The organism is Actinomadura nitritigenes (genome assembly GCF_017573545.1).
Taxonomy (GTDB): Bacteria; Actinomycetota; Actinomycetes; order Streptosporangiales; family Streptosporangiaceae; genus Spirillospora; species Spirillospora nitritigenes.
Genome location: NZ_JAGEOK010000012.1, coordinates 57672 through 288357, shown reverse-complemented (window position 1 = coordinate 288357; position 230686 = coordinate 57672). Strand labels below are relative to the sequence as shown.

The window sequence follows — 230686 nt, the reverse complement described above, 5'->3', positions numbered from 1 at the left end:
TCGTCGGCGGTGCGGGTCACGTCGATCTCCACCCAGGACAGCCCCGCCGCAGCGGCGGCGAGCAGGGACTCGAGGGTGTTCTCCGCGACCGGCGACGCCGCGCCGGGCGGGGTGAGCCGGCCCGCGCCGTAGCCGCGGTGACCGATGACGGTCGGGGACTTCTCGAAGATCAAGGCAGGTCCTCCTGGGCGAGGTGCTCGGCGACCACCGCGTCGAGCGGCTGGGTGACCTTGAGGTTGCGCTCGCTGCCCGCGACCACCCGGATCGGCACGTCCGGCAGGTAGCGGTGCACGATCCCGCAGTCGTCGGTGGCGCGCAGCGCCGGATCGGCGAGGGCCAGCTCGTAGGCCTTGCGGATGGTGCCGAGCCGGAACCCCTGCGGGGTCTGGAACCGGCTCATCGTCTCGCGCGGCGGCATGGACGCGACCACCCCGTCCTCGACGACGACGATCGTGTCCGGCGACGGCACGCCCACCGCGACGGCGTCGTGGCCGTCCAGCGCGTCCAGCACCCGGTCGATGACCGGGGCGTCCACGAACGGGCGGGCCGCGTCGTGGAACAGCACGCGCGTGTCGTCGGGGTGGTCCTCCAGCACGCGCAGCGCCGCGACGGTCGAGGCGGTACGGGTCGCGCCGCCCTCCACCACGCCCGTGACCCGGCGGAACGGCGCGGCGATCACGCCCGCCTCGCGCAGGTGCCCGGCGGCCATCACCACCACCACCTCGCCGATGCCGGGATGGGCGTCGAACGCGGCGATTGCGTGCGCCAGGATCGGCCGCCCGCCCACCTCGATGAGCTGCTTGGGGCGTCCCGCGCCCATGCGCTCGCCGACCCCGCCGGCGAGCACCACCGCCACCGTCCGCGCCGCCATCTCTCCCTCTCGCCGCCCTCGCGCCGCTCGGCTGCGCCCGCGGGGCGTGCGCGCCCGTTCCTGCGACACCCGGTCATCGAGTCGCTACGCTGAGCAGTCACCCGCATGCTTCGATCTCGCCTGGAGGCGCCGATGGCCAGGGTGCGCCCCTGCCGCCGGCCCGCCACGCTCAACGTACCGGAGGCGGCCGACGCCGTGGAGGAGAACCGCGCCCGCCCGGAGCGGGCCGCCGGACGCGGGACGCCCGGGCGCGCGGAGCGCCGCCGCGGCCCGTCGCACCGCGGCGACGGCCTCGTCGCGGCGTACGCGGTCGGCGGGTACGCCCCGTACCTCGTGCGCTGGGCGGCGTCGCGCGGCCTCGCGCCCGGGACCGTGGCGGGCATCTCGTTCTGCTTCGGGGCGCTGGCGGCGGTCTGGTTCTCCGCCGGCTCCCGCGCCGGGATGATCGCGGGTGCGGGCCTGCTCTACGCCTCGTTCGTCCTGGACTGCGTGGAGGCGGGGCTGGCGCGCGCGGCGGGCGCGCCCGGGACCGCGTGGCCGGCGGGCGTCCTCGGCCGGGCCAAGGAGGCCGCCGCGTACGCGGGCCTCGCGGTCGGGGCCGGCGCCGAGCCGCCGGGCGGGCCCGGCCTCGCCGGGAACGCGTGGGCGGCGGCGGTGGCCGCGCTGGTGCTCCTGTCGGTCCGCCACACGATGGACGCGTCCTACGCGACGTCCCGGTACGGCCGGCGCCCGCGGCCGGACCGCATCCGCAACGAGGCCGCGCGCCGCGCGGTGCGGGCCCTCGCGCTCCCGGCCGGCGAGCGGTTCGCGCTGATCGCCGTCACCGCCGCGCTCGCGGGCGCCCGGGTCACCTTCGCGGTCCTGCTGGTGTGGGGCTCGGCCGCCGCCGCGTTCGTCCTCGCCGGGCACGCGCGCGGCTCGCTCGCGCACGCGGCGCCCCTGCCGGGACCGGCGGACCGGTGAACGCCGCCGTCCAGGTCGGGGACCACCGCGACGACGGGCCCGTGTGCCTGGTGCTGGGCCGGACGGCGCGCGGCCGGCTCCCGCCGCTGCCCGCCGCGGCCGCCGCCGCGGGCGTCACCGCGCTGCTGCTCGCCGCCGGTGCGCCCGGCCCGCCGGCCCCCGCGCTGCTCGCCCCGATCGTGGTGATCCTTCTGGCGGGTCCTTCCGCAGGCCATCCGCACACCGGACGGCTGGACTGGCTCGTACCGCCCATAATCCGCGCGATCGAGTATGGTTACCTCGCCGTACTGGGGTTTGCGCAGGGAGTGTCGGCACCGCTCGTCTACGTGCTGGCGGCCGTCCTCGCGCTCCACCACTGCGACGTCGCGTACCGCTCCCGCCAGGGAGTCCGGACGTGGGGGCTCGCCCTCCGCGCCGGTCTCGGCTGGGAGGGCCGGATGCTCTGTGTGGCCTTCGCGGGCCTCTGCGGACTCCTTCCGCTCGCGTACGCCGCGCTGGCCGCCTACCTTGGTGTGCTGTTCGGCAGCGAGGGCGTCGTCATGTGGGCGCGGTCCGGTCGCGGCGGCGGTGTGATGGTCTACTGGGAGGAAGAGAAGGCATGATCGGCATGGTGCTGGCGGCGGGCGCGGGCCGGAGGCTGCGGCCGTACACCGATACCCTCCCCAAGGCCCTGGTCCCCGTGGACGGCGAGACCACCATCCTGGACATCGCCCTCGGCAACCTCGCCGAGGTCGGCCTGACCGACGTGGTCATCGTCGTCGGCTACTGCGCCGGCGCGGTCGAGGAGCGCAAGGCCGCCCTCGAGGAGAAGTACGGCGTGTCCATCACGCTGGTTCACAACGACAAGGCCGAGGAGTGGAACAACGCCTACTCCATGTGGCTGGCTCGGGAGCACTTCTCCAAGGGCGTCCTCATGGTCAACGGCGACACGGTCCATCCGGTGAGCGTCGAGAAGACGCTACTGGCCAACCGCGGGCCGGACATCCTCCTCGCCGTGGACAACGTGAAAACTCTCGCCGACGAGGAGATGAAGGTCATCCTCGACGAGGGCGAGCACCTGAAGACGATCACCAAGCTGATGGACCCGTCCACCGCCTATGGCGAGTACATCGGCGCCACCCTGATCGAGCCCGCCGCCGCGGAGCCCCTCGCGGACGCCCTCAAGGCGACCTGGGAGGCGAACCCCGACCAGTACTACGAGGACGGCTACCAGGAGCTGGTGAACCGGGGCGGCCGCATAGCGGTCGCGCCGATCGGCGCGGTCGAGTGGGTCGAAGTGGACAACCACGACGACCTGGAGAAGGCCCGCCGGATCGCCAAGACCTACTGACGCCGCCGGCGCCACGCGGGACGACCCCGAGCGAGGAGGCCCATGCCCCTGCTGACGCGGATGCTGAACGCGCCGCTCTCCATCGACGTGCGGCGCGGTGCCGTCGCCGCCCTCGGCGAGCTGCTCGCCGACAAGCGCATCGCCACCGAGGGACGGGTGGCGATCGCCGTCGGCCAAGGCCAAGGCGACCACATCGCCGAGCACGTCCGCCCGTCCCTGTCGGCCTGCGAGGTGTTCCGGGTCGAGGGCGGCACCGTCGACGCCGCCGTCGGACTCGCCGGCAAGCTGCGCGGCGGGACGTTCGAGGCCGTCGTCGGCATCGGCGGCGGCCGGACGATCGACGCGACCAAGTACGCGGCGACGCTGTCGGGCATCCCGATGGTGTCCGTCGCCACGAACCTGTCCCACGACGGGATCTGCTCCCCGGTCGCGTCCCTGGAGCACGACAAGGGCAAGGGCTCGTTCGGCGTCGTGATGCCGCTGGCGATGGTCGTCGACCTCGACTACGTGCACGCCGCGCCCGACCGGCTCGTCCGCGCCGGGATCGGCGACGTGGTCAGCAACTTCTCCGCGGTGGACGACTGGCTCCTCGCGGCCGACCAGTGCGGCGAGCGCGTCGACCGGATGGCGCTGACCGTCGCCCGCACCGCCGCGGAGGCACTGCTGCACCAGCCGGGCTCCATCGAGTCCGACCGGTTCCTCACCGTCCTCGCCGAGGGCCTCGTGCTGTCGGGGATGGCGATGTCGTTCGCGGGCGACTCGCGCCCGGCGAGCGGCGGCGACCACGAGATCCTGCACGCCATCGACCAGCTCTACCCGGGGACGGCCAACCACGGGGAGCTGGCGGGGATCGGCGCGGCGTTCTGCTACCACCTGCGCGCCACCCGGCTCGGCGGCGCGGACGCCGGCGACTCCGCGGGGGAGCGCCTCGCGGAGATCCTCACCTGCCTCGGCCGGCACGGGCTGCCCCGGTTCCCGGCGGACGTCGGCCTGACCGAGGAGCAGTTCGCGGAGGCCGTGCTGTACGCCCCGCGCACCCGTCCCGGCCGCTATACGATCTTGGAACACCTCGGCCTCGACAAGGGCGAGACGCTCAAGGCGGTGGAAGAGTATGTCCAGGCCCATGGAGGCTGAGCTCCCCGGACAGCCCGCGCCCGACCCTGGATCGCCGGACGCGGGCGACCAGCGCCCGCCGCGCAACGCGGCGAAGGTCGCCGACATCCGCCGGTACGGGCAGCCGCCCGGCCTGAAGGACCGGCGCAACGAGGAGCACTGGGCGGGGCGCCTCTACATGCGCGACCTGTCCCCGTACTTCGGGTGGATCGCGCTGCGCCTCGGGTTCAGCCCGAACCAGCTCACCTACCTGATGATGCTGAGCGGCATCGTCGCCGGGGTCGTGGTGTCGCTGCCCGCGTCCGGCACGGGCGCGCTGTGGACGGCCCTCGGCGGCGCCCTGCTCATCCAGGTCTACCTGCTGCTCGACTGCGTGGACGGCGAGGTCGCCCGGTACCTGCGGCGGACGTCGGTGGCGGGGGTCTTCCTCGACCGCATCGGCCACTACCTGTCGGAGATCTCGCTGCTCATCGGGCTCGGCTTCGCCGCGCAGGGCGGCTGGAAGAACGGCGGCTGGGCCGAGCTCGGCCTCGTCGCCGCGCTCGGCGCCGCGCTGATCAAGGCGGAGACCGACAACGTCGTGGTGGCCCGCGCCAAGTCCGGGCTGCCCGCCGACCCGTCCGGCGGCGACCGGGCGCTGCGGCCCCGCTCCACCGGGATCGCGCTGGCCCGGCAGGCCGCGTCCATGCTGCGCTTCCACCGCATCATCGGCGCCGTCGAGCTGTCGCTGCTGATCCTGGCCGCCGCCCTGATCGACACCCTGACCGGTGCGGACACCCCCGTCGCGATCCGCGTGCTGATGGTCGCCGTCGCGCTCGTCGCGGTCGTCCAGACCCTGCTGCACCTGGTCAGCATCCTGGCCTCCCGGAGACTGAAGTGAAACTCAGCGTCGTCGTCCTGACCATGGGCAACCGCCCGGACGAGCTGGCCCGCGCCGTGCGCAGCGCGCTGGAGCAGGAGCACGCGGACGTCGAGGTCGTCCTCGTCGGCAACGGCGTCGACCCCGTGGGCGACCGCGCCGGCGCCCCGCCGTTCGACGACGAGCGCGTCAAGACGATCAGCCTGCCGAAGAACGTCGGCATCCCGGCCGGCCGCAACCGCGGCGTCGAGGCGTCCTGCGGCGACGTGGTGCTGTTCCTCGACGACGACGGCTGGTACCGCTCCACCCGCCTCGGCACCTACCTGCGGGACCGGTTCGCCGCCGACCCGGCGCTCGGCGTCGTGTCGTTCCGGGTCCGCGACCCGGAGGGCGGCCGGGGCGAGCGCCGGCACGTCCCGCGGCTGCGCGCCGGCGACCCGGAGCGCTCGTCGGAGGCCACGACGTTCCTCGGCGGCGCGTGCGCGATCCGCCGCGCCGCGTTCGACGCGGGCGGCGGCCTGCCGGAGGACTTCTTCTACGCCCACGAGGAGACCGACCTCGCGTGGCAGATCCTGAACGCGGGCTACCACATCGTGTACGACGCGTCCGCGGTGATGTTCCACCCGGCCGTCCTGCCGACCCGGCACGAGATGTTCTACCGGTACAACGCGCGCAACCGGGTCTGGCTGGCCCGCCGCAACCTGCCGTGGCCGCTGGCGTTCACCTACCTCGCGGTGTGGATCGGCATGACCCTGCTGCGCGAGCGCAAGCTGAGCGCCCTGAAGCCGTGGTTCAAGGGCTTCCTGGAGGGCTGGCGGAAGCCGGCGGGGCCCCGCCGGCCCATCTCCTACCGCACCGCGTGGCGCATGACGCGGACGGGCCGCCCGCCGATCATCTGATCGCCGACAGGATCAGGTGGGTCAGCTCCGCCGTGATGTCGTCCAGCGGGATGGTCTGGTCGCGGGCGGACCAGTGGTGGACGAGGTTGTTCACGGCCCCGATGATCGCGATGACGGTGAGGCGGTAGTCGCGGTCGGCGGCCTCGCCGCGCCCGACGGCCTCCCGGATCATCGCGAGCATCGCCTCCTCCCAGTGGGCGCGCCACTGGAGCCGGTGCCGTTCGAGGCCGGCGCTGACCCCGATGACCTCGACGAACGCGATCCGCGCCCAGCGCGGGTCGCTCGCGGTGACGGTGACGAACGCGCGGACCGCGCGCTCGACGCGGGCGGGCAGCGGGTCGGCGGCGGCCTCGGTGTAGGCGGTGTCGAGGGCCGCGCGGGCCCGCTCGTTGATGCTCCGGTGCAGGGCGGTGAGCAGTTCCTCGCGTCCGGAGAACTCCTCGTAGAAGTTGCGGGTGGACACGCTGGCGGTGGCGCAGAGCCGCTCGATGGAGGTCGCCGCGTAGCCGCGGGTCCCGAACAGTTCGAGGCCGGCGCCGAGCAGCCGCTCCCGCCGGTCGGCGCGGCGCTCCTCGGCGGAGCGGCCGCCGTAACTGCGGCGGGGGGCGGGGTTCCGGCCGCTCATCGATCTCCGTTCTGGCGGTGTCGTCAGGAGGCAGCGCCAGCCTAACCGCGCCCGGCCCGCCGCGCGCCCCGTCCGCGGCTCACCGGAGGACGGGGGTCTCGCGGGCCATGCGCGACAGCTTCTCGGGGTTGCGGACGACGTAGATGCCGGTGATGAGGCCGTCGTCGACGCGCACCGCGATGACGGTGTCGATCTCGCCGTCGAGCCGGAGCACCAGCGCCGGGTAGCCGTTGACGTGGGCGGGGTGCAGCGACGCGGCCGCGCCGAACCGGTCCAGCCCGGCGGCGAGCGGCGGCGCCACCCGGTCGGCTCCGGTGATGGGTTCCAGCGCGGCCTGCGCGAGCCCGCCGCCGTCGCCCAGGAACACGACGTCCGGCGCGAGGACGTCGAGCAGCCGCTGCAGGTCGCCGGTCTCGATCGCCCGCCGGAACGCCTCCAGCGCGCCGGCGGTCTCGTCCGCGGAGACGGCGCCGCGCGGCCTGCGCGCCGCGACGTGCGCCCGGGCCCGCCGGGTGATCTGGCGGACGGCGGCGGGGGACTTGCCGACCGCCTCGGCGATCTCGTCGTAGGGCAGGTCGAACACCTCGCGCAGCACGAACACGGCCCGTTCGGTCGGCGCGAGCGTCTCCATCACCAGCAGCATCGCCATCGAGAGGCTGTCGGCCAGCTCGACGTCGTCGGCGACGTCGGGCGCGGTCAGCAGCGGCTCGGGCAGCCAGGGGCCGACGTAGGACTCCTTGCGGCGGCGGAGCGTGCGGAGCCGGCCGAGCGCCTGGCGGGTGGTGATCCGCACGAGGTAGGCGCGCCGGTCCCGGACGACGTCGAGGTCGACGCCGGTCCAGCGCAGCCAGGTCTCCTGCAGGACGTCCTCGGCGTCGGCGGCGGAGCCGAGCATCTCGTAGGCGACGGTGAACAGCAGGTTGCGGTGGGCGACGAACGCCTCGGTGGCGGCGTCGGCGCGGCCGGGCGGCCCGGCCGGGGTGCTCGCCTGCTCCGGCGGGGTGCTCGCCTGCTCCTCGGGGTCGTTCATCGCCGGCTCCTGTCCGCTCGTCGTCAAGGCTGCCACGCGCATGAGATGCCGCCCGCCGCCGTCCTGTGACGGGTGCGGGCGGTGGCGTACGTCACAGCGCGCCGCCGTCACGGGGATCGGGACGCCGGCATCTCCATGGCATCAGGACGCCGCGCGGACGGGCCGCGCGGCCCCCGGCCCCGCGACGGAGCCCGCCACGGAGGAGAGACCATGGAACCCCGATTCGACCTGATGGCCAACGAGGTCGGCGCCAAGCTCGGCAAGCGGTTCTTCAACGTCGGCCTGGCGATCCAGCAGTCGTCGCTGCCCCGGACCGTCCAGGATCTGGTCATGCTGCGCGCCAGCCAGATCAACGGCTGCGGCTGGTGCGTGGACGTGCACAGCAAGGAGGCCGCGGCCGCCGGGGAGACCGCGGTCCGGCTCGCGCTGGTCGCGGCCTGGCGCGAGTCGACCGTGTTCACCGACGCGGAGCGCGCCGCGCTGGCGCTCGCCGAGGAGGGCACCCGGCTCGCCGACGCCCACCAGGGCGTGTCCGACGAGACGTGGGCCCAGGTGCGCCGGCACTACGACGACGACCAGATCGCCGCGCTCGTCTACCTCGTCGCGACGATCAACGCGGCCAACCGGCTCGGCGTGATGGTCCACAGCAAGGGCGGTTCGTACGAGCCCGGCGTGTTCGCCGGACTGGAGAACTGACCGGCGGGGCCCAACCCGGGTCCGCGGATCCGGGCCGGGCCCGCTCCGGGCCGCGCCGTGCGCCTCAGCCGGACAGCAGGATGCCCTCCCACTCCGGCGCGGCCGTCAGGACGACCAGGTGCTGGGTGGCGCGGGAGACGGCGACGTAGAGGACGCGGAGCCCGTTGGGGGACTGCGCGGCGACCGTCTCGGGCGCGGCGATCACGGCGGCGTCGAACTCCAGGCCCTTGGCCTCCAGCACGTCGAGGACCTGGACGCGGTCGGGCAGCCCGGCGGCGAGGCGCTCGCGGGAGGCGGCGTCCCACCGCGCGGACGCGATCTCGTGCGGCAGCGGGATCGTGCCCTCGTCGTGCGCCTCGGCCGGGTGGAACGGGACGATCACGCCGATCGTCCCCTCCACCTGCGTGAGGAGCTCCTCGGCGGCCTCCCGCGCCGCGGCGGCGAGCCCGTCCTCCGCGAGGACGCGGACGACCGGCGCGATCCCGGACGAGCGGACGGCGCGGGCCGGGCGCGCCTCGGGCAGCGCGCGGGCCAGCACCCGCGCGGACACGGCGGCGATCTCGGTGGAGTTGCGGTAGTTCGTCGTCAGCTCGTACTCGTGCCGGGTGCGGCGCGGCGCGGGCTTGCGGCGGCGGTTCCGGGACGACGGGCGCTCCCCGCTGAGCGCCGCCTCCATGGCCGTGCGGGCGGCGGCGAGGTCCTCCCAGGCGCTCTGCGCCGGGTCCTCCACGACCGTCCAGCTGGCCTGGCGGCCCCGGCGGCCGAGCATCCGCCACTGCATCGGCGACAGGTCCTGCGCCTCGTCCACGACGATGTGCGCGTACTCCGGGCGCTCCTCCACCACGCCGTCGTCGACGCGGCGCGACCGCTCTAGCCGCTCCATCGACGTGGTGAGCTCCTGCATCTCCGGCTCCCAGTCGTCCTCCGCGACCTCCTCGCCGGTGAGGATGTTGACGCCGTCGACCACGAACGGGTCGTCGGCGGCCGCGGACGAGCGGCGGCGGGACGGGCGCGGCGGCGAGCCGAGCAGCGCGTCGAGCTCGTCGATCAGGGCGACGTCCTGGTAGCTGAACGGCGCGTCGCCGCCGGCGGGTGCGGCCCAGGACGCCGCGAGCCGGGCGACGTCGTCGCGGTCCAGCTCGCGCCCGGCGGCGCGGCGCAGCCGGGCCGGGTCGCCGAGCGAGCGGAGCACGTCGGCGGGGCGGCGGATCGGCCAGAACGCCACGAGGAAGTCGGTGAACTCGCGCTGCTCGCGGACGCGCGCGTCGAACTGCTCGCGGGGCGTGCCGTTGCCCGCCGGGCGGCCGGGCTCGCCGTCCAGGGCGGCGAGGCCGTCGGCGGCGAGGATCGCGTTCCACAGGCCGGCCTCGGCGCCCTCCGCCTCCCGCGCCGCCTCCGGGCCGCCGAGATCGGTGAACCGCCGCCACAGGGCGTCCAGCAGCATCTCGGCGACCTGCCGGCGGGCCGCGTTCACGCTGCCGCGGCTGCGCCGGTGCACGTCGCCCCGGACGCGGTCGAGGGTCGGCCGGTCGAGGGAGACGACGACGCCCTTGAACACCACGCGCAGATCGTCGGGCGCGCCGGGGGCGTGGTCGGCGACGGCGCGCCGCAGCACGGCCGCCATCGCCTCCGACCCCTTCAGCGCGGCGAGCGGGGGCGTGTCGTGGACGGTCGCGGTGACGCCGTCGACGAGGTCGCCGAGGGAGCGGAGCGTCGCCGAGCCCTCGCCGAGGGACGGCAGCACCCGCTCGATGTAGGCGGTGAAGCGGCGGTTCGGGCCGACCACCAGCACGCCGCGCGAGCCGAACCGGCGGCGGTGCCGGAACAGCAGGTAGGCGACGCGGTGCAGGGCGACCGCCGTCTTGCCGGTGCCGGGGGCGCCGCGGACCAGGACGGTCCCGTCGGCGGGCGCGCGGATCACCTCGTCCTGCTCGCGCTGGATCGTCGCGACGATGTCGCGCATCGCGCCCTCGCGGGTGCGGGCGAGGGAGGCGAGGAACGCGCCGTCGCCGACGATCGTCATGCCGTCGGCGGCGTCGGGGTCGAGGAGGTCGTCCTCCAGGTCGACGACGGTGTGGCCGCGCGAGTGCAGGACGCGGCGGCGGACGACGCCGCGCGGGTCCTCCGGGGTGGCGCGGTAGAAGTCCTCGGCGGCGGGCGCGCGCCAGTCGATGACCAGGGAGTCGTGCTCGCTGGTGCGCACGCCGATCCGGCCGACGTAGCGGACCTCGCCGGACGGCTTCTCGCCCGGGGCGAGGTCGAGCCGGCCGAACACCAGCCCGTCGTCGGCGACGTCGAGGGCCTGGGCGCGCAGCGCCGCCTGGTGGACCATCGCGTCCCGGTCCACCAGGGAGCCCTTCGTGCCGGCGAGCGACTGCCGGTAGCCCTCGCGGATCATCGCCTGGGCGTCCGCGCGCATCTCCTCCAGCCGCGCGTAGGCGATGTCGACGTACCGCTGCTCGGCGGCGATCTCACGGTCCTTGACCGTGCCGCCGGGCTCGGTCGGCCGCCCGTTGACCTGGGACGACATGCAGGCTGCTCCTCGCGCTCGGCTCACCGGGGACGGCCCCCGGCGCCCTAAGGGGCGAAAGAGACAAGCCTATGCGGTCCCCCCGACGTTCAGCGCGGCGGCGCGGACGCCCGCGCCCCGCGCGGGCGGCGCAGCGCGAGGCGCAGCGGCCCGGGCGTCCCGCCGGGCGCCACGCGCACCTCGCCGGGACGCGCCAGGGACCGGTCGATCGCGTCGAGGACGAGCCGGTCGGGCATCCCGGCGGGCGGGCTCGCGAAGCGGAACGCGACGCCGCGTCCGCGCTGCTCTGCCGCGAGGGCCTCGACGTAGGCGCGGGCGGCGGCGGACGCGGCGGCCGCCGCGGGGGACGCGCCGGACGGCACGATGACGATCACCTCGCCCGCGCCGCGCTCCAGCATCCCGGGCAGCGCCGTCCGGACGAGGCCGGCGGGGCCGAGGAACGCGCCCCGCATCACCTCGTCCAGAACCGGTTCCGGTGCGGCGGCGGACGGCGGCGGGGCGATGACGAGCCGGTGCACCGCCCCGGTGACGCCCAGGATGTCCGCGACGTTCGCGGGATCGGTGATGTCGCAGGTGCGGACGTGGGTGTTCGGCGAGCGCAGCGCGGTGGCCGCGAGGCCGTCCTCGTCGGTGTCCACGGCGACGACGTCCCACGCCGCCGCGGCGAGCCGCCGCGCCGCGAGCGCCCCGACGCCGCGGGCCGCGCCGGCGACCAGGGCCGTCCGCCTCACGGGCGCACCTCCTCGGCCGGGTCGAAGGTCATCGACAGGTGTCCGACGGTGGTGCTGCTCAGCGCGCGCGCCCGGTCCAGGCCCAGGGCCCGCAGTTCCTCGGCCACCGGGTGGTCGCCCAGCACGACCTTGGCGCCGCCCGGGCGCATCCGGACGTCGGCCGGTGTGAGGGTCCACGGCGTCCGGCGGGTGACGCCGTCCAGGCACGAGTACGCGTCCACCTTGGGCGCTCCGGCGCCGCCCGGCATAGGCGCGCCGGGCCGCACGGCGATCTCGACGGCGGTGCGGCCGCCGAAGCGCACGGCGCACCGCTTGACGCGCCCGGCCAGGTCCATCGGGATGTCGGCGAGCTCCTTGGGGAAGCCCCAGATGCTGCGCCCGCACTCCAGGGTGAACTCCTGGTTCACGGGGAGCCAGTGGATGAACGCCCCCACGTCCCGCATGCCGCGCAGCCGCCCCAGCCTGCCGGACGGCGGCGGCGTCCCGGGTGGGCGCACCAGGAACGCGACGGCGAACTCGTGGTACGGCCCGAGGTCGCCGTCGGCGTAGCGGACGAACGCCAGCGAGCAGATCGCCCTTCCCCGGCCGACCGACCCGGACCCGCCTCCTCGGCCCGGCCAGGCCTCGGCGATCTCGAGGCCGGAGTAGGCGATGACGGCCTGCGCGGCGGCGGCCGGGACGGCGAACATGGCCGAGGCGACGGCGGCGTCCCGGATCTGCACCGGAAGCGCGACCTCGTGCCCCTGGATCGGATGGACTTGCGCGGCACTTGTCACACCGGTAAGTAGAACAGGTTCTCGTTTTGCTGCCAAGGGCGGCCCGGCTCAGCCGCGCTCGACGCCCGCCTTGATCCGGTCGAGGGTGGCCCGCATGCCCGCGCGGTTGAGGGCGGCGCGCTCCTCGGCCGGGACGCCCGTGAACACCTTCCCGAGCAGCGCGACCAGCCCGGCGCCGCGGGTGCCGCGCCGCAGGTCCTCCCAGTACTCGGTGAGCCGCGTCCGGGCGCCGTCCGCGTCGCCGACGTCCTCGATGCGGTAGCCCCACAGCGCCACCGGGAGGCCGAAGGTCGACACCCGGAAGGCGAACGCCTCGCCGGGAACGGCGACCGTCACCTCGCAGGTGGTGAACCACACGCGCCAGCCCAGCCGGTTGAACCCGACGAACGTCGTGCCGGCCCGGACGGCCCGCCCGCGGATCCACGTCGCGAAGACCTCGGGGCTCCACTCGCGCATCCGCCGCGGGTCGGCGACCGCGGCGTAGACCGCCCGCGTCCCGGCCTCGATCGCGACGCTCTCCTCGACCACCCACTCGCGTTCCATGCGCCGCATCATCCCACTTTGTGACCGACCGGTCATCGGCCGGGCTAGCGCAGGTGCGAGAACGCCTCGCGCCATTCGCCGTACCAGGCCGCGAACCACGGGTGCGGCTCGGCCAGCGGGACGATGTAGGTGACCGTCTCGGCGTAGTAGCGGCGCTGGAAGTCCGGCGGCATCCGGTCCAGCCGCTGGACGTTGCTCACCCGGTCGGCGAGCTTCACCAGGATCGCCTCCGGCGGGGCGTCCCGCAGCCGGCGCAGGTACGCGGACTTCGCGGCGCGCTTCGCCTGCCGCCCGGCGCCGCCCGCCGGCGGCTTGGTGACCCAGTCGACCAGCTCGGCGACCTCGGGCCCGAACGCGTCCTCCACGTCGGCGAGCGTGGCCGGGGTGTCCTCGACCACGTCGTGCAGCAGCACGGCGGACAGCATCGCCGGATCGGTGACGCCCGCGCCGCGGACCAGCACCTCCAGGGCCTCCAGCAGGTGCTCGACGTACGGGTCGCCGGTCGGGCGCCGCTGGTCGCCGTGCCAGCGCCGCGCCGCGTCCGCCGCCGCGGCCAGCGCGCCGAGGTCGACGCGGGCGCCGTCGCCGGACGACTCCAGGTCCGCGCGGGCGGCGTCCCAGGTGCGCCACCGGGTGAAGACCTCCACGTACCCTCCCTGCTGGTTCCGGTGGGGCCCGGCCCGGGTGGGCGGGGCGCCCCCGGGGGCGAATCTGTCCGGGCCGTGTCGCGCGGGCGGGCGCGACACGGCAAGGTGGGGGTCCACACTATGCGGCCGGTGGACGGACATGCGGCCGGCGGAACAGGGAGGCGGCACGGGCGTGGGCGGGAGCCGGCGGCGGCCCGACGGCCGGCCGGGGCCGGGAGGCGGTGTCCGCATGGCGCTCGGCCTCGTCGCGGGCGCCCTCGCCGTCGCGCTGTGCGCGGTCCTCGTCGAGCGGTTCGTCCTGCACGCCGAGTGGTGGCAGGTGCGCCACACCGTCACCTCGCGGCCCGTCGCGCCGCAGAGCGACGTCGGCCCGCCGCCCGGCCCGCTCGCGGTGAGCTGGGAGGACACCACGCGCATCCACGGCGGGTCGGCCGCCGGGTACGACGGCGTCGCCTACGAGGTGGCGCGGGGGCAGGTCGTGGCGGCGTCCGGCGGCGGCCTGGTGGTCCGGGACGCGCGGAACGGCGCCCCGCGCTGGAGCTATCGCCGCACCGGGTGGACGCTGCTCGGCTGGACGTCCACGCGGTCCCGCCTCGTCGCCTACTTCGAGCGGGACGGCCGGCGCGGCGACCGGCTGCTCGTCGGGTTCGACGAGCTGTCGGGCGCGCAGCTGTGGCGGCGCGACGGCGAGCGCCCCGCGGCGGTGTCGCGCGCGACGCTGCGCTGGCCCGCCGGGTCCGGCGTGGTGCTGACGACCGACGACGGCCGCCGCACTCTGTACGGCGTGTCCGCGCTGAGCGGGAAGCGGCTGTGGCGGACGCCGCTGCCGAAGGGATGCCGGCTGTTCGAGGGCGCGGCGCAGCCCTCGGACGCCCTGGGCCCGGCGGACGATCCGGCGGGCGGCGAGGACGGCTCCGGGCGGCCCGGCGACGCCCTCGCGGCGCTCGCGGTGGGCTGCCCGCGGCAGTCCGGGCGGCTGCTGGCCGTCGACCCGGGGCACGGGCGGGTCCTGTGGAGCCGGGCGCTCGCGGCGGGGGAGTCCCCCGAGGTCCGGGTGCTGGACGGTGCGGTCCTCGTCGCGGACGGGGCGGCGCTGCGCGCGTTCACCGCCGCCGGCGACCGGATCGCCGGCTGGGACGGCGACGGGGTGTGCGGCGACCGGATGTGCCCGGCCGTCCTCGCGGGCGGGCGGCTCGTGGTCGTCCGCCACCAGGAGGGGAAGGGCGCCGGCACCGACCGGATGGAGGCGGTCGACGTCCCGTCGGGCACGGTGGCGTGGTCGCGCGACGTCCCCGGATACGCGGCGCTGGCGGAGGCGGGCGGCACGGTCTACGCGCTGCGGCCGCGCCTGGCGGACCAGCTCCTCCCGGCGGGCGTCGACGTCGTGGACCCGGCGGACGGCCGCGCGTCCACGACCCCGGCGCCGTTCGCGACGGACCCGGACCTGCCCGGCGCGCGGCCGTGGCTGGCGGCGGCGGGCGGTCTGCTGTACGCGGCGGTCGCGGAGGCGGCGCCGCGCCCGGCGGGCGCGGCCCGGCTGGTCGCGCTGCACGGCGGGCCGGACGGCACGGGCCCCGCCGAGCTGGGCGGCGTGCCGGTGGACGACTGGCCGGACGCCTGCGCACTGCTCAAGAAGGCCGACCTGGCCGCCGTGCACGCCGACGACCGCGGCGCCCGGCCCGCCCGGACGAGCGTCGGCGGCGTGACGCTGCCGCGCCCGGTGTCCTGCACGTACGAGACGACCTGGAACGAGTCGGCCGGGAAGAGGCCGGGGGAGGGGCGGGCGTCCGGCGGTCCCGCGCCGTCGAGGACGCCGTCCGGCAAGGCGAGCGCCACCGGCAAGGCGACCGGAAGCGCCACAGGGAAGGCCACCGGGAAGGCGACCGGCAAGGCCGGGACCTCGCCGGCCCCGCACGTCTCCGGCGGTGCGAAGCCCGGGGACGACGCGGTGCCCGAGACGGCGGTCCGCGGGCTGACGGTCAGCGTGCGGTGGGTGGCGGAGACGCCCGAGGCGGCCGAGCAGATGCTCGAGGCGCTGGAGGCGGTCCAGTCGCAGGCGAGGGAGCGCCCCGACATCCCGGCCGGCCGCGCCTACGAGCTCGGGCCGACCGCCGGGATGATCGCGCTGCGCGTCGGCCGGGTCGTCGTGGTCGTGGACGTGGACCGCCCGCCCGGCGCCGCGGCCCGCCTCGCCCGGTCCGTCGCCGGCCGCCTGCAGACCTGGTCCGCGGGCGCCTGACCGGGCCTCGCCGCGGGCCCCGGCGGCCCTGTCAGTAGTCCGGGACGGCTTCTGGAAGCGGCTCCGACAGCGGTTCCGGCAGGGGATGCGGCGCGATGACGGGGTCGGGCACGACGGACGGGCTGCGCCCCGCCCACGCCTCCAGCTGCGCCACGAAGCGCTCGGCGTGGACCGGCCAGTGGAAGCGGGCGCGGGCGGCCGCGTAGCCGCGCTGGCCCATGCCGACGCGCAGCTTCTGATCGTCGCGCAGCCGCCGGACCGCCTCGGCGGCGGCGACCGGATCGCCGAACGGGACGATCAGCCCGCAGCCCGCCGGGTCGACGATGTCCACCGCGGGCGGGTTCGGCGTGGTGATCACCGGGACGCCGCGGGCCATGTACTCCACGACCTTCGTGGGCATCGAGTGCCGGTAGTTGGGCTCGTCGTGCAGCAGCGCGAGCCCGGCCATCGCGCCCTCGGCGATCCGCAGCGCCCGGTCGTTCGGGACGAACCCGTACCAGCGCAGGATCCCGGTGCGCTGCGCCTCGCGCAGCGCGGGCCGCACGTCGGGGTCGGCGGAGCCGATCAGCTCGACGGTGATGCCCTCGGGGGCCAGCAGCCGCGCCATCTCGATCATGTCGAGCGCGCCGCGCGCCACCGACAGGTTGCCGACGTAGACGGCGCGGCGGTCGTCCGGCGGGCCGGGCGGCAGGTCGGAGACGTAGGTGGTGTTGGGCACGACCGGGTGGTCGCCGCGGAACCGGGCCCGGTAGCCCTCCTCGGCGAGCAGCAGCTTCAGCCGCCGCTCGCCGCGCCGCTCCAGCCGCTTGACGGCCGGCTTCAGCAGCGGGCGGGCCGGCCCGGGCACCCAGCCCTTCGCGGTGAGCGCCGCCGCCGTGTCCTCGTGGACGTCCCACACCACGGTCCGGCCGCGCGCCTCGCGGGGCAGGGCGACCAGCAGCTCGGGATCGTGCAGGAGGATCACGTCGGCGTAGCCGGCGTGCTCCGCGATGGCCCGGCGGGCGGCCCGCAGGGCGCTGAGGCGGCGCCTGCCGGTGGCCCGCGGGACGTCCACGGGGCTGACCTCGCGCCAGGGCGTCACGTTGCACGCCCGGAAGGGCGCGATGTAGGTGACCTCATGGCCGGCGTCGAGGAGCGCGCGTATCTGCCGGTGCAGAATGCGCGCATCCTCCGGATGGTGCACCACCGTGCAAACACAGATCCGCATTCCACTCACTCCGCAAGGTGCCGGTAAAATCGCCTGCTGCTCGAGTCTTCGTCCCCCATGGAAATCACCGATGAATTCCCCTTGTCCGCGGTGTGGACGGCTGCGGGCGACTCGTGCCGGTCCGCCAGGCCGCCTTCCGGCTAAAGCAGTTCGACGGTTTCGAGTTGCACGTCCCTGGTGCGGCCGCGGGTGTCGAACAGCAGCCGGGCGTGCCGGGTCAGGGTCTCGGCGTCGTAGGCCGCGTGGTCGGCCAGCACGATCACCAGGTCCGCGTCCGCCAGCACGGTGGGCAGGTCGCCGTCGGCGGGCGGCACCGGAGCGCCGTCCACCTGCCACTCCGTGACGAACGGGTCGTGGAAGGACAGGTCCGCGCCCAGCCGCGCCAGGCGCCGGGCCACGGGCCGGGCGGGCGACTCGCGCTGGTCGGCGATGTCGGCCTTGTAGGTGACGCCCAGGAGCAGCACCTTGGCGCCCTTCAGCGCGCGGCCCTCGCGGTTGAGGAGCTGCTGGGCGCGTTCGGCGACGTAGCGGGGCATCCGGTCGTTGATCTCCTGGGCCAGCTCGACGAACCGGAACGGGTAGCCCAGGGAGCGGACCTTGTAGGACAGGTAGTTCGGGTCGATGGGGATGCAGTGCCCGCCGACGCCGGGCCCGGGCCGGAACGCCTGGAACCCGAACGGCTTGGTCGCGGCGCAGTCGATGGCGTCCCACAGGTCGATGCCGAGCTCGTTGCAGAACACCGCCATCTCGTTGACCAGCGCGATGTTGACGTGCCGGTAGGTGTTCTCCAGCAGCTTGGCCATCTCGGCCTCGCGGGTCCCCTTGGCCTGCACGACGCGCTCGACGAACTTGCCGTAGAACGCGGCGGCGGCCGTCGCGCAGGCCGCGGTGAGCCCGCCGACGATCTTCGGGGTGTTGCGGACCCCGTAGACGGCGTTGCCCGGGTCGATCCGCTCTGGCGAGAACGCCAGGTGGAACTCCTCGCCCGCGACCAGCCCGGAGGTCTCCAGGATCGGGCGCACGACCTCCTCGGTGGTGCCGGGGTAGGTGGTGGACTCCAGCACCACCAGGGTGCCGGGCTGGAGATGCCGCGCGACGGTCTCGGCGGCGCCGCGCACCGCGGTCAGGTCCGGCCCGCCGTCCGGCGACAGCGGCGTCGGCACGCAGATCACCACGGTCCGGGCGCCCTCCAGGACGTCCTCGTCCAGGCTCGGCGCGAACCCGGCGGCCAGCATGTCGGCCACCTCCGCCGGCGCCACGTCGTCGATGTGCGACAGCCCGGCCTTCAGCCCGGCCACCACCCGCGCGTCACGGTCCAGACCACCGACCTGCAGCCCGGCCCGGCAGGCCTCCCGCACGAGCGGAAGTCCCACATAGCCGAGTCCGATGACCACCAGATCCATGCCCGGCTCCCTTCGAGATCGGTGCGCGCGCCCGGCGCGCTCCCGGATGTCAGGTATGGCGATTCGATCGAGGCGATGTCGGTCCCTGCTGCCCCACCGGGGGCCGCAGGCCGTAGGCGGCCCGGTATCCCATCGCGACGGCCCGCCAGGTGCGTTCCGCCCGAACCCATTCCCGGGCCCGCTGTCCTGTTTTTCGCCTTCTTTCGGGACTGTAAGCCAGCTCTTCCAGACAATTCGCCCATGCTTCCGCGTTTTCCGGAACTGTTAACGCGCCGGTCACGCCGGGTTCCACGATTTCGCGAAGTGCCCTGACATCACTGGCTATGACGGGGATTCCCCCGGCCATCGCCTCCAGCGGCTTGAGGGGCGTCACCAATTGGCACACCCGGTCCGCCCGGCGCGGAACCGCGAAGACATCGAGGAGCGCGTGGTAGCGGCGAACGGAACCCATCGGCACCCGCCCGGTGAACACGGCGTGAACGCCGTGCCCGGCCGCCCGCCGCTCCAGGGCGCCGCGCTCGGGGCCGTCCCCGACCAGCAGCAGCGTGACCGGCGCGCCGCGGTCGCGCAGCAGCGCCGCCGCGTCGATCAGCGTGTCGATGCCCTCGTAGCCGTAGAACGACGACGTCAGGCCCACGACGGTGGCGTCCGCCGCGATGCCGAGTTCCGCGCGCAGGCCGGAGGCGTCCGGCAGCGGTTCGAGGAACGCCTCGTCCACCCCGTTCGGCACCACGAAGATCTTCTCCTCGGGGACGCCGCGGGACGCGATCTCCGCCCGCATCGCCTCGCCGAGCGTGACGACCGCGTCGGCCTCGGCCATCCGGCGCGTCTCCAGCTCGCGGGTCAGCCGGTAGAACTCGTCGGACGCGCTGTGCGCCGGATCGCGCGACAGCCACGAGTCCTCCAGGAACCCGCGGACCTCGTACACGACGGGCAGCCCGTGCCGGCGCCCCAGCTCCAGCGCGACCGCCGCGTTCAGGTGGTTGCTGACCGCGTGCAGGACGTCCGGGCGGAGCTGCTCGACGAGCCGCCCGGCCAGGTCGGCGCCCTTCTCCACGGCCCGCACCGGACCGGCGGGCGGCAGCCACGGCAGCAGCCGGTGGTACGGGACGCCGTCGACGTCCACGCGGGCCCGCACGTCGCCGACGCCCTGGCTGAGCGGGTACCCGAGCCGCGTCGCGACATGGGTGTCGAACCCCGCCTCCCGCTGCGCCAGCGCGATCCGGTGCGTCCGGACGGTGTAGCCGGCGTTCGTGGCCGGCAGCGCGTTCGTCACGAACTGCAGCACGCACGTCCCGGAACCGTTCCGGGGACGGGCGGCGCGGCCGGAGGCCGGCGGGGTGCGCGCCAGCAGGGCGCGCAGCTCGGCGTTCTCCCGGCGGGCGCCGCGCGGCCGCGGCACCGCCAGCCGGGACCGGCGCAGCCGGCGCCCGCCGAGCGGCCCGGGCGCCGCCCGGGCCAGCAGCCGCACCGCCAGCCGGGGCGCCCGCCCGGGATCGTCGCGGATCTGACGCCAGGTGAGTCCCAGCAGGTAAACCGGCTTTTTCAGGGCAAGGTTCCGCACGGCGACGGAGCGTAGGCAACCCTGATGAACAGAAGGGAAATTGTGGTGTCACCCATCGTGCACGTCCTCGGGGCGCGCCCCAACTTCGTCAAGGCGGCGCCGGTCATCGGCGCCCTGCGGGCCGCCGGAGCCGACCAGGCGGTGATCCACACCGGGCAGCACTACGACGCCCGGATGTCGGAGATCTTCTTTGACGAGCTGGGGCTGCCCGAGCCCGACGTGAACCTCGGCGTCGGCTCCGGCGGGCACGCCGAGCAGACCGCGGCCCTCATGGTCGGCCTTGAACGGGAGTTCACGAGCCGTTCACCGGTGCTCGTCATCGTGTACGGCGACGTGAACTCGACGATCGCCGCCGCGCTGGTCGCGGCCAAGCTGCACATCCCGGTCGCCCATGTGGAGGCCGGGCTGCGCAGCTTCGACATGACCATGCCGGAGGAGGTGAACCGGCGGCTCACCGACCAGCTCTCCGACATCTGCCTGGTGACGAGCCCCGAGGGGATCGGGCACCTGGCGAACGAGGGCGTCCCGGTGGAGCGGGCGCACCTGGTCGGCAACCCGATGATCGACACGCTGCTGGCCAACCTGGACTCCTTCGACACCGGACGCGTCCGGGACGCGCACGGGCTGCCGGACCGGTACGTCCTCGCGACCATGCACCGGCCCGCGAACGTCGACGCGCCGGGGACCGCCGCCGCGCTCGTCCGGCACCTGCACGGCGTCGCCGACCTCGCCGACCTCGTCATCCCGGTGCACCCGCGGGGCCGCGCGAACCTGCTGGCCGCCGGGCTCGACGACCACGACCGCGTGCACGTCCTCGAACCGCTCGGCTACATCGACTTCATCGCGGCCGTGCGCGGCGCGGCGGCGGTCGTCACCGACTCCGGCGGCCTGCAGGAGGAGACGACGATCCTCGGCGTGCCGTGCCTGACCGTCCGGCCGAACACCGAGCGGCCCATCACGATCACCCACGGGACCAACCGGCTCGTCACCTTCGAGGAGCTGGTGCCGGGCGTCCGCAAGGTCCTGGAGTCGGGCGCGCAGGCCGGCGACCGCAGGCCGCCGCTGTGGGACGGCCACGCCGGCCCCCGGATCGCGGAAGTGGTCATGAACTTCCTCGGCGAGAACGGAGCCCTCGGATGAGCGGAGCCGACGGCGCGAAGGCGAACCGGCAGGCGGCGCGGCTGCGCGCCGCGCTCCGGGAGCGCGAGGCGCGCGTCCAGGAGCTGGAGCGGCGCCTCGGCGCCCTGGAGACCTCGGTCGCGCTCCAGTTCGGCCGGCTCGTCGCCGGCGCGGCCCGCAGCCCGCGCCGCCGCGGCACCCGGCTGCCGAAGGAGCTGTACCGGCTCTGGCGCAAGCGGAACGGCCCCGAGCAGGGACCGCCGCCGTCCGGGAGCGACCGGCTCCAGCTCGACCGGATCGACCGGCCCGAGGACCGGCTGCTCGCCGCCGCGCCGTACGACGGGATCGTCATCGCGGGGATCTTCGCGCCGGCGACGGCCGCGGCGCTCCGCGAGCACGCCAAGGTGATCCCGCTCTACCCGCACGACGCCACGATCGTCCTCGACACCGCGGACGTGGACCTGGTCGTCGTCGACGCGGCGGCCGGCGAGCCCGGCGGGCCGTGGGCCTACCTGGGCGTCCCCGGCATGTACGACCGGGACCGCGCGCTCCACGACGTCCGCCAGATCGCCGCGGCCCGCTCGCTGCCGCTCGTCCTGTGGGGGGAGGCGCCGCCCGCCACGCTCGCGCTCCTGGACTGGGACGCCGCCGCGTCCACGCCGGACCGGCTGCACGACCTGCTCGAACCCTCGCAACGGGCGCGGCCCGGGGGGTCCGGGGGCCCGCCCCCGGAAATGACGCTGCCTCGTTGAAAGGAACTGCTGTGCCACCTCGCGCCCTCGTCTACGGCGACGTCGACCTGAACCTGATCGACGGATCGGCGATCTGGGCCCAGGGCATGGTCCAGGCGCTGGCCCGTGCCGGCTGCGCGGTGACCCTGGTGCTCAAGGCCCCGGTCCGGACCGGACGGCTGGTCGACCCGCTCCGCGCCCTGCCCGGCGTCACCGTCCGCAGCCCGCACGCCGAAGGGCTGGTCGCGGGGGAGGCGGGCATGCCGGCCAAGCAGGCCGCCGCGATCCTCGCCCGCGTCGACGAGCCGGAACCGTTCGACCTCGTCGTCGTGCGGGGCCGCCGCCTCGCGGGCAAGCTGTCCGGCGGCCCGCTCGCCGGGCGGCTGTGGACGTACCTCACCGACGTCCCGCAGTCCGCCGCCGAGTTCAGCGGCTCCGCCAAGGGCGAGCTGCGCCGCATCGCGGACGCGTCCCGCGTGCTGCTCTGCCAGACCGAGGAGCTGCGCGGCTTCCTGGAGAGCGCCGTCCCCGCGACGGCGGGCAAGAGCGTGCTCTTCCCACCCGTCGTCGTGCTGCCCGACGGCCTCGAACCGCGTCCCGACGGGACCCCGGACGGCCGCGCGCTCAAGCTCGTCTACACCGGCAAGTTCGCGCCGCGCTGGAACACCTACGAGATGACGTCGCTGCCGCGCCTGCTCGCGATGCGCGGCGTGGACGCCGAGCTGCACATGGTCGGCGACAAGATCCACGACGACCCGAAGGACCCCGGGTTCGCGACCCGCATGCGGACCGCGCTGGAGTCGGGGGAGGGCGTGGTCTGGCACGGCGGCCACCCGCGCGCGGAGGCGATGCGGCTGACGGCCGCGTCCGACGTCGGGCTGTCCTGGCGGCACCCGGAGATGGACGCGAGCCTGGAGCTGTCCACGAAGGTGCTGGAGTGCGGGACGCTCGGCGTCCCCGTCGTGCTGAACCGCACGCCGATGCACGAGCGGCTGTTCGGCGTCGACTACCCGCTGTTCTCCGCCACCGAGGACGACGTCCTCGACGCGCTGACGATCATCGGCAAGAACCCCGACGTCTACACGCTCGCCGCCGAGCGGTGCCGGACGGCCGCCGCCGGGTTCACGCTGGACGCCGCGGCCGGGCGCCTGCGCGACTGCCTCGCGCAGACGTTCCCGGAGCCGTCCGCCGCCGTCCTCGCCGCGGCCGAGGAGCACGAGCGCCGCTCCGCCTCGGCGGGCGCCCCGGCCCCGCAGCCGCCCGCCGGCGGGCGCCGCCTGCGCGTCGGCGTCGCCGGCCATGACCTGAAGTTCTTCACCCGCCTGCTCGACTACCTCAGGTCGCGGCCCGACATGGAGGTCCGCGTCGACCCGTGGGCGGCGCTCCGCGTCCACGACGAGGAGCGCAGCCAGGAGCTCGTCGACTGGGCCGACGTGATCGTCTGCGAGTGGTGCGGGCCGAACGCGATCTGGTTCGCCCAGCACAAGCGGCCCGGCCAGCGGCTCGTCGTCCGGCTGCACCGCTTCGAGCTGTACGCGCGCTGGCCCCGGCACCTCGACATCGACGCCGTCGACCAGGTCATCTGCGTCAGCCCGCACTACGCGCGGCTGACCCACGAGATCCTCGGCTGGCCCATGTCCAAGATCACCACGGTGCCGAACTGGGTGGACGACCGGCAGCTCGACCGGCCGAAGCTCGCCGGCGCCGAGCACCACCTCGGCATGATCGGCATCGCGCCGTCCCGCAAGCGCCTCGACCTCGCCCTGGACGCGCTGGAGGAGCTGCGCCGCGACGACCCGCGCTTCACCCTCTTCGTCAAGTCCAAGCTCCCGTGGGAGTACTGGTGGATCTGGCAGAAGGACGAGGAGCGCGCCCACTACGAGCAGGTGTTCCGCCGCATCCGCCGGTCCCCGGTGCTGTCCGGCGGCGTCGTGTTCGACTCCTACGGCCGCGACGTGGCGTCCTGGCTGCGCCGGATCGGGTTCGTGCTGTCCACCAGCGACGACGAGAGCTTCCACCTCGCGCCCGCCGAGGGCATGGCGTCCGGGGCCGTCCCGGCGCTGCTCGGCTGGCCCGGCGCGGAGACGATCTACGACACCCGCTGGATCCACGCCGGCCCGTCCGCGATGGCCGCCTCGATCTCCGGGACGGTCGCGCTGGACCGGTGGGAGGCGGACGCGGCGCTGGCGCGCGACCAGGTACGCGCCGCCTACGGGCTGGACGAGGTCTGCCGCCAGTGGACCGAGCTCCTCGCCGCCGCCCCGTGACCGGGACCGCGCCGTGACGGGGGCCGCCGCGTGACGGGGGCCACCGCGGCTCAGAGGCGGTAGTAGGGCTCGGGGTAGACCTCGATGCGCTTCACGTCGACGGTCGGCGGGACTCCCGTAGCGGCGATCCGCTGGATCGACCAGCCCGGCGGGAAGCGGGTCCACGTCACGGTGTCCGCCGGGCCGGTGCCGCCGACGATCCGGCCGCGGGAGTCGCGGAGGACGGCGGAGGCGTGGCCGTCGGGCAGGACCTCGGGCGCGCCGGAGTCGACCCGGAACGTGACGGCCAGGTCGTGCCGGCGTTCCCGGTGCACCTCGGCGCGCGGCGGATCCCCGAGCAGGAACGGCTGCATCGTGTCGACCCGGTAGAGGTCGCCCTTGACGAGGCTCGCGGTGAGCCGCGGAGCCCGCGGGTCGCCGGGCGGGAGCCACTCGGCGGCGCCGAGCGCGAACGTGAGGCGGGCCGCGCCGGCCCGCTTCACGTAGGTGGCGTCGCCGATGCCGTAACGGGCGCCCGGCATGATGTAGGGCGTGCTGCGGTGCCGGGCGTAGTCGCCGGTCTTCCCGATCAGCTGCGCGCCGCGCCGGTCGAGGATCCCGACCGTCACCGGGACCGAGACCGCCGACGTCCGGCTGGTGTTCTCCAGGACGAGGCCCCAGCTCACGCGGTGCTCGCCGGACGCGTCCCGCAGCGCGGTGAAGCCGTGCTCGACGATCCGCACCGTCCCGCCGTCCGCCGGTCGCGGGGCGGCCGACGCGAGCGAGACGGCCCGCGGGACCGGCTCCGCCGGCGGAGCCGTGCCAAGCGCGGCGGGTTCGCCGCCGCCCCGGGGAAGGACGGACACGAGCAGGAGCGCCACCGCGGCCCCGGCCGCCCCCAGGGAGGCCCGCCCGTACAGCCGCGCGGTCGCGTACCGCCGCTCCTCGTCGCCCACCGTCGATCACCTCCGCCGCCGACTCTGGCGGAGGACGGGAACCCGCGGTTCCGGACTGACCGGATCCGGCCGGAAAGGGACCCGGAGAGGGCGCGATGCCATCTCATGGACGCGCGACGATCAGGGAGGTGGCCGTGCGGGAGTTCCGGTACCGACGGCGGTGGGTCCTCGGCGGCGGCGTCGCCCTGGCCGGAGTCCTCCTGGCCTCCCTCGTGCACGGCTCCGGCCGGGAGCCCGGCACGGTGACGCTGGTCCGCCACTATTTCGAGGCGATCAGGAGGCACGACGTCGGCGGGGCGCTGCGGACGGCGAGGACGGAGCGGCCGGCCGGGGAGGCGGCGCGGTTCCTCGCGCCCGGCGCCCTCGGCGACTGGAAGATCGGCGCCGTGAGGCAGACGAGCGACTCCGGCTTCGACGCCGAGGTCACCGTCGTCCTCGTCGGAGAGCACCACAGGCGGTACGAGACGACCGTCCGGCTGCTGACGGGCCGCGGCGGGCTGCGGATCGCCGAGCCGCTGGCGAGCGTGCGGTTCGCGGCGACCGCGCTGCGGTACGTCGAGGTCGGCGGCGTCCGGGCGCCCTTCCTGGCGGATCCCGCGAACAAGGACCGCAGCGTGGAGTACCGGCTGCTCCCCGGCCTGTACCGCCTCTACCAGGGCCGCCAGGACGTGGTGCGGGTCGCGGCGGGGCAGACGCCCGTGTTCCCGGATGACGGCGGCGGCCCGGCCGGCGGCATGCCGGTCACGCCGCGGTTCACCGTCGCGCCCGCCGGGGAACGCGCGGTGGAGCAGGCCTACGACGCGTTCATCGACCGGTGCGCGAAGGCCCGCGGCCTGCCGCCCCAGGACTGCCCGTTCGGGCTCGGAGCCTCCTACGGCGCCCTAAAGGCCCGCGGCCGGACGGTCTCCGACTTCCGCAGGCTCGCCTGGCGGGTGCGGAAGTACCCGACCGTCGCCGTCATCGCCGAGGGCGGCGGGCTGCAGATCGTCGACCGGGAGCGGGGCACCGTCGAGCTGAGCGGCACCGGGCTCATCGACGAGACCGGGCCGCGGCGCGCGTTCACCCTGGACTGCGAGACGGTCACGCGCGCGGCCGGCGCCACCGTGGCCTCGGACGGCACGGTCTCGATCGCCCCGCCCGACGGGCACGGCCTCTCCATCGAGACCTGCCGCGACGGCCCGCTCTCGGTCTCCTGACCGCTCCGCCCGGAACCGGCCCGAGCCGTCAGCCGGAGCTGCCGACGACCGCGGCGTCGGCGGAGTGCTCCGGCTCCTCGGCGGGCAGCTGCGCCCGGTAGCCCTCGATCGTGCCGTTCAGCTTGGCGAGGCTGCGGCTGTAGTCCCGGCTGGAGAGCCAGAACTTGTAGATGATGAACAGCTCGAAGGCCAGCATCCCCGCCGCGCTGACGCACACCACCGGGATGATCGCGCCCGGCACGGCAGCGGCGACCACCGGGGCGACGATGAACACGCCCATCTGGAACTCGATGCCGCTGATCAGGTGCGGGCGGATCCGGCCCCGCAGGAGCACGTTGCGGATCCGGATGTACCAGGGGAACCGCTTGTAGAAGCCCGCCTGGAGGTCGGCGTTGGCGCGCTCGGTGTCGCCGACGACCTGCTCCTCCATCTCGGGGTCGGCGCCGAGCGCCCCCTCGGCCGAGCGCAGGTCCGCGCCGACCTCGCCCGCACCGGGCAGTGCGTCCCGGCCGTCGGCCCGCCGGACCGCCTCCTCCAGCGCCTCCGCCTCCCGGCGCGCCTCCAGCAGCGTGGTGCGCATCTGCGAGCGCACCTTGTAGATCTCCAGGGCGTCCATGTAGCGGAGCATGTCCAGGAAGACGACGCCGAGCGCCGTCCACACGTAGGCGACGTTCCCCGTCGCCGCGTACTGCCCGGCCATCAGCGCGACCGCGCAGGCCAGCACCCGGACCCGGTCGAAGATGTAGTCCAGCCACGCGCCGAACACCGACCCGGTGCCCTTCAGCCGCGCGATCTTGCCGTCCATGCAGTCGAGCGTGAACGACAGGTGGTACAGCACCGCGCCGGCGAGCAGCCACGGCCAGGACGCCGCGGCGAAGCAGGCGCCCGCGCCGAGGCCGAGGATCAGCGCGCCCACGGTGAGCTGGTTGGGCGTGATCCTGGTCCGGTTCGCGGTGAACTTCACCAGGCGGGCGGCGAGCGGGTCGACCAGCAGGACCGTCCACCACGCGTCACGCGCCTTGTACGTCCGTTGCCGAACGTCGTCGAGCGTGAAGTTCGCCATGGAGGGTTTCCTTTCGTCCCGGGACGCTCGATGGTATCGGCTGTCCGGATGCGGTCTCCGGCATTGTCACCGAGTCGTGACTCCGTTACTGGGACGCATGGGACGCGCAGGGCGCCGGCGCCGGCCGTCCAGATCGTTTTGATGGTCCGGGCTGGGTAGGCTTTGGCGGTGCGCGTCAGACCTATGGCAGTTCTTGCCCAATTGCCCTTTGCCTGCGTGCTCGTGGCGGCCACCTGGATCCGGATCATCGCGGTCCGCGGCTACCCCGCGCCGCACTGGACGGGCGACTCGCCCAGCTACCTGGAGGCCGCCCTCAAGCTCCAGCCCGGTGAGACGCGTCCGAGCGGCTACCCGATCCTGCTGTGGATGCTGAAGCCGTTCCACTCCTTCACCGTGATGGTGGCGGTGCAGCACGCCATCGGGCTGCTCGGCGGGGTCCTGGTGTACCTGCTGGTGTGGCGGGCGGGCCGGGCGGCGTGGCCCACCGGGCCCGGCGGGAGCGCGGGGCGGCTCGGCTGGCGCTACCTCGTGCCCGGGCTGCTCGGCGCGGCGCTGACGGTGCCGGTGCTCCTGGACAGCTACCAGATCGCCCTCGAGCACATGCTCATGTCGGACTCGCTCTTCACGTTCCTGCTGCTCGCGGCGGTGACGGCGGCGCTGTGGCGGCGCCGGGCGACCTGGTGGCTCGGCGCGCTCGCCGGGATGTTCGCCGCGTTCGCCGCCGTGACCCGGTCGGCGGGCCTGCCGCTGATCGCCGTGATCCTGCTCGGCATGCTGCTGCGCCGCGCGGGCTGGCGCCCCCTCGTCGCCGCGCTGATCGCCTTCCTGCTGCCGCTCGGCGGCTACATGTACTGGTTCAAGGAGACCTACGGCCAGTTCACCGTGTCCAAGGCCGGTTCGATCTGGCTGTACGGCCGCACCGCCGCGTTCGCCGACTGCGCCAAGATCAAGCCGAGCCCCGAGCTGCAGATCATGTGCCCGCCGGCGGACGAGGACCCGCAGATCGCGCCCGCGTTCGTGGTGCTGTGGACCGCCGACTCCCCCTTCCACCGGATCCCCGGCTGGATCACCGGCGACCAGGCCAACCGGATGGCGAGCGACTTCACCAAGCAGGCCATCGAGAAGCAGCCGGGCGACTACGCGCGCGTCGTGGTCCGCGACACCTGGCGGTCCTTCGACTGGAAGCGCGAGCCGTACCCGACGCCGTGGACGTGGCTGGAGTACGTCTTCCCCGAGGGCGAGTCGTGGGACGACGAGCAGGCCCTCGTCGCCGAGAAGTACGACCCGTCCGGCGGGGAGACGAAGGTCGTCCAGCCGTGGGCCGGGAAGATGCAGGACTACCAGGACCGCATGTCGATGCCCGGCACCGTCCTCGGGCTCGTCCTGCTCGGCGGGCTGGTGTTCGCGCTGCCGCACGTCGGGCGGCGCGGCACCCGGTGGCGGCTGCTCGGGCCCGTCCGGCACTGGGGGACCGGCGCGCTGATGCCGTGGGGGACGAGCCTCGCGCTGCTGGTCATCCCGGCGGCGACCGCCGACTTCGACTACCGCTACGTGCTGCCCGCCGTGCCGTTCGCGTGCGTGGCGCTGGGGCTCGCGCTGCTCCCGTCGCCGCGCCGCGTCCGCGAGGACCCGGTGGGCGAGCCCGGGCCCGGGCAGGACGACGGCGAGCCCGCCGCCGAGGAGTCGCTCCGCGCCTAGCGCCGCCCCGTCCGGCGGCGCGGGCGGGCGCGCAGGTCCGCCAGCATCCGCTCCCAGGCGGCGGCCACGACCGCGATGTCGAACCGGGTCGCCGCCGCGACGGCGTTCGCGGCCATCGCCAGGCGGAGCTCCTCGTCCTCGATCACGCGGAGCAGCGCCCCGGCGAACGCGTCCGGATCCTCGGGCGGGACGAGCAGCCCGTCCCGGCCGTCGGTGATGATCTCGCGGGGCCCGCACGGGCAGTCGAAGGCGACCACCGGCAGCCCGCACGCGAACGCCTCGATGATCGTCATCCCGAACGACTCGGCGCGCGAGGACACCGCGAGCACCGACGCCTTGGCGAGCTCGCCCTCCATGTCGTCGGTGGGGTCCATCATCAGGACGTTGTTGTACAGCCCGAGCCGGGTCGCCCTGCGGCGCAGCTCCTCGCGCCGGGGCCCGTCCCCGTAGATCCGCAGGCTCCACTCCGGGTGCTTCTCCACGACCTTCGCGAACGCGTCGATCAGCAGGTCGTAGCCTTTGATCCACACGACCCGGCCGGCCGCGACGACGATCCGGTTCTCCTGCCGGGACCGCGGATGCACCCGGGTCGGCAGGCCGTTGGGGATCGCGCGGACCGGGCACGACCCCAGCGGCAGCAGCTCCTCGTAGGCGGCCCGGTCGGCGGCGGTCAGGCAGGTGAGCGCGTCGAGCCGCGGGTACCACTCCTTGATCTCCGCGAGGATCCCCGGCTCGTTGATGCCGAGCTGGAGGTGCTCCTGCCCGACCACGACGACGCGGCGGGGCGCCAGCCGCGCCGCCGCCAGGTTGAGCCCGGCGCGTGTCGTGACCAGCACGTCCGTGTGCAGGTGCCGCAGGAAGCGGGTGAGCCGGTCGTCGGTCCAGGCGCTGTACTTGTTGAAGCTGCGCTCCTCCGGGTGGACCATCGCGGACGGCTCCGGCATCAGCCGCTCGGCGCGCGCGGTGTGGGGCCACGGGACGGTCGCGCCGGGCCGCACGTCGACCAGGGACCGCAGCCGGACCCGGCCCGACAGCGGCAGGACGGGCCGGTCGCGGTCCCGCAGCACGCTCACGACCTCGACCTCGTGCCGCCGCGACAGCTCGTCGGCGAGCGTGAAGGTGCAGCGGACGGTGCCGTCGATGGAGAAGGCCTCCAGCAGCAGGAACGTGATCCTCACGCGCCGTCATCCCCGACCGGGCGGCAGGAGACCGCCAGCTGGTCCCGCTCGGTGTAGTACGGCCGGACGGCCATCTCCCGCCCGGCCGGCGCGGCGACCTGCCGGGGGTAGGACAGCTTGCCGCGCTTGCCGGGCGCGTCGTCGAGCCAGGTGCCGAGGCGGGCGTGCACGTCGCCGACGTCGAGCCACAGGTCCCACAGGGCGGGCTCCGCCGCGGCCAGCGCGTCGACCGCCAGCCGGCCGCGGAAGCCGGTCCCGTCGAGGACGACCTCCCCGGTCACCGCGGCGCCGCCGTCGCGCGGCGCCGCGACGAGCCGCGCGGGCTCGCCGGCCTGCGGGCCCGTGTACGCGAGCCACCCGTCGATCCGGATCTCGCCGTCGTGCGGGTGCACCGCCGCTACCTCCGCGTGCGGGGAGACCGTCCGGACGCGGAGCCGGGCGTGCCCCTTCCGCGTCCGCACCGCCCGCACGGCCCGGTCGCGCGGACGGCCCGCGTAGGCGCGCAGCCCGTCCAGCGAGAAGCCCGGGTCGTCGGTCAGGATCGGGCGGGCGGCGCCTCCGGCGGAGCCGCCCGCCGTGCCGTCGTCCGAACCGTCCGCCGCGGCGTCCGCCTCGATGACGGGCTCCCACGTGCCGGCCGCCAGCTCGCCGACGTCCACCTCCAGCGACCGCCGGTCCGCCGCGACGGGCGCCGGGCGCGTCTCGCCCGACTCCCGGTGCCGCAGCACGACCCGCCGCCCCTCCGGCAGGGGGTCGTGCCACCGGATGCGCAGGCGGTCGTCGGAGCCCACGCGGCAATGGTTGGCCACCGCGTCCAATGTCCGCAGCCTTCCCCGATGTCGCTTGTGCCAGGCAGGTAGCTTATCAACGCATCGGTGCCGGACGATCACGTATGGCTACAGTCGATCACCCTTGCGGCGGGAACACCCGGTCCACGGTGCGCGCCGCCGCCTTCCCGTCGTCCAGCGGGCAGAACCGCGCGACGAAGTCCTTGTACCGGTCCTGGTGCCCCGCCGTCGCCGCGTCGACGTCGCGGATCGCGTCGATCAGGTCGTCGGAGGTCTCCACCAGCGGCCCCGGCGCCTCCGCCTCGAAGTCGAAGTAGAAGCCGCGCAGCCGGTCCCGGTAGTCGGCCAGGTCGTAGGTGAAGAACAGCATCGGCCGGCCGGTGTTGGCGTAGTCGAACATCACCGACGAGTAGTCGCTGATCATCATGTCGGAGATCAGGTACAGCTCGGTGATGTCCGGGTACAGCGACACGTCGCGGACGAAGCCGTGCTCGTCCTCGGTGATGCCGTCCACCACGTTGGAGTGCAGCCGGACCAGCAGGACGTGGTCGTCGCCCAGCGCGGCGCGCGCGCGTTCCAGGTCGAGGCGCATGTCGTGCTTGTACCGGCCGCGGCTGTAGTACTGGTCGTCGCGCCACGTCGGCGCGTACAGCACGACCCGCTTGCCCTCCGGGATGCCGAGCCGCGCCCGGACCGACTTCGCGACCGCGTCCGCCTCCGGGCTGTACAGCAGGTCGTTCCGCGGGTACCCGACCTCCAGCATCTCGCCCTTGAACGCGAACGCGCGGCGGAAGATCTCCGTGCTGAACGGGTTCGGCGACAGCAGGTGGCTCCACTCCGGGACGGACGGGCCCTCCGGCTTCTTCTCCTTGCTCTGCAGCGCCGACTTCATCCCCGGCGCGTAGGCGAAGTGGACCTCCTTGACGTCCCGGCCGATCTTCTTCAGCGGGGTGCCGTGCCAGGTCTGCAGCACCACCTGGTCGGGATGCCGCTGGAACCAGTCGCCGAGCCGGTGGTTGGTGACGATGTAGCGGGACGTCGTCACCGCCTCCTGCCACTCCTTGCCGTTCAGCCGGACGGCCTTCAGCGTGTCCGGAAGCTCGGCCTGCGCGTCGTTCACGACCCACAGCTGCTCCAGGTCCGCGCCGCGCCGCAGCAGCTCCTGGTGGATCGCCTTCGGGCTGTCGGAGAACTGCCGCCCGTTGAAGCAGGAGAACAGCACCGCGTCGCGCAGCCCCTCGCGGGCCACCTTGCGGCGCGCCTCCTCCCGGTACTTCGCCCCGGCGCTCTTCTCCTCGCCGGACACGTCGCCGGTGACCGCGATGACCAGCCGGCCGTCCTTGGTCTCCAGCGCGTAGCCGCGGCGCGCCACCTCCAGCGGCTCCGGCAGGGCGCGCTGCGCGGCGTCCGTCAGCCGGACCGTCAGCGCCCGCCCGCCCGGCGGCCGGAACAGCACGTCCCAGCGGCCCGGCCGCAGCGGCAGGATCCCCGCGACGCTCGGCACCGCCGCCGCCGGCACCTCGGCCCGCAGCGTGCCCGAGCTGTCCGGGACCAGGTCGAACGCGTGCTCCTTGCGGCGCCCGCGGCTGCGGACCACGATCTGGCCGCCCGTGTGCGCCGTGTGCGTCGCCGCCAGCGACAGGGTCCCGTCGGGGCGCCACGCGCAGTCGCTCACCGACAGCCGCGTCGTCGCCCGCCGCACCCGCACGTACCCGCCGGGGCCGTGGCCCGCGCTGACCTCCAGCGCGCCGGACGTGCGCCGCGCCTCCTCCACGCCCTCGGCGAGGACGAGCGGCCGGCCGTCCGCCGACAGCGTCCAGTCGCGGGTGTCGTCGATCGCGTCGGCGTCGATGTCGACGTCCAGCGAGTCCGGGTCGACGCGCGCCGTCCACCCGCCGGACCGCGGCGTCACCGGCACCGGGACGCGCGCGTCGCCGAGCGTCAGCACCAACTCCGCGGGCGGGCCGGCGGCCGCGTCGACCTCGATGAGCAGCGCGGAGCCGTCCCAGCGCAGCGCCGTCGCGCGCTCCCGGACCCGCTCCACCTGCACGACCAGGAACCCGTCCACGACCTTCGGGACGATGCGAACGTCGTCGGCGACGTACCGGTAGGGCGGGTGCGCACCCGTCCCCGAGCCGCCGCCGCGCACCGGCCCCTGCCGGAACACGCCGGCGTTCAGCACCGAGGCGTGCACCTCCCAGGTGCCCTCCGCCCAGCCGCCGCGCTCCTTCAGCTTCCCCGCGTCCAGCGCGAACTCGAAGCCGGTCCAGCCGCCGGACGACTTGCCGGGCTTCGGGGTCTGCCGCGCCTTCATGAGGATCTTGCGGCGGCCGTTGCGCAGCGTCACCGCCTTGATCGACGTCCAGCGGCGGCGGGAGCTGACCGAGTTGATGTACGCCTCGCCGGTGACGACCAGCCGGTCGCCCTCCCAGCGCACCGTGTGCACTCGGCCCCGCATCTTGACCTCGTCGCGCGCCCGGTACACGTCGCGGGGGACGTCGAGCTTCGCGTCCTTCCAGTACGGGTACACGACGTAGCGGCGCAGCGGGTCGCGGACGATCGACGGCGAGGACTTCCCCCGCTCGTACCGGACGACCTTCACCAGCTCCATCGTGTGGCCCTCCGAGGCGAGGTGCCACTTCAGCCGGGTCAGCGCGGGCGCCTCGGCGAACACCTTCGCCGACACACCCCCGGCGTACGCCGCCGCCTGCGCGACGACCTGCTCCCGCTCCTCGCCGGACAGGTCCGGCAGGGCGTCCAGGAACATCTTCAGCTCGGTCGAGACGAGGGCGAGCTGGAGCCGCCGCAGCTCCTTGACGTCGCCGCGCTCGGCGACCCAGGACGTCGCGAGGTTCGCCGCGCCGAAGCCGTCGGCGATCTCCTGCGGCTCGGTGGTCGGCTCGTGGCGCGGTCCACGGCGGTGCAGGACGGGGGCCTCGACGACGTCGACCGACTTCGCCAGGTGCGCCGCCCGCACCGCGACCGGCAGGTCGTCGTAGCGCCCGAGGTCGGGAAACTCCAGGCCGGCCGCGTCCCAGAACGAGCGGCGGAACAGCGACCCGACGATCCGGCGGCGGTTCAGCAGGTCCGGGCTGCGGTGCAGGTCGGTGGCCTTCGCGGGCGCCGGGGCGTCGGCGCTCGCCTTCCACTGCGACACCTGGCCCGTCCACCGGCGGGCCGCGTCGGGCCCGGTCGCGAACTCGGCCCCGGACGCCTCCAGCGCCGTCAGCAGCGAGGCGACCGCCTCCGGCGGCATCGGGTCGCCGCCGTCGGCGAAGAGCAGGAACTCGCCGTGGCTCTCGGCCACCCCCAGGTTGCGGGCCGCGCCCCGGCTCGGCGCGCCGCTGCGGACGATCCGGAACCGGTCGTCGGGCAGCGCCGCCCGCGCGGCCGTGCCGGTGCCGTCGTCCACGACCAGGACCTCGAGGTCCCGGAACGTCTGGGCCGCGAGAGAGTCCAGGGCGTCGCCGAGGTCCTCTCCGGCGCCGTGCGAGAGCACGATGACACTAATCCTGGGGGCGGTCATGCCCACTCCTTCGAGGGCTGTGCGAGCCGGAGCCGGCGGGTCCGGTCGCGGACGGTCAGGAAAAGAAAGGGCGGCGTTCCGGCGCGCGGCCGCTACGCCGGGCCGGACGCCGCGGAGGAGGCCTCCGACGAGGCTTCGGCGGAGGGCGCCACGGCCGGCATCGGGGGGAGCTGCTCGCCGAGGAACACCCGGCGCACCGCCCGCTCGGCCGCGTGCCCGTCGTCCCAGGGGCAGAACCGCGCCCGGAACGCCTCCAGGTGCTTCGCCGCCGCGTCGCCCCACGCCGCCCGGGACGCGAACGCCTCGACGAGCTCGGACTCCGCGTAGGCGACGACGCCGGGCGGGAACTCGGTGAGGTCGAAGTTCACGCCCCGGGTGAGCTTGTAGGTCTCCCAGTCGTTGGCGTAGATCACGATCGGCTTGCCGAGGTTGGCGTAGTCGAACATGACCGACGAGTAGTCGGTGAGGAGCGCGTCCGAGGCGATCATCAGGTCCTCGACGGACGGGTGCTTGGAGACGTCGATGACCTGGTCCTCGTTCCAGCCGAGGTCCGCCGCCATGTTCTTGAGCTTGTAGTAGTAGTGCGCGCGCAGCAGCAGGACGTGGTCGTCGCCGAGCTGCTCCATGACCCGGCCGATGTCGAACATCGGGGCGTAGCGGCGCTGGTAGTCGCGGTGCGTCGGCGCGTACAGGATCGCCGTCTTGCCCTCGGGGACGCCGAGCTCGTCGCGCAGCCGCGCCTGCTCCTCCGGCGTCGCGCGCACCAGCCGGTCGTTGCGCGGGTACCCGATCTCCAGCAGCTCGTACTTGCAGGGGAAGCCCCGCTCCCACGCCTCGCTCATCAGCGGGTTGGCGGACAGCAGGAAGTCCCAGCGGTCGGACCGCTCGATGAGCGCCTTGAAGTCCATGTCGGCGGCGCCGACCGGGTACTCCATCTGGTCGAGGCCCATCTTCTTCAGCGGCGTGCCGTGCTGGGTCTCCAGGTGCACCTGCCCCGGCCGCTTGACGAGGTTGTCGGGGAAGTTGACGTTGTTGACGAAGTACTTCGCGGCGGCGATCGTCCGGTAGTACTCCGCCGACCCGGCCACCACGTAGTCCACGCCCTCCGGCATGGTCTTGCGCGCGCCCGGCTTCACGATCCACACGCAGCGGATGTGCGGCGCCAGCTCCCGGACCTTCTCGTAGATCGCGGCGGGGTTGCAGGAGTACCCGCGGTACCAGTAGGCGGCGAACACCGCGAGGTTCTCCTCGATCGGCAGGTGCCGCCGCATCGCGTAGTACCGCTCCTTGGCGAGCTCCTTGGAGCGGACGACGCCGCGCTTCTGCAGCTTGCGGACCTTGCGGCCGCGCTTCTTCGCCTTCGTCGTGAGCGTCGGGCCGTTGAGGCGCTCCCAGGCGCGGAAGTCGCCCCGCTCGATCGCCCGGTGCTTCTCGGCCAGGTTCGGCTCGTCGTCCGGCGGGACGTGCCCCGGCGGCTTGTAGCGGTTGTAGGTCTTGGTCATCTCGGCGAAGAACCGCGGCTTCTCCGACGTGTACACGCGGTCGGCGCGCTCGAGGATGACCAGCAGGTGCCAGATCGTCCGGTCGAACATCAGCGGACGGAACCGGTCCATCCTCGGGCCCAGGTGGTCCATGAACGCGAAGATGCGGTCGTACTGGTCGAAGGCGTCGAAGTGCTTGTCGCTGGCCGTCTTGGTGATCGCGCCGCTGCGCCGCTGCCGGTAGATGTAGCAGACCCGGTCGAGGAAGCTGACCCGCTCGGCGGCCATGAGGACGGGGTAGGTGATGCTGACGTCCTCGTAGTAGCCGCTGTTGAAGCGCAGCCCGTGCTCGATCATGAACTCGCGGCGGATCGCCCGGTTCCAGATCGAGGTGAACATCTCCAGCAGGCTCGGCCGGTCGGCGAGCGTGAACACCTCCGGCGCGGGCGGCTCCCGGAACAGGTGGTTGATGATGCTCCGCTTGACCCGCCCGTTCCAGTAGGACCGCGCGTAGTCGAACATCAGCACGTCGGGCCGGGTCTCGGCGAGGCGTTCGCAGATCGCCTTGACGGCGCCCTCGGTCGCGTAGTCGTCGCTGTCGAAGAACCAGACGTAGTCGCCGGTCGCCATGTCCAGCCCGACGTTGCGGGCCTCGCCGAGCCCGACGTTCTCGGTCAGGTGGCGCACCTTCAGCCGCGAGTCGCGCTCGGCGTACTCGTCCAGGATCTCCCCGCAGGCGTCCGGCGAGGCGTCGTCGATCCCGATGATCTCCAGATTCGGCACGTCCGGGACCAGCAGCGAATCCAGGCACTGCCGCAGGTACCCCTGCACTTTGTGCACGGGCACGATGATGCTCAGGGAGATGTCGTATTCACTGCTCACGCGAACGCCAATCAACTACTCGATGAATCTGGATCATACCCGCATCCGGCAGGTAAATCTTATGTCCTGCCATGAGAGGGCTTGAGTAGCCATCGGCCCTTCGGCTCGATCGCCCAATGGGTGAGCCGCTGCACGGGCGCGGTGCCGAGCAGCACGCCGACGGCGAGCGCCCCCAGCGTCGCCGCCACCGCGCCGGCCGGGGTGCCGAAGAAGTGCGCGTCGAAGACGCCGCCGTAGTCCAGCGTCTTCACGATGAGGCCGTGCAGCAGGTAGACGTACATCGTCCGGGTCCCGAGCGCGGTGTACCAGGCCCGCCCGCGCGGGACGGCCGCGAGGAACGCGGCGCCGAGCGCGACGGCGAGCACCATGGCCAGCAGCCGGTACGCCATGCCCTCGACCGCGCCGAAGTGCATGTGCTCGTAGCCCCGGTTCCACAGCAGCACACCGTGCGCGATCTTGGGGAGCGCGGTCCCGCGTTCCCACACGTAGGCGACCGGCAGGGCGGCCAGCAGCACGGCGAGCCCGGCCCAGCGCGTCCACCCGCGGCTGCGCGGGGCCAGCGCCAGCTCGGGCCGGATGGTCAGGCCGAGGACGAAGAACGGCAGCAGCGCCGCCGCCCGGCACAGCGTCGGGTCGCTGTTGAAGCTCCAGCTCCCGGCCACCAGCGCCAGGGCCACCGACACCGCCACCGGGTGCCGCAGGTGCCCCCACAGCGGGGCGCTCAGCCGCCACAGCACCAGCGCGACGAGGAACCACATCAGGAACTGCGGACGGAAAAGCTCGTGCAGCCGGAATTCATTTCCCCGGATGGCCACGAGCTGCAGCCGGTAAAGCACGGCGAAGATCACGTACGGAACGACCAAGGTGGGGAAAATGACCCGGAATTTGTCGGTCGACCGCATGAATCCGCGGGCGAAGTAACCGGAGACGAACACGAACACCGGCATGTGGAAGCCGTACACCACGGTGTAGGCGGCGTCCACCGCGTGGCTGCCGTTCCGGAGGACCTCCCAGACGTGCCCGACGACGACGAGCAGGATGAGGAAGAACTTGACGTTGTCGAAGTAGGGGTCGCGCTCGCGGCGCGGGGCGGGGGGCTCCGGCGCCGGCCGCGGGGCGGGCGCCGGCCCGCCGTCGAAGGACCGGCCGGGCTCCGGGGGGCGGCCCGGCTCCGGGGGGCGGCCCGGCTCCGGGGGGCGCGGCTGGGGGAGGGTTTCCGTCATGTCTCCGAAGGATTCATTTCGTCCGTGACAACCGTTCACGTGCGGGCAGGGCGACTCTAGTCCGCGATCGGCGGCCCTGGGGCCGGATGGGAGATTGTTCCGTTTCCGTGCTGCGGGCTAGCCCCGGCTCGGCCGGCGCAGCGGCGTGAACACCCAGGTCATCTTGGGCTCCAGCGCCCAGCTCATGGTCCGGCGGACCGGGGGAGAGCACAGGAACGTCCCGACGACGACGGCGCCGCAGATCACCGCGACGACCCCGCCCGGCGTGTGCATCCAGTCCGCACCCCACCAGCCGGTGAAGTTCAGCAGCCGGGTGACGAAGCCGTGCAGCAGGTAGCAGTACAGCGTCGTCGAGCCCAGCGCGGTGAACCAGTACCGCCTGCGCGGGATGAGCGTCAGGAACGCGGCGACCAGCACGGTGGCGGACGCGAACATCGCCAGCCGCATCAGGGTGCCCTTGAAGTCGCCGACGCCGAGCTTGAAGTGCGGGTCCTTCCAGAAGATCCAGCTCACCGACATGTGCTTCATCACCACGTAGGAGCACGCCAGCCCGATGACGAGCACGACCGCCCCGATCGGGCGCGCGATCGGCCTCTTCAGCAGTTCGAAGTGCTCGGGCCTGAGCTTCAGGCCGAGGACGTAGAACGGCAGCAGCCCGAACACCCGGTGGATGTCGAAGGTGCTGCCGAGGTCGCTCATGTACGACAGCAGGGCGAACCCCATCGCGACGGCCAGCGGCCACCGGATCTGCTGCCACACCGGGGTGGACAGCCGCCACAGGAACAGCGCGCACAGGAACCACGTCAGGTAGTACGGGCTCAGCAGGCTGATCTCCAGGTCGTGGCGGCCCGCCAGCCAGTCGTACAGCGAGTACGCGACCTCGAACACCACGTACGGGACGCCGACGTTGGTGATGAGCTTGCGGGCCTTGCCCGGGGAGAACGTCCAGTTCCGCGAGAAGTAGCCGGTGATCACGATGAACAGCGGCATGTGGAACATGTAGATGAAGATGTACAGGCACTTGGCCATGGGGACGTTCTGCAGGTTGGCGATCGAGTGCCCCGACACCACCAGCAGGATCGCGAAGTACTTCGCGTTGTCGAAGTACGGGTCCCGCTCCTTGCGCGGCTTCGGCGGCGAGGAGATCCGGACCGGGCCGGCCGCTTGGCGCTCGCCGTCCGGGGCCCCCGTGACAGGCCCCGCGGCGGCTTCCGTGACCGGCGCGGTGACGGTGGCCGTGGCGGCCGCCGCGCCCAGGGGGCCTGCGCCCGCGCCCGCGGCGGCGGGCGCCGCCGGGTCGGGACGGGGGTCGGGGACGGCCGGCGCGCGCTGATCGTCCGGTGTTCGCTGGTCGGCCGCCGCCCGGGCGGCGGCCTGCGGTCCCGTCTCGGCCTCAGAGGGCCTGCTGCTGTACGTCATGGCCTGCCGGTTCAAGCCCCCTTGCAGATGTCGTCGTTGGCGCGGATCTCGCCCTGCTGCTTGGGGATGCCCCCCTTGGCGTTCTTGAGGGCCGTCCAGTTCGAGCCGACGACCAGGTCGACCACGCCGGGCGTGGCACCGGTGGTGCGGGCCGTCGGGGCGGGGTTGCTCGGGATCAGCGCGGTGAGCGTCTGAGCCTGCTGGTCCGCCCCGGAACCGTACAGCACCTTGGTGGCGGTCGTCTTCGGGGCGTTGCCGCCGACCGTCACCTGGAAGCCCTGGGCCTCCAGGTCGGAGGCGACGCGGCCGGCCTGGCCGTCGATGCCGCTGCCGTTGTAGACCCGCACCCGCACCTGGTCGGGCGGGATCTTGGGGGCGGCCGACTTGCTCTCGGTCGGCACCGTCTTGTCGTTGCGGACCGCGGAGAAGAACGGCTGCGCGGCGGAGGTGAGCACGACCCGGTTCGGGTCGGACGGGTCGGGGCCGTTGGGCGCGGTGACGAAGCGCAGCTTGCCCGAGGTCATGCCCTGCATGCCCTGGGCGATCTTCAGCATGACCTGCGGGGTCAGCTCCTTGTCGGTGGTGAGCGACTTGGTCGCCGCGCTCATCAGCGGGATCAGCTTGGTCGGGTTGCTCAGCACCCCGGCGCTCATGGCCTTGTTCGCCAGCGCACCCATGAACTTCTGCTGCCGCTTGATGCGGTCGAGGTCGGAGCCGTCGCCGAGGCCGTGCCGGACGCGCACGTAGGCGAGCGCGGTGGAGCCCTTGATGACGTGCCTGCCGCGGGTCAGGTGCAGCTTGGACTTGGGGTCGTTCACGTCCTTCGGCAGGCAGACCGGGACGCCGCCGACCGCGCTGGTGATGGCCTTGAACCCGGTGAAGTCGACCTGCATGAAGTGGTCGATGCGGATGTCGGACAGGCCCTCGATCGTCTTCATGACGCAGGCGGCGCCGCCGATGGTGAACGCGGAGTTGATCTGCGCCTTCGGCTGGTCGGGCGACATGCCGCCGGCGTGGGTCTTGCACGGCGGGATGTGCACGATCAGGTCGCGCGGGAAGCTGATGCCCATCGCCTGGCTGCCGCCGGGGGACAGGTGCAGCAGGATCATCGTGTCCGAGCGCGGCGGCTCGTTCTTCATCGACCGGCCGTAGCTGGCGTTGGCGCCGGCGCGGGTGTCGGACCCCAGCAGCAGGATGTTCATCGCGCTGTTCAGCTTCTTCGGCCGGTTGGGGCCGATCGCCGAGTTGACGTCCTCGTGGCTGATGTTGCCCATCGCGCTGCGGTACAGGCCGTACGCCGTGAGCGAGCCGGCCACCATGACCGCCGACAGTCCGACGCACACCCAGCCGAGGATGCGCCAGCCGCGTCGACGCGGCGCCGGCTGCGGATCGGCGTCGTCGACGTACTCCATGTACATCGGGTTGCTGTTCATCGGCTCCGTGTCCGGGGGGCGCGGCCCGCTTTCAGGGGGTCGGTCGGCTTGGTCTGTTCTGCTCGAACGATCTGTTCTGCTGGAACTGTCCTGCACTGCTGTGACGGGGCTGGCCGCGGCTCGGTTGACAAAGCGCGGGCAAAGAGAGCGTAGGTCAGCCGAGCCGGCGGACGGACCCGGATGCGTCCTTCCATCCGGGCAGTCCGGCCACCGCCGTCACATGCTCCAAGGTCAAGCGTCGATCTAGGGCGGCTTTGTCAAAGTTTCGTTGGATTATGACGGAAGCACCCGAGGCTAGTGGTGCGACCAGGCCCGCCATAACCCCGTCGAGGGTGCTGAACGGCATGTCGACCAGCACGCGCGAGGACGCGTCCAGCTCCCATTTCGCGGCGGCCGCGCGCGCCGCCGCCACCAGCTCGGCAGCCGTCAATGTGGTCTTTGTCACATCCAGCGCGGGCAGCCCGGAGTTCACCTCGGGACCCGGCGCGAACCGGTCGCCGTACGAGCGGACCTCGGCGGCGTAGTCGGTGACGCCCACCGGGCAGTCCGCCAGCGGCCCGCCGAGCGGGTGCAGCGAGAGCCCGACGATCTCCTCCGCCTCGCCGTCCACGCGCGGGTCCGCCAGCACCACGTCCAGCACCTCCTCGGCCGCCGCCAGGATGTACGGCCCGGACGCCTCGAGCGGTTCGGCGCCCGCCGCGTCGCGTTCCAGCACCGTCGCCGGGTCGACCGGCTCGGCCACGAGCCCCGCCGACCAGCAGGCCATCAGCCACACGGCGGTCTGCCAGTGCGGCGGCAGCGCCAGCACGACACGCCCGCCCGGCTCCGCCGCCAGCCCGTCCACCAGGAAGTTCGCGGTCTTGGCGACCCAGTTGTCGAACGTCCGCGCGGACAGCTCGACGCGCTCGCCTCTCGCGTCGTCGTAGTAGGTGACGAGCGGGCGGGACGGGTCGTCGGCCAGCCGCCGCCGCAGCAGTTCGGCGGGCCCGGGCACGGCGGGTTCGCTGTGGCTCATGGGGCGAGCGTAGAGCCCCGTGACCGGCCGGGACTCGCCGACCGGCCGTTCCCGCTACGCTCCGCACCGATGAATGACCACGGATCGGACGAGCACGGGGCGGGTTCATGAACGCGGGTCGGCTGCTCGCCCGGATCACCGTGGCGCCGGCGCTGCTCGTCGCGGCCTGGCTCGTGGTGGGCCTGCCGCTGCTGATGGGCGGGGTGTTCCGGCCGGGGCCGGCGATCCTGCTGTGGGTGCCGGTGGCCGCGGCGGCGCTCTGGCTCGGCCTCCGGAGGCGGCCCCGCGACGCGGCCGCCGAGCGGGCCGGGGGCGGCCCGCTCGGGCCCGCCCCGTGGTGGTCGGCGGCCGGCGTGGTCGCGGTCGCCGTCGCGTTCCTGGTGTTCGAGGCGCTGATGTGCTCCGAGCAGATCATCGTCCGCCGCGACCCCGCCTCCTACGTGCAGTTCGCGACGTGGCTGAAGGACCACGGCTCGCTGCCGATCCCGCGGATGCTCCGGGCGTTCGGCGGCGACGACCCCGCGCTGCGCTTCGACAGCCCCGCCTTCTACGAGCACGGCGGCTCGGTCGTCCCGCAGTTCATGGCGGGCCTGCCGATGATCCTCGCGCTCGGCGGCTGGGCGGGCGGCACGCACGGGATGCTGCTGATGGCGCCGCTGCTCGGCGCCTGCAGCGTGCTGGCGTTCGGCGGGCTCGCCGCGCGGCTCGTCGGCCCGCGCTGGGCGCCCGCCGCGGCGCTGCTGCTGGCGCTGACCCTGCCGATGCTGTGGGTGTCGCGGTCCACCTTCAGCGAGCCGCCGGCGCTGATCCTGCTGCTCGGCGGGCTGTCGCTGCTGCACGACGCCCGGACGGAGCGTCCCCGCGCGGCCATGGCGAAGGCGTTCCTCGGCGGCCTGGCGCTCGGCCTGATCGTGCTCGTCCGGATCGACGGGATCCGCGACATCCTGCCCGCCGTGGTGTACGCCGGGCTCCTCGTCGCGCGGCGGCGCCGGAGCGGCTACGCCCTCGCCTGCGGGCTCGCGCTCGGCGCCGCCGCCGGGCTCGTCGAGGGCTACCTGAAGTCCCGCCCCTACCTCGACTACCTCCATGCCTCGCTGAACCCGCTGCTGGTGATCTCCGGCGCGATCGTGGCCGGCACGGCGCTGCTGGCCGTCGCGCTCCGCTGGGACGTGACGGGCCGCCGGTTGCGGGCGGCCGGGGCGGCGCTCGGGCGCGGCCGGCTGCCCGGCGCCGCCGCGATCCTCACCGTGCTGGTGATCGTCGCGTTCGCCGTCCGGCCGCTGGTGCAGACCGTGCGCCGCGTCCCGACCAACACCGACGACCGGCTGAACGCCCAGTTCATCGAGGCCGTCCAGAAGATCGACCACCTGCCGCTGGACGGCACCCGGCAGTACTCGGAGCTGTCGCTGTACTGGGTCGTCTGGTACATCGGCATCCCCGCGCTGCTGCTCGCCACGTTCGGCGCGGCGCTGCTGGTGCGGCGGCTCATGCGCCGCCAGTCGCCGGAGTGGCTGCTGCCCTACGCGGTGATCGTGTGGACGACCGTCCAGGTGCTGATCAGGCCCGGCATCACCCCGGACCATCCGTGGGCGTCCCGCCGCCTGATCGGCCTGGTCATCCCCGGACTGCTGCTGTTCACGGTGTTCGCGGCGGCGTGGATCACCAAGCGGCTGCGGCGGATCGGGTACTCGCGGAAGGTCGTGCGGGTGGCGGCCGTCACGGGCGTCGTGCTGATGCTGGTGCCGATCGTCATCACCTCCGCCGCGTACATGGTCGGCCGGACCGACCAGAAGGAGGTCGGCGCGGTCGACGCGATGTGCGACCGGATCGGGCCGGGCCGCTCCGTCGTGGTCGTCGAGGTCGGGACCGCCGACCGCTTCCTCCAGGTCCTGCGCGGGATGTGCGGGGTGCCCGCCGCGCGGGCCGCCACGTTCGCCACGCAGTCCGACGTCCGCCGCGTCATCGGGAAGATCGACGGCGCCGGGCGGCGTCCGGTGGTCATGGGGTCGAGGCCCGAGCAGGTGGCGCCGTACGGCCGCCCCCGCCAGATCATGCGGTTGCGCTCCCGGCAGGACGGGCGCACGCTCGACGAGCCGCCGGGCGGGTCCTGGGGCCTCGCGATCGACGTGTGGATCGCCGAGCCGTCGGCTCCCTGACGGCCGCGCCTCGGGGCGCCGCCACCCGCTGTTCACGCGCCGTGTCGGCCGGTGAGTCGGCCGGGGTCCGCCGTTGCGAGTATTCTCGCGGTGCGTGAGTACCCAGCCCGCCGAGCCCGCGCAGCGGCCCGCGCCCGAAGGCGCCGAGCCGAGCGACACCCTGAGCGACCCCGTGAGCGACGCCGCCCCCGTGGACACCGCCCCCGCGAGCGAGCCGGGCGCAGTGCCCGGCACGGCCCCCGCCGCCCAGCCCGCCGCCGACCCCGGCACGGTGCCGCCCGTCCACGTGACCATCGTCCTGCCCTGCTACAACGAGCAGGACCACGTGATCGACGAGGTCGAGCGCATCACGAAGGCCATGGACAACAGCGGCAAGAGCTACGAGCTGCTGGCGGTCGACGACTGCTCCACCGACGCGACCCTCGCCCGGTTGGAGGAGGCGGCGCCCCGCTTCCCGCACATGCGGATCATGGCGTTCCAGCACAACAGCGGCTCCGGGACGGTCCGCCGGATCGGCTCCCAGCAGGCCCGCGGCGACATCGTGGTGTGGACCGACGCCGACATGTCGTACCCGAACGAGCGGATCCCCGACCTCGTCGACATCCTCGACACCGACCCGTCCGTGGACCAGGTCGTCGGCGCCCGCACCACCGAGGAGGGCACGCACAAGCTCCTGCGCGTCCCCGCGAAGTGGTTCATCCGCAAGGTCGCCGAGCGGCTCACGAACTCCAGGATCCCCGACCTGAACTCCGGGCTGCGCGCGTTCCGCCGCGACGTGTCCCTGCCCTACCTGCGGCTGCTGCCGCCCGGGTTCTCCTGCGTCACCACGATCACGATCGCGTTCCTGTCGAACCAGCACCCCGTGCACTACATGCCGATCGAGTACTCCAAGCGGGCCGGCAAGTCCAAGTTCCACTTCACCAAGGACGCCTACCGCTACATCCTGCAGGTGCTGCGGATGGTGATGTACTTCAACCCGCTCAAGGTGCTGATGCCGCTCGCCCTCTGGCTGATCGGGATCGGGCTGCTCAAGGGCGTGTTCGACATGGTGGTGCACATCGGCTACTTCGCCAACAACACCATCATGATCTTCGTGACGGGGCTGATCATCGCGTCGCTGGCGCTGCTGGCCGACCTGATCGTCCGATCGCGCGGCGACGTCTAGTGCGGATCGCCGTCGTCGGCCCCGCCTTCCCCTACAAGGGGGGCGGCGCCCACCACACCACCGAGCTGGCGCGGCGGCTGGCCGCCGCCGGGCACGACGTCGCCATCGAGTCGTGGCGCGCGCAGTACCCCGGCTTCCTGTACCCGGGGCAGCAGACGATCTCCGAACCGGAGGGGGAGCCGTTCCCCGGGACCCGGCACCGCCTCGACTGGCGCCGCCCGGACGGCTGGTACCGCGCCGGCCGGGCGCTGCGCTCGTACGACCTGGTCGTCCTGGCCGTGCTGAGTCCCGTGCAGGTGCCGTCGTACCTGGGGATCCTCGCCGGTCTCAAGCGCCGGACCAAAAGGCCTGCGGGGGGCGTGGGGGGTCGTCCCCCCTCGGGAAGCAGAGTCGTGGCGCTGTGCCACAACGTGCTGCCGCACGAGCGCAAGCGCTACGACGAACCGCTGATGAGGCGGCTGCTCCGCAAGGCCGACGGCGTCCTCGTCCACTCGGAGGCGCAGGCGGAGCTGGCGCGGGGGCTGACGCCGCGTCCCGTCCGCGTCGCGGAGATGCCCGCCCACCTGCCCGCGTCCGGCGGCGCGCCCGCCCCGGACGGCAAGGTGCGCAGGCGCCTGCTGTTCTGGGGCATCGTCCGCCCCTACAAGGGCCTGGACGTCCTCCTGCGCGCGCTCGCCGAAGGCCCCGGCGACGTGGAGCTGACCGTCGCCGGCGAGTTCTGGGGCGGGCTGGACGAGACCCGCGAGCTGATCCGGTCGCTCGACCTGACGTCCCGGGTGGACCTGCGCCCCGGCTACGTGCCCGCCGCGGACGTCCCCGGCCTGTTCGCCGCCGCCGACGCGCTCGTCCTGCCGTACCGGACGGCCACCGCCTCGCAGAACGTGTGGATGGCCTACGAGCACGGCCTCCCGGTGATCGCCACGGACGTCGGCGGGTTCGCCGAGCAGGTCCGCGACGGCGTGGACGGCCTGATCTGCCCGCCCGGCGATGTGGGCGCGCTGGCGGAGGCGCTCACCCGGTTCTACGCGCCGGGGGAGCCGGAGCGCCTGCGCTCCGGCGTCCGCCCGGTCGACCACGGCCCGGTCTGGGCCGCCTACCTCGCCGCGCTCACCGACCCCGCGCTCACAGGTGGGGTTCGATGACCTTGAGCAGCGCGCGCTTCGGCTTGGCGCCGGTGATCTGCTCGACGACCTCGCCGTTCTTGAGCAGCAGCAGCGTCGGCAGGCCCAGCACGCCGTACTTCTGCGGCGTCTGCGGGTTGGCGTCGTAGTCCAGCTTGGCGATCTTGATCCGGCCGTCCTGCTCGGCGGCGATCTGGTCGAGGACGGGGGCGATCATGCGGCACGGGCCGCACCAGTCCGCCCAGAAGTCGACGAGCACCGGCACGTCGCTCTGCAGGACTTCCTCGGCGAACGTGGCGTCGGTCACGCTGATGGGGGCCGTCACGGTCACTCCTTCGTAGGCTGGGTACCCCTGACAAGCGCGGGGCGCCCGTCTTCATTCCCGTCCTCGTCCTCGGAGAGCGCGGCCTCCGCGCGGTGGCGGCGGGCGGAGCGGCCGAGGAGGAGGCCGGCACCCGCGTTGAGCAGGTCGGCGACCGTCAGCACGACGCGGGACGCGATCGCGACCACGACGGGCGCGCCCGCCGGCAGCACCGGCGTCAGCACCACCGTCAGCGCGGCCTCCCGCGCCCCGATGCCGCCCGGCGCGATGAACACGAGGAACCCGGCGACGAACGCCAGCGCGTAGGCGCCGGTCGCGAGGAACGGCAGCCCGGGGCCGTCGCCGCCGACGGCCAGGCACAGCAGCCACGTGTGGACGCCGAACAGCGCCCAGCCGAGGACCGTCCAGCCGACGGCCCGCAGCGTCACGCCGAGGCTGACGGGGTGCTCCAGCGGAGGGCGCCGGACGAGCTTCAGCAGGACGCCGAGCGCCCACGTCACGATCTTCGGGTGCAGCGCCGCGAGCATGAACGGGGCGAGCAGGAACAGCCACCAGTACTCCCGGCGCGCGGCCGCCGACGTCAGCGGCAGCGTCACCGCCGCGACGGCCAGCCCGCAGGCGGTCGAGGTCGCCACGGCCAGCAGCGTCGAGCCGAAGCTGCGCTCGGCGGGCACCTTGTGCTCGCGGGCCATCTCGATCTGGGTGACGAGCGCCCACACCTTGCCCGGCACGTACTTGCCGAGCTGGGACACCGCAGAGATCCGGTAGGCGACCTTCAGCGGCAGGTGCGAGCCGAGGCCGCCGAGGAACGTCCGCCACCCGAGCGTCCAGGCGAACAGGCCGGCCAGGCCCGTCACGAGCGCGCCGGCGAGCGTGGGCCAGGACATCTCCCGGAACGCCTTCGTCGTCGCGTCCCACTGGTGGACCACGCTGTAGGCGCAGAAGCCGAGCGCGAGCAGTACCAGCAGCACGCGCAGGGCCCGCATTGCGACGACCTTGATGTTCACGCGCCCAGCGTAGGCGAACCGGGATCCCGGCGCGCCGCGGCTCCCGCGGCGCCGCTTCGGCCGCGCCGCGGCCCGCCGCGCCCTACAGTTGGGGACGATGAAAATCTCGGATGTGGTCGCCTTCATGGGGCACCAGGTGCACGTGTGCCGGTACCGCGAGGCGGGGACGCTGCTGTCCTGGATGGGACGGGACCTGCGCGGCAAGCGGGTCCTCGACGTCGCCGGCGGCGACGGCTACTGGGCGGGGCGCGCGCGCCGCCGCGGGGCCCAGGCGGTCTCGATCGACCTGGCGCGCGGCAAGATGGTGTACGGCCGGACGCTCGCCGACGCGCCCGCGCTGATCGAGTGCGACGCGCTGCGGCTGCCGTTCGGCGACGCCTCGTTCGACGCGGTCCTGTCGGTGTGCGCGATCGAGCACTTCGACGACGGCGGGAAGTCCCTGGACGAGATGGCGCGGGTACTGAAGCCCGGCGGTGAGATCTTCATGTCCGCCGACGTGCTGAGCCGGGCCGACGCGTGGCCGAAGCTGCGCGACGCGCACAAGGCGAAGTACCACGTGCAGCACACCTACACGCACGAGAGCCTGCGCAAGCTGATGGACGAGCGGGGCCTCGACCTGGTGCAGCACTCCTACCAGTTCAGGACGGCCGCGACGGAGCGCCTCTACCTGTCGCTGTCGACGTACGGCGGGAAGGTCGGCTTCAACGCGGCGGCCCCGCTGGCGCCGCTGGTCGCGCTCGCCGACCGGAACGCGCCGAACCGGCAGGGCAGCATCGTCCTGGTGCACGCGCGCAAGAGATAGGTGTGGGGACGGGCCCAGGAAGAAAGGTATGGGCTCGGGGGCTCGGGTAGGGCCTCTCCATGACTCGCGGCGGCGAGCGGCGCGGAGGTCGCGCGCCCGGACCGGTCGCGGGCGTAGGCTCGAACGGTAAAGAGTGATCTACGCCACTACGGCGGAAGCGCCGGAATGGGGGAGTGGACCGTGGCGCCTCGGATCCTGCTCGACGCCACCGCGGTACCCGCAGACAGGGGCGGGCTCGGACGGTACGTGGACGGCCTGCTGTCGGCCCTGCACGCGCTCGGCGCGGACCTCGCGGTCGCGTGCCAGCGCGCGGACGAGAAGCGGTACGGGCAGCTCGCGCCCGGGGCCCGGATCGTCGCGGGCCCGGCGGCGCTGGCGCACCGCGCGACCAGGCTGGCGTGGGAGCAGACCGGCCTGCCGCACGTCGCCGACGGCGTCGAGGCCGACGTGATCCATCTGCCGACGTACACGATGCCGGTCAGCGCCGTCCGGCCGACGGTGGTGACCATCCACGACGTGACGCTGTTCGCGGAGCCGGAGGTGCACGACCCGGTCCGCACCACCTACGTCAAGTCGGCGACCCGCACCGCGGCGCGCCGCGCGACCCGGCTGATCGTCCCGTCGCGGGCGACTCGGGACGAACTGGTCCGGGTGCTGGGCGCCGACCCGGAGCACATCGACGTGGCCTACCACGGCGTCGACCACGAGGTGTTCCACCGGCCGTCCGAGGCGGAGGTGAAGCAGGTCTCCGACCGGCTCGGCCTGCACGGCCGCCCGTACGTCGCCTACCTGGGCGCGCTGGAGCCGCGCAAGAACGTCCCGAACCTCATCCGAGGCTGGGTGCGCGCCTGCTCCGGCCTGGAGGACCCGCCGGCGCTGGTCCTGGCGGGCGGCGGCGGCTGGGACGACGAGATCGACGCGGCGATGGCGACGGTGCCGCCGCGGATGCGGGTGCTGCGCCCGGGATACCTGCCGTGGCCGTCGCTGCCCGGGTTCTTCGGCGGCGCGCTGGTGGTGGCGCTGCCGAGCCGCGGGGAGGGGTTCGGCCTGCCGGTGCTGGAGGCGATGGCGTGCGGCGCGCCCGTCCTGACGACGCGGCGCGGGCCGCTGCCGGAGGTCGGCGGCGACGCGGTCGCCTACACCGAGCCGGACCCGGAGGGCATCGCGTCGGCGCTGACGGCGCTGAGCGGCGATCCGGCCCGCCGCGCCGGCCTGGCGGAGGCCGCCTACACCCGGTCGCTGGAGTTCACCTGGACGGCGTCCGCCGAGGCGCACCTGGCGTCCTACGAGCGGGCCGTCCGGCAGCACGAGGCGTCCCACGGTCGCGGGCCGGCATCGGCCACCCACTAGGCTTCGTCACCAGGACCGTGGTGGAGAAAGGAACCGAGTGGAAGCGATCCTCCTGGTGGGAGGCCAGGGCACGCGCCTGCGCCCCTTGACGATCTCCACCCCGAAGCCGCTGCTCCCCACGGCCGGCGTGGCCTTCCTGGCGCACCAGCTGGCCCGCGCGCACGCCGCCGGCGTCGAGCGCATCGTGTTCGCGACGTCCTACCGCGCGGAGATGTTCGAGGCGGCGTTCGGCCCGCGCGCATACGGCGTGGACCTGGTGTACGTCAGCGAGGCGCAGCCGCTCGGCACGGGCGGCGCGATCCGCAACGCGGCGCGCGCGCTGACCTGCGGCCCGGACGACCCGGTGCTGATCCTCAACGGCGACATCCTGTCCGGCCACGACGTGCGCGCCCAGGTGAAGGTGCACGAGAACGCCGGCGCGGCGGTGACGCTGCACCTCACCGAGGTGGACGACCCGACCCGGTTCGGCTGCGTCCCGACGGACGGCGCGGGGCGCGTCACCGCGTTCCTGGAGAAGACGTCCCATCCGGTGACGAACCAGATCAACGCGGGCTGCTACGTGTTCCGGCGCTCGGCGATCGACACGATCGCCGAGGACGAGGTCGTCTCGGTGGAGCGGGAGACGTTCCCGTCGCTGATCGCCTCCGGCGCCGTGGTCATGGGGCATGTCGAGTCGGACTACTGGCTGGACGTCGGCACGCCGGAGGCGTTCGTGCGCGGGTCCTGCGACCTCGTCCTCGGCAGGATCGACTCGCCGGCGATGCCGGGCGAGGCGGGCCAGCGGCTCGCCCTCGCCGGTTCGACGGTGTCGCCGGGCGCGGTGGTGCGGGGCGGCACGACGGTCGGGCGCGGCGCCGTGGTCGAGGCGGGCGCCACCGTCATCGGCAGCGTGCTGCTGGACGACTCGTTCGTCGCGGAGGGCGCGACCGTCCGCGACTCGGTGCTGAGCCGCGGCGCGCGCGTCGGCCCCGGGGCGGTGCTGGACGGCGTCATCCTCGGCGACGGCGCGGTGGTCGGCCCCGGCAACGAGCTGTGCTGCGGGCTGCGCGTCTGGCCGGGGATCGAGCTGCCGGCCACGGCGGTCCGCTTCTCCACCGATGCCTGACGGCGCGGCGGGCGTCGCGTCCGGGCCGCTGCCGGGTCGCGCCGCCGGGGGCCTGCGGCGGGTGTGGGCGCCGGGGTTCGAGGTCGACGTGGGGGCGACGCTGGGGCCGCACCGGCGCGGCCATCACGATCCGGCGTTCCGGGTGGAGCGGGACGGGACGGTCTGGCGCGCGTCCTTCACCCCGGAGGGCCCGGGCACGCTGCGGATCCGCCGCAGCGGCGCGGCCGTCGAGGGGCGGGCGTGGGGTCCGGGCGCCGAGTGGCTGCTGCACGGCCTGCCGGACCTGCTCGGGGCGTCCGACGAACCGGAGGGGTTCGAGGCGCACCACGAGATCGTGCGGCGGCAGGCGCTACTGCGGCCGGGGCTGCGGATCGGCCGGACGAACCGGGTGTTCGAGGCGCTCGTCCCGGCGGTGATGGAGCAGAAGGTCCTCGCGCAGGAGGCGTGGCGGGCCTGGGGGTACCTGCTGCGCCGGTTCGGCGAGCCGGCGCCGGGCGCGCCCGCCGCGCTGCGGCTGCTGGTCCCGCCGCCGCCCGCGGTGTGGGTCCGGATCCCGTCGTGGGAGTGGCACCGGTCCGGCCTGGAGGCGGTCCGGGCCCGGACCATCATCGGCGCGGCCCGGGTCGCCGCCCGGCTGGAGGACGATTCGGCCGAGGCCCGGCTGCGGACGCTGCCGGGCGTCGGGGTCTGGACGGCGGCGGAGGTCCGGCAGCGGGCGGCGGGCGATCCCGACGCCGTCTCCGTCGGCGACTACAACCTGCCCGGCCTGGTCGGCTGGGCGCTGGCGGGCCGCAAGGTCGACGACGACGGGATGCTGGAGCTCCTGGCGCCGTACGCGGGGCATCGGCACCGGGTCACCCGGCTGCTGGAATCGTCCGGTGCGCGGCCTCCGCGGCGCGGCCCGCGCCTTCCCGTCCGCGACTACCGGAGCTTCTGACCCGCGCATCGCCCGCGTCGCCCCGGCCAGCGCCGGTACTGAGCGTCGCGACCGCGCCCGAAGGCAGGTTCGAGCCCGCGAGAACCTGATCGCGCAGCGAGCCGCCAGGCGAGTCGGAGCGATGCAGCGATCGCCGCGACGCCCGTTGAAGGAGGGCGTCCAGCGCCCGACGCCGAGGGCGGCGCAGGTGGGCACTGCCCGGGGTCCAGTTGAGGCCGTCGCGGGTGTCGGCGCCGAAGACGGGCGCGAGGACGGCGAGCACGACGATGATCGCGAGCATGACCAGCATGGGACTGTTCCTTCGGCGAGGGCCGTGCGGCGGCGGTTCCGCCCGGGGGGACGACCCTCTCGCACTCATAGCTTGACTCAGTCCAACATTGAGGACCAGCGACTCTTTCTCGACGCATTCATTAAGTTCCGCTACATCCCGAGTTGGGGGGTCCTCGCGGGAATAGTCCGGGAGCGGGGCGGGCTGTATCGGGGTGATCGCCGGTTTTCGGGCCCCCGCCGCATCGCAAAATATGACGATTGGCATAGAGTGCCCGCATGGAGGCCACTGAGAACGCGGTGAGGCGGGCCTTGGCCCGTGCGCGTGACGGGAAGACGCTCGACCAGTCCGAGGCCGCGACGCTGCTGCGGGCCCGGGGCCCGCAGCTCGACGATCTCCTCGCCTACGCGGCGAGGACCAGGGACGCCGGTCTCGCGGCGGCGGGACGTCCCGGGATCATCACCTACAGCCGCAAGGTCTTCATCCCCCTGACCCGGCTGTGCCGGGACCGCTGCGGCTACTGCACGTTCGCGACCGTCCCGCACCGGCTGGACGCGCCGTACCTCAGCCCGGACGAGGTCCTCGACATCGCGCGGCAGGGCGCGGCGATGGGCTGCAAGGAGGCGCTGTTCACGCTCGGGGACCGGCCCGAGGACCGGTGGAAGCCGGCCCGCGAGTGGCTCGACGCGCACGGCTACGACGACACGCTGTCCTACGTGCGGGCGATGGCGATCCGCGTGCTGGAGGAGACCGGGCTGCTGCCGCACCTGAACCCCGGCGTGCTGACGTGGCGCGACTTCCAGCGGCTCAAGCCGGTCGCGCCGTCCATGGGGATGATGCTGGAGACCACCGCGACGCGGCTGTTCAGCGAGCGCGGCGGCCCGCACTTCGGCTCGCCGGACAAGGACCCGGCCGTCCGGCTGCGGGTGCTGGAGGACGCCGGCCGGACGAACGTCCCGTTCACCACCGGCATCCTCATCGGCATCGGCGAGACCGTCGAGGAGCGCGCGGACGCGATCTTCGCGATCCGCCGGACGATGCGCGAGTACGGCGCCGTCCAGGAGGTGATCGTGCAGAACTTCCGCGCGAAGCCGGACACCAAGATGCGGGACACGCCCGACGCCGAACTGGAGGAGCTCGCCGCGACGATCGCGGTGACGCGGATCGTCCTCGGGCCGAAGGCGCGCGTTCAGGCGCCGCCGAACCTGGTGGCGGACCAGTACGCCCTGATGCTGCGCGCCGGCATCGACGACTGGGGCGGCGTCTCCCCGCTGACGCCGGACCACGTGAACCCCGAGCGTCCCTGGCCGCAGATCGACGAGCTGGCCGAGCGGACCCGCGAGTCGGGCTTCGAGCTGCGCGAACGCCTCACGATCTACCCGGAGTACGTCAAGCGCGGCGAGCCGTGGCTGGACCCGCGGCTCCTCGGGCACGTGTCCGCGCTGGCCGACCCGGCGACCGGGCTCGCCCGCGAGGACGCCGTCGTGGAGGGCCGGCCGTGGCAGGAGCCCGACGGCGGGTTCGAGGCGTCCGGGCGCACCGACCTGCACACCGAGATCGACACGACCGGCCGCACGTCCGACCGGCGCGACGACTTCGACGAGGTCTACGGCGACTGGGACGCCCTCAAGGAGCGGATGGCCGCCCCCGAGCGGTTCGACGCCGACGTCAAGGCCGCCCTCGCCGCCGCGGAGCGCGACCCGGCCGGCCTGACCGACGACGAGGCACTCGCGCTGCTGCACGCCGACGGCCCCGAACTGGACGCGCTCGCGAAGCTGGCCGACGACCTGCGCCGCGACACGGTCGGCGACGACGTCACCTACGTCGTGACCCGCAACATCAACTTCACGAACGTCTGCTACACCGGCTGCCGGTTCTGCGCGTTCGCGCAGCGCCGCACCGACGCCGACGCGTACACGCTGTCGCTCCAGCAGGTCGGCGACCGGGTGGACGAGGCGTGGGAGGCGGGCGCCACCGAGATCTGCATGCAGGGCGGCATCCACCCGGACCTGCCCGGCACCGCCTACTTCGACCTCGCCCGCGAGGTGAAGCGCCGCGCCCCTGGCATCCACCTGCACTCCTACAGCCCGATGGAGGTCGTCAACGGCGCGTCCCGCACCGACCTGTCCATCCGCGAGTGGCTGGAGGCGGCGAAGGAGGCGGGCGTCGACTCGCTGCCCGGGACGGCCGCCGAGATCCTCGACGACGACGTCCGCTGGGTGCTGACGAAGGGCAAGCTGCCCACCGACCAGTGGGTCGAGGTCGTCACCACCGCGCACGAGATCGGCATCCCGACGACGTCGACGATGATGTACGGGCACGTCGACACCCCCGCGCACTGGGTCGCGCACCTCAAGCTGCTGCGCTCCATCCAGGAGCGGACGGGCGGGTTCAGCGAGTTCGTGCTGCTGCCGTTCGTCCACCACAACTCGCCGATCTACCTGGCCGGGCTCGCGCGTCCGGGGCCGACCGTGCGGGAGAACGTGGCCGTCCACGCGCTGGCGCGGATCCTGCTGCACGGCGCCATCTCCAACATCCAGACGTCCTGGGTGAAGCTCGGTGACGAGCTGTGCACGCGGGTGCTGAAGGGCGGCGTCAACGACCTCGGCGGGACGCTGATGGAGGAGACCATCAGCCGGATGGCGGGGTCGGAGAACGGGTCGTTCAAGCCGATCAGCGAGCTGGAGGAGATCGCCGCGCGCGCGGGCCGCCCCGCCCGCCAGCGCACCACCCTCTACGGCGAGGTCCCGGCCGAGCGCCTCGAAGCCGCCCGCAAGACCGACGGCATCGGCCACTTCGGCCGCCCCACCCTCACCCTCACCCCCCGTTGAGCCGCGGCGAGCCGCCGTCAGGGCACCGCCCATGACGGCGGCTCGCCGCTCCGGTATGACTGACGGGTGAGGTGGAAGGTGTGGGCGGCCGCCTTGCTCGTCGTGACGGGCGCCGGCGGCGGCGCGTGGGCGCTCGGCCTGCTGCCGGGGCCGTCGTCGTGCGCGGGCGGGACGGTGCGCGTCGCGGTCGCCGCGCAGCCGGAGATCGCGCCGGCGCTGCGCGACGTCGCGGCCCGGTTCAACGTGGAGGAGCACCGCGTCGGCGGACGGTGCGTCCGCGCGCGCGTGACGGCCGTCGCGCCCGCCGAGTTCGCCCGCCGTCCCGAGCTGCGGCGGCGCGCGGACGCCTGGGTGCCGGAGTCGTCGGTGTGGCTCGGCATCGTCCACGACGCAGGCGGCGGGGACGTGCCGCCGGGCGGGACGCCGCTCGCCGCGACGCCCGTGGTGCTCGCCATGACCCGGCCGGTGGCCGAGGAGTTCGCCGCCGACCACGTCGCCATGAGCTGGAAGCTGCTGCTCAAGGACAGGGCGGGCGGCGTCGCCCTCGCCCGCAGGGCGGCGGACCCGGCCGTCGGCACCAGCGGGATGGTCGCGATGCTCGCCGTCGAGCGGGTCGGCGGGAAGGCGGGCGACGTCGCCGGCGACCTGCGCGGGGCCGCGCCGTCCCCGGCGGACGACGCGTCCGGCGGTTCGGCCGCGGTGCTCGCCGGGCTCACCACCGCCGGGCGCCTCGACCGGTCCCTCACCGTCACCACCGAGCAGGCCGCCATCGCCTACAACGGCGCGCACCGCCCCAACCCGGTGACGCCGATCGTCCCGGACGAGGGCACGCTCCTGCTCGACCACCCGTACGCGGTCACGGCCCGCGACCGGCGGCACCGCGACGCGGCGGCCGCGTTCGGCGACGCGCTCGGCGCGCGGTCCGCCCGCGACGCGCTCCAGCAGGCCGGCTTCCGCGCCCCCGACGGCACGTTCGGCGACGCCTACGCCCGCGAGCACGGCCTCTCGGCCGCGCCGCCGCGCGCCCTCCGCCTCCCCACCTCCGAGGAGATCGACCGGGCTCTCTCCGCCTGGAGGCGCTGAGGCGTGCCGCCCTCATGAGCGGTGCCGCGAGGGCGACACGCCGCGGGTCAGCGGACCTCGATGAACGCGTCGGGGGTCCGGGGCGGGCGGTCGCGGGGCGGGGCGGCGGGGTGGCCGACGCCGACCGCGCCCATCGGGTCCCACTCGTCCGGCAGGTCCAGGGCCTCGCGGACGACGTCGCGGCAGAACATCGTGCTGGACACCCAGCACGACCCGAGCCCCTCCACCGCCAGCGCGACCAGCAGGTTCTCCACGCCCGCGCCGGTCGCCACGACGAACATCTCGCGCTCGGCGGCCGCGCGGCGCGCGTCGGGGTAGTCGTGCGAGCCGTCCATGACCAGGCACGGGACGACCAGGTAGGGCGCGCGGCGCAGCACGTCGCCGCGGCGCAGCCGCTTGGCGATCGACTCCTCGGAGAAGCCGTCGCGGCGCAGGTCGCCCTCCCACGCGTCGCGCATCGCGTCCAGCAGCCGGGTCCGGGACTCCGCCGACTCCAGCAGGACGAACCGCCACGGCGTCGTGTGGTGCGGCGCCGGCGCGGTGATCGCGGCGGCGACCGCGCGCCGCACCGCCTCCGGGTCGACCGGGTCCGCGGTGAACTCGCGGATGGTGCGGCGCGCGTGCAGCACGTCCGCCGACCCGTACCGGAACATGTCCTCGGCGGGCGGCCGGACGAGCTGCCGCGCCCCCGGGCCGTCGCCGCCGGTCACCAGGTGCGCCAGCCCCCGCACCACCGCGATCGGCACCCCGTCGAGCTTGCCCTTCACCAGCTCCGCCGCCGCCGCGATCTCGTCGGCGACGGCGGTGACGGTCGCCTCGAGCCGGTTGCCGTACGGGTCGTCGGTGCCGCGCAGGTCGCTGAGCGGCGCGAGGCCCGCCACGCCGATCGCCGCGTCCGTCAGCCCGTTGCGCCACGGCCGGCCGAGCGTGTCGGACACGATGACCGCGACGTCCGCGCCGGTCCGCTCCCGCACGCCCGCGCGGATGCGGCGCGCGGAGGCGTCGGAGTCCTCCGGCAGCAGCAGGACGGTGCCGGGCGCGGTGTTGGACGCGTCCACCCCCGCCGCCGCCAGCACCAGCCCCTGCCGCGTCTCCACGATCCGGGTCTCGCCGCGCGCGTGCCTGCGCCGCGCCACCACCCGCACCGTCTCGGCGTCGATCGCCTTCTCCCGGTCGTCCGCGACCAGGACCCGGCCCTCCGCCTTGCTGACGATCTTGGACGTGACGACCAGCACGTCCCCGTCCTCGACCATGTCCGCCGGGACCAGCGCGGCGATGTCGTCGCCCTCGCCGACCTCGGGCAGCCCGGGGATGCCGAACACCTGCAGGTTCACGGTGCTTCCTTCTTCAGCCGGAGGGCCAGGTCGAGCGCCGCGCGCGCGATCGCCGCCGTCGCCTCCGGGTCGCTCATCAGCAGCGGGCGGGACCGCACCTCGATGCCCTCCACCCGCACGTCGGCGTCCGCCTCGTCGACGAGCCAGCCGTCCACCAGCCCGAGCCCGTAGTACTCGGCCACCGCCTTCGCCGACGTCTCGACGCCGATCGCGGTCAGGCACGCGTCCGCCATCCCGCGCACCGGTGCGCCGCCGATGATCGGCGACACGCCGACCACGGTGTTCGCCGCGACCGCCTCGCGGATGCCGGGGACCGCCAGGATCGTCCCGATGCTGACGACCGGGTTGGACGGCGGGAACAGCACCACGTCCGCCTCCTCGATCGCCTTGAGCACGCCCGGCGCCGGCCTCGCCTCGTCGGCGCCGACCGGCGCGATCGACAGCGCGGGCAGCGACGCGCGCAGCCGCACCCACCACTCCTGGAAGTGGATCGCGCGCCGGCCGCGCTCCGGGTCTTCCACGACCACGTGCGTCTCGACCTGGTCGTCGGTCATCGGGATGAGCCGCACGCCCGGCTTCCACCGGTCGCACAGCGCCTCGGTCACCGACGACAGCTTGTACCCGGCCGCCAGCATCTGCGTCCGGACGATGTGGGTGGCGAAGTCGCGGTCGCCGAGCCCGAACCAGCCGGGCCCCACGCCGTAGGCGGCCAGCTCCTCCTTGACGGCGAACGTCTCGTCCGTCCGTCCCCAGCCCTGCTCCTCGTTGATCCCGCCGCCGAGGGTGTACATCACGGTGTCCAGGTCGGGGCAGACACGCAGCCCGAACAGGGAGATGTCGTCCCCGGTGTTGCCGATGACGGTGATCTCCGCCTCGGGGGCGGCGGCCTGGAGCCCGCGCAGGAAGCGGGCTCCCCCGATGCCGCCCGCCAGCGCCACGATCCTCATGCCGATCAGCCTAGGGCGCCGGGTGGGCGGCTCTCGACGCGCAGTGCGCGTTCGGCGCCCGCGAACCGCGCCTTTCTAGCGTTTTGGCGTGCCGCGGGGGACAGAGACGGGGCCGGGCGGGATGTGCAAAGCTTTGCGTGTCATCCGATTGCCTCGGTCTGGAGAAGTCACCGTGAACAAGGAAGCCGTCCAGCGCCTGCGCGAACCGGCCGCCTGGGTACTGCTCGCCTCGGCGGGCGTCCAATTGCTCGCGGGCATCATCCTGCTGCTCGGCGGCGGCGGTGCCTTCACCTACCGTGCGCTCGGGGCCGCCCAGGACACCCTGTTCACGCAGATCGTCTGCGTCGGGCTGGCCGTCCTCGCGGTCGTGCTGACGACCTGGGGCGCCGCGACCCCGCAGGCGCGCACCATCACCATGGGCGCGCTCGGCGTGCTCGGCGTCACCGCCCTGTTCGCCGTCATCTCCTGGCTGAGCGCGATGGCCGCCGACGGCGCGAGCGCCCTCAGCAAGCTCGCGGTGTTCCTCGCCGGCGGCGGCAAGATCGCGGTGATCGGCGTCGCGGGCTGGTTCGTCTTCACCGTCTTCCAGGGCATGCAGCCGGCGCGCCCGCAGCCGCAGATGCAGCAGGGCTACCCCGACTACGGCTACCAGCAGGGGCAGCAGTACGGGCAGCAGGGCTACGGCCAGCAGCAGGGCTACCAGCAGTACCAGCAGTACGGCCAGCAGGGTGACCAGTACGGCCAGCAGGGCGCCGAGGGCCAGCAGGCCGCGCAGCAGTACGGCCAGCAGTACGGGCAGCAGCAGTACGGCCAGCCGCAGTACCAGCAGTACGGCCAGGCGCAGCCCGGCCAGCCCGGCCAGCCCGCCCAGCCGGGGCAGGCCCAGCCGCAGGCGCAGCCGGGGCAGCCGCAGGGGGGCGAGCAGCCGCAGCAGCCCGCCGACCAGCAGGAAGAGATGGGCGAGTGGACCCGCGCCTACGGCGGATCCGGCCAGGAGGGCGCGGCCCAGCAGGGGCCCCAGGGCACCCACCCCGGGCAGCCGCAGGGCGAGCAGCGGCCCGATGAGGGCGGCGACTGGTACCGCGACAACCGCCCCCCGCCGCCGCAGTGACCGGCGCCGGTCCGCGGTGATCCGCCTCGCTGACCCGCCGATTAACTGATCTTCATCTGAGGTTCGGCGAGCGCTTCCCCACATAACCCGCTATGTCGCCCTGGAAACTCGTTCCGCTTGACGGGGCGGGCGCTACACGCGTGTAATTTCGTCGGTGTAGTTTCAATGCCTTCCCGGGGGAGAGATCTTGAGGACGGCATTGACCAGGGGGTTCCACGGGCAGGAGGTGCGCTGTGAGCGAGGTCGTCATCCCGCTGGCGCACGGCACAGACGGCGAAGAGATGGGCTGGCAGGAGCGCGCACTGTGCGCGCAGACGGACCCGGAGGCGTTTTTTCCGGAGAAGGGCGGCTCCACTCGCGAGGCCAAGAAGGTGTGCCGGGCATGCGAGGTGCGGACGGAGTGCTTGGAGTACGCGCTGCAGCACGATGAACGTTTCGGTATTTGGGGGGGACTGTCCGAACGCGAACGCCGCAAGCTGAAGCGCCAAGCCGTCTGACGTCCACGACCCGCGGGTCACCGGCCGGCCGGTTCGCGGGCGCCGAAGGGGAGCGGCGCCGCGCTGAGCCCCTCCCGGACGCCCGCGCCGGCCGGGCCGGCGCCCGGATCCCGGGGATCCGAAGCGTGCCCGCTCGACCACGCGTACAGTAAGCAGCCGTGTCGGCCCCAGGGCCGGCACGGCTGCTGCGTTCCAGCAGGGAATCACCCGTCGTCCCACAGATCGAGCGATCCTTGGCCCCCACACTCGATCGCCATGTCGTCACGGCCGTCCTCGTCGCCCATGACGGCGCGCGCTGGCTGCCCGAGGCGCTCAAGGCGCTGCTGACGCAGGCGCGGCCCGTGCAGCGCCTCGTGACCGTGGACACCGGGAGCCGCGACCGCGGCCCCGCCGTCCTCGCCGAGGTCATCGGCGGCCACGACGTCCTCACGCTGCCCCGCACCACCGGCTACGGCGAGGCCGTCGCCGAGGCGCTCCGCCAGGACGCCGCGTCCGCGCCCGTCCCCGACGACGAGCCGGGGACCCCCCGTACCGAGTGGGTCTGGCTGCTGCACGACGACTCCGTGCCCGACCACGACGCCCTCGGCCACCTGCTGCGGACCGCCGAGTCCGATCCCGGCATCGCCGTCCTCGGCCCCAAGATCCGCGACTTCGCCGACCGGCGCGTGCTGCGCGAGGCCGGGACGTCCGTCGACGCCGCCGGGCGCCGCTGGACCGGCGTCGACCGCCGCGAGTTCGACCAGGGCCAGCACGACGGCGTCCGCGACGTGCTGGCCGTCTCCAGCGCCGGGATGCTGGTGCGGCGCGACGTGTGGGACCGGCTCGGCGGGTTCGACGTCGAGTACGGCATCTTCCGCGACGACCTGGACTTCTGCTGGCGGGCGCACGCGGCCGGGCACCGGGTCGTCGTCGCGACCGACGCGGTCGTGTACCACGCCGAGGCCGCGCGGCGGGGGCTCCGCGAGATCGGGATGACCTCCGAGCACCCGCTCCGCCGCGACCGCCGCAACGCGCTGTGGACGCTGCTGGCGAACCAGCCGTTCCGGACGATGCTGCGGACGCTGGCCCGGAACGTGTGGGCCTCGCTGGTCCACGCGCTCGTCCTGACGATCACCAAGCGGCCCGCCGCCGCGCGCGCGGAGCTCGCCGCGCTCGCCGACGTGCTGCGCGATCCCGGCCGGCTGCGGCGGGCCCGCGCCGTCCGCGCCGAGGGCCGGGCGCGCGTGCACCGCAGCGTCCGGCGGTTCCAGCCCCGGATGGTCGCGCTGCGGCGCGGCGCCGAGGCGGCCTCGGAGTTCTTCGCCGCGCACGAGCACGACCGGGAGTCCGAGGACGAGATCACCGACGAGCCCGGCCCGATCCGCCGGCTGCTCGCCCGCCCCGGCGTGCTGCTGGTGCTGGCGCTCGCCGCCGTCACCGCCGCGGCGGAGCGGTCGCTGATCACCGGGGCGGCGCGCCTCGGCGGCGGGGCGCTCGTGCCCGCGTGGGGCGGCGCGAGCGACCTGTGGGACCAGTACCTGTCCGGCTTCCACCCGGTCGGTCTCGGCACGGGCGCGGGCAGCCCGCCGTACGTCGGGTTCCTGGCGCTGCTGTCGACGGTCCTGTTCGGCAAACCGTGGCTGGCGGTCGCGGTCCTGCTGCTCGGCAGCGTCCCGCTCGCCGGGCTCACCGCCTACCGCGCGTCCCGCGTCCTGGTGCTGGAGCCGCCGCGGACCGGACGCCGCGCCCGCTCCGCCGGCCGCCGCATCCCCGTCGCCGCCGTCCGCGTGTGGTTCGCCGCCGCGTACGCGCTGCTGCCCGCCGCGACCGGCGCCATCGCGGGCGGCCGGCTCGGCACCGCGGTCGTCCTCGTCCTGCTCCCGCTGATCGCCGTGCAGGTCGCCCGCATGTACGGGCTGCCGCGCTTCGCCGCGGACCCCGCCACGCTGCGCAAGCGCGCCGCGCGCGCGGCCTGGGCGGTCGCGCTGCTGCTGACCGTCGCGACCGCGTTCGTCCCGCTCGCGTGGCCGCTGGCGCTGGCCGGCGGCGGCCTGGTCTGGGCGCTGTTCGACCGGCGCCGCCGGCAGGACCGCCGCAACCTCGTCATCGCGCTGGCCGTCCCGCCGCTGCTGCTGCTCCCCTGGACGGCCGGGCTGCTGCTGCACCCGTCGCGGTTCCTGCTGGAGGCGGGCCTGCACCGGGCGTTCGAGCCCGCGACGGCCGCCGAGCTGCTCAGCCTGAACCCCGGCGGCCCCGGCACGCCCGTGTGGTGGACCTTCGCCGGGCTGTTCGCCGCCGCCGTCTGCGCGCTGCCGCTGCGCGGCCGCCGCACTGCCGTCCTCGCGGGGTGGCTGCTGGCCGTCGCCGGGCTGCTCGTCGCGATCCTCACCGGCGCGGCCACCGTCACCAAGGGGGCGGACGCGGCGCCGGCCTGGCCGGGCGTCGCCCTGATCTACGCGGGCGCGGGGGTCCTGCTGGCCGCGACCGCCGCCGTCCAGCGCGGCACCGAGGTCCTCGCCGGCAAGCACCTGATCTACAAGGCGGGCGGCGCTGTCGTCGTCTTGGCCGCGCTCACGGCCCCGCTGCTCGCGGCGGGCGCGTGGATCGCCCGGGGCGCGGGTGGGCCGCTGGGCACCGTCGGCACCGACACCGTCCCCGAGTTCGTCAAGGCGCCGGGCGGGCCGCGCACGCTCGTGCTGCACGGCGACGCCTCCGGACGCGTCGCCTACACGCTGCTGCGCGGCGACCGGCCGAGGCTCGGCGAGGCCGAGACCTTCGCGGACGGGCCCGGCGAGCGGCGCCTGGACGAGCTGGTCGCGGGCCTGGCCGCGAACCGGGAGGGCGACGACGGCCCGGCGCTGTCGCGGATGGGCGTCCAGTACGTGCTGGTGCCGCACCCCGGCTCCGACCCCGTCACCAAGGTCCTGGACGCGGCGCCGGAACTGTCGCGGCTCAGCCGGACGGGATCGTTCGCGGTGTGGCGCCTTCAGGCGAACTCCGGCCGCATGATGCTCCTGCAGGGCTCCACGATCACGCCGCTGCGCGCGGGGAAGATCGACGCGCGGGTGCGCATCCCCGCCGGGACCGGCGCGCGCACACTGCTGCTCGCCGAACCGGCCGACGGCGGCTGGAAGGCGGAGCTGAACGGCCACGGCCTCAGGTCGCGGACCGTCGACGGATGGGCGCAGGGCTACGACGTCCCCGCGTCCGGCGGCGAGGTCACGCTGGCACGCGGCATGCTGATGCGGCACACGTGGCTCGTCGTCCAGGGCGCGGCGGTGCTCCTGGTCGCCGTCCTGGCGCTGCCGGGCGCACGGGCCGACACCCTCGTGCCGGGCGGTGACCGCAACCGCGAACGGCGCGAACGGCGGGGCCGCCGCGCCAGGCGCGGCGTCCGCGGCGGGCACCGCGCCGGCGTCCGCCACGAACCGGCACCGGCCCCGCCTTCGGAGACGCCGGAGACCGCGGAGCCGCCGCGAGACGAGCCCGCCCCCGCCTCCGGAGCCCTGCCCGCGCCCGCCTCTAGAGCCTTGCCCGAGTCCGCCTCCGGGACCCTGCCAGAGCCCAGGTCCGCGAGCGAGCCGGCGCCCGAACCCGTGGCCTCGGAGGAGCAGAGCTGACATGGACCGAGTGCTGAAGCTCCTCGGCATGCGCTACGCCATCGCCGCCCTCGTCCTGGTCGGCCTCGCGGCCCTCTACGGCGCCGCGTCGTTCTCCCGCCCCGGGAACGCCGTGGCCAAGGGGCGCAGCGAGCCCGTCGACGCCGCCGTGATGGTCTGCCCGGGGCACGAGGGCGGCCGCGTCGCCCTCCAGTCCCTCCCGCAGAAGCGGACCGGCGGACGCCTCGACGTGGCCGACACCCGCGGCGGCTCCCCGCTCGCCTCCATGACCGCCCCCGGCCAGGGCTGGGACAAGGACACGGGCACCACCGAGGACTCCTACACCGTCCGGGCCACCGGCGCCCTCGCCGCCGGGATCGAGGCCGAGCAGACCACCCACTGGTCCGGCGGCGCCGACCGCGGCCTGGCGAGCGCCCGCTGCGCCCGTCCCGGCACCGACCTGTGGTTCCTCGGCCCCGGCCCGCTCGCCGCCGACCGGCTCGACCTGTACCTCACCAACGTCGACGCCCAGCCCGCGTCCGTCGACGTCACCGGCCTGTCCGGGGAGGGGCCGCTCGACACCACCGAGGGCCTCGCCACGCCCGTCGCCCCGTACGGCACCAGCGTCATCAGGATCGGCGAGCAGCCGGAAGGGCTCGGCGACATCGTCAAGACGGCCCGTGACCTCGCGCTCCACGTGCACACCACCGCCGGGCGCGTCGCGGCGTCGCTGCGGGTCCGGGTCGGCGAGAAGAAGGGCGTCGAGTGGCTGCCGCTGTCGCCCGAGCCCGCCGCGTCCGCGGTCGTCCCCGGCGTGCCCGGCGGCGACGGGCAGCGCAGGCTCGTCATCGCGGTGCCCGGCGAGGCCGACGCCCGGATCAGGGTGCGGGCCGTCACCGCCGACGGCGCCTTCGCCCCGCAGGGCCAGGACATCGTGGAGGCGCCCGCGCAGAGCGTCACCTCCGTCGACCTCGCCGGCGCCCTGTCCGGCCGCGCCGCCGCCGTCCGGCTGGACTCCGACCGGCCGATCATCGCCGGGTACGCGGCCTCGCGCGGCGCCGACGTCGCCTACGGCACCGCCACCGAGCCGCTCGGCGGTGCGTCCGGGGCCTCCGCGGTCATCGCCGACGACCGGTTCGACGCGTCCGTCGTCCTCACCGCGCCCGCGGGCCGCGCCACCGTCCAGATCACCACGATGGACGCGCAGGGGGCGGGCGCACCGCAGAACGTCGAGATCGGCGCGGGACGCACCGTCGAGACGAAGCTCGCCGCACCGCACGGCGGCGACAAGGGCTACGGGGCCGTCATCACGGCCGGGCCGGGGTCGGGGCCGGTCTACGCCGCGCGGATCATGGCGAAGGGCAAGGGCGACGGCTACCTGTTCACCGTGCTGCCGCTGATGCCCGCGCCCACCACCGTCCGGCTCCCGCCCACGGGCGGCAGCCAGACCGCCCTCATCCGCTAGCCGCCATCGGCCGTGCATGTTCGGCCGGGCGCCGTCGGCTAGTCGTCCGGGGAGTCATAGCTCGGGTCGACGGACTCGGGGGAGAGGCCGAGGAGGTCGGCGACCTCCTCCACCAGCAGGTCGCGCACCAGCCGGCCGAGCTCCTGCTCGCCCGACGCGCGCGCCTCCACGGGACGCCGGAACACCACGATGCGGAGGGGACGGGCGCCGTCGGCGGGGACGGTCCGGCCGAGGGGGACGGGGCCGTCGAACCACGGCTCGACGTCCGGCACCTCCTCGACGCCGAACTCCACACCGGCCAGCTCCCTGCCCCAGCGCGCGCCGAGCCGCCGCACCTCGTCGTGGACGAGGTCGTCGAACTTCTCCGCGCGGGTTCGGGAGACCGGCGCCTGCGGGGGCGTCAGAGGGCCACGGAGCCCGCGACCGTGCCGATCGCGGCGCCGTACGCCTGCCTCACGGGATCGCACCCCCTCAGGTTACCTCCCGCCGCACGCGAACCCCGGCGCCCGCACCAGGAACACCCGTCTCCGCATCGGGAACACCAACGTGGCGCCCCGGACAGCGACCGCACGGCGCCTCGGACAGCGACCGCACGGCGCCCCCGACAGCGGCCCCACGGTGAGGGTTCGGGTCCACACGGTATGTAGTTGTTACCCCGGAAATCGGCCGGTAACGGCGACACGTGCGCCCGGGTGGTGGCGGAGGCGGCGGGAGCGAGGTACGGTCGGCCATCGTGAGCCCCGTCCGCACCTGCTCCCGCACCGCCTGCAAGGCGCCCGCAGTCTTCACGCTCACGTACGTCTACCGCGACTCGACCGCTGTCCTGGGGCCCCTCGCCACGTACGCCGAGCCGCACTGCTACGACCTGTGCGCGGAGCATTCGGAGCGGCTGACCGCCCCCATGGGCTGGGAGCTGGTCCGGCTCCCCGTCGAGGAGGAGACCGAGCCGAGCGCCGACGACCTCGAGGCGCTCGCCGACGCCGTCCGCGAGGCCGCCCGCCCCGCGCCGGCCCCCGGGCAGGAGCCCGTCGGGCAGGGCACCGAGGTCGGCCGCCGCGGCCACCTGCGCGTGCTGCGCTCCGAACCGGCGGGCACCCAGCCGCAGGAGTGACCCCGGTCACGCCCACGACCGGCACCGGCTCGGGCCGCCGCCGCGCTTCCCGGTAGGCTCGGTGGTCCCGTCGACTTTCGGTCATCACTTGCGTACAGGGGAGCAGGAGTGGGCGACCTCGCCAAGATCTTCAAGGCGTACGACATCCGCGGTGTCGTGCCCGACGAGCTGGACGCGGCGGTCGCGGAGGCGGCCGGCGCGGCGTTCGTGCGGGTGACCGGGGCGGACGCGATCGTCACCGCGCACGACATGCGCGAGTCGTCCGGGCCGCTCGCCGCCGCGTTCGCGCGCGGCGCGACCTCGCAGGGCGCGGACGTGATCGAGGCCGGCCTCGGCTCGACCGACATGCTCTACTACGCCAGCGGCGACCTGGACGTCCCCGGCGCGATGTTCACCGCCAGCCACAACCCGGCGAAGTACAACGGCATCAAGCTGTGCCGGGCGGGCGCCAAGCCGGTCGGCCGCGACACCGGCCTCACCGAGATCCGCGAGATGGTCGAGAACGGCGTCCCGGCCCACGGCGGGGAGCCCGGCACGGTGTCGCGGCGCGACGTCCTGCACGGCTACGCCGACCACCTCAAGACGCTGGTCGACCTGTCCTCTGTCCGCCCGCTCAAGGTCGTCGTGGACGCGGGCAACGGCATGGGCGGCCACACCGTCCCGGTCGTCTTCGAGGGACTGCCGATCGACCTCGTCCCCCTGTACTTCGAGCTGGACGGCACCTTCCCCAACCACGAGGCCAACCCGATCGAGCCGGAGAACCTGCGCGACCTGCAGGCCAAGGTCCGCGAGACCGGCGCCGACATCGGCCTCGCCTTCGACGGCGACGCCGACCGCTGCTTCGTGGTGGACGAGCGCGGCGAGATCGTCGCGCCGTCCGCGATCACCGCGCTGGTCGCGGTGCGGGAGCTGGCCAAGCACCCGGGCGCCCCGATCGTGCACAACCTGATCACCTCGAAGGCCGTCCCGGAGATCGTCACCGAGAACGGCGGATCCCCCGTCCGGACCCGGGTCGGGCACTCGTTCATCAAGCAGACGATGGCGGAGACGGGCGCGGTGTTCGGCGGCGAGCACTCGGCGCACTTCTACTTCCGCGACTTCTGGTTCGCCGACTCCGGCATGCTCGCCGCGCTGCACGTGCTGGCCGCGCTGGGCGAGCAGGACGGGCCGCTGTCGGAACTGCTGGGCGAGTACACGCGGTACGCGGCGTCCGGCGAGATCAACAGCGAGGTCGCCGACCAGGACGCCGCGGCGGACAAGGTCCGCGAGGCGTTCGCCGGCCGCCCCGGCGTTACGATCGACGAGCTGGACGGCCTGACCGTCGGGGACGAGGCCGCCGGATGGTGGTTCAACCTGCGGCCGTCCAACACCGAGCCGCTGCTGCGCCTCAACGCGGAGGCCGGCGACGAGGCCACCATGGCGGCGATCCGCGACGAGGTCCTGGCCATCGTGAGGGAGAAGTGACGCTGCTATGACCATGAAGCTGGACTCCTGGCTGCTGGAGATCCTGGCCTGCCCGAACTGCGGCGGCGAGCTCCGCGCCGACGAAGCCGCCGCCGAGCTGGTGTGCACCGGCTCCTGCGGCTACGCCTACCCGGTCCGCGACGACATCCCCGTCCTCCTCGTCGACGAGGCCCGGGCCCCGGCTTCGTGAGCACGCTCGATCCGGGACGGCTGGAGGAGGCACGGGACGTCGAGGCGGCCGATCCGGGCGGGATGCTGCGGCAGGTCGCCTCGTCCGCGGCGCAGATCCGGGAGGCGCGGCGCGCGGCGGAGGAGGCCGGCGTCGCGGCGCTCGCCGAGGACGGCCGCCCCCGCGCGGTCGTGGTCACCGGGATGGGCGGCTCCGGGATCTCCGGGGACGTCCTCGCGGCGGTGTGCGGGCTCGGCTGCCCCGTCCCGGTCACGACGGTCCGCGGGTACCGGCTGCCCGGCTGGGTCGGCGCCGCCGACCTGGTGATCGCGGTGTCGTGCTCCGGCTCCACCGAGGAGACCCTGGAGGTGGCGGCGCAGGCGGCCCGGCGCGGCTGCCGGCTGCTGTGCGTCGGCGGGGCGGGCTCGCCGCTGGCCGATCTCGCCGCCCGCAGCCGGGGCGTGTTCGTCCCGGTGCGGTCGGTGGGGCAGCCGCGGTCGACGCTGTGGGGTCTCACCGTCCCGCTGCTCGTCGCGGCCCGCACGCTCGGCCTGACGGACGTCCCCGACGCGGTGCTGGAGTCCACGGCGGCCCGCCTGGAGGACGTCGCGCACCGGTGCCGCCCGGACAGCGAGCCGTTCGTGAACCCGGCGAAGCGGATCGCGCTGGACCTCGCCGGCGACGTCCCGCTGGTGTGGGGGACGTCCCCGCTCGCCGAGACGGCCGCGTACCGGATGTGCTGCCAGCTCAACGAGAACGCCAAGTACCCGGGCGTCTTCGGCGGCCTGCCGGAGGCGGACCACAACCAGGTGATGGCGTTCGACGGCCTGTTCGCGGGCGGCGGCGCGCCGGCCGATCCCGACGCGTCATTGTGGGGGCCGGCCCCCACACACCCCGACAACGACGATTTCTTCCGCGACCGCGCCGAGGACGCGGAGCACGGCCTGCACCTGGTCGTGCTCCGCGACACCGAGGAGCATCCGCAGACCGCCAAGCGGCGCGAGGCGTCCGTCGAGCTGGCCCGGAACCGGGGCGTCGCGGTGACCGAGATCCTCGCCGAGGGCGACCACCCGCTCGAGAGGATCGCGACAATGATCGCGCTGGCGGACTATGTCACGGTTTACTTGGCCATCACGCTGGGCGTCGACCCGACGCCCGTGCCGGCCATTCAAGAGCTCAAAGCGAGGATTGCCTAGATGAGTGCTGAGGGTGGGACGAAGGCCATCATCGCGGCCCTGGCCGCCAACCTCGGAATCGCCGCGTCGAAGATGGTCGCGTTCGCGTTCACGGGGTCGTCGTCGATGCTGGCGGAGTCGATCCACTCGGTCGCCGACTCGGGGAACCAGGGGCTGCTGCTGCTCGGCCGCAAGCGCTCCGAACGCGACCGGACGCCCGAGCACCCGTTCGGCTACGGGCGGGAGCGGTACTTCTACGCGTTCGTCGTCGCGGTCGTGCTCTTCACCGTCGGCTCGGCGTTCTCGCTGTACGAGGGCTACCACAAGATCCTGCACCCGGCGGACGTCGAGTCGCCGATCTGGGCGTTCGCGGTGCTGATCATCGCGATCGGGATGGAGGGCTTCTCCTTCCGCACCGCGATCAAGGAGTCGAACCAGCTGCGCGCCGGCACGTCGTGGTGGGCGTTCATCCGCCGCGCGAAGGCGCCCGAGCTGCCGGTCGTCCTGCTGGAGGACGCGGCGGCGCTGATCGGCCTGGTCCTCGCGCTGTTCGGCGTGTCGATGGCGGTCGCGACCGGCGACGGGCGCTGGGACGGCATCGGCACCGTCGGCATCGGCGTCCTGCTGGGCCTGGTCGCCACGGTGCTGGCGATCGAGACCAAGAGCCTGCTGATCGGCGAGGGCGTCGACGCCGACCAGGAGAAGCGGATCATCGACGCGCTGGAGTCGGTGGAGCAGGTCGACCACGTCATCCACATGCGGACCGAGTACCTCGGCCCGGAGGAGCTGCTGATCGCCGCGAAGATCGCCGTCTACCACGACGACACCGCCGCCGAGGTGGCCCGCGGCATCGACGCGGCCGAGGCGAAGGTCCGCGCGCTGGTCCCCGAGGCGGGCATGATCTACCTGGAGCCGGCGCTGGACGAGGCGGACCGCAGGCACGCCCCCGCCCCTGGGCCCGGCGAACCGGTCGAGAAGGGCGCGGGCGAGAGCGTGTGAGGAAGGCGGCCCCTTCGGGGCCGCGTCGAGGGGCCGGCGGCGGCCCCGTCCGGGCCGCCACGGGCGGCCGCATGGGATCCCTCGCCGGGCGGCCGGAACCTGTTGCCGGCCGAACCCCAGCCCAGGCGAGACCGGCGAATGCCTCCGCGGAGGCGGGCGGCGCGGCCGTCCGGCGAGGTGCTTCCCATGCTTCCCCGCCCGGACCCCTGAAACCGGGCGGTTGGCGTGACCGCGGCGACCCCGCCGAACCCCCTATGTCGGCAGTGCCGCCGTCGCGGTCACGGTTAAGACATTACGTCTCCGCCGGTCGCCCGCACGTCCCCCCCAAGGAGGGATCGGGGGTCGTCCTCCAGGGGGATTCAGGCCGTGCGCATACCACCGCACGGTGAGGTGATGAGCTCCGACAGCGGTCAGTATTGAGAAGTGACCACCGATGACAAGGCCCGGACCGGACCCGACCCCGCGGGGTTCGGCCCAGCCCTCGCGCACCAGGCGTGGCGGCTGTCCGGCCGGATCGTGGCGGGGGTGGGGCAGCTGCTGCTCTGGGTCCTCACCGGCATCGGGCACCTGCTGCGGCCGCTCGCCGTCAGGCTCGGCGCCCGGCTGAACGGCGCGGGCCGCGGGCCCGCTCCCGGCGTGCCGCCCGGCGTGCCGGGCGCACCGCCCCGTCCCGCCGGTGAGACGGCGCCGCTGCCCCGCTGGATCAACACCTGGAGCGAGTTCACCGGCGCCTGGTACTTCGCCCCGCTCACCGGCCTCGCGCTGACCATCGCCGCGCTGGCCGAGCTGGCGCCGAGCACCGGGTCCCCGCTTAGCCTCGCCGGGGGCTTCGCGGTCGCCTCGACGGTCCCGCTGGTCTGGCGCCGCGAGAACCTGCGGCCCGTCGCGGCCGTCGTCCTCGGCGCGTTCGCGGCCGGGCTGCTCACCGGCCAGCAGCTGCTGATCACCACCGCGTTCGCGGCGCTCTACACGCTGTACGCGCTCGGCCGGCAGCTGCCCCGGCAGTCCGCGGGCGTCCTCGCGGCCGGGAGCGTCGCCACCGTCGCCGTCGTCTACCTCGCCACGGGCACCCTCGACGACGTCCCCTGGCCGGCCGCGGTCGTCGCCGTGCTGGCCGCCATCGGCCTCGGCGACGCGCGCCGCGCCGTCGAGTCCGCGGGCCGCACCGAGGCGGAGGCGGAGGAGCGGACCAACGAGACCCTCACCCGGCTCACCGCCGTCCAGCGCGAGCAGGCCGTCATGCGCGAGCGCGCCCGCATCGCCCGCGAGCTGCACGACGTCGTCGCGCACTCCGTCTCCATGATCGCCGTGCAGGCGGAGACCGCCCCGTACACGATGGACGACCTGTCGCCCGAGGCCCGCGCCGGGTACACCGAGATCGCCAGGACGGCCCGGGAGGCGCTGGTGGAGATGCGCCGGCTGCTCAGCGTGCTGCGCGCCGACGCCAAGCCCGAGCCGGAGGCCGCGAACTCCCCGCAGCCGCGCCTCGACCGGCTCCCCGACCTGATCGAGCAGCACCGCGGCGCGGGCGGCGTCGTCGACCTCGCCGTGCACGGCGACCCGCGGGCGCTGTCCACCACGGTGGAGCTGTCGGCGTACCGGATCGTCCAGGAGGCGCTGACGAACGCGCGGCGGCACGCGCCCGGCGCCGGGGTGCACGTCGACCTCACCTTCCTTCCCGACCGGCTCGCGGTCCGGGTCCGCGACGACGGCTCCGCCGGATCGACGCGGGTGCTGAACCGGGACGATCCCGCCGCCCGTACCGCGGTACTGGACCCCGCCGGCGCGGGCCCGGCCGGTCCGACCCGGCTGGAGGGCGCGCGGCCGCCGACCGGCGGCCCCGGCGGCGGGCCGGGCGGCGGACACGGTCTCGTCGGCATGCGGGAACGTGCGACCATGCTGGGCGGACGGTTCTCCGCCGGCCCGGCGACCGACGGCGGGTTCCTGGTGGAGGCCGAGCTTCCGCTGACGAGGGAGGGGAATTCCACCAGTGGACACGGTTCCGAGGCGCCCCCCGGCCGCCGCTGACCGCGCTCTCGCCCGCTCCGGACCGGAGCCCCGCCGGTGATCCGGGTGCTGGTGGTGGACGACCAGACCATCGTCCGCGCCGGATTCGCCGCCCTCCTCGACGCGCAGGAGGACATCACCGTCGTCGGCGAGGCCGGCGACGGGCGGCAGGCGGTCGCGCTCGCCGAGCGGGGCCGTCCCGACGTCGTCGTCATGGACATCCGGATGCCCGGGATGGACGGCATCGAGGCCACCCGCAGGATCCTCGCGCAGCCCGGCTCCGAAGGCGTCCGCGTCCTCGTCCTCACCACCTTCGACGTGGACGAGTACGTCTACGAGGCGCTCGCGGTCGGCGCGTCCGGCTTCCTGCTCAAGGACGCGACCGCCGACGAGCTGGTCTCCGCGGTCCGGGTCGTCGCGCGGGGCGACTCGCTGCTGGCGCCGCAGGTCACCGGGCGGCTGATCCGGGAGTTCACCAAGCAGCGGCGGAGCCGGCCGCAGGCGCCGTCGGAGCTGTCCACGCTGACGGCCCGGGAGAGCGAGGTGCTGGTGCTGATCGCGGGCGGGCTGTCCAACGCCGAGATCGCCGCCCGCCTCGTGGTCAGCGAGCACACGGTCAAGACGCACGTGGCCCGGGTCTTCACCAAGCTGGGCCTGCGCGACCGGGCCCAGGCCGTCATGCTCGCCTACGAGTCCGGCGTGGTCGTCCCGGGAGAGAACGCGACCTGATCAGCCGTTCGGCGGCGGGTACGGCCCGTTGTTCGGCGGCGGGTACGGCCCGCTGTTCGGCGGCGGCGGGAGGTCGGCAGGCCGGGCGTTCGGCGCGGGCGGATGAACGGGCGGGTACCCGGGCGGAGCGCCACCGTATCCGGGGCCGGACGGGTGTCCGGGGGCGGGGCCGCCGTATCCGGGGCCGGACGGGTGTCCGGGGGCGGGGCCGCCGTACGCGGGGCCGGCGCCGGGGGCCGGCGTGTACGCCGTGCCCTTGCGGCGGCGCATGACGGCGGGGCCGAGGAAGATCACGCCGCAGCCGACCGCCAGCAGCGGCCCGACGATCATCATGATGATCGCCTCGCGGCCGTCCTTGGACTTCTGCTCGTCGTAGGAGCGGTGGGTGGCGCGCCCGTTCCGGAGCGTGGTGCAGCTGTCGCCCGGCGACATCACGCGCTCGCCGCACTTCACCGCGCCGCCGGGCATCGACGACACGCCGCCCACGAACAGTCCGATGCCGAGCACGAGGCCGAGCACCCCGTAGAGCCAGTTCTTCACGCGCCGCCTCCCGTCCGTCCAGCGGGATGGTAGTGGCCGCCGGCGGCGGAGCGGAGTCCGGCGGCCCGCCCGCTACCGGCGGCGCAGCAGCCGCAGCGCCTTCTCCTTCTCGAAGTCCAGCGCCCGAGCGGGCGGCGCGGACAGCCGGCCGATGCGCTCGCCCAGCTCCCGGACGTGCGCCTGGACCTGCGGCTCGGCGAGCACGCGGAGCCCGAACGCCAGCTCGGCGGGACCGATGTCGTAGCGCTTCTCCAGGGCCAGCGCGAGCGCGACGGCGCGCAGCTCGGCGTCGCCGAACCGCCGGTGCCCGCCGCCGCGTCCGGTGCCGCCGCCGCGCCCCGTCCCGGCGGCGGCCGGTGCGGGGTCGCGGGTCGCGGGCAGCAGCCCGAGCGTCTCCCGGTAGCGGAGCATGCGGGGCGAGGTGCCGAGCCGCCGGGCGGCCTCCGTGATGCGCATGGGTCGATTCTGACAAATTCGTGTGAGAAATGCGTCCCCGACCGTGCCTCCGGACCGTCCCCGCCCGTAGACTCGGCCGGGTCGGCCGGCCCGCGGGGCCGGTCCTCGCGGACGAACGACGCGACCCGCGGGCACAAGTGGACCTGCCGCGTGCGAGCGGACCTGCTGCAAAGCGGACCCTGCTGCGAGAAAGCAGACAAGGAGCAACGAAAGCATGGACTACAAGGTCGCCGACCTTTCGCTGGCGGACTTCGGCCGGCGGGAGATCCGGCTCGCCGAGCACGAGATGCCGGGCCTGATGGCGGTGCGCGAGGAGTACTCCGCCGCCAAGCCGCTGCGCGGCGCCAGGATCATGGGCTCGCTGCACATGACGATCCAGACGGCCGTGCTGATCGAGACGCTGGTGGAGCTCGGCGCCGACGTCCGCTGGGTGTCCTGCAACATCTTCTCCACCCAGGACCACGCCGCCGCCGCGATCGTCGTCGGCAAGGACGGCACGGCCGAGGACCCGAAGGGCGTCCCGGTGTTCGCCTGGAAGGGCGAGACGCTCGAAGAGTACTGGTGGTGCACCGACCAGGCCCTCCAGTGGCCGGACGGCTCCGGCCCGAACATGATCCTGGACGACGGCGGCGACGCGACCCTGCTCGTCCACAAGGGCGCCGAGTACGAGAAGGCAGGCGCCGTCCCGCAGGCGACCGAGGACGACCCGGAGGAGTGGGGGATCATCCTCGACACCCTCCGCCGCACCATCGCCGAGAAGCCGGGCCGCTGGACCGAGACCGCCGCCGCCATCAGGGGCGTCACCGAGGAGACCACCACCGGCGTCCACCGCCTGTACGAGATGGCGAAGGCCGGCACCCTCGCCTTCCCGGCGATCAACGTCAACGACTCGGTCACCAAGTCGAAGTTCGACAACAAGTACGGCTGCCGGCACTCGGTCATCGACGGCCTCAACCGCGCCACCGACGTGCTGATCGGCGGCAAGGTCGCCGTGGTGTGCGGCTACGGCGACGTCGGCAAGGGCTGCGCCGAGGCGCTGAAGGGCCAGGGCGCCCGCGTCATCGTCACCGAGATCGACCCGATCTGCGCGCTGCAGGCCGCGATGGACGGCTTCCAGGTCACCACCCTGGACGACGTCGTCGAGATCGCCGACATCTTCGTGACCACCACCGGCAACTTCAACATCATCCGCGCCGACCACATGGCCCGGATGAAGCACCAGGCGATCGTCTCCAACATCGGCCACTTCGACAACGAGATCGACATGGCCGGGCTCGCGAAGACCGACGGCATCGAGAAGATCGAGATCAAGCCGCAGGTGCACGAGTGGCGGTTCGCGGACGGCCACTCGATCATCGTGCTGGCCGAGGGCCGGCTGATGAACCTCGGCTGCGCCACCGGCCACCCGTCGTTCGTCATGTCCAACTCGTTCACCAACCAGGTCATCGCGCAGATCGAGCTGTTCACCAAGACCGAGGAGTACCCGGTCGGCGTGTACGTGCTGCCGAAGCACCTGGACGAGAAGGTCGCCCGCCTCCACCTGGACGCGCTCGGCGTCAAGCTGACCACGCTCACCAAGGAGCAGGCCGCCTACATCGGCGTCCACGTCGAGGGCCCGTACAAGCCGGACCACTACCGCTACTGATCGCCTGTAGCGTTCGGACCGCCGCACGGCCCCGGGCCGTGCGGCGGTTTGTGCCTTGAGGGGGACGGATGAGCGATATCGCGGACGTGTCGCTGGCGTACGAGGGCGTCAAGCGGATCGAGTGGGCCGACCGGAGCATGCCCGTGCTGCGGCAGATCCGGGAGCGGTTCACCAAGGAGCGCCCGCTGGACGGCCTGCGGATCGCGGCGTGCATGCACATCACGACGGAGACGGCCTGCCTGATCCGGACCCTGCAGGCGGGAGGGGCGAGCGTGGCGCTCGCATCGTCCAACCCGCTGTCCACGCAGGACGACACGGCCGCCGCGCTCGTGCAGGAGGACGGCACCGAGGTCTTCGCGCGCGCGGGCATCGACCGTGAGGGCTACTACGCGCACATCCACCAGGCGCTGGAGACGGGCCCCGACCTGGTGCTGGACGACGGCTGCGACCTCGTCAACACGCTCCACACCGATCGCACCGATCTGCTGCCCACGGTGAAGGCCGGCTGCGAGCAGACGACGACGGGTGTCATACGCCTCCACCAGATGGCCCTTGAGGGCGCCCTCCGGTTCCCCATGGTCGCGGTCAACGACACCGATACGAAGCACATGTTCGACAACCGGTACGGGACCGGGCAGTCGACGCTGGACGGCATCATCCGCGCCACCAACACGCTGCTGGCGGGCAAGACGGTGGTCATCGCGGGCTTCGGCTACTGCGGGAGGGGCCTCGCCGAGCGCGCGCGGGGGCTGGGCGCCCGTGTCGTCATCACCGAGATCGACCCGGTGAAGGCGCTGGACGCGGCGCTGCAGGGCTTCGCCGTGCAGCCGATGGCCGAGGCGGCGGTGGACGGCGACGTGTTCATCACCGTCACCGGCAACCGCGACGTGGTGAACGCCGAGCACCTCGCGCTGATGAAGGACGGCGCCATCCTCGCCAACTCCGGCCACTTCGACGTCGAGATCGACGTGCGCGCGCTGGAGGAGATGGCGGTCGCCGTCCACCACGGCGTGCGCCCGCAGACGGACGAGTACGTCCTGGCCGACGGCCGCCGCCTGGTCCTGCTGGCCGAGGGGCGCCTCGTCAACCTGGCGGCCGCCGAGGGCCATCCGGCCGCGGTGATGGACATGTCCTTCGCCGACCAGGCCCTCACGTGCGCGTGGCTCGCGACGGCGCACGCGTCGCTGCCCGCCGCCGTCCACGACGTCCCCAAGGAGATCGACACGGAGGTGGCCCGGCTGAAGCTGGCGTCCATGGCCATCTCCATCGACCTGCTCACCCCAGACCAGGAGGACTACCTGCACTCCTGGCGCATCGGGTCCTGACCCCGTGCCGTCCGGGACGTACCTCCATGTCGACGAGGGGATCGAGGAGCGCTTCCAGTGCGCTCCCGGGCCCGGCGGCTGGCGCTACACGTCGCGACGGGACGACGGCGTCCGCCTGGACCTCGTCGTGGACGCGCGCTGGCGGCAGATCCGCGTCGAGGTCGTCGCCCCCGGGTGGTGGCTGCGCGGCGGGCTGACCGGGCCGGAGCTGGCGTGGGTGCGCGCGGCGGGGGAGTCGGGCACCGAGCACGGGGAGCGGGCGGCGGGCTTCGTGTCCGGCTCGCCGGGGTTCCTCGTCGCGGTGGCGCGTTCCCTGGAGCTGGACGAGGGCGCCGCGGCCGATGTCCGCCTCGTCCGGTTGAGCGGGACGTCGCTGTCGGCGCTGACGGTGCTGTGGCGGTGGCGCCGGGGCGCGACGTCCTCCTACGAGACCGAGACCGAGCCGCTGCCCGTGACGGAGTACGAGATCACCGATCTGGCGACGGGCGAGGCGGAGTCCCTGTACCTGGCCGGTGACGTCGCCGTGGCGGCTCCGGGCGTGGAACTCACCGACCTGGAGTCGCCGCCGAACCTCCTCGCCTGACTCCTGGCGCTCACTGGTCCGGAAGGAGCGCCAGCAGGGCGTCCACGGCGGGCGGCAGGGGGCGCGCGGCGAGGGTGACGGCGACGAGGTCGCGGTGCAGCGGCGGATCGGTCGGGACGGCGGCGACGCGGTCCGCCGCGCTCCGGAGGGCCTGGGGCGGCAGCAGCGACACGCCCAGCCCATGGCCGACGAGTTCCACCAGGTACTGGATGGTGTCGACCTCCGCGGCGACCCGGCGGCGGAGGCCGGCGGCGGCGCAGGCGGCGTCGATCTGGGCGCGCAGCGCCGAGTCCGCGCGGTACTCGACGAAGTCGCGGGCGGCGAGCGCGGGGTCGGCGAGGCGGATCGCGCCGCGGGCGGCCAGCGGGTCCGTCCGGGGGACGGCGAGGACGAGCCGGTCGCCGCCGAGCGGGTGCTCGGCGAGCCGGGGCTCGCCGGTCGCGCGGTCGACGAACGCGAGGTCGATCCGTCCGGCGGCGGTCTCGCGGGCGAGGGCGGCCGCGCCCGCGTGCCGCAGCCGGAGGGCGACGCCGGGGTGGCGGCGCCGGTAGCGGGCGAGCAGCGCGGGCAGGTCCAGGACGCCGAGGGTCTGGATCGCGCCGATGGTCAGCCGGCCGCGCAGCAGCCCGCGGACCCCGGCGACGGCGTCGCGGCCGCTCTCCGCGGCGGCCAGCGCGCGGCGCGCGGACGGCAGCAGCGCGCGGCCCGCCTCGGTCAGCTCGACGCGGCGGTTGGTGCGGGTGAACAGCCGGGAGCCGAGTTCGCGTTCGAGGGCGCCGATCGAGCTGGACAGGCTGGACTGCACGACGTGGACGCGCGCGGCGGCCCGGGTGAAGTGCAGTTCTTCGGCGACGGCGACGAAGTGCTCGAGCTGGCGCAGCTCCATGGATCGACTGTACCGATGATGAGCATGGGAGCCATGTGTTGGACTGATGATGGTTCCGGCCGCCACCCTGGGAAGGGTGTTCTGGGTGGAAGGAGCGGATTGATGGGGATTCGGGGGCAAGGTTCGCGGCGCGACCTGCGAAGGGCGGCCGGCCCGGCGTGCATGGCGTACGCGTTCTGGGCCGTCATGCTCGGCACCACGCTCGCGACGCCGCTGTACCCCATCTACCAGCGGCAGCTCGGCTTCGGCAGCCTCGTCACGACCGTCGTCTTCGCCGTCTACGCGGCCGGCGTGATCTTCGCGCTGCTGTTCGGACGGTCCTCGGACGCGCTCGGCCGACGCCGCATGATGCTCGGGGGCGTGGCGGTGTCGATGATCGCCGCCGTGGTGTACCTGGTGGCCGGCGACGTCCCGGTCCTGCTGGCCGCGCGGGTGCTGTCGGGCCTGTCGGCGGGGGTCGTCACCGCGACCGGGACGGTCACGCTGGTCGAACTCGTCCGGCCGGAACGCCGCGGCGCGGCGGCGCTGCTCGCGGCGGCCGTCAACATGTTCGGGCTCGGCAGCGGCCCGCTGCTCGCCGGGCTCCTCGCCGAGTACGCGCCGCATCCGCTGCGGCTGCCGTTCGCCGTGGACCTCGTCGTCCTCGCGTTCGCGCTGGTGGCCGTGCTGGTGGCGCCCGAGACCATCCGCGAACCCCGGGTCACGTGGCCCCGGGCGCAACGGCCCGGGGTGCCGGCCGAGGTGCGGCCGGTGTTCGTGCCCGCGGCCGTCGCCGCGTTCGCCGCGTTCGCCGTCTTCGGCCTCGTCACCGCCGTCGTGCCGGGGATCCTCGCCACCGTGCTGCACCGTCCCGACAGGGCCCTCACGGGCGCCGTGGTGTTCGCCATGTTCGGCGCGTCCACGGCCGGGCAGGTGCTGTTCGCCAAGGTGCCGGAGCGGATCGCGCTGCCCACGGGCTGCGGGGTCCTCGTCGCGGGGCTTGCCGCGATAGCCGGCGCGCTCCTGGCCGAGTCCCTCCCGCTGCTCGTCACCGGGACCGTCGTGGTGGGGCTGGGGCAGAGTCTCGGCTTCCGCGCCGGGCTGGCCGCCGTCACCGCCGGCACTCCGGCCGCGCAGCGCGCTCAGACGGTGTCGAGCTTCTTCCTCACCGCCTACGCAGGGATCTCCCTGCCGGTGATCCTCGTCGGGGCCGCCGCCCAGGCGTTCGGGCTGCGCGACGCCGCCGTGGCGTTCACGGCGGCCGTCGCGGTGCTCGCGCTGGCGGCCCTGGTCGCACTCCTCCGACTCGAACGGCGCGGGACGTCCGGGGGCGCTGCGGAGTCCGGCCGGGACCGCTCCCCGCACCACGCCGGACGCTGACCGGCGTGGTGGAAGGCTTACACGGGCCCATAGGCCGGCTGAGGGCTACGGCGTGACGGTGACGGTGTGGGACGCGGTGTTGGGGTCGGCCCACACGGACAGGACGTGACGGCCCGCGTCCCAGGCCGTCCGCCACTTCCCGGCCGGATCGGTCGACGTGACCTTCGGGGTGGACGGGAACCAGATCTCCGTGGGGCCCGACACGCCGGCCTTGTTCCGCCACGAGACCGTGAGCGTCGGCGAGGAGTACGACATCGTCACCGGGGTGCCCGCTATGGCTCTGGCATAGGGCCGGGCCAACAGCTTGGTGAAGAGCGTCGGATTGCCCTTTCCATCGGTCACGCCCGTGGAACCCGGGTCGTTGGACCAGTAGGACCAGCCGATGCCCAGGTCGTCCGCCATGGAGAGCCAGTCGCCGGTGAAGTCCGCCGCACCGGGCGCGTCCTGGCCCATGCCGCCGACCTCACCGAGCCACATCGGAGCGTTCAGACGGCGTGCCGCAGCGGGCATGTTGCGCTTCCACAGCGCGAACTGTGCCTGGATGAGGAGTTTCGTGGCGCCGCTGTAGGCGCCGCCGAGGTCCACCCCGCCCGGATAGAAGTGCGGCGCCAGGACGATGCGGGGCGTCCCTGGGCGCGGGTCCTTGACGGGGGCGATGGACGATTCGGCGCCCTCGTTGGAGCCGAGGGCCTCGGGCTCCACGAACACCCAGTTGTCCCGGTCCACCTTGCGGATGGCGTTGACGACGCGCTGGTAGAAGGGGGTCAGGATGGGGCCCTCGAAGAAGCCGAACTGGCGGGTCCCGCCGAACGGCTCGTTCATGAGGTCGTAGCCCAGGACGGCGGGGTCCCTGGCGAAGCGCTTCGCCACGTGCTGCCACATCGCCGTGTACCGCTGCATCAGCTCCGGGTGCTTCCCGGTGTTGTTCCAGAAGTTGTCGTACGCGCGCAGGATCGCGGGCTGGAGGTAGGTGAGGACCCACGGGTCCTGGGGCGTGCAGGGCAGTCCGTCGGTGATCGTGGCCCAGGCGGGGGCGCCGTCCCCTGCGCCCTTGCACGCGTCCGGGCCGTAGATGTCCTGGTGCATGTCGAGGATGACGTGCATGCCCTGTTCCCGGTACCAGGCCACCCGCTTGGCGACCTCGTCGAGATAGGCGTCGTCGTACTGCCCGGGCTTCGGCTCGACGTTCCTCCACAGGATCAGGTACCGCACCGAATCGGTGCCCATCTCGCGGGCCTCGCGGACGACGTCGTCCCGGTCGATCCACGGAAGGCCGCTGTCGCCCTTGGCGCTGCTGGCGGTGTTGAGTCCGTGCAGGATCAGCGTGCGGCCCTGGTCGTCGGTGATGGTAGGCGGCGGCGCGGCGTCCGCGTGCGCGTGGGCTCCGGCCGCCGCGGTCCCCGCGGTCCCGGCGAGGGCCAGCGCGGTGGTCAGGGTGATCCGGCCGAGGGCACTGCGGACGCGCATCCCGCCTCCTGAACGTGAAATTTGTTCGGATATTAGGAGGCGGGAAGGTCCTGCGGGAAGTCGTAGAAGTGCACAACGACAACGCCGGCTTACGGCGGTAGATGACAAGGCGGAGCTTCGGCCGCTGGTCGGCGGGCCTTCGATGTCCCCGTCCGGTCAACGGCCAGGGTGCATGCCCCCGTTGAGGTACGGCCCAGGCGGCATCCCCTGCGCCGGATAGGGGGCGGGCGGGTACGGGCCGCCCGGGTAGGGCCCGGCCGGACGGCCACCGGCCGGGTGAGCCCCGGTCGGGTACGCACCCGCCGGGTAGGGCCCCGCCGGGTAGGGCCCCGCCGGGTAGGGGCCCGCGGGATAGGAGCCTGTCGGGTAGGGGCCGGCCGGGTAGGGGCCGGCCGGGTGAGGGCCGGGCTGCGGCGGCGGGCCTGCGGGAGGCCCCTGCCAGCCGGGCGGAGGAGGCTGGCCTGTTCCGGCCATGGCCATCGCCGGAACGGGAACAGGGGCGGCGCCGGGAGCGGGAGCCTGCGTCCAGTCCACGTGCCCGGCGCGGCGCAAGCGGCGCGCGCGACGCTGGGCCAGCCGCCATTCCTCCCGCTGGCGGCGCTCAGCGAGGACGGCGGACAGCAGGATCTCCGGGCGGATGCCCGGCGGCGGCGGAGGGCTGATCACGTCGACGACCTGCGCGGCTATGCGCTGCCCCAGGGAGTCCCGCACCTCCGGCAGCAGCTCCCAGAACCGCGCCAGGTACTGGCGGGCCGTCATCGCCAGCTCGTCCGGGAGCATGGAGATCTCCAGCGACCGCGCCCACCAGGCGAGCTGCGGGGGCATGACCGCGACGGGGCCGAGGCGGCCGGACGGGATCCGCTCCTGGATGACGATCGTCCCGGCGAACAGGTCGCCCAGGCGCTTGCCGCGCCGGTTGCAGAACGAGGTGATCAGGGCGGGCGCGCCGTAGAGCGTCCAGAACTCGATGAAGCCGGCGAGCGCGCGCACGAGCGCCTGCCGGAACCTGATCGGCCCGCCGTCGTCGGCCACGACACGGATCCGGAGGGCCATTTTCCCCAGCGTCCGCCCCCGCGACAGGGTCTCGAACGCGCACGGGTAGCCGACCAGCACGGCGACGACCGCGACCAGGGACAGCCCGACGGCCCACGCATCGTCCGCGACCAGGGCCGTCAGGCCCGTCACGTAGACGGCGAGGTTCAGCAGGATGACCTGGAACAGCAGGTCCAGCAGCAGGGCACAGCCCCGGCTGGCCAGCCGCGCGACCCGGATGTCGAGCGCGACGGCCTCGCCGGTGACGAGTTCGGCCATGTCCTGATCCTCCAATGCCGGGGCCGGTCCATTTTGCCGCCTTCGCGGGGCGAGGCGTTAGTCTCCCCGGGTGGACGTCGACGCCTATGTGGCCGCGCACAACGCCGACTGGCTACGGCTTGAGCATCTCATCAACCGCGGCCGCAGGCTGACCGGCGCGGAGGCCGACGAGCTGGTCGAGCTGTACCAGCGGACGGCCACGCACCTGTCGGTCGTCCGGTCGAGCTCGCCGGATCCGGAGCTGGTGGGGCGGCTGTCGTCGCTGGTGGCGCGCGGCCGGGCCGCGGTCGCGGGCGCCCACGCGCCGATGTGGCGCGACGTCACGAGGTTCGCGACGGTGTCGTTCCCCGCCGCCGCCTACCGGATGCGATGGTGGTGGCTGGGCAACGCGGTCCTCGGCAACCTGCTGGCGCTGGCCCTGGCGATCTGGATCGTGCACAGCCCGCACGTGCAGTCGAGCATCGGCACCCCGAACGAGATCCGCGACCTGGTCGAGCACGACTTCGCGAACTACTACACCGAGCACTCCGCCGCGTCGTTCGCCTTCAAGGTGTGGACGAACAACGCGTGGGTGTCGGCGGTCGCGCTCATCTTCGGCATCCTGCTGGGCATCCCGACCGTGTACGTGCTCCTGATGAACCAGATCAACCTCGGCGTCACGGGCGGGCTGATGTTCGCCTACGGCAAGGGCGACGTGTTCTTCGGGCTGATCCTGCCGCACGGCCTGCTGGAGCTGACCGCGGTCTACCTCGCGTGTGCGGGGGGCCTGAAGCTCGGCTGGACGGTCGTGGACCCTGGGCGCCGCCGCCGCGGGCAGGCGCTCGCCGAGGAGGGGCGCGCCGCGATCAGCATCGCGATCGGCCTCGTCGGCGTGCTGCTGGTGTCCGGGCTGATCGAGGGCTTCGTCACCGGCTGGGTGCACGTCACGTGGCTGCGCATCGCGATCGGCGTCGTCGCCGAGGCGGCGTTCCTCGGCTACGTGATCGTGCTGGGCCGCCGCGCCACCCGGCAGGGCGAGACCGGCGACGCGGAGCTGCGTCCCGATCTCGTCCCGGTCGCGGGCTGACCGGCGCCCGGCAGGGGACTTCAGCCCCGCGGAGGGCCGGCGGAGGACTTCAGCCCGGCGGAGGACCGGCGCCCTGCGGAGGAACCGCCTCATACGCTGGCGAACCGCCATCGATCGGCGCCGTGCCCGTCACGCCGGGTGACTCGTGGCCTCCGGCGGCCGCCCAGGCGCCGCTGAGCGGGCCGCTGAGCCGTTCAGAGACGTCCGGCGGCCTTGAGCGCGAGGTACGCGTCCGCGAGGGCGGGAGCGATGTCCTGGGGCGGCGCGTCCACGACCTCGACGCCGTGGGCGCGGAGCTCGGCGGTGAGCCGGCGCCGCTCGGCCCGCGCCCGCTCCGCGGCCGCCGCGTCGTACACCGCCGCGAGATCGCCGCGCCCCTCGGCCATCTCGCCGACCCGCGGGTCCGCCACGGCGGCGATCATGACCAGGTGGCGGGCCGTCAGCCGGGGCAGCAGCGGCAGCAGCCCCTCCTCGATCGCCGCGGTGTTCAGCTCGGTCAGCAGGACGACCAGGCACCGCTGCCGGACCCGCGCCATCAGCGTCGACACCATCCCCGCCGCGTCGAACTCCAGCAGCTCCGGCTCCAGCGGGGCCATCGCGTGCACCATCGCGGGCAGCAGGTCGGTACGGGACGCGCCCTCGACGCGCGCACGGACGCGCCGGTCGTAGGCGAGCAGGTCGACGCGGTCGCCGGCGCGGGACGCCAGGGCGCCCAGCAGAAGCGCCGCGTCCATGGAGCAGTCCAGGCGCGGAATGTCCCCGACCCGGCCCGCGGACGTGCGGCCGGTGTCCAGCACCAGGTAGATCCGGCGGTCGCGCTCGGGACGCCACGTCCGGACCACCACGTCCGCGCGCCGCGCGGTGGCCCGCCAGTCGATCGAGCGGACGTCGTCGCCGTCGACGTACTCGCGCAGCGAGTCGAACTCGGTCCCCTGGCCGCGGATGAGCGCGACGTGCGCGCCCGTCAGCTCCCGCAGGCGCGCCAGCTTCGCGGGCAGGTGGCGGCGCGACGGGAACGCGGGCAGCGCGCGCACCGTCCAGGGCGCGGACCGCGACAGCTGCCGGGCGGCCAGCCCCAGCGGCCCCACCGACCGGACCACGACGGTCACGGCGCGGCGGTCGCCGCGCCTCGTCGGCGTCAGCGCCATGTCGACGCGGCGGCGCTCCCCGGCGGGGACGTCCACGTGCGCCGTCCGGGGCGCGGCGGCTGCGCTGGGCGGCCACACGTCCCGCAGCCGCGCCTTGAGCCGGCGCCGGCCGAGGTTCTCCACGATCAGCGCCACATGGGCCGTCTCGCCGAGGCGGACGCTGGTGTCGCCCGACCTGTGGAAGCGCAGCGCCCGCACGTTGCCGGCCAGGGCGAGGTCCACCACGACGCCGAGCAGCAGGACGCCCCACACCGCGAGCAGCGTCCACCAGCTCGGCAGCAGGATCGGCGCGACCCCGCCGAGCAGCGCCAGCAGCCCCAGGCGTCCGGTGAGCGCCATCAGCGCGGGGCGGGGACGTGGGCGAGGATGCCCTCCAGCACCCCGTCGGCGGTCGCGCCCTCGAGCTCGGCCTCGGGGCGCAGCTGCACGCGGTGCCGGAGCGTCGGGCGGGCCAGCGCCTTCACGTCGTCCGGCGTCACGTAGTCGCGGCCGGACAGCCACGCCCACGCGCGGGAGGTGGCCAGCAGCGCGGTGGCGCCGCGCGGGGAGACGCCCAGCTGGAGCGACGGGGACTGGCGGGTGGCGCGGCACAGGTCCACGACGTACGCGGCGACCTTCGGGTCGAGGTGCACCGCCCGGACCACGGCGCGGCCCGCCGCCAGCTCCGCGGCGCCCGCCACGGCCTTCACCTCCGACAGGTCGCGGGGGTCGAACCCCGCGGCGTGCCGCTGGAGCATCCTGATCTCCTCGTCCCGGGTGGGGACGGGGACGGTCAGCTTCACCAGGAACCGGTCGAGCTGCGCCTCGGGCAGCGGGTACGTGCCCTCGTACTCGATCGGGTTCTGCGTCGCGCACACCACGAACGGGTCCGGCAGGGCGCGGGCCGTCCCCTCCACCGAGACCTGCCGCTCCTCCATGGCCTCCAGCAGCGACGCCTGCGTCTTCGGCGGGGTCCGGTTGATCTCGTCGGCGAGCAGCAGGTTGGTGAAGACCGGGCCCTCGCGGAACTCGAACTCCGCGGTCCGGTTGTCGTACACCAGGGACCCGGTCACGTCGCCCGGCATCAGGTCGGGGGTGAACTGCACGCGCTTGAAGTCGAGGTCGAGGGCCCGCGACAGCGTCTTGATGAGCAGCGTCTTGGCGGTTCCGGGCACGCCCTCCAGCAGCACGTGGCCGCGGCACAGCAGCGCGATGACGAGCCCCGTCACCACCGAGTCCTGGCCGACGACCGTCTTGGCCACCTCGCCGCGCAGGGCCGCGAGCGCCGCGCGGGCGGTCTCGGCCTGCCGCAGGGTCTCCTCGGACATGGCCCCCGCGGTGGGCCCGGCGTGGCCCGGCGCGTCGCCGGGCAGCGGGCCGGGCGCGTCGTCCTTCCCGAGGTCAACAGGGTGGTTCACGACTGGCGTACCTGCCTTTCCAGGTCGTCGAGGACGGAGGTGAGGGCGATCAGCCCGGCGTCGTCCACGGGTTCGGGACCGTACAGGGCCGCGCCGACGTACGCCTCGTCGCGGTCGGTCCGGAGGGTCACGGCCGCGACGATCTCCTGCGCGGCCGCGGGATCCTGCGCGCTGGTGCGCGGCAGGCCGAGGAGCGGGACGATGCGCTCGCGGGCGCCGGAGCGCAGCGCGTCCGAGGCCCGGTCCCGGGCGCGGCTCGCCCGGTACAGGCGCGCGCGCCCCTCCACCGTCTCCGCGGAGCGGACGACCACGGGCAGCGCCTCGGCCACCACCGGGCCGAGCCGCCGCCCCCGCCACAGCGCCACCAGGACGACCGCGACGATCAGCTCCAGGAAGAACAGCTTGACGCCGAACGGCAGCAGGTCGGTCAGCGACTCCTGCCCCGCACCGGCGCCCTCGGTGGGGAGGTCGGGGGCCAGCCACACCACGGACTGGCGCGCCCCCGCGAGGTTCATCAGCAGCGCCGCGTCGCCCTCCTCAGCGAGGTGCTGGTTGGTGAGCGGCGTGCTGGAGCCCAGCACGGTGACGGTCCTCGGACCGTCCTGCACCTGGACGAGGCGTGCCTCGTGGTCCACCGCGTAGCAGGCGACGGCGTTGCCGGACACGGCGTAGGTTTGCGACTGGCCGAAGGTCACCGCGCCCGCCAGCGTGGCGGCGGGCAGCGAGCACCCGGGCTCGCCCGTGCCGGCGAAGCTGGTGTTCTCGATCTCGACGCCCGGCGCGAGGGCCTCCAGCACCGGCGCCGTGGGCTCGACCAGCAGCAGGGCCCCTTGCGCCCCCCGCATCCGGTCGATGTCGTCCTCGGTGAGCCGCTCGCTCCGCGTCACCACCATGACGGTGCCGGGGCCGGACTGGTCGACGGCCTGAGGGGCGTGCCTCGCCACCGTGACGGGCGTCCCGTGCTGCTTGAGGATCTCCGCGAGCGCGCGCGAGCCGTCCCTCTTGGGGGAGGTGGGGTCGAGCCGTTCGGGCGAGCCGGACGGGCGCAGCGCGGCCAGGATGACCGCGATCACGGCCATCGCGAGCAGCGCCGCCACCACGCCGCGCGCCGACCGCCAGCGGCGCCCGGCGACCTGCCGGGCGGACGCCTCGCCGCCACCGCCGCTGCCTGCACCGCCGCCCGCCTCCTGCGCGCGCGCCGGCGACCGGGTCACCATCGCTGGCCTCCGTCCGGATCGTCGGCGCCGACGCCCGCGGGGGTGAGGCCGTCGGACTCCAGCGGCTTCGGACGCGCCGCGCGCAGCCGCTCGTCAAGCTCCTTGACCTGCGCGTACCGCTCGGCCGTGCCGGGACGGTCGCCGTACCAGACGTCGTCGAAGATCCGGACGCCGGCGCGCAGCGCGTCCGCCAGCTCGGGCACGGCCTCGCCCGCCTCCGCCGCCAGCTCGTCCGCCGTCCGGCCGGGCCGAGGAGCGAGCACCGCGCGCTCCTCCAGGTCGCGGGCGATGGCACGGAGCCTCTCCCGGATGGCCTCGGCCCACTGCCCCTCGGCCGCGAGCCGTTCCGCGGCGTCCCGGTGGTCGAGAGCGGTCGACGGCTTGTCCTCCAGGAGCGGGTCCTTCTTGGAGCGCGGATTGCGGCGGTCCCACATGAGCCACACGACCAGCCCCACCGCCACCAGGGCGATCACCACGATGACGACTACGGAGACCCATCCGCCGCCGCTGCCGTGCGCGTTCGGATGGGAGGCGTGGCTGAACAGGTTCTGGACCCAGTCGGAGAACCGTTCCCATACACGCTCCAGCCAGGACGGCTTGTCCCGCTGGTAGATCTGCTTGTCCAGCTCACGGCGCGCCATGTCGCGGGCCTCGTCGCGGCCAATCGGGTCGAGCGTCACCGGCGCGCCCCCGCTTCCGGTCCGGTTCCCTGCCAGGCGCCTACCGGGCGGGGCCGCCACAGGTCGATGAAGCCCTCCCCGTCGGCGCCGTCCGCCGGGCCGTCTCCACTGCCATCACTAGTGCCACTGCCGTCACTACTGCCACTGCCGTCACGGCCGGATCCGGCCGCCACCGCGGCGGCGGACCGTCCCCTCGTACGCAGGTCGAGGTCGAGCCCCTCACGGCGCATACGGCGGTCCATGTAGAGCAGCGCGATGACACCGGCGTCGAACGGCAGCACCACCGCCCAGCTGATGATCCGGCCCGCCGTGTCGACCGCCAGCGCGCCGACCGTCGAGCCGCCGTCCGAGCCGAGCCCGAAGAAGATCAGCTGGATGACCAGGAACGGGATCCGCAGAGCGAAGAACCCCATGAACACCGTGATGAGGATCGCCAGCAACAGCGTCCCGCACGTGCGGAACCACCGGCCCTTGGACAGCACCCGGGCCCGCCTGAGCGCGCCGCCCACTGTCGTACGCTCCAGCACCACCGCCGGTACGGCCAGGACCAGCAGGATGTAGGACCACACCATCAGCGCTATGCCGGCGGGGAAGCCGACGACCGCCGCCAGCGCTCCCAGCGCCGGATGCGCATTGGACGCCACCAGCAGGATGAACGGGAGGATCGGCACCACCATCGCGGCGAGCGGCACCAGCAGCACCACGGCCGCCGTTCCGGCGAGCCGGCCCAGCCGCGGCCGCGCGTCGCGCCACGCCTGCCTGGGCGCGATGGGCAGGCCCACCAGTCCCCGCCCCAGGATCGGCGCGAGCAGCCCCGACAGGACCAGGATCCCGTAGGCCGACAGCACCAGCCCCATGACGGCGAGGGTCGTCTGCGCCCCGAACGACCGCAGCAGCACCCCCGGCGTGACCTCGTCGCGCGCCTCGTTGCCGATGAAGAAGTAGGCGGCGACGGAACTCGCCACCTGGGTCACCGCGCTGAACGCCAGGGCGATGCCGAGGGCCGTGCGCGGGCGGCGCCGGATCCCGGCGATCGACCCGTCCAGCATCTCCGAGATGGACATGGGGCGGAACGGGACGTCGGCGTCCGCGTCGTCGTCCCAGCCGTCCGGTCCCGGCATGTCGGCTCCCTGCGGTCTTCGGCGGGGGGTGTCCCGGCGTGGACGGCCCATGGTGACCGCGGCCGCCGGTCAGGTCATCCTGTCACGGGCGAGCCGCCGCATATGCCGACACGGGCCCGGTCGATGCCGATCTGCGCCCTGAGAGGCGCGCACAGGGACGAAAGCTTCCGATCCTGGACAACCTGGCATGTGTTTCGGGAGTCCCGTTTACAATCCCGCCCTTGTATGAGGTGACGCATAAGGCGCGCGTAAGGCGAGCCTGCCGCCATGTCACGCCCTGGCGCGCGTCAGGGGCCGGCCACCGGACGCATGGAGGAGTCATGTACGAGGCAAACGCAGGTAACCTGGCACGCCAAGGCATATCTCTCCCTGGCGAGGTGGGGCCGGAGCATCTCACCCCACTCCACCGAACCCCGACTTTGTGACGATGAGGGCCATGAGAGGACGTGTACTGGTCGTCGACGACGATCTCGCGCTTGCCGAGATGCTCGGCATCGTGCTGAGAGGCGAGGGCTTCGAGCCTTCGTTCGTCCACGACGGCGACAAGGCGCTCGAGGCGTTCCGGGAGACCCGGCCCGACCTGGTGCTGCTGGACCTGATGCTGCCGGGCGCCGACGGTATCGACGTCTGCCGGCAGATCCGCGCCGAGTCCGGTGTGCCGATCGTCATGCTGACCGCCAAGAGCGACACCGTCGACGTCGTCCTCGGCCTCGAATCGGGCGCCGACGACTACATCGTCAAGCCGTTCAAGCCCAAGGAACTGGTCGCCCGTGTGCGCGCGCGCCTGCGCCGCACCGACGAGCCCGCTCCCGAGACCCTGCAGATAGGCGACATCACCATCGACGTGGCCGGGCACTCGGTGAAGCGCGCCGACCGGCACATCCCGCTGACCCCCCTGGAGTTCGACCTGCTCGTCGCCCTGGCCCGCAAGCCCCGCCAGGTGTTCACCCGCGAGGTCCTGCTGGAGCAGGTCTGGGGGTACCGGCACGCCGCCGACACCCGCCTGGTGAACGTCCATGTCCAGCGGCTCCGCGCCAAGATCGAGAAGGACCCGGAGCGGCCCGAGATCGTCGTCACCGTGCGCGGCGTCGGCTACAAGGCCGGGCCCGCCTGACCCCCCGGTCCAGCGCCCCTCGTGACAGCCGGAACGGCACGCCGATGACCGCCACACCGCCCCGCCCCCAGGACCCGTCGTGAAGGCCGACACGACGAGGGCGAAGCGGTTCGCGCGGCGCGGCCTGCTGGCGCTGCGGCGCGTCCTGCGCGGCACGGCCAGCCGCGCGTACATGCGGTGGCGCCGCTCCATCCAGGTACGGGTGGTCACCTCGACGCTGTTCATCTCGGCGATCGTGGTGGCCATCCTGGGCGTGTTCCTCATGCAGCAGGTGTCCACCGCCCTCATGGACGGGAAGGTCAAGGCGGCCCGTCTCCAGCTGGACGAGGGCTTGGCCCAGGTCCAGCGTGACCTGGGCAACAGCACCTCGCCCGCCGCGGAGGACGGCAGCCGCCTCAACGCCGTGGTGAACCGCCTCAAGGCGCGCAGCGGCCCGTCCGGCCTGTACGAGGTCTACATCCGCGACACCACCGCCGAGTACTTCGACGGGTACGCCACCAACGAGCTCCGTAAGGAGAGCGTCCCCAAGCGCCTCCGGGACGAGCTGAAGCACGCTCCCGCCGGAGCGCGCGCCTACACGTACGGCAAGCTCACCTATGTCGGAGGGCACCCGTCCGAACGCGGCCTCATCGTGGGCGGCAAGTCCGGCCAGTTCGAGCTGTACTACCTGTTCCCCCTGGAGCAGGAGCAGAAGACCCTCACCAACGTCAGCCGCTCCATGGTGGGCGTGGGTGTCGTCCTGGTGCTCCTCCTGGCCGCCATCGCCTCCCTGGTGACACGGCAGGTCGTCATTCCGGTGCGCTTGGCCGCGCAGGGGGCGCAGAGGCTCGCCGCAGGGCGGCTCGAAGAGCGCATGCGCGTGCGCGGGGAGGACGATCTGGCGCGCCTGGCCCGCTCCTTCAACGACATGGCCGCCAACCTCCAGGAGAAGATCGGCGAACTGGAGGACCTGTCGCAGCTGCAGCGCCAGTTCGTCTCCGACGTCTCCCACGAGCTGCGTACGCCCCTGACCACGATCAGGATCGCGGCCGACATGCTCTACGAGAACCGCGACACCTTCGACGACCCCGCCGTGGGACGGTCCGCGGAGCTCCTGCAGAGCCAGCTCGAACGGTTCGAGTCGCTGCTGGCCGACCTGCTGGAGATCAGCCGGCACGACGCCGGCGCCGCCACGCTCGACGCCGAATCGCTCGACATGCGCGACCTTGTCCTGCGCGTCGTCGGCGACATCCAGGGCCTCGCCGAGCGCAAGGGCAGCAAGGTCGTCCTCCAGCTCCCGGGCGAGCCCTGCATGGCCGAAGTGGACCGGCGCAGGGTCGAGCGCATCCTGCGCAACCTCGTCGTCAACGCCGTCGAGCACGGCGAGGGCGAGGACATCGTGGTGTCGGTGGCCGCCGACCGCGACGCCGTCGCCGTCGCCGTGCGGGACCACGGCGTCGGCCTCAAACCGGGGGAGGGGCAGATGGTCTTCGACCGCTTCTGGCGCGCGGATCCGGCTCGCGCGCGCACTACCGGCGGCACGGGGCTCGGGCTGTCCATCTCCCGGGAGGACGCGCAGCTGCACGGCGGATGGCTGCAGGCATGGGGAGAACCCGGCGTCGGCTCCCAGTTCCGCCTGTCGCTGCCCCGCGTGGCCGGAGCCGAGCTGCGCGGATCGCCCCTCCCGCTCGTCCCGCCGGGGGCAGGCGACGCGCGGCTCCTCTTCGCCGAACTGGAGGCGGGGGATTGACCGGCGACCGCCGCGAGACGCGGCGCCTCCAGTCCCGGCGGGTGCGGCCCGCCGTCGCCGTCGCCGTCGTCCTCGTCCTGTGCGTGGCCGGATGCGCCAACGTGCCCACCGGCGGGCAGGTCGTCACCGGCAAGCCCGCCGAGAAGGCCGAACGCGTGGACGACCCGTACGTCCGCCTCATCCCCGTCAGCCCGCAGGCCGACTGGGGGCCGACCCAGCTCGTCTCCGGCTTCCTCACCGCCTCCGCGAGCTTCGACGACGGCCACAAGGTCGCCAAGGAGTACCTGAGCACCCCCAACGCCTGGGATCCCGGCCTCAGGCCGTACGTCGACGTCCTGTCGAGCCGCACGGTCGACCCCCATGTGGACCAGACGTCCGCGAACCAGGCCACCGTGCACGTCACCGGCGACCAGCTCGGCACGATCGACTCCGACGGCCAGTACACGGCCGCCCCCAAGAGCGTGGAAGCCGACTTCCAGCTGGCCAAGACCCAGCAGGGCGTCTGGCGCATCACCGGGCTCCCCGGCAACGATAAGGCCGGCCTGTTCCTCACCAAGGACGACGTGGAGCGCGCCATGCGCACCGTCAACCTGTACTTCTTCGCACCTGACGAGCACACCCTCGTCCCCAACGGCATCTTCCTGCCGGTGGTGGACCGCGAGACGCTCCCCACCCAGCTCGTCCAGGCGCTCCTGTCGGGCCCCACGTCGTGGCTCAACGGGGCCGTGCAGAGCGCGTTCCCCAAGGGGACCAGGCTGCGCGGCGGCAGCGTCCGCATCGACAAGGACGTCGCGATCGTCGACCTCAGCCAGGAGGCCCGCGACGGCAACGTGGAACGCATGTCGGCCCAGCTCAGCTGGACGCTGCGGCAGCTCTCGGAGATCAAACGCTGGCGGCTGGAGATCGAGGGCGAGACCGTGACGCCCCAGGGCTCCGACGCCACGCAGTCCGTCCACTCCTGGGACGGGAACTCCCCGGACGGCCAGGACCCCGACGAGCAGATCCGCCAGACCGCCTACGTCGCCGGCACCGCCGGATTCCTCGGCACCCTCCAGGGCGACCGCGCCCAACCCGTCGTCACGGGTGCCGCCGGACGGCTGTCCCACCCCGCCGTATCACCGAACTACCAGGAGCTGGCGGGGCTCAGCACGGACGGCAGCCAGCTCGTCACCGCCGGACCCGTCGCGGGCAGCCCGGCCATTCACGTCCTGCTGAACGCCCATAAGGGCGCGCGCTTCACCGCGCCCTCATGGAGCCGCGACGGCACCCTGTGGACGGTCGAGAGCACCCGGAAGGCGTCGTGGCTGTGGGTCCGCCGTCCCGGCAAGGCGCCGGTGAAGGCCGGTCACTGGGGGCTCGGCGGACGGCAGGTTCTGGCGTTCCGCGTATCGCGCGACGGCGTCCGCGCCGCCGTCATCGTCGGGATCGACGGGCGCCCCGAGGTCCAGATGGGCCGGATAGCCACCGCTCCTGACGGGTCCTTGGACGTGGGTTCGTTCCTGCCCGTCTCGTCCGAGCTCCAGGACGCGGTCGACCTGGCGTGGCGCGACTACGACACCCTCGCCGTCCTCGGCCGCGCCAAGCGCGACTCCCAGACGCTGCCGTACCTGATGCCCGTGAGCGGGAGCGCCATCACGTCCCTGGGCGTCGGTGCGCTCGGCGAGCCGCGCACCATCGCCGCGGCTCCGGGGTCCCCGGTCCTCATCGGGACCTGGTCGTCGGGCAAGGATCAGGTGTGCCGCCAGCGCCCGCCCGTCACCTCGTACAGCCAGTGGATCTGCCCGACGGCGGCACGGGACCCCAGCTACGCGCACTGAGCCCGGGACCGCGGCCTCGCGGCGCGGTTATCCACAATTCGGCGAAGGGGTTCCGGCCGCCGGACCCGGCGGCCATCGTCGAGGCCATGGGCTTCTTCGGCGATCTGATCGACTTCCTGCTCCCCGAGATCTGCGCCGGCTGCGGCGGTGAGCCCGGCCTGCTGTGCGGCTCCTGCGCCGCGCCGCTGTACGGGCCCGCCAGGCCGGCGCGTCCGGCGCCCCCGGGCCTCCCGCCTCCGTGGACGGTCGCCGCGTACGAGGGCGCCGTCCAGAAGATCTTCTCGGCCTACAAGGAGCACGGGAGGACGGCGCTGGCCACCCCGATCGGGGAGGCGCTGGCCAAAGCGGTGGACGCGGCCCTGCCAGAGCCGCGGGCGCTCGGCCCGCCGCGCGGGCCTGGTCCGCCGGGCGGGGCCTCGGCGGCTTCGGTGGCCTCGGCGGAGCCTATGCCCATCGTGTGGGTCCCGTCGCGCCGCGGAGCGGTACGGCGGCGCGGGCACGACCCCATGAGGCAGGCCGTGGCGGTGGCCGTGCACCGGTTGCGGGCGGGCGGCGTTCCGGTCGTCGCGCTGGGCGGGCTGCGCCAGTGCCGGCGGGTCGCCGACCAGGCCGGGCTGGGGGCGAAGGCGCGCCGGGACAACCTGAACGGCGCGCTGGAGGCGGTCGCGGGGGCGCCTCTCGCCGGGCGACGGGTCGTCCTGGTCGACGATGTGGTCACCACCGGCGCCTCGCTGTCCGAGGCGGCACGCGCCCTCCGAGCGGCGGGCGCGGACGTCGCGGCAGCGGCAACCGTGGCGGCGACCCCGCTGCGCCGGACATGGTGATCGCGCCGTGCCGTGACGGCCGCGCCGTGCCGGGCGCGATCGCGACGCCCGTGCCGCACCGGGTGGTGATCGTGACGGCCGTGCCGCGCGGGGGGTGATCGTGACGACCGGCGTTGCGCCGAGGGCGGTGATCGTGACGGCCGCGCCGTGCCAGGGGTGCTGACCGTGATGGCCGTGCCGGGGGTGGTGATCGTGACGGCCGGTGCTGCGCCAGGGACGGTGACTTTCTTCACGTCGGTGATCCGGGAAGGCAGCTAGCTACCTAACGTAGCCGCGTCCGAAGGCGGCGGCGGGCGCCGGTCGGCGGTCGAAGGGGAAATTCGGGTCACATCGCCTCATGACGGGAGTAGAGATTTCCCAAACTCTCCCGGCGGAGAGGAGGGCCTGACTTGGGCGCCACGAGAGCCCGAACCGCCCTGCACCAGGGGCCTCCGGGGCCTCTCGGGCCCGGCGGGAGCGGGGCCGGGGACGGCGCAGCGGCGGCTCTCGATGACGTTCAGTGAGTTTTTCCTCCCCTCACCCCCCTGACATTCGTGGCGTAAGGGGTTAGCGTTCCTGACATGGCACCCGCCCGGGTCCGTGGTTGCGTCGGATCGCAGTGCTCGTCAGGAGCACGGCAGACGATCCGGCTAGCCGATGCCAGGCGCAGGCGAAACGGCCCACGTAAGGCGACTTCTCGTCGACCGATCACGGTGCGCCTTAGAGGTAAGTCCTGCCCCGTCGAGGGATCCGACATCCCCCGAACCGGGAGAAGGGCAGTAGTGGCGAGAGCGCCGCGAGCCCCTCAGCAGGCGGATGTGGGGACGAAGACCAGGTCGGCCGGGCGGGTGCGACCCACCGTGCTGTGGTGCCCGTACGGGGCCATCAGGGGTCCCGGACCGGGCGTGAATCGCAACCGGGAGAAGGGGGGTCCCGCGTGGACATCATCGTGAAGGGCCGACACACCGAGATCAACGACAGGTTCCGTCGGCACGTCGACAGCAAGCTGGCCAAGATCGAGCGGCTCGACCAGAAGGTCATCCGCGTGGACGTGGAGGTGTCCGAGGAACGCAACCCGCGGCTCGCCGACCAGCGCGAACGAGTGGAGCTCACGATCCGCTCCCGCGGTCCGGTGATCCGGGCCGAGGCCGCCGCCGACGACCGCTACGGCGCGCTCGACCTGGCGCTCGACAAGCTGGAGTCGCGGCTGCGCCGCGACTGCGGGCGCCGCAAGGCGCACGGCGGCAAGGGCCGCGCCAAGATCGCCACGATGGAACCGCTCCCCGAACCGGCGCCGATGCCCGAGCCCGCGTCCAGCGGCGCGCGCACGGCCACGGCGGTCGCCGAGGAGGAGGAGACCGGCGCCGCGCGGGCCGGGGATCGGGTCGACGAGAGCATCGTCCCGATCCCGATGGAGGGCGACGGGCCCGTCGTCGTCCGCGAGAAGTTCCACAAGGCAGAGCCGATGGGCATCGAGCAGGCGCTCTTCGAGATGGAGCTCGTGGGGCACGACTTCTTCCTCTACCGCGACAAGGCCACCGGGCACCCCTCGGTCGTCTACCGCCGCAGGGGCTGGGACTACGGAGTGATCAGGCTCGTCGAGGGGTGAGGAGCAGCGCTCGGCGGCGTCCGGGCGACGCCGGGATCGGCACGGCGCCGGCCGGCCCGCGCACCCCGCGGGGCGACGCGGGGCGTCCGGGCCGGCCGGCGTTCCGGATTTTGTCAGGAGACGTCGGCCCCGCGAGACGCTGGGAACGGCGGAAAACCCCGTAACGTAGGGGCTGAGGGGCGTTGCCGCGCCGGCGTCACGCCGGTGCGGCCCCGACCCCGTTCGTCCCGGGGGCCACCCCGGACCCCGCGAAGAACTCCGGGGGCGACCCTGGAGCCCGACCCTCCGGTAGTTTCAGATCACTGACAGTGAAGGGGGGAAGCGGCGTCTCCTCCACGCCGCGACTCAGGTGAGCGAGAATCCCGAGGCTCGCGAAGCCGTGACGGTGCCCCGGCAGGGCGGCGCCGCCGCCACCCCCGCCGAGCGGCGGGCCGCGCGGCCGGGCGATGCGGCCGACCCGATCCGCGTGCTCATCGTCGACGACCACGCGCTGTTCCGCAGAGGCCTGGAGATGGTGCTGCAGGCCGAGGACGACATCGAGGTCATCGGCGAGGGCGGCGACGGTCACGAGGCGGTCGAGATGGCCGGCGACCTGCTGCCCGACGTGGTGCTGATGGACATCCGGATGCCCCGCCGCAGCGGCATCGAGGCGTGCACGGCGATCAAGGACGCCGCGCCCAGCGCCAAGATCGTGATGCTGACGATCAGCGACGAGGAGGAGGACCTCTTCGAAGCGATCAAGGCCGGGGCCAGCGGCTACCTGCTCAAGGAGATCTCGATCGACGAGGTCCCGCAGGCGGTCCGCGCGGTGCACGGCGGGCAGTCGCTGATCAGCCCGTCGATGGCGTCCAAGCTGATCACCGAGTTCGCCTCGCTCGCCAAGCGGAGCGAGGAGCGCACCCAGCAGGTCCCCGCGCCCCGCCTCACCGAGCGCGAGATGGAGGTGCTCCGGCTCGTCGCGCGCGGCCTCGGCAACCGGGAGATCGCGCGGGAGCTCTTCATCTCCGAGAACACGGTGAAGAACCACGTCCGCAACATCCTCGAGAAACTCCAGCTCCACTCGCGCATGGAAGCGGTCGTCTACGCCGTCCGCGAGAAGCTCCTCGAGATCACCTGAGCTGTCGGGTTACCGGCAATGTGGTTTTGTCGGTGTTGTGGCCTAGCATGCGGGCGTGGTCGAGGCAGAGCTCAGCGCGGACGAGGCACGGCGGCTCCAGTTGCGCGCCCAGGGGTTCCTGGGCGCGCGGCCGAGGGGCGGGGTGACGGGCATGCTGGAACGGCTGGGGGCCGTCCAGCTCGACACGATCTCGGTGCTGGCCCGGTCCCACGAGCTGGTGCCGTACGCGCGCCTGGGGCCGGTCGGGCGCGGCGCGATCGAGACCGCCTACTGGGGGAACGGCTCGTTCGGCACCTTCGAGTACTGGGCGCACGCGGCGTCGATCCTGCCCATGCGCGACTGGCCGCTGTTCGCGTTCCGCCGCCGCGCCTACCTGCGGCGGGGCTGGCGCTGGCACAAGGTGCCCGAGGGCGTGTGCGACGAGATCCGCGCCCGGCTGCGCTCCGACGGCCCGCTGACCACGAAGGAGCTCGGCGGCGCCAAGGCCAGCGCCGAATGGTGGGACTGGAGCGAGCACAAGATCGGCATCGAGTGGCTGCTCGACATCGGCGAGGCCGTGTGCGTCGAGCGGGTCGGCTGGCGGCGGGTCTACGACCTCGCGGAACGGGCCGTCCCCGCGGAACTGCTCGCGCAGGACCCCGATGACGACGCGTGCCTGACGGCCCTCGTCGCTCGGGCGGGGCGGGCTCTCGGCGTGGCGACGCGGGGCGACCTCGCCGACTACTACCGGCTCAAGCAGGACCAGGTGGCCGCCGTCGTCGAGGCGGCCGGGCTGGTCCCGGTCACGGTGGCCGGCTGGCGGCAGCCGGCCTGGGCCGACCCGGAGGCCCTCGCCGCACCGGCGCGGGGACGCCACGCCACCACACTGCTGTCCCCGTTCGACTCGCTGGTGTGGGACCGGGCGCGGGCGTCCCGGATGTTCGGGTTCGACCACCGGCTGGAGGCGTACGTCCCCAAGGCCAAGCGCGTCCACGGCTACTTCGCGATGCCGCTGCTGGCCGGCGGGCGGCTGCTCGGGCGGGTCGACCCGGCGCGGGAGGGCGGCACGCTCGTCGCCCGCCAGGTGTCGTTCGAACCGTGGGCGACCCGGACCGCCGGCCGCGCCGAGGCGTCGGCCGCGTCGCTGGCCACGGCGCTGTGGCGGGCGGCGGCGTGGGTCGGCTGCGACGACGTCCGCGTCGAACGGATCGTCCCGGACGGTGTCGACCGCGCCCTCGTCGACGCCGCCGTCAAGGCCGGCCCTGCCTGATCGGCCCTGCCTGATCGGCCCGGCTCGACTGTGCGGTCGCCGTTCGGCGGTGCTCGGCGGGGCGGCGGGCCCATTCCGGCGGTCCGAAACGGGCGGTTCGCCGCACGGATTCCGATTCCCGGAATGAGGCGGTTCGCCGCCGAAGATGCGAACGCGCCCGGCTCGCGGGGAGCCGGGCGCGCTGGGGCCGTCGGTCAGCCGTGGGGGGTCTGCTGGGGGTCGGTGGCGGTGGGAAGGTCGAGGACCTCGCCGGCCTCGCCGCCGCGCCGCTTCTTGCTGCGCGAACCGAAGAGCGTGTAGTCGACGATCTCCGGGATCACCCGCGGGGCGTCCAGCACCACGTCGGAGAACAGGTGGACGACCCAGCTGGCCAGCAGGCCGAGGACGATGATCCCGACGCCGACCCAGAACAAGATCCACGTGGGGCCGTTGCAGAGCGCGACACCGCCCACCACGAAGCCGATGAAGATGACCGTGACGGCGGCCCAGGAACTCGGCCGGCCGGCGTGGGACCCGTGCGACTCTCCGGACATTGCGCCTCCCCTCCGATGGTGCATGAGATCTTCTCCCGGACCCCGTGCGTCAAACGGGCGGACCGTGGATTGCGCTGCGGAGTGACCTAGACCATTCTGGGTCTCGCCTACGATGGGCATCGTACGAGTGGTGTGCGTGCCGCCGGGAGCGGTGAACCACGATCTGCAAGGAGCCTTCGAGAGTGCCGCCAGTCATCGACAAGATCCTTCGTGCGGGCGAAGGAAAAATTCTGCGCAAGCTCAAGAAGCTCGCGGATCAGGTCAACTCGATCGAAGAAGACTTCGTCGACATGTCCGACGCCGAGTTGCGTGAGCTGACCGACAAGTACCGCGAGCGCATCGCCGAGGGCGAGTCCCTGGACGACTTGCTCCCCGAGGCGTTCGCGACCGCACGCGAGGCCGCCAAGCGGGTCCTCGGCCAGCGCCACTACGACGTCCAGATCATGGGCGGCGCGGCGCTGCACCTGGGCAACATCGCGGAGATGAAGACCGGTGAGGGCAAGACCCTGACCTGTGTCCTCCCGGCGTACCTGAACGCCCTGTCCGGCGACGGCGTGCACGTGGTCACGGTGAACGACTACCTGGCCAAGCGCGACGCCGAGTGGATGGGCCGCGTCCACCAGTTCCTCGGCCTCGAGGTCGGCGTCATCCTCCCGCAGATGACCCCGGACGAGCGCCGGGTGGCCTATAGCGCCGACATCACCTACGGCACGAACAACGAGTTCGGGTTCGACTACCTGCGCGACAACATGGCGTGGAGCCTGGAGGAGTGCGTCCAGCGGGGGCACAACTTCGCGATCGTGGACGAGGTCGACTCGATCCTCATCGACGAGGCCCGGACGCCGCTGATCATCTCCGGCCCGGCCGAGCAGAACTCCAAGTGGTACTCGGAGTTCGCCAAGATCGTCCCGCGGCTGAAGCGGGCCGAGCTGGTCAGCACCGCCGGGCAGGTCGACGAGTACGGCCCGGGCGACTACGAGGTGAACGAGAAGAAGCGCACGGTCGGCATCACCGAGTCCGGCGTGGAGAAGGTCGAGGACTACCTCGGCATCGACAACCTCTACGACTCGGTGAACACGCCGCTGGTGAGCTTCCTCAACAACGCGCTGAAGGCCAAGGAGCTGTACAAGCGCGACAAGGACTACGTCGTCATGAACGGTGAGGTCCTGATCGTCGACGAGTTCACCGGCCGCATCCTGCACGGCCGCCGCTACAACGAGGGCATGCACCAGGCCATCGAGGCCAAAGAGGGCGTGGCGATCAAGGACGAGAACCAGACGCTCGCCACGATCACCCTGCAGAACTACTTCCGCCTCTACGGCAAGCTGTCCGGGATGACCGGTACCGCCGAGACCGAGGCGGCGGAGTTCAACAAGACCTACAAGATCGGCGTGGTGCCGATCCCGACGAACAAGCCGATGATCCGCCAGGACGTGGCGGACGTCGTCTACAAGACCGAGCAGGCCAAGTTCGAGGCCGTGGTCGACGACATCGCCGAGCGCCACGAGAAGGGCCAGCCGGTCCTGGTCGGCACGACGTCGGTGGAGAAGTCCGAGAAGCTGAGCAAGATGCTCAAGCGGCGCGGCATCCCGCACCAGGTGCTGAACGCCAAGCACCACGAGCAGGAGTCGGCGATCGTCGCGGAGGCGGGCCGCAAGGGCGGCGTCACCGTCGCGACGAACATGGCGGGCCGCGGCACCGACATCATGCTCGGCGGCAACCCCGACTTCCGCGCTGACCTGGAGCTGCACCAGCGCGGCCTGTCGCCGCTCGAGACTCCGGAGGAGTACGAGGCGGCCTGGCCGGAGGCGCTGGAGAAGGCCAAGGAGGCCGTGAAGGGCGAGCACGAGGAGGTCGTCGAGATCGGCGGCCTGTACGTGCTCGCGACCGAGCGGCACGAGTCGCGGCGCATCGACAACCAGCTGCGCGGCCGGTCCGGCCGGCAGGGCGACCCGGGCGAGTCCCGGTTCTACCTGTCGCTGGAGGACGACCTCATGCGGCTGTTCAACTCGGCCCGGGTCGAGGCGATCATGACGCGCCTGAACATCCCGGACGACGTGCCGATCGAGTCCAAGATCGTGTCGAACGCGATCAGGTCGGCGCAGAGCCAGGTCGAGCAGCAGAACTTCGAGATGCGCAAGAACGTCTTGAAGTACGACGAGGTGCTGAACCGGCAGCGCAAGGTCATCTACGCCGAGCGCCGCAAGGTGCTGGAGGGCGAGGACCTGCACGACCAGGTCCGCCGGATGATCGACGAGGTCGTCGCGGGCTACGTCGCGGGCGCCACCAACGAGGGCTTCGCCGAGGACTGGGACCTCGAGAAGCTGTGGAAGGCGTTCAAGCAGCTGTACCCGATCAGCCTCACCGTCGACGAGCTGGTCGAGGACGAGGCCGACGGCGACATCTCGGGCCTGGACGCGGAGACGCTCGCCGAGAAGATCCGCGACGACGCGCAGGCGGCCTACGACAAGCGCGAGGAGGAGCTCGGCCCCGAGGTCATGCGGGAGCTGGAGCGCCGGGTCGTGCTGTCGGTGCTGGACCGCAAGTGGCGCGAGCACCTGTACGAGATGGACTACCTGCAGGAGGGCATCGGACTGCGGGCCATGGCGCAGCGCGACCCGCTGGTGGAGTACCAGCGCGAGGGCTACGACATGTTCAACGCGATGCTCGACGGCATCAAGGAGGAGTCGGTCGGCTACCTGTTCAACCTCGAGGTCGAGGTGGAGGAGCAGCCGGAGGCCCCGCAGGTGGGCGCGAAGCCGGTGTCGGTCGCCAAGACCGCGCCGGCCGCGGGCGCCGGTGAGGAGCCGTCCGACACCGTCCCGGTGGAGGCCGAGGAGGAGCCGGTCATCCACGCCAAGGGCCTCGACGAGCCGAAGCGTCCGAAGAAGCTGGACTACTCGGCGCCCACCGTCGACGGCGAGGGCGGCGTGGAGCACCACACCGAGGAGACGGAGGACGAGTACGCGGGCGTGAACCGCAACGACCCGTGCCCCTGCGGCTCCGGCAAGAAGTTCAAGCGCTGCCACGGCGACCCGCGCAGCAAGAAGTAGCAGGTCGGCGCGCTGACGAGGCGGCCTCCCGGACATCCGGGAGGCCGCCTCGCCGCATCCGGGGCCGCCGCATCCGGGGCCGCCGCATCCGGGGCCGCCGCATCCGGGGCCGCCGCATCCGGGGCCGCTATGTCAGGCGTCGCCGTATCAGGTTTCGCCGTCTCGAGGTCCGCCGTGTGCCCGGGGCGCCGTCAGGGGGCGGTGGTCTCGACGGCCGTGCAGCGCCACCGTCCGCGCAGGTGCTGGAGGCGCAGCCCGACCGCGTGCACGCGTCCTGCGACGACGACCACGGCGGACGCCTCGGCGACGGCGGGCGACGGACGCTGCAACCGGCTGGACAGCACGCGCGGCGGGACGATCCGCCGCCCGCCGGGCACCGCGCGGCGGTGCGGCGCCAGGCCGCGGCACACCGCCGGGACCGCGACCAGTGACAGCTGGTGCGGCGGGCGCGTCCCGGCCAGTACTTCGACGACGATCCGCAGGGTGGTGTCGGCGACGGCCCGGACCTCCGCGTCCATCCCGCCTGCGGGCCGCACCACCCGCAGCGGGCCCCGCCCACGACGGTCCGGCCGGACCGGCCGGACCGTCCCGCCCGGCGGTGCCTCGGCCTTCTGCTCGGACGCCGCGGCCCGCCGCCGCGCCGTCGCCTGCGCGGGGTCGAGCGCCAGCGCGCCGTCCGTCCGCTGCGGCGGCACGGTGCCGTATCGGACGATCCGCACCGCCGGCCGCTTGTCCCGACGTTGACCCATGGGAGCCTCCCGACTCGTTTTTGAGACAGGAGCCGCGAGCGCGCCGAAAAATACATCCCTGACCGCATGCGGTCACGCGCTGTCGGGACGGAGGTCATCGGCGGGCGGTGCCCTGCCGGGGCGCGAGCGTCAGGCGGCGGCGGGGGCCGGCGCGGTGGCGCGCCTGCTGCGGACGAAGAGGGCGCCGCGCTGGGCCATGAGCATCGCGAAGCTCAGGAACAGGATGGCGTCGGCCAGCGCCGACGGGCTGATGTGGTTGCCGACGAGGAAGCGCCCGAGTTCCCTCTGGAAGGAGCGGGAGTTGTCGGCCTCGTAGGCGAAGAGGGCCCGCGCCGCGCAGACGAGGACCCAGAGGGCCACATAGGGAGCGCCCGCCACCGTCATGGCCGTGCCGGAACCGCCGTCGCGCTCGACCCTCATCAGCGCGGCGGCGGCCAGGCCGAGCAGGACGCCCGCGAGCGTCCCGAGGAACTCCAGCCCGAGGCCCCGGCCGTGCAGGTCGAGGGCGGGCATCACGAAGGGCACCGCGACCGCGGTGAGCACGATCGGACGCGCCATCCGCATCGTCGTCAGCCTCCGCCGGCCCGTGTCGACGAGCAGGACCGCGACCGGGATGACCAGGGTGCCGATCCACATGGTGAGTGACATGACCGTCCTTCCTGCTCAGTCAGCGGGATGACTTTGTCAGGTTCCGGTCTGCCGAAAAACCCTCAATCGCTCATCTGTTATGAAGCGGGGCTCATCAATAGGATCGCCTCATGATCGACATCGGCGAGGTCGAGGCCTTCCTGGCGGCCGCCGAGGAACTGCACTTCGGGAGGGCGGGCGAGCGGCTCCGCCTCTCGCCGTCCCGCATCAGCCAGCTCGTCCGGCGGCTGGAGGGCAGGGTCGGCACGCGCGTCCTCGAACGGACGACGCGGAGCGTGGTCCTCACTCCCGTCGGCGAACGCCTCTACCGGGATCTTCTCCGGATCTACGGGGATCTCGGCGCCGCGCTGGACCGTGCGCGCTCGGCCGGGCAGGGGCTGGAGGGCGTGGTGCGCGTCGGCTATCTCACGCATTGCGGTGACGAGGCGTTCGAGCGGCTGGCCGCGGAGTTCCGCCGCACCTTCCCGAGCTGCGACGTGTCCGTCATCGACGCGACGGGCTCGGACTACCTGCAGAACCTCCGGGACGGTCTGGTGGACGTGCTCCTCGGCCGCTTCGCCGGCGAGCTGCCCGGCGACCTCGTCCAAGGGCCGGTGATGGCGCGCGAGGACTGGGTTCTCGGTGTCGCGCGCACGCACCCGCTGGCGGAGCTGGACGTCGTCTCGGTCGAGGAGCTCGCCGGCCACCCGATCTTCGGGGTACCCGACCCGCTCACCGGCAGGCTCGGCAACCCGCTCTACCCGGAGACGACGCCGGGCGGGCTGCCGATCCCGCGCCGCGGTGTCGCCCGGACGTTCGCGGAGGCCCTGCGCCTGGTCGCGCGGCAGGAGAACGTCTTCCCGACGTCGGCGTCGTTCCCCACCTACTACCGTCACCCGGACGTCGTCTTCATCCCCATGCACGGTTGGCCGCCCGCGACCCGGACGCTCGTCTGGCGCGCGCATGGGAACGGCCCGCTCGTGCGAGCCTTCGTCGACCTGGCGACCGCGCCCGCACCGATGGAGCCGCCCAAGCCGGGCTGGGCCGGCTGGCACGGCCCGAGGCCCCTGGACGCCGCCCCGGCCGCCGGCTGACGTCCGGACGACCGGGGCGCCGTCCCGGGCCCGGAACGCGGACGGCGGCGGGCGCCCTGGAGGGCGTCCCGCCGCCGTCGAGGTGGCAGAGGCCGGGTCAGGTGGTGCTCGGGGACTCGGCGGGTTCGGCCTCCTGCTTGCGGCGGCGCGGCGCCTTCTTCTCCCCGCCCGCCAGCTCCGGGTTGGAACCCGGGTCGGCGGCGACGGACTCCACGTCCTCCGGTTCCCGCCCCGGTGTCGCGAAGTCGAACTTCACGATCAGGAACTTGAAGAGGAAGTAGTAGATGACGAAATAGAGCACGCCCATGCCGATGATGAGCGGCAGGCCCTTGGTGTTGTCCTTCGACGCGTTCAGCAGCATGTCGATGCCGCCCGCCGAGAAGCCGAAGCCGAGCTGGGCGCCGGCCGCGTTGAGGATCGCCATCGAGACGCCGGTGAGGACGACGTGCACCGCGTACAGCACGGGCGCGACGAACATGAACGCGAACTCGATCGGCTCGGTGACGCCGGTGACGAACGCGGTGAGCGCAGCGGAGATCATGATGCCGCCGACCGCGGAGCGGCGGTGCGGGGGAGCGGCGCGCCACATGGCGAGCGCGGCGCCGGGCAGGCCGAACATCAGCACGGGGAAGAACCCGGCGAGGAAGCCGCCCGAGTGCGGGTCGCCCGCGAGGTACCGGTTGATCTCGCCGTGGACGACGCCGTCCGGGCCGTTGTAGGAGCCGAACACGAACCAGATGAGCGAGTTCGGGATGTGGTGCAGGCCGAACGGCAGCAGCAGCCGGTTGACGACGCCGTAGATGCCGGCGCCCGCGGCGCCCGCGCCGGTGATCCAGTTGCCGAAGTCGGTCAGCCAGCCGCCGAACACCGGCCAGATGAAGCCGATCAGCACGCCGAGCACCAGCGCGGCGAGCGCGGTGATGATCGGGACGAACCGGCGGCCGCCGAAGAACGCCAGGTAGGTCGGCAGCTTCACCCGGTAGAAGCGCTGGTAGAGCAGCGCGGCGACGACGCCGATGAGGATGCCGCCGAGGACGTCCGTCGGGTTCTTGGCGCCGAAGTCGATGGCCGGTGCGGCGGTGCCGTCGGTCACCTTGGTGATCAGCACCTGGCCCTTGAGGTCGGCCGAGTGCGAGAACATGATCTTGGTGACCTGGTCGAAGACCAGGTAGCCGACGACGGCGGCGAGCGCGGTGGAGCCGTCGGACTTCTTGGCGAACCCGATCGCGACGCCGACCGCGAACAGCAGCGGCAGGTGGTCGAACAGGGCCTGGCCGGCGCCGCCGACGACCTCGGCGACGCGGATCCAGCCGAGGCCGTCCTTGCCGAGCATGTCCGGCTGGCCGAAGCGCAGCAGCAGGGCCGCGGCGGGCAGCACGGCGATCGGCAGCATGAGGCTGCGGCCGATCCGCTGCAGCACCGCGAGGGCGCGCGACCCCCGCCGCGGCGCGGCGTCCACGGTGGTCGAAGTCATCGAGGTTCCTCCTCAGGGGTGTGTCAGGAGTGCGGCGGGGGATTTCCGAGTGCCGTGTGGATCTGGTAGCGGTCGGCCCGGTAGGTCGACACTCCCAGCTCGGCGCAGACGCCTCCGGTGTAGGAGCGGCGCTGCAGGAGCAGCACGGCGCTGCCCTTGGGGATCTGCAGGTGCTTGGCGTCGGCGGCGTCCGCCAGGCTGGCGTCGATGGTCTGGTCCCCGGCGTCGAAGACCAGCCCGTACACCGCTTCGAGGACGCCGTACAGGGAGCGGTCGGCGAGGCGGCGGTCCAGCAGGTCGGGCGCGAGCGAGGCGAGGATGTGCGCGCGTTCGAGCGCCATGGGCTCGCCGTCGGCGGTGCGGAGCCGCTCGATCACGTGGATCTCGGTGCCGGGCTCGACCTCGAAGATCCGGGCCAGCCGGGCGTCGGCGGGGACGGTGCGGCGGTCCAGGTCGACGGCGCCGGGCCGCAGCCCGCGGGCGAGCATGTCCTCGGTGAACGAGACGAGCCGCAGCGGCATCTCGATCTTGGGCCGGGCGACGAAGGTGCCCTTGCCGGGGACGCGGTACAGCCGCCCCTCCGACACGAGCTGGTCGACGCCCTGGCGGACGGTCATGCGGGACAGCCCGTACCGCACGCACAGCTCGCGCTCCGAGGGGATCGGGGCGTCGACGGGGAGCTCGGCGCTCTCGATGAGGTCGAGCAGGATGGCGCGCAGCTGGAAGTACTTGGGGACGGGGCTGTGCGGATCGATGGTCGTCACTGGGGGTGTCCTCGATGGCCCCGGGGGCCGTATCGACGCGTTGGCGGATGACGTGAATCGACTTGTTCGTACTGGTCTAGGCCGGACTAGACCACATTATGGAAAGTCGTGTCAATGCACGAAACCGTAACGGCCGGGTCACATGCCCCAGGGTGCAAGATCAGGTGAACGTGCAGGTCAGAACCCCTGTGGCGAGGAGGTTCCGGACGAGTTCGGGCCGACATCTTCAGCTCCATCCGATTCGTGGAGTATGGTGCGTACTGGTCTAGTCCGGACTAGACCAGTACGCCGCGCAGGCGGCGACCGGTCGCATCACGGAGAGCGCACCCCCATGGCATCACTGCTGATCACCGCGGAGCGGGTGATCATGACCCCCGCGGACGGTCCTACCCGCGTGGTCTCCCCGGGATACGTCCGCGTCGAGGACGGTGTCATCGCGGAGGCCGGCGAAGGCGCGCCGCCCGGCGCCGACGTGCGCCTGGCCGACGGGCTGCTCGCCCCGGGCCTGGTCGACCTCCAGGTCAACGGGTTCTTCGGCCACGACATGGCGGACGCCGGCGAGGCCGGCTGGCGCGAGGTCGTGACCCGGCTCCCCGAGACCGGCGTGACCGCTTTCCTGCCCACGTTCATCACCGCGCCCGTCGCGGCGCAGGCCGGGGCGCTGCGCCGCACCCGGGACCTGCTGCCGAAGCTGCCGTCCGGCACCCGCGTGCTCGGCGTCCACCTGGAGGGGCCGTTCCTCTCCCCGGAGCGCAAGGGCGCGCACAACGCCGCGCACCTCACCGACCCGGCGCCCGAAGCGGTCGAGACGCTGCTGGAGACCGGGCTGGTCAAGCTCGTCACCCTCGCGCCCGAGCGGGACGGCGCGCTCGGCGCGATCCGCCGCCTCACCGAGGCCGGCGTGCTGGTCAGCGTCGGGCACAGCGACGCGACCGCCGCGCAGGTCGCCGCCGCGGCCGACGCCGGGGCCCGCAAGGTCACCCACATCTTCAACGCGCAGAGCGGCGTCCACCACCGCGACCCCGGTGTGGCCGTCCGGGCGCTCATCGACGAGCGGCTGCACCCCGGCCTCATCCTCGACCTGCACCACGTCGGCCCGGAGGTCGCGCGGCTGGTGCTCCGCGCCGCCGCCGGACGCGTCGTGCTCGTCACCGACGCCGCGTCCGCCGCCGGGATGCCGCCCGGCACCTACGAGCTGGGCGGCGAGCCGATCACCATGCCCGAGCAGGGCCCGCCGCTGCGCGCCGACGGCACCATCGCCGGATCCGGCCTGCGGCTGGACGAGGCGGTCGGCAACGCGATCGGCCTCGGCCTCGACCCGGCCGCGGCGGTCGACGCGGCGACCCGCGTCCCGGCCGACCTGATCGGCCGCCCCGACCTCGGCCGCATCGCGCCCGGCGCGGCCGCCGACCTCGTCTGGCTCGGGCCGGACCACCGGGCGCGTACGACCTGGATCAACGGGCAGGAACTCTTCGGAGGGGGATCATGACCAGTCTGATGCGCGCCGAGATCGGTGAGCAGCCCGACGCGCTGCGCCGGACGATCGACGCGCTGCTGCCGCGCACGCCCGACATCGGGGCGCTCGCCCGGGAGACGCGGCAGGTGCTGTTCATCGCGCGCGGCTCGTCCGACAACGCCGCCGTGTACGGCCGCTACCTGGTGGAGTCGCACGCCGGGCGGCTGGCCACCCTCGCCGCCCCGTCCATCGCGACGACCTACCGGCGGCGACTCGACCTGTCCGGCGTGCTCGCCGTCGCGATCAGCCAGTCCGGCAAGACCGAGGAGATCGTCGAGACCCTCGACTGGGCGAAGGACTGCGGTGCCCGCACCGTCGCCGTCACCAACGGCGCAGGGTCGCCGCTGGCGGAGGCCGCCGAGGTCGCGCTGATCACCGAGGCGGGCGACGAGATCGCGGTCCCCGCCACCAAGACCTACACGACCCAGCTCGCCGCGCTGGCGGTGCTCGGCCTCGGGCTCGGCGCCGACGTCGACGCCGGCGACCTGCGCCGCGTCCCCGACGAGGTGGCGGGGCTGATCGAGGCTGCGGAGGCGTCCGCCGCGCTGCCCGAGATCGTCGAGGAGCTGGCGAAGGTCCCCGGCGCGGTCGTGTCCGGGCGCGGCATCGCGTTCGGCACCGCGCTGGAGCTCGCGCTGAAGATCAAGGAGGCGTGCTACCTGCACGCCATGGGCCTGTCGTACGCCGACCTGCTGCACGGCCCGATCGCCGTGGTCGACGGGCAGACCCCCGCGCTGCTCGTCGCGGCCGACTCCGGTCCGACCCTGCCGGGCACCATCGCGCTGGCGCGCCGGGTCGAGGGCGCGGGCGCCAAGGCGTTCGGCGTCGGCGGCGGCGACGGCCTGGCGGACGCCTGCACGGCGGCGCTGCCCGGCCCCGGCCTGCCCGAGTGGGTGGCGCCGCTGGGCCTCATCGTCCCCGGCCAGATCATGGTCGAGAACCTGGCCCGCCGGCTCGGCGTCGACCCCGACGTCCCGCGCGGACTCAACAAGGTCACCCAGACGGACTGACCGGACGCACCGAGGGAAGAGAACGACATGGACAAGGCCGAGGCCATCGTCGCCGCGCTGGGCGGCGCCGACAACATCGTGGACATCGAGCCCTGCGCGACCCGGCTGCGCACCGAGGTCTCCGACGGCGGCAAGGTCGACGAGGCGGCGCTGAAGAAGGCGGGCGCGTTCGGCGTCATGCGCAGCGGCACCGTCGTGCAGGTCGTCGTCGGCCCGGAGGCCGACACCATCGCCAGCGACATCGAGGACATCCTCGACTGACCCGTTCCCGGGCGCGCGCCCGGGGTCGCGGAGCCCGCCCCAGAGGCGCACCGACCCGCATACCGACCGAGCAGAAGGAACCCCCGCATGACCCGAGTACTGTCCCCGGTGGCCGGCCGGGTGGTCGGCCTCGCCGGCGTCCCGGACCCGGTGTTCGCGCAGGCCATGGTCGGCCCGGGCACCGCCGTCGACCCCGAGCGCGGCCCCGGCCACGCCATCGCCCCCGTCACCGGGAAGATCGTCAAGCTGCACTCGCACGCCTACGTGGTGGTGGACGAGGAGGAGCACGGCGTGCTCGTGCACCTCGGCATCGACACCGTCAAGCTGAAGGGGCGGGGGTTCGAGCTGCTGGTCGCCGAGGGCGACCAGGTCACCGCGGGCCAGCGGGTGGTCGCCTGGGACCCGGCCGTCATCGAGGCGGGCGGCCGCTCGCCGATCTGCGCCGTGGTGGCGCTGGACGCCGGCGCCGACGCGCTGTCGGACGTCGTGGAGTCGGGCGAGGTCGTCAAGGGGGCCGAGCTGTTCACATGGAGCTGATCGGATGGAGCTGATCGGCCTGCGCGCGGCGGTGTTCGACCTCGACGGCACCCTGATGGACACCGAGCCGCGCAACCGGGTGATGTGGGCGCGGCTGTTCGACGCGCACGGCGCGCCGTACGACGACGAGCTGATCGCGTCGTTCGCGGGGCGCCGCGGCATCGAGGTGCTGGAGGAGCTGCTGCACCTGTTCCCCGGCCGCACCGCCGAGGAGCTGTTCGAGCAGGCGGTGGCCTGCCAGACGGCGCCCGGCGTGCCGGTGGACGTCCCCGTGCCGGGGGCGGTCGAGCTGGTGCGGTCGCTGGCTGACGCGGGCGTCCCGCTGGCCGTCGTCACGTCGGGGCAGCGCCCGTACGCCGAGCGGCAGCTGGCCGCGCTGGGCGTCCGCGACCTGATGGACATCGTCGTGACCGCCGGGGACGTCCTCACCGGCAAGCCGCACCCGGAGGGGTACCTGGCCGCCGCGCGGGACCTGGGCGTCCCGCCGGGCGAGGCGGTCGGGTTCGAGGACGCGCCCGCGGGCGTCGCGGCCGTGAAGGCGGCCGGGATGACCTGCGTCGGCGTCGCCACCACCCAGCCGGTGGCGGCGCTCGCCGCGGCGGACCACGTGGTCGCGGACCTGAAGGAAGTCAATGTAGAGCCGGGCCCCGCGCTGCGGGTGCGCGGCGGCGCAAGGGAGATTCTGTGAGCGAGCGCAACGTCAAGATCGAGTCCAGGGTGGGGCTGCACGCGCGGCCGGCCGCGCTGTTCGTCCAGACCGCGGCGAAGGCCCCGATGGACGTGACCGTGGCCAAGCGCGGGGGCTCGCCGGTGAACGCCAAGAGCATCCTCGCGGTCCTCGGGCTGGACGCCCGGCACGGCGAGGAGGTCGTGCTGGCCGCCGACGGCGACGGCGCCGACGAGCTGCTGGACAGCCTGGAGGCGCTGCTGTCCACGCCGGAGCCGGAAGGTGCCTGAGGTCCTGCGCGGCGCGGGCGTCAGCCCGGGGGTGGGCGCGGGCCCGGTGCGGCGCATCGCCGGCGCCGTCCCGGAGCCGGAGGCCGGTTCCCGGCACGGCGGCGACGCGGCGGCCGAGCGCGACGGTGCGCTGGCCGCGCTCGAAGCCGTCGCCGCCGACCTTGAGGAGCGCGGCGCGCGCGCGGCGGCCGCCGGCAACACCGACGGCCGGGACGTGCTGAACGCGCAGGCCCTGATGGCCCGCGACCCGGGTCTCGCCGACGGCGTCACCGCCAAGATCGGCGAGGGTGCGGCCGCGGCCCGCGCCGTGTTCGAGGCGTTCGGGGTGTACCGGGAGATGCTCGCCGGGGCGGGGGAGTACATGGCCGCCCGGGTCAGCGACCTCGACGACATCCGGGACCGGGCGATCGCCCGCCTCCTCGACCTGCCGATGCCCGGCGTGCCGGAGTCGGACGAGCCGTTCGTGCTGGTCGCGCGGGACCTCGCGCCTGCCGACACCGCGGTGCTCGACCCGGCGCAGGTCGTCGCGTTCGTCACCGAGGAGGGCGGCCCGACCAGCCACACCGCGATCCTCGCCCGCACGATGGGCGTCCCGGCCGTGGTGGCGCTGCCCGGCGCGACGGAACTCGCCGACGGCACCCGCGTGCTCGTCGACGGGTCCGCCGGGACCGTCCGGACCGACCCGTCCGAGGCCGAGGTCGCCGCCGCGCTCGCCGCGGGCGCGGCCCGCGACTGCGCGCTCGCGGAGGCGTCCGGACCGGGCGCGACCAGGGACGGGCACGCCGTGCCGCTGCTGGCGAACATCGGCGGGCCGAAGGACCTGGACGCCGCGCTCGCGAACGGCGCGGAGGGCGTCGGCCTGTACCGCACCGAGTTCCTGTTCCTCGACCGGTCGGTTCCGCCGTCCGACGAGGAGCAGGAGGACGCCTACCGCAAGGTGCTGGAGGCGTTCCCGGAGGGCCGCGTGGTCGTCCGGACGCTCGACGCCGGCGCCGACAAGCCCCTCGCCTTCCTCCCGCCCCCCGGTGAGGAGCCGAACCCGGCGCTCGGCGAGCGCGGGCTGCGGATGGCGCGCCGGCACCCCGGCGTGCTGACCGCCCAGCTCGCCGCCCTCGCCCGCGCCGCCGCCGGGCTCAGCGTGAAACTGCAGGTCATGGCCCCCATGGTGACGGACGCGGCGGAGGCCGCGTTCTTCGCCGAAGCCTGCCGGGAGGCCGGCATCGCGCATCCCGGCGTCATGATCGAGGTGCCGGCCGCCGCGCTGCGCGCCCGCGACCTGGCGCCGGAGGTGGAGTTCTTCAGCATCGGCACCAACGACCTGACCCAGTACGCGTGCGCGGCCGACCGGCAGGTCGGCGGCCTCGCGCACCTGCAGGACCCGTGGCAGCCCGCCGTGCTCGACCTCGTCGCCCCCGCGGCGGCGGCGGGCGTCCCGTGCGGGGTCTGCGGCGAGGCGGCCGCCGACCCGGCGCTCGCGTGCGTCCTGGTCGGGCTCGGCGTGACGTCGCTGTCGATGAGCGCCCCGTCCCTCCCGCTCGTCCGGGCCGCCCTGGCCCGGCACACGCTGGACGAGTGTCGCCGGGCCGCCGGGGCGGCCCGCGCCGCCCGCTCCCCGGAGCAGGCGCGCGAGGCGGCGCGCCACCACCTGCCGGGCCTGGCGGAGCTCGGCATCTGAGCACGCTCGCGGCGGGTCGTCGGGGTGGGCGGCCCGTCGCGAGCGTCCCACGCGCGCGCCGCGTCGCGGGCGGCTGTCGCCCGCGTCCTGGCGCGGCCGCCCGTCAGCCGGTGATGAGCCAGCGGGTCCCGGTCTTGGTGAGGGTGTAGTTCGCGGCCAGGACCCCACCCGGACGCGCCGGGTCGCCCTTCCACTTCAGGTCGCCGAACGCCACCGTGTACTCGCCCTCGCCCGGCCCGTCGTCGCAGACCGGGACGGTCACGCCGCGCAGCGCGGCCAGGTCGGCGGGGCGCAGCTTCGCGCGGGCGGCGGCGAGCCCGCCGGACCGGCAGCCGCCCGGGCGCCCGAACGCCGCCCGGTCGTACGCGGGCGCCAGCAGGCCGCAGACCTTGACGTTCCCGGCGGCGATGCCGCGCAGGTACCTGTAGAGCACCAGCCGTGCGGGGAGGCTGTCCTTCGCCGGGGCGGTCACGTCGGCGAGCCGCGAGTCGCCCGGCTCGGGCGTCAGCGGCGGCATCCCCGCCTCCTCCTTCCCGCCGCAGGCGGCCGGGCCGAGGGCCAGCGCGGGCAGCAGGGACAGAGCGGACAGGAACGGACGAAGGCGCACGGGGACCTCCCGGGGGTGCGAAGGCGGGCCGATCTTCCCAGCTCGCGGGGCCCCGCGTCCATCAATACGACAAGCCGTGACCAACGGGTTGCCCGCCCGCCGGCACCGGCAGCCTCCCCACCGGCTTCACCGCGCCGGACAGCACCCGCGCGAGCGCGGAGATCGAGGTCGCGCCGGCGGAGTAGGTCGCGAGCGTCGCGGCGGCGCGGCCGGCGTGGTCGAGGTCGTAGGGGCGGCCGAGCGCCGCGACGACGACCGGCTTGGACGCCAGCGCGCCGACCCGCGCGGCGGTGGCCGTCCCGGCGTTCAGGGTGGTCAGCACGTGGACGTCGGCGGTGCCGGGCGCGGTCGTCGCGACGCCCTGCTCGCGCAGCGCCGCGCCGAGCTCCGCGCTCTGCGGTCCGGTGACGCTCACCTTCCTGCCCTTCAGCGGCAGCACGCCCCGGTCGTTGCGGACGAGCGTGACCGCGTGCTCGGCGACCCGCCGCGCGGTCGCCTTCTGCTGCGGCGTGCCGATCCGCGCGGACGCCTTCGCCGGGTCGGCGGGCGGCGCCGTGAACAGCCCGCGCCTCTGCTTGAGGTCCAGGATCCGGGTGACGGACTCGTCCAGCCGCTTCTGCGTGATCTTCCCCGTCCGGACGGCCGCCAGCACCGCGTTGTACGCCTTCGACAGGCTCGGCGGCATCAGCAGCTGGTCGGCGCCCGCGTTGATCGCCCGCACGGGTACGACCGCGTCGCCGTACTTCTCCCGGACGCCCGCCATCTGCAGCGAGTCCGTGGTGATCACGCCCCGGTAGCCGAGCTCGCCGCGCAGCAGCCCGGTCAGCACGGTCTTCGACAGCGTGGACGGGTCGCCCGACTCGTCGAGCCCCGGAACCACGATGTGCGCCGTCATGACCAGGTCGACGCCGGCGGCGATCGCGGCCCGGAACGGCGGCGCGTCCAGCTTCCGCCACTGCGCCGCCGAGTGCGTGATCACCGGCAGGCCGGTGTGGCTGTCGGTGGCGGTGTCGCCGTGCCCGGGGAAGTGCTTGGCCGTCGCGGCGACCCCGGAGTCCTGGTAGCCCGCGATCGCCGCGGACAGCAGCGGCGACACCCGCGCCGGGTCGGAGCCGAACGAGCGCAGCCCGATCACCGGGTTGCGCGGGTTCACGTTGACGTCGGCGTCCGGCGCGTAGTCGAGGTTGATCCCGACCGCGTGCAGCTCGGTGGCGGTGACCTGCGCGGCGGCGCGCGCGTCCGCGGTGCTCCGGGTCGCGCCGAGCGCCATGTTCCCGGGGAAGCGGGTGATGAACGGCGTCCGCGACACGATGCCCTGCTCCTCGTCCACGCCGAGCAGCAGCGGGACCTTGGACGCCTTCTGCAGCGCGTTCGACTGCGCCGCGGTCCCGGCGGGCGAGCCGAAGTTCTCCGGGAAGTAGATGAACCCGCCGACGTGGTACTTCCGGATGATCGCCAGGGCGCTCGCGCGGCTGGAGAACGTCGGCACGAACAGCTGCCCGACCTTCTCCCGCAGGCTCATCTTCGCGACGTATCCGGGGACCCACGCGTCCGGGGCCTTCGTCACGGGCGCCTTCTCTCCGGATGACCCCGACGCCTCCGGCGACTCCCGGTGGGCGGGGGAGCCCGACCCGCCGCCGGCGCATCCGGCGAGCGGCAGCGCCAGCGCGGCCGCCGCGGCCAGCGCCAGCCGCGCAGCACCGCTCCGCCGGGGCCGCCGCCGGGCGGTTCCGGCGCGTCGCGACCGGCTATCCGCGGACATGAGTGGCATGCACCTGACCAGGCCCCCCGACATGGTCGTCTGCTCGCTTCGGACGTCGTGACGTTAACCGCTCGCCGCCGCCCTGTCGACCCGCGGCGCCGGACGGGCGCCCGCCCGGTCACGGCCCGGTGCAGATCGCCGCGTCCTCGTTGCCGGGCGTCGCGCACCACTTCTTGCGGCTCCGCGTTCCGGCGGGCGCGCCGGGCGAGCCTTCGGGATCCGGTGCGCGGGACGGCACCGGCGGCGCGCCGGCCGAGGGCGCCCCGCGTCCGGTCGCCGGACCGCCGCCGGAGTCGCCCGTCTCCTTCTTCTGGACCGTGTCGTCCCAGTTCGCGGCGGTTCCGGTGAACGCCGGGCCGGTGAACGGCTCCGCCGGCATGCCGCGCGTGACCTTCGCCATGAACGCGTGCCACACCGCGGACGGCAGATCCTCCCCGGCGACCCGTCCGGGATGGCCGGGCAGTCCCTCAAGCGGGCCGGGTTTCGCGCGCGTCATCACCACGGACGCCGACACCTGCGGGACGTACCCGACGAACCAGGCGGCGTGGTTGCCGTCGGACGTGCCGGTCTTGCCCGCCGCGTCGCGGTCCGGGAGCGCGGCCCGCCGCCCCGTCCCGCCGGTGACGACCGCGCGCATCGCGTACGTCGCCTGCGCCGCCTGCTCGCCGGTCAGGACGCGGCCGCCCGGCCGGTCCCACGGCAGCGGCACCCGCCGCCCCCGCGCGTCGACGACCCTGGTGACCAGGTGCGGGGCGACGGCGGTGCCGCCGTTGGCGAACGCCGCGTACCCCGCCGCCTGCACCGCCGCCGACACGTTCGCGATCCCGAGCGCGAGCCCCGCCTGCCCCTCGTACGGGCGCAGCGCCGACTCCGGCACCCCGAACCGCCGCGCCGTCTCCGCGACGTTCGCGATCCCCGTCTTCAGCGCCGCCTTCACGAATCCCGTGTTCACCGACAGCGCCGTCGCCTTGACGAGGTCGATCGTCCCCAGCGATCCGATCTTCTCGTCATTGGAGACCCGGTAGCCCGGCGCGGTCATCGGCGTGACGCTCCCGTCCGGTGCGAACCGCAGCGGCGACCTGCCCGGCACCGTCGTCCGGACGTTGAAGCCGCGGCGCAGCGCGGCCGCCAGCACGTACGGCTTGAACGTCGACGCCGCCTGCGCGACCGGTTCGAAGACCGAGTCGTACACGCCCCGTTCCGGGGCGCCGGAGTAGAACGCCTTGACCGCGCCGTCGGCGGTGTCCACCGCGACGAGCCCCGCACGCACGTCCTTCGGCCACTGCGGCTCGCGCACGCGCCGCATGGCCTCTTCCGCGTACGCCATCCAGCGCGGGTCGAGCCCGGTGTAGATCTTCAGGCGTCCGTTGACGACGGCGCTCGCGGGGATGCCGGCGCTCTCCAGTTCGTCCAGCACCCGCTGGCGCGCCAGCAGCCCCTGGCCGGACACGCTGACGCCGCGCCATCCTTCCCGGGTGCGGGGGAACCGGAGGCGGTCCGCCTCGGCCCGGTCGAGCTTGCCCATCGACACCATGCCGTCCAGCACGTACCGCCAGCGGGCCCGCAGCGCGCGCGCCGCGTCACCGTCGCCCTGCGTCCGAAAGTACCCCGGTCGCTGGATCATCGCGGCGAGCAGCGCGCTCTCGGCGACGTCCAGCTGCCACACGTCCTTGTCGAAGTAGGCGCGCGCCGCCGCCTCCGCGCCCGACGTCTGCCGGCCGAAGTAGACCGTGTTCAGGTACAGGTCGAGGATCTCGTCCTTGGCGCGGTGCCGGTCCAGCTTCAGCGAAACGAAGATCTCCTTGATCTTCCGGTCCGGCGTCCGGTCCCGGCTGAGGCCCTTGAAGTAGTTGCGGGCGAGCTGCTGGGTGATCGTGGACCCGCCCTCCACGTCGCCGCCCGACGCGTCGCGGAGCAGCGCGCGGAACGTGCCCGACACCGAGACGCCCCGGTTGCGGTAGAAGCCGCGGTCCTCGGCGGCGAGCACCGCCCAGCGCAGCCGGTCCGGGATCTGGCCGTGCCGGACGCTCTGCCGGTTCGCGCCCAGCCGGAACAGCGGCGTCCGGCCGTCGGCGTAGTAGACGGTGGAGCCCTCGTCGGTGACGCCGTCCTGGGGCTCGGTCGGGACGGGCGTCCGGGCGTAGCCGATCACGATGGCGGACACCGCGAGGACGGCCAGCGTGCAGAGGAAGGCCATGGCCCAGCGCACAGCGCGGGGGAGACGGCGGAGCCTGCCGGAGCGGAGGGCCCGGGAGCGGCGGTGCCCGCCGGTACCGCGGCGGAGCGACCGCTGCCCGGCGCGGACGAACCGGCGGGCGCTGCGGGACAGGCGGGCACGGGCGGTCCGGAGACGGCGCCCTTGGGAAGCGGGGAGCATGCGACCTCGTTCGACGTGGTGTACGGAGTCGGCCGTCGTCCGGGCATAGGCGGGCGCCGTGGCGCGGGGGGCGTGCGGAGACGCACGCGGGATGCGGCACGGCAAGGCGCGCAAGAGAGCTGCGGCGACCTGCGCGGACGACGCTGCGGAACGACCGCAGCCGAAATCGGTACGAGCCACGTCTGTGGCCGGTGGTCCCACCGGTCACGGCGCCCACGGCGCCGCCCCGGCGGATCTCGAGCCACCGTGGTAACAGCCTAATCACGATGGACCCCTGGACCGCAAGCGGAACGGAAATACGGCGGGGTCCATCGTGATGAGCCGGGCGGCGGCGTCGCCGTCCTCTCCGGCCTCTCGGCGGGGCGTTCCGGCGGGGTCGGCCACCGGCGCCCGCACGGCCGGGCGGGGCTCGGCCGGGCGCTCAGCCCGGCAGGGGATGGCCGAGCCGGCGCAGGGCCAGCCCGGCGGCGCCGACGGCGCCGTCGCCGGCGCTGCGCGGCGCCTCGGCGAACCGGTCGCGCAGCCCGGTGCGGACGGCCTCGGCGACGGGGCCCTCGCGCAGCACCGAGCCGTGCATGACGACCGGCGCGCAGGGATCGGACAGCGCCGGGCGCACCGCGTCGACGTCGCGGAGCAGCCACTCCGCGGCCTCCTCGGTGATGCGCCTGGCCACCGGGTCGCCGGCGGCCGCGGCGGCGGCGACCACCGGGCCGAGCCTGCCGAGGGCCGCGGGCGGGCGGCCGTACACCTCCTTGATGATGGCCTGGGCGAGCTGCGGGTTCGGGGTCGTCCCGAGCGGCTCCGGGCGGCCGCCGAGCCCCGCCGAGTCCGGATGCCCCGCGAGCCCGGGACGCCCGGGCGGCTCCGGACGGCCGTGAGCGGCGCCCAGCGAGCCGGGCGGCGGCCCGGTCGGGCCGCCGCCCGGCTGCGGATACGGGGCCTCGGGGATCAGTACGGCGGTGCCCGTGCCGCCCGCGCCGGCGGACAGCACCGCGGCCTGGGAGAGGGCCGCGCCCGGCGCGCCCGCCCCGGACGCCGGCGGGACCGCGCCCGCCATCGCCAGCGTCCGGTGCCGGGGTCTTCGCCGGGCGGAGTCGATCTCCGCGACCACGGTGGGGCCCAGCAGCGCCCGCGGGACCGAATCGGTCAGCAGCGTCGGCGAGCCGCGGCCGTCGTAGGCGGCCAGCGCCGCCCGGACCGCCTCCTTGCCGAGCCACACAGCCGAACCCTCGTCCCCCACCAGCCAGCCGTAGCCGTCGGCGCGCTGCACGATCGCGCCGTCGTTGATGACCGCGGCGCCGGCGCCCGTGCCGGAGAACACCACGATGCCCTTGGGCTCGCTGGTTCCCGCGGCGAAGGCCACGGCGATGTCGGTCACCACGGCGGGCGAGCCGCGCAGCCCGACGGCCTGCCAGGCCCGGCGCGCCGCGGTCACGGCCGCGGGCCGGCCGGCCGAACCGGCTCCGGCGATTCCGAACACGCCGGTGAGGATGTGGGTACGGTCGAGGTCTCCGAGCGCCTCCCGCAGGGCGGTGGTGAGCGCCCCTGCGGTGTCGCCCCCGGAGTTGGGGTTGGCCCCGGGACCGGTGCCGGAACCGGCCAGGGCGCCCCCGAGCGTCAGCACGACACAGCGGGTCTTCGTGCCACCCGCGTCTATGCCGACCACGTAAGGACCGGCCAAATGGGTCAACACAGGGCGACCGTAGCCTTTTCTACCGTTGACGTGACATCCTGGCAGTAAGAAACTTTCTTCCATGAGGAAACCCATCGGCCCCGAGCCGGGGAGCGCGGGGGTGCCAGGAGCGGCACGGGACGAGCCGGCGCGCAAGGACGCGACGCCGCTGAGCACCGTGGTGCGGGTCCGCTCGCTGCTGCCTTCGCTGCCCCCCGCCGAGCGACGAGTCGCTCAACGCGTCATCGACGACCCCGAAGGGGTCGCCAACTCCACCATCACCGAACTCGCCCAGACCTGTGGCACCTCCGAGACCACCGTCATCAGGTTCTGCCGCGCGATCGGGTTCCATGGTTATCCAGAGCTCCGACTGACCCTCGCCACCGAGGCGGGACGGGCCCAGAGCGCCAGTGGCGGGCGGGTCATCGGCAGCGACATCAGTCCCGACGACTCGCTCGAACAGATCGTGGAGAAGGTGACCTTCGCCGATGCCCGCGCCGTCGAGGAGACCGCCGCGCAGCTGGACATCAAGATGCTCGAACAGGTCGTCGACGCCCTCGTCGCCGCCGACCGGGTCGACGTCTACGGGGTCGGCGCCAGCGCCTTCGTCGCGATGGACTTCCAGCAGAAGCTGCACCGCATCGGGCGCGTCTGCTCGGCCTGGGCCGACGCGCACATCATGCTCACCAGCGCCGCGGTGCTGGGTCCCACCAGCGTGGCGATCGGCATCTCGCACACCGGCGCGACCGTCGAGACCATCGACGCCCTGGAGGTCGCCAAGAGCAACGGAGCCACGACCGTGGCGCTGACCAACTTCCCGAAATCCCCCATCGCGGAGATGGCCGATCTGATCCTCACGACGGCGGCGCGGGAGACGACCTTCCGCTCCGGCGCCACCGCCAGCCGGCTGGCGCAGCTCACGGTGGTCGACTGCGTCTTCGTCGGAGTGGCGCAGCGCACCTACGGGTCTACCCGCAAGGCCCTGGAAGCCACGTTCGAGGCGGTCCGCGGCCGGACCGTGCGACCCGACCGGAGGCGTCGGTGATCGATTGCGAGCTCCCCACCGAGGGCCGGAACCCCCGCACCCTCGACGTCGACACGCTGCCGACCCTGGAGGTGCTGCACCTGATCAACACGGAGGACGCGACCGTCCCGATGGTGGTGGCGGCCGTCCTGCCCGAGGTCGCCCGGCTGGTCGACCTCGCGGTCGACTCGCTGCGCGCGGGCGGCCGCGTGCACTACTTCGGCGCCGGCACCTCCGGCCGGCTCGCGGTCATCGACGCCGCCGAGCTGCCCCCCACGTTCGGCATCTGGGGCCGGGTCGTCGCGCACCACGCCGGCGGCCCCGGCGCCCTGTCCCAGGCGATCTCCGACGTCGAGGACGACATCGAGCTCGGCATGCGGGACGCCCGCGAGGTCCGGTCCGGCGACATCGCCATCGGCATCGCCGCCAGCGGCCGCACCCCCTACGTGATCGGCGCGCTGCGCGCCGCCACCGCGGCCGGCGCGCGCACGGCGCTGATCAGCTGCAACCCGCACACGCCCTACGGCGAGGAAGTGGAGGTGCACATCGGCCTGGCCACCGGACCCGAGGTGATCACCGGATCCACCCGGATGAAGGCGGGCACCGCGACCAAGCTCGTGCTCAACTCCTTCTCCACCACCCTGATGATCAGGATGGGCCGCACCTACTCCAACCTGATGGTCAGCGTGAACGCGCTGAACTCCAAGCTGCGCGCCCGGCTGGTGCGCATCCTCACCGAGGCCACCGGCATGGACGCGCGGACCTGCGAGAACGCGCTGACCGAGGCGGGCGGCAACACCCGCGTCGCGCTGGTCTCGCTGCTCGGCGAGGTACCCGCCGCGCGCGCCACGGTGGTCCTGGAGGAGACCGACGGCGGCGTCCGGGAGGCCCTGCAACGCCTCAGATCCGCCTAGCGGCGGTGTTTCTGTGACCACGGCCGAGCGGGCTCGCCCGGCGGCGGTGTTTCCGCGACCACGGCCCAAGGGCCTCGCCCGGCGGCTCGGCCCTTGACCGTGCCCGGGCGAGCGCGAACTCGCTTCGCGAGCTTCCCGGTGGGGCTCGCCTCCGGCGTCGCCCCACCGGTCAGATAACGCGCTCGCGCGGTGGCGGAGGCACCTGAGACGGGCCTCGCCCGCTCCGAGCTGGCGGCGGCCCCCGCCGGCCCGCGGAGGGGTCCGTGGTCATGCGATCGTCCCCGCACCGATCGCGTGACCACGGCCGCCCCGGGCTTGGCGAGACCGCCCCGGGCCTGGCACGGCGGGGCCGGAGCCGCCCTGTGCGCGCGTGGTCAGCGCTGCTCGTACCGGCGGAGCTCCTGGCGGGCGACCGTGCGCACGTGCACCTCGTCCGGGCCGTCGAAGATCCGCATCGCCCGCACCCAGGCGTACATCGCGGCCAGCGGCGTGTCGTCGGACACCCCGGCGCCGCCGTGGATCTGGATCGCCCGGTCGAGCACCTCGTGGGTGATCCGCGGCACGACCACCTTGATCGCCGCGATCTCCGACCGGGCGCCCTTCGCGCCGTGCTCGTCGATCAGCCACGCCGTCTTCAGGGTGAGCAGCCGCGCCTGCTCGATCGCCATCCGCGACTCGGCGATCTGCTGGCGCACCACGCCCTGCTTCGCGAGCGGGCCGCCGAACGCGACCCGGTCCACGGCCCGGCGGCACATCAGCTCCAGCGCCCGCTCCGCCATCCCGAGCGCGCGCATGCAGTGGTGGATCCGCCCCGGCCCGAGCCGCGCCTGGGCGATCATGAACCCGTCGCCCTCCTCGGCGAGCAGGTTCGACACCGGCACCCGCACGTCCTCGAACAGGATCTCCGAATGGCCGTGCTGGTCCTGGTAGCCGAACACCGGCAGGTGCCGGACGACGGTCACGCCCGGCGTGTCGCGGGGCACCAGCACCTGCGACTGCTGCCGGTGCGGGGGGCCGTCCGGGTCCGTCTTGCCCATCACGATGAAGATCTTGCAGCGCTCGTCCGCCGCGCCGGTGATGAACCACTTGCGCCCGTTGATCACGTACTCGTCGCCGTCCCGGACGATCGAGGTCGTGATGTTGGTGGCGTCGGAGGAGGCGACCTCCGGCTCCGTCATCGCGAACGCGCTGCGGATCTCCCCGTCCAGCAGCGGCCTCAGCCACCGCTCCTTCTGCTCGGAGGTCCCGAACATGTGCAGGACCTCCATGTTCCCGGTGTCCGGCGCGGCGCAGTTGACCGCCTCCGGCGCCAGGTCGGGGGAGCGGCCCGTCAGCTCCGCCAGCGTCGCGTACTCCAGGTTGGACAGCCCGGACACGTCCGGCAGGAACAGGTTCCACAGGCCCCGCTCGCGCGCCTCCGCCTTCAGTTCCTGGACGACGGGCGGCAGCGCGTGCGGGTCGTTCTCCGCGCGCCAGGCCGTGTACACCGGCTCCGCCGGATACACGTGCTCGTCCATGAACTCCTGGAGTCTCTCCTGGTAGTCCAGCGCTTTCGGGCTGAGTGCGAAGTCCATGCGCGCCAGTCTCGCAGAACGGCATTCGGTCAATGCGGCCGGGATCGCTTACCATCGGCCCGTGCCCGACAAGACGGTCAAAGCCGTGATCACGGACTGGGGCGGCGTCCTCACCTCCCCGCTGAACGACGCCGTCGGCGCCTGGCTGGCCGCCGACCGCATCGACGCCGACCGCTACCGCACGGTCATGCGCGCCTGGGTGGCGCAGGCCTACGACGGCGCCGGAACCAACCCCATCCACGGCCTGGAGGACGGCTCGCTCGCCCCCGAGGAGTTCGAGCGCCTCCTCGCCGCCGAGCTGCTCACCGTCGACGGCGGCCCCGTCGTCGCCGCGGGCCTCATCTCCCGCATGTTCGGCGCGTTCTCGCCGGTCGAGCCGATGTACGAGGCGCTCCGCGCGGCCCGCTCCGCCGGGGCCCGCACCGCCCTCCTCTCCAACTCATGGGGCAACGACTACCCCCGCGACCTGTTCGCCGACCTCTTCGACGCCGTCGTCATCTCCTGCGAGGTCGGCATGCGCAAGCCGGACGAGGGGATATTCCGGCACGCGCTCGGCCTGCTCGGCCTGGACGCCGCCGAATGCGTCTTCATCGACGACATCGAGCACAACATCCGGGCCGCCGAATCGCTCGGCATCCGCGGCATCCACCACACATCCGCCGACGCCACGATCGCCGAACTGCGCGAACTGGGCCTCCTCGCATGACAGACTGACGAACCGTCATGCGCGTCTACCTTCCGTCCACGCTTCCGCTCCTCGCCGCCGCCCACGCCGCGCGCGAGGCCGGCCCCGCGCCGCTCGCCGCGCACGCGGTGACGCCCGCGCTGCGCGAGTGGTACGCGGGCGGCGACCTGGAGGAGCTGGAGTACGCGGCGCTGACCGCGGCGGCCCGCGCCTCGCTGCGCCTGCTCGCCGCCGACCCGTCCGCGCCGCGCCGCCGCGTCGTCCTCGCCGCCGAGGTCCCCGACCAGTCGGTGTCGTGGGCCCGCGGCGACGCGTCCCTCGACGGCGACGACCGCTCGCTCGTCAAGATCACCGCGCCCGTCCCCTGGAAGCGCCTGGCCTCGGGCCACGTCGACGACCCCGCCGCCGTCCCCGACGTGACCGCCGCCGTCGGGGCCCTCCCCGCCGCCGACGCCGGCGACGAGGAAGCCCTCTTCACCGTCGACGGCGCCGAAGGCCACGACCTCCTCTGGTACGCCACCCAGGAACTCCAGCACCTCCTCTGACCCGCCGGCGCCCGCCGCGGCGGCCCGCGCCCCGGTCACCGTTCGTCCAGCAGTTCGGCGGCTCGTTCGACTGCGGCCGGCTCGGCGGCATAGAGCAGATCGAGCAGCCCTTCGAGGTGACTCGACGAGATCAGGATCCGGCCGGTTGCCCTCCACACGCCGCCGTCCAGCGTGGTCGACCAGTGCGGGAACAGGCGCCGCAGGAGCAGCAGGGCCATGCGGTCGTCCGGCATGGTCAGACGTTCAGCTTCGTCCAGACGGCCTTTCCGCCCTCGTCGAGCGGGCGGACGCCCCATGCGCCGACCATCTCGGCGACGATCTGAAGGCCTCGCCCGGTCAGCGCCGCGCGGTTCGGCGGCTTCACCACGGGACGCCCTTCTCCCGCGTCCCGTACTTCGAGGATCGGCAGGCCGTCGCGCGCGTCCAGGAACAGCCGCACGACGATCATCTCTTCCCCGTGCCGGTACGCGTTCGTCACGAGCTCGGAGACGACGACGCGCGCCACGTAGTCCTCCTTGACGCCCCACGCCGCGAACCGTTCGGCGACGAAGACCCGCGCAAGGCGCGGCGCCTCCTCAGCGGGCTCAAGAACGACCGTCGGAACTTCCGGACACTGCACGACTGCGGACATCGAGACTCACCTCGGGAATGTCGCCCTCGATCTCTCCGATGGTGGACGGCGCGAAAGGAATTCTCCGCGAGCTGCGCAAGGGACAGTCCCGCGAGCTTGCTGAGTGACGGCGGCAACTGTGTTGAGATCGCTGATCTCGGTGCGGTCGTCGGCGTCCGAGACAGCAAGGACCCGGGCGGCGGGCACCTCGACGTCAGCCGTGGCGCGCTGCGCGCTCTGCTCGCCGACCTGAAGCGGCGATAACACCCCAACCGAGCCCCGGCCCCTTGGGACCGGGGCTTTCTCGTGCTCGAGGCCGGCCTCGGACGGTCTGCGCCTCGACACCGAGATCGGCATTGTGGTCCGCGACACCCTGGCCGCCCTTGCGGCGGCTCAACGCCATCGCGCGGGTGGGGAGCGGCAGGTATTCGCGGGGTGGGGGTGGGTAGGGCTCGGCATGTCGACAGGGCCGTCGGACATGCGGGGAGCGACCAGATGGACGCCGTCACCAACGTTCCGGTACCGGTGAACGAGCCGGTCAAGGGGTACGCGCCGGGAAGCGCCGAGCGGGTGGCCCTGGAAGCGAAGATCAAGGAGCTCGGCGGCGCGGAGACCGAGCTGACGATGACGATCGGCGGGGAGCGGCGGATGGGCGCCGGCGCTCCCATCGACGTGGTAGAGCCGCACAACCACGGCCACGTCCTCGGGCGGATGGGCAACGCCGTCGACGCCGACGTCGCCGAGGCCGTCGCGGCGGCGCGGGAGGCGGCGCCCGGATGGCGGGCCATGGCGCCGGACGACCGGGCCGCGATCTTCCTGCGGGCCGCCGAGCTGCTGTCGGGGCCCTGGCGGTCCACGCTGAACGCGGCGACGATCCTCGGCCAGTCCAAGTCCGTCCAGCAGGCGGAGATCGACTCGGCGTGCGAGCTGATCGACTTTCTCCGCTTCAACGTCGCGTACGCGCGGCAGATCCGCGAGATGCAGCCGAACTCCTCGCCGGGCGTGTGGAACCGGATGGAGTACCGGCCGCTGGAGGGGTTCGTCCTCGCCATCACCCCGTTCAACTTCAGCGCGATCGCCGGGAACCTGCCGACCTCGCCCGCGCTGATGGGCAACGTCGTGGTGTGGAAGCCGTCGCCGACGCAGCAGCTCGCCGCGCACCACACGATGCGGCTCCTGGAGGCGGCCGGGCTGCCGCCCGGCGTCATCAATCTGGTCACCGGGGACGGTCAGGCCGTCTCGAACGTCGCCCTGCGCAGTCCCGAACTCGCGGGCCTGCACTTCACCGGTTCGCCGCCGACCTTCCAGGCGCTGTGGCGGACGATCGGCGAGAACATCGCCCGGTACCGCGGATACCCGCGGATCGTGGGCGAGACCGGCGGCAAGGACTTCGTGGTGGCGCACCCGTCCGCGGACCCGGCGGTGCTGAAGACCGTGCTGGTGCGGGGTGCGTTCGAGTACCAGGGGCAGAAGTGCTCGGCGGCGTCGCGCGCCTACATCCCGCGGTCCGTCTGGGACGGCATGCGCGACGACTTCTGCGCCGAGGTCGAGGCCCTCACCATGGGCAACGTGGCGGAGGACCTGTCGGCCTTCATGGGGGCCGTGATCGACGACCGCGCCTTCGCCAAGCACCGGCGCGCCATCGAGCGGGCACGCGGGATCGACACCATGCGGATGCTCGTCGGCGGCGAGCTGGACGACTCGGTGGGCTACTTCGTCCGGCCCACGGTGCTGGAGTCGTCGGACACGACCGACGAGATCTTCACCACCGAGTACTTCGGGCCGATCCTCGGCGTCCACGTCTACGAGGACCACGACTACGACTCCGTTCTGACGCAGCTGGAGGGCGTTTCCGAGTACGGGCTGACCGGCGCGATCGTCGCCCAGGACCGCGCGGCCGTCGCGGCCGCGACGGAGACGCTCCGTTTCGCGGCGGGCAACTTCTACATCAACGACAAGCCGACCGGCGCCGTGGTCGGGCAGCAGCCGTTCGGCGGCGCCCGGGCCTCCGGGACCAACGACAAGGCCGGGTCCGTGTTCAACCTGACCCGGTGGACGAACGTCCGCGCCATCAAGGAGACCTTCGTCCCGCCGACCGACCACCGCTACCCCCACATGGGCCCCTGACCCCCACCCGACCAACAAGACGCCTGACGCCAGATCGCCCGTCCCGTACCCCGCCGAGACCCCACTGCCAGCCGCCACCCCTACACACTCCCGGGCTGCCGCCTGTACGAGGCGCACACCCACTGCCCGACGTGCCGCCGCCGCGCGGCATGCCGACCCGCCCGCCGTGCGGACGGCGTCTGCGGTGTCCGGCGTGCGGACGGCGCAGGCGGCATTTAGGCGGTGGTTGGCGCGCGGGCGGTACGTGGTGTGCAAGGTGGTGCTCGATGTGTCGGTGGCGTGCTGGCGGGTCGTGGGCGGTAGCGGACGGTGGGCGGGTGGCGTAGGCGGAAAAGGGGCCGTGCTCGGTGTGTGGGCGGGGTGCGGTTGCGGTCGGCGGCGGGAGGCCCGACGATTAGTCCGCCTCGCATTACGGCGGGGCGGGCCGGTGCCGGGACGGCGCCCGCCGACGCCTTTCGAGCCGTGCATGGGAACGGGATGTCGACGCTGAACCGTCTGGTGCTGTGGAACATCGATCACACCCTGGTCGACGTCGGGCGGGTCACCCGGGACGCCTACGCGGAGGCGTTCCAGCGGACCGTCGGGCGGCCCCTGGTGCGGCTCGCCCCGACTCCGGGACGCACCGAATCGGAGATCATCTTCGAGACGCTGGCGTTCAACGACGTCGTCACCACCGACGACCATCTGCCCTCCTTCGTCGCCGCGCTCACCGAGGCGTTCGCGAACCGCCGTGCCGATCTGCGGGCGCACGGCCGGGTGCTGGCCGGGGCCCGGGAGGCCGTTGAGGCCCTGGCGCACGTGCCGGGGGTCGTGCAGTCCGTGCTGACGGGGTCGGTGCGCCCGAACGCCGTGCTCAAGGTGACCGAACTCGGCCTCGCCGACCGCCTCGACCTCGGCGCCGGCGGCTACGAGGACGGCGTCTACAGCAAGGCCGCGCTGCTGGAGCTCGCCCGCAGCCGCGCGGGCGAGCGGCACGGGGCCCGGTACCCCGAGTCGGCCACCGTGTACATCGCCGATTCGCCGCGCGACGTGCAGGCCGCCCACATCGCCGGGTCGCCGATCATCGCCGTGGCCACCGGAAGCGCCACCGAGGCCGAGCTGCGCTCCGCCGGTGCCGACCAGGTGCTCGCGACCTTGGCCGACACCGATGCCGTGGTGAGCGCCGTGGCGGAGCTGACGCGCATCTGACCTCGCCCCCCACAGCGCACCTGGCCCGTGAGGGTGTTCTCGTGGGGCGTGCCGCCACCGCGTCGCCTGATCGGGTCATGGTCATTCGTCGTTCCTTTCGTGGACGGGTCCCAGTCTCGGCGCCGCGTCCGGGCGCGGGAAGTGGAACGGCGTTCTGTGGAAAACCCCGGTGTGTGTGGGGCATGAGGATGGCCGGTCGGCTCGATGTGTGGTCGCTGTGGGTTGCCCGCCGCACGGCTTTGACCTGCGATGGGACATGAACGTCCGGGCAGTGCGCGCATGATCGGCGGAAGTTGCGCGGGCCGGGCGGCGAGGCCGATATTGGGAGGGTCGCGCACCTGGGCGCGGCGGGGAGGGAGAGCGATGTCGCGTGATCACGAGGTCTCCGAAGGAGCGGCGCTGTGGCGGCCGTCGGAGGAGGTCGTCGCGAACGCGCGGGTGACCCGCTTCATCCACTGGCTCTGGGACAGGGGTGTGCGCGCGGAGTCCTACGACGACCTGTGGCGCTGGTCGGTGACCGAGGTCGACGACTTCTGGGACGCGATCTGGTCGTACTTCGACGTGGTCGGCGAGCGCGGTGACGGCCCGGTCCGCGAGGGCGGCCCGATGCCGGTGGACGGCCTGCGCTGGTTCCCGGGCGCGAGCCTGAACTACGCCGCGAACGCGCTGCGCCGCGCCGAGGACACGCCGGACGAGACGGCCGTCGTGTTCCGGTCGGAGGCCGGCGGGCACCGGGTGCTGTCCTACCGCGAGCTGCTCCTGCACGTCGCGGAGGTGCGGGCGGGCCTCGCCGACCTGGGTGTCGGGAAGGGCGACCGGGTCGTCGCGTACATCCCGAACATCCCGGAGGCGCTGATCTGCTTCCTGGCCACGGCGTCGCTGGGCGCCGTGTGGTCGTCGTGCTCGCCGGACTTCGGGTCGTCCTCGGTGATCGACCGGTTCGCGCAGATCGAGCCGAAGGTCCTGATCGCGGTGGACGGCTACGCCTACAACGGGAAGACGTTCGACCGGCGGGAGATCGTCGGCGAGATCGAGGCGGCGCTCCCGACGCTGGCCGCGACAGTGCTGATCCCGTACCTCGACCCGGCCGCCACGCCCGACGGCCTGCGCGTGGGCATGCACTACGGCGACCTTCCGCGCCCCGACCACGACGCCATCGAGTTCGAGGACGTCCCGTTCGACCATCCGCTGTGGGTGGTGTACTCGTCCGGCACGACGGGCCTGCCCAAGCCGATCGTGCACGGGCACGGCGGGGTCGTCCTGGAGCATCTCAAGGCCCTGTCGTTCCATCAGGACGTCGGCCCCGGCGATGTCTTCTTCTGGTTCACCACGACCGGCTGGATGATGTGGAACTACCTCATCGGCGGCCTGCTGGTGGGGTCCACCATCGTCATGTACGACGGCGCACCGCTCGACCTGTGGAAGCTCGCCGCCGACACCGGGGTCACCTACATGGGGGTGGGCGCGCCCTACATCACCGCTTCCGCCAAGGACGGACGCCACCCGGGCCGCGAGTTCGACCTGTCGTCGCTGCGCGGCATCGGCTCCACCGGTTCGCCGCTGCCGCCCGAGGGTTTCGCGTGGGTGTACGAGGAGGTCGGCAAGGACCTCCTGCTCGGGTCCTTCTCCGGTGGCACCGACCTGTGCACCGGGTTCGTCGGCCCGTCGCCGCTGCTGCCCCTGCGCGCGGGCGTCATCCAGTGCCGGGGCCTGGGCGCGAAGGTCGAGGCGTACGGGGACGACGGCAAGCCGGTCGTGGACGAGGTCGGCGAGCTGGTCATCACCGAGCCGATGCCGTCCATGCCGGTGTTCTTCTGGAACGACGACAGCGGCGAGCGCTACCGCGAGTCCTACTTCGACATGTACCCCGGCGTGTGGCGGCACGGCGACTGGATCAAGATCCTCCCGGACGGCGGCTGCGTGATCTACGGGCGGTCCGACTCGACGCTCAACCGCGGCGGCGTCCGCATGGGGACGTCGGACTTCTACCGGGTCGTCGAGGCGTTCGACGAGATCACCGACAGTCTCGTCATCGACACCGGGCGGCTCGGGCAGGAAGGCCGGCTGCTGCTGTACGTGCAGCTCGCCGAGGGCGCGTCCCTCACCGACGACCTCGCGGGACGGCTGAAGCGCGAGATCCGCTCGGCGCTGTCGCCACGGCACGTCCCGGACGAGATCACCGCCGTCCCCGGCATCCCGCGGACCCTGTCGGGCAAGAAGCTGGAGGTCCCCGTCCGCAAGATCCTCCAGGGCACGCCGGTGGACGAGGCCGCCAACCGCGGCGCGATGGCCAACCCCGAGGTCCTCACCCACTTCACGCCGTAGCGCCGGCGGCCGTCGGCGGCCGTCCGCGACGCCCGCAGCCCCTGCGCGACACGGGTTCTCACGGTGTCGCGTGGGGCGCGAGGGGCATTAAGGTGGTCCCTCGACCCAAATGCGTCCGTTCGGGGCGGTGGGTCGGATCGCGCCGTAAGGTCGCATGGCCGGGTGAACTTCCCAACGACCTCGCGCGTCCCACTGTCGGAGCGCTGGTCTGCGAGAATTCGACCCGTGGTCCGTTGGCCCGTCGACGAGAGAGGGACGGTTCCACGCATGGAGGTTGGGGCGCTGCGGTCCGGGGACCCGGAGCGGCTGGGTCGCTACGCCCTGGTCGGCCGGGTGGGCGAGGGCGGGCAGGGCGCGGTATTCCTCGGCGCCGACGAGGACGGCCGCCAGGTCGCGATCAAGCTGCTGCACTCCGAGCTGACCTCCGACGACAAGGCCCGCGCGCGCTTCCTGCGCGAACTCGAGGTGGCCAAGAAGGTCGCGCCGTTCTGCACCGCGCAGGTGCTGGACGCCGACGTCGACGGCGACCGGCCCTACATCGTCAGCGAGTACGTCCCGGGTCCGTCGCTGAACCAGCAGGTCACGCAGGACGGGCCGGTGCGCGGCGCGGCGCTGGACCGGCTCGCGGTCGGCACCGCGACCGCACTGTCCGCGATCCACCAGGCGAAGATCATCCACCGCGACTTCAAGCCGCACAACGTGCTGATCGGCCCGGACGGCCCGCGCGTGATCGACTTCGGCGTGGCCCGCGCGATCAGCGGCGGCACCACGCTGACCAGCCGGGTCATCGGCACGCCCTCGTACATGGCGCCGGAGCAGATCAGCGGCGACGACGTCGGCACCCCGGCGGACGTGTTCTGCTGGGCCGCGACGCTGGTGTTCGCGGCGACCGGGGAGCCGCCGTTCGGCCAGGACACGATCCCCGCCGTCATCAACCGGATCCTGCACGAGGAGCCGGACCTCGGCGACCTGAGCGGTCCGCTGCGCGACCTGGTGACCGACTGCCTGGAGAAGGACCCGGCGCTGCGCCCGGCCGCCCGCCAGGTGCTGATGCGGCTGCTCGGGCACGAGGAGGCGCCCGTCGAGGCCGCCCCGATCGGCAACACCGACGAGACCGCGATGCTCGCGGCCGGTTCGGTGCTCGCCGCGGAGCTCGCCGACGACGAGTTCGGGTCCGGCCTCGGCGACGACGCCGCCCGCGAGCCCGCGGGGGACGCCGGATACGAGCCCGCGGCCTTCGCCGAGACGGACCCGGCCGCCCACGACGCCCCCGGCGGGGACCCGTTCGGCACCGCCCCCGCGCGGCTGCCGACGCCTGCGGAATGGGCGGCCGAGAACGCGGCCGACACCCTGCCGCGCGACCGCGCGCGAACCGCGGGGGGCGCGGGAGGCGCCGTCGCGTCGCTGCGCCGCTCGCTCGCCGGATCGAGCCGCTCGGCCGTGCTCGCCGGCGCCGCCGCACTGTTCGTCGCGATCGTCGTCGTGTCCGCGGTGCTCGCGCTCGGCTCCGGCCACAAGGGCAAGGCGGGGGAGAAGGTCGGCGACCCGAGCCACCAGCCGCAGCCGTCCGGCGACGTGCCCAGCATGACGGTGCCGTCGTCGCACGCGCCGACCCGGCAGGCCCCCGACACGTCCTACAGCCCGACGCCGACCACGACCGGATCGGCGCCCGAGAGCCCCTCTCCGACCGACACGCCCCCGTCGTCGCCGTCCACCCCGGACGACCCGGCGCCCACGCACACCACGCACAGCCCCGACCCGACGACGACCCCCACCACCGGGCCGACCGACCCCGGCACGCCCACGGGCGAGCCTCCCGGCAGCCCGGCCGCGGGCACCGGCACCGGGACCGGCTGACCGCCAGGCCGCCCGCCCGCGACCGGCACCGGCCGACCCGCCCACCCCGGGACAGCCGCCGGTTCGACCCGCTCGCCCCGGTACGGGCGCTGGTCGACCCGCCCACCCCGGGACCGGCGCCGGTCGACCCGCCCGGCACGGGCACCGGCTGCCCCTGCACCGGCCGCCGCGCGCTGGCCGCTGCGCCCGCGGGCGACCGGCACCGGTTGACGCGGCCTACCGCACGGCACCGGCACCGGATGGCCCGCCCGCCCTGCACCGGCTGGCTCGCCCGCTCGCGACCGGGACCGGTCAACGCGGCATACCGCTCGCCGCACCGCCCGGCACCGCCCGGCACCGCCCGGCACGCCCGGCACCGGCGCTTGGTGATCCGGCGCCCGGGTGATCCGGAGGCCGGGCGCCGGAAACGGCGCCGGGCGCCCCGGTCCGCTGCCGTGACCGGCGTCCGAAGGGCCCGCAGGCCACCGTCGCGCGCCCGCCGCCCGCCGTCCGGCACCGACTTCGGCGATCTTCAGGCGGGCGCACCACGCGGCCTGGCAAGGTGGGCAAAGCCACGCTGACCTCCCGGACTGGCAGGTCGGCTTTGGGGGATTTCCCTGGTTTACTGGCGCAAGTGAGCAGCGCCACAACGAGGTGGCGAAGTGTCTCAAGGAGAGTGTTGTTGGTGATGGGCGGCAGGCTCGATCAGGCCAAGGACGATCTGCTCCGCAGGGCGGCGGAGACATGCGCCCAGCGGCCGGGTGCGCGTTCGGCGGGGGACGTCGAGGAGTCCACCGCCTACCTTCGGCTCTACTACCGTCATGTGGCCTCTGAGGACCTCCTCGCCCGCGATCCCGCCGACATCTGCGGGCCCGCGATGGCGCACCGGGCGCTCGGCGAGGAGCGGCCGCAGGGCCGCGCCAAGGTGCGGGTGTTCACGCCGACGATCGAGGAGTACGGCTGGGACCCCGGCCACACGGTCGTGCAGGTCGTCACCGACGACATGCCGTTCCTGGTCGACTCCGTCACGATGGAGCTGACCCGGCATCAGCTGGCCACCCACCTGATCGTGCATCCGCTGCTCGGGGTCGACCGCGACGTCGCGGGGCATCTGCGGGCGTTCCGCGGCAAGCACGACAGCCCGTCCGACATCGACGAGTCCTGGATCCACATCGAAGTGGACCGTACCAGTGACCGCGCGATGCTGGACCGGCTGGAGAAGGACCTGGTCCGCGTCCTGAACGACGTGCGGGTCGCGGTCGAGGACGAGCCGAAGATGCGGGCGCGGGCGGTGGAGATCGCCGCGTCGATCCGGGACGCGGCGCCGCCGCTGCCGGACAAGGAGCTCGCCGAGGGCGTCGAGCTGCTGGAATGGCTCGCCGACGGGCACTTCACCTTCCTCGGCTACCGTGACTACACGCTTGTCGACGACGGGCGGACCACGGCCGGTGCCGTCGAGGACCACAGCAGGCTGGGGCTGCGCCCCGAGCCGGGCACCGGCCTCGGCATCCTGCGCAACGACAAGCGGGAGTCCGACAGCTTCGCCGCGCTGCCGCCCGAGGTCCGCGAGAAGGCCACCGAGAAGCGGCTGCTGGTCCTGACGAAGGCGAACTCGCGCTCCACCGTCCACCGCTCCCTGTACCTGGACTACATCGGCGTCAAGAAGTTCGACGAGAACGGCGAGGTCATCGGCGAGCGCCGCTTCCTCGGGCTGTTCACGCACGTCGCCTACAGCGAGTCGATCGCGCACGTCCCCGTCCTGAAGCGCAAGCTCGACGAGGTGCTGGAGCGCGCCGGGTTCACCGCCGACAGCTACGACGGCCAGGACCTCATCGAGATCCTGGAGAGCTACCCGCGCGACGAGCTGTTCCAGATCTCCGTGGACGACCTGCTGGGGATCTCGCTGGGCGTGCTGCGGCTGCGCGAGCGCCGCCAGCTGAAGCTGTTCCTGCGCAAGGACCTGTACGGCCGGTTCATGTCCTGCATGGTGTACCTCCCGCGGGACCGCTACACCACCAAGATCCGGCTGCGCATCCAGGAGATCCTGCGCCGGGCGTTCGAGGGCGTCAGCGTCGACTACAGCGCGAACGTGACCGAGTCGCTGCTGGCCCGGCTGCACGTGGTGGTGCGCGGCGAGCGGGGCCACCCGCTGCCGGACGTGGACGTCGAAGGGCTGGAGGACCGGCTCGCCGCCGCGACCCGCTCGTGGGAGGACGACCTCGCCGACGCCATCGTGGAGCAGTGCGGCGAGGAAGGGTCCGGGACGCTCGCCCGCCGGTACGGCGACGCGTTCCCCGACGGCTACAAGGCCGACTTCCCGGCCCGCACCGCGGTCGCCGACCTGCGCTTCCTCGACGACCTCACCGACGAGGACGACACCTCCATCAACCTGTACGAGCCGTTCAGCGCCGAGCCCGGCGAGCGGCGGCTGAAGATCTACCGGCTGGGCGAGCCGATCTCGCTGTCGCGGGTGCTGCCGCTGCTGCAGAACATGGGTGTCGAGGTCGTCGACGAGCGCCCGTACGAGGTGAACACCTCCGACGGGCAGCGGTACTGGATCTACGACCTCGGCCTGCGGTACGCGCCGCCGGCGGACGTCCCGGAGGAGGCCATCAAGGGCCTGTTCCAGGACGCGTTCACCGCGCTGTGGCAGGGCCGCATCGAGAACGACGGGTTCAACGCGCTGGTCCTGCACGTCGGGCTGAACTGGTGGCAGGCGATGATCCTGCGCGCCTACGCCCTGTACCTGCGGCAGACCGGGACGACGTTCTCCAAGCGGTACATCGAGCAGGTGCTGCTGCGCAACGCCGCGATCACGCGGCTGCTGGTCCGGCTGTGGGAGAGCCGCCTCGACCCGGCGCTGGCCGGCGGCGAGGAGGAGCGCAGCCTCGCCATCATCGAGGAGCTCCACGGGATGCTCGACGAGGTCGCGAGCCTCGACGAGGACCGCATCCTGCGCGCCTACCTGGCGCTCGTCCAGGCGACGCTGCGGACGAACCACTACCAGGGCAAGCCCTACCTGTCGATGAAGTTCGACCCGGAGCGGATCCCGGACCTGCCGCAGCCGCGCCCCACCTACGAGATCTTCGTGTACTCGCCGAAGGTGGAGGGCGTGCACCTGCGGTTCGGGTCCGTCGCGCGCGGCGGGCTGCGCTGGTCGGACCGCCGCGAGGACTTCCGCACCGAGATCCTCGGCCTGGTCAAGGCGCAGGCGGTGAAGAACACCGTCATCGTCCCGGCGGGCGCGAAGGGCGGGTTCGTCGGCAAGCAGCTGCCCGACCCGTCCGTCGACCGGGAGGCGTGGCAGCAGGCCGGCATCGCCTGCTACAAGGACTTCATCTCCGGGCTCCTCGACGTCACCGACAACCTGGTGGACGGCAAGGTCGTCCCGCCGCCGAACGTGGTCCGCCACGACGGCGACGACACCTACCTGGTGGTGGCGGCCGACAAGGGCACCGCGACGTTCTCCGACATCGCCAACGGCGTCGCCGCCGAGTACGGGTTCTGGCTCGGCGACGCGTTCGCGTCCGGCGGGTCCGTCGGCTACGACCACAAGGCGATGGGCATCACCGCGCGCGGCGCGTGGGAGTCGGTGAAGTACCACTTCCGGTCGCTCGGCAAGGACATCCAGCGGGAGGACTTCACCGTCGTCGGCATCGGCGACATGTCCGGCGACGTGTTCGGCAACGGGATGCTCCTGTCGGAGCACATCAAGCTGGTCTGCGCGTTCGACCACCGGCACGTCTTCCTCGACCCCGACCCGGACCCGGCGGCCTCGTTCGCCGAGCGGCGCCGCATGTTCGAGCTGCCGCGCAGCAGCTGGGCCGACTACGACACCTCGCTGATCTCCAAGGGCGGCGGCGTGTACCCCCGCACCGCCAAGTCGATCCGGCTCACCCCGAAGGTGCGGGTGGCGCTCGGCATCGACGACGCGGTGAAGGCGATGGCGCCGCACGAGCTGATCAACGCGGCGCTGAAGGCGCCGGTCGACCTGCTGTGGAACGGCGGCATCGGCACCTACGTCAAGGCGGCGGCGGAGAACAACGCCGACGTCGGCGACAAGGCCAACGACCTGCTGCGGGTGAACGGCGAGGAGCTGCGCTGCAAGGTCGTCGGCGAGGGCGGCAACCTCGGCATGACCCAGCTCGGCCGGATCGAGTACGCGCGCACCGGCGGCCTCGTGAACACCGACTTCATCGACAACTCCGCCGGCGTCGACACCTCCGACCACGAGGTCAACATCAAGATCCTGCTCGACCAGGTCGTGCGGGACGGCGAGCTGACCCGCAAGCAGCGCGACACCCTGCTGTACGAGATGACCGACGAGGTCGCCCGGCTGGTGCTGCCCGACAACTACGCGCAGAACGTGGTGCTCGCCGCGTCCCGCGCGCAGGCGCCCTCGATGCTGCACGTCCACGCCCGGAACATGCGCAAGCTGGAGCGCGACGGGCGGCTGAAGCGGCGCCTGGAGTTCCTGCCGGACGACAAGGCCATCGCGGAGCGGCGGCAGTCCGGGCTCGGGCTGACCAGCCCCGAGTTCTCGGTGCTGCTCGCCTACTCCAAGCTGACCCTGGACCACGAGATCGTCGCCTCGGACCTGCCCGACGACCCCTACCTGGAGTCGTGGCTGGTCGACTACTTCCCGACGCCGCTGCGCGAGCGGTTCCAGCCGTACATGGACCGGCATCCGCTGCGCCGCGAGATCATCACCACCGCGGTGGTGAACGACCTGGTCAACAACAGCGGCACCACGTTCGTGTTCCGGATGAACGAGGAGACGGGGGCGTCGTCGTCGGACATCGCCCGCGCCTACCTGGTGGCCCGCGAGGTGTTCCAGATGCCGCGCTTCTGGCGGTCGGTGGAGCGGCTGTCGCACCAGGTCGCCGAGTCGACGCAGATCGCGATGCTGCTGGAGGCGCGCAAGCTCACCGAGCGCGGCTCCCGCTGGCTGCTGCACAACCGGCGGCCCCCGTTCGACATCCGGGAGACGATCGACTTCTTCGCCGCCGGCGCGACCACGCTCACCTCGCAGCTGCCGAAGCTGCTCGTCGGCCTGGACCTCCAGGCGTTCGAGCAGCGCCGGGACGGGTTCGCCGAGCGGGGCGTGCCGGACGAGCTGGCCGAGCAGTGCGCGATGCTGGTCCCCGCGTACTCGACGTTCGACCTGGTCGGCATCGCGCACGAGTCGGGCCGTCCGGTGGAGGAGGTCGCGGAGGTCTACTTCGACCTGGCGGACCGGCTGCAGCTGGCCCGGCTGCGCGACCGGGTCGTGGCGCTGCCGCGCGACGACCGGTGGCGGTCCATGGCCCGGTCCGCGCTCCGCGACGACCTGTACGCCGCGCACGCCGCGCTCACCCGCGACGTGCTGGTGACGAGCGAGCCGGGCGGGCAGCCCGAGGAGCGGATGGCGCACTGGGCGGAGAAGAACAAGACCGCGGTGCAGCGCGCCCAGCAGACGCTCAGCGAGATCTGGGAGAGCGACAGCTTCGACCTGGCGACGCTGTCGGTCGCGCTCGGCTCGATCCGCACCCTGGTGACGGCGAGCTCCCTCCCGTCCACCGAAGCCTGACCGGACGGCGTTCACCTGCGGCGTGCCGCCCTCACGGGCACCGCGATGAGGGCGGCACGCCGCAAGCCGACGTTCAGCGGGCGGTCGTGAGGGAGACGGACTCGCCCAGGACGCGGCCCTTGCCGGACGGCGGGGCGTAGCCGATCGCGAGCCACTGCCACGACGCGTGGACGGTCCCGCCCGGTTTCCGGCCGTCCTTGGCGAGGTGGTCGCGGACGTCGGCGGGCAGGCCGGGCTCCGTGCCGCCGCTGAGCGTCGCGTCCTGGGTCAGGCCGTACCAGACGAGGGAGCCGCCGTCGCCGGTCCGCAGCGCGTACGACGGGCCCGGGCCGGGCGCGAACCTGCCCGGCGTCACCTTCCAGTCGCCCTGCTCGGCCTTGCGGGCGTCCGCCGAGAACGCGTCGGGCATCAGCCCGCTCTCGTCGCCCTTCGCGAGGTAGGCGGCGTGCGCGGCGGGCAGGCCCCGGTCGGGCGCGGGGATCGCGTAGCCCTCGGCGTCGTAGGCGAGGTCGGGGGCGCCGCCCTGGAACGTGAGCCAGTGCGCGGCGCGCCAGCCGTCCTTGGCGCCGGTCTTCACGAACACGCCGAGGACCTGCTGGTCCTTGCCGTCCGAGCGTTCCAGCGCGGCGATCCCGAACCACTTCGGGTACGCGGAGCGGCGCGGCACGTACAGCACCGGGTTCGCCAGGGAGATCGTCGCGGACTCCGGCAGCCGGCCGTAGGTGTGGACGCGGGCCGTCACCGGCGCGGCGAGGGCGCCCGTCACGGTGTCGCGCCAGAGCCTCTCATCGCCGGACGTGATGGCCTTGTTGTGCCGGTCCGTCCAGTCGCGCAGCACCTTCAGGGACTCGTCCGCGCCGACCGCCGGAGAACCGGTGGGCGAGGCGGCCGCCGCCCCACCGCCGGTGCCGCCGCCGGAGCAGGCCCCGGTGAGGACGGCGGACCCGGCCATGACCACGGCCACGGCCATGCGGGGCGCTCGGCGCACTTCCCACCTCGGCGGACGGAATGTCGAGTATGTCGCGCCAGTGTAGAAGAACGCGTGGCCCCGCCGGGGGCCGCGCGCCGGACGGGAGCGTCCGGTGGCGGCCCGTCGGATGCCGGGACCGTCCCACTGCAGCGGTCGAGAAGAGCGGGACGGCCCGGCACCCGACGGAGATCAGGAACCGTGGGCCGCGATCGCCTTGCGGTACATGCCGGTGACCGTGGCGCGACCCTTCGGCGGAACGGTGGCCAGGTACTGCACCAGGACGGTTGTGTCCATCCGCGTCCTGGCGGACGCCGCCGGGGCCAGCCCGGTGAGATCACCGCTCACCGCCAGCCTGCCCCGTTTCGCGGCGGAATACGCCTCGTTCTGCTTCACGACGTACCAGACCAGCGCGCCGCGGTCCTTCGTGCGCAGCGCGTACACCGCGTACGGCGCCGCCGAGAACGTCGAGGACAGCGTGACGCCGCGCTTCGCCAGCGTCTGCTCGCCCTGCTTCAGGGCGTCGTAGGTCTCGCTGGTCTTCGGCCCCTTCGCCAGCGCCGACGCCCCCGGCGCCGACGGGCCGCCGCTCAGCAGCGCCGCATGCACCGCGGGCAGCCGGGCGGGCGCGACGGGCAGCCCCTTGTCGCCGGCGTCGACCGGGGTGGCGTACCCGTCCGGGTCGAGCGCCACCCTGCTCAGCGCCGCGTCCGCCGGGTACGGGTCGGCGGCCAGCAGCCACGGCGCCCCCGCCTTGGCCTGCGTGAACAGCAGCGCGTGCCGGAGCGTCTGCTTGCCCTTGCCGGTGATCGCGTCGGCGGCGAACCAGTGCGGGTACCCGTGCAGCCGCGGGATGTAGAACACCTGATGGGTGAACTTCATCGCGGGCGGCCGCTGCCCGATCACGTGCCGCAGCTTCAGCGCCGCCTCGTCCATGGACAGCTGCGGGTCGGCCTCGATGCCCGGCAGTGACTTGCCGTCCAGCCGCTTGCCCACCCGGTTCAGCGCGGTGGTGTAGGCGGCCATCACCTGCCCGGCCTGTGCCTTGGACAGCGCGGGCGGGCCCACGCCGGCCGAGGACGTGTTGTCGTCGCACCCGGCCGCGGCCAGCGCGGCGCCGGCCAGCAGGACGGCCGGCAGAACCGTGGACGTGACGTTGCGTGCGGGCATGGAGCCCCCCGTGGTGGAATCGGCGATCCGGTCCACGGAAGATAATCGCAGAGTGACTGCAAGGTCACTCACCGAATTCGAAAAGTCGCACCCGGGCGCGGGCTCAGGCGGAGGTCTCCTGCTGGCGCATCCAGCGGATCTCGGCCTCGATGAACTCGTCGATGTCGCCGTCCAGCACCGCGGTCGGGTTGCCGACCTCGACGCCGGTCCGCAGGTCCTTGACGATCTGGTACGGGTGCAGCACGTAGTTGCGGATCTGCGTGCCCCAGCTGCTGGTGCCCTCACCGCGCAGCGCGGACATCTTCTCCGCCTCCTCCTGCCGCTTGCGCTCCAGCAGCTTGGCCTGCAGCACGTTCATCGCCGTGGCCTTGTTCTGCAGCTGGCTCCGCTCGTTCTGGCAGGACACCACGATGCCGGTCGGGATGTGGGTGATCCGCACCGCCGAGTCCGTGGTGTTGACGCCCTGGCCGCCGGGCCCGGACGACCGGTACACGTCCACCCGCAGCTCGCTCTCGTCGATGTCGACGTGGTCGCTCTGCTCCACCACCGGGACGACGTCCAGCCCCGCGAACGAGGTCTGCCGCCGGGCCGCGTTGTCGAACGGGGAGATCCGCACCAGCCGGTGCGTGCCGTGCTCCCCGCGCAGCGTCCCGTACGCGTAGGGCGCCTTCACGGTGAACGTCGTCGACTTGATCCCCGCCTCTTCGGCATAGGAGGTGTCGTAGACCTCCGTGGGGTAGCCGTGCCGCTCCGCCCAGCGCAGGTACATCCGCTGCAGCTGCTGCGCCCAGTCGGCCGCGTCCACGCCGCCGGCCTGCGCGTTGATGGTGACGAGCGCCTCCCGGGCGTCGTACTCGCCCGACATCAGCGTGCGCACCTCGAGCTGCTGGATCGCCTTGTGCAGCGCCGCCAGCTCGTCGTCGGCCTCGGCACGCGTGTCGGCGTCGTCCATCTCCTGCGCCATCTCGTACAGGGTGGCCGCGTCGTCCAGCCGCTGGCGCAGCCCCTCGACCCGGCCGAGCTCGCTCTCCAGGTACGACAGCCGGCGCGTCACCGACTGGGCGCGGTCCTGGTCGTTCCAAAGGTCGGGGTCGGCCGACTGCTCGCGCAGCTCGGCGATGTCACGCCGCATGCCGTCGAGGTCCAGCACCTGCTCGATGCCCGCGAGGGTCGAGCCGAGCTCCTTGAGCTGCTCTTCCGGTTCGATGCCTGCCACGCTTCGAGCTTATCGCCGTGCGGGCAGTGCCCGGACGCCCGCGGACGCGCCGCGGGTGGCAGAATCACGGGCCGGAAGGCAGGGCCGGGAACGGCCCGGCGACGCGTCGGTGCCCGGGGGGCGGTAGTTGCGTAGGATCGCGCGGGCGGTGGCGGCCGCCGTGCTGCTGGTGCCGCCGCTCATGGCCGGCGGCTGCGGCGGCGGCGACAAGCCGCGGGCCCGCCCCGCCCCGGTCATGCCGTCGACCGCCCCGCCGCAGCCGGTGCCGCTGACCCCCGACGTCGCGCAGAAGGCGTTCCAGACCTACATCACCGACGAGGACGTGGCCCGCGCCGCCGCCGACGAGCGGCTGGCGCTGACCTGGACGTCCGACGGGCAGTCCCTGCTCACCGCCGCCGAGTTCCGCAAGGCGGCCTTCGACGGCGACCCGGTGCGCCGCTTCTCCTACGGCAAGCCGAAGCTGTACGTGCCGAAGCTGAAGGCCGACGCCTACCCGCAGTGGTTCGTCGCGTCCGTGGACCGATCCGTCCCGGGGGAGAAGAAGAGCAAGGAGTCCGCGCTGATGGGGTTCATCCTGCGCGGGCCGACCGACGACTGGCACCTCACGCTGGCGACGGAACTCTCGCCCAAGGCGCAGCTTCCGAAGATCCAGGTGGACCCGGACGGCTACGCCGAGCCGCTGAGCTCGGACGACTCCACGGTGCTGATCCGCCCCCGCGACGTCGGCGGGATCCAGGCGACCATGGCCGCCGAGGGCGCCGCCAGCGTCGCCGCCAAGGTGATGGAGACCGGTCCGCTCACGTCCGGCTACTACCAGCAGACCAAGCGCGCCAAGAAGAAGGCCAAGGAGCAGGACCTCACCCTCACCATCGTCTACACGGCCACGCCTTATCCCTACTTCGGGCTGCGGACGAAGGGCGGCGGAGGGCTGATCCTGTACTCGCTGTTCCGCAACAACGCGCTCGTCGGGCCGGGGGCGCCCGGGCCGAAGCCGGAGATCCCGAAGGAGGCCGAGCACCTGCTGGACGGCACCGTCGAGGGCGATGAGATCGACACCACGGCGACGTTCCAGTTCGCCGCCTACGACCCGCCGCGCGCCAAGAAGGGCAAGCCGCAGTCCAAGGCCGAGCTGGTGGCCGACGACGGGGCGATCTCCAAGGCCGCCACCCCGACCCTCAAGAAGCCCTGAGAGGCCCTGTCGCGACGGGCCGCCGGCCGCAGGGCCGTCAGCCGTAGACGCGCTGGAGGACGAGGGCGGCGAAGAGCAGGGCCACGAGGACGGCCAGCACGATCGCCGGCGGGACGGAAGGTCCGTGGTGGTGCAGCTCCGCGCGCGCGGCGCGGCAGGTGGGGCAGCGTCCCTCGACCACCGGATTCGAGCACCGAGCGCAGATCAGATGTTCGCAGCTCATGTCGTGGGCCCCACTCTCCGTGAACGGTACGTGGCTCCGTGCGGGGATACGTCGATCGTCGACCGATTAGGTATCTTTCGCCATCATCCAGCGTAGCCGGACTGTATGGTCGTTCCGGCAAGTCCGGGAGCTTGACGGCATGAAACGGCCGGACGTCGGGAGACGGTACATGACACAGCACGGACAGGTCGGGGCCCCGCGGGGCGCCGTCCGCGCCGTCGTCCCGTCCGCGCGCGACACGCCGTTGAACGCGGCGGGCCCCGGGCGTTCCCACCCCACGGAGGGGGACGAGGTAGTTGACTGGCCCCTCTACACTGCTCGAAGGTTCCACGGCCCCCCTGGTCGCGGAGCCGGGCGGCGCAGGTCGCAGCACGCGGACGGCCAGTCCGCGGCCGGCGGCCGGGCCGCTCCCCAACCCCTAGACTGAACCGCCGTGATGCAGCCGTGATCAATTTCGACAACGTCACCAAGGTCTACCCGAGCCAGAACCGCCCCGCTCTCCAGCATGTGAACGTCGGCATCGAGAAGGGCGAGTTCCTGTTCCTGGTGGGCCCGTCCGGGTCCGGGAAGTCGACCTTCCTGCGCCTCATCCTCAAGGAGGAGCGCCCGTCCCAGGGTCACGTGCACGTGGCGGGCAAGGACCTGAGCCGTCTGAGCAACTGGAAGGTGCCGCACCTGCGCCGCAGGATCGGCTGCGTCTTCCAGGACTTCCGGCTGCTCCCCAACAAGAACGTCTTCGAGAACGTCGCGTTCGCCCTCGAGGTGATCGGCAAGCCGCGGCGGTTCATCGGCAAGGTCGTCCCCGAGGTCATCGACCTCGTCGGCCTGGAGGGCAAGGCCCACCGGATGCCGGACGAGCTGTCCGGCGGCGAGCAGCAGCGCGTCGCGATCGCGCGGGCGTTCGTCAACCGGCCGATGATCCTGCTGGCGGACGAGCCGACGGGGAACATCGACCCCGCCACCTCGATCGGCATCATGAAGGTGCTGGACCGGATCAACCGGACCGGCACCACCGTCGTCATGGCCACCCACGACGCCGCCATCGTCGACGCGTTCCGCAAGCGCGTCGTCGAACTGGAGGACGGACGGGTCGTCCGCGACCAGTCCCGCGGGGTGTACGGCCAGGCGTACTGACCCGGGCCCGGCGCACCGGCCGGCACGAGCCCCCATCGACCACGGCCCGACGGGCCACCGCCGCGGACCCCTCCAGCGGCGGCTCCATCTGAACCCGACGGATCCCAACGGGCGTACGACTCAGGCAGAGGGGACGCCCGCTCAGGGCCCGCACCGCGGAGCCCGTGCCGGCGGCGGGAACAGGCGATCAAGGACAGCGAGGCATGCGCGTACAGTTCGTTATGCAGGAGATCTGGATCGGTCTCCGCCGGAACCTGACGATGACGATCTCCCTGGTCATCACCGTCGCCATCGCCATGGCGCTCTTCGGCACCGGACTGCTGCTGCGCCAGCAGGTGGCCGCGTCCAAGGACTACTGGTACGACAAGATCGAGGTCTCGATCTTCCTGTGCGCGAAGACCAGTTCCAACGCCAACTGCCAGAAGCAGGACGTCACCGACCAGCAGCGGTCCGAGATCCAGGCGCAGCTGAAGAAGATGCCGCAGGTCTCGAACGTCCAGTACGAGAACAAGCAGCAGGCGTTCGCGCGGTTCAAGGACCGCTTCGCCGGCTCGCCGGGGTTCGTGCAGAGCACCCGTGAGGGCGACATCCCCGACTCGTTCCGGGTGAAGCTGAAGAACCCGGAGGAGTACAAACCGGTGGCGCAGGCGATGCTGGGGCATCCCGGCGTCGACACGGTGATCAACGAGCAGCAGATCCTGAAGAAGTTCTTCAAGATCTTGAACGGGCTCCAGGCGGCAGCGCTGGGCATCGCGCTGATCCAGGTGATCGCGTCGGTCCTGCTGGTCGGGAACACGGTCCGGCTGTCGGCGTTCAACCGGCGCCGGGAGACCGGGATCATGCGGCTGGTCGGCGCGTCCAACACCTATATCCAGCTGCCCTTCATCCTGGAGGGCGCGATCGCGGGACTGATCGGCGGGCTGTTCGCCTCGGTGCTGCTGGTGATCAGCAAGAAACTGCTGATCGACCGGCTGGCCGGGACGGTGCAGCTGGTCAGCCAGCTCGGCTGGTTCCAGGTGATCATGGTGATCATCGTGTCGATCTGCTTCGGCGTGCTGCTCTGTGCCGCGTCGTCGTTCCTCACCCTGCGCAGATACCTGAAGATCTAGCCGAGCGCCGGAGGGCCGCGCGGCCGCGGTTTTACACTTGCCGACATGTCCGCCCCAGGCCGCATGCTGCGCGGCGCCGCCGTCGCCACCGCGATCCTGTGCGCCTACGGGCTCGGGGTGCTGAGCGGTGAAGGCCGCCCGGACCGCCGGGCGGCCGCGGGCGGGTCGGTGCTGGACGAGGCCGCCGCGAAGATCGGCAGCCGGGCGGCGCGCCCGGTCGGCCGCGGCGACCTCGACCGCGCCGCCATCGAGGGCATGCTCCGCGGCCTCGGCGACAAGTGGGCCCGCTACTACCCGGCGGCCCGGTACGACGACATGGAGGGCCGCCTGAACGGCCGGTACAGCGGCGTCGGGGTCTGGCTCGGCAGCGCCGACGGCGATCCGCGGGTGCGGGTCGCGAGCGTCCAGCCGGGCACCGCCGCCGCCCGCGCCGGCGTCCTCGCCGGCGACATCGTGACCGCGGTCGGCGGCGCCCCGGCCGCCGGCTGGGACGTGACGCGGGTCGCGGCGGCGCTGCGCGGGCGCCCGGGCGACGCCGTCGAACTCACCGTCCTCCGCGGGCGTCGGACAGAGGAGTTCCACCTCGTCCGCACCCCCGTCTCCGGAGGCGACGTCACCGTGACCGAGCTGCCCGACCATGTCCGGCTGATCCGGGTGGGCGCGTTCACCCGCGGCACCGGACGGCAGGTCCGCGACGCGGTGACCGGGCGGTCGCCCTCCGGTGCTCCGTCCGGCGGGATCATGCTCGACCTGCGCGGCGACCCCGGCGGCCTGCTGGACGAGGCGGTCGAGACGGCGTCGGCGTTCCTGCCCGGCGGGCTCGTCGTGACCTACGAACCGCGCGGCGGGCCCGTCCAGCGGCGCACGGTCACCGCGCCGGGCGACGCGCGGACCCCGCTCGTCGTGCTGGTCGACGCCGGGACCGCCAGCGCCGCCGAGGTGGTCGCCGGATCCCTGCGCGACCGGGACCGCGCGGTGATCATAGGATCGCGTACGTACGGGAAGGGCTCGGTGCAGGAATCGGTCCGGCTGGCCGACGGATCGGCGATCGAGCTGACCGTGGGTCGCTACCGCACCCCGGGCGGCCGTAACCTCGACGGGGTCGGGATCGAACCCGACGTGGCGGTCTCCGCCGACCGCCCTCCCACAGTGGCCGAGCAGCGCGGCCGGAGCGTGCTGCGCGGCCTGCTCGCGACGACGCCGGACAAGGACTGATCACAGTGCCACGCGACACAGGGCGCAAGCTCATCGCCCAGAACAAGCGTGCCCGCTACGACTACCACATCGACGACACGTGGGAGGCGGGCATGGTGCTGATGGGCACCGAGGTCAAGGCGCTGCGCGCCGGCCGCGCCTCCCTCGCCGACGGCTACGCCCACGTGATGGACGGCGAGGTGTGGCTGGAGAACGTGCACATCCCCGAGTACACGCAGGGCACCTGGACCAACCACGCGCCGCGCCGCCGCCGCAAGCTGCTGCTGCACCGCCGCGAGATCAGCAAGATCATCGCCAAGTCGTCCGAGCCGGGCTGGACACTGATCCCCCTGGCGCTGTACTTCAAGGACGGTAAGGCCAAGGTCGAGATCGGCCTGGCCCGTGGTAAGAAGGCCTACGACAAACGCCAGGCCATCGCCAAGCGGGAAGCCGACCGGGAGATGCAGAAGGCGGCGGCCGCCCGGTTCAGGAGACGGTAAGGGTGTCGATGACCAACCGAGGCCGCGGGCGCCTCCCGCGCGGGAGCCGCACCGTGCGCCGCCGCGCCGTCTCGCTGGCGGCCTGCGGGGCCCTCGTCGCGACGATGACGACGGGCTGCTGGGCGGAGCCGTCCGCGATGCCCGCCGTCCGCGACTTCCTGATCGCCTGGCAGGTCGGCAACTACCCGGCCGCCGCGAAGAAGACCGTCGGCACCGACCGGAAGGCGGTCGAGTCCGCGCTCGGCGCCGTCCGCGCCCAGCTGGACGCGGCGTCGCTGCGGCTGTCCCTCGGCGTCTCCGACGACCAGGGCCGCGTCGACGACGCCAAGGTCAAGGCGATCGCCAAGAACGGCGACGACGCCGACGCGCGGTTCTCCGTGAAGATCGACCTCGGCGAGAACGGGCAGCCCTGGGAGTACCTCGGCCACATGCACCTGCGCCGGATCGGCGGCAAGTGGAAGGTCGTCTGGAACCCGTCGATCATCAACCCGCAGCTCGCCCCCGGCCAGCGCCTCGCGGTGGTCTCGGACGTGCCGAAGCGCGCCCCGATCGAGGACGGCGCGGGCCACAGCATGCTGCACGAGGTCTACTCCTACGACATCGGGGTGGTCCCCGGGCGCCTCGCCGACGCGCAGGCCACCGTCGACCAGCTCGCCAAGGTGGCCAAGTTCGCCGGCGGCCGGCGGCTGGACTCCGAGCGGCTGCTCGGCAGGGTCCGCTCGGCCCCGCCGCAGAAGTTCCTGTCGCTGCTGACCCTGCGGTACCCGGAGCAGACCGCGCTGGCCCAGCGGCTGAAGCAGGTCCCGGGCCTGAAGATCAACGCGATCAAGGCGCCGAGCGCCCCGAACTACGCGCCGGAGCTGGTCGGCGAGCTCGGCCCGGCCACCGCCGACCTGCTCCAGCAGGTCGGCGCCCCCTACCAGCCGGGCGACACCATCGGCGTCAGCGGCGTCCAGCTCCTCCAGCAGCGCCGGCTCGCCGGGACGCCCAGCGTCAGCGTCGTCGCGCAGGACGCCACCGGCAAGCAGACCCAGGTGCTGAAGACCTGGCCCGGGATCGCCCCGCAGCCCGTCTCCACCACCCTCGACCCGACCGTCCAGCACAAGGCCGACAACGCGCTCAAGGATCTGCACTACCCGGCGTCCCTGGTGGCGCTGCGCCCGAACACCGGCCAGGTCGTCGCGGTCTCCAACCATGCCACCGGCGGCGAGAACCGCGCCTTCGAGGCCCGTTACCAGCCCGGCCTGGCGTTCGGGATGGTGTCCGCCGAGGCGCTGTTCGCGCAGGGGGGCATAAGGCAGAACACCAAGACCTCCTGCCCCGCCAGCGTGACGGTCGGCGGCAAGACCTTCACCAACAAGGAGCACGCCGACACGACCTTCGCCAACACCTTCGCCCTCGGCTGCGCGACCACCCTCGCGCAGCTGAGCAGCAAGATCGACGCGCGCGCCCTGCAGTCCGCGGCGGCCCAGCTCGGCATCGGCCGGGGCTGGGGCGTCTCCGTCCCCGCGTTCACCGGGGCGCTGCCCCCGCTGAACAGCGAGGGCGCCAAGGCCGCCGCGATGGTCGGCCAGGGCGTCGAGGTCAGCCCCCTCGGGATGGCCCTGGTGGCGGGCGCCGCCCGGGCCGGCACCTGGAGGTCCCCCTACCTGCTCACCGACCCGCCCAAGGCCGCCGACGTCGGCGCGCAGTTCCTGCCGTCGGACCCCGTCGGCAACCTGTCGATCGTGCTGAACCGCACCACCTCCAAGGGCGTCGCCCGCGCCGCCCACGTCACCGGCGACGTCGCCGGCACCGCGGCCACCGCCCAGTACACCGAGGGCGGCAGGCAGAAGACGGTCTCCTGGTTCGTCGGCTCCGCCGGCGAGCTCGCGTTCGCCATCGCGATCGAGGGGCCCTATTCCGCGTCCTCGGTGGCCGCCGCGTTCCTGCGTGGCATCCCCGCCAAGGCCAGGACGGGCACCGGTACCGCAGGCTGACGGGGCCCCGCCGGGACTTGGGGATCTCTTTGCCCGGAGGGACGCAACCGATCCGGCCTCCGGGTGCGTCTTCCCGGGTGACTGAGTATCCGCTTGGGGGGTTGCGGACTCGGTCGCAGTGATGAGACCAGAGCCTCGTCTCGGGGGAGGCTCTGCCGTCCGGACCGGCCTGACCCTGCCGGTCGACCCCGGTGGCGCGACTCGTTCGCGCCACCGGGGTTCCTGCGTTCAGGGCCCTGGAGGCCGCCGGGGGAATTACGTTGCCCCTGCGGGCGTTATCCTTGTAACGTCATCGTGCGGACGTCCTGTGGCGGCCGTGTTGACAACTCAACATGGGGGTGACCGGCTTCGACTTCGGTCGTTCGAGCCAGGGGAAGCGGGTCGAGGGTTGCTGTCGTGACCTCGTTAATCCTGTGACAGCAAACCAATAACTGCCAACAAGAAGCAGTCCGAGTTCGCCCTCGCCGCCTGAGCGAGGAGCGAACTCTGTCAGCCCGGTAGCGTCTCCGAACCGGGGTCTGGCATCGTAAGGAGACTCCACCTGCAAGCCCGGTCGCGGGGCCTGTAGGGAAAACCAACAGCGACTGAGTCCGTCGGCGACACGCCTGCGTGAGCGCCGGGACTGAGAAAACGCCAAGCAGGCTGCACCCGGAGAAGCCCTAGCTCTTCACCGAAGGACGCGGGTTCGATTCCCGCCACCTCCACGGCACAAGAAGCCGCTGATCAGACACGTTCTGGTCGGCGGCTTCTTGCGTGTACGCCCGCTTTACGCCCATGTTAGGAACCGCTCTTGTCGAGGATCTTGGCCGCTTGGGCAGACGCCACGTTGCGCCCCATGTAGACGTCCTGAGTCATCGACGGCTTGGCGTGTCCGAGGTGATCGGCGATCGCACGGGCGCTCAGACCGGCGTCGTCGAGCCGTGTGGCGACCGTCCGCCGGAACGTGTGCGAGGTGACCCACCCGAACCGATCTGCGTCCACCTGCGCGAGCACCTCCTTGATGTCCCGGTTGGCGTTGCTCGGGTTCCGCACCCCGCCGAACAGGCCCGGGAACAGCAGGGCGACGTCTCCGGCCGGCCGGTCCGACGTCTCGCCGTCGGCGGTGATCACCTTGACGAGTCGGTCGGGATGCGCCCATGACATCGCCATGCGGCGGCGGCACAGCTCGACGACGTGGCCCGGCAAGGCGATGACGCGCCAACCCGCTTCGCTTTTCGGTCGGAGCTGCAGCAGCGTTCCCAACCCCTTCAGCCGCGCCACGGTCGCGTTGACCTCCAGCACGCCGGCCTCCAGGTCGATCACCTCGGCCCGCACGCCGAGCGCCTCGCCGATGCGCATCCCCGTGCCGTCGAGGAACTCCACCAGGTCGATGGCGTCCAGCTCCCGGGCGCGCTCGTCCGCCGCGACCTTCGCCAGCATCGCGGCCTCATCCGCCGCCGTCAGCGCGCGCGGGCGCGCCCTCCTAGTCGTCGAGATCTTCGCGACCTCACGGACCGGGTTGGTGTCCAGGGCGCCGTGCCGCACCGCCATGCCCAGCATCAGCGAGAGCACCGACTTGGACGTCTTGGCCGCCGACGGACCGTGGTTCGCGCGGACGGCCTTCACGAACCGGTCGCACGTCGGTACGTCGATCTCACGCATCAGCAGGCCGCCCAGGGCCTTCAGGATGCGCGCCTTCCCGCGGTCGTAGATCTCCTTGGTCTGCTCGGTCAGGTCACCGGAGTCGGTCACCTCGACCCACCACAGCGCGGCCGCGTCCCGTAGGCGTGTGTCCGCCGTGATCTCGCCGTCTGCCGGCGGCCCGACGCGGTCGCGCAGCGCCTCCTTCAGCCTGCGTTCGGCCGCGGCCTGCGTCGGCCCGAACCGGGCAACCTCGCGGGTCTCGCCGTCGTAGTCGCGGACGTTCGCACGTGCGCGGACGCGGCGCGGTCCGAGCTTCTGGAACCGGACTTTCCCGGCCGTGCCAACCGGCAAAGGGGGGCGCCCCATGACTTCACTCCTCCCCAGCACCTTTCTCAGCCTCAGTGGTTGCGTGAACCACTCGCTGCTGAACCTTCGCCAAGTCCGCCTCTGCTGCGCGTAGCGCTGCCATCGCGTCGTTGTGTTCGAGTTCGCGATCCTCAGCCTCCCGGCTTGCCAAGAAGGCGAGCCGTCCCGTCCTCTCAACCTCGGACCGTGCTCGCAGTACACGGGCATGGGCTTCCCACTCGCCGCCCGCGCCTTCGATCAGATCGCCAACCGAGACCTTGAAGAGTTGGGCGAGCGCGACCACCTCGTTCACTCGTACGGGACGTTGACCCGCCTCAGTCTTCGCCGCAGTGGTCTGTCGCCAGGAAAAGCCGGCCGAGTTCATGGCTTCCGCGACCGACTCCTGTGACATCTGCCGAGCTTCTCGCAGGTATTTCAGAGTCCTGCCCAGCAACATCTCTGGCGTCAGATCGCGCCCAGGGTTCTGCGTTGACTGGCGTTTATCCTCCACACGGATGGACGGTACACCCTCGGTCGGGTTGACACCATGCCCTCCTGAGGGCCAACCTTGCGGAGGTTGATCCCGTTACCCCCTGGAGGGATGAAGTGAGCGAGGTTGCCTGCGTCCCCGATCGAGTGGACGCCGACCCGTACCGGACGACAGAGGAAGTTGCCCGGCGCTACCGCACTAAGCCGAGCACCGTTCGGTACTGGAGGCACGCCGGCACCGGCCCGACTGGAGTGCTCTTCGGCCGCCGCGTGCTTTATCGCGAATCTGAGCTGCAGCGCTGGGAGCGGGAGAGGGAAGCCGAGCAGGGCGGAGCGGCCTAATGAATCCCCGCAAGCAGAACGGGCCGGGGGTGGAGTCCCGGCCCGTTCGGAAGAGATCAGCGCGGTGGACGGCTGACGGTGCCGCCATGGTAGCCGAGCTGGACGACGTCCGGCCCGCCGCTCTCCGCGCGTGGGCATCGGCCTGCCATCACCTGCGCGAGCACGGCCTCATTCCGCTGCCGCCCGCGCACGTCGTTCGCGCGCTGCGCCGCCGGGGGTGGCTGTCGTGACCCCCGAAGCGGAGGAGTTGCAGCGCCTCGCCGTCGCGGCCGCCGAGCTTGTCGACGACCTCGACGCGCAGCGTGCCCGCGAAGCCGCCGAGTTCCGGGCCGGATACGAACTCGGGTTCGCCGCCGGCCGTGAGGTCGGATACGCGCAGGCCGAGTGGGACATGCACCGCGCGTGGGCGGCCCTCGCCGACAAGGTGCGGACATGGGCCGCCCGGCCAACGTGGACCGAGCTGAAGAGGCGGAGAGCCGCGTGACGCAGACCGAGACCGAGCGGAGGGCGACCGCCGCCATTCTCACGGTCATCAACGACATCGGTGGAGACGAACCGCCCGTGACCAGCCATTCTCACACTCCTCACGGTTCTCACACACCCCCCGAAGCGGAGGACCAAGAGGCCGAGGATGCCGCGCTGCTGGCCGGTGTCCGCGACGGGGCGTGGCTCGACGTCCAGGACTTCCCGCCGCTGCGGTGGGCGGTCCCCGGGCTCATTCCGGAGGGGCTCACGCTGCTCGTCGGACCGCCCAAGGCCGGGAAGTCGTGGCTGCTGGCGAACCTGCTGCTGTCCATCGCCTACGGCGGGCGGGCGCTCGGCCGGCTACCCGTGGGTCCGGCCCGCCGGGTTCTGTACCTCGCGCTGGAGGACGGCGACCGGCGGATGCAGTCGCGGTGCCGGATCATCCTCGACGGCGAACCGATCCCGGGGCTGTTCCACTACAAGACCACCATTCCGCCGGGGCGTGTCATCGCCGTCATCGAGGCGTGGATGCGCCGCCATCCCGACACGGCGATGGTCGTGCTCGACACGCTCGGCAAGGTGATGCCGCAGGCGCTGCAGGGCGAGTCGTCGTATCAGCGGGACTACCGCATCGGATCGGCGCTGAAGCGGGTCGCGGACGCCACTCCAGGCCTGTCCCTGGTGCTGATCCACCACGACCGCAAGGCGGCGGCTGAGGACTTCGTGGACGCCGTGTCGGGGACCAACGGGCTGGCCGGGTCCGCGGACTCCATCGTCGTCTTGGCCCGCAACCGTAAGTCCGAAGAGGCCGTGCTCAAGGTGACCGGGCGGGACGTGCCAGAGGAGGAGTACGCCCTCCGGCTGGAGGACGGCACTCGCTGGATGCTCGATGGTGACGACCTCCGGCAGGCCGCCGTGAACGTCGGGCGACGCGAGCAGACGCAGAATCTGGGCGACACCTCGACGGCGATCCTCGACTACATCGGCCGGCAGCTCGAACCGGTCCGGGCCGCCGAGATCACCGACAAGTTCGGCAAGAGCGCCGCCGAATACCTGCGGCGGCTGGAGCAGTCCGGCCGCCTCCACAAGCCCAAGCGCGGGCTCTACGTCGTGCCTTCCGCACCCGACGACCCGGAACTCGACTTCGCCCCGCAGGACCAACCGTGAGAACCGTGAGGAGTGTGAGAAACGCAGGTCAGGAACCTGTCGGAATCTCACAGCAGACGGAAGAGGACCTGCGCGAGGCCGTCGAGCGGCGTCTTGCCGAGCGGATCGAGGACGCCCGCCGGCGCCGTGCTGAACGGGAGCGGGCACGGCGCGCCAAGAACAACCGCCGGAACGCCGGGCTGGCCAAGCGGCACGCCCGAAAGATCGCACGACTGAACGAGGAGAACCGACCATGAGCAACGTCATCGACCTGACGACCGGCCAACGGCAGCAGAGCGACGGGACACCGATCCCCATCATGCTGGGCGGCGGCCTACTGCGCTGCAGCCGGTGCGAGCGCACCTTCACCGCCGAGACCTACCACTGCATCACGGACCTGGTCGAGACCGCAGACGGCCTGCTGCGCTGCAACGACGTGTGCCGCCGCTGCGCGTACGCCGACCCCGTCCTGTCCAACTGGCAGAACCTCTGCGACCTCATGGACTCCATCGACCGCACCATGCAGGACGCCGCCGACCGCGACGCCCGCGGCCTGCTCTACCAGCTCATCACCAACGCCACCGGACACCTCGCCGTATGGCGCTGGCCCAACGAGGAGCCGCCGGCCAGCGTCGCCCGCCGCGGCGCCGCCCTCGACGACGACCAGGCCGACACATGACCGGTAAGGGGATATAGGCCGACGCCCCTTACCGCCGCCGGACCGGCCGATGATCTTTTAACCAGCGGCCCCGCAAGACCCCACACATAGTCAGCGTTCTCTCCCTCCGAGACCCCCCGTACCCCCATCACGTGACGAAAGGCCAGGTAGTGACCATGGGTGATTCGGATTCGATGCGTGCGCGCCGGTATCGGGCGCACCGTGCAGGCGATCATTCGCTGTGTCGGCCGGAGGCGTGTGACGCGGTGGCCGGCGATCACGTGGTGGGGTCGATCGAGGCCGCGGTGCGTGCGCTGGCCGAGCGGATGGTGCTCGGCGATGACGATCCGCGGGCGGTGATGCTGGAGATGGCGCTGCGGCTGGCCGGGGTGGTGGATGTGACGCCTACGGCGACGGACGCGGTGCGGGAGCTGCGGTCGCTGCTGGCGTGGCTGGCTGAGCATCCCCGTGCGGCGGACGAGGGGCAGGGCGTCGGCGATGCGGAGCTTTCCGCGGTGCTGGAGGGGCTGGGATGAGCCGGCCGGTCGGCCGGACGGCGCCGGCGGTGAGTGTGGAGGCGCGGGTGCGCGGGCAGGTGGCGCGGCTGGTGTGGCGGTCGAATGCGGCGTCGGTGAGGTTGGGTGCGGTGGCGATCGTGCTGGCCGGCCGGGTGGACGCCGGGGACGCTGCGGCGCGGCCGGTGCTGCGGGCGACGCTGGGGCATCTGCGGCAGTGTGAGGCGGTCGCCGACGAGCTGGACGAGCTGCGGGCCGGGTTCGCGCGGCGGCGCCTGGAGGCTCTGGTGGAGCGGGCAGGCGCGGAGTGATGCGCGCTGAGGACGGGGTGCGGCGGCGGGTTCAGCGGTTCGTGCCGCCGGCGAACCGGGATGCGCTCACGCTGGGCGCGGTGGCGATCCGTCTGGCCCGCCGGCTGGACGCGGGAGACCCCCGCGCGGTCGAGCCGCTGCGGGTGATCCTGCGGCAGTTGCCCGAATGCTCAGCAGAGCAGGTGCCGGGCGGCGTCGATGAGCAGCGGGCACGGGCCGCTCAGGAGATCCTCGCGCGGCTGCTGGGCCGTGTCCCGGCGGAGGGCTGAACGGTGGCCGAGACACCGACCCGGTACGTGCAGGGCGCGGTGGTGGCGGGTGGCGCGGCGGTGGTGCTGGACCGGGTGTTGTCGTCGCGGCATGTGGTGGAGGCGCTGGAGGCGATGGCGGCGCGTGATCCGGGGCTGCGCGCCGAGCTGGAGGCGATGCGGGACGCGGTGCGGCGGGCGGCGGCCGAGGCGGCGCTCGCGCGGGTTTCCGGTGGCGGCGGCGTGACCGGAAGCGCGGAAACACGGCCCGGGGAGGGTGCGCCAGGGTCGGTGTATGAGATCGGCACGGCGGAGGCGGCGCGGCTGCTGGGGCTCACGGAGCGGCGGGTGCGGCAGCTCGCGGCCGGTGGGCTCGGGCGGCGCGTCGGCGGCCGGTGGCTGCTGGACCGGGGTTTGGTCATGGCCTACGGGCAGCGGCGCCGGGCGGCGTGATCGGTCTCTGCGTCTCGCCTCTCCGAAGGTGGGGCCCCATCGGGTGAGGCCCGGCAGATCGCCCGGGACGGCCCGGAGCGGGTGGGGCGCGGTGCTGGTGGTGGTTGGTGGGCGGCGGCGGCTCGTGCGGGCCGTCGCCGCCGGCGGTGTGGAGGGTGGTGGTCCGGGTGGGTTCTCGTGAGACGGCCCTGCAGATCTACGGCGGGCTGAGCGAGGCCGATAAGCGGGTGGTCGACGCGTGGCGCGAGCTGGGCAACGACCTGGTGACGTCGCTGCTGAACTCGCGGGTGCTGACGAGCGGGCCGCGGGTGCGTGCGGTCGATGACCTGGCCGGCTGGAGTGAGCGGCTGTACGGCTCGGCGCCGGGGCTGCTGCGGCGGGAGTCCGCCGAGCATGAGGCGGCGCACGCGATCACGGCGCGGGCGCTGGGGGTGCGGCTGGTGTCGGTGTGGATCACCTCGGACGGGTCTGGGCTCACGACGTTCGAGGCGACCGATCGGGAGCGGGCCGCGGCGATCTACGCGGCGTCGGACGTGTGGGTCAACACGCTGCGGCATCGGATGTTCCCTGCGGGCGGTGAGGCCGGGTGCCGGAGTGACCGGCGGCAGTTGATCCGCGCGACGGGCGGGGACGACTTCGCGATGCGGGCGGCGTACCGGCGGGCCCGTGAGGTGCTGGACGGGTACCGGGACGAGGTGCTCGCGCTGGCCGAGGTGCTGGAGCAGCACGGCCGGATCGAGTTCTGAGATGGCGACGACTGAGACCCGGAAGATCCAGTTCGATTTCGTGGCGAAGGACCAGGGCGTCCAGAAGACCACGAAGGAGACCGGCGAATCCATCGAGGGGATGAACAAGGGCCTGGAGGAGGGGTCGGGGAAGTTCGGGAAGCTCGGCGCTGTCGCGGGGAAGCTCGGCCCGATCCTCGGCACGGTGACGGCCGCGGCGGCGCTGATCGGCCCGGCGATCTCCAAGGGGCTGGAGGCGCAGGACGCGCAGGCGAAGTTCCGCGCGCAGCTCGGCCTGACCGCCAAGGAGTCCGGCCGGATCGGCGGGGTCGCCGGGAAGCTGTACTCGCAGGCGTACGGCGAGAACATGGACGAGGTCCGCGGCGCGATCACCGCGGTGATCCGCAACATGGACGGGATGCGGACGGCGTCCAGCAAGAGCCTGCAGAGCACCACGGGCAGCGCCATGACCTTGGCGAAGGTCATGGACGAGGACGTCGGGCCCGTCACCAACGCGGTCAGCCAGATGCTGCGGACCGGGCTGGCCAAGAACGCCAAGGAAGCGTTCGACGTCCTCACCAAGGGCGCCCAGAACGGGGCCAACAAAGCCGAAGATTTGTTGGATACCTTTAATGAATACAGCACGCAATTCAGGGATTTGGGCCTGAATGGCGCGCAGGCGATGGGCATCCTGCAGCAGGGCCTCGAAGGCGGCGCGAGGGACGCCGACCTGGTGGCCGACGCGCTGAAGGAGATGAACATCCGGGTGCAGGACGGGACCGCCGCGTCCGCCCTGCAGAAGCTCGGCCTGAACGCCAAGGAGATGGCCGCCGCGTTCGGCAAGGGCGGCCCCTCCGCCGCCAAGGCGTTCGACCTGATCACCGACAAGCTCCGCGGCGCGAAGACGAGGACCGAGCAGTACACCCTCGCGCAGCAGATCTTCGGTACGCAGTCGGAGGACATGTCGCGGGCGCTGCTGAAGATCGACCCGTCCGAGGCGACGAAGAAGCTCGGGAAGTTCAAGGGCGCGACCGACGCGGCCGGCAACGCCATGGGCAAGACGTTCTCGGCCCGGATCACGATGTTCAAGCGGACCGTGGAGACGCAGGTCACGAACGTCGCGACGCGGGCGTTGAACACGCTGGCGAAGTTCGGTGGGCAGATCGCCAAGGGCTTCAAGATGCCCTCGACGGCGAAGGGCGCCAACGACTGGCAGCGGTTCGGGCAGGAGCTGCGGAAGGTCGCCGACTGGGCCCGCACGAAGCTGATCCCGGCGCTGCGGGACCTCGCGGACTGGTTCGGCAAGAAGATCGCCCCGCAGATCACCAAGTTCTACAAGACGGTGCTGGTCGAGCTGGGTCACCAGCTGAAGCGGATCTCGACCGAGGTGTCCAAGAGCGGCCTGCCGTGGGGGAAGGTCCTCTCGATCTTCAAGGCGATCTACGGGTTCCTCGCGAAGTACCTGCTGAAGCTGTACGGGACCGAATTCAAGATCGCCTTGAAGGTGATCGGCACCTTCATCGTCTACCAGATCAAGGTCTACGGGTGGCTGTGGAAGCAGCTGCAGAACGGCTGGAAGATCATCAAGGCCGGGGTGAAGGCGCTCACCGACTGGTACAAGTCCGCCAAGGGCGCGTTCAGCGGGTTCCAGCGGGTCGCGTTGCAGGCCGTCGGCACGGTCCTGCGGATCTTCGTCGGGTTCGCGACGAACCTGGTGCACCTGGCGGCGAAGGCGTTCGGGTGGGTGCCCGGCCTGGGCGGGAAGCTGAAGAAGGCCGAGAAGGCCGTACAGGGCTTCGCCGGCCAAACCAATAAGTGGCTCGACTCGATCAAGCCGAACAAGAACGTGAACCTCAAGGTCAACGCCAAAGGACTGTGGACGACCGCACACGATCCGTCGCGCCGCATCCCGGGCTTGGCGAAGGGCGGCCCCGTCCCCGCGCTGTGGAACGGCGCCAGCGAAGCCTACGACTCGCAGCCCGCCCTGCTGCGCGTCAACGAGCACGTCTGGACGCCCGAAGAGGTCAAGGACGTCGGCGGGCACGGGGCGATGCTGCGGATGCGCGCGGCGGCCCGCAAGGGCCTGCTGAAGGGATTCGCGGGCGGCGGCCCGGTCGGTGTCACCGTCACACCGCACGTCCCGTCCCGGAAGGCGTTCGGGCACGACGTGGTGGACCCGGTGAACGCCGGCTACAAGAGCCTGATCACGGCCATCGCCAACGAGATGGCCGCGCAGTGGAAGAAGTACATGGCTTCGGGCGGAAGCGTGGTCGCCGCGGCGCGGGCGATGATCGGCTACCCGTACTCGTGGGGCGGCGGCGGGATCGGCGGCCCGTCCTACGGCATCGGCCGCGGCGCCGGCACCTACGGGTTCGACTGCTCGGGGCTGACGCAGTACGCCTGGTGGAAGGGCCGCCACAAGGACATCGGCGGCGTGACGAACTCGCAGTGGGCCAACAGCTACCAGATCAGCGGCCCCCGTCCTGGGGCGCTCGGCTTCCCGCACGGCCCGTCCGTGCACGTCATGCTCGCCTCCAACAAGCCCGGCTACGTCATCCAAGCCCCCTTCACCGGGTCGTTCGTTCAGGAAGTGCCGCGCAGCGCGCCGATGTGGCGGATGCCGAAGGGCTTCTACCGCGGCGGCGCGGTCGGGCAGGCCGGCGCGCAGGCGCTCGGCCCGGTCGCTGCACATCAGGCTCGGTTCGCCCAGGCGCTCGGCCTGATCGGTGACCCGGGGCGGCACCGCGCCGCCGGCGGACCCGTGGCGGCCGGGCAGGCGTACCTCGTCGGGGAGCGCGGCGCCGAGGTGATGGTGCCGCGGGCGTCGGGGACGGTGCACCGGTCCGGGTCGATGGTGATCCAGAACCTCCACGTCCACGTCAACGGCCCCGTGATGGCCAACGACAGGCAGATCGCTGAAACCGTGCTGTCGGCGCTGCGGAAGGCGAAGAAGCAGGCCGTGGACGTGAGGATCTGATGAGCGGCAGATCGCCGACAAGGTGCAGTTCGCCGAGCGGTTCCCCACTGAAGACGAACTGTCTAACGCCGTTAAACAGTTCACCTCCTGGCACCAGGTCGTGAACGTCACCGTATGAGACGTCCTTCGGCCCGAGATCTTCCAGAAGGCCCGGACCGGCCGGGCCGAAGGGCCTGACCCCCGCCCCGGGCAACTCCGCAGCAGCCCGGGGCGGGGGCGTCTCAGGCGCCCTCTGGGCTGTCTCCAGCTTCCCCCGCGGGCTCCTCCTCATCGAGAACCTCCAGGGCTCTCCTGACGGCCTCAGGGTCGCCGCGGTCGGGGTGCCCGGCGGTCGGGAGGTTGGCCATCAGCACATCGAACGCAATGGCCTTGCGGGCGAGGCGGCGCCGTTCGTCCTTGCTCATGAGCCGTTCCACACCTGCCGTAGGTTCCAGTCGACCATCACGGCGAGCGCGTCCTCGCTGGGCGCCTCGATGAGGCGCGCGCCGTGGCGACCGGGGACCACTGCCCACCATGCGCGGGTGGCCTCGCCGTACCAGTGCATGATGCCGTCCGGGATCGGCGGCGGCTGGTCGGGGATGGGTGGCATGTCCACCACCGTGTCGCCCAGGTTCGGTAGCGTTCTCATCAGCCGGACTCCGATCCGGTCAGGCCCCGGGGAGCGGTGTTCGCCCACCGTCCGGGGCCGTCTTTGTGTCCTGCGACACCTTTCACAGCCCCACCTGACCGCTTCCGCCGCTAGCGTGGAAGGCGCTGCCTGCTGCCAACGGGCGTCGGGCAGCAGCAGGCAGCAGGCAACCCGGGGCGAAACGGGGCGATGCGATGGCCACCTTCGGCGAGGCACTCGGCCGGCTCATGGCCGAGCGGAAGATCAGCCAGCGGGCACTGGCCGCGCAGGTCCCCTGCAACGGCGGCTACATCTCCCGGCTGGTCAGCGGAGAGCGGGCGCCCTCCAAGCAGATCGCCGAGCGCCTGGACGAGATCCTCGGCGCCGGCGGGCGGCTCGCCGCGCTCCGCCCGGCCACTCCGCCGCGCGCCCCGGCGGCTCCCCTTGATGACGAGATCGAGGCGCTGGAGCTGGCGCGCCGTGTCGCCGCCAGTGACGTCGGAGACGACACCCTCGTGGCGCTGGAGCTGACCGTGGACGAGCTGGCGTCGGCCTATCCGCGCACCCCGCCCGGCGAGCTGCTGGGGAGGATCCGGCGGCACCTCGGGTACGTCGGCAAGCTGATGGACGCGCGCATGACGCTGGCGGAGCGGCGCCGCCTCACCGTCGCTGGCGGCTGGCTGTCGCTGCTCGCCGCCACCTGCGATATCGACCTCGACCAGATCCCGGCCGCGTCCGCGCGCCTGCGCACCGCCGCGCAGCTCGCCGAGCACGCCGACCACCCCGAGATCCTCGCCTGGACGCTGGAGACCCGCGCCTGGCAGAAGCTCACCGATGGCGACTACCGGGCGGCCATCACGCTGTCGAGGGGCGCGCAGGAGATCGCCCCGCGGGACGGCTCGGCGTTCATCCAGGCGACCGCGCAGGAGGGACGGGCGTGGGCCCGTCTTGGCGACGGGCAGCGGACGCGCGAGGCTCTGGCGCGGGTCGAGCGGCTCGTGGAACCGTTGCCGATGCCCGACCGGCCCGAGCATCACTTCCGGTACGACCCGGCCAAGAGCGATGCCTACACGGCCACGACGCTCGCATGGATCGGGGACCCGGCGGCCGAGCCGTACGCGCGTGGCGTCCTCGCCCGTCTGGAGCGCCCTGCCGCCGGCCCGGCCCGACCGCGGCGGGCGGTGTCCGCCCGGCTCGACCTGGCGCTGGCGCTGCTCGCCGCCGACCAGCCGGACGAGGCCGCGGCGACCGCGCTGGAGGCGGTGACGAGCGGGCGGCTCGTGCCGTCGAACTACTGGCGCGCCGCCGAGGTTCTCACCGCCGTGGAGGAGCGGCACATCCCGGAAGCCGTCGAGCTGAACGAGGCGTATCGGGAGCTGTGCGCGCCCGGGACGGACCAGGCACTGCCTGGTGCGTCAAGCTGAGCTGACAGCCTCTGGCTGGTACCTGCCGCTCTGGAGGCGGTAACTGCCGCTCCCGCAGCGGCGGTTCAACCGCCGGGCGGTGGCCGGTAGTCGACCTGCACCCGCCTTAAGGCGGGTGCAGGTGGTTTCACCTGACCCGAAACCAGGTTTCGGGGGTGGTATCGGGCTGACCTGCTGGTTTCGTGGTTTCGCCCCCCGTCGGATGGGCGGATTCCGGCCTTCTGCGGGCATACGAAGAGGCCCCTGGTCGAAACCAGGGGCCTCGCGTGGACGGCCTACACCTCGCCGATCTCCTCCAGCACGGCCGCGTGCTCGCCGTCGCGGATCCGGACCATCAGGGCGATGGCGGCGTCCTCGTCGAGCAGGCCGTCCGCGAGTGCCAGGTGGACCCGCAGCACGGCGAGCATGGCGTCCTCGCCGCGGCGGCGGCCGAAGTCGAGGATGCGCTCCAGCAGCGACCAGCCGAGAGCCGCCAGCGGGTCGTCGGCCGCGTAGCGGACACTGGCGGGCTCCCCGCCCGGGTAGGTGGCACCGCGCGCGGCACGCTCCCGCAGGGCCGCGTCTGCGCGCCGCCCGGCCTCGGTCATCGGCTCGGCGGTGGGGAACTCGTGGCCGCGCGGGCAGTCGAGCCGGGCGCGGTCGTTGGCCTTGTCGACGTAGCGGAACTCCGTTGTTCCGCAGTCGGGGCACAGGACGCCCTTCACGACTGCGACGCCCCGTCGGCGAGCAGGCGGACGGCGCGGGTCAGCAGTTCGGCGAGCATGAGCGCGTCGAGCCCGTCGAGGTCGAGGCCGACGTTCGTCCCGAGGTTCTCGGGGGTCGGGTCGTACTCGGGCGGCTCGTCCCAGCGGACCGAGACGTACGGGGTCAGGAACGGGGTCGTCGAGCCGGTGGCGTCCTTGTTGTCGACGCAGGCCACGCGGACCTGCAGCGGCCAGTCCTTGTCCACGAGGTCGACGGTGCCGACGTCGGCGAGGTGCCTGACGTACTTGTCCGTCTCGCTGTGCTGCTCGCACCACGAGAAGCGGCAGCGCTCGCTAGGGTTGTCGGTCATGGGTGATACGCCTCCCGGGGCGTTGATCCCTAGGCCCTGGTCGGTGTTCCAGCACCGGCCGGGGCCGCCTTTTTCTGCCCTGCTTAGGGGCTTGTTTCGTATGAACAGTAACCCCGCGAGCCGAACTCATGCAAGACAGATTCCCAGCTAGATGCAAGAATCCGTATTAACACCGGGGTTGGCTGGAGGGGTCGTGCCTGAGAAGAAGATCCGTGGTGTCCGCGTGCCTGATGAGCGCTGGAAACAGGCTCAGGAGAAGGCCGAGCGGGAGGGGCGCACGGTCAGCGACGTGATCAACGAGTGCCTTGAGAAGTACGTCAGCAAGGACGACAAGCCGAAGCGCTGAGTTAGGCGACGACCTACCCGAGTTAGATATCTACCTCGCCACCCGCCGGGGCCTAACTCCCGGCGCGACCTGCGCAAAGGTAGGTGAGTTAGGTCCCGGCGGGCAGTTAGGTCACCCGGCCGGGACCGCCGCAGGGACGCTCTCGGGGACTCGCTCGCGACCTACCTCACTCTCGAGCGCCGTCCGGACGGCGACGGCCCGCGGGTGGCCAACGCGCAGCTCCTTGCGGATGCGGCGGACGGACGGCAGGCCACCGGCCGCGAGCACCTCGGCGAACCGGTCGCGGGCGGTCGCGAGCACCGGGGCAAGCTCGGGGTCGAGAAGCTTCTCACGGTCAACCGTAAGAAGGTCGTCGGCCTCCTCGTCGCCCCTGTCGCGAGCGGTGTCCTCGTCGGGCTCGATCTCGTCCCACAGGTCGTATCCGGACGGGCCCTGACCTGCGGCCCCGATCGCGGGGAGCGGCCACCACGGCAGCGGCGCGGCGTCGGGGGTGTCCACGGCGGCGGACACCCTCACGTGATCGTCGTCGGCGAGTGTCGCGACAGGGTGTCGCGTGATGAGCCGGTGGACGGTCCGCAGCAGGACCAGCAGGCCGAGCATGGAGGCTACGGGCGGCACGGCGGCGGTCGCCTGATCGGCGAACCGGCCCCCGACCGCGCCGACGTTGAAGACGAGGGACACACCCCACCCGGCCGTCGCGATTGCGAAGGGCAGGGCAGCGTCGATCCACGCGAGCCCGTTCTTCCGGAGGCGGTGGCCCTCCAGCGCCAGGGCGAAGAGGCCCAGCTCGCCCACGGCCACGAAGAGGTCGACGAGCAGCGGGAAGCTCTCCGCCTTCCACTCGCTGAGGTGGTGCTCGAGCGCCCACCGGTACAGGCCTGCGTAGCTCTGGGCGAACCCGTCGCCCGTGGCCACCAGGACGCCGACTGCCATCAGGACGATGGTCGCGCGGTGGGCGAGGAACGTCGGACGGCTCATGCCGCCGGCGGTGAATCTACGATCGTGCATGGGTTCGGACCTCCGTTGTCCGGATCAAGGCCCCGGCTGGCGGTGCAGTCGCCAGTTCGGGGCCGCCTGCTTTACGCCCGGAATATGACTCGAAACAGTCAACGTGAGCCAACGACAGCCAACGCTGAAATGCGATTGCGACACAGGTCAGAGCAACTGTGGCCAACGCAGGAAAACGACAGCCAACGGCACAGTGGGAAGGACGCGGGTTCGATTCCCGCCACCTCCACCAGCACGTACGGCCCGACCGGAACCTCGGTCGGGCCGTTCTGCTGTGCGCGGCCTCGGATGCGGCCTCGGATATTCGGCGGCGCGGGTGCCCGGCCGACGTATTCCATGGGCCCGAGTCTGGTCGACGTCGCCTCCGGTGTCCCTGAGCCGTCTCCCTCTCAGGTCCGGGCTGCAGGTTCCCCATGAGGGGCGATGCGCGGCCGATCGGACGCCTTCCAGACTCCGAGCATGAAGTCGATCTCGAAGAGGGCGGGGAGCGTGGCGGCCGCCGTCGCCGTCGTCGCGTGCGGTGCCGCGATCACCGCACCGGCGGGTCGCGCCGAGAAGCCGGCGGGGGAGCCGGCCGGCTGCGTGCCGGTGTCCGGCGCGGTGTGCGGTTCGGTGCGGGTGCCGCTGGTGCGGGACCGCCCCGGGCTGGGGGACACCACGGTGGCCTACGCCCTGATCAGGCACCGCGACGCCTCCCGGCCCGTCAGGGGGACGGTGGCGCTCAACCCCGGGGGGCCGGGCGATTCCGCGATCGCGTCCGCGCCCCAGTACGCCCGGATGTTCGCCGGCCTGCTGCGCGACCACGACCTGCTGCTCGTCGATCCGCGCGGCGTCAACCGCTCCGACCCCGTCCAGTGCGGGGCCCTGGCCTCGCTGCCCGCGACCCGTGACGGCTTCGTGCGGGCGGTCGGTGAATGCGGCCGGACGCTCGGAACCCGCGCGCGCGGCTACACCTCGGCCGAGATCGCCGACGACATCGACGCCGTCCGGGCGAAGCTGGGCATCGAACGGCTGGACCTGCTCGGGGAGTCCTACGGCACCTACCTCATGACGGTCTACGCCCAGCGGCATCCCGGGCATGTGCGCTCGATCGTGCTCTCCAGCGCCTACCCCCTCGCCTTCGACATGTGGGCGCGTCCCAACGCGCGGGCCGCGCGCCGAACGCTGCGACTGGTGTGCGAGCGCAGTGCGGGCGCCTGCGACGGCGACGAGGTCCTGCGCGACGTCGCACGGCTCGCCCGGAGGCTGCGGGCACGGCCGATCGCCTACACGCTGGGAGGCGAGCAGCGGCGGCTGGACGACACCGCGCTGGCCTCGATCGTCTACGGCATGGCGGGTTCGGCCCCCGCCGGGATCGGCGGCGTGCCCGCGATGGTCCGCAGCGCCCTCCACGCCGACGACGCGCCGCTGATCGAGGCCGCCCGCCAGGTGGCGCCGCTGAGCGGGTCGTCGCTCCGCCGGGACGAGCAGCAGCTCTTCAACCCCGAACAGGCCGCGGCCGTGATGTGCAACGACTACCCGACGGCCGGCTGGAACCGCTCGGCGCCGGTCGCGACCCGGCTCCGGCAGTTCTCGGCCGGGCTCGCGGCCCTCCCCGAGCAGGCGTACTGGCCGTTCGGCAAGCGAGCCTGGACCGGCGTGAGCTACAGCTGGGGCGACGCCTGCGTGCGCTGGCCCGACCGGCACGGCCCCGTCCAGCCGACCAGCGGCCCCCTCCCCGACGTCCCGGTGCTGGTGGTGTCGGGCGACCTGGACGCCAACACACCGACCGAGCAAGGCCGGCAGGCCGCCCGCCGGTTCCGGCGAGCCGCGGTCGTGGAGGTGCCCAACGTCGGCCACGTGGCCGAACACGAACCGAGCGGCTGTGCGGCCGCGATCGAGACCGGTTTCATCCGCCGCCTTCGGGTGGGCGACACCTCCTGCCTGGCCGGCATCCCGCCTGCGCCCGTGGAGCCCCTTCCGCGGTGAACCGCCCGGTCATGCCGGGAACTGAAGGCCGAGGACCGCTCTCTCGTTCCCGACGAAGAGCCGGTTCCCGCTGGAGACCGCGAAGTCGTTCAGGCCGGTGAGGGTGGGGACGGGGAGGGTCCAGACGACCTTGCCCGTCGCCGGATCCGCGCCTTCCAACCGCCGCGAACTGACGTAGGCGAGGACTCCGCCGGCGGCGGTGGCGATCCCGTTGTCGGGGCTCACCCCGTCCGCCTGGCCCGTCCGGGTCCATTGGCGCACGCCCGTCGCCGGGACGAACGCGGTGAGGCCGTCTCCGCCGACGAAGAGCGTGCCGCCGGAGACGCCGACCGAGTACGCCTTGGGCACGGGGGTGGGGGTCCATTTGGTGGTGCCGGTCCGGGCGTCCAGAGCCGTCAGCCCGGAGTCGGGGCGGCCGAGGACGTAGAGCAGCTCCCCGGCCAGGAACAACGGCCCTCCGAACCCGCCCCCGACCAGCGACCATCGGTCGATTCCGGTGGCCACGTCGGAGGCCTGGACGATGCCGTTGGAGTCTCCCAGGAAGAACAGGTTCAGCTCGCGGGACACCGCGGCACCGGAGAGCGTCGCCCCGGACCGTACGTCGTAGAGCCTGCGCCGCCAGACCGGTTGCCGGGTGACCGTGTCGAGGCCGACCCCCTGGCCGGTGGCGTCGATGCAGACGAGCATCCGCCCGACGACGAACTGGGGGACCAGCCCGTCGCCTCGCCAGGTCCACTGCACCTTTCCCGAGCCGGCGTCCGCGGCGTACACGCGCCCGTTTCCGACCCCGTACACCGATGATCCGTCCGTCACGGCGGCGGCATCGCCCCAGAGAGGCGGTCTCGCGGTGAACGGCGATGTCCACCGGGTCTTGCCGGTGCCGACATCGATCGCCCTGATCGACTTCCCGGCGGTCCGGTCGATGCAGATCAGCGATTCCCCGGCCACCACCGGAGTGCGGAGCGCGCCGCTGCCTGGACCCGTCCACACGAGCCGCGGTGGGGTGAGCTTCGCAGCCGCATGCACACCGTGCGCGCCGGTTCCCGCGTCCTTCCCGGAGGCCCGCCCTCTGCCGGCGGACCACAGCACCCCGCCGCCGCTCGCGGCCGCGATCACGGCCGCGGCGCCGCCGCCGATCAGCAGCCGGCGGCGGCCCAGCGGCGCGCGGTGGTGCGCCGGGAGGGCGCGGGTGACGGCGAGGGTGCGGACGAGGGTCGCCTCCCGGTCGGCGATGTCCCGCACCACCGGGGTCGGCAGCCACGCGGTTTCGCCCGTCACGGCGGGCGGCCGGAGCATGGCGATGACGTCGCGGGCCCCGGGACGGCCGGTCGCCGCCTTCATCAGGCAGGCCGCGATGACCACCGCAAGGTCACCGGGTATCCCCGCCAGGTCCGGGGACTCGTGGGCGGCGCGGTACATCAGCACGTGAGCGGGACCCGTGCCGAAGGGGTGCCGGCCCGTCGCCGCGAAGGCCAGCACCGCGCCCAGGGCGAAGACGTCGGCCGCCGGGCCGACGAACCCGCCCTCCGCCTGCTCCGGTGACTGGTAGCCCGCAGTGCCGATCACGAGGCCCGTCATGCTGAGCGCCGTGTCGTCGAGCACCCGGGCGATACCGAAGTCGATGACGCGCGGACCGTCGGCGGCCAGCAGGATGTTGGCCGGCTTGAGGTCCCGGTGGATCTGCCCGAGGGCGTGGATGGAGGCGATCGCCTCGGCCAGTGCGGCGCCGAGCATGCGCACCGGCCGCTCGCCGAGCGGGCCGTGCGTCTCGACGGCCTGCTGCAGCGACGGCCCGGCGATGTAGGCGGTGGCCATCCACGGCGTGGCGGCCTCGGGGTCCGCGTCGAGGACCGGTGCGGTGAAGGCCCCGCTCACCCGGCGGGCGGCCGCGACCTCGCGCCGGAACCGCGCGCGGAACCCGGGCTCGCCGGCGAGTTCGTGCCTGATGACCTTCACCGCGACGGGCCGCCCGCCGGGCGACCGGCCCAGGTAGACCCGCCCCATGCCGCCGGCGCCGATCCGGGCGGCCAGCGTGTACGGTCCCATCGACGGGGGGTCCGCGGGTTGCAGTGGCAGCATCGGGGGGCGCCTAGCCGACGAAGCCGCTGATGCCCGCTCCGTCGCCGGTCAGCAGGCAGACGACGTTGTCCACGACGGTGAAGCTCAGCGACGTCGCGGGCACGGCGGGGAGGGTGTAGGTCCAGGAGGCCGACCCGTCGACCGGGTCGAAGGAGCGCAGCCCGGACGAGTCCGGAGTCTCGAAGACGGCGGTCACCAGCTTGTCCGATGCGGCGATCATCCGGGGCACATTACCCGTCGCGGCCTTCCCCGTGCCCTGCGCCGTCCAGAAGACGTCACTGGTCCGAGGGTCGACGCACTGCACCTTGTAGTCGCCGCTGACCAGATAGATCCTGGTCGCGCTCACGGCGACCTGGGGGCGGGAACCGGTGACCATCTGCCATTGGGGCCGGCCGTCGACCGCCGAGAGTCCGATCATCTCGCCGCGGGACGGCGACCCCGGCGCCGGCGTGCCGGACAGCACGACGACGGTTTCCTCGACGGTGAACACGGCGCCGGCCAGCGACGTCCGCCAGCGCGTCCTGCCGGACCGGGCGTCGAGCGCGACGAGTCCGCCGGCGGCTCCCCCCATCACATAGAAGCCGTGCTCATCGGCCGCCGCGGCGACCTGGCCGCCGCCGGTGGCCGCGTGCCGGGTCCACAATCTCCGCCGGGTGCGCACGTCGTAGGCGGCGAGCATGCTCTTGCCCGAGCCCGCCACGGTGATCGGGAACAGGACCACGGTTCCGGACATCGCCAGGAGGGCTCCCGCAATCTCGGAACTCTGGGAGATGGGGCCGACGGTCCGCAGGTTCCCGTTCTGCACATCGATCGACAGCAGCTCCGTTCGCGAGTGCATGCCCCCGGTCAGCGAACAGTACGGTCCGCCGCCGCCGTCGACGAAATGGCTCGGACTGGACGTCACCACCCACGACCCCATCTTCGTCCTCGGCGGGAGGAACCATCGCCTGGCTCCTCTCGTGACGTCCACCCCGTACACCCCGGAGCCGCGGGCATCGACGACGAGCGTGCCGTCGAGCGCCCACATGTCCGGATGCGTGTCGAGACCGGGCGCCCCGAACGTCCAGGCCGGCAGCGGCCCGCCCGGATGCGGCGAGCCCGTCGACTGCGTCCCGGCCACTGGGCTCGGACCGGCGGTGCGACCGGTGGTGGTCCCGCGAGCGGTGCCGGTCGGATGGGGGCGGCCGCCCCTGCCCTCGGTGGCCCACGCCGCGGCCCCGCCGAGCCCGGCGAGCCCGCCGATCACCCCGGCGGCCAGGCCGAGGATGCGGCGGCGGCTCGGCGGCCGGCCCGCCCCGAGCAGGGCCGTCGGCGCTGGCGGCGGGAGCACCGGAGCACCGCGGCCCGGCCGCCGGCCGTTCGGCCGCACGTCCGGCGGCGGTCCGGCGGCCAGCGCCGCGGCCTCGCCGATGCGGCGCTGGAGCTCGGCCCGGAGGACGGGGGGCGGCCATGCCCCCGCGGCGCCGAGCGCGCCGACGATCTCCTCCGGAGCCGGCCGCCGTGCGGAGTCCTTCTCCAGGCACGCCGTGACCAGCGGCAGCAGGCCGGCCGGGACCCCGTCGAGCCGCGGCGGGCCGTTGACGACGCGGTAGAGCACCGCGGCGGGCGAGCCGGATCCGAACGGCCCCTGGCCGGTCGACGCGAAGGCCAGGGTGGCGCCGAGCGCGAACACGTCACCCGCCGGGCCGACGTCATGCGTCGAGGCGACCTGCTCCGGCGCCATGTAACCGGCCGAGCCCATGACGACCCCGGTACCGGTCAGGGCGGTGCCGTCCATCGCCCGGCTGATGCCGAAGTCGATGACGCGCGGGCCGTCCTCGGCCAGCAGCACGTTGCCCGGCTTCAGGTCCCGGTGGACCAGGCCGGCGCGGTGGATCGCCACCAGCGCCTCGGCCAGCCCCGACGCCAGCGTCCGCACGGCCCGCTCGTCCAGCGGTCCATGCGCGGCGACGGCCTCCTGCAGCGACGGACCGGGGACGTAGGTGGTGGCCAGCCATGGATTCGGCGCGTCCGGGTCGGCGTCCACCACCGAGGTCGTGAACGCTCCGCTCACCGCCCGGCACGCCTGGACCTCGCGGCGGAACCGCGCCCGGAAACCCTGGTCCTCGGCGAGCTCGGCCCGGACGACCTTCACCGCCGTCAGCCGGCCGCCCGGCGACGACGCGAGGTACACCACGCCCATGCCGCCGGCTCCCAGCCGGCCCACGAGCACGTAGGAACCGACCCGATCGGGATCGCCCTCGCCCAGCGGCTGCACCCCTTGCCTCCTCCGATCCGGCGATCCTGATTGCGCGGACATTCAACATCAACATCCCGGTCATCGCTGGACAATCTCGACAACCCTCTGCCGCGGGCCTTCGTGAACCCCCCAGGACCGCGCTCGGGGGAGCGCCGCGTCCGGCGGGTGGCCGGCGCGTCCGGAGTGCCCGGGGTGGCGTAGATTTCGCGCGTGAGCGTGGAGCTGACGGTGGGCACCCGGGTCCTGTTGCGGCGGGTGCGGGCGGACGACGAGGCCCGGTTCCTCGAACTCGCGGAGGCGAGCGAGGGGCTGCACCGGCCATGGGTGGCGCTGCCCCGGTCCGCGGGGGAGTTCGCGGCGTACCTCGCGCGGTTCGACCAGGTGACCGCGGTGGGGATGGTGGTCTGCCTGCGCGACGGCGGGGACCTCGCGGGCATGGTGAACATCAACGAGATCGTCCGCGGGTCGTACCAGCGCGGGGTGCTGGGCTACGCGGCGTTCCTGCCGCACGCCGGCCGGGGCTACATGACCGAGGGGGTGGCCCTGGCCGTCCGGTACGCCTTCGAGCGGCTGGGGCTGCACCGGGTGGAGGCCGACATCCAGCCGGGGAACGTCGAGTCCCTGCGGCTGGCCGAGCGGCTCGGTTTCCGCCGGGAGGGGTTCTCGCCCGCGTACATCAAGATCGACGGAGCGTGGCGCGACCACGAGCGGTGGGCCTTGACGAACGAGAGTTGATCGCGTTTATTGATCATGTAAGCCCGATATACCAGTACAAAATACAAGCGCAGCGCCGCGTCTTGGTCTCATCTAGGAGGTCGGCAAGCGTGGGCGTCCGCAGGGACGAACCCGGCCAGGAGATCGAGTGGCCGGGCGCTCTGGACGTGCGCGCCCTCCTCGAACGCGGCTGGCGGCCCACCCCGATCCGCGACTTCATCCTCAAGGTGCACAGCAGGTGCAACCTCGCGTGCGATTACTGCTACATGTACGAGATGGCCGACCAGGGCTGGCGCCGGCAGCCCCGGCGGATGTCGCGGCAGGTCGTCGGCTGGGTGGCGGAGCGCATCGCCGAGCACGCGCGGATGAACCTGCTGCCCGAGGTCGAGGTCGTCCTGCACGGCGGCGAACCGCTGCTGGCGGGCGTCGAGCACCTGCGGCACGCCGTCGAGACGATCCGCGCCGCCTGCGAGCCCGACGTGCGCGTCGGGTTCAGCGTGCAGACCAACGGCGTCCTGCTCGACGAGCTGTTCCTCGACCTGTTCGCCGAGCACGGCGTCAGCGTGGGCGTGAGCGTGGACGGCGACGAGGAGGGCCACGACCGGCACCGGCGGCGCGCGAACGGGCGGGGCAGCTACCAGGACGTGCGGGCGGGCCTGGAGCGGCTGACCGGCCCCCCGTACCGGCACCTGTTCGGCGGGCTGCTCAGCACGATCGAGCTGCGCAACGACCCGCTCGCGACGTACGAGGCGCTGCTGGCGTTCGAGCCGCCGGAGATGGACTTCCTGCTGCCCCACGGGAACTGGGACGCACCGCCTCCCGGCCGTCCGCCCGACGAGTCGGCGCCGTACGGCGACTGGCTCATCGCCATCTTCGACCGCTGGTACGGGCGCGACGCCGACCAGGTGCGGATCCGGCTGTTCAGCGAGATCATCCGGCTGCTGTTCGGCCGGATGTCCGCCAGCGAGGCCGTGGGCCTGTCCCCGGTGGCCGTCGCCGTGGTGGAGACCAACGGCGAGATCGAGCAGGTCGACTCGCTGAAGTCGGCGTACGACGGGGCCGCCGGCACCCGGCTGCACGTGTCCCGCGACCCGTTCGACACCGTGCTGTCGCTGCCGTCCGTCGCCGCGCGGCAGATCGGCCGGCAGGCGCTGTCGGCCCAGTGCCTGGCCTGCGAGGCGCACGAGGTGTGCGGCGCCGGCCTCTACCCGCACCGGTACAAGTCGGGCACCGGCTTCCGGAACCCGTCGGTGTACTGCCGCGACCTGCTGAAGCTGATCACCCACATCCGCGACGTCCTGAGCCGCGACCTGGACGGCTCGCCCCCGCGGCCCGCGGCCGCCGTGAGCTAGATCGGCGGCGGGTCGAAGTCCGCGTCCAGCCGGCGTCCCTCCAGGAAGACCTTCGCGTCGGGGTGCTCCAGCGTGAGGGTCCGGCGGTAGCGCTGCTCCGTGTCGGCGAACAGGGCCTCGGCCTCCTCGTCGCGGCCCAGGGTGCGCAGATCGGCGACGGTGTTGGCCGCGGCCGAGAGCGTGACGGGATGCTCCTCGCCCATCAGGGCGCTCAGCCGGCGCAGCGTGCCCGAGCAGAGGCGGTACGCCGACTCGTTCTCGCCCAGCGCGGCCAGGTCGCTGGCCAGGTTGAGGGCCACGGTCAGCGAGTAGTGGTGGTCGCGGCCCAGCTTGAGCTCCAGGCCGGCGAGCGCGTCCTCGTTGGTCTTCCGCGCCGTCTGCGGGTCACCGGTGACCCGCTGCAGGATCGCCAGGTTCCCCGCGCAGGCGTGGTTGTACGGGTGGTCGGAGCCGTAGACGCGCGGGTAACGGCGGACGGTGTCCTCGGCGAGGTTCAGGGCCTCCTCGAACTTGCCGAGCGTCCGGCGGATGTTCGCCAGGCAGGTCGCCGCCGCCAGCGTGTCGGGATGGTCGATGCCGAAGGCGCGCACGTAGCGCTGATGGATGTCCTCGGCGATCTCCTGAGCGCGTTCGTAGTCGCCCGCGCGCCGCCGCGCGATCGACAGGTCCTTGCCGGTGCGGAGCGTCCAGGGATGGTCGGGGGTCAGCTCCTCGATCCCGAACGCGTAGGCGTCCTCCCCGAGGTCGCACGCCTCGGAGAAGTCCCCGCCGAGCCGCACCGCCCGCGCCAGGCCGGTGTAGATGTTCAGGTACGAGGCGGGGTCACCTGCCGCTTTCCCCGTTTCGAGGACCTCCAGGTACACCTGCTCGAGAAGGAGACGGGCGTTCGTATAGTCGCTCTTGAGGCCGTGGTCGAGCGCGACGCTGTTCTTGGCGCGCCAAATGCTCCACTCGTCGTCCGGGAATTTCGACTCGAAGCGGCGGAGCACGTCGTCGTCGATCTGATGAGCCTGCTGGAAGTCGCCGCTCGCCCGCAGGTCCGTCGCGCGCCCCCGGAGTGCGCGCAGCGTGGTGTCGTGATCGCGGCCGAGGGCCTTCTCGGCCATGGCGAGGGTCTGCGCCCCGAGCGTGGCGGCTTCCTCGTACAGCCCCAGTTCGCGGATGATGTTGCACATTTCCACGCGGAGTTTCAGGACGTCCTCGTGGTCGGTGCCGGACGAGGCCGTCCACACTTCGAGGAACGACTCCGCGAACGACTGGGCGGAGGAGACGTCTCCTGAGACATACAGGTACGTGACCATGTCGAGGCAGAGGGAACGAACCGATGCCTTGGAGCATTGGGCGACACCCGCGGGTTCCATATGCCCGAGGGTGTTCAGGAACTTGGGCCAGCTCGAGGAGTTGGCCGGGTTCGACGGCGTGTAGGCGGCCAGCAGCAAATGGACCTCGTGGCGGAGGCGCTCCTGGTCCGCTTCCGACACCTCGTCCCGGACGAGGGCCTGGATCAGCCGGTGGACCTGGATCGTCCGGGCCGGAATGTCGAGCCTCGCCAGAGCGAAGCGCCCCAGTTCGCCGATGGCCCGGCTCAATTTGATGGGGTCCCTGATCAGCGCCGTGAGCCCTGGGCTGAGGCCGGGAACGACCTTGCTGAAACTGTCCCGCGGGATCGGCTCCGGACCGAAGAACGCGCAATAGCGCAGCAGGTCCAGTGCCTCGGGCATCTTCTCTTCCAGGCTGGCGACGGAGAGCGCCCAGGCGGCCGTCATCGACACCGGGTACTCGGTCGGTTTGCCCTGGGAGAGCAGTTGACTCGTGTGCTCTTCGAGGAGCTGCAGATACTGCTCCACCTGGATGCCGGTCTCCGCGTGGAGCGCGCCCGCCTGCTCCAAGGCGAGGGGGAGGTCGCCCAACTCCTCGGCGAGCTTGTCGGCGTTCTCCTCGCTGATGCCGCGCGGGACCCGCCTCGTGAGGAACTCGATGCTCTCCTCGCGGGTGAAGACGTCGATCGGGACCGCGTCGACCACGCCCGCCCAGCGGTGGTTCCGCGAGGTGATCAGGACGTGCCCCGGGCCCTGCGGGAGGGTCTCGGTCAGCTCCTCGGGCTCGTCGGCGTTGTCGAAGATCAGCAGCCAGTTGGTATAGGGCTCGCCGCGGCGCAGCGCGTCCAGGACGGCGTTGGCGGCGTCCTCGACGCCGCTCACGGAGGCCGAGGGAAGACCGAGGGGCTGCGCGAGGCTGGCGAGGGACGAGCGCACCAGGACGGGCTGGTCGGCCGGGATCCACCAGACGAGGTCGTACTCGGATCTGTACCGGTAGGCGTACTCGACCGCCATCTGGGTCTTGCCGACGCCGCCGAGACCGTGCAACGCGTGCGGGACCACCGCCGTGACCCTGTTGGCCAGGCCTCCGCGTAGTCGCTCGAGCAGATCCGTCCGGCCGGTGAAGTTCTTGTTCCTGGGAGGGACCTTGCCCCAGATCTGGGGTACGCGATCCGTGGCGAACGATGAATCCGGCTGTGCGTTGGTCACTCGATCCCCCTGCGCCATGCCGGCGCCCCCACCGGACACACCGCATCACGTCGTGGTCAAGTAATTCCGTCAATGAAGATAGTGTATTGAAGCTGCCCGTACCAGTCTGTGTCAGATGACACACGGATCACGACCGGGATTTCGGACGCCTTTATTTTGGTTCTGTGCCGTCCGAATGGCGCCACCGCAGGACTCGTCCTATGGCAATGCGGCCGGCTTTCTGAGACCATGGTCACGATCGCCTTGCCATAGCAGCGGGCAAGTCGCGAAGTGGATGTGGCTCTGCGGTGTCGACGTTGGAGGAGACAGATGCAGAAAGGTTCCTTCCGCCTGACGAACGAGCTCCCGGCCTCCGATCAAGCCGCCCCACCGGGGATCAGGCGGGCCGCGATGGAAGTGTCACGGCGGAACCGGCCCGGCCGCGGGTTCGACAACAGGCTCAAATGCGAGCGGGAGCGGAGTGCTCTTCGCGGCGTATGAGCTGGTGAAGGCGGCCGAACACCGTCCCCGGCGCTCCGCGCGGGGGATGTGAGAGCGCGTCCTCCCGATTCGGCACCGCGTGGAACGACGGTGCGTTATTCTCGGGAGACCCGGGCATCCTGAATCCGATGTCGCCGAAGCTCTCCAGCGGATATCCGCTCCTGGGGACGGAACGATGATCGCGCCAGTTCCTTCGCACGGATCGCGTACCAACGTGAGCACTCGCGCGTTCGACGAGCCGGACCGGGACGTCTTCCGCGGCAGGACCACGGAGATAGAAGAGGTCCTCGGCGCGTGGACGGAGAACCGGCTCACCGTCCTCCATGGCGGCGGCGGCGTCGGGAAGACCTCGCTGTTGCGCGCGGGCGTCGTCCCGCGGCTACGGGAGCGGGACCGGAACGTGCTGCCCGTCGCGCATATCGCGTACCGGCCGTCGTTCCCGGTGGCGGCGCTGCCGGAGCACAACCACTTCCGGCTCGCCGTGCTCGGATCCTGGTACACGCGCGCATCGCCGGTACAGATCTCCGAACTGTCGATCGGGAACTTCCTGCGCAAGCATCGCCGGATGGACCGGTTCGGCGAGCGGCTTCCCACGCTGCTGGCCATCGACGGGGCGGAAGGGCTCCTGCGGACCTCGGCCGGGCATGAACGGCACCGCCGCGAGTTCCTCGACGACCTGACGGCGGTCATGAAAGAGGAGCCGGGCCTGCATCTGCTCCTGGCCGTGCGGGACGACTCCGTCGAGGAGGCGCTCGAACTCGCCGCACGCCTGGGGGAGCCGGCGCCGGCGACGTGTTCCCTCGATCCGCTGACGCCCGAGGCGGCGCTCGAAGCGGCGGAGGCCCTGTTGCATCCGGCCGGTCCGCGTGGCGCGGGTCTCCCCGGGGCGCTGGTCAGGGAGTTGCGGACGGTCCGCCTGGCGGGTGGTGTCCAGACCACGGCGCGAGTCGAGCCCGCGCTGCTGCGACTCGCCTGCGCCCGCCTCTGGGAGGACCTGCCCGCCGACGGCGAGATCTCCGCGGAGCGGCTGCGCGGGGAGGTGAACCGGGTGCTGGGCGAGTACTGCGCGCAAAGTCTCGGCACCATCGCGGCCGACCAGAGCCTGAGGGCGGTGAACGTCCTGTCCTGGTTCCGCGGGGTGTTCGGCGGACCGTGGGGACGCGCGGGGGTGTCCGAGTCGCGCCTGTACGACGACGTTCCACGAGCGGTCGTCGACGCGATACAGGATCGCCACCTCATCCGGGCGCGTGTTCGTGACAGGGACCGGTACTACGAAGTACAGCATCCTCGGCTGATCGAGCCGATCGGGAAGCTCGACGGCGGAGCGGTCCCCATCCGGCGGCCCGGGCCCTCGATGCGTCTTCACCAGGGCCACCGGGCCCTGCTGGACGGCGATCCGGAACTCGCCCGGCGCCATACGGAGGCGGCCGTCCGGGCCTGCGGCGAGGGGGACATGAAGGTCCTCGCGGCCGCGACCACCTTCCTCGGCGACATCGCCTACGAGCAGGGGGACGCGAAGACGGCGGTGCTGCGCTACCGGGACGCCGCCGCGATCTGCGAGGCCATTCCGGACAACGCCGCGGTCGGTTGGCTCTTGGCCGGAATCGGACGGATCCTGCTGGCGAGCGACGCGGGAGAGGCCGTCCGCCAGCTCCAGGCGGCGGCGAGCCGGCTGCCGCACGAGCTCTCCATCCAGACCGCGCTGGGCCAGGCGCTCTGGCGGTCCGGGAGGACGCGTGCCGCCCGCGCCGTCTTCGAGGACGTCCTCGGCCACGACAGCCGGAACCGTGAGGCGCTCATCGCCAAGCGGGCGCTGACCGGCACGGCGTGATCCGTCCGCCGGACGGTCTCCGGGGCGGCGTTTACGGGGCCTTCATCGCGGAACCAGTGCGGTCGGGGACGGAATGGGGACCGTGGCCCCCGGGTCGTCGAACGGGGCGATCCGGCCGTGCGTCCACTGATGATCGCGTTCTGGAGCAAAGTGATCACTTGCCGCAATGAAAGCGTGGCATTGTTGTTACCTGGATTCCACTACATGCCTGTTTGTCGTGGTAGTGAATCTGGACAGGACTTTAGGCTCCCTTGAAGTGCCGATGTTATTTCTTTGATAGCCTTCGGACAGTTAATGCTCACGTCTGTCTGGTTTGCGGCTCTTTATCCGGGTTGATGCTTGTTGTCTATTGGTACACCGTCGGATGCCGATTGCCGTGGAGGTCAGGGAGGGCAATCGGTGACCACCGTTCGATCCGGTGCCGAGGCGGGAGCCGGCGTGCCGGAGTCCGGAGCTCCTTCCGGGAGCGGAGGTTGGCGCGGCGACTTCGCCATTCTGTCGACGGCGTCGGCGGTGTCGCAGCTCGGTTCGATGAGCGTGGCCGCCGCGGGCCCGCTGCTCGCCCTCGCCATGACGCGGTCTCCGATCGCCGCAGGTTGCGTCACTGCGGCGAGCGTCGCTCCAGGGCTGCTGTTCCATGTGGTGGCCGGAGTCGTGGTCGACCGTATCGATCGCCGCAAGGTGATGCTGGCGAGCCAGCTGGTGCGCATTGTCTCGGCCTCGGTCACCTGTTTGTGCCTGCTGCTCCTCGATGATCCGGTGTTCTTTCTGATCACGGCCGCCTTGATCGACGGTTCGTGTGCGGTCTTCTTCGAGACCGCGGAAATCGCCGCTGTGCCGGATCTGGTCGCAGAGAAGTCATTGAACGCGGCGATCGGAAGTAACGAGGCCAAACTCAACGCGTCGATGTTCCTGGGTCGGCCCTTGGGTGGCGTGCTGCTCGCCATAAATCCGGTCATGCCCTGGCTCGTCGATGCATGCACCTCTTTATTTCCCTTTATTACATTGCTGGTCAGGAAGCGTCTCCTGCGCCGGGCGGCACCCGGAGAAGCGCCAGGCCGTCCGCGGCCCGGCGAGCCGGCGAGGCCGCGCGGGGACGCGGGTCGCGACGCCGCGGATCATGCGCTTCGCCCGGCGCTCGCCCTGCTCGCGAGGGACTCGTTCTCACGAGCCGTGCTCGCCGTGTGCGTGCTGGCGAACTTCTTCTTCCAGGTGATCGTGCTGTTGCAGATCCTGCTGGCGCAGCGGGAAGGCCTGCCGACCTATGTGGTCGGTGTACTGCTCTCCTGCTCGGGATTGGGGGGACTACTCGGGGCGGTCGGCTCCTCGTACCTTCTCCGCCTGACGGGGCCGTCCGCCTCACTGGTGCTCTGCGCGATTCTCTGGGTGCCCTTGGTATGGGAGGCGACCGCTCACCGGAGTCCCGTTATCGGCTTGGCGGCGTGGGGGGTGTGCAGCGTGCTCGGGGCGCACATCAACGTCGCGCTCCGGGCCCATCAGGCGAAGGCCTTCCCGAACGAGCTCGGCCGTATCACCGGCATCACCCGGTTCATCAGCGTCGGTGCCGTGGCACTGGGAGCGCTCAGCGGCGGTTGGATCATCGACTCGGTCGGAATCCACGGGACCGCGATCGTGATCCGCACGATCTTCGCCGCCGTCACGGCCGTCCTGATCGCGCTCTATTTCAAGGAAGTGTGCGACGGCCTGGTGATGCTCCTGGGCGAATTCCTGCGCGTGCTCGGGTTCACCGCCGCCTGGACGGGCCTTGTGGCCGTCTCGCTCCTGTGCTCCGCCAAGCGGGTCGGAAAGGGAATGATCCGAATCTGGCGAACACCCGTCACATCGATCGGGGCCGCGAGATCCGACGAAGGGGGCCTCGCTCCGCTCGCGGAGTCGGACCCCTGGCATGGCGGCCCGGTGCAGATTCACCAGAGAGAGGACGTCGGTGCGGTGGGGGCCGGAGGACGCTGATAGACCTGCGCGCCGATAACCGCGCCGCAGGGGCCTTCTTGGCCGGAGTGTGTCAGGTGACGCGGTTTCCGGTGGCTCCGTTACGTCATAGTGTGTCGGTTGATTCTCGGGCGCACACGGATGGCCGGGCAGGCGGGGTGATCCGCCGCGTGCGGGGCCGGGGCGGAGGCACGGGGCTTTGAGCACGTCGCTGAACGTCGATGATCAGCATCGGCTCGTCGAGGCGATCCTGCGCATCGAGGGGATGAGGGTCCGGCGGGGGCGCGAGGTGCTTCTGGCGGCCCTGGAGCGCGATCTCGGGCACCGGCTCCCCTTCGAGCACCACGACCAGGACCGGCTCGACGTATGGGCACTGGTCGACGTCCTGCTCAACTATCCGGGAGCGGCGCACGCGCTGGTGCGGAACCTGGAGCGGTTCTACAAGAACAGCCTCTCCGTGGCGGCGCTCAGCGACCTCGTCCGCGAGCTGATCCCCGAACCGTGGCTCGGCCAGGACGCGCGCCGGGAACTGCACCAGCTGATCACCTCGCTGGAGCAGTTCGACCCCGGGCTGACCCATCTCAGCCGGTTCCCCATGCTGTACCGGCGGGCCGTCGGCCCCGCGTGGCCGCTGCTGGACCGGGAGATGCGCAGCCTCCACGACGTCGTCGCCCTGCTCGAGGAGATCCCGGCCGGTCGCGACGGGGTGCCGCCGCTGCTGATCTTCGCCGACGACCTGGCCCGGTACGCCGCCCAGCCGACGGCGCCCGCCATCCGGGACTGGGTGCGCCGGCAGGCGGTGTTCCAGGGCGTGGACGACGCGCTGTTCCAGCGGCAGAACGCCGAGGTCGAGGCGCGGGCGCGGCCGGAGCCGTCCGAGACCTACCTGATCATCGCGTGCACGCCGGACGCGCTGGAGCCGGACCGGTACCTGGTCACGGCGTGGCTGCAGGTGGACCGCGAGCCCGGCAGCACCCTGCAGTGCAGCGACGAGGCGCTGCCGCTCAGCCGGATCCCCGAGCTGCTGGAGCGGCTGCTGACGGCGGAGATCTCGGTGGTCGGCCGGCCCACGCCCGACCTCACCGTCGAGTTCGTGCTGCCGCGCCCGCTGCTCGGCCATCCCGTCGAGGACTCCAAGATCAAGATCGCGGGGTTCGAGCACCGCATCGGGATCAAGTACCCGGTGGTCGTGCGCAGCCTCGACCGGATGCGGCTGGCCGCGGTCCACCACGACTGGCGGCGCAAGTGGACGGTGCTGCGCGGCAACTCGGTCGACGCGCCCGTCTGCCTGGTCACGCGGCGCGGCGAGTACGACCAGGAGGAGCTGTTCTCCAGGCTGTCGGAGTCCCCGGCCGTCCTCGCGCTGGCGTTCCCGCCGTGGGCGGCGAGCGACGAGCCGGACGAGCACTGGGTCGGGCTGCTGTCCGGAACCCCGGTGATCGCCTGGTGCCGGGACGGCCGCGACCCGGCCCGGTTCGCCCGCGAGGTCAAGGACCTGCTGGCCGCCGACCTGATGAAGCTGCCCCGGCGGGCGATGGAGCTGCGCCGCCAGGCGCTGTCCGCCGGAGCGGAGGAGGCGGGAACGGGCCATCTCGGCCTCCACCTGACGCTGGTGTTCGACGACGCCGACCGCATCCCCGAGCCGTACGTCCGGCTCCGACCCCCCGCATAGCACCGGAAGGCCGCCATGACGACAGGACCGGAATCCAGCGACCCGCCCGGGGACTGGCGCATCTACCGGGGCGACGGTCTGCCGCACGATCGCGTGCACCGGCTGCCGCCGCCCCCGCCGTGGCGCCGGTTCAGCCCCGAGGACGCCGTCCGGGGACGCGGGCGGCGGGAGCAGCAGGCCGTCTCGTACCGGCCCGACGAGTCGGTGATCGACAAGGTGAACGCGGCGGTCCTGCTGCGGCGCCCCCTGCTGGTGACGGGCAAGCCGGGGTCGGGGAAGTCCACCCTGGCCTACAACGTCGCCTACGAGCTCGGTCTCGGCTCGGTCCTGTACTGGTCGATCACCAGCAACACCACGCTGGAGTCCGGGCTCTACCACTACGACGCGATCGGCCGCCTGCACGAGGCGAGCCTGCGCGGCGTGGGCGGACGCACCGACACGGCCGATCCGCCCGACATCGGCCGGTACATCCGCCTCGGTCCGCTCGGCACCGCGCTGCTGCCCGGCGACGCCCCCCGCGTCCTGCTCATCGACGAGCTCGACAAGAGCAACATCGACCTGCCGAACGACCTGCTCAACGTGTTCGAGGAGGGCCGGTTCCCCATCCCCGAGCTGCAGCGGCTGCCGGAGGAGCAGGCCCGGATCAACGTGATGACCGAGGACGGCGGCCCGCGGGTGCCGATCGAGCACGGCGAGGTGCAGTGCGCGAGCTTCCCGATCGTGATCATCACGAGCAACGGGGAACGGGAGTTCCCGCCCGCGTTCCTGCGCCGCTGCGTCCGGCTGGTGATCGAGCCGCCCGGCCGGGAGCGGCTCGCGGAGATCATCGAGGCGCATCTCGGCGCGGAGGCCAGGGCGGGGAGCGAGGAGCTCATCGAGCGGTTCCTCGCCCGCCGGGCCGACGGCGCCCTCGCCACCGACCAGCTCCTGAACGCCGTCTACCTCGCCACGTCGGGCAGCAGGCCGCCGGACGGCAGGCTGGACGAGATCCTCGACGCGGTGCTCCGCCCGATCGAGATGCCCGGCGCGGGATGATCGCCCGGCTCGTCGAGGTGCTGCAGGCGCTCGACCCGCCGCCGACGGCGGAGGAGATCGCCGACGCGCTCTGGCTCGCCGCCTGGTTCCGGACGCACGAGGGCCCGGCCCACCACGTCCCGGCCGGGGCCGCACGACCGGGCGGCGGCCCCGCCGGTCCGCCGCCGTCGCGGCGTCCGAGCGAGCCGCCCACGCCGTCCCCGCCGGAGCCACCGCCGCCGCGGCCCGCGGAGGCGGGCCTGTACATGGCCGGGCAGGAGGTTCCGGCGGCGTCGTTCCCCGTCCGCATGCCCGCGATGCCGGCCATCTCCCGGACGCTGCCGCTGGCGCGGGCGCTGCGCCCGCTGCGCGCGACCGTCCCGTCGCTGACCCGCGAGATCCTCGACGAGACCGCGACCGCGCAGCGGATCGCCGAGACCGGCGTGTGCGAGCCCGTCATGGTCCCGGCGCGGGACCGCCGGCACGACCTGGCCCTGGTCGCGGACGTCGGGCCGTCCATGGTGGTGTGGCGGCAGACGATCGAGGAACTGCGGGCGCTGCTGCAGCAGCTCGGCGCGTTCCGCGACCTGCGGACCTGGTATCTGGACACGGGCGGAGAGCGGCTGTCGCTGCGCACCGGGTCGGCGTTCGGGGTCAGCGCGGACCGCGACCCCGACGAACTCGTCGACCCGAGCCACCGGCGCGTCATCCTGGTCGTCAGCGACTGCATCGGCCCCGCATGGCGGGACGGCCGCGCCGCGGCGCTGCTCGGCCGCTGGGGCAGGACGGGGACCGTCGCGATCGCGCAGCCGCTGCCGCAGCGGCTGTGGTGGCGGACCCCCGCGGCCATCGAGCCGGTGCGGTTCGGGGCGTCCGGGCCGGCGCTGCCCAACGAGCGGCTCACCGTGACGCGGGCGCCGCTCCAGCCACCGGACGGCCGCCCGCTCGGCGTCCCGGTCCCGGTGGTCGAGCTGAACGAGCGCTGGCTGCGGTCGTGGGCGAACATGGTCGCGCACGGGGGCCGGGACATCATGGGCGCGGCCCTGTTCACCGGCCGGCCGGTGGCCGACGCGCCGCCGCCCGACGCCGAGCCCATGTCGGCGGAGACGCGCGTCAAGCAGTTCCGGGCGTCGTCGTCTCCGGCGGCGTTCAAGCTCGCCACCTACCTGGCGGCCGCGCCGCTGCGGCTGCCCGTGATGCGCCTCGTCCAGCAGGCGATGCTCCCGTCCTCCTCGTCCTCCGTCCTCGCCGAGGTCTTCCTCAGCGGGCTGCTGCGGATGGTCGGCCGCCCGTCGGACGGCGGCGAGGAGGAGATCGCCTACGAGTTCCACGACGGCGTCCGGGAGATCCTGCTGCAGGGCATGCGCAGGCGCGAGGTCCAGCAGGTGCTGCGCGCCGTGTGGGCCGTCGTCCGCGAGCGCATCGGCTCGTCGCTGGACTTCCCGGCGCTGCTCGCGGCGGTGGGCCGCGGCGAGGTGCGGCTCCCGCCCGACCTGCCGTTCGCGCAGGTGGCGGCGCAGGCGCTGGCCGGTCTCGGCGGCCAGTACCGCGAGGTGGCGCGGCAGCTGGCGACCGGTGCGGCGCCCGGCACGCCCGGCGCCGCGGACGGTCTGGGTGACGAGACGGCGGACGGGCTCCCGGCTACGGGCGGGCAGGAGGGCCCCGCGCCCGCGCCGGCGGTCCGCAGCGGCCTGCCCGCCCGCAATCCCGACTTCACCGGACGGGACCGGCTCCTCACCGCGGTCCGGGCGGCGTTGCAGGACGGGATGGCGGCGCTCCTGCCGGAGTCGGAGTTCGGCATGGGCGGGGAGGGCAAGTCCAACCTCGCGGTCGAGTACGCCTACCGCCACGCCGGCGACTACGACCTGGTCTGGTGGGTCCCGGCCGAGCAGACGACCTCGGCGCGCGCCGCCCTCGCCGTGCTGGCGCGCCAGCTCGGCATGCCGATGAGCGACGACATCAAGGACACCGTGGACGGCGTCCTGCGCGCGCTGCGCGACGGCCGTCCCTACGGGCGCTGGCTGCTCATCTACGACAACGCGCAGGATCCGGACCAGGTCGTGCGGCTGACCCCGCTCTCGGTCGACGGGGGCGGAAGGGGGCTGGGGCCCGGGCGGCACGTCCTGGTGACGTCCCGCGACCGCGGCTGGGAGCGGCACGCGTCGGTCGTCGACGTCGGCGTCTTCGAGCGGGGCGAGAGCATCGCGCTGCTCCGCCGCCTGGTGCCGGAGCTGTCGGAGGCCGAGGCCGACCTGCTGTCGGAACGGGTCGGGGACCTGCCGCTCGCGGTCGGCCAGGCGGCCGCGTGGCAGGTCGTCACCGGAGGCACCGTCGAGGAGTACCTCCGGCTGTTCGACCGCCGCCTCACCGAGTTCACCGGAGACGGCGGGTCCGAGGAGCTCCCCGGGCCGCTGGCGGCGGGCGTGAGCCTCAACCTCGACCTCCTCCGCGAGGAGAACCCGGTCGCGGGCCTGCTGCTGGAGCTGTGGGCCGTCTTCGATCCGGAACCGGTGCCCTGCGGGCTGCTGACCGCCGGACGTTCGGCGGAGCTGCCCGCCGAACTGACCGCGCTGCTCGCCGACGAGGCCCGGCTGTGCGGCGCGATGCGCGACATCTCCCGGTTCTCCCTCGCCCGCTTCGACGAGGAGGCGGGCAGCCTCCAGGTCCACCGGCTCGTCCGGGCGATCCTCAACGACCGGCTGGGCGAGGACGGGCGCCGCAGCGTCCGGAAGAGCGTCCACGGAATCCTCAAGGAGGCGACCCCGGACGAGCAGCCCGAGGTCGAGTCGACCTGGGAACGGCGCTCCGAGATCACCCCGCACGTCATCCCGTCGGGGGTGTTCGAGGCGGACGATCCCGAGATCCGGTACGTCGGCATCGATCAGGCCAAGTTCCTCTACCAGTCGGGGGAGTACGAGGGCAGCCGGCGGCTGGCGGAGATCGCGCTGGACCGGTGGCGCGACCGGTACGGACCCGACGACGACGACGTCCTGGACATCTCTCGCGTCCTGGCGAACGCCCTGCGCGGGCTCGGCGACAACCGGGCGGCCGCCGACCTCAGCGAGGACAACCTCGCGCGGACGCGTCGCAAGTACGGCGACGACAACCTGCAGACGCTGTTCGCCGCGAACGGGTTCGGCGCGGACCTGCGCTTCCGCGGCGAGTTCCGAAGGGCCCATGAGATCGACCTCGACGCCTGGCGGCGCCTGCGCAGGATCCATGGGGACGTCGACGCCGACACCCGGCTCGCGGCCAGCAACCTCGCCCTCGACCTGCGGATCCTGGGCGAGTTCCAGCAGGCGCACGATATCGACCGGGAGGTCTGGGACGGCGGGGGCCAGGCCTACCGGCAGCGTTTCCGCGCCACCCACAACCTCGCGCGGGACCTGCACGCCCTGGGAAAGTTCGGCGAGGCGCACCGGATCCAGGCGGAGAGCCTGGCCAATCTGCGGCCCGTCCTCGCGCCGGGCCACGCGCTGGTGCTGCAGGCGAAGATGAGCCATGCGGGGACGCTGCGGAAGCTCGGGCGTTCGGTGGAGGCGCACCGGCTGGCCACCGAGACGTTCGCCGCCCATGTACGGCGGTTCGGCGAGGAGCATCCGAACACGCTCGCGAGCCAGGTCTGCCTCGCGCTCGCCACCTGCGCGATCGGACGTCCGGAGGAGGCGCTGCCGCTCATCGACCGGGCGCTGGACGGCTACCGCCGGGTGATGGGGGACGGGCATCCCTTCGTCCAGGTCTGCGCCATCGACCGCGGCGTCGTGCTCCGGCGGCTGGCGGAGGTGTACGCGGCGCAAGAGACCGACCAGGCGGCTCTGGCGGACCTCGAAGCCGGGGTCCTCGGCCCGGACCACTACTACGCGCTCTGCGCCACCGTCGGCCTGGCCAACGACTACTACCTGCTCGGCGAGCTGGAGGCCGCGGCGGGGCTGCTGTCGGGCGTCCGGGAGAAGATGATCGCCTGCCTCGGCGAGCGGCATCCCTACGCGCTCGCCGTCGAGCTGAACCTGGCGCGCGCCCGCGCCGCCATGGGCGGGGACGGGAACGTGTCAGGTCCGGCGCTGGCCGCGCTGAGACGGGTGCTGGGCCCGGACCATCCCGAGGTGTGGGCGGCCGAGCGAGGCGAGCCGCTGGAATGCGACCTCGAGCCCACCGCCCTGTGAGCCCACCGCCCTGTGAGCCCGCCCGATCAGCGGCCCGGCGCGGCCGTGGTGAGGGCCAGATCGTCCTGGACGGTGCGTCCGATGTGGCTGATCAGCGCCATCAGGTCGGGGCAGTACACCGACGGGTTGAGGTAGCCGTCGCCCTCCCGGTACCGGTGCGCGTAGGCGCCGCCTCCGCAGATGTCGCGCACCGCGCACGTCCTGCACGTTCGTGACAGCGCCGCGATGCCGATCTGGCGGGCGACCACCCCCGGGTGCGACAGCGCCTCGTCGAACCCGCTGTCGAAGACCGTGAGGCCGGTCTCCGGCGCCCCCGGGTACGAGGTCTTCAACGTGTCGACCTGCTGGAGCGTCCCGTCCGTGTCGACCACGATCATCGCGACGGGGGAGAGGCCGATGTTCTCGCTGCGGCTGCGCGCACCGAGCAGCAGGTTGAGGATCTCCTCGAACAGCCGGACGCCCGTCTCCTTGTGCGGCGCGCGGTACCAGCGGTCGAAGATCGCGATGAGCCAGTCCGCGTAGGGGGTGGCGTCGCCGCCCGCGGGACGGTGCGGCGGCGGGGCGCTCCACGTGCCGTGCGGCAGGAGGAAGTCGATGCGCGGGGGCCGCGTCTCGATGAGCGCCTCGTAGGTCCGGATCGGGTCGTTGTCGAGGTCGACCGTGCAGAGCAGCCCCCGGTAGAGCCGCCGGTACGAGCCGGCGAGCCTGGTCAGGCCGCGCATCACGTCGGCGTGGCTTCCCCGCCCGTCCGCGCGGAGCCGGTGCCGGTCGTGCCCCTCGCGGTCGCCGTCCAGGCTGACGGCCACGCCCACGTCGTTGTCGTCGAGCATCGTGAGCATCGCGTCGCTGAGCAGGACCCCGTTCGTCTGCATCGTCACTTCGAGGTCGCAGGACGCCGGAAGCGCGGCGCGGAACCGGTCCACGGCGGCGGCGATCGCCGGCCTTCCCGCGAGCAGCGGCTCGCCCCCGTGCAGGACGACCGTCACGTGGGAGAGCGCGTGCCCGCGGGCGTGCTCGCCCAGCCGTTCGGCGGTGGCCGCGATCACTTCCGGTGGCATCGCGCGCGGACGCGTCCGCCACGTCTGATCCGTGCTCTCGTAGACGTAGCAGTAGTCGCAGGCGAGGTTGCAACGGCCGTGGATCTTGAGCACGACCTCGGAGAACGGAACGGGGCGCCACCCGCCCTCGACCAGACCCGCGACATCGAGGCCGCCGAACGGCCATTCCCGCTCGCTGTCGGCGGTGCCCGGCATGGCGGCCTTCCTCCCTCGGGCTCCGGACCGTTCCTCGGCCGCGTTACCCGTTGGTCGTGGAAGAGTCGTCCTCGGCCAGCTTGTTGTCGAAATGGGCCACGACGCGGCCGGAGGCGCGGCGTTGGGCGCTGGAGTAGACGGCGCTCGCGCGCAGGATCTCGTTCGCGCTCGACGACAGCCGGTCCAGTTCGCTGAAGCTGGGCTTGGACCAGACGAAGGGGGCCGCGCGTCCGACGGACGCTGTCGTGCTGCCATGAGTGTTCGGCACAGCCGTCTCCCCCTCTTGTCCCGAATCAGAAAGCGTCGCGGTTCCCCTGTCTCAGGGGCCACCAGCCTAGCGGCGACGAGACGATCATAGGGATTCGCCCCAGCGCCTGACGGCGGTATGGGGGAAGACACGCCGGGAGGACGTGCACCGGAACGGACGTGCCCGAGAACCTCTCCCGTGCCCTTGCCGACCGCGTCGGCGGTCGAGGACGCTGAGGGGGTGGAAGGGAGGGGCGCGTGGGCGACGCGGCGCGGACGGGTGGGTGGCGGCCCGGGGGGTTGTGCTCGTTCCTGGTGTGCGACATCGCCGGGTTCAGTTCGGCCGAGCGGGACGATCCGGTGCGGGTACGGGTGCGGAAGGCGATGTACGACGGGCTCGACCGGAGCCTGGAGGACGGCGCCGGGGTGCGGCTGGACGACTGCTACCACGAGGACCGCGGCGACGGGGTGATGGTCGTCCTGCCGGCCGAGGTGGCGACGGAGCGGCTGCTGACGACGGTGGTGGACCGGCTGCGCGCGGAGGTGCGGCACCACAACCGGGCGGCGAGCGAGGCCGCGCGGATGCGGCTGCGGGTGGCCGTCAACGTGGGGGAGGTGCGGGCGGACGAGCGCGGTGTGGTGGGGACGGAGCTGACGCACACGTTCCGGCTGCTGGACGCGGCGCCGCTCAAGGAGGCGGTGGCCGCCGCGGAGACCGCGATCGCGGTGATCGTGTCGCGGCGGGTGTACGACGACGTGGTGCGGCACGGCCGGGGGCTCGTCGATCCGGGGGACTACTACCGGGTCGAGGTCGAGGTGAAGGAGACCGAGGGCGAGGCCTGGATCATGGTGCCGGGCATGCGGCCCGCCCCGGCGGCGGGCGGCGCTCCGGCGGCGCGCAGCGGGCCGGTCGCGTTGCGCGAGGACGGCCCGGGCGGGGGCGACAGGACCGGCGGCGACCAGGGATTCGTGCCGCCCGCCGAGGTTCCGGTGCCGGTGCTCTTCCAGATGGTGGACGATCTGCTGGGCATCCCGCAGATGCGGAACGAGCGGGGCCGCGAGCGGCTGGTCGGGGCGCTGTCGCCGGGCATCGCGGGCGTCATCCCGCGGTCGCCGGAGGCGAAGGCGGACCTGTTCGCGATCCTGCAGACGTGCCTCGACTATCCGGGCGGCCTGCAGCAGTTCCTGCAGGCCGTCCGGGGGTTCGTGGGCGAGTCGATGGCGGTGCGGCGGCTGGAGCAGACCACCGCCCGGCTGCTGCTGCCGCCGGGCGACGGCTGATCTCAGGTCGAGGGCCTGGTGATGGTGGCCATGGCGCGGTCCGGTTCCCAGTGGGCGCGCAGCGAGGTGATGAGGCCGGACTCGTCGACGGTGTAGATGAGGACGCAGTCGATGGACATGGTGGAGCCGTCGCCCATGGTGGTGGTGATGGTGGCGACGTTGGTGCAGCAGGGGCCGTTGGCGAACGAGTCGTTGATCTCGAAGCGGAACCCGCTGATGGTGGCGATGAACGAGTCCCAGAAGGCGGCGATGCCGTCGGGACCGCGGTGGCCCTCGCCGGAGGGGTCGAGGAAGGACGGCCCGACGGGGTCCTCGACGAGGGCGCCGGGGGCGAACAGGGCCAGCCACTCCTCCCGGCGGCCGGCGCCGACGGCGGTCATGGAGGCGCGGGCGGCCCGGCGGGCGGGGTGGTCGGCGTCGGGGGCGTGCCAGATGAGGGCGTCCATGACCGAACTGTAACGTGTTCTCGTTTTACGGTCAGCCGTTCACCTTCGCGATCACGGTCTCGGCGAACCGCTCCAGGTTCGCGATCTTCTTGTCCAGCGGCTGGGTGTCGGGGCCCTTGGCGTAGGGCATCCGGAAGCCGACGATCACGTCGGTGACGCCCTTGTCCTCCAGCCGCTTCACGCCGTCGGGGGTGTAGGCGTCGGGGGAGATGACGTGCACCTCGAAGGGCTCGCCGGCCTTGCCTTCGGCCTCCCGGATCCGGTTCAGCCGGGCGAGGAGGTCGTCGAGGTCGTCCGGGCCGCCGCCGTGCATCCAGCCGTCGCCGCGGACGGCGGCGCGCCGCAGCGCGGGCTCGCTGTGCCCGCCGACCAGGATCGGGATCGGCTCGGCCGGCGCCGGGCACAGCTTGATCGCCGGGATGTCGTAGAACTCGCCGTGGTACTCGAAGTAGCCGCCGCCGGCGAGCCCGCGGACGATGTCGATGGCCTCGTCCATCCGCTTCCCGCGCCGCTCCCACGGCACGCCCATGACCTGGAAGTCCTCGCGCCACGGGCTGACGCCGACGCCGAGGCCGAGGCGCCCGCCGGTGAGGCAGGCGATCGAGGTGGCCTGCTTGGCGACGAGCACCGGCGGGCGGACGGGCAGCTTGAGGACGAACGGGGTGAACCGGAGGGTGTCCGTCACCGCGCCCATGGCCGCGATCAGGGTGAACGTCTCGATGAACGCCTTGTCCTCGAGGAACTCGCGGCTCCCGTCGGCGGTGTAGGGGTAGGTCGAGTCGGACTCGCGCGGGTAGGCGAGCGAGTCGGCGACCGACATGCTCGTGTAGCCGGCCGCCTCGGCGGCCCGGGCCAGCGGCAGGTAGAACGACGGGTCGGTCATCGCCTCGGCGTAGGTGAACCTCATGGCGACCGATACTAGAACCGGTTCCAGTTCGAGGCCAGGGTCCGTCCCGGTGGCCGGGGGCGCCCGCGGCGCGCATCACGGCTTGTGCAAGAAATCACATCCCCCCCTTGCTCGCGCGTTCGGCGCGGTGGTTCGGTGGGGGGATGAGGGACAAGATCGCGATCGTGACCGGGGGGACGTCCGGGATCGGTAAGGAGATCGCGCGCGGCCTGGCGCGCGCGGGGTTCCTCGTCGGGATCGTGGCCCGCAGCGAGATGCGGGCGAGGGCGACGGTCGACGAGCTGACGCGGGACGTGCCGGGCGCGCGGATCGAGACGTTCTTCGCCGACCTGTCCGTGCAGCAGGACGTGCGGCGGGTCGCGGCGTCGCTGGAGGAGCGGTTCGACCGGCTGGACGTCCTGGTCGACAACGCGGGCGTGCACCTGATGCGGGCGAAGGAGAGCGCCGACGGGTTCGACCGGATGGTCGCGACGAACCACCTGGGCCCCTTCCTGCTGACGAACCTGCTGCTCGGGCCGCTGAAGAAGGGCGCGCCGTCGCGGATCGTGGTGGTCGCGTCCGAGGCGCACCGGTTCGCCGACCGGCTGGACCCCGCGCGGATGGCGGAGCCGGGCAACTACCGGGCGGCCGGGTCCCTGCGGGTGTACGGGCGGTCGAAGCTGATGAACATCCTGTTCGCGCAGGAACTGGCGCGGCGGCTCGACGGCACCGGCGTGACGGTGAACGCGATGTGCCCGGGGTTCGTCGCGACCGGGCTCGCCCGCGACCTGCCGGGGAGCGCGCGGATCGGCGGCCTGCTCTCGCACACGCCCGTGATGCGGACGCCGGCGCAGGGCGCGCGGATGGCGCTGCGGCTCGCGCTGGACGAGGAGTTCGAGGGGCGCACCGGCGGCTTCTACAGCTCGACGCCGGGCGCGGGGCTGATCCCGGCGGCGGGCCCCCTGAAGGACGAGGTGCTCCGCCGCGCGGTGTGGGACCGGTCGGCCCGTCTCGTCGGGCTGCCGGTGCGCTGAGGCGGCCCCGGCCGGGGGCGCTTCGCCCGAACGCTTGGGCGCCGCGGAGGAAGGCCCTAGGCTCTGAGCGCGTGAGCAACGTCCCCCCGAACCAGCCCGCGCCGTGGAACCCGCGGCCGGGAGCGCATCAGCCCGGAGCGCCGGCGCCGGTCCCCGGGCGCCCGCAGCCGCCCGCCCCGCCGGTTCCGCCGGGTCCGCCCGGCGCGCCGGTGCGGCCCGCCCTGGATCAGGGCGAGGCCAGGCCGTCGGCGGTCAAGGACCTGTTCACCGGGGTCGGCTACCTGCTGCGCGGCATCGGCTGGACGGCCCGCAACCCCGCGCAGTGGCTGTTCGGCCTGATCCCCGCGCTGATCGTCCTGGCCGCCTACGCGGCCGGGCTGGTGACGCTGGCGTTCTACCTGGGCGACCTCGCGGGCTGGGTGACCCCGTTCGCGGACGGCTGGTCGGACGCGGCGCGGGCGGGGACGCACGTCGTCGCCGGCATCGCGATCTACGGCACGGCGGTGTTCCTCGCGGTGCTCACGTTCACGGCCGTCACGCTGCTGGTCGGCGACCCCTTCTACGAGGCGATCGCGGTGCGGGTCGAGGAGTCGCAGGGCGGCGCGCCGCCGGACCCGGACGTCCCGCTGGCGGTGCAGATCGGGCGGGCGATCAAGGACGCGCTGGTGCTCGGGCTCGTCGCGGTGCTGTTCGGGGTGGTGTTCTTCGCGGCCGGGTTCCTGCCGGTGGTGGGGCAGACGGTGGTGCCGGTGGTCGCGGCCCTGGTGTCCGGGTACTACCTGGCGGGGGAGTTGACGTCGATCGCGCTGGAGCGCCGCGGGCTGCTGCGCAAGGAGCGGTTCGCGCGGCTCAAGGCGAACCGGGCGCTGTCCGTCGGGTTCGGCGCGGCGACCTTCGTGGTCTTTCTCATACCGCTGGGCGCGGTGTTCGCGATGCCGGGCGCCGTGGCGGGCGCGACGCTGCTGGCCAGGGAGCGGCTCGCGGACGGCCCGGCGGTCACGGGCGGTCATCTCGGCGTCGCCGGCCCGAACTGAGGCGATAGGAAGATGTGTCCTCAGCGTGATGAGCCGTCGAACGCAATGAATGATCTTCGCGTACCGTGTTCCGCATGTCCGATCAGGGGGAGCGCGGTGTGCGCTGGACCGACATGAGCGAGAGCGACGCGGCCGGCCGGCCGCCGGCGCCCGACGCGGGGCGCGCGACCGGCCCGCAGGTGGTCTCCTCCGAGCCGAAGGTGCCGGAGGTCTTCATGCCCGCACCGCACGGCCGTACGGATTTCTCCGACGCCGGCGAGGAGCGGCCGCACGACATCTGGGGCAAGGTCGAGAGCCAGACCTCCCCGGGAGCGCCCGACGCCGGGCAGGAGGCCGTGCCCGCGCGGGAGAGCGCGCCCGAGCAGGAGGCCGCGTCCGAGCAGGAGGCCGCGGGCCGGCAGGGGCCCGCCGCCTGGGAGGAGCCGGCCCGCGAGGACCGGCCCGGCCCCTGGGGGCGGCCGGAGGCCGAGGAGCCCGCCGCGTGGGGGGAGCCGGCCGCCGAGCGCGAGCCCGCCGCCCGCCGGGAGCCCGAGACCGCGTATGGGAACGAAACCGTGTACGGGAACGAGACCGAGCCCGGGTTCGGACCCGGCGCGGAGGCCCGGCGCGACGCCGAGCCGGAGCGCGAATCCGGGTCCGTGTACGGGAGCGGCGCGCTGCCCGACGCCGAGGACGTGCGCGTCGCGCCCGTCCCCGCGGAGGGCCAGGAGCCGCCCGGCTGGGAGGGCTCGCTGTTCGAGGACGGGCCCGGCGCGGCCTCCGCGGACGAGGCGCCCGCGGTGCAGGTCGGGCTGGCGGGCCCGGCGAAGGCCGGCAAGCCGAGCAGCGGCAACTGGCAGATGCCGGACTGGATGGCCGACGAGGCGGCCGCGGACGCCAAGCTCGGCGGTTCGCCCAGGTCGTCCGCTGACGTGTTCGACGAGGGCGGCGGCCGGTCCCGGCTGGTGCTGATCGGCGGCGTGGGCCTGCTGGTGGTCGCGCTCCTCGCGGCCGGCGGCGTCTACTACATGACGCACAGGACCGACGAGCCGGCGGCGGACCCTCCCGTCAAGACGGGAGGGGCGGGCACCGGCGCGCAGCCCGACGAGCCGCAGGTGACGATCCCCGCCGACAGGCCGCTGAAGCGGTTCCCGGGCAAGCCGAGCAAGATCCTCGGCCGGCTGACGGACGCGGCGTCCGGGCTGTCCTACCCGCGCCTCGCGGCGCCGTGGCAGCTGCCGACCAAGAAGAACAAGCTGAGCACGCCGGGCTGGTCGGGGCAGCAGATCATGGTCACCGAGCGGCACGGGCAGCAGCTCTGGTACGGCCAGCTGCTCACGGGCGTGCTGCCGCCGACGCTGCTGGGCGCCTACAAGGGGCCGGGGAGCGTCAAGAAGACGACCGCGCTCGCGGTGAAGGGCTACGAGTCGCAGTACTACGCGTTCCCGCACAAGTCGGCGCCGCTGGCGTCGCAGGCGCTGAACGTGGACGGGCACCGGGGCTGGCTGATCGCCTCGTACCTGACCTACAAGCGGGCCGGGGTGCGGGCGACCGGCGAGATCGTGGCGACCGCGGTGATCGACACGGGGCGGAAGGCGCCGGCGGCGGTGTTCGCGTCGCTGCCGAACACGAACCGGAAGGCGTGGCCGGACCTCAACGAGTTCCTCGGCCAGCTGAAGGTCGCGGCCTGACCCCCCTTAAGTACCGAATGTCGTTCTAATAGGCTGGCGCCGATCCCCCACGGAAAGGTGCAGTCATGGCGATCGGGCTGACGGAGGAGCACGAGGCGCTGGCGGCGTCGGTGCGCGGGTTCGCCGAGCGGAACGTTCCGCCGGAGGCGGCGCGCAGGGCCGATGCCGGGTTCTGGCCCGCGCTCGCGGCGCAGGGGCTGCTCGGCCTGCACCTGCCCGAGGACGCGGGCGGTCAGGGCTTCGGGCTGCTGGAGCAGGCCGTCGCGCTGGAGGAGCTCGGCCGGGCCCTCGCGCCCGGCGCGTACACGCCGACCGTCCTGGCGTCGGCGATCCTGCACGCCGCCGGGGCGGGCGGCGACCTGCTCGCCGGCCTCGCGGACGGCTCGCGGAAGGCGGCGGTCGGCCTCTCCGGCGGCCTGGAGGTCCACGGCGGCACGGTGTCCGGCACGGTGGGTCCGGTCCTGGGCGCACCGCTCGCCGACGTGTTCCTGCTGCCCGCCGGAGACCGCTGGGTGGTCGCCGGACGGGACGAGGTCACGGTCGGCGAGCTGGAGTCCCTCGACATCACCCGCCCGGTCGGCTCGGTGACGGCCGACGGCCTGCACGTCCCGGACGACCGCTTCCTCGACGCGCCCGACGCCCGCGCCCTCGCGGTCGTCCTGCTGGGCGCCGAGGCGTGCGGCGTCGCGGGGCGCGCGCTCGACGACGCGGTCTCCTACGCCAAGCTCCGCGAGCAGTTCGGGCGCCCGATCGGCCAGTTCCAGGGCATCAAGCACAAGTGCTCCCGGATGCTCATCGCGGTGGAGCGCGCGCGGGCGGCGGTCTGGGACGCGGCGCGGTCGTTCGGCGACGCGCCCGAGCAGCGCGCCTACGCGGTCGGGGTGGCGGGAGCGCTCGCCGCCGACGCGGCGGTCCTGTGCGCCGAGGGCAACATCCAGGTCCACGGCGGGATCGGCTACACCTACGAGCACGACGCGCACCTCTACTACCGGCGCGCCCTCACCCTGCGCGCGCTCCTCGGCAGGGCGAGCGGCCACCGCGCGGACGTCGCGGCGCTGGCGGTCGGCGGCGTCCGCCGCCCGATGGGGATCGAGCTGGGCGAGGACGCGGCGCCGCTGCGCGAGGAGATCCGCGGGCGCGTCGCCGAGATGGCCGCGATGGAGCCGCTCGCGCAGCGCGCCGCGATGGCGGAGGGCGGCTGGGTGACGCCGCACCTGCCGAAGCCGTGGGGACGCGACGCCGGGCCGCTGGAGCAGATCGTCATCCAGCAGGAGCTGAAGGCGGCGAAGGTCAGGCCGGTCCCGCTGATGATCGCGGCGTGGGTGGTCCCGTCGCTGGTCCAGTACGGCACGCCGGAGCAGCAGGAGCGGTTCCTGCCGCCGACGCTGCGCGGCGAGATCGTCTGGTGCCAGCTGTTCTCCGAGCCGGGCGCGGGCTCAGACCTCGCCGGGCTGCGCACCCGCGCGGAGCGGGTCGAGGGCGGCTGGCGGATCAGCGGGCAGAAGATCTGGACGTCCCTGGCCCGGGACGCGCAGTGGGGCGTCTGCGTCGCCCGCACCGACCCGGACCGGCCCAAGCACGACGGCATCACCTACTTCATCGTGGACATGGCGGCCGAGGGGATCGACGTCCGGCCGCTGCGCGAGTGCACCGGCGACGCGGTGTTCAACGAGGTGTTCCTGGACGGCGTGTTCGTCCCGGACGACCGGGTCGTCGGTCCCGTCAACGAGGGCTGGCGCGTCGCCCGCAACACCCTCGCCAACGAGCGCGTCGGGCTGACCAGCTCGTTCCAGCTCGGCGGGGACGTCCCGAAGCTGCTGAGCCTCGCCGCCGAGCTGGGCCTGGACGGCGACCCCGTCGTCCGCGACGGCATCGGCCGGCTCGCCTGCGACGAGCACGCGTTCAACCTGCTCGGCCTGCGCGCGACGCTCAAGCAGCTGTCGGGCACGGACCCGGGCGCGACGGCGAACGTCCGGAAGCTGGTCGCGATGGAGCACGGGCAGCAGGTGACCGAGTTCGGGTTCGCGCTCCTCGGCGAGGAGGGCGCGCTGACCGGCGGCTGGAAGGACGGCCTGCGCCCGCGCTGGACCCGCTACCTGCTGGCGTCCCGCGCGATGTCGATCGGCGGCGGCACCACCGAGGTCAACCTCAACGTGATCGGCGAGCGCATCCTCGGCCTCCCCCGCGACCCCGACCCGTCCACCCCCGCTCGTTGAGGTGCGGCGAGCCGTCGTCCTGGACGCCGCCATGACGACGGCTCGCCGCATTCCGGCGGAGTTCGGGTAGCGTCCAGGCGCAATGGGGGAGCGGACGCGGCATCTGGTGGCCGCGCTGACCGGGCTGGGGCTCGGGCTCGCGGCACTGGGGCCGGGGCTCGCGCCCGGGTTCGTGCTGTCCTACGACATGGTGTTCACGCCCGATCCGGCGTTCACGCCGATGACGTTCGGGCTGACGGGGACGGTCCCGCGGCAGGTGCCGAGCGACGCGTTCGTGACGGCGCTGGCCACGGTGATCCCCGCCGACGCGGTGCAGAAGCTGATCCTGCTCGCGATCTTCGTGATGGCGTGCATGTCGGCGGCGTCGCTGGTGCCGACACGGCGGCTGGCGCCGCGCCTGGCCGCCGGGGTCTGCTACGCCTGGAACCCGTTCGTCGCCGAGCGGCTGCTGCTCGGCCAGTGGGCGCTGCTGCTCGGGTACGCGGCGCTGCCGTGGGTCGTCGCGGCCGCGGCCCGGACGGCCGAGAAGGGCGGGACGCGCCGCCTCGTCCGCGCGCTCGTGCCCGCCGCGATCGGCGGGTTCGCCGCGCTGACCGTGGCGGGGCTGGCGGCGCTGGTCGTCGCGCTCGTGTCGGCACGGCTGCGGGGCGCGGTGCGGGTGGCCGGGGCCGTGGCCGCGCTGAGCCTGCCGTGGCTGCTGCCCGCAGTGCTGCGCCCGGCGGGCGTGCCGGGGAACGGGACGGCCGTCGACGTCTTCGCGGCGCGGGCCGACACCCCCTTCGGCGTGCTCGGCAGCCTCCTGACGCTCGGCGGCATCTGGAACGGCGAGACGGTGCCGCGCGGCTACGGGACGCCGGTCCTGGCCGGGTTCTGGCTGGCCGTGGTGCTCGGCTCGCTCTTCGCGTACTGGCGCTGGTGCCGGGAGCCGGAGTGGCGGCGCGGCGCGGCCGGCGCCGCGGCCGCCGGGTTCGTCCTGGCGGCGCTCGGCGCGGTGGCGGCGCCGGTGCTCCGGGGCGCGGTCGGGCTGTGGTCCGGGTTCGCCGTGCTGCGGGACGGCCAGCAGTACGCGGCGCCGCTGGCCGTCGTGGTCGCGGTGGGCCTCGGCGTCGCCGCGGACCGGGCGATCGCCGCGCGGTACGCGATGGTCGCGGTCGGCGCCGTCGCGGCGCCGGTCCTGCTGCTGCCGACGCTGGCGTGGGGCGCGGCGGGCGACCTGCGCGCCGTCCGCTACCCGGACGACTGGGCGCGCGCGCGGGAGATCATCGCCGCCGACTCCGCGCCCGGGGACGTGCTCGTGCTGCCGTGGGCGCTCTACCGCGGCTACCCCTGGAACCACGGGCGGCGCGTCCTCGATCCGCTGCCCCGCTACCTGCACCGGCGGGTCGTGGTGAACGACGCGCTGATCGTCGGCCGGACGACCATCGCCGCCGAGGACCCGCGGGCGATCGCGCTCGCCCCGGCCGCCGCGCACCCCGACGCGGCCACGCTGCGTGACCGGGGCGTCCGGTACGTCGTCGTCGACTCGGAGACCGGCCGGTACCGGCCCACCGGGGCCGTCCCCGTGCTGATGGGCCCTGACCTGGCCGTTTACCGGATCGACGGGGCCGCGGCGGGCCGCGAGGACCGCGTTCCGGCGGCGCCGGTGATCGTTGCCTGGATCGCGGCGAGTGTGGTGGTTTTCTGGTCATTCCTGGCCTCAGGCACTACTCTGGGGCTTCCGTTACTCGGGAGTATCCGTCGCCGCAGCCCCGACCGCCTCCCTCACCACAGTCGAAGGGCCCCCTGATGCGCATCGCCATCGCCGCACTCGTCGGCGTCCTCCTCGCCGCCGGAGCCTCGTTCGGCGTCGTGCAGCTCGCGAACTCCTCGCAGAAGGACCCGGTCATCAAGCCGATGTACAACTACGGCGCCCCCTGACCAGCGTGACCTGATGGGGAACCGGCGTCCCGGTCCCGCCCTGCTCGAGGTCGTCGTGCCGGCCCGCAACGAGGCCGGCCGCCTCCCCGCCGGGCTGGACCTGCTGAGCGACAGGCTCGCCGCGCTGCCGGCGCGCGCCGAGGTGATCGTGGTCGACAACGCCAGCACGGACGGGACGGCGGAGATCGTCCGATCCTGGCGCGGGCCCGTCCCGGTGCGGCTGCTGACCTGCGAACGGCCCGGCAAGGGCGCCGCGGTCCGCACCGGACTCCTCGCCACCCGCGCCCCCTACATCGGGTTCATGGACGCCGACATGGCCACCGACCTCGCGGCGCTGGACGACGCGCTCGCCCTGCTGCGCGAGGGCCGCACCGTCGTGGTCGGGTCGCGGCGGCACGCGGAGTCCGTCGTCGAGGGGTACGCGCTGCCGGTCCGCCGGCTCGGCGCGATCACGTTCAACCGGATCGTCCGCGACCTGGTCGGCGGCATCCAGGACACGCAGTGCGGGTTCAAGTTCTTCGCCGGTCCGCTCGGCCGCGCCGCGGCGCGCGACCTGCACACCACCGGGTTCTCCTTCGACGTCGAGCTGCTCGCGCACTGCGTGCGGCGCGGCGCGCCCGTCACCGCCATCCCGGTCGTCTGGCGCGACCGCCCCGGGTCGACGTTCTCGGTGCGCCGGCATTCGCTGCAGTGCCTCGTCGACCTCGCCCGCATCCGCGCCCGCGTCGCGGGCCCGCTGATCCCCGCCCCGGCGCCGGCGCCCGAGGCCGTCCTCGGCCCGCTGCCCGCCCTGCCGGACCGGGGCCTGCCGTCGGCGTCGAGCGCCGGACAAGGATGAACGGACCCCTGAGGCTGGCGGTCGTCAACTGGCGCGATCCCTGGCACCCGGCCGCCGGAGGCGCCGAGCGGTACGCGTGGGAGATCGCCCGCCGGACGGCGGAGGGCGGCGCCCGCGTGCACTACGTGACGTCCCGGGCGTCCGGGCAGCCGCGCCGCGACCGGGTCGACGGCGTCGACGTCGTCCGGCTCGGCGGGCGGTTCACCCTGTACCCGCTCGTCCTGCTGTGGCTGCTGCGGCGGCGGTTCGGGCGCGGCGGCCGCTTCGACGCCGTGATCGACTGCCAGAACGGCATCCCGTTCTTCACGCCGTGGGCGCTGCCGCGCCGCGTCCCGGTGTTCTGCGTGATCCACCATGTCCACGACGCCCAGTTCGGCGTCCACTTCCCGCCGTGGATGGCGTGGATCGGGCGGACGCTCGAAGGGCCCGTGAGCCGCTGGACGTACCGGAGGCACGCCTACGTGGTCGTGTCGCCGTCCACGCTGCGCGCGGTGCGGGAGCGCCTGGCCTGGAAGGGCCCGGTGTACGTCGTGCCGAACGGCTGCGACGGGCCGCCGGACGTCCGCGGCGCCGTCGCCACCGGGCACCCGCAGCTGGCCTGCGTGACGCGGCTCGTCCCGCACAAGCGGCTCGGCCTCCTCCTCGACCTCGCCCGCCGCCTCGCCGACCGGCACCCGGGGCTCCGGCTCCACATCATCGGGACGGGCCCCGAGGCGGACGCGCTCGCCGCCGGGATCGCCGAGCGCGGCCTGCACGGCGTCGCGGTCGCCCACGGCTACGTCACCGAGCACGTCAAGGCCGCCCTCGTCGCCGCGTCCGACCTGCACGTGAGCACCTCGCAGGGCGAGGGCTGGGGGCTCAGCGTCATCGAGGCCGCCGCGCTCGGCGTCCCGTCCGTCGCGTTCGACGTGGACGGGCTGCGCGACGCCGTCCGCGACCGCGTCACCGGCTGGCTCATCGGACCGGACGACGAGCCGGCCGAGGCGGTGGAACGCGCGCTCAAGGAGCTGGCCGAGCCGGGCCGCCGCGACGAGGTCGCCGGGCGCTGCCGGGCCTGGGCCGCCGAGTTCGACTGGGCGCGGACCGCCGCCCGGATGGGCGAGCTGGTCGAGGCGGCCGTGCGGGCCGGAACGTCGTCCACCGCCGATGACCGGGCACAGGTCGTGCACCGGTACGGTGACGTCCACCTGCGCGTGGTGGAGGGCCCGGTGCGCGACGAGCTGCTCGCCGGCCCCGGCGAGGTCCGCGAGGTCCGCGAGGCGACCACCGTCGAGCGGCTGCTCGGCCGGCCCCGCTCCACCGGCGAGGCCGCCCGCGGCGACCTCGAGTAGGACCGGCCGGACGAGGCCGGGCGGCGAAGGGCGGGAGGAGAAGGGGCGAGCATGGCAGTGGGAGAGGCGAGCCCGCCGCGCGCCGGCGCGCCGCGCCCGCCCGCCCCCGGCCCGCGCCCGCCGGACGGCCCGGACGCCGCCGCCCGGCTGCGCGAGCGGCTGCGCGTCGCGGCGTGCTGCCTGGCGCTGACCGCGCTGGCGTTCGGCACCCGGCCCGGCCTCATCCTCGCCGACACCAAGATCGACATGGCGGTGAACCCGCTCGGGTTCCTCGGCCGCGCGCTGCACCTGTGGGACGCCGAGCAGTTCGGCCAGCTGCAGAACCAGGCGGTCGGCTACCTGTTCCCGATGGGTCCGTTCCACGCGCTCGGGCACCTGGTCGGGATGCCGCCGTGGATCACCCAGCGGCTCTGGACGTCGCTGCTGCTGTGCCTGGCGTTCGCCGGGACGTGGAGGCTCGCGAACCGGCTCGGGATCGGCGGGCCCGGCAGCCGGCTGATCGCCGCGATGGCGTACGCGCTGGCGCCGAACGCCCTGGCGACCCTCGGCCAGATCTCGTCGGAGTACCTGCCCGCCGCGATGCTGCCGTGGATCGTGCTGCCGCTGGTCACCGCCGCGTCCGGTGAGGGCGGGCGGGTGCGCGCCGCGGCCCGGTCGGGGCTCGCGGTCGCCTGCTGCGGCGGCATCAACGCGACCGCCACCGTCGCGGTGCTGATCGTCCCGCTGGTGTACGTGATCACGCGGCCCCGCGGGTCGCACCGGATCCGGCTGCTGGCGTGGTGGTCGGCGGGCACCGGCGCGGCGATGGCGTGGTGGCTCGTCCCGCTGACGCTCACCGGGACCTACGGCTTCTCCTGGCTGACCTACACCGAGAAGGCCGCGACGACGACCGCGCCGACCGGCCTGATCAACGTGTTCCGGGGCGCCGAGCGCTGGGTGAACTACCTGATCGTCGACGGGCGGATCTGGTGGCCGGTCGGGCACGGCCTGTCGGTGGGCGCGCTGCCGGTCGTCTGCACCGGCCTGATCGCCGCGCTCGGCCTCGCCGGGCTGCTCGGCCGGCTGCTGCCCGAGCGGACGTTCCTGCTCCTCACGCTGCTGGCCGGGGTCGCGGTCATCACGACGGGACACCTCAGCGACATCCCCGGCCCGTTCGCCGCGCAGGCCCGCGACCTTCTGGACGGCCCGCTCGCGCCGCTGCGCAACCTGCACAAGTTCGACGCGGTGGTCCGGATGCCGCTCGCGCTCGGGCTGGCGCACCTGCTCGTCGTGGCCGTCCGCAGGCCGGGGCGCGCCCAGGTGCGGGGCCTGGCCGAAGAGCGCCGGCCCGGCGCGCGCGGCGTGCTGCGGGCCGTGCTGAGCGTGCCCGCCGTCGCGCTGGTCGCGCTGGCCGGGATCGGCGCGACCGCCGTGTCGAACGGGCTGACCGGCCCCGGCTCCTTCGCCCAGGTGCCGAAGTACTGGCGGGACGCGGCGTCGTGGATCAACGCGCGGGCCGGGCAGCAGGGCGTGCTGGCGCTGCCCGGCGCCCCGTTCGGCGAGTACGTGTGGGGCCGGCCGATGGACGACATCGTCCAGCCGCTGCTCACGGCCCGCTGGGGCGTCCGGCAGCTCGTCCCGGCCGGGTCGCCCGGGTACACCCGGGCGCTGGACGCGATCGACCTGCAGGTCCGCTCCGGCCAGGGGTCGCCGGGCCTCGCCGCGTTCCTCGGCCGGATGGGCGTGCGGTACCTGCTCGTCCGCAACGACCTGAGCCGCGAGACGCTGCGCGGCGCCTGGCCCGCCCGGCTGCACCAGGCGCTCGCCGACTCGCCCGGCATCCGCCGGGCCGCCGCGTTCGGCGCGCCCGTCGGCGGCGACCTGGTGGACGACGCCGTGTCCGCCACGGACCAGAGGTACCCCGCGCTGGAGGTCTACGAGGTCTCCGGCGCCGACGACGTCGCGAACCTGTCGGACGCGTCCGGCGCCCTCCGCGTGTACGGCGGGCCGGAGTCGCTGCTGGCGATGGCCGACGACCGGGCGCTGCCGTCCGGGCCCGTCCTCCTCGACGACGACGCGCCCGACCTCGGCGGCGAACCCGTCGTGACCGACTCGCCCCGCCTGCTGAAACGCAACTACGGCGAGCTGCACCAGACGTCGCCGACCTTGACGCAGGCGCACAGGAGGCAGGCCACCGACGTCCTCGACAAGGGCTGGAACCGGTACACCACCCACGTCGCCTACGGCGGCGGGGTCCGCGACGTCACGGCGTCGTCGTCGGCGGCGAGCGACGACGCCATCCCGCAGTCCCGCAAGCCGGGCGCCGGGCCGTACGCGGCGCTGGACGGCGACCCGTTCACCGCGTGGCGGACCGGCGGCTGGAACGGGCCGGTCGGGCAGTGGCTCCGGGTCGACTTCGACCAGCCCCGCGACGTCCGCGACCTGACCGCCGTGTTCGACCAGGACTCCACGCTCGGCCCCGCCGTCGCGCGGGTCGCGGTGCAGACCGAGACCGGCACCGTGGAGCAGGACGTCCAGCGGACCTCGTCCCCCCAGCCGCTGCGCGCCCCGGAGGGGACGAGCCGCTGGCTGAAGCTGCGCATCACCGGCCTCGCGACCAGGCCGGCGGTGCCCGCGTTCGCACGCGCCGGGGTCTCCGAGCTGAGCATCGGCGGCGTCCGCCCGACCCGCACCTACACGCTGCCGGCGCCGTCCGGGGTGAAGGGCCAGGCCACCTACGTGATGAGCCGGGCCCCCGGCGGCACGTCCGCGTGCATGCGGGGCAGCGCCCGCTGGGTGTGCTCGTCCGCCCTCGCGAACGACGACGAGGAAGGCGACGGCCTCGACCGCGCCTACACGTCCGCCGTGGCCGGGAAGGCGCCGCTCACCGGGACCGCCGTCCTCACCGACGAGCGGCTGATCGCCCGGTACACCGCCGTGGCCGGGCAGCCGCTCGTCACCGCCACCTCCGTCCAGTCCGACCACCCCGCCGACCAGGCGCGCTCGGCGTTCGACGGGGACCCGTCCACCACCTGGATCGCCGCGGACAAGGACCCGGCGCCCGCCGTCTCCGTCCGGTGGAAGGGCCGCAAGCGGCTGTCGAAGCTCACGCTGAGCCGGCCGCCCGGTGCGTCCGGGCCGGTCCGGGTGCGGGTCGAGGGGCAGAACGGCGAGTACCGCGAGGGCCTGTCCGACGGGCTGGGCCGGCTGTCGTTCGCCCCGATGACCACCGACCGGCTGACCGTCACCTTCCCCAAGGACGACCAGGCCGGGCCGGTGCAGCTGACCGACCTCGTCGTCCCCGGCGTCCGGCCGCTGCCGGACGTGTCCGGCTCCCCGCTGACGCTGGCCTGCAGGTACGGGCCGAAGGTCCGGGTGGACGGGACGACCGTGCAGACGAAGGCCACCGGCACCTTCGGCGACCTGCTCGCCGGGCGCCCGCTGCGGTTCGCCGCCTGCCGCCAGGCGCCGCTGAAGGCCGGCCGGAACCACCTGACCTCGGTGCCGCTCGACGCGTACCGCATCGACACGGTCACCGTCGGCCCGCAGGCGATCGCCAACGGCACGGGCGCGAACGCCGGAGCGCAGGCCGGCGCCGGGGCGGGCGCGCCGCAGCCGGTCAAGGTGCTGAGCTGGGGATCCGGGTCCCGCACGCTGGAGATCGACGCGGCGAAGAACTCGTTCCTCACCGTGAACGAGAACTTCAACACCGGCTGGCGCGCCACCGCCGGCGGCACCGCGCTGCGCGCCGTCCGGCTCGACGGCTGGAAGCAGGGCTGGCTCGTCCCCGCCGGGACGAAGGGCGTCGTCCGGCTCACCTACGCCCCGGACCGGTCGCAGCGGATCGCCGTGGTCGCCGGCCTCAACCTGCTGCTCGTCCTGCTGCTGGTCGCCGTCTGGCCGGCGCGGGAGCGGCGCGGTCCCGGACCGTCCGGCGGCCGTGCCCTGGTCGCCGGGACCGGCTGGCCCGCCTGGGCCGCGCTCGGCCTCGCCGCCGCGCTCGGCGGCTGGATCGCCGGGATCCCCGGCCTCGCCGTCACCGCCGCCGTGGCGGCCGTCTGCGGCTGGGCGAGGACCGGGCGGGCCTGGCCGCTGCGCGCGCTCGCGTCGTCCTGGACGGTCGTGCTCGCGATGGTCGCCGGGGCCGGGTGCCTCGCCGCGGGGAACCGGTTCGGGCTGCTGGACAACCCGTCGAAGCCGGACGGGCCGCTCGGCGACGTCGTGCCGCAGCTGCTCGGGCTGGCGATCGTCGGACGGGTCGCGGTGGAGCTGTGGCGGCCCCGGCCGCGCGGCGGGCCGGACGGCGCGTCCGGCGGCCGGATCGAGCTCAGCTGGGCCGCTCCCGGGCAGGGGCCCGCCGGGACCGGGCCCGCGCCCGCGGCGCCACCGGGTCCGGAACCGTCCGGCCGGGGTCGGCGCCGCCGCGGCCGGCGCGCGGGCGGCGCCGGCGCAGCAGCGCCGCCACCGGCTTCTCCACCAGGTAGTAGCTCGCCGTCGCCGCTGCGATGGACGCCGCCGCCAGCAGGGGCAGATCCGTCAGGACATGCCCCCGGTACATCCGGTCCGCCGCGTCGTACCAGGCCAGAAGAATGATCATCTGCCAGAGGAAGACGCCGTAGGAGATCCGGCCGAGGAAGCGCATGACCCGGTTGCCGAGCACGGCCTCGATCACCGGGTGCCCGGCCGGCGCGAACGCGATCGGCGCGACCAGCGCCACCGCGACGAGCCCGAACACCACCAGGTGCAGGACGGACGTCCACAGCGCGTCCGGCGTCTGCAGGGTGTACGGGCCGGTCGCGGGCGTCGCGGCCACCACGTACAGCATCGCCGCCGCCGCCCAGCAGGCGCCCCACGAGTCGGCGACGGCCCGGCACATCGCCGCGACCGGGCGCCGCTGGTCGAGGCGCGCCCACACCGTCACCACGGCCATCGCCATGCCGATCGCGAACCACACGAAGAAGTGCGGCAGCCACAGGCCCATCTGGGTGTGCCGGTCCGGCACGAACATGAAGATCACGTACACGAACGAGAGCGCCCCGTACACGCCGATCGCGCGCAGCAGCCGCTTCGCGCGCACGCCCGGGTCGCGCGTCGGGACGCGCCGGGCGTACCAGGCGAGCAGCGGCGCGGTCAGCGGCAGCAGCGCGTACCAGGCGGCCTCGACCACCAGGCTCCACGTCTGGCCGATGCGGGCCGGGCCGAGGCCGCCGCCCCACCACGGGTCGGGCAGGTACGTCTGCGTCAGCGTCAGCAGCGAGCCCCAGGTCAGCGGGTCGCCGAGGTGCCCGCGCGCGGACGTGACCATGAAGACGACGATCAGCGCCCAGTACGCGGGCATGATCCGCAGCACGCGCTTGAGCAGGTACTCGCCGGTGCGCGGCGCGGCCCGGCCGTCCAGCGCCGCCGCCGCCCACGGGCGGTAGAGCAGCAGGCCGGAGAGCGTGAAGAAGATCGGCACGCCGACCTGGCCGCCGTTGAACAGCCAGCCGGAGCCGCCCTCCCGGGTCATCGCGCCGGACGCGCTCGCCACGTGGAACGCGAGGACGGCCAGCGCGGCGAGCGCCCGGACGCCGTCCAGCGCGTCCTGGTGCCCGGAGACCGGCGGCGGGGCGGGCCCGGCCTGCGGCGGCGCGGGCCTCACGGGCCGGTCTTCCGCAGCACGAGCAGCAGGTTCCAGGTCGCGACCTCCCGCAGGCCCGGGACGCGGACGATCACGGACGCCCAGCGCGGCAGGTAGCGGGGCACCGCGGCGACGACCTCGACGTCGCCGTTGCCGCGCGCCCAGGCGAGCGCCGCCGACACCGACACCGGGTGCAGGCTCGCGCCGTACCGGTTCCTCGGCGGCCGTCCCGTGCGGCGCTCGTAGCGGCGGGCGGCCCGGTCGCCGCCGAGGTAGTGCCAGGGCGACGTCTCGTGGCCGCCCCACGGGGACAGCCAGTTGGTGAACGACAGGAACACCAGCCCGCCCGGACGCGTCACCCGGACCATCTCCCCGGCCATCCGCCACGGGTCGGGCACGTGCTCCAGGACGTTGGACGAGAAGCACACGTCGGCCGAACCCGTCCGGTACGGCAGGGCCAGCGCGCTGGCGACGAGCGTGTTGGGCGCCGGGGGCCCGAGCGCGGTCAGTTCCTTGATGTCGTGGTCGATGCCGGTGCAGCGCGCCCCGGCCTTCTCCAGCGCGCGCGCGAACTGGCCGAGGCCGGTCCCCACGTCGATGACGGTGGCGCCGTCGAGGCGGGTGTACGTGCCGAGCTGCGCGACGGTGTCCTGCGCCATCAGCCCGTAGAAGTACTCCGGATCGGTGCCCTCGCGCCGGAACGCGCCGAAGAGCCGGAGGCTCCGGCCGAACGTGGCACGGTGGCCCGGGGCGGCGCGACCGTCCTGCTCGGGCGCCGAGGCAGCTGCCGGCCAGTCCATGGGCAACCTCACGGATCACGGGGAGTACAGGCGGAGCTTACCGGCCGGTACACGGTCACCGGGAGCGGTCGCCGGCCCACCCCCCGGGGATGTGCCGACCGTGCCCGCGCTCCATGGCCAATATGGGAAGATTCTTCGGATTTGCACGGTGGGTGGCCGGTGCTATTGGACGGGCGGTTTGGCAAGTCCTGTAGCCTGACCGCGCACGCCGGAATCCGGCCTCACGGCCCGGGGAACGGACCGCAGTCCCGGAGGTGTTCATGCGGCGACCGGTGGTCGGCCTGATCCTGATCGGCCTGGGCGCCTTCTTTCTCGCGCTCGCGCCGTTGGTCCGGTTCTACGTGGCCGACCAGGTGGTGCAGGCGCCGCTGAACCGGTACCAGGTCACCCGGCTGGAGTCGCCGAACAGCACCTACTTCGACCAGTCCGACCTGAAGCTGAAGAACGGCGTCACGCTGCGGGCCAACAACACCATCCGCGGCGACGTGCGGGCCAACGGCGGCAACAACAAGATCGCCGTCTGGGACTCCACCACCGACATCTACGACCAGGCCAAGCCCGACACCCCGGTGCAGATCCAGAAGTTCCGGATCGCGTTCGACCGCCGGACGGGCGTCCTCGTCAACTGCTGCGGCGCCAACGTCGAGGGCGACAGCACCGTCCGCATGTCGGGGTACGGGCTGCTGTTCCCGATCGGGAACGTGCAGAAGCGCGACTACCCGTTCTTCGACATGACCACCAAGCAGCAGGCGCCGATGCAGTACGGCGGGGTCGAGCGGGTGCACGGCCTCGCGACCTACCGGTTCACCCAGCACATCCCGCTGACCAAGACGGCCTCGCTCGACACCAAGATGCCGGCGAGCATGCTGGGGCTGCCGGCCGACAAGGGCAACCAGAAGGCCGACCGCTACACCGAGGCCTACAACACGATGTGGGTCGACCCGCGCACCGGCATCCCGGTCAAGCAGCGGGAGAACATCCGCAGCTGGGTGCAGACGCCCGACGGCAAGGGCAAGATGATCGTCGCCCAGGCCGACCTGATCACCCTCGACAAGGACCAGCGGGGCCTCGTCTCGATGGCGGACAAGACCGCGCTGCAGATCGACCTGGTGCGCAGCTACGTCCCGGCGGGCGCGGTGTTCGTCGGCCTGGTGCTGCTGCTGGCCGGCGGCCTCCTCGGGCTGATGCGCGACCGGACGCCCCCGCCGATCGAGGCGCCCCGCCGTCCCGACGGCAAGTTCGGCGACGCGGGCCCGCCCAAGCCTCCCGGCGCTCCCGGCGCCGCCGCGGCCCCCGGCGGGACCGCTGCGGCCGCGCCGGCGTCGGCGGCCGCTCCGCCCGGTTCGTTCGCGGCCCGCGCCGCCGCCCCGGACGCGCCGGACGCATCCGGTGCCCAGGGCGCGGCTCCGGCGCCGTCCAAGGGCACCGGCAGGCCGCAGGCGCGGCGGGCGCCGTCCGACGGCCGCCAGCGCCGGCTGCCGTCGCGGCGCCGCTGAGCCCGCTCCTCGCCCGCTTCTCGCTCGCCAAGGCCCCGCAGGCCCCCTCCGGGCCGCGGGGCCTTCGGCTGTCCCCACTCGCGCTGATACGTGTTCTAGAGCCGACCGGACCCCCGCGTCGGCATGTTCTGCGTGCCTCAGCGATTTCCCCAACTAGAACCTGTTGCAGTTTTGCGTGGACCCGCCTAGGGTCGAGGCTGTGCGGACACGAGTCACCGAACAATTCGGCATCGAGTACCCGATCTTTGCGTTCAGTCACTGCCGCGACGTCGTCGCGGCGGTGAGCCGCGCCGGCGGCATGGGCGTCCTCGGCGCCCTGTACTTCACCCCCGAGGAGCTCGAACTCGAGCTCAAGTGGATCGACGAGCACGTCGGCGGCAAGCCGTACGGCGTGGACGTGGTGATGCCCGCCAAGTACGAGGGCGCCGACCTCGGCGACGCCGAGGAACTGGTCGGCAAGCTCCAGGGCATGATCCCGGCCGAGCACCGCAAGTTCCTGGAGGACCTGCTCCAGGAGCACGGCGTCGAGCCGTCCACCGAGAGCGCGAGCAAGGTGCTGCTCGGGTGGACCGACCAGACGGCCCGGCCGCAGGTCGAGATCGCGCTCAAGCACCCGATCGCGCTGCTGGCGAGCGCCCTCGGCCCGCCCCCGGCCGACGTCGCCGAGCTGGCCCACCAGCACGGCGTGAAGGTCGGCGGCCTGGCCTCCAACGCGCGGCACGCCCGCAAGCAGGTCGAGGCCGGCGTGGACATCATCATCGCGCAGGGCACCGAGGCCGGCGGCCACACCGGCGACGTGTCCACGATGGTGCTGATCCCCGAGGTCGTGGACGCGGTCGGCGAGGACACGATCGTCCTCGCGGCGGGCGGCATCGGCCGGGGCCGGCAGATGGCCGCCGGCCTCGCGCTCGGCGCCGACGGCGTCTGGACGGGCTCCATCTGGCTGACCGTGGACGAGGCCGACACCCCCGAGCGGGCGCTGCCGAAGCTCCTCGCGGCCACCTCCCGCGACACCGTCCGGTCCCGCGCCTGGACCGGCAAGCCCGCGCGGTTCCTCAAGACCGCGTGGACCGAGGCGTGGGAGAGCGAGAAGTCCCCGGGCTACCTGCCGATGCCCATGCAGTTCATGCTGATCGCCGACGCGCTGCCGCGCATCGCCCGGTCCGGCGACGGCGAGCTGGTCACCTTCCCGGTCGGCCAGATCGTCGGCTCCATGAACCAGGTGAAGCCGGCGGCCCAGGTCGTCTACGACCTGATCGAGGAGTACGTCGAGTCGATCGAGCGGCTCAACGCGATCACCGAAGGCTGACCCCGCAAGGGCAGGGACGGCGGCCGGGGCGGTACGCCCCGGCCGCCGCCGAACTCCCGGCTGTCAGAAGCGGGTCATCCACGACAGGGCCCGCGCGACGACGTAGTAGACGGCGCCCGCGATCGCCCAGTTGATGTAGAGCTGCTCCTTCGGGTCCGGCCGCGTGAACGCGTCGTGGAACGGCGTCGCGAGCCAGCGGCCCGTGGTGAGCGTCGCGTGCACCAGGCCATTGCCCGGGTTGGCGCCGCCCCAGGTCAGCAGCATCCCGAGGGCGAGGATGAACGCCGCCGCCCAGCCCGCCGACAGGATCATCGCGCTGACGGGGTTGTGCCGGCCGCGCGCCCACCGCCGCGGCCTCCGCACCACCACGGTCTTCCCCGCGCTCTCGTCCGCGGGCGCCGCCGCGGCCGTCCGCCGGGGCCAGGCCCAGCGCCTCCGGGGCTCCGCCGGCGGCTCGCCGTCCGCCGTGCGGCCCCGTCCCAGGTACCGTCCTATCTGGAGAGCCATCGCCTGCTCATCCCTTCCATGACCGGCTTGCGTCCAGCCGTGCCACGGAGGGAGCCGCGCAAACACCGCCCCCTTTTCGGACGGTCCGATACCCGCCCGCGATCACATTTCAGCCGGTATCGAAACGATCCCGCCCTACGTTGCCGACCATGGAACCTGCGGTCGCCGCCATGCCGGAACACGTCGCCATCGAGCCGAGCGTCCTGTACTTCGGAACCCCCGTCGTCCTCCTGACCAGCGCGAACGAGGACGGCTCGGACAACCTCGCGCCGATGTCGTCGGCGTGGGCGCTCGGCCGGACGGTCGTGCTCGGGCTCGGCGCCGAGGGGCAGACCGCCCGCAACCTCCGGGAGCGCCCCGAACTGGTGATCAACGTTCCGGGGCCGGAGCAGTGGCGGGCCGTGGAGCGGCTGGCGCCGCTGACGGGACGCGACCCGGTGCCTGCGGCGAAGGCGGGCGCCTTCCGGTTCGAGCGGGACAAGTTCGCCGCCGCCGGGCTGCGGCCCGAGCCGTCCGAGACGGTGGGGCCGTCCCGCGTCGCCGAATGCCCGCTGCAGCTGGAGGCCCGCGCCGAGCGGGTGCGCCCCGGGGCGTCCGGCGGCTTCGTCATCGTCGAGGCCGACGTCCTGCGCGTGCACGCCGACCCGCGCATCGTCGTCCCGGGCACCCACCACGTGGATCCGGCCGAGTGGAGCCCGCTCATCTACAACTTCCGCCACTACTTCGGCCTCGGCCCCGAACTCGGCCACACCTTCCGCAGCGAGACCCCTCGAACCCCGTAGCCCGGAACCGGCCGCTCCGCCTCCGCCGCCCTCGCGTGACCGGGGCGCTTCCTGACGGCTCCGCGCCCCGGACCGCGGGTGCTACTTGCCGTGGTAGACGGGGGCGCGCTTCTCCTTGAAGGCCTTCGAGCCCTCCTTGGCGTCCTCGGTGGCGAAGACGGGCCAGCCGATCTCGTCGGAGACCTTGAGCGCCTCCTCCTCGGGCAGGTGCTCGGTCTCGCGGACGGCGCGCAGGATCGCCTGGACGGACAGCGGCGCGCAGGCGGCGATCTGGTCGGCCATCTCGCGGGCGACGGCGAGGGCCTCGCCGTCGGGGACGACCTTGTTGATCAGGCCCATGGCGAGGGCCTCCTGCGGGGTCACCTCGCGGGCGGTGAGCAGGATGTCGAGGGCGGCGGCGTAGCCGATCTGGCGGGGGAGGCGGACGGCGGAGCCGCCCATGGGGAACAGGCCGCGCTTGGCCTCGAAGAGGCCGAGGGTGGCGCCCTCGGCGACGACGCGGAGGTCGGTGCCCGCCAGCAGTTCGGTGCCGCCGGCGACGGCGTAGCCCTCGATGGCGCAGATGAGCGGCTTGGTCGGGCGGCCGTCGCGGAGCAGGCCCTTCCAGTGGTAGTCGGGGATCTGCGCGGCGCGCTCCGCGACGCGGGGGTCGGACGGCGGCTGCGACATGGCCTTGAGGTCGGCGCCGGCGCAGAAGGTGCCGTCGGCCCCGGTGAGGATGCCGACGCGGACCTCGGGGGTGTCGGACATGTAGGCCCAGGCGTCGGCGAGGCCGACCAGCATGGCCGTGCTGAGCGCGTTGCGCGCCTCGGGCCGGTTCATCGTGACGATGACGACGTGGCCGTCCCGCTCGACGGTGCAGTGCTCGGTGCTGATCGGCAGCAGCTCGGCCATGGATGTCCTCCTGCGATGGGCAAAACAAGAACAGATTCTAGTTAAGGCGATGCGCTACCGGTAGGGGTTGCCCTGCAAAACGAGAACGTGATCTACTTTGGTCGCCGGGCGCCGCCGGCAGGCGGTGCTCACCGTGATCACGCAAGGGAGATCCGATGGGGTCGTTGGGCTTTTGGCGGTTGGCGCAGGCCGATCCCGAGTGGGTCGCCGCCGTCGATCCGGACGGCGCGCAGTACTCCGCGGGCGACCTGCTGGTCCGCTCGAACCGGCTCGTCCACGGGCTCCGCGAGCTCGGCCTCAAGGACGGCGACGGCATCTGCGGGCTCGTCCCGAACGGCGTCGAGGGGCTCGTCCTCTACCTGGCGGCGCTCCAGGCCGGCTGGTACTACACGCCGATCAACTGGCATCTGACCGGCCCGGAGATCGGCTACATCGTCGCCGACAGCGAGGCCAAGGCGTTCTTCGTGCACGAGCGGTACGCCGCCGAGGGCGTGCGCGCCGCCGACGAGTCGGGGCTCGAACCGCACCGCCGGTTCGGGTTCGGGAAGGTCGAGGGCTTCCGGCCCTACGCCGAGCTGGTGGACGGGCGGCCGGACACGCTGCCGGAGAACCGCAGCGCCGGCGCGACCATGCACTACACGTCCGGCACGACGGGACGGCCGAAGGGCGTCAAGCGCGCGCTGAACGGGCTCGACCCCGACGACAGCGCTGAGCTGATGACGTTCCTGCTCGGCCTGTTCGGGATGACGCCGGGCCGGCCGGCGGGCGGCGAGAACCAGGCGCACCTGATCACGTCGCCGAACTACCACACCGCCGTCACCCAGTTCGGCGGGACGGCGCTGCAGATGGGCCACACCCTCGTCTACATGGACAAGTGGGAGGCCGAGGAGACGCTGAAGCTGATCCAGGAGCACCGGGTCAGCAACACCCACATGGTCCCGACGCACTTCAAGCGGCTGCTGGCGCTGCCGGAGGACGTGCGGAGCAAGTACGACGTGTCGTCGATGAAGTGGGCGATCCACGCGGCGGCGCCGTGCCCCGTCCCGATCAAGCAGCAGATGCTCGACTGGTGGGGCGACTGCATCTGGGAGTACTACGCGGCCACCGAGGGCGGCGGCACGATCGCCAGCCCGCAGGACTGGCGCGCCCACCCCGGCACGGTCGGCAAGGCGTGGGCGATCAGCGAGCTGCTCATCGTCGACGACGACGGCAACGAGGTCCCGACCGGGCAGCACGGCACCATCTACATGAAGATGGCCGGCGTCCAGTTCGAGTACAAGGGCGACAAGGAGAAGACGGAGAAGAACCGCCTCCGCGACTTCTTCACGGTCGGCGACATCGGCTACCTGACCGAGGACGGGTTCCTGTTCCTGTCCGACCGCAAGGCCGACATGATCATCTCGGGCGGCGCGAACATCTACCCCGCCGAGATCGAGAACGAGATCACCCTGCACCCCAAGGTCGCGGACGTCGCCGTGTTCGGCATCCCCGACGACGAGTGGGGCGAGCAGATCAAGGCCGTCGTCGAGCCCGCCGAGGGCGCCGAGCCCGGGCCCGAGCTGGCCGAGGACATCCTGACGTCCCTGGAGGGCCGGCTGGCGAAGATGAAGTGGCCGAAGACCATCGACTTCATCGAGACCATGCCGCGCGAGCCCAACGGCAAGCTGCTCAAGCGCAAGCTGCGGGACCCGTACTGGAAGGACCGCGACAGTGCCATCTGAGACCACGCAGCCGTCTGAGACGGCGGTCAACCACGTCGTCGAGTTCCCCGGCGGCTACACCCGCTCGGTCGGGCCGGTGATCGGGCGCTTCCTGAGCGAGCTGCGCGACGGCCGGATGGTCGGCGTCCGCACGGCGGCCGGGCGGGTGCTCGTCCCGCCGTCGGAGTACGACCCGGAGACCGGCGAGGACGTCACCGGCGAGTTCGTCGAGGTCGGCCCGGCCGGGACCGTGACGACCTGGTCGTGGGTGCCGAACCCGGCGAAGGAGCACCCGTTCGACCGGCCGTTCGCGTGGGCGCTGATCCGCCCGGACGGCGCCGACACGGCGCTGCTGCACGCCCTCGACCTCGGCGTCCTCGAGGCGGGCGCGAAGCCCCCGAAGACCCTGAAGACCGGGATGCGGGTCAGGCCGAGGTACCGCGCGGAGCGGACCGGGACGATCGGCGACATCGAGTGCTTCCAGCCCGAGGTCACCATGATCAATCCGCAGGCGAGCCTGGAGTACCGGCTGAAGGGCGGGCAGGCGCTCGGCCGGTTCCTGGAGGGCGTCTCCGAGGGCCGCCTCATCGGGCACCGCTGCCCGGTGTGCGAGAAGGTCATCGTGCCGATGAAGGGGTTCTGCCCGCGCGACGGCGTCCCCACGTCCGAGGAGGTGGAGCTGCCGGACACCGGCACCGTCACCACCTTCGCGGTCAACAACATCCCCGACCCGCGCGCGCCCGAGGTGCCGTTCGTGTCCGGCTACGTCCTGCTGGACGGGGCGGGCCTGACGATGCTGACGCTCATCGCGGGCGTCCCGGCCGACCAGGTCCGGATGGGCATGCGGGTGAAGGCGGCGTGGCGGCCCCGCGAGGAGTGGGACCGGTCGATGGCCAACATCAAGTGGTTCGAGCCGACCGACGAGCCCGACGTCCCCTTCGAAGAGATCAAGGACTTCATGTAATGCGTGATGTCGCAGTCGTCGCGTTCGCACAGAGTCACCACGCCGCCGAGGACCAGGGGATCGCGGAGACCGAGATGGTCCTGCCGGTGATCACCGAGATCAAGGAGCGGACGGGGCTGTCCCGCTTCGGGTTCACCTGCTCGGGCTCGTGCGACTACCTGCAGGGCGCGCCGTTCGCCTTCGTGTCCGCGCTCGACACGCTCGGCGCGTGGCCGCCGATCTCCGAGAGCCACGTCGAGATGGACGGCGCGTGGGCGCTGTACGAGGCGTGGGTGAAGCTCCAGCTCGGCGAGATCGACACGGCGCTGGTGTACGGGTTCGGCAAGTCGTCCCAGGGCGACCTGCGCGCGATCATGACCCAGCAGCTCGACCCGTACACGCTGGCGCCCCTCGGCGTCGACCAGGTGTCGATGGCGGCCATGCAGGCGCGCGCGTACCTGGAGCGCGCGGGCGCGAAGGAGGACGACCTGCGCGCGGTCGCGGCGCGGTCCCGGGCGTCCGGCCGCGACAACCCGTTCGCGCTGCACCTGCCGGACCCCGAGGGGGACGACTACGACGTGGCGCCGCTGCGCCCGTACGACGTCGCGCCCGTCACCGACGGCGCGGCGGCGATCGTCCTCGCCGCCGGCGACAAGGCGCGGGAGCTGTGCGAGCGGCCCGCGTGGATCACCGGCATCGACCACCGCACCGAGCCGCACGCCCTCGGCGTCCGCGACCTGACCCGGTCCGAGGCCGCCCGCATCGCGGGGGAGAAGGCCGGCGCGGCCGGGGTCGAGGTCGCGGAGCTGCACGCGCAGTTCAGCCACGAGGAGCTGATCCTGCGCGAGGCGCTCGGCCTCGGCGACGGCGTGACGGTCAACCCGTCCGGCGGGGCCCTGTCGGCGAACCCGGTGATGGCGGCGGGCCTCATCCGGATCGGCGAGGCCGCGTCCCGCATCCACGACGGGACGGCGTCCAGGACGCTCGGGCACGCCGCGTCCGGCCCCTGCCTGCAGCAGAACCTCGTCTGCGTGATGTCGGGAGAGAAGAACAATGGCTAACCCCTGTGCGGTCATCGGCGTCGGGCAGACCCAGTACAAGACCAAGCGGCTGGACGTGTCGATGGCGGGCCTGCTGCGCGAGGCGGCCCGCCGCGCCCTCGACGACGCCGGGCTGACCTGGAAGGACATCGACGCCGTCGTGGTCGGCAAGGCGCCCGACCTGTTCGAGGGCGTGGTGATGCCGGAGCTGTTCCTGGCGGAGGCGCTCGGCGCGACCGGCAAGCCGCTGATGCGGGTGCACACGGCCGGCTCGGTCGGCGGGTCGACGGCGATCGTCGCGGCGAACCTGATCCAGTCCGGCGTGCACGAGCGGGTCCTCACGATCGCGTGGGAGAAGCAGTCGGAGTCGAACGCGACGTGGGCGCTGACGGTGAACGGGCCGTTCACGACGTCCCTGGTCGTCGGCGCCGGCGGCTACTTCGCGCCGCACATCCGCGCCTACATGGCCCGGTCGGGCGCGCCCGACCACATCGGCACGCTCGTCGCGGTGAAGGACCGGCAGAACGCGCTGCGCAACCCGTACGCGCACCTGAAGATCCCCGGCATCTCCCGCGAGATGGTCGAGTCGACGCCGATGCTGTGGGAGCCGATCCGCTACCTGGAGACCTGCCCGTCGTCCGACGGCGCCTGCGCGATGGTGCTGGCGTCCGAGGACGCGGCGAAGAAGGCGCCGGGCAAGCCCGCGTGGGTGCACGGCACCGCGATGCGGTCGGAGCCGATGCAGTTCGCGGGCCGCGACAACGTCAGCCCGCAGGGCGGCAAGGACGCGGCGGCGGACGTGTACCGGCAGGCCGGCATCACCGACCCGCGCCGCGAGCTGGACTGCGCCGAGGTGTACGTGCCGTTCTCCTGGTACGAGCCGATGTGGCTGGAGAACCTCGGGTTCTGCGGCGACAACGAGGGCTGGAAGCTCACCGAGGCCGGCGCGACGGCGTTCGACGGGGACATCCCGTGGAACCCCTCCGGCGGCGTGCTGTCGTCCAACCCGATCGGCGCGTCCGGGATGATCCGGTTCGCGGAGGCGGCGCTGCAGGTCCGCGGGCAGGCCGGCGAGCACCAGGTGGACGGGGCGCGGCGCGCCCTCGGCCACGCCTACGGCGGCGGCGCCCAGTTCTTCGCGATGTGGGTCGTCGGCGGCGACAAGCCCTGACCCGTCCCGGCTCCCGTCTTTCCCTGTCCGTGTTCCCCTGGGGGCGACCCCAGACACCGTAGGCGCGAATACCCACCCTCCGGAGGACGTCCGATGGAGTACAACCACGCCGATCTGTTCGAAGGAGTCGCGGACGCGATCGGCGACCGCGTCGCGGTGGTCTGCGGCGACCGGCGGCTCACCTACGCCGAGCTGGACGAGCACGCCAACCGGCTCGCGCACCATCTGGAGTCGGCGGGCGTGCGGCCCGGCCAGCACGTGGCGATGCAGCTGTACAACGGCGTCGAGTACGCGGCGGCGCTGCTGGCGGCGCTGAAGATCCGGGCCGTGCCGATCAACGTGAACTACCGGTACGTGGAGACGGAGCTGCTCTACATCTACCGGGACTCCGACAGCGTCGCGCTGCTGTACGACGTGGAGTTCGAGGACCGGGTCGCCGCGACGGTCCCGGAGGCGCCGGAGCTGCGGCACCTGATCGCCGTGGGGGGCGCGCCGTCGATCGACGGCGCCGTCCGCTACGACGAGGCGCTGGCGGCGCAGCCGGGGACGCGCGGGTTCCCGGCCCGCTCGGCCGACGACACCTACATCATCTACACGGGCGGGACGACCGGGATGCCGAAGGGCGTCATGTGGTCGACCGAGCAGATGCTGCTGGCGTTCTGGAACCCGACGTTCCCGCGCCCGCAGAAGCCGGAGGACGTCGTCGACCTGGCCCGCAACGGCGGGCCGATGATCATGATGCCGATCGCGCCGCTGATGCACGGCGCCGCCCAGATGGCCACGTGGATCGCCTGGTTCATGGGCGCCACGCTGGTCTACGCGCGCAAGTTCGACGCGGCGGAGATCTGGCGGACGATCGAGCGGGAGAAGGTCAACTCGCTGACGATCACCGGGGACGCGATGGCGATCCCGATGGCGGAGGAGCTGGCGCGCGGCGGGTACGACACGTCGTCGCTGCTGGCGTTCGTGTCGACGGGCGCGATCCTGACCGGGACGGTCCGCGACCGGATCCGGGGGCTGCTGCCGAACACGATGATCCTGGACCGGTTCGGGTCGACGGAGTCGGGGTCGACGGCGGAGGCGACGGCGGGCTCCACGCCGGAGAAGGGCCTGAAGTTCGCGCCGGACGTGGAGAACGTGACGGTCCTGGACGACGCGCTCCAGCCGGTGAAGCCGGGGTCCGGGGTGATCGGGCAGGTCGCGCGCACCGGCCACATCGCGCACGGCTACTACAACGACCCGGAGAAGACGGCCCGGACCTTCCCGGTCGTCGACGGGAGGCGGTGGCTGCTCACCGGCGACATCGCGACGGTGGAGGAGGACGGGACGATCGCCGTCTACGGGCGGGGGTCGCAGGCCATCAACACCGGCGGCGAGAAGGTGTTCCCCGAGGAGGTCGAGGCGGTCCTCAAGGGGCATCCGGGCGTGTACGACGCGGTGGTGACGGGCGTTCCGGACGAGCGCTGGGGCAACCGGGTCGCGGCGGTGATCCAGCCGTCGGGCGAGCGGCCGCCGGTCGAGGAGCTGGACGCGCACTGCCGCAGGGAGCTGTCGGGCTACAAGGTGCCGCGCGTGTACGCGTTCGTCCCGGAGATGAAGCGGTCGCCGGCCGGGAAGGCGGACTACCGGTGGGCGAAGCAGGTCGCGGGCGAGGCGGCCGGCGGGTGAGCGGGGCCTGCGGGTGAGCAGGGCTCATGGGGGAGCGGGGCCGGATAGGGGGCGGCCCCGAACCTTCGTGGGATCCGGGGCCAGGAGCGGACCGCCTGTTTAGTGGTCCTAACAAAAACCAGTTTAGTGGCGCTCCGTTCCTGCCCGGTTCCTCCGCGGTGTCTCGTTCGACACAGCCGGGGACCGTCCCCCGGCTGGTCCGTTCCGTCCGCGGCGCACTAGACTGAGCCTCTCTAATTCAGAGAAATGAACGAGGGGTGGGGCGTGGCGATCCCGGACCGCGAGCGGATGATGGCGGAACTGCAGGCGGGGATGCAGCGCTCCACGATGTTCACCGTGCTGCTGCACCACGCGACCGCGAGCAAGGCGGGGATGAACGTCACCGACGCGCAGTGCGTCAACGCGCTCACCCTGGACGGCCCGCAGACCCCCGGCCGGCTCGCCGAGCTGATGGGCATCACCACCGGCGGCGCCATCACCGCCGTGATCGACCGGCTGGAGAAGGCCGGCTACGTCAAGCGGACCCGCGACCCCGACGACCGCCGCCGCGTGATCGTCGAGCTCGTCCCGGAGAACGTCGCCCGGTTCGGCGAGTACTTCGAGCCCATCGCCCGCGTCTTCCGCGAGCGCCTCGCGACCTACACCGACGAGCAGATCGCCGTCCTCCTCGACTGGATCAGGTCCAACAACGCCGCCATGCCCGGCGTGATCGAGCAGGTCCGCGACCTGCCCTGACCCTCCGCCGACCCGCGGCGCGGCTCACCGGGCGGTGAGGCGGCCGCGCAGCAGGGCCATCAGGGTGGCGTGGACGTCGGCGAAGGAGCGGTCCGGGTCGAGGGCGCGCCAGTCGAGCGCGACGGTGAGCACCATGCCGAACACCGCGGAGGCGGCGGTGCCCGTGTCGAGGTCCGCGCGCAGGTCGCCCGCCTCGACCGCGGCGCGCAGCACGTCCGCGACCGCGCCGATGGCCCGCTCCCGGATGAGCCGGGCGGTGCGCTGCCAGTCGCCGCCCGACCGCCACGTCTCGGCGATCAGCAGCCGCGCGAACGACTCGTGCTCCCCGATGAACGCCAGCTCGGCGCTGACCACCGCCTCCAGCGCCTCCAGCGGCGGGCGGCCGGACGCGGCGTCCCGCAGCGCGGCGGCGAGCCGGTCCACCCCGTACTCCAGCAGCGCCGCGAACAGCGCCGCCTTGCTGCCGAAGTTGTAGTAGACGGTGCCCTTGGCGACCCCGGCGCGCTCGGCGATCTGGTCGACGGTGGTGGCGGCGAGCCCGCTCTCCGCGATCAGCTCGATCGCCGCGGTGAACAGCTTCTCCCGGGTCGCGCTGCGCGCCACGTCCCTGCCTCCCACGATCGGGCGTCTAGAGCTCCAGCGCCGGGTGCAGGCGTTTCATCGTCCACACCCGGTTGTGCCGGACGGCGAGGGCGGTGAGCGCGAGCCCGCCCGCCAGGAACGCCGCCAGCACCGCACAACCCTGCCATACCGAGGTCAGGTCGCCGCCGCTGATCAGGTGCCGGACGGCGTCGACGACCCACGGCATCGGCAGCCACGGCCGGATCGCCTGGAAGAAGCCGGGGCTCGTCTCGATCGGGTAGGTGCCGGCGGCGGAGGTGAGCTGGAGCATCAGCAGCGCCAGCGCGATGATCCGGCCGATCGGCCCGAACCGGGCGTTCACCCACTGGATCACCGCGAGGAACGCGGCGGACGCCAGCACCAGGAAGCCGGCGAGCCCGGCCCAGTGCTCGGCGCGCAGCCCGAGCGCGAAGTGCAGGACGGCCAGCACGACGCAGGCTTGCGCGGCGCCCACCGCGGCGGCGGGCAGCCAGCCGGCGAGGGCGACGCGGCGGCCGGGCGCGGTGCCCGCGAGCGCGCGCGGGTTCAGCGGCCGCAGCAGCATGTAGATGATCATCCCGCCGACCCAGAGGGACAGCGGCACGAAGAACGGCGCGAAGCCGGTGCCGTAGTTCGGCGCCTTGTTCTCCGTCGAGGACGCCAGCCGGACGGGGTTGCTCATCATGTCGTCGCGCGCGTTCCGCTCGCCGTCGCCGTAGGACGGGACCTGCGCGGCGCCCTCGTCCAGGCCGCGGGCGAGCTTCTGGTCGCCGTCGGCGATCTGCGCGAGCGCCGTCTCCAGCGTGACCGCGCCGCCGGAGAGCCGCCCGAGCCCGTCCTCCAACTGCCCCGCACCGCCCGACAGCGCGCCCAGACCGCTCGTGAGCTGCGACGAACCGGACAGCAGCTGCCCGGCGCCCGCGTTCACCCGCTTCGTCCCGGCGTTGAGGCGGTCGACGTCGCGGCGGGCCTTCTCGACCTTCGCGGCGAGGGTCGGGGCGTCCTCGGCGAGTCTCCGGGCGGCCGTCCCGACCGTCCGGGCGTCGGCGGCGACCTTGCGCAGGTCGCCGGTGTGGTCGCGGACGTAGCCGTCCACCTGCCGCGCGACGGCGACGACCCGCGCGGCGGCCCGGGTGAGGTCCTGCCGGACGTTCGCCGGGACCTCCGGGTGGGCGGCGAGGTAGGTCTCCAGCTCGGCCTGTGCCTTCTCGGCCTGCTTCACGGCGGTGCCGGTCCGTTCGGGGAGCCGTCCGGCGCCGTCGGCGAGGACGTCCGCGCCCTGCGCGACCAGCAGCGCGGCCTGCCGGATCTCCGGCGCGCGGTCGCGCAGCAGCGGGACGAGCGTGTCGCCGGCCTTGTCGACGGTGGTGGTCAGCCGCTGCATGCCGGCCGCGACCTGCCCGGTCCCGGTGCGCAGGTCGTCCAGCCCGGACGTCAGCCGCCCGCTGCCGGACCGGGCCTCGTCGATGCCGCCCTTGAGCTTCCCGGCGCCGGACCTCGCGTCGCCCGCGCCCTTCGCGAGCCTCCCGGCACCGTCGTGCGCCTGCCCGGAGCCGTCCGCCAGCTCGCCGGCGCCTTCGGCGGCCTTGCCGAGCCTGGTGTGGAGCTTGTCGAACGACAGGAAGATCTGGTCCAGGTACCCGCGCACCGCGTTCCCGCTCGCGGCGGCGCTGATCTCCTTGAACGCGGCCTGCGCGAGCGTCCCGACGACGTAGTTGTTCGCGTCGTTCATCTGGAGCCGGAGCCCCGCCGCCGTCGGCGTCCCGGTCCCGGACGGCGAGGCGACGCGCGCGCTGAAGTCCGCCGGGATCGTCAGCGACATGTAGTACTTCCCGGACCGGACGCCCTTCGCGGCCTTCACCGCCGAGACGGTCTTCCAGTCGAAGACCTGCCGCTTCTTCAGCTCGTCCGCGAGGTCGGCGCCCGCGTGCACGGTCCTCCCGCCGGCCTTGGCGGGCCGGTCCTCGACGACGAGCGCCACCGGCACGTGCCGGAGCCGTGCGTAGGGGTCCCAGAACGACCACAGGTACAGGCCGGCGTACAGCAGCGGCAGCAGCACCAGCCCGGCCAGCGCGATGCGCGTCAGCCGGTTGCGCGCGAACCGGCGCAGTTCCAGACCGCCCGGCGTCAGTGCGGGAAGCCTCATCGGGGGGATCTCCTGTGTCTGATACGGGGCGGGTCAGGGCAGCCGGACGGTCTGGGCGATGCCCTCGGCGGGGGCCGGGTCGTGGCAGGTGGCGATGACGGTGACGCCGGAGTCGGCGATGGCGCGGAGGCGTCGCCAGAGCGCGCGCTGCCGGTCGGGGGGAAGGCCCTCGTCGACGTCGTCCAGCAGCAGGAGCCGGGGTTCGCCGACGAGCGCGAGCGCGGCGCCCAGGAGCTGCGCCTCGTCGGGGTCGAGGTCTCCGGCGAGGGTGCGGGGATCGGCGTCCAGGCCCGCGCGGTCGAGGGCGGCGCGCATCCGGGCGTCCCGGCCCCGGAAGCGGCCGAGGATCCCCTCGTGGAGCGCGAGGGCCTCCCGCACGTGCTCGCGGACGGTCAGCGCGGGATCGAGGCCGGTCACGCCCGGGACGATCCCGAGCGCCGCGATCCGCTGGACGGCCCGCAGGTCGTCCAGCGGGACGCCGCCGACGCCCCCGGTGCCGCCGGTCGGCTTCATCCGCCCGCCGAGGGCGAGCAGGAGCGCGGTGCGCCCGGACCCGGCGATGCCGCTCACCGCGGCGAGGCCGCCGGCGGGGACGTCGAGGTCGACGTCGCGGAACACCCAGCCGCGGGCGCCGCGCAGCGACAGCCCGCGGGCGCGGACGGCCGCCGCGCGGCTCCCGGCGGCGCCGCGTCCGGCTCCGGGACGGCCCCCGCCAGTCCCGGAGCCGCGGGAGGGTCCAGAGACGGCCGCGGCGGTCCCCCCGGCCGCGGCGACCGCCCCTGGAGTCTCGGATGCCATCGGAACCTCCGCGGAGCGTTTTTGCACTGACTGGTCAGTACAAAGGTAGCTCTGCCGGAAAACCGAACACATCCGACGAATCGGTGACATCAGACACGTGACCGCTCCGCCGCCCGCCACACAGGTCAACAGGGGTGACCTCGGTCACATCGATTCACCGGCGCACGGCACTATTGGACGATGAGTCTGATCTGCCAGACTCCGGGCATGACCGACTCGTCGCGCGCCACCCGCCGGCTCGCCGCCCTCATGGCGGGGATGGGCGCCGCCCACCTGATCGCCCCGAAGCCGTTCGACGCGCTCATCCCCAGGCGGCTGCCCGGACGCCCCCGGACCTGGACCTACGCCAGCGGTGTCGCCGAGCTCGCGTGCGCCGCGGCGGTCGCCCTGCCCCGCACCCGCCGCGCCGGCGCCCTCGCCACCGCCGGGCTCATGGCCGCGGTCTTCCCGGCCAACGTCAAGATGGCCTACGACTGGCGCGACAAGCCGCTGCCGCTCCGGGCCGCCGCCCTCGGCCGCCTCCCTTTCCAGGCGCCCCTCATCGGCTGGGCCCTCCACGTCGCCCGCAACGCCGACTGAGCGCACCACCCGGACCGGAGCGACGGCGGGCCGGACCGCGCGCCGCCGCGTTGGCCCGGCACGGGCGGGGATGACATGATTTCCGCCGTCCCCAACGCGACGGGCCGGGAGGGCCGACCGTGGAACCAGTGCGTCCTGAGGATCCGGCGGAGATCGGCGGGTATCCGGTGCTCGCACGCATCGGGGCGGGCGGCATGGGCCAGGTCTACCTCGGCGTCACCGGCGGCGGACGGCACGTCGCGCTGAAGGTGATCCGGGACGACTTCGAGAACCCGCAGGCGCTCGCCCGGTTCCGCCGCGAGGTCGCGACCGTCGAGCGGGTCCGCAGCCGGTTCGCCGCCGCGATGGTGGGCGCCGGGCTGGACGCGCCGCCGTACTGGCTGGCGACCGAGTACGTCCCGGGCCCGACCCTCCGGCAGGCCGTCGCGCAGTACGGGCCGCTGCCGCCGGACACCTGCCTGCGGCTCCTCGCGGCGCTGGCGGAGGGCCTGCTCGAGATCCACCGCCAGGGCGTGCAGCACCGCGACCTCAAGCCCGGCAACGTGATCCTCGCGCCGGACGGCCCCCGGCTGATCGACTTCGGCATCGCGCGCGGCGAGGGGCAGACGCAGATCACGCAGACCGGCGCGTGGAACGGCACGCCGGGCTACGTCGCGCCCGAGGTGGTGCGCGAGCAGCTGCCCCTCCCGGCCTCCGACGTGTTCTCCCTCGCCGGGACGGTCGCCTACGCCGCGACGGGGCGGCCGCCGTTCGGCGGCGGGCGGATCGAGGCGATCATCCACCGGACGCTGAGCGGCGAGATCGACCTCGCCGGCGTCGACCCGCGCGTCGCGGACCTCGTGCGGGAGTGCGCGCGGAAGGAGCCGGGCGAGCGGATCACGCTGGAGCGGCTCGCCGCGTCGGCGGCGGGCGCCGGCGCCCTCGCGCAGGACCCCGCGTACCGGCGGCTGGTCGGCGCGCCCCCGATGCTGCCCGCGACCGTCGCGCAGGCCGCCGCGGCCGGGCTCGTCCCGCCCGACCGCGCGAGGACACCGGGCCTGACCGGCGGACGCCGCCGCGCCGCCGTCATCGGGGCGGGGGCCGGGGTCGTCGCCGTCGTGCTGGCGGTCGCGCTCGCCGCCCGCTTCGGCTTCGACGGCAAGGACGGCGGCGGGCACCCGGACGCGGGCGGGCCGTCCGCCACCCGCTCGGGCGCGGGCCCCGTCGCGCGGACGAGCGGCCCGGCCGGGACGGGCGCGGGCGGATCCACGCGCTCGCCCGCCGCGGGCAAGGCCGGCCCGGGCGGCGTCCCGCCCGACAGGATCCTGGTGAAGCAGCCCACCGACGACTTCGGGCGGCTCGCCTGGACGAAGGCGAACGCCAACTGCCTGCCGGCCATCCGCCCGGAGAGCGACTCGCTCGCGACCGAGCTGCAGACCTCCACGCCGCGCACGCCCTACACGGCCAAGAGCGTCGAGCTGGGCGCCCGCTTCAAGTACGACTCGCCGCCGCGCTACTACCTCGCGGTCCAGGTCCGTCCGCCGGCGGGCATGGGCGGGAACACGATCACCGGCGTCGTCACCAGCAAGCCGGTCAAGTACCCGGGCGGCAGCCAGTGGCTCTACGTGCACTACCCCGCGGACTTCAAGTGGAGCGGCTCCGGAAGCGAGGCGTACGCCCTCGCGACGGGGGATTGGACGGTCATCTGGCTGCACGTCCACCCGAACGGCGACGCCTACTACCTGGGCTGCGACGGCTTCACGGTGAAGTGAGAGGGCCGGTCCGCCCCGGACGGGGCGGACCGGCCGAGGGCGCGGCTACTTCTGCGCCCCGTACTTCGCGGACGTCTTGGCCAGTGCGGGGTAGCCCTGGTACTTCGAGTACGAGTCGAAGATCGCGGTGTTGTTGCCGGCCGCGGACGGCAGGCCCGCGCGGAAGTCGGCGACCCCGTTGAGGATGCCGTTCCAGCCGCAGCCGGACGACTTCGGCACCGCGAACGCGTTGTCGACCGGCGTGGAGGCGAGGACACCGTCGCCGATGTCGTGCGGCCCGACCCCGGTGATCGGCTTGTTAGGCGGCGGCGGGTCCGTCGTCACGTAGGTGAGGTTCAGCACGATCGGGTCGGTGTCGCTGCCGATGAAGCAGGTGTCGCCGAGCAGCGGGTTGATCGTCTTGATCTTGAGCTTGAGGCGCAGCGCGACCGTGCCCTCGGGGGCCAGCTCCGGGTCGGCGGCCAGCTGGGGCTGCGCGCTGATCTGCAGCAGCGGGATGAAGTCGGAGCCTTCGATGCCGAGCACGCCGCCCTTCACCCGCTGCGGCTCGGCCCGCATCGGGCCGAAGACGGCCCACTGTTCGAGGGTGACCGGGTCGTAGCCGTTCGCCCAGGTCATCTTGATGGGCTGGGTGATCGTCTGGTCGATGTTCCCGATCTTCAGCTCCCCGCCGCCGATCACCGTCACGGTGCACAGCGCGAAGGTCGGGTCGTAACCGGGCGGCAGCTGGTCGGCGGTCGGGCAGTCGCTGAAGTCCAGGCCGGGCGGGACGTCCGCGCTCGCCGGCCGGGACAGGCCGGCGACGGCCAGGGCGGCGAGCCCCGCGCCGAGCGCCGTGGCGGTGAGCCGCCTGAAGGGTGCTCTCATCGTGTCAACTCCATGGGGGGTGAAAGGCCCGCGCCCCACGGCGGGGGGTGCGGGCGCGGGCCGGTTGCGGCGCTGCCGTCGCGCCGGGCTACGGGAGTTCGGTGTAGGTCTTGTAGGCGACGTACTGGTTGAAGATCGCCGTGTTGTGCCCGGCGGCCGAGGGCAGTCCGGCGTACAGGTTGACGGCCCAGTTCTCGACGCCGAGATCCAGTCCGCAGCCGTCGGCCTTCGGCACGGCGAAGGCGTTGTCGACCACGGTGGTCTTCAGCACGGTCGGGTTGGTGCCGACGACCTCGGGCGGCGTACCGGAGATCGGGGTGTTCGGCGGCGGCGGGCTCGTCGTGCCGGGCGTGAGGTGCAGCGCGATCGGGTTCGCGTTGGACCCGATGTAGCACTTGCCGCCGAGCAGCGGGTTCTGCACGTTCACCTTGAGGTTCAGGTTCAGCGTGCCGCCGTCGGTGTTCAGACCGCCCGCGTACTGCGGCTGGGCGTAGATGGCCGTGACGAACGGGTCGCCGAACAGCCCCGGCTGCACCTGGAACCGGCTCGCCTTGAACGAGCCGAAGATCGTGTACTCCTCCAGCGTCACGGGGTCGAAGCCGGTGGTGTAGGTGAGCGTGATCGGGGAGGAGATCGTCTCCTTGATGGATCCGAGCTGCATCGTCCCGCCGGTGGTGACGGCGACGTTGCACTGCGCGTACGCCGGGTCGGCGCCGGAGGGCAGGGCCGGGCAGGCGGAGAAGTCGAAGGACGGCAGGGTGTCGGCGGACGCGGCGGGGGCGGTGGCGAGCCCGCCGAGCAGGCCGCCGGTGACGGTGAGGGCGGCGGCGCCGGCCTGGAGGCGGCGGCGGAGGGAGAGGCGCATGGGTGCTCCGGGCGAAGGGGCGGGACGGGCCGCGGTCGCGGCCCGTCCCGTGGGGGTGGGGTGGGGTGGATCAGCGGGGCGGGATCACGGGCCGAGGACCAGGTCGGCCCCGCCCGGGTCGGTGACGATCTGGAAGTTGCCGTTGGCCGAGGCCGAGGCGGGGCACCGGGAGTCGCCGGAGATGAACTGCAGCGACTGGCCGGCGAGCTTGCCCTGCCCGTGCGGGTTGCTCGGCACCGGCTTGTTGGCGTTGGTCGGGTTGTAGACGTTGATGGTCAGCGCCGTGGAGGTCGTCAGGCCGTAGTGGCACTCCATGCTGGAGATGCCCCAGGCGGGCAGGGTGAGGACGGCCTTGACGTCCACCGAGGGGTTCGGCGCGTTGATGGTGATCGTGCCGTCGCGGTTGCTCGCGTGCGTGGAGTCGTAGTCGACGTGGCCGCCGGTGTAGGGCATGTTGAGCGCGGTGACCGTGGTGGTGCCGCCGCGGTTGTTGGTGCAGCCGGTCAGCGACACGCTGTTGAGCTGCCCGCCGGTGCCGTCGGACTTGGTGTAGGCGCCGAGGGACGCGCTGGTGCAGGTGTTGATGATCGAGCCGAGGCTGCTGAGGCCGGACAGCGTCACGCTGCCGAGGTTGGTGGCGAGCACGTTGCCGGTGTAGGGGGAGCCGCCGGAGGTGATGGTGCCGGACGCGAGCGCGGAGCCGGTCATGCCGATGAGCAGCGCGGTCGATCCGACGAGCGGAATGGCGATTTTGCCGAGCTTTCTCATTGCTGTCTCTTTCAGGGTGGGAGACGCGGGGGCACGACGTCCGCACGGTCTGGGCCCGGGACCGCGCCGGTGGACATCGCGGCAACCGGACAGAACCATGAATGACGGCGTTCATCAAGAGGGGGGCCATTCCGGCGGGGCCCTCGACCGGGTTTCAGGTTTCGGGTTATGGCGCCAGTCGGCGTCCGAATATGGCCGACGCTCCGGTGTGATAGCGGTCACGCTGCGTGGAGGTCGGCGGCGAACGCGCAGCGTGCGCGGTGACCGGTGGCCGCACCGGATCTGACTGACCGGTCATTCCGGTTCCCGGTCCGGCTGGCCGCATCCGGCCACCGGTTTCGCCGACCTTTCCGGTCGCCGCTGGCATCGCGGGCTTCAACTGGACCAATGCGCTCCGGCGGAGGCGCGTGCGGGCATCCGGACGGGCCGGGCGGTGCGCATCCGGCGCTCATGAAAAACGGCAGCGTTTCTGGAAATTGCACGGCCGCCGCCAACTCTTGCGAGCCTCCCGGAATGGCCGCCCGGCGTCGCTACGCCCGCCGGGACGCCTGCGCCTCCGGCGCGGCGGATTCCGGTTCGCGGGGCGGGGCGTCCGGGCCCCAGCGGTCCGGATCCGGCACGGCGAACGTGTGGAGCAGTCCGTCGCGCAACTCCGGCAGCGTGGCGGTCTCGCCGCGCGCGATCCGCGAGTACGCGACCTGGTAGATGCCGCCGACGATCGTCTCCGCCATCAGCTCGGGACTCGGGTAGTGCGGGAAAAGCTCGTGCATGTTGTCGGTCACGACCTGCGCGAAGGCGGCCAGCGCCCGGTCCCGGCGCTCGACCGCGAGCGGGCCCGCCGACATCGACTCCACGATGCACATCCGCGCCGCGCGCGGGTTTTCGGACAGATAGCCCAGCAGCGCGCCCAGGCTCGCGCGCACGCGCCCGGTGGCGTCCGGCTCGCCCTGATAGGCCGCGACGACGCGGTCCATCATCTGCTCGACGATAACGTCACTGGCGCGTAGAAAGGCGTCGTCCTTGTTTTTGAAATGGACATAGAACGTCGCTCGGGAAACGCCCGCATCGGCGATGATGGAATCGACGGTCAGGCCGCGGTAGCCGGCGGTCCCGGCGATTTCCACGACGGCGGCGAGAATGCGCGCGACCTGGTGCCCGGCGACGTAGTCGCGGGACAGCCGGTGCCGGCCGGAGGGAAGCCGGCCGCGTGCCCGCCCGCGCCCGTCCGCGCCGTCGCGCTCCATGCCCACCCCCGCTCGCGTCGCCACTCCGGCGGATCGTCTCATGCCGGACCCCGACCGCCCAGAGCGCGCCCCCGCCTCCGTCGGGTCGTGGCGTGCCGCCCTCAGCCGGGCCGGACAGGGGCGACACGCGACGACTCAACGGACGGCGATCATGGCGGAGCCGTGGCCGAACAGGCCCTGGTTCACCGCGATGCCCGCGCGGGCGCCCTCCACCTGGCGGCCCTCCGCCTGCCCGCGCAGCTGCCAGGTCAGCTCGCAGACCTGCGCGATCGCCTGCGCCGGGATCGCCTCGCCGAAGCTCGCGAGGCCGCCGCTCGGGTTCACCGGGATCCGGCCGCCCAGCGCCGTCGCGCCGGACCGCAGCAGCTCCTCGGCGCCGCCGACCTCGCACAGCCCGATGTCCTCGTACCAGTCCAGCTCCAGGGCCGTGGACAGGTCGTACACCTCGGCGAGGGACAGCTCGTCCGGGCCGATGCCGGCCTCCTCGTAGGCGGCGTGCGCGATCGCGGCGCGGAAGGGGCGCTCCGGCTCGGGCACCGCGAGCGCGGAGTCGGTGGCGAAGTCGGGCAGGTCGACGACCGTCTTGGGGAACGTCGGCGTCACCGTCGACAGGCCGGACAGCCGCACCGGGTCGGCGATGCCGTGCCGGCGCGCGAAGTCCATGGACGTCAGCACCAGCGCGGCGCCGCCGTCGCTGGTCGCGCAGATGTCCAGCAGCCGCAGCGGGTCGGCGACGACGGCGGACTCGCGGACGTCCTCCAGCGTCACCTCCTTGCGGTAGCGGGCGTTCGGGTTGGCGAGCCCGTGCCGGGCGTTCTTCACCTTCACGGCGGCGAAGTCGTCCAGCGTCGCGCCGTGGATCTCCATCCGGCGGCGCGCGTACAGCGCGAAGTAGATCGGGTTGGTGGCGCCGAGGAGGCGGAAGCGCAGCCAGTCCGGGTCGTCCGGGCGGTCGCCGCCGACGGGCTTGAAGAAGCCCTTCGGTGCGGCGTCCGCGCCGACGACCAGCGCCACGTCGCACAGCCCTGCGAGGATCTGCGCGCGCGCGGACGCGATGGCCTGCGCCCCGGACGCGCACGCCGCGTAGCAGCTGGACACCCGCGCGCCGTTCCAGCCGAGCGCCTGCGCGAACGTGGCGCCCGCGACGAACCCCGGGTAGCCGTTGCGGATGGTGTCGGCGCCCGCCACGTACTGGACGTCCGGCCAGGTCAGCCCGGCGTCGGCCAGGGCGGCGCGGGCCGCCGCGAGACCGTACTCGACGAAGTTGCGCCCCCACTTGCCCCACGGGTGCATGCCCGCGCCCAGGACGGCGATGTCGCGGTTCGCGCTCACTTGACGGGCCTCCACATCCAGACGGTGTACTCGGCCTCGCCGTCCTCGTAGAGGACGCCCTCGGTCAGCTCGACCTCCATGCCCACCTCGAGGTCGTCGACGGTGTGGCCCGGCGCGACCTGCCCGAGCACGACCATCTTCTCGGCGTCCAGCTCGACGGCCGCGACGGTGTAGGGGACGAACGGGTCGGGCGAGACGTACGGGGCCGGCGGCTTGTAGCGCGCGTCCGCGTAGGACCAGATGCGCCCGCGCCCGGACAGCGCGTGCTCGGTCAGCTCCGAGCCGTCCTTGGGGCCGGTGCAGCGCGGGTTGCGGCAGGCCAGCTCGTTGCGCGGGAAGTACGGCGTCCCGCAGGACGAGCAGCGCGTGCCGAGCAGCCGCACGTCCCCGCTCTCGGTGGTGAACCAGCCCTCGATGGCCGGAAGACGTTTCTTGGCGGTGGTCGTCACGCGCGTACGGTAACAACCAAGCGCCCGCTCACGGCCGGTCGTGTCCCACCCAGCGGACGGTTCTCATCCCGGCGGCGGCCGGCAGCGCGACGCCGAGCAGGACCAGGACGTACAGGGCGGTCCCCGTCCAGCGGCCGTGCTCGTAGGCGACGCCCCCGGCGGTGCCGCCGACGCTGCTGCCCAGGTAGTAGGCGAACAGGTACAGGGCGGACGCCTGCGCGCGGGCGGTGGGCGCGCGCCGCCCGACCCAGCCGCTGGCCACGGCGTGCGTCCCGAAGAACCCGACCGTGAACACCAGCAGCCCGGCCCCGACCAGCGGCAGGACCGCGGGGAGCGTCAGGCACAGCCCGCACGCCGCCAGCACCAGCGACCCGACGAGCACCTTCCGGCGCCCGGCCCGGTCCGCCAGGAGCCCGGCCCGCGCGGACGCCGCCGACCCCGCGACGTTCGTCACGGCGATGAGGCTGACCACGGCGTACGGCAGGTGGAACGGGGCGTCCAGCAGCCGGTACGTCAGGAAGTTGTAGACGGTGACGAACCCGGCCATCGCGGTCAGCGCGATCAGGTACAGGCGGCGCAGGCCGGGGTCGCGCAGGTGCGCGAGCAGCGGCCGGTAGTCGACGCGGGACGGCCGGAAGAACCGCGACGGCGGCAGCAGCAGCCAGAACGCGATCGTGAACGCGAGCGCGAGGAACCCGGTGGCGGCGAGCGCCCACCGCCAGCCCGCGACGTCGGTGACCAGGCCGGGGACGAGCCGGCCGAGCACGCCGCCGATCCCGGTCCCGGCGACGTAGCGGCCCATCGCGCCGCCGAGGTGCCCGCCGTGCACCTCGTCGGCGAGGTAGGCCATCGCGACCGCCGGGACCCCGGCGAGCGCGAGCCCCTGGGCGGCCCGCACGGCGGCGAGCGCGGTGAACGAGCCGCACAGCGGGATCAGCAGCCCGACCAGCGCGGCCGCGACCGACGACACGATCATCACGCGGGTCCGGCCGTACCGCTCCGACAGGGAGCTGACCGGGACGACCGCGATCGCGACCGCGCCCGTGGCGAGCGAGACGAGCAGGCTCGACCGGGCGGGGGAGACGCCGAAGCTCTCCGACAGCTCCGGCAGCAGCGCCTGCGTGCAGTACAGCGACATGAACGTGGTGAGCCCGGCCGCGAACAGGGCGAGGTTGACGCGGCGCAGGCCGGGCGAGCCGAGCCGGTGCCGTTCCGGGACCTCCAGGGGCGGTGCGACGGTCATGGAGTCCAGCGTCCGCCTCATGTTCTCATGCGTCCAATGACGATTTGTGCGGTAACCGATGCGGATTCATCATGGATGCATGGATCTGCAGAGTGTGCGGTGGTTCCTGGCGGTCGCCGAGCATGGCCACGTGACGAATGCCGCGTCCGAGCTGCGCGTCTCCCAGCCCGGGCTGTCGCGCGCCATCGCCCGCCTCGAACGCGAGCTCGGCGTCCCGCTGTTCGACCGGGTCGGCCGCGGCGTCGCGCTGAGCCGGTACGGGCGGGTGTTCGCCGAGCACGCGCGGCGGCTCGCCGCCGAGGACGAGGCGGCGCGGCGCGCCCTCGCGCAGGCCGCCGACCCGGAGCGCGGCGAGGTGTCGCTCGCGTTCCTGCACACGCAGGGCCCGTCGTTCGTCCCGGACCTGCTCCGCCGGTACCGGCGC

At 73.2% G+C, this 230686-nt stretch carries 195 protein-coding genes, 1 other RNA gene and 1 pseudogene (2 of these 197 only partly in view); 114 read left to right on the top strand and 83 right to left on the bottom strand.

What is annotated here, in order from left to right; translation table 11 throughout:
- A protein-coding gene (locus tag J4557_RS20650; RefSeq protein WP_208268351.1) for a glycerophosphodiester phosphodiesterase crosses the window boundary here: on the bottom strand, nucleotides 1-173 show its start. Its footprint begins 580 nt before the window's first position; only the first 173 of its 753 coding nucleotides appear in the window; the start codon lies at nucleotides 171-173; its stop codon lies beyond the left edge, outside the window.
- Nucleotides 170-871: a 2-C-methyl-D-erythritol 4-phosphate cytidylyltransferase gene (ispD, locus tag J4557_RS20645; RefSeq protein ID WP_208268350.1), complete on the bottom strand. Its 702-nt coding sequence runs from the start codon at nucleotides 869-871 to the stop codon at nucleotides 170-172. Before ispD ends, J4557_RS20650 begins: the two co-directional genes overlap by 4 nt.
- A gap of 132 nt (nucleotides 872-1003) precedes the next feature.
- On the opposite strand from ispD, the gene J4557_RS50990 reads away from it, so the two are divergent.
- The 6 genes from J4557_RS50990 to J4557_RS20615 are packed head-to-tail and all read left to right on the top strand — an operon-like array spanning nucleotide 1004 to nucleotide 6035.
- A complete protein-coding gene (locus J4557_RS50990) occupies nucleotides 1004-1834 on the top strand; it encodes a DUF5941 domain-containing protein (RefSeq protein WP_279576124.1) in 831 nt (276 codons plus the stop codon).
- Nucleotides 1831-2436 (top strand): DUF5941 domain-containing protein, encoded by a 606-nt coding sequence (locus tag J4557_RS50985; RefSeq protein WP_307800102.1) that lies wholly within the window; start codon nucleotides 1831-1833, stop codon nucleotides 2434-2436. Before J4557_RS50990 ends, J4557_RS50985 begins: the two co-directional genes overlap by 4 nt.
- Nucleotides 2433-3164, top strand: coding sequence for a phosphocholine cytidylyltransferase family protein (locus J4557_RS20630; RefSeq protein ID WP_190860242.1), 732 nt, complete (start codon nucleotides 2433-2435; stop codon nucleotides 3162-3164). The genes J4557_RS50985 and J4557_RS20630 overlap by 4 nt, the downstream gene beginning before the upstream one ends.
- A gap of 60 nt (nucleotides 3165-3224) precedes the next feature.
- Entirely contained in the window at nucleotides 3225-4298 is a 1074-nt protein-coding gene (locus J4557_RS20625) for an iron-containing alcohol dehydrogenase family protein (RefSeq protein ID WP_208268382.1), read from the top strand.
- Entirely contained in the window at nucleotides 4288-5157 is an 870-nt protein-coding gene (locus J4557_RS20620) for a CDP-alcohol phosphatidyltransferase family protein (protein ID WP_243776067.1), read from the top strand. The genes J4557_RS20625 and J4557_RS20620 overlap by 11 nt, the downstream gene beginning before the upstream one ends.
- 23 nt (nucleotides 5158-5180) lie before the next feature.
- Nucleotides 5181-6035 carry a glycosyltransferase family 2 protein gene (locus J4557_RS20615; protein WP_243776119.1) on the top strand — a complete coding sequence of 285 codons (855 nt, stop codon included), beginning with the start codon at nucleotides 5181-5183 and terminating at the stop codon, nucleotides 6033-6035.
- Here the strand turns inward: J4557_RS20615 and J4557_RS20610 are convergent.
- Complete coding sequence (locus J4557_RS20610; RefSeq protein WP_208268345.1) at nucleotides 6028-6660, bottom strand: TetR/AcrR family transcriptional regulator; 633 nt, start codon at nucleotides 6658-6660, stop codon at nucleotides 6028-6030. The two genes, J4557_RS20615 and J4557_RS20610, sit on opposite strands and share 8 nt — an antisense overlap.
- Nucleotides 6661-6739: 79 nt before the next feature.
- A complete protein-coding gene (locus J4557_RS20605; protein WP_208268344.1) occupies nucleotides 6740-7690 on the bottom strand; it encodes an RNA polymerase sigma-70 factor in 951 nt (316 codons plus the stop codon).
- Between the two features lie 210 nt (nucleotides 7691-7900).
- Between J4557_RS20605 and J4557_RS20600 the strand changes: the two genes are divergently transcribed.
- Nucleotides 7901-8386, top strand: coding sequence for a carboxymuconolactone decarboxylase family protein (locus J4557_RS20600; RefSeq protein ID WP_208268343.1), 486 nt, complete (start codon nucleotides 7901-7903; stop codon nucleotides 8384-8386).
- A gap of 64 nt (nucleotides 8387-8450) precedes the next feature.
- Here the strand turns inward: J4557_RS20600 and J4557_RS20595 are convergent, their stop codons facing one another.
- From J4557_RS20595 to J4557_RS20575, 5 genes are all read right to left on the bottom strand, one after another.
- Complete coding sequence (locus tag J4557_RS20595) at nucleotides 8451-10916, bottom strand: HelD family protein (RefSeq protein ID WP_208268342.1); 2466 nt, start codon at nucleotides 10914-10916, stop codon at nucleotides 8451-8453.
- 89 nt (nucleotides 10917-11005) lie between these two features.
- Complete coding sequence (locus J4557_RS20590) at nucleotides 11006-11647, bottom strand: SDR family NAD(P)-dependent oxidoreductase (RefSeq protein ID WP_208268341.1); 642 nt, start codon at nucleotides 11645-11647, stop codon at nucleotides 11006-11008.
- Nucleotides 11644-12423: an acetoacetate decarboxylase family protein gene (locus J4557_RS20585; protein ID WP_307800101.1), complete on the bottom strand. Its 780-nt coding sequence runs from the start codon at nucleotides 12421-12423 to the stop codon at nucleotides 11644-11646. Before J4557_RS20585 ends, J4557_RS20590 begins: the two co-directional genes overlap by 4 nt.
- A gap of 48 nt (nucleotides 12424-12471) precedes the next feature.
- Nucleotides 12472-12966 carry an SRPBCC family protein gene (locus J4557_RS20580; protein WP_208268340.1) on the bottom strand — a complete coding sequence of 165 codons (495 nt, stop codon included), beginning with the start codon at nucleotides 12964-12966 and terminating at the stop codon, nucleotides 12472-12474.
- A 44-nt stretch (nucleotides 12967-13010) separates the two neighbouring features.
- Complete coding sequence (locus tag J4557_RS20575; RefSeq protein ID WP_208268339.1) at nucleotides 13011-13613, bottom strand: HD domain-containing protein; 603 nt, start codon at nucleotides 13611-13613, stop codon at nucleotides 13011-13013.
- 229 nt (nucleotides 13614-13842) lie between these two features.
- On the opposite strand from J4557_RS20575, the gene J4557_RS20570 reads away from it, so the two are divergent.
- Nucleotides 13843-15852: an outer membrane protein assembly factor BamB family protein gene (locus tag J4557_RS20570; RefSeq protein WP_208268338.1), complete on the top strand. Its 2010-nt coding sequence runs from the start codon at nucleotides 13843-13845 to the stop codon at nucleotides 15850-15852.
- Nucleotides 15853-15883: 31 nt separating this feature from the next.
- Here J4557_RS20570 and J4557_RS20565 read toward each other — a convergent pair whose 3' ends face one another.
- The 3 genes from J4557_RS20565 to J4557_RS20555 form a co-directional block, all read right to left on the bottom strand.
- Complete coding sequence (locus J4557_RS20565; protein ID WP_208268337.1) at nucleotides 15884-17059, bottom strand: glycosyltransferase family 4 protein; 1176 nt, start codon at nucleotides 17057-17059, stop codon at nucleotides 15884-15886.
- Nucleotides 17060-17199: 140 nt separating this feature from the next.
- Entirely contained in the window at nucleotides 17200-18462 is a 1263-nt protein-coding gene (locus J4557_RS20560; RefSeq protein ID WP_208268336.1) for a nucleotide sugar dehydrogenase, read from the bottom strand.
- Between the two features lie 49 nt (nucleotides 18463-18511).
- On the bottom strand, nucleotides 18512-20026 hold the full coding sequence (locus tag J4557_RS20555; protein ID WP_208268335.1) for a glycosyltransferase family 4 protein: 1515 nt from the start codon (nucleotides 20024-20026) through the stop codon (nucleotides 18512-18514).
- A gap of 54 nt (nucleotides 20027-20080) precedes the next feature.
- On the opposite strand from J4557_RS20555, the gene wecB reads away from it, so the two are divergent.
- From wecB to J4557_RS20540, 3 genes are all read left to right on the top strand, one after another.
- Nucleotides 20081-21166, top strand: coding sequence for a non-hydrolyzing UDP-N-acetylglucosamine 2-epimerase (wecB, locus tag J4557_RS20550; RefSeq protein WP_307800105.1), 1086 nt, complete (start codon nucleotides 20081-20083; stop codon nucleotides 21164-21166).
- Nucleotides 21163-21897 carry a hypothetical protein gene (locus J4557_RS20545; RefSeq protein ID WP_208268333.1) on the top strand — a complete coding sequence of 245 codons (735 nt, stop codon included), beginning with the start codon at nucleotides 21163-21165 and terminating at the stop codon, nucleotides 21895-21897. Before wecB ends, J4557_RS20545 begins: the two co-directional genes overlap by 4 nt.
- 86 nt (nucleotides 21898-21983) lie before the next feature.
- Complete coding sequence (locus tag J4557_RS20540; RefSeq protein ID WP_243776113.1) at nucleotides 21984-24143, top strand: glycosyltransferase; 2160 nt, start codon at nucleotides 21984-21986, stop codon at nucleotides 24141-24143.
- 50 nt (nucleotides 24144-24193) lie between these two features.
- On the opposite strand, the gene J4557_RS20535 is transcribed toward J4557_RS20540, so the two are convergent.
- A complete protein-coding gene (locus J4557_RS20535) occupies nucleotides 24194-25078 on the bottom strand; it encodes a hypothetical protein (protein ID WP_208268331.1) in 885 nt (294 codons plus the stop codon).
- Between the two features lie 134 nt (nucleotides 25079-25212).
- Between J4557_RS20535 and J4557_RS20530 the strand changes: the two genes are divergently transcribed.
- Entirely contained in the window at nucleotides 25213-26274 is a 1062-nt protein-coding gene (locus J4557_RS20530; protein WP_208268330.1) for a hypothetical protein, read from the top strand.
- A 28-nt stretch (nucleotides 26275-26302) separates the two neighbouring features.
- On the opposite strand, the gene J4557_RS20525 is transcribed toward J4557_RS20530, so the two are convergent.
- Nucleotides 26303-27337, bottom strand: coding sequence for a CDP-alcohol phosphatidyltransferase family protein (locus J4557_RS20525; protein WP_208268329.1), 1035 nt, complete (start codon nucleotides 27335-27337; stop codon nucleotides 26303-26305).
- A gap of 222 nt (nucleotides 27338-27559) precedes the next feature.
- On the opposite strand from J4557_RS20525, the gene J4557_RS20520 reads away from it, so the two are divergent.
- Nucleotides 27560-29035: an O-antigen ligase family protein gene (locus tag J4557_RS20520; protein WP_208268328.1), complete on the top strand. Its 1476-nt coding sequence runs from the start codon at nucleotides 27560-27562 to the stop codon at nucleotides 29033-29035.
- On the opposite strand, the gene J4557_RS20515 is transcribed toward J4557_RS20520, so the two are convergent.
- The 8 genes from J4557_RS20515 to J4557_RS20480 form a co-directional block, all read right to left on the bottom strand.
- Complete coding sequence (locus J4557_RS20515; protein WP_208268327.1) at nucleotides 29032-30213, bottom strand: glycosyltransferase family 4 protein; 1182 nt, start codon at nucleotides 30211-30213, stop codon at nucleotides 29032-29034. The two genes, J4557_RS20520 and J4557_RS20515, sit on opposite strands and share 4 nt — an antisense overlap.
- Nucleotides 30210-31004, bottom strand: a complete 795-nt coding sequence (locus J4557_RS20510) for a hypothetical protein (protein WP_208268326.1) — start codon at nucleotides 31002-31004, stop codon at nucleotides 30210-30212. The genes J4557_RS20515 and J4557_RS20510 overlap by 4 nt, the downstream gene beginning before the upstream one ends.
- Before the next feature lie 115 nt (nucleotides 31005-31119).
- Nucleotides 31120-34527 carry a bifunctional glycosyltransferase/CDP-glycerol:glycerophosphate glycerophosphotransferase gene (locus J4557_RS20505; RefSeq protein WP_208268325.1) on the bottom strand — a complete coding sequence of 1136 codons (3408 nt, stop codon included), beginning with the start codon at nucleotides 34525-34527 and terminating at the stop codon, nucleotides 31120-31122.
- Between the two features lie 92 nt (nucleotides 34528-34619).
- Nucleotides 34620-36890 (bottom strand): bifunctional glycosyltransferase/CDP-glycerol:glycerophosphate glycerophosphotransferase, encoded by a 2271-nt coding sequence (locus tag J4557_RS20500; protein WP_208268324.1) that lies wholly within the window; start codon nucleotides 36888-36890, stop codon nucleotides 34620-34622.
- A gap of 59 nt (nucleotides 36891-36949) precedes the next feature.
- Nucleotides 36950-38113 (bottom strand): acyltransferase family protein, encoded by a 1164-nt coding sequence (locus J4557_RS20495; RefSeq protein ID WP_208268323.1) that lies wholly within the window; start codon nucleotides 38111-38113, stop codon nucleotides 36950-36952.
- A gap of 117 nt (nucleotides 38114-38230) precedes the next feature.
- The gene (locus J4557_RS20490) at nucleotides 38231-39532 is read right to left on the bottom strand and encodes an acyltransferase family protein (RefSeq protein ID WP_208268322.1); all 1302 of its coding nucleotides are present in this window, start codon (nucleotides 39530-39532) and stop codon (nucleotides 38231-38233) included.
- 11 nt (nucleotides 39533-39543) lie between these two features.
- Nucleotides 39544-40965 (bottom strand): LCP family protein, encoded by a 1422-nt coding sequence (locus J4557_RS20485; RefSeq protein ID WP_208268321.1) that lies wholly within the window; start codon nucleotides 40963-40965, stop codon nucleotides 39544-39546.
- A 154-nt stretch (nucleotides 40966-41119) separates the two neighbouring features.
- Nucleotides 41120-41980, bottom strand: a complete 861-nt coding sequence (locus tag J4557_RS20480; RefSeq protein WP_208268320.1) for a TIGR03089 family protein — start codon at nucleotides 41978-41980, stop codon at nucleotides 41120-41122.
- A 107-nt stretch (nucleotides 41981-42087) separates the two neighbouring features.
- Between J4557_RS20480 and J4557_RS20475 the strand changes: the two genes are divergently transcribed.
- The 3 genes from J4557_RS20475 to J4557_RS20465 all read left to right on the top strand — a co-directional run bounded on the left by J4557_RS20475 (nucleotide 42088) and on the right by J4557_RS20465 (nucleotide 46443).
- A complete protein-coding gene (locus J4557_RS20475; RefSeq protein WP_208268319.1) occupies nucleotides 42088-44136 on the top strand; it encodes a hypothetical protein in 2049 nt (682 codons plus the stop codon).
- Nucleotides 44137-44359: 223 nt separating this feature from the next.
- A complete protein-coding gene (locus J4557_RS20470; RefSeq protein ID WP_208268380.1) occupies nucleotides 44360-45301 on the top strand; it encodes a glycosyltransferase family 2 protein in 942 nt (313 codons plus the stop codon).
- A complete protein-coding gene (locus tag J4557_RS20465) occupies nucleotides 45301-46443 on the top strand; it encodes a glycosyltransferase family 4 protein (RefSeq protein WP_208268318.1) in 1143 nt (380 codons plus the stop codon). The genes J4557_RS20470 and J4557_RS20465 overlap by 1 nt, the downstream gene beginning before the upstream one ends.
- On the opposite strand, the gene trxA is transcribed toward J4557_RS20465, so the two are convergent.
- Nucleotides 46424-46747, bottom strand: coding sequence for a thioredoxin (gene trxA, locus J4557_RS20460; protein ID WP_208268317.1), 324 nt, complete (start codon nucleotides 46745-46747; stop codon nucleotides 46424-46426). The two genes, J4557_RS20465 and trxA, sit on opposite strands and share 20 nt — an antisense overlap.
- Before the next feature lie 2 nt (nucleotides 46748-46749).
- Nucleotides 46750-47751 (bottom strand): lysylphosphatidylglycerol synthase transmembrane domain-containing protein, encoded by a 1002-nt coding sequence (locus tag J4557_RS20455; RefSeq protein WP_307800100.1) that lies wholly within the window; start codon nucleotides 47749-47751, stop codon nucleotides 46750-46752.
- 97 nt (nucleotides 47752-47848) lie between these two features.
- Between J4557_RS20455 and J4557_RS20450 the strand changes: the two genes are divergently transcribed.
- The 4 genes from J4557_RS20450 to J4557_RS20435 all read left to right on the top strand — a co-directional run bounded on the left by J4557_RS20450 (nucleotide 47849) and on the right by J4557_RS20435 (nucleotide 51945).
- A complete protein-coding gene (locus tag J4557_RS20450) occupies nucleotides 47849-48553 on the top strand; it encodes a class I SAM-dependent methyltransferase (RefSeq protein ID WP_208268316.1) in 705 nt (234 codons plus the stop codon).
- 180 nt (nucleotides 48554-48733) lie between these two features.
- Entirely contained in the window at nucleotides 48734-49903 is a 1170-nt protein-coding gene (locus tag J4557_RS20445) for a glycosyltransferase family 4 protein (RefSeq protein ID WP_307800099.1), read from the top strand.
- Nucleotides 49904-49940: 37 nt separating this feature from the next.
- On the top strand, nucleotides 49941-51008 hold the full coding sequence (gene manB / locus J4557_RS20440; protein WP_208268315.1) for a mannose-1-phosphate guanylyltransferase: 1068 nt from the start codon (nucleotides 49941-49943) through the stop codon (nucleotides 51006-51008).
- Nucleotides 51001-51945 (top strand): DNA-3-methyladenine glycosylase family protein, encoded by a 945-nt coding sequence (locus tag J4557_RS20435; RefSeq protein ID WP_208268314.1) that lies wholly within the window; start codon nucleotides 51001-51003, stop codon nucleotides 51943-51945. The genes manB and J4557_RS20435 overlap by 8 nt, the downstream gene beginning before the upstream one ends.
- Here J4557_RS20435 and J4557_RS20430 read toward each other — a convergent pair.
- Nucleotides 51863-52234 carry a hypothetical protein gene (locus J4557_RS20430; RefSeq protein ID WP_208268313.1) on the bottom strand — a complete coding sequence of 124 codons (372 nt, stop codon included), beginning with the start codon at nucleotides 52232-52234 and terminating at the stop codon, nucleotides 51863-51865. The genes J4557_RS20435 and J4557_RS20430 overlap by 83 nt on opposite strands.
- 257 nt (nucleotides 52235-52491) lie before the next feature.
- On the opposite strand from J4557_RS20430, the gene J4557_RS20425 reads away from it, so the two are divergent.
- Both J4557_RS20425 and J4557_RS20420 read left to right on the top strand, forming a co-directional pair.
- Complete coding sequence (locus J4557_RS20425; RefSeq protein ID WP_208268312.1) at nucleotides 52492-55044, top strand: bifunctional FO biosynthesis protein CofGH; 2553 nt, start codon at nucleotides 52492-52494, stop codon at nucleotides 55042-55044.
- A gap of 66 nt (nucleotides 55045-55110) precedes the next feature.
- The gene (locus J4557_RS20420; protein WP_208268311.1) at nucleotides 55111-56127 is read left to right on the top strand and encodes a substrate-binding domain-containing protein; all 1017 of its coding nucleotides are present in this window, start codon (nucleotides 55111-55113) and stop codon (nucleotides 56125-56127) included.
- Nucleotides 56128-56174: 47 nt separating this feature from the next.
- On the opposite strand, the gene J4557_RS20415 is transcribed toward J4557_RS20420, so the two are convergent.
- Together J4557_RS20415 and cofD are read right to left on the bottom strand one after the other, a co-directional pair.
- Entirely contained in the window at nucleotides 56175-57461 is a 1287-nt protein-coding gene (locus J4557_RS20415; protein WP_208268310.1) for a coenzyme F420-0:L-glutamate ligase, read from the bottom strand.
- A complete protein-coding gene (gene cofD, locus J4557_RS20410) occupies nucleotides 57458-58408 on the bottom strand; it encodes a 2-phospho-L-lactate transferase (protein ID WP_208268309.1) in 951 nt (316 codons plus the stop codon). The genes J4557_RS20415 and cofD overlap by 4 nt, the downstream gene beginning before the upstream one ends.
- A 172-nt stretch (nucleotides 58409-58580) precedes the next feature.
- Here cofD and J4557_RS20405 point away from each other — a divergent pair, with 172 nt between their 5' ends.
- The 4 genes from J4557_RS20405 (at nucleotide 58581) to J4557_RS20390 (ending at nucleotide 65059) form a co-directional block, all read left to right on the top strand.
- Nucleotides 58581-59519: a hypothetical protein gene (locus tag J4557_RS20405; protein ID WP_208268308.1), complete on the top strand. Its 939-nt coding sequence runs from the start codon at nucleotides 58581-58583 to the stop codon at nucleotides 59517-59519.
- 281 nt (nucleotides 59520-59800) lie between these two features.
- Entirely contained in the window at nucleotides 59801-60016 is a 216-nt protein-coding gene (locus tag J4557_RS20400) for a WhiB family transcriptional regulator (protein WP_171064042.1), read from the top strand.
- Between the two features lie 233 nt (nucleotides 60017-60249).
- Nucleotides 60250-63615 carry a glycosyltransferase gene (locus J4557_RS20395; protein ID WP_208268307.1) on the top strand — a complete coding sequence of 1122 codons (3366 nt, stop codon included), beginning with the start codon at nucleotides 60250-60252 and terminating at the stop codon, nucleotides 63613-63615.
- A gap of 1 nt (nucleotide 63616) precedes the next feature.
- Nucleotides 63617-65059 carry a DUF5719 family protein gene (locus tag J4557_RS20390; protein WP_208268306.1) on the top strand — a complete coding sequence of 481 codons (1443 nt, stop codon included), beginning with the start codon at nucleotides 63617-63619 and terminating at the stop codon, nucleotides 65057-65059.
- A gap of 38 nt (nucleotides 65060-65097) precedes the next feature.
- Here the strand turns inward: J4557_RS20390 and J4557_RS20385 are convergent, their stop codons facing one another.
- A complete protein-coding gene (locus J4557_RS20385; RefSeq protein WP_208268305.1) occupies nucleotides 65098-65526 on the bottom strand; it encodes a metallopeptidase family protein in 429 nt (142 codons plus the stop codon).
- Between the two features lie 266 nt (nucleotides 65527-65792).
- Between J4557_RS20385 and J4557_RS20380 the strand changes: the two genes are divergently transcribed.
- The 7 genes from J4557_RS20380 to J4557_RS20350 all read left to right on the top strand — a co-directional run bounded on the left by J4557_RS20380 (nucleotide 65793) and on the right by J4557_RS20350 (nucleotide 72713).
- Nucleotides 65793-66170 carry a DUF3499 domain-containing protein gene (locus J4557_RS20380; RefSeq protein WP_190860159.1) on the top strand — a complete coding sequence of 126 codons (378 nt, stop codon included), beginning with the start codon at nucleotides 65793-65795 and terminating at the stop codon, nucleotides 66168-66170.
- 108 nt (nucleotides 66171-66278) lie between these two features.
- Complete coding sequence (locus J4557_RS20375) at nucleotides 66279-67634, top strand: phosphomannomutase/phosphoglucomutase (protein WP_208268304.1); 1356 nt, start codon at nucleotides 66279-66281, stop codon at nucleotides 67632-67634.
- Between the two features lie 7 nt (nucleotides 67635-67641).
- Nucleotides 67642-67824 carry a Trm112 family protein gene (locus J4557_RS20370; protein ID WP_208268303.1) on the top strand — a complete coding sequence of 61 codons (183 nt, stop codon included), beginning with the start codon at nucleotides 67642-67644 and terminating at the stop codon, nucleotides 67822-67824.
- A complete protein-coding gene (locus J4557_RS20365) occupies nucleotides 67821-68999 on the top strand; it encodes a bifunctional phosphoglucose/phosphomannose isomerase (protein WP_307800098.1) in 1179 nt (392 codons plus the stop codon). The genes J4557_RS20370 and J4557_RS20365 overlap by 4 nt, the downstream gene beginning before the upstream one ends.
- Nucleotides 69000-69977 carry a cation diffusion facilitator family transporter gene (locus J4557_RS20360; protein WP_208268302.1) on the top strand — a complete coding sequence of 326 codons (978 nt, stop codon included), beginning with the start codon at nucleotides 69000-69002 and terminating at the stop codon, nucleotides 69975-69977. It abuts the gene before it with no gap.
- 423 nt (nucleotides 69978-70400) lie between these two features.
- Nucleotides 70401-72005: a sensor histidine kinase gene (locus tag J4557_RS51700; RefSeq protein WP_307800096.1), complete on the top strand. Its 1605-nt coding sequence runs from the start codon at nucleotides 70401-70403 to the stop codon at nucleotides 72003-72005.
- Between the two features lie 36 nt (nucleotides 72006-72041).
- Entirely contained in the window at nucleotides 72042-72713 is a 672-nt protein-coding gene (locus J4557_RS20350; RefSeq protein WP_208268301.1) for a response regulator, read from the top strand.
- On the opposite strand, the gene J4557_RS20345 is transcribed toward J4557_RS20350, so the two are convergent.
- Both J4557_RS20345 and J4557_RS20340 read right to left on the bottom strand, forming a co-directional pair.
- Nucleotides 72714-73253 (bottom strand): hypothetical protein, encoded by a 540-nt coding sequence (locus J4557_RS20345; protein ID WP_208268300.1) that lies wholly within the window; start codon nucleotides 73251-73253, stop codon nucleotides 72714-72716. It lies immediately after the preceding gene.
- A gap of 72 nt (nucleotides 73254-73325) precedes the next feature.
- Nucleotides 73326-73709 carry a MerR family DNA-binding transcriptional regulator gene (locus J4557_RS20340; protein ID WP_208268299.1) on the bottom strand — a complete coding sequence of 128 codons (384 nt, stop codon included), beginning with the start codon at nucleotides 73707-73709 and terminating at the stop codon, nucleotides 73326-73328.
- A 214-nt stretch (nucleotides 73710-73923) separates the two neighbouring features.
- On the opposite strand from J4557_RS20340, the gene ahcY (J4557_RS20335) reads away from it, so the two are divergent.
- The 3 genes from ahcY (J4557_RS20335) to J4557_RS20325 all read left to right on the top strand — a co-directional run bounded on the left by ahcY (J4557_RS20335) (nucleotide 73924) and on the right by J4557_RS20325 (nucleotide 77262).
- Nucleotides 73924-75354 (top strand): adenosylhomocysteinase, encoded by a 1431-nt coding sequence (ahcY, locus tag J4557_RS20335; RefSeq protein WP_208268298.1) that lies wholly within the window; start codon nucleotides 73924-73926, stop codon nucleotides 75352-75354.
- A 68-nt stretch (nucleotides 75355-75422) separates the two neighbouring features.
- Nucleotides 75423-76679: an adenosylhomocysteinase gene (gene ahcY, locus J4557_RS20330; protein ID WP_208268297.1), complete on the top strand. Its 1257-nt coding sequence runs from the start codon at nucleotides 75423-75425 to the stop codon at nucleotides 76677-76679.
- Between the two features lie 4 nt (nucleotides 76680-76683).
- Nucleotides 76684-77262, top strand: a complete 579-nt coding sequence (locus tag J4557_RS20325; RefSeq protein ID WP_208268296.1) for a hypothetical protein — start codon at nucleotides 76684-76686, stop codon at nucleotides 77260-77262.
- 10 nt (nucleotides 77263-77272) lie between these two features.
- On the opposite strand, the gene J4557_RS20320 is transcribed toward J4557_RS20325, so the two are convergent.
- On the bottom strand, nucleotides 77273-78148 hold the full coding sequence (locus J4557_RS20320; RefSeq protein ID WP_208268295.1) for a LysR family transcriptional regulator: 876 nt from the start codon (nucleotides 78146-78148) through the stop codon (nucleotides 77273-77275).
- A gap of 102 nt (nucleotides 78149-78250) precedes the next feature.
- On the opposite strand from J4557_RS20320, the gene J4557_RS20315 reads away from it, so the two are divergent.
- A complete protein-coding gene (locus tag J4557_RS20315; protein WP_208268294.1) occupies nucleotides 78251-79507 on the top strand; it encodes an MFS transporter in 1257 nt (418 codons plus the stop codon).
- A gap of 45 nt (nucleotides 79508-79552) precedes the next feature.
- Here J4557_RS20315 and J4557_RS20310 read toward each other — a convergent pair whose 3' ends face one another.
- Together J4557_RS20310 and J4557_RS20305 are read right to left on the bottom strand one after the other, a co-directional pair.
- Nucleotides 79553-80974, bottom strand: coding sequence for a cellulase family glycosylhydrolase (locus tag J4557_RS20310; RefSeq protein WP_208268293.1), 1422 nt, complete (start codon nucleotides 80972-80974; stop codon nucleotides 79553-79555).
- 156 nt (nucleotides 80975-81130) lie between these two features.
- Nucleotides 81131-82285, bottom strand: a complete 1155-nt coding sequence (locus J4557_RS20305; RefSeq protein WP_208268292.1) for an RDD family protein — start codon at nucleotides 82283-82285, stop codon at nucleotides 81131-81133.
- Between the two features lie 70 nt (nucleotides 82286-82355).
- Here J4557_RS20305 and J4557_RS20300 point away from each other — a divergent pair, with 70 nt between their 5' ends.
- A complete protein-coding gene (locus J4557_RS20300; RefSeq protein ID WP_208268291.1) occupies nucleotides 82356-83351 on the top strand; it encodes a stage II sporulation protein M in 996 nt (331 codons plus the stop codon).
- A 194-nt stretch (nucleotides 83352-83545) separates the two neighbouring features.
- Here J4557_RS20300 and J4557_RS20295 read toward each other — a convergent pair whose 3' ends face one another.
- The 5 genes from J4557_RS20295 to J4557_RS20275 form a co-directional block, all read right to left on the bottom strand.
- Nucleotides 83546-84838, bottom strand: coding sequence for a DUF58 domain-containing protein (locus tag J4557_RS20295; RefSeq protein WP_208268290.1), 1293 nt, complete (start codon nucleotides 84836-84838; stop codon nucleotides 83546-83548).
- On the bottom strand, nucleotides 84838-85806 hold the full coding sequence (locus tag J4557_RS20290; protein WP_208268375.1) for an AAA family ATPase: 969 nt from the start codon (nucleotides 85804-85806) through the stop codon (nucleotides 84838-84840). The genes J4557_RS20295 and J4557_RS20290 overlap by 1 nt, the downstream gene beginning before the upstream one ends.
- An 86-nt stretch (nucleotides 85807-85892) precedes the next feature.
- Nucleotides 85893-87113 carry a DUF4350 domain-containing protein gene (locus J4557_RS20285; protein ID WP_208268289.1) on the bottom strand — a complete coding sequence of 407 codons (1221 nt, stop codon included), beginning with the start codon at nucleotides 87111-87113 and terminating at the stop codon, nucleotides 85893-85895.
- Nucleotides 87107-87793, bottom strand: a complete 687-nt coding sequence (locus tag J4557_RS20280; RefSeq protein WP_208268288.1) for a DUF4129 domain-containing protein — start codon at nucleotides 87791-87793, stop codon at nucleotides 87107-87109. Before J4557_RS20280 ends, J4557_RS20285 begins: the two co-directional genes overlap by 7 nt.
- Nucleotides 87790-88914: a hypothetical protein gene (locus tag J4557_RS20275; protein WP_208268287.1), complete on the bottom strand. Its 1125-nt coding sequence runs from the start codon at nucleotides 88912-88914 to the stop codon at nucleotides 87790-87792. The genes J4557_RS20280 and J4557_RS20275 overlap by 4 nt, the downstream gene beginning before the upstream one ends.
- A gap of 436 nt (nucleotides 88915-89350) precedes the next feature.
- Here J4557_RS20275 and mtrA point away from each other — a divergent pair, with 436 nt between their 5' ends.
- The 7 genes from mtrA (at nucleotide 89351) to J4557_RS20240 (ending at nucleotide 98352) form a co-directional block, all read left to right on the top strand.
- A complete protein-coding gene (gene mtrA / locus J4557_RS20270) occupies nucleotides 89351-90028 on the top strand; it encodes an MtrAB system response regulator MtrA (protein WP_151538627.1) in 678 nt (225 codons plus the stop codon).
- A gap of 79 nt (nucleotides 90029-90107) precedes the next feature.
- Complete coding sequence (mtrB, locus tag J4557_RS20265) at nucleotides 90108-91757, top strand: MtrAB system histidine kinase MtrB (protein ID WP_372442506.1); 1650 nt, start codon at nucleotides 90108-90110, stop codon at nucleotides 91755-91757.
- Entirely contained in the window at nucleotides 91754-93574 is a 1821-nt protein-coding gene (locus J4557_RS20260; protein ID WP_243776065.1) for an LpqB family beta-propeller domain-containing protein, read from the top strand. Before mtrB ends, J4557_RS20260 begins: the two co-directional genes overlap by 4 nt.
- An 86-nt stretch (nucleotides 93575-93660) precedes the next feature.
- Nucleotides 93661-94398, top strand: coding sequence for a ComF family protein (locus J4557_RS20255; protein ID WP_208268286.1), 738 nt, complete (start codon nucleotides 93661-93663; stop codon nucleotides 94396-94398).
- A gap of 916 nt (nucleotides 94399-95314) precedes the next feature.
- Nucleotides 95315-95986 carry a ribosome hibernation-promoting factor, HPF/YfiA family gene (gene hpf, locus J4557_RS20250; protein ID WP_208268285.1) on the top strand — a complete coding sequence of 224 codons (672 nt, stop codon included), beginning with the start codon at nucleotides 95315-95317 and terminating at the stop codon, nucleotides 95984-95986.
- A 385-nt stretch (nucleotides 95987-96371) separates the two neighbouring features.
- Entirely contained in the window at nucleotides 96372-97103 is a 732-nt protein-coding gene (locus tag J4557_RS20245; protein WP_151538674.1) for a response regulator, read from the top strand.
- Between the two features lie 55 nt (nucleotides 97104-97158).
- Nucleotides 97159-98352, top strand: a complete 1194-nt coding sequence (locus J4557_RS20240) for a winged helix-turn-helix domain-containing protein (protein WP_307800094.1) — start codon at nucleotides 97159-97161, stop codon at nucleotides 98350-98352.
- A 194-nt stretch (nucleotides 98353-98546) separates the two neighbouring features.
- Here the strand turns inward: J4557_RS20240 and J4557_RS20235 are convergent, their stop codons facing one another.
- Nucleotides 98547-98885 (bottom strand): HGxxPAAW family protein, encoded by a 339-nt coding sequence (locus tag J4557_RS20235; protein WP_208268284.1) that lies wholly within the window; start codon nucleotides 98883-98885, stop codon nucleotides 98547-98549.
- Between the two features lie 182 nt (nucleotides 98886-99067).
- On the opposite strand from J4557_RS20235, the gene secA reads away from it, so the two are divergent.
- Nucleotides 99068-101938, top strand: coding sequence for a preprotein translocase subunit SecA (secA, locus tag J4557_RS20230; protein WP_208268283.1), 2871 nt, complete (start codon nucleotides 99068-99070; stop codon nucleotides 101936-101938).
- A 191-nt stretch (nucleotides 101939-102129) separates the two neighbouring features.
- Here secA and J4557_RS20225 read toward each other — a convergent pair whose 3' ends face one another.
- On the bottom strand, nucleotides 102130-102687 hold the full coding sequence (locus tag J4557_RS20225; RefSeq protein WP_208268282.1) for an Rv3235 family protein: 558 nt from the start codon (nucleotides 102685-102687) through the stop codon (nucleotides 102130-102132).
- A gap of 129 nt (nucleotides 102688-102816) precedes the next feature.
- Complete coding sequence (locus J4557_RS20220; RefSeq protein ID WP_208268281.1) at nucleotides 102817-103335, bottom strand: hypothetical protein; 519 nt, start codon at nucleotides 103333-103335, stop codon at nucleotides 102817-102819.
- 110 nt (nucleotides 103336-103445) lie between these two features.
- Here J4557_RS20220 and J4557_RS20215 point away from each other — a divergent pair, with 110 nt between their 5' ends.
- Complete coding sequence (locus J4557_RS20215) at nucleotides 103446-104408, top strand: LysR family transcriptional regulator (protein WP_208268280.1); 963 nt, start codon at nucleotides 103446-103448, stop codon at nucleotides 104406-104408.
- Between the two features lie 97 nt (nucleotides 104409-104505).
- On the opposite strand, the gene J4557_RS20210 is transcribed toward J4557_RS20215, so the two are convergent.
- Together J4557_RS20210 and J4557_RS20205 are read right to left on the bottom strand one after the other, a co-directional pair.
- Nucleotides 104506-105882, bottom strand: a complete 1377-nt coding sequence (locus J4557_RS20210; protein ID WP_208268279.1) for a PTS transporter subunit EIIC — start codon at nucleotides 105880-105882, stop codon at nucleotides 104506-104508.
- Nucleotides 105883-105905: 23 nt separating this feature from the next.
- Nucleotides 105906-106646, bottom strand: coding sequence for a GntR family transcriptional regulator (locus J4557_RS20205; protein ID WP_190860110.1), 741 nt, complete (start codon nucleotides 106644-106646; stop codon nucleotides 105906-105908).
- A 331-nt stretch (nucleotides 106647-106977) separates the two neighbouring features.
- Between J4557_RS20205 and nagA the strand changes: the two genes are divergently transcribed.
- From nagA to ptsP, 7 genes are all read left to right on the top strand, one after another.
- Nucleotides 106978-108135, top strand: coding sequence for an N-acetylglucosamine-6-phosphate deacetylase (gene nagA / locus J4557_RS20200; RefSeq protein ID WP_208268278.1), 1158 nt, complete (start codon nucleotides 106978-106980; stop codon nucleotides 108133-108135).
- A complete protein-coding gene (locus J4557_RS20195) occupies nucleotides 108132-109172 on the top strand; it encodes an SIS domain-containing protein (RefSeq protein WP_243776064.1) in 1041 nt (346 codons plus the stop codon). The genes nagA and J4557_RS20195 overlap by 4 nt, the downstream gene beginning before the upstream one ends.
- A 27-nt stretch (nucleotides 109173-109199) precedes the next feature.
- Nucleotides 109200-109433, top strand: a complete 234-nt coding sequence (locus J4557_RS20190; protein ID WP_151590095.1) for a PTS sugar transporter subunit IIB — start codon at nucleotides 109200-109202, stop codon at nucleotides 109431-109433.
- Between the two features lie 87 nt (nucleotides 109434-109520).
- Nucleotides 109521-109970, top strand: coding sequence for a PTS sugar transporter subunit IIA (locus tag J4557_RS20185; RefSeq protein WP_208268277.1), 450 nt, complete (start codon nucleotides 109521-109523; stop codon nucleotides 109968-109970).
- Between the two features lie 4 nt (nucleotides 109971-109974).
- Nucleotides 109975-110658, top strand: a complete 684-nt coding sequence (locus tag J4557_RS20180) for an HAD family hydrolase (protein ID WP_208268276.1) — start codon at nucleotides 109975-109977, stop codon at nucleotides 110656-110658.
- On the top strand, nucleotides 110655-110927 hold the full coding sequence (locus J4557_RS20175; protein ID WP_190860103.1) for an HPr family phosphocarrier protein: 273 nt from the start codon (nucleotides 110655-110657) through the stop codon (nucleotides 110925-110927). Before J4557_RS20180 ends, J4557_RS20175 begins: the two co-directional genes overlap by 4 nt.
- Complete coding sequence (gene ptsP, locus J4557_RS20170; protein WP_208268275.1) at nucleotides 110920-112602, top strand: phosphoenolpyruvate--protein phosphotransferase; 1683 nt, start codon at nucleotides 110920-110922, stop codon at nucleotides 112600-112602. Before J4557_RS20175 ends, ptsP begins: the two co-directional genes overlap by 8 nt.
- A gap of 103 nt (nucleotides 112603-112705) precedes the next feature.
- Here the strand turns inward: ptsP and J4557_RS20165 are convergent, their stop codons facing one another.
- The 4 genes from J4557_RS20165 to J4557_RS20150 form a co-directional block, all read right to left on the bottom strand.
- A complete protein-coding gene (locus J4557_RS20165; protein ID WP_208268274.1) occupies nucleotides 112706-113209 on the bottom strand; it encodes a hypothetical protein in 504 nt (167 codons plus the stop codon).
- A 61-nt stretch (nucleotides 113210-113270) separates the two neighbouring features.
- On the bottom strand, nucleotides 113271-114971 hold the full coding sequence (locus tag J4557_RS20160) for a glycoside hydrolase family 3 protein (RefSeq protein WP_208268273.1): 1701 nt from the start codon (nucleotides 114969-114971) through the stop codon (nucleotides 113271-113273).
- A 118-nt stretch (nucleotides 114972-115089) separates the two neighbouring features.
- The gene (locus J4557_RS20155; RefSeq protein ID WP_208268272.1) at nucleotides 115090-117348 is read right to left on the bottom strand and encodes a transglycosylase domain-containing protein; all 2259 of its coding nucleotides are present in this window, start codon (nucleotides 117346-117348) and stop codon (nucleotides 115090-115092) included.
- A gap of 421 nt (nucleotides 117349-117769) precedes the next feature.
- Nucleotides 117770-119014, bottom strand: coding sequence for an N-acetylglucosamine kinase (locus J4557_RS20150; protein ID WP_208268370.1), 1245 nt, complete (start codon nucleotides 119012-119014; stop codon nucleotides 117770-117772).
- Between the two features lie 88 nt (nucleotides 119015-119102).
- Between J4557_RS20150 and J4557_RS20145 the strand changes: the two genes are divergently transcribed.
- Together J4557_RS20145 and J4557_RS20140 are read left to right on the top strand one after the other, a co-directional pair.
- Nucleotides 119103-120065 (top strand): MurR/RpiR family transcriptional regulator, encoded by a 963-nt coding sequence (locus J4557_RS20145; protein ID WP_243776063.1) that lies wholly within the window; start codon nucleotides 119103-119105, stop codon nucleotides 120063-120065.
- Entirely contained in the window at nucleotides 120062-120958 is an 897-nt protein-coding gene (locus J4557_RS20140) for an N-acetylmuramic acid 6-phosphate etherase (RefSeq protein ID WP_208268271.1), read from the top strand. The genes J4557_RS20145 and J4557_RS20140 overlap by 4 nt, the downstream gene beginning before the upstream one ends.
- A 374-nt stretch (nucleotides 120959-121332) precedes the next feature.
- Here the strand turns inward: J4557_RS20140 and J4557_RS20135 are convergent, their stop codons facing one another.
- Complete coding sequence (locus J4557_RS20135) at nucleotides 121333-122532, bottom strand: acyl-CoA dehydrogenase family protein (protein WP_208268270.1); 1200 nt, start codon at nucleotides 122530-122532, stop codon at nucleotides 121333-121335.
- 61 nt (nucleotides 122533-122593) lie between these two features.
- Here J4557_RS20135 and J4557_RS20130 point away from each other — a divergent pair, with 61 nt between their 5' ends.
- The gene (locus J4557_RS20130; RefSeq protein WP_307800093.1) at nucleotides 122594-123238 is read left to right on the top strand and encodes an HAD family hydrolase; all 645 of its coding nucleotides are present in this window, start codon (nucleotides 122594-122596) and stop codon (nucleotides 123236-123238) included.
- 17 nt (nucleotides 123239-123255) lie between these two features.
- Nucleotides 123256-123762: a DUF6912 family protein gene (locus J4557_RS20125; RefSeq protein ID WP_208268268.1), complete on the top strand. Its 507-nt coding sequence runs from the start codon at nucleotides 123256-123258 to the stop codon at nucleotides 123760-123762.
- A 35-nt stretch (nucleotides 123763-123797) separates the two neighbouring features.
- On the opposite strand, the gene J4557_RS20120 is transcribed toward J4557_RS20125, so the two are convergent.
- Together J4557_RS20120 and J4557_RS20115 are read right to left on the bottom strand one after the other, a co-directional pair.
- A complete protein-coding gene (locus J4557_RS20120; protein ID WP_208268267.1) occupies nucleotides 123798-123995 on the bottom strand; it encodes a hypothetical protein in 198 nt (65 codons plus the stop codon).
- 2 nt (nucleotides 123996-123997) lie between these two features.
- A complete protein-coding gene (locus tag J4557_RS20115) occupies nucleotides 123998-124393 on the bottom strand; it encodes an ATP-binding protein (protein WP_208268266.1) in 396 nt (131 codons plus the stop codon).
- Nucleotides 124394-124489: 96 nt separating this feature from the next.
- Here J4557_RS20115 and J4557_RS20110 point away from each other — a divergent pair, with 96 nt between their 5' ends.
- From J4557_RS20110 to J4557_RS20085, 6 genes are all read left to right on the top strand, one after another.
- On the top strand, nucleotides 124490-124636 hold the full coding sequence (locus J4557_RS20110; RefSeq protein ID WP_208268265.1) for a DUF397 domain-containing protein: 147 nt from the start codon (nucleotides 124490-124492) through the stop codon (nucleotides 124634-124636).
- A gap of 231 nt (nucleotides 124637-124867) precedes the next feature.
- A complete protein-coding gene (gene pruA, locus J4557_RS20105) occupies nucleotides 124868-126499 on the top strand; it encodes an L-glutamate gamma-semialdehyde dehydrogenase (protein WP_208268264.1) in 1632 nt (543 codons plus the stop codon).
- A 477-nt stretch (nucleotides 126500-126976) separates the two neighbouring features.
- The gene (locus J4557_RS20100) at nucleotides 126977-127687 is read left to right on the top strand and encodes an HAD family hydrolase (RefSeq protein ID WP_208268263.1); all 711 of its coding nucleotides are present in this window, start codon (nucleotides 126977-126979) and stop codon (nucleotides 127685-127687) included.
- Nucleotides 127688-128050: 363 nt separating this feature from the next.
- Nucleotides 128051-130012, top strand: a complete 1962-nt coding sequence (locus J4557_RS20095; RefSeq protein WP_208268262.1) for an acetoacetate--CoA ligase — start codon at nucleotides 128051-128053, stop codon at nucleotides 130010-130012.
- A 267-nt stretch (nucleotides 130013-130279) separates the two neighbouring features.
- Nucleotides 130280-131869, top strand: a complete 1590-nt coding sequence (locus J4557_RS20090; protein WP_208268261.1) for a serine/threonine-protein kinase — start codon at nucleotides 130280-130282, stop codon at nucleotides 131867-131869.
- A 667-nt stretch (nucleotides 131870-132536) separates the two neighbouring features.
- Nucleotides 132537-137417, top strand: a complete 4881-nt coding sequence (locus J4557_RS20085; protein WP_208268260.1) for an NAD-glutamate dehydrogenase — start codon at nucleotides 132537-132539, stop codon at nucleotides 137415-137417.
- A gap of 73 nt (nucleotides 137418-137490) precedes the next feature.
- On the opposite strand, the gene J4557_RS20080 is transcribed toward J4557_RS20085, so the two are convergent.
- The 3 genes from J4557_RS20080 to prfB form a co-directional block, all read right to left on the bottom strand.
- Nucleotides 137491-138387: a DUF8094 domain-containing protein gene (locus tag J4557_RS20080; RefSeq protein ID WP_208268259.1), complete on the bottom strand. Its 897-nt coding sequence runs from the start codon at nucleotides 138385-138387 to the stop codon at nucleotides 137491-137493.
- A 189-nt stretch (nucleotides 138388-138576) separates the two neighbouring features.
- The gene (locus J4557_RS20075) at nucleotides 138577-139554 is read right to left on the bottom strand and encodes a DUF8094 domain-containing protein (RefSeq protein ID WP_208268258.1); all 978 of its coding nucleotides are present in this window, start codon (nucleotides 139552-139554) and stop codon (nucleotides 138577-138579) included.
- A gap of 103 nt (nucleotides 139555-139657) precedes the next feature.
- Complete coding sequence (gene prfB, locus J4557_RS20070) at nucleotides 139658-140770, bottom strand: peptide chain release factor 2 (protein WP_208268257.1); 1113 nt, start codon at nucleotides 140768-140770, stop codon at nucleotides 139658-139660.
- 127 nt (nucleotides 140771-140897) lie between these two features.
- On the opposite strand from prfB, the gene J4557_RS20065 reads away from it, so the two are divergent.
- The gene (locus J4557_RS20065; protein WP_208268256.1) at nucleotides 140898-141959 is read left to right on the top strand and encodes a DUF8094 domain-containing protein; all 1062 of its coding nucleotides are present in this window, start codon (nucleotides 140898-140900) and stop codon (nucleotides 141957-141959) included.
- Nucleotides 141960-141996: 37 nt separating this feature from the next.
- On the opposite strand, the gene J4557_RS20060 is transcribed toward J4557_RS20065, so the two are convergent.
- Nucleotides 141997-142182 carry a hypothetical protein gene (locus J4557_RS20060; protein WP_208268255.1) on the bottom strand — a complete coding sequence of 62 codons (186 nt, stop codon included), beginning with the start codon at nucleotides 142180-142182 and terminating at the stop codon, nucleotides 141997-141999.
- 444 nt (nucleotides 142183-142626) lie between these two features.
- Here J4557_RS20060 and ftsE point away from each other — a divergent pair, with 444 nt between their 5' ends.
- The 6 genes from ftsE (at nucleotide 142627) to ssrA (ending at nucleotide 148805) form a co-directional block, all read left to right on the top strand.
- The gene (gene ftsE / locus J4557_RS20055; RefSeq protein WP_151541270.1) at nucleotides 142627-143316 is read left to right on the top strand and encodes a cell division ATP-binding protein FtsE; all 690 of its coding nucleotides are present in this window, start codon (nucleotides 142627-142629) and stop codon (nucleotides 143314-143316) included.
- A 203-nt stretch (nucleotides 143317-143519) separates the two neighbouring features.
- Nucleotides 143520-144425, top strand: coding sequence for a permease-like cell division protein FtsX (gene ftsX / locus J4557_RS20050; protein WP_190863023.1), 906 nt, complete (start codon nucleotides 143520-143522; stop codon nucleotides 144423-144425).
- Between the two features lie 45 nt (nucleotides 144426-144470).
- Nucleotides 144471-145640 carry a S41 family peptidase gene (locus J4557_RS20045; protein WP_208268254.1) on the top strand — a complete coding sequence of 390 codons (1170 nt, stop codon included), beginning with the start codon at nucleotides 144471-144473 and terminating at the stop codon, nucleotides 145638-145640.
- A gap of 5 nt (nucleotides 145641-145645) precedes the next feature.
- Nucleotides 145646-146119, top strand: coding sequence for an SsrA-binding protein SmpB (gene smpB, locus J4557_RS20040; protein ID WP_190863019.1), 474 nt, complete (start codon nucleotides 145646-145648; stop codon nucleotides 146117-146119).
- A gap of 8 nt (nucleotides 146120-146127) precedes the next feature.
- Nucleotides 146128-148098, top strand: a complete 1971-nt coding sequence (locus J4557_RS20035; protein WP_208268253.1) for a penicillin-binding transpeptidase domain-containing protein — start codon at nucleotides 146128-146130, stop codon at nucleotides 148096-148098.
- 334 nt (nucleotides 148099-148432) lie between these two features.
- Nucleotides 148433-148805: a transfer-messenger RNA gene (gene ssrA, locus J4557_RS20030) on the top strand.
- 70 nt (nucleotides 148806-148875) lie between these two features.
- Here ssrA and J4557_RS20025 read toward each other — a convergent pair.
- Entirely contained in the window at nucleotides 148876-150072 is a 1197-nt protein-coding gene (locus J4557_RS20025) for a site-specific integrase (RefSeq protein ID WP_208268252.1), read from the bottom strand.
- A 19-nt stretch (nucleotides 150073-150091) separates the two neighbouring features.
- Complete coding sequence (locus J4557_RS20020) at nucleotides 150092-150577, bottom strand: helix-turn-helix domain-containing protein (RefSeq protein WP_208268251.1); 486 nt, start codon at nucleotides 150575-150577, stop codon at nucleotides 150092-150094.
- Nucleotides 150578-150672: 95 nt separating this feature from the next.
- Here J4557_RS20020 and J4557_RS20015 point away from each other — a divergent pair, with 95 nt between their 5' ends.
- The 4 genes from J4557_RS20015 (at nucleotide 150673) to J4557_RS20000 (ending at nucleotide 152529) form a co-directional block, all read left to right on the top strand.
- Complete coding sequence (locus tag J4557_RS20015; protein WP_307800092.1) at nucleotides 150673-150897, top strand: helix-turn-helix transcriptional regulator; 225 nt, start codon at nucleotides 150673-150675, stop codon at nucleotides 150895-150897.
- A gap of 86 nt (nucleotides 150898-150983) precedes the next feature.
- Nucleotides 150984-151127, top strand: a complete 144-nt coding sequence (locus tag J4557_RS20010) for a hypothetical protein (protein WP_208268250.1) — start codon at nucleotides 150984-150986, stop codon at nucleotides 151125-151127.
- Nucleotides 151124-151381, top strand: coding sequence for a hypothetical protein (locus J4557_RS20005; RefSeq protein ID WP_208268249.1), 258 nt, complete (start codon nucleotides 151124-151126; stop codon nucleotides 151379-151381). Before J4557_RS20010 ends, J4557_RS20005 begins: the two co-directional genes overlap by 4 nt.
- The gene (locus J4557_RS20000; protein ID WP_208268248.1) at nucleotides 151378-152529 is read left to right on the top strand and encodes an AAA family ATPase; all 1152 of its coding nucleotides are present in this window, start codon (nucleotides 151378-151380) and stop codon (nucleotides 152527-152529) included. Before J4557_RS20005 ends, J4557_RS20000 begins: the two co-directional genes overlap by 4 nt.
- A gap of 47 nt (nucleotides 152530-152576) precedes the next feature.
- On the opposite strand, the gene J4557_RS19995 is transcribed toward J4557_RS20000, so the two are convergent.
- Nucleotides 152577-152723, bottom strand: a complete 147-nt coding sequence (locus tag J4557_RS19995) for a hypothetical protein (RefSeq protein WP_208268247.1) — start codon at nucleotides 152721-152723, stop codon at nucleotides 152577-152579.
- Nucleotides 152724-152761: 38 nt separating this feature from the next.
- Here J4557_RS19995 and J4557_RS19990 point away from each other — a divergent pair, with 38 nt between their 5' ends.
- The 7 genes from J4557_RS19990 (at nucleotide 152762) to J4557_RS19960 (ending at nucleotide 158395) form a co-directional block, all read left to right on the top strand.
- Nucleotides 152762-153187 (top strand): hypothetical protein, encoded by a 426-nt coding sequence (locus J4557_RS19990; RefSeq protein ID WP_208268246.1) that lies wholly within the window; start codon nucleotides 152762-152764, stop codon nucleotides 153185-153187.
- A 131-nt stretch (nucleotides 153188-153318) separates the two neighbouring features.
- Nucleotides 153319-153702 carry a hypothetical protein gene (locus tag J4557_RS19985; RefSeq protein ID WP_208268245.1) on the top strand — a complete coding sequence of 128 codons (384 nt, stop codon included), beginning with the start codon at nucleotides 153319-153321 and terminating at the stop codon, nucleotides 153700-153702.
- Nucleotides 153699-153992 carry a hypothetical protein gene (locus tag J4557_RS19980; protein WP_208268244.1) on the top strand — a complete coding sequence of 98 codons (294 nt, stop codon included), beginning with the start codon at nucleotides 153699-153701 and terminating at the stop codon, nucleotides 153990-153992. Before J4557_RS19985 ends, J4557_RS19980 begins: the two co-directional genes overlap by 4 nt.
- Nucleotides 153992-154261 carry a hypothetical protein gene (locus J4557_RS19975; RefSeq protein WP_208268243.1) on the top strand — a complete coding sequence of 90 codons (270 nt, stop codon included), beginning with the start codon at nucleotides 153992-153994 and terminating at the stop codon, nucleotides 154259-154261. Before J4557_RS19980 ends, J4557_RS19975 begins: the two co-directional genes overlap by 1 nt.
- Nucleotides 154262-154264: 3 nt before the next feature.
- On the top strand, nucleotides 154265-154693 hold the full coding sequence (locus tag J4557_RS19970; RefSeq protein WP_208268242.1) for a hypothetical protein: 429 nt from the start codon (nucleotides 154265-154267) through the stop codon (nucleotides 154691-154693).
- 167 nt (nucleotides 154694-154860) lie between these two features.
- On the top strand, nucleotides 154861-155439 hold the full coding sequence (locus tag J4557_RS19965) for a hypothetical protein (RefSeq protein WP_208268241.1): 579 nt from the start codon (nucleotides 154861-154863) through the stop codon (nucleotides 155437-155439).
- A gap of 1 nt (nucleotide 155440) precedes the next feature.
- Nucleotides 155441-158395, top strand: coding sequence for a phage tail tape measure protein (locus tag J4557_RS19960; RefSeq protein ID WP_208268240.1), 2955 nt, complete (start codon nucleotides 155441-155443; stop codon nucleotides 158393-158395).
- Between the two features lie 221 nt (nucleotides 158396-158616).
- On the opposite strand, the gene J4557_RS19955 is transcribed toward J4557_RS19960, so the two are convergent.
- Nucleotides 158617-158799 (bottom strand): hypothetical protein, encoded by a 183-nt coding sequence (locus tag J4557_RS19955; RefSeq protein ID WP_208268239.1) that lies wholly within the window; start codon nucleotides 158797-158799, stop codon nucleotides 158617-158619.
- Nucleotides 158796-159023, bottom strand: coding sequence for a hypothetical protein (locus J4557_RS19950; RefSeq protein ID WP_208268238.1), 228 nt, complete (start codon nucleotides 159021-159023; stop codon nucleotides 158796-158798). Before J4557_RS19950 ends, J4557_RS19955 begins: the two co-directional genes overlap by 4 nt.
- A gap of 194 nt (nucleotides 159024-159217) precedes the next feature.
- Between J4557_RS19950 and J4557_RS19945 the strand changes: the two genes are divergently transcribed.
- On the top strand, nucleotides 159218-160426 hold the full coding sequence (locus tag J4557_RS19945) for a helix-turn-helix domain-containing protein (RefSeq protein WP_208268237.1): 1209 nt from the start codon (nucleotides 159218-159220) through the stop codon (nucleotides 160424-160426).
- A gap of 275 nt (nucleotides 160427-160701) precedes the next feature.
- Here J4557_RS19945 and J4557_RS19940 read toward each other — a convergent pair whose 3' ends face one another.
- Both J4557_RS19940 and J4557_RS19935 read right to left on the bottom strand, forming a co-directional pair.
- Complete coding sequence (locus tag J4557_RS19940; RefSeq protein ID WP_208268236.1) at nucleotides 160702-161130, bottom strand: hypothetical protein; 429 nt, start codon at nucleotides 161128-161130, stop codon at nucleotides 160702-160704.
- Nucleotides 161127-161480 (bottom strand): hypothetical protein, encoded by a 354-nt coding sequence (locus tag J4557_RS19935; RefSeq protein WP_208268235.1) that lies wholly within the window; start codon nucleotides 161478-161480, stop codon nucleotides 161127-161129. The genes J4557_RS19940 and J4557_RS19935 overlap by 4 nt, the downstream gene beginning before the upstream one ends.
- A gap of 193 nt (nucleotides 161481-161673) precedes the next feature.
- Between J4557_RS19935 and J4557_RS19930 the strand changes: the two genes are divergently transcribed.
- Nucleotides 161674-161826, top strand: coding sequence for a hypothetical protein (locus tag J4557_RS19930; RefSeq protein WP_208268234.1), 153 nt, complete (start codon nucleotides 161674-161676; stop codon nucleotides 161824-161826).
- Nucleotides 161827-161937: 111 nt separating this feature from the next.
- Here the strand turns inward: J4557_RS19930 and J4557_RS19925 are convergent, their stop codons facing one another.
- On the bottom strand, nucleotides 161938-162834 hold the full coding sequence (locus J4557_RS19925) for a DUF2637 domain-containing protein (RefSeq protein WP_208268233.1): 897 nt from the start codon (nucleotides 162832-162834) through the stop codon (nucleotides 161938-161940).
- 459 nt (nucleotides 162835-163293) lie between these two features.
- Between J4557_RS19925 and J4557_RS19920 the strand changes: the two genes are divergently transcribed.
- Entirely contained in the window at nucleotides 163294-164802 is a 1509-nt protein-coding gene (locus J4557_RS19920) for an alpha/beta fold hydrolase (protein WP_208268232.1), read from the top strand.
- A gap of 9 nt (nucleotides 164803-164811) precedes the next feature.
- Here J4557_RS19920 and J4557_RS19915 read toward each other — a convergent pair whose 3' ends face one another.
- Both J4557_RS19915 and J4557_RS19910 read right to left on the bottom strand, forming a co-directional pair.
- Complete coding sequence (locus J4557_RS19915; protein ID WP_208268231.1) at nucleotides 164812-166848, bottom strand: serine/threonine-protein kinase; 2037 nt, start codon at nucleotides 166846-166848, stop codon at nucleotides 164812-164814.
- A gap of 43 nt (nucleotides 166849-166891) precedes the next feature.
- A complete protein-coding gene (locus J4557_RS19910; protein ID WP_208268230.1) occupies nucleotides 166892-169138 on the bottom strand; it encodes a serine/threonine-protein kinase in 2247 nt (748 codons plus the stop codon).
- Nucleotides 169139-169330: 192 nt separating this feature from the next.
- Here J4557_RS19910 and J4557_RS19905 point away from each other — a divergent pair, with 192 nt between their 5' ends.
- Both J4557_RS19905 and J4557_RS19900 read left to right on the top strand, forming a co-directional pair.
- Nucleotides 169331-169855 (top strand): GNAT family N-acetyltransferase, encoded by a 525-nt coding sequence (locus tag J4557_RS19905; RefSeq protein ID WP_307800088.1) that lies wholly within the window; start codon nucleotides 169331-169333, stop codon nucleotides 169853-169855.
- An 89-nt stretch (nucleotides 169856-169944) separates the two neighbouring features.
- The gene (locus J4557_RS19900; RefSeq protein WP_307800087.1) at nucleotides 169945-171186 is read left to right on the top strand and encodes an FxsB family cyclophane-forming radical SAM/SPASM peptide maturase; all 1242 of its coding nucleotides are present in this window, start codon (nucleotides 169945-169947) and stop codon (nucleotides 171184-171186) included.
- Here J4557_RS19900 and fxsT (J4557_RS19895) read toward each other — a convergent pair.
- Nucleotides 171183-173732 (bottom strand): FxSxx-COOH system tetratricopeptide repeat protein, encoded by a 2550-nt coding sequence (gene fxsT / locus J4557_RS19895; protein ID WP_208268229.1) that lies wholly within the window; start codon nucleotides 173730-173732, stop codon nucleotides 171183-171185. The two genes, J4557_RS19900 and fxsT (J4557_RS19895), sit on opposite strands and share 4 nt — an antisense overlap.
- Before the next feature lie 676 nt (nucleotides 173733-174408).
- Between fxsT (J4557_RS19895) and J4557_RS19890 the strand changes: the two genes are divergently transcribed.
- The 5 genes from J4557_RS19890 to fxsT (J4557_RS19870) all read left to right on the top strand — a co-directional run bounded on the left by J4557_RS19890 (nucleotide 174409) and on the right by fxsT (J4557_RS19870) (nucleotide 184824).
- The gene (locus J4557_RS19890) at nucleotides 174409-176025 is read left to right on the top strand and encodes a tetratricopeptide repeat protein (protein ID WP_208268228.1); all 1617 of its coding nucleotides are present in this window, start codon (nucleotides 174409-174411) and stop codon (nucleotides 176023-176025) included.
- A 399-nt stretch (nucleotides 176026-176424) separates the two neighbouring features.
- Nucleotides 176425-177996, top strand: coding sequence for an MFS transporter (locus J4557_RS19885; RefSeq protein WP_208268227.1), 1572 nt, complete (start codon nucleotides 176425-176427; stop codon nucleotides 177994-177996).
- 178 nt (nucleotides 177997-178174) lie between these two features.
- Nucleotides 178175-179647, top strand: coding sequence for a VMAP-C domain-containing protein (locus tag J4557_RS19880; protein ID WP_208268226.1), 1473 nt, complete (start codon nucleotides 178175-178177; stop codon nucleotides 179645-179647).
- 15 nt (nucleotides 179648-179662) lie between these two features.
- Nucleotides 179663-180682 (top strand): AAA family ATPase, encoded by a 1020-nt coding sequence (locus J4557_RS19875; RefSeq protein WP_208268225.1) that lies wholly within the window; start codon nucleotides 179663-179665, stop codon nucleotides 180680-180682.
- Nucleotides 180679-184824 carry an FxSxx-COOH system tetratricopeptide repeat protein gene (fxsT, locus tag J4557_RS19870; protein WP_208268224.1) on the top strand — a complete coding sequence of 1382 codons (4146 nt, stop codon included), beginning with the start codon at nucleotides 180679-180681 and terminating at the stop codon, nucleotides 184822-184824. Before J4557_RS19875 ends, fxsT (J4557_RS19870) begins: the two co-directional genes overlap by 4 nt.
- Nucleotides 184825-184850: 26 nt before the next feature.
- On the opposite strand, the gene J4557_RS19865 is transcribed toward fxsT (J4557_RS19870), so the two are convergent.
- Nucleotides 184851-186077: an FxsB family cyclophane-forming radical SAM/SPASM peptide maturase gene (locus tag J4557_RS19865; RefSeq protein ID WP_208268223.1), complete on the bottom strand. Its 1227-nt coding sequence runs from the start codon at nucleotides 186075-186077 to the stop codon at nucleotides 184851-184853.
- 43 nt (nucleotides 186078-186120) lie between these two features.
- On the bottom strand, nucleotides 186121-186345 hold the full coding sequence (locus J4557_RS19860) for a hypothetical protein (protein ID WP_208268222.1): 225 nt from the start codon (nucleotides 186343-186345) through the stop codon (nucleotides 186121-186123).
- Nucleotides 186346-186581: 236 nt separating this feature from the next.
- On the opposite strand from J4557_RS19860, the gene J4557_RS51695 reads away from it, so the two are divergent.
- Nucleotides 186582-187604 (top strand): effector-associated domain 2-containing protein, encoded by a 1023-nt coding sequence (locus tag J4557_RS51695; RefSeq protein ID WP_208268221.1) that lies wholly within the window; start codon nucleotides 186582-186584, stop codon nucleotides 187602-187604.
- A 2-nt stretch (nucleotides 187605-187606) separates the two neighbouring features.
- On the opposite strand, the gene J4557_RS19850 is transcribed toward J4557_RS51695, so the two are convergent.
- Both J4557_RS19850 and J4557_RS19845 read right to left on the bottom strand, forming a co-directional pair.
- Complete coding sequence (locus tag J4557_RS19850; RefSeq protein WP_208268220.1) at nucleotides 187607-188050, bottom strand: nuclear transport factor 2 family protein; 444 nt, start codon at nucleotides 188048-188050, stop codon at nucleotides 187607-187609.
- Between the two features lie 31 nt (nucleotides 188051-188081).
- Nucleotides 188082-188957, bottom strand: coding sequence for a TIGR03619 family F420-dependent LLM class oxidoreductase (locus J4557_RS19845; RefSeq protein WP_208268219.1), 876 nt, complete (start codon nucleotides 188955-188957; stop codon nucleotides 188082-188084).
- 143 nt (nucleotides 188958-189100) lie between these two features.
- On the opposite strand from J4557_RS19845, the gene J4557_RS19840 reads away from it, so the two are divergent.
- The 9 genes and pseudogenes from J4557_RS19840 to J4557_RS49735 all read left to right on the top strand — a co-directional run.
- Complete coding sequence (locus J4557_RS19840) at nucleotides 189101-189970, top strand: SDR family NAD(P)-dependent oxidoreductase (protein ID WP_208268218.1); 870 nt, start codon at nucleotides 189101-189103, stop codon at nucleotides 189968-189970.
- Nucleotides 189971-190041: 71 nt separating this feature from the next.
- Nucleotides 190042-191004 carry an EI24 domain-containing protein gene (locus J4557_RS19835; RefSeq protein ID WP_307800085.1) on the top strand — a complete coding sequence of 321 codons (963 nt, stop codon included), beginning with the start codon at nucleotides 190042-190044 and terminating at the stop codon, nucleotides 191002-191004.
- A gap of 74 nt (nucleotides 191005-191078) precedes the next feature.
- Nucleotides 191079-192674, top strand: coding sequence for a hypothetical protein (locus tag J4557_RS19830; RefSeq protein WP_208268217.1), 1596 nt, complete (start codon nucleotides 191079-191081; stop codon nucleotides 192672-192674).
- Between the two features lie 65 nt (nucleotides 192675-192739).
- Entirely contained in the window at nucleotides 192740-194890 is a 2151-nt protein-coding gene (locus tag J4557_RS19825; RefSeq protein WP_208268216.1) for an acyl-CoA dehydrogenase family protein, read from the top strand.
- A gap of 82 nt (nucleotides 194891-194972) precedes the next feature.
- Nucleotides 194973-196676, top strand: a complete 1704-nt coding sequence (locus J4557_RS19820; protein WP_208268215.1) for an MmpA family trehalose lipid delivery protein — start codon at nucleotides 194973-194975, stop codon at nucleotides 196674-196676.
- Entirely contained in the window at nucleotides 196676-196807 is a 132-nt protein-coding gene (locus J4557_RS50980) for a hypothetical protein (RefSeq protein WP_264159724.1), read from the top strand. Before J4557_RS19820 ends, J4557_RS50980 begins: the two co-directional genes overlap by 1 nt.
- Nucleotides 196808-196820: 13 nt before the next feature.
- The gene (locus J4557_RS19815) at nucleotides 196821-197645 is read left to right on the top strand and encodes a glycosyltransferase (RefSeq protein ID WP_208268214.1); all 825 of its coding nucleotides are present in this window, start codon (nucleotides 196821-196823) and stop codon (nucleotides 197643-197645) included.
- Nucleotides 197642-198976: a glycosyltransferase family 4 protein gene (locus J4557_RS19810; protein WP_208268213.1), complete on the top strand. Its 1335-nt coding sequence runs from the start codon at nucleotides 197642-197644 to the stop codon at nucleotides 198974-198976. The genes J4557_RS19815 and J4557_RS19810 overlap by 4 nt, the downstream gene beginning before the upstream one ends.
- Before the next feature lie 51 nt (nucleotides 198977-199027).
- Nucleotides 199028-202201, top strand: a pseudogene (locus J4557_RS49735) (alpha-(1->3)-arabinofuranosyltransferase domain-containing protein); the annotation flags it as partial.
- 1081 nt (nucleotides 202202-203282) lie between these two features.
- Here J4557_RS49735 and J4557_RS49730 read toward each other — a convergent pair.
- Both J4557_RS49730 and J4557_RS19800 read right to left on the bottom strand, forming a co-directional pair.
- Complete coding sequence (locus J4557_RS49730) at nucleotides 203283-204596, bottom strand: acyltransferase family protein (RefSeq protein ID WP_307800083.1); 1314 nt, start codon at nucleotides 204594-204596, stop codon at nucleotides 203283-203285.
- Entirely contained in the window at nucleotides 204593-205375 is a 783-nt protein-coding gene (locus J4557_RS19800; protein WP_208268211.1) for a class I SAM-dependent methyltransferase, read from the bottom strand. The genes J4557_RS49730 and J4557_RS19800 overlap by 4 nt, the downstream gene beginning before the upstream one ends.
- 260 nt (nucleotides 205376-205635) lie before the next feature.
- Between J4557_RS19800 and pgfA the strand changes: the two genes are divergently transcribed.
- Together pgfA and J4557_RS19790 are read left to right on the top strand one after the other, a co-directional pair.
- A complete protein-coding gene (gene pgfA / locus J4557_RS19795; protein ID WP_208268210.1) occupies nucleotides 205636-206871 on the top strand; it encodes a cell envelope lipid trafficking protein PgfA in 1236 nt (411 codons plus the stop codon).
- A gap of 199 nt (nucleotides 206872-207070) precedes the next feature.
- On the top strand, nucleotides 207071-208180 hold the full coding sequence (locus tag J4557_RS19790) for an NAD(P)H-dependent flavin oxidoreductase (protein WP_208268209.1): 1110 nt from the start codon (nucleotides 207071-207073) through the stop codon (nucleotides 208178-208180).
- Nucleotides 208181-208243: 63 nt separating this feature from the next.
- On the opposite strand, the gene J4557_RS19785 is transcribed toward J4557_RS19790, so the two are convergent.
- The gene (locus J4557_RS19785; RefSeq protein ID WP_208268208.1) at nucleotides 208244-208687 is read right to left on the bottom strand and encodes a hypothetical protein; all 444 of its coding nucleotides are present in this window, start codon (nucleotides 208685-208687) and stop codon (nucleotides 208244-208246) included.
- A gap of 149 nt (nucleotides 208688-208836) precedes the next feature.
- Between J4557_RS19785 and J4557_RS19780 the strand changes: the two genes are divergently transcribed.
- Nucleotides 208837-209469, top strand: coding sequence for a flavin reductase family protein (locus tag J4557_RS19780; RefSeq protein ID WP_208268207.1), 633 nt, complete (start codon nucleotides 208837-208839; stop codon nucleotides 209467-209469).
- A gap of 81 nt (nucleotides 209470-209550) precedes the next feature.
- On the opposite strand, the gene J4557_RS19775 is transcribed toward J4557_RS19780, so the two are convergent.
- Complete coding sequence (locus tag J4557_RS19775) at nucleotides 209551-210363, bottom strand: crotonase/enoyl-CoA hydratase family protein (protein ID WP_208268206.1); 813 nt, start codon at nucleotides 210361-210363, stop codon at nucleotides 209551-209553.
- Nucleotides 210364-210518: 155 nt separating this feature from the next.
- Here J4557_RS19775 and J4557_RS19770 point away from each other — a divergent pair, with 155 nt between their 5' ends.
- The 6 genes from J4557_RS19770 to J4557_RS19745 all read left to right on the top strand — a co-directional run bounded on the left by J4557_RS19770 (nucleotide 210519) and on the right by J4557_RS19745 (nucleotide 217620).
- On the top strand, nucleotides 210519-212084 hold the full coding sequence (locus J4557_RS19770; protein WP_208268205.1) for an acyl-CoA synthetase: 1566 nt from the start codon (nucleotides 210519-210521) through the stop codon (nucleotides 212082-212084).
- The gene (locus tag J4557_RS19765) at nucleotides 212074-213027 is read left to right on the top strand and encodes a Zn-ribbon domain-containing OB-fold protein (protein ID WP_307800082.1); all 954 of its coding nucleotides are present in this window, start codon (nucleotides 212074-212076) and stop codon (nucleotides 213025-213027) included. Before J4557_RS19770 ends, J4557_RS19765 begins: the two co-directional genes overlap by 11 nt.
- Nucleotides 213027-214067, top strand: coding sequence for a thiolase family protein (locus J4557_RS19760; RefSeq protein ID WP_208268204.1), 1041 nt, complete (start codon nucleotides 213027-213029; stop codon nucleotides 214065-214067). Before J4557_RS19765 ends, J4557_RS19760 begins: the two co-directional genes overlap by 1 nt.
- Complete coding sequence (locus J4557_RS19755; protein WP_208268203.1) at nucleotides 214060-215217, top strand: thiolase family protein; 1158 nt, start codon at nucleotides 214060-214062, stop codon at nucleotides 215215-215217. Before J4557_RS19760 ends, J4557_RS19755 begins: the two co-directional genes overlap by 8 nt.
- Before the next feature lie 93 nt (nucleotides 215218-215310).
- A complete protein-coding gene (locus tag J4557_RS19750) occupies nucleotides 215311-216885 on the top strand; it encodes an acyl-CoA synthetase (RefSeq protein WP_208268202.1) in 1575 nt (524 codons plus the stop codon).
- Nucleotides 216886-217131: 246 nt separating this feature from the next.
- Nucleotides 217132-217620, top strand: a complete 489-nt coding sequence (locus J4557_RS19745; RefSeq protein WP_208268201.1) for a MarR family winged helix-turn-helix transcriptional regulator — start codon at nucleotides 217132-217134, stop codon at nucleotides 217618-217620.
- A 24-nt stretch (nucleotides 217621-217644) separates the two neighbouring features.
- Here J4557_RS19745 and J4557_RS19740 read toward each other — a convergent pair whose 3' ends face one another.
- From J4557_RS19740 to J4557_RS19730, 3 genes are read right to left on the bottom strand one after another with little or no spacing between them, the layout of a single operon-like run.
- Nucleotides 217645-218238: a TetR/AcrR family transcriptional regulator gene (locus J4557_RS19740; protein ID WP_307800080.1), complete on the bottom strand. Its 594-nt coding sequence runs from the start codon at nucleotides 218236-218238 to the stop codon at nucleotides 217645-217647.
- A gap of 10 nt (nucleotides 218239-218248) precedes the next feature.
- A complete protein-coding gene (locus tag J4557_RS19735; protein ID WP_208268200.1) occupies nucleotides 218249-220366 on the bottom strand; it encodes a YhgE/Pip family protein in 2118 nt (705 codons plus the stop codon).
- A gap of 33 nt (nucleotides 220367-220399) precedes the next feature.
- Nucleotides 220400-221164: an ATP-binding cassette domain-containing protein gene (locus J4557_RS19730; protein WP_208268199.1), complete on the bottom strand. Its 765-nt coding sequence runs from the start codon at nucleotides 221162-221164 to the stop codon at nucleotides 220400-220402.
- Nucleotides 221165-221371: 207 nt separating this feature from the next.
- Here J4557_RS19730 and J4557_RS19725 point away from each other — a divergent pair, with 207 nt between their 5' ends.
- Together J4557_RS19725 and J4557_RS19720 are read left to right on the top strand one after the other, a co-directional pair.
- Entirely contained in the window at nucleotides 221372-221743 is a 372-nt protein-coding gene (locus J4557_RS19725; protein ID WP_208268198.1) for a DoxX family protein, read from the top strand.
- Nucleotides 221744-221871: 128 nt separating this feature from the next.
- Nucleotides 221872-223494 carry a serine/threonine protein kinase gene (locus J4557_RS19720; RefSeq protein WP_208268197.1) on the top strand — a complete coding sequence of 541 codons (1623 nt, stop codon included), beginning with the start codon at nucleotides 221872-221874 and terminating at the stop codon, nucleotides 223492-223494.
- A 45-nt stretch (nucleotides 223495-223539) separates the two neighbouring features.
- On the opposite strand, the gene J4557_RS19715 is transcribed toward J4557_RS19720, so the two are convergent.
- From J4557_RS19715 to J4557_RS19685, 7 genes are all read right to left on the bottom strand, one after another.
- Entirely contained in the window at nucleotides 223540-224361 is an 822-nt protein-coding gene (locus J4557_RS19715; protein ID WP_208268196.1) for a hypothetical protein, read from the bottom strand.
- An 88-nt stretch (nucleotides 224362-224449) separates the two neighbouring features.
- A complete protein-coding gene (locus J4557_RS19710; protein WP_208268195.1) occupies nucleotides 224450-225226 on the bottom strand; it encodes a hypothetical protein in 777 nt (258 codons plus the stop codon).
- 84 nt (nucleotides 225227-225310) lie between these two features.
- Nucleotides 225311-225994, bottom strand: coding sequence for a hypothetical protein (locus tag J4557_RS19705; RefSeq protein WP_208268194.1), 684 nt, complete (start codon nucleotides 225992-225994; stop codon nucleotides 225311-225313).
- A 530-nt stretch (nucleotides 225995-226524) separates the two neighbouring features.
- Entirely contained in the window at nucleotides 226525-227238 is a 714-nt protein-coding gene (locus tag J4557_RS19700) for a TetR/AcrR family transcriptional regulator (protein ID WP_208268193.1), read from the bottom strand.
- A gap of 135 nt (nucleotides 227239-227373) precedes the next feature.
- Nucleotides 227374-228531 (bottom strand): lipid-transfer protein, encoded by a 1158-nt coding sequence (locus J4557_RS19695; RefSeq protein ID WP_208268362.1) that lies wholly within the window; start codon nucleotides 228529-228531, stop codon nucleotides 227374-227376.
- A 35-nt stretch (nucleotides 228532-228566) separates the two neighbouring features.
- On the bottom strand, nucleotides 228567-229019 hold the full coding sequence (locus J4557_RS19690; RefSeq protein WP_208268192.1) for a Zn-ribbon domain-containing OB-fold protein: 453 nt from the start codon (nucleotides 229017-229019) through the stop codon (nucleotides 228567-228569).
- A gap of 28 nt (nucleotides 229020-229047) precedes the next feature.
- Nucleotides 229048-230262: an MFS transporter gene (locus tag J4557_RS19685; RefSeq protein WP_208268191.1), complete on the bottom strand. Its 1215-nt coding sequence runs from the start codon at nucleotides 230260-230262 to the stop codon at nucleotides 229048-229050.
- Nucleotides 230263-230341: 79 nt separating this feature from the next.
- On the opposite strand from J4557_RS19685, the gene J4557_RS19680 reads away from it, so the two are divergent.
- Nucleotides 230342-230686, top strand: the start of a protein-coding gene (locus tag J4557_RS19680) for a LysR family transcriptional regulator (RefSeq protein WP_208268190.1). The gene runs 555 nt beyond the window's last position; only the first 345 of its 900 coding nucleotides appear in the window; it begins with the start codon at nucleotides 230342-230344; its stop codon lies off the right edge, out of view.

Bases quoted from the DNA above. Each gene is read 5' to 3' on its own strand.
- ispD (WP_208268350.1), bottom strand. From the start codon at position 871: ATGGCGGCGCGGACGGTGGCGGTGGTGCTCGCCGGCGGGGTCGGCGAG.
- J4557_RS50990 (WP_279576124.1), top strand. From the start codon at position 1,004: ATGGCCAGGGTGCGCCCCTGCCGCCGGCCCGCCACGCTCAACGTACCG.
- J4557_RS20630 (WP_190860242.1), top strand. From the start codon at position 2,433: ATGATCGGCATGGTGCTGGCGGCGGGCGCGGGCCGGAGGCTGCGGCCG.
- J4557_RS20625 (WP_208268382.1), top strand. From the start codon at position 3,225: ATGCTGAACGCGCCGCTCTCCATCGACGTGCGGCGCGGTGCCGTCGCC.
- J4557_RS20620 (WP_243776067.1), top strand. From the start codon at position 4,288: ATGGAGGCTGAGCTCCCCGGACAGCCCGCGCCCGACCCTGGATCGCCG.
- J4557_RS20615 (WP_243776119.1), top strand. From the start codon at position 5,181: ATGGGCAACCGCCCGGACGAGCTGGCCCGCGCCGTGCGCAGCGCGCTG.
- J4557_RS20610 (WP_208268345.1), bottom strand. From the start codon at position 6,660: ATGAGCGGCCGGAACCCCGCCCCCCGCCGCAGTTACGGCGGCCGCTCC.
- J4557_RS20605 (WP_208268344.1), bottom strand. From the start codon at position 7,690: ATGAACGACCCCGAGGAGCAGGCGAGCACCCCGCCGGAGCAGGCGAGC.
- J4557_RS20600 (WP_208268343.1), top strand. From the start codon at position 7,901: ATGGAACCCCGATTCGACCTGATGGCCAACGAGGTCGGCGCCAAGCTC.
- J4557_RS20595 (WP_208268342.1), bottom strand. From the start codon at position 10,916: ATGTCGTCCCAGGTCAACGGGCGGCCGACCGAGCCCGGCGGCACGGTC.
- J4557_RS20580 (WP_208268340.1), bottom strand. From the start codon at position 12,966: ATGGAACGCGAGTGGGTGGTCGAGGAGAGCGTCGCGATCGAGGCCGGG.
- J4557_RS20570 (WP_208268338.1), top strand. From the start codon at position 13,843: ATGGCGCTCGGCCTCGTCGCGGGCGCCCTCGCCGTCGCGCTGTGCGCG.
- J4557_RS20565 (WP_208268337.1), bottom strand. From the start codon at position 17,059: ATGCGGATCTGTGTTTGCACGGTGGTGCACCATCCGGAGGATGCGCGC.
- J4557_RS20560 (WP_208268336.1), bottom strand. From the start codon at position 18,462: ATGGATCTGGTGGTCATCGGACTCGGCTATGTGGGACTTCCGCTCGTG.
- J4557_RS20545 (WP_208268333.1), top strand. From the start codon at position 21,163: ATGAGCGGAGCCGACGGCGCGAAGGCGAACCGGCAGGCGGCGCGGCTG.
- J4557_RS20540 (WP_243776113.1), top strand. From the start codon at position 21,984: ATGGTCCAGGCGCTGGCCCGTGCCGGCTGCGCGGTGACCCTGGTGCTC.
- J4557_RS20525 (WP_208268329.1), bottom strand. From the start codon at position 27,337: ATGGCGAACTTCACGCTCGACGACGTTCGGCAACGGACGTACAAGGCG.
- J4557_RS20505 (WP_208268325.1), bottom strand. From the start codon at position 34,527: ATGACCGCCCCCAGGATTAGTGTCATCGTGCTCTCGCACGGCGCCGGA.
- J4557_RS20495 (WP_208268323.1), bottom strand. From the start codon at position 38,113: ATGACGGAAACCCTCCCCCAGCCGCGCCCCCCGGAGCCGGGCCGCCCC.
- J4557_RS20490 (WP_208268322.1), bottom strand. From the start codon at position 39,532: ATGACGTACAGCAGCAGGCCCTCTGAGGCCGAGACGGGACCGCAGGCC.
- J4557_RS20485 (WP_208268321.1), bottom strand. From the start codon at position 40,965: ATGAACAGCAACCCGATGTACATGGAGTACGTCGACGACGCCGATCCG.
- J4557_RS20480 (WP_208268320.1), bottom strand. From the start codon at position 41,980: ATGAGCCACAGCGAACCCGCCGTGCCCGGGCCCGCCGAACTGCTGCGG.
- J4557_RS20475 (WP_208268319.1), top strand. From the start codon at position 42,088: ATGAACGCGGGTCGGCTGCTCGCCCGGATCACCGTGGCGCCGGCGCTG.
- J4557_RS20450 (WP_208268316.1), top strand. From the start codon at position 47,849: ATGAAAATCTCGGATGTGGTCGCCTTCATGGGGCACCAGGTGCACGTG.
- J4557_RS20435 (WP_208268314.1), top strand. From the start codon at position 51,001: ATGCCTGACGGCGCGGCGGGCGTCGCGTCCGGGCCGCTGCCGGGTCGC.
- J4557_RS20430 (WP_208268313.1), bottom strand. From the start codon at position 52,234: ATGCTGGTCATGCTCGCGATCATCGTCGTGCTCGCCGTCCTCGCGCCC.
- J4557_RS20425 (WP_208268312.1), top strand. From the start codon at position 52,492: ATGGAGGCCACTGAGAACGCGGTGAGGCGGGCCTTGGCCCGTGCGCGT.
- cofD (WP_208268309.1), bottom strand. From the start codon at position 58,408: ATGAGGATCGTGGCGCTGGCGGGCGGCATCGGGGGAGCCCGCTTCCTG.
- J4557_RS20400 (WP_171064042.1), top strand. From the start codon at position 59,801: ATGGGCTGGCAGGAGCGCGCACTGTGCGCGCAGACGGACCCGGAGGCG.
- J4557_RS20390 (WP_208268306.1), top strand. From the start codon at position 63,617: ATGGACCGAGTGCTGAAGCTCCTCGGCATGCGCTACGCCATCGCCGCC.
- J4557_RS20370 (WP_208268303.1), top strand. From the start codon at position 67,642: ATGACCATGAAGCTGGACTCCTGGCTGCTGGAGATCCTGGCCTGCCCG.
- J4557_RS20360 (WP_208268302.1), top strand. From the start codon at position 69,000: ATGAGTGCTGAGGGTGGGACGAAGGCCATCATCGCGGCCCTGGCCGCC.
- J4557_RS20340 (WP_208268299.1), bottom strand. From the start codon at position 73,709: ATGCGCATCACGGAGGCCGCCCGGCGGCTCGGCACCTCGCCCCGCATG.
- ahcY (WP_208268298.1), top strand. From the start codon at position 73,924: ATGGACTACAAGGTCGCCGACCTTTCGCTGGCGGACTTCGGCCGGCGG.
- ahcY (WP_208268297.1), top strand. From the start codon at position 75,423: ATGAGCGATATCGCGGACGTGTCGCTGGCGTACGAGGGCGTCAAGCGG.
- J4557_RS20320 (WP_208268295.1), bottom strand. From the start codon at position 78,148: ATGGAGCTGCGCCAGCTCGAGCACTTCGTCGCCGTCGCCGAAGAACTG.
- J4557_RS20315 (WP_208268294.1), top strand. From the start codon at position 78,251: ATGGGGATTCGGGGGCAAGGTTCGCGGCGCGACCTGCGAAGGGCGGCC.
- J4557_RS20310 (WP_208268293.1), bottom strand. From the start codon at position 80,974: ATGCGCGTCCGCAGTGCCCTCGGCCGGATCACCCTGACCACCGCGCTG.
- J4557_RS20305 (WP_208268292.1), bottom strand. From the start codon at position 82,285: ATGGCCGAACTCGTCACCGGCGAGGCCGTCGCGCTCGACATCCGGGTC.
- J4557_RS20295 (WP_208268290.1), bottom strand. From the start codon at position 84,838: ATGGCGCTCACCGGACGCCTGGGGCTGCTGGCGCTGCTCGGCGGGGTC.
- J4557_RS20290 (WP_208268375.1), bottom strand. From the start codon at position 85,806: ATGTCCGAGGAGACCCTGCGGCAGGCCGAGACCGCCCGCGCGGCGCTC.
- J4557_RS20285 (WP_208268289.1), bottom strand. From the start codon at position 87,113: ATGGTGACCCGGTCGCCGGCGCGCGCGCAGGAGGCGGGCGGCGGTGCA.
- J4557_RS20275 (WP_208268287.1), bottom strand. From the start codon at position 88,914: ATGCCGGGACCGGACGGCTGGGACGACGACGCGGACGCCGACGTCCCG.
- mtrA (WP_151538627.1), top strand. From the start codon at position 89,351: ATGAGAGGACGTGTACTGGTCGTCGACGACGATCTCGCGCTTGCCGAG.
- J4557_RS20255 (WP_208268286.1), top strand. From the start codon at position 93,661: ATGGGCTTCTTCGGCGATCTGATCGACTTCCTGCTCCCCGAGATCTGC.
- J4557_RS20235 (WP_208268284.1), bottom strand. From the start codon at position 98,885: ATGTCCGGAGAGTCGCACGGGTCCCACGCCGGCCGGCCGAGTTCCTGG.
- J4557_RS20225 (WP_208268282.1), bottom strand. From the start codon at position 102,687: ATGGGTCAACGTCGGGACAAGCGGCCGGCGGTGCGGATCGTCCGATAC.
- J4557_RS20220 (WP_208268281.1), bottom strand. From the start codon at position 103,335: ATGTCACTCACCATGTGGATCGGCACCCTGGTCATCCCGGTCGCGGTC.
- J4557_RS20215 (WP_208268280.1), top strand. From the start codon at position 103,446: ATGATCGACATCGGCGAGGTCGAGGCCTTCCTGGCGGCCGCCGAGGAA.
- J4557_RS20210 (WP_208268279.1), bottom strand. From the start codon at position 105,882: ATGACTTCGACCACCGTGGACGCCGCGCCGCGGCGGGGGTCGCGCGCC.
- nagA (WP_208268278.1), top strand. From the start codon at position 106,978: ATGGCATCACTGCTGATCACCGCGGAGCGGGTGATCATGACCCCCGCG.
- J4557_RS20195 (WP_243776064.1), top strand. From the start codon at position 108,132: ATGACCAGTCTGATGCGCGCCGAGATCGGTGAGCAGCCCGACGCGCTG.
- J4557_RS20190 (WP_151590095.1), top strand. From the start codon at position 109,200: ATGGACAAGGCCGAGGCCATCGTCGCCGCGCTGGGCGGCGCCGACAAC.
- J4557_RS20185 (WP_208268277.1), top strand. From the start codon at position 109,521: ATGACCCGAGTACTGTCCCCGGTGGCCGGCCGGGTGGTCGGCCTCGCC.
- J4557_RS20180 (WP_208268276.1), top strand. From the start codon at position 109,975: ATGGAGCTGATCGGCCTGCGCGCGGCGGTGTTCGACCTCGACGGCACC.
- J4557_RS20160 (WP_208268273.1), bottom strand. From the start codon at position 114,971: ATGTCCGCGGATAGCCGGTCGCGACGCGCCGGAACCGCCCGGCGGCGG.
- J4557_RS20155 (WP_208268272.1), bottom strand. From the start codon at position 117,348: ATGCTCCCCGCTTCCCAAGGGCGCCGTCTCCGGACCGCCCGTGCCCGC.
- J4557_RS20145 (WP_243776063.1), top strand. From the start codon at position 119,103: ATGAGGAAACCCATCGGCCCCGAGCCGGGGAGCGCGGGGGTGCCAGGA.
- J4557_RS20135 (WP_208268270.1), bottom strand. From the start codon at position 122,532: ATGGACTTCGCACTCAGCCCGAAAGCGCTGGACTACCAGGAGAGACTC.
- J4557_RS20125 (WP_208268268.1), top strand. From the start codon at position 123,256: ATGCGCGTCTACCTTCCGTCCACGCTTCCGCTCCTCGCCGCCGCCCAC.
- J4557_RS20120 (WP_208268267.1), bottom strand. From the start codon at position 123,995: ATGCCGGACGACCGCATGGCCCTGCTGCTCCTGCGGCGCCTGTTCCCG.
- J4557_RS20115 (WP_208268266.1), bottom strand. From the start codon at position 124,393: ATGTCCGCAGTCGTGCAGTGTCCGGAAGTTCCGACGGTCGTTCTTGAG.
- pruA (WP_208268264.1), top strand. From the start codon at position 124,868: ATGGACGCCGTCACCAACGTTCCGGTACCGGTGAACGAGCCGGTCAAG.
- J4557_RS20100 (WP_208268263.1), top strand. From the start codon at position 126,977: ATGTCGACGCTGAACCGTCTGGTGCTGTGGAACATCGATCACACCCTG.
- J4557_RS20095 (WP_208268262.1), top strand. From the start codon at position 128,051: ATGTCGCGTGATCACGAGGTCTCCGAAGGAGCGGCGCTGTGGCGGCCG.
- J4557_RS20090 (WP_208268261.1), top strand. From the start codon at position 130,280: ATGGAGGTTGGGGCGCTGCGGTCCGGGGACCCGGAGCGGCTGGGTCGC.
- J4557_RS20085 (WP_208268260.1), top strand. From the start codon at position 132,537: ATGGGCGGCAGGCTCGATCAGGCCAAGGACGATCTGCTCCGCAGGGCG.
- J4557_RS20080 (WP_208268259.1), bottom strand. From the start codon at position 138,387: ATGGCCGTGGCCGTGGTCATGGCCGGGTCCGCCGTCCTCACCGGGGCC.
- J4557_RS20075 (WP_208268258.1), bottom strand. From the start codon at position 139,554: ATGCCCGCACGCAACGTCACGTCCACGGTTCTGCCGGCCGTCCTGCTG.
- J4557_RS20060 (WP_208268255.1), bottom strand. From the start codon at position 142,182: ATGAGCTGCGAACATCTGATCTGCGCTCGGTGCTCGAATCCGGTGGTC.
- ftsX (WP_190863023.1), top strand. From the start codon at position 143,520: ATGCGCGTACAGTTCGTTATGCAGGAGATCTGGATCGGTCTCCGCCGG.
- J4557_RS20045 (WP_208268254.1), top strand. From the start codon at position 144,471: ATGTCCGCCCCAGGCCGCATGCTGCGCGGCGCCGCCGTCGCCACCGCG.
- J4557_RS20035 (WP_208268253.1), top strand. From the start codon at position 146,128: ATGACCAACCGAGGCCGCGGGCGCCTCCCGCGCGGGAGCCGCACCGTG.
- J4557_RS20010 (WP_208268250.1), top strand. From the start codon at position 150,984: ATGGTAGCCGAGCTGGACGACGTCCGGCCCGCCGCTCTCCGCGCGTGG.
- J4557_RS19990 (WP_208268246.1), top strand. From the start codon at position 152,762: ATGAGCAACGTCATCGACCTGACGACCGGCCAACGGCAGCAGAGCGAC.
- J4557_RS19980 (WP_208268244.1), top strand. From the start codon at position 153,699: ATGAGCCGGCCGGTCGGCCGGACGGCGCCGGCGGTGAGTGTGGAGGCG.
- J4557_RS19975 (WP_208268243.1), top strand. From the start codon at position 153,992: ATGCGCGCTGAGGACGGGGTGCGGCGGCGGGTTCAGCGGTTCGTGCCG.
- J4557_RS19960 (WP_208268240.1), top strand. From the start codon at position 155,441: ATGGCGACGACTGAGACCCGGAAGATCCAGTTCGATTTCGTGGCGAAG.
- J4557_RS19955 (WP_208268239.1), bottom strand. From the start codon at position 158,799: ATGAGCAAGGACGAACGGCGCCGCCTCGCCCGCAAGGCCATTGCGTTC.
- J4557_RS19950 (WP_208268238.1), bottom strand. From the start codon at position 159,023: ATGAGAACGCTACCGAACCTGGGCGACACGGTGGTGGACATGCCACCC.
- J4557_RS19945 (WP_208268237.1), top strand. From the start codon at position 159,218: ATGGCCACCTTCGGCGAGGCACTCGGCCGGCTCATGGCCGAGCGGAAG.
- J4557_RS19935 (WP_208268235.1), bottom strand. From the start codon at position 161,480: ATGACCGACAACCCTAGCGAGCGCTGCCGCTTCTCGTGGTGCGAGCAG.
- J4557_RS19925 (WP_208268233.1), bottom strand. From the start codon at position 162,834: ATGCACGATCGTAGATTCACCGCCGGCGGCATGAGCCGTCCGACGTTC.
- J4557_RS19920 (WP_208268232.1), top strand. From the start codon at position 163,294: ATGAAGTCGATCTCGAAGAGGGCGGGGAGCGTGGCGGCCGCCGTCGCC.
- J4557_RS19915 (WP_208268231.1), bottom strand. From the start codon at position 166,848: ATGGGACCGTACACGCTGGCCGCCCGGATCGGCGCCGGCGGCATGGGG.
- fxsT (WP_208268229.1), bottom strand. From the start codon at position 173,732: ATGGCGCAGGGGGATCGAGTGACCAACGCACAGCCGGATTCATCGTTC.
- J4557_RS19875 (WP_208268225.1), top strand. From the start codon at position 179,663: ATGACGACAGGACCGGAATCCAGCGACCCGCCCGGGGACTGGCGCATC.
- fxsT (WP_208268224.1), top strand. From the start codon at position 180,679: ATGATCGCCCGGCTCGTCGAGGTGCTGCAGGCGCTCGACCCGCCGCCG.
- J4557_RS19865 (WP_208268223.1), bottom strand. From the start codon at position 186,077: ATGCCGGGCACCGCCGACAGCGAGCGGGAATGGCCGTTCGGCGGCCTC.
- J4557_RS19850 (WP_208268220.1), bottom strand. From the start codon at position 188,050: ATGGACGCCCTCATCTGGCACGCCCCCGACGCCGACCACCCCGCCCGC.
- J4557_RS19845 (WP_208268219.1), bottom strand. From the start codon at position 188,957: ATGAGGTTCACCTACGCCGAGGCGATGACCGACCCGTCGTTCTACCTG.
- J4557_RS19840 (WP_208268218.1), top strand. From the start codon at position 189,101: ATGAGGGACAAGATCGCGATCGTGACCGGGGGGACGTCCGGGATCGGT.
- J4557_RS19830 (WP_208268217.1), top strand. From the start codon at position 191,079: ATGTCCGATCAGGGGGAGCGCGGTGTGCGCTGGACCGACATGAGCGAG.
- J4557_RS19825 (WP_208268216.1), top strand. From the start codon at position 192,740: ATGGCGATCGGGCTGACGGAGGAGCACGAGGCGCTGGCGGCGTCGGTG.
- J4557_RS19820 (WP_208268215.1), top strand. From the start codon at position 194,973: ATGGGGGAGCGGACGCGGCATCTGGTGGCCGCGCTGACCGGGCTGGGG.
- J4557_RS50980 (WP_264159724.1), top strand. From the start codon at position 196,676: ATGCGCATCGCCATCGCCGCACTCGTCGGCGTCCTCCTCGCCGCCGGA.
- J4557_RS19815 (WP_208268214.1), top strand. From the start codon at position 196,821: ATGGGGAACCGGCGTCCCGGTCCCGCCCTGCTCGAGGTCGTCGTGCCG.
- J4557_RS19810 (WP_208268213.1), top strand. From the start codon at position 197,642: ATGAACGGACCCCTGAGGCTGGCGGTCGTCAACTGGCGCGATCCCTGG.
- J4557_RS19800 (WP_208268211.1), bottom strand. From the start codon at position 205,375: ATGGACTGGCCGGCAGCTGCCTCGGCGCCCGAGCAGGACGGTCGCGCC.
- pgfA (WP_208268210.1), top strand. From the start codon at position 205,636: ATGCGGCGACCGGTGGTCGGCCTGATCCTGATCGGCCTGGGCGCCTTC.
- J4557_RS19785 (WP_208268208.1), bottom strand. From the start codon at position 208,687: ATGGCTCTCCAGATAGGACGGTACCTGGGACGGGGCCGCACGGCGGAC.
- J4557_RS19780 (WP_208268207.1), top strand. From the start codon at position 208,837: ATGGAACCTGCGGTCGCCGCCATGCCGGAACACGTCGCCATCGAGCCG.
- J4557_RS19775 (WP_208268206.1), bottom strand. From the start codon at position 210,363: ATGGCCGAGCTGCTGCCGATCAGCACCGAGCACTGCACCGTCGAGCGG.
- J4557_RS19770 (WP_208268205.1), top strand. From the start codon at position 210,519: ATGGGGTCGTTGGGCTTTTGGCGGTTGGCGCAGGCCGATCCCGAGTGG.
- J4557_RS19760 (WP_208268204.1), top strand. From the start codon at position 213,027: ATGCGTGATGTCGCAGTCGTCGCGTTCGCACAGAGTCACCACGCCGCC.
- J4557_RS19755 (WP_208268203.1), top strand. From the start codon at position 214,060: ATGGCTAACCCCTGTGCGGTCATCGGCGTCGGGCAGACCCAGTACAAG.
- J4557_RS19750 (WP_208268202.1), top strand. From the start codon at position 215,311: ATGGAGTACAACCACGCCGATCTGTTCGAAGGAGTCGCGGACGCGATC.
- J4557_RS19745 (WP_208268201.1), top strand. From the start codon at position 217,132: ATGAACGAGGGGTGGGGCGTGGCGATCCCGGACCGCGAGCGGATGATG.
- J4557_RS19735 (WP_208268200.1), bottom strand. From the start codon at position 220,366: ATGAGGCTTCCCGCACTGACGCCGGGCGGTCTGGAACTGCGCCGGTTC.
- J4557_RS19730 (WP_208268199.1), bottom strand. From the start codon at position 221,164: ATGGCATCCGAGACTCCAGGGGCGGTCGCCGCGGCCGGGGGGACCGCC.
- J4557_RS19725 (WP_208268198.1), top strand. From the start codon at position 221,372: ATGACCGACTCGTCGCGCGCCACCCGCCGGCTCGCCGCCCTCATGGCG.
- J4557_RS19715 (WP_208268196.1), bottom strand. From the start codon at position 224,361: ATGAGAGCACCCTTCAGGCGGCTCACCGCCACGGCGCTCGGCGCGGGG.
- J4557_RS19710 (WP_208268195.1), bottom strand. From the start codon at position 225,226: ATGCGCCTCTCCCTCCGCCGCCGCCTCCAGGCCGGCGCCGCCGCCCTC.
- J4557_RS19705 (WP_208268194.1), bottom strand. From the start codon at position 225,994: ATGAGAAAGCTCGGCAAAATCGCCATTCCGCTCGTCGGATCGACCGCG.
- J4557_RS19700 (WP_208268193.1), bottom strand. From the start codon at position 227,238: ATGGAGCGCGACGGCGCGGACGGGCGCGGGCGGGCACGCGGCCGGCTT.
- J4557_RS19695 (WP_208268362.1), bottom strand. From the start codon at position 228,531: ATGCACCCGTGGGGCAAGTGGGGGCGCAACTTCGTCGAGTACGGTCTC.
- J4557_RS19685 (WP_208268191.1), bottom strand. From the start codon at position 230,262: ATGACCGTCGCACCGCCCCTGGAGGTCCCGGAACGGCACCGGCTCGGC.